Source organism: Pseudarthrobacter chlorophenolicus, assembly GCF_000962805.1.
Lineage (GTDB): Bacteria > Actinomycetota > Actinomycetes > Actinomycetales > Micrococcaceae > Arthrobacter > Arthrobacter chlorophenolicus_A.
The window spans coordinates 57,672-232,980 of record NZ_JZTW01000006.1 but is presented as its reverse complement, the minus strand read 5'-3'; the positions used below and the strand labels follow the sequence as shown (position 1 = coordinate 232,980).

The window sequence follows — 175,309 nt, the reverse complement described above, 5'->3', positions numbered from 1 at the left end:
ACTTCTACAACAACCACCGGCCCCACAGCAGCCTCGGAGGCAAACCACCCACCAGCAGGTGCAAACAACCTACTGACTGAGTACACCTAGGCGGGACGCGGCTCCGGAGGGAGGCGTCTACTTCCTTCGCCAGTACTTGCCCCAGTCCACTTCCATGGCCCACAGCGCCAGGAGAAGCGCGTCCATGGTCATGAGTCCCGCCAAAAGGTAAGCCCAACCTGCCATCCAACCCACCGCAATCTCCTGACTGTTTCCCCCAGCCAATCGATTGCTCCCCAGTGTGGCATCTAAACCGCCTGGACGGAACGCCCCCTGCCCACAGTTTTGAAGAGTCCTTCCAGCCGGTGGTGGGCATCCGTCTCAACCCGTAACCGGTGGGTCAGCTTCTCCACGTGCTGCGACATCTCGTCGCCCACGGGCAGCCGGTCTCCCGGCCAGTTCCAGACGTCCCTGGACTCGGCCAGGGCAGCAGCGAGTTCGCGGGCAGCAGCACGGACTTTGCGGGCATGGACATGGAGGCACCAGAGCGCCCGGGCCCTGGCAGCGCCCATCGCCAGGACTTCCTTGACGATCAGGTCCAGGCCAACAGCCGGACCACCTCCGGCTTGCGGCCCGGCTGCAGCCTCGGCGGGCGCACCCCGGTTCGTATTCTTCGTCTGTTCCATGGTTTCCCCCGCAATCCCGCCGGCCAGGCAACTTCCGGCGGGGACCGCCGTCGTATCCCCTGCTGCCCGGAAGCTGCAGCCTTGCTCCGAGTGTCCCGGGCGATGCTCAACGTCCGGGCAAGCCGGTCCCAAGATTTGCGCAAGAACCCCTTTCGGCGGGTTGGGGGCCCGGCATCACGGTCACGCTCCGCCGCTGAACAGCGGATTCACTTGAAACTGTGAAGCGCTGAGACATGCCCCGTCCGCCTTAATACGGTAGAAGTAGAGCTATGGTCTCTCCCCCTGAAGTTCGTCGTGCCGTTGTCATCGAGGATGACCCGGACATCCGCGGGCTCCTGGTCCGCGTACTGACCAAGCAGGGCTTCATAGTCACGGAGGCCGGTGAGGGCCTCACCGGTGTGGAGGAGGTCCGGCGCAGCCAGCCGGACCTGGTCACCCTTGACCTGAACCTCCCGGACCTGGATGGCCTGGAGGTCTGCAAACTCCTCCGCGAATTCTCCGATGCGTTTATCGTCATGCTGACTGCCCGCGCCGACGAACTGGACAAGCTGACGGGCCTGGACAACGGTGCGGACGAATACATCAGCAAGCCGTTCAGCCCGCGCGAACTGCAGTCGAGAATTAATGCGCTATTCCGCCGGCGCCCCTCCCCCGCCGCAGCCGACACCGCATCGTTGAGCGAACTCCAGCGTGCCACCGAGGTCCAGCAGAGCCTCCTGCCCAAGGAGGACATCCGTGTTGAGGGCTACGACGTTGCCGGGGTCTTCCGCCCTTCACGCAGCGTGGGCGGGGACTTCTACGACTGGTACCAGACTCCGGAAGGCCTGCACCTGACCTTTGCCGATGCCATGGGCAAGGGCATGGGTGCGGCGCTGATCGCCGCTACGGTCCGTGCCGTCATGCGCTCCACGGGCCGCCGGCAGGACCTGGACGGCGCGTTCGCCTCCGCCAGCAGGGCGATCGCCACGGACCTTGATTCCTCCAACTCCTTTGTCACCCTTTTCCATGCCCGGCTGGATGCGGCATCAGGCAAGGTCAGCTATGTCGACGCCGGCCACGGGCTCGCGCTGCACGTCGAGTCCGGTGGAGCAGCACACCGTCTTCCGTCGGGAGGGCCGCCGGTGGGGGCCTGGTCCGGGTCCGAGTGGCCCCAGTCCGGCCTCGACCTGGCGCCCGGCGACTGCCTGGTGGTGGTCAGCGACGGCGTGCTTGATGTCTTCGAAACCGTGGAGGACTTCACCGAAGCTGTCCGGCGGGCCACCCAGTCCGAACATTCCGCGCAGGCGGCCAGCAGCGCCATCCTGTCCCTCGCCCCGGCTGAGACCGCTGAGGACGATGTGACGGTGGTTGTGGTCCGCAGGCTCCCGGAGGGGGTGGCGGCATGACCCGGTTCTGGACCCGCCTGGTGGTGGTGCTGACCGTCATCACCGGCGTGAACTACATCGCCTGGCGGTGGATGGCATCCCTGAACTGGGAAGCCTGGTGGATCGCGCTGCCGTTGGTCATCGCCGAAACGTACAGCCTCATCGACGTGATGCTGTTCGGCATGACGGTGTGGAACCTGAAGATCCGCAAGGGCGCTCCGGAGCCACCGGCCGACGCCACGGTGGACGTCTTTATTACCACGTACAACGAGGACCTGGACATGGTCCTCACCACGGCGCTGGCAGCCCAGAAAATCCGGCACCCACACAGCACCTGGATCCTTGACGACGGCGCCCGCCCGGAGATGAAGGCTCTGGCCGAACAGCATGGCCTGGGTTACGTGACCCGCAGCGAGGACTGGACCAAGGACCTGCCGCGGCACGCCAAGGCAGGGAACCTGAACAATGCGCTGATGCAGACCGACGGCGAGTTCCTGCTGATCCTGGACGCGGACCAGATCCCCGAGCCGGACATCCTGGAAAAGACGCTGGGCTACTTCAATAACCGCAGAGTGGCGCTGGTCCAGACGCCGCAGTACTTCAGCAACGTCCCGGCCGATGACCCCCTGGGCAGCCAGGCGCCCCTGTTCTACGGACCCATCCAGCAGGGCAAGGACGGCTGGAATGCTGCCTTCTTCTGCGGCTCCAACGCCATCCTGCGCCGTGAAGCGCTGATGCAGCTGGGCCTGGTGGGCTACGTGAAGGAAACCGAGAAGAGCATCCGCCGCGCATTGGCCGCCTCCCGGCAGGCTATCCGGCAGGCCCGCAAGTCCACGGACATGGACTCGCCGCTGGTGGCCCAGGTACTGGACGAGGTGGAAGCCGCCACCGTGGAGGCGCAGCAGGAGCTGGATTCCGGAATGGCGCTCAGCGAGATCACATACCGGGTGCGCCGCCGCGTGGACACCGCCGTGCAGACCCTGGTGCAGGCCGACGTGGAGGCCCTGCAGTCGGACCTCGAGGAAATCGCGGCCATGGAACTCGCCCATGTTGGCGAGGCCGGCGTTCCAGTGGTGGCCGATGACGCGGTGCAGCGCATGTCCGCCCGCGACTGGTCCCCGCTGGGCGCCCTCGAATCGGTCCAGGCCGTCCTCGACGCCCTGTCGGTGGAACGCAACGACGAAGCCCAGCCGATCATGCCGCTGGCCACCATCTCGGTCACCGAGGATATGGCCACCGCCATGCGCATGCACGCCATGGGGTGGGAGAGCGTCTACCACCACGAGATCCTTGCCTACGGCCTGGCGCCGGAGGACCTGAAGACCATGCTCACCCAGCGGCTCCGCTGGGCCCAGGGCACCATCCAGGTGCTGCTGCGCGAAAACCCGCTGGTGCAGAAGGGCCTGAAGATCGGCCAGCGGCTGATGTACTTCGCCACCATGTGGACCTACCTGAGCGGTTTCGCGGCGGTCATCTACTTCGCCGCCCCCATCATCTACCTGCTGCTGGGCATCCTGCCCGTCACCAGCCTCAGCTGGGACTTCTTCATCCGGTTCATCCCGTTCATGGTGGTCAACCAGTTGCTGTTCGCGGTGGCCGGCCGCGGTATCCCCACCTGGCGCGGACAGCAGTACAGCCTCGCCCTGTTCCCCACCTGGATCAAGGCGTGCACGACGGCGGCCCGCAACGTCTGGTTCGGCCGTCCCCTGGGGTTCGCGGTGACGCCCAAGGCGCGCCAAAGCGGCGGACCCAGCTGGAGCCTCATCCAGCCCCAGATCGTGGTGTCCATCCTGCTGGCCGTGGCCGCCGTCGCCGGAATTGTCCGCCTGGCCACTGGCCTGGCCGAACCGCTGGGCACCCTGGTCAACGTGGCCTGGGTGATCTTCGACCTGGTGGTCATGAGCATCCTGGTCCGCGCAGTGCTCTACAAGGGCTTTGAACCGCCCGCAGAATCCACAGAACCAACACAATCCGAGAGGAATCCCGATGGAGTTTAGCTATGAGGTCAAGGACTCATATGCCGAGGTCAAGGCGGACGGGCGGCTGAACATGGTGTCCGCGCCCAAGCTCCGCGAGTTCGTCACGGACGTGATCGCCGGCGGGTCAAACCGGATCGTGGTCAACCTGGAAAACACCGCCTTCATGGATTCTTCCGGGTTGGGCGCCCTCATTGGCTGCCTGAAGGCTGCGCGGCAGGCCGGCGGGGACCTGCGGATCGCCGCGGTCCAGCCGCAGGTGAAGATGGTCCTGCAGCTCACCAGCATGGACAAGGTCCTCACGGCCTACCCGTCGGTCGAAGAGGCGTTCAGCAATGACTGAAGTGCTCGCCTCGCGCAGCTTCCGCGGGCTCGCCACCGACGAGGCCATCAACGACGTCCACAACGATATGGACAGCCTTTGGCTCGATGTGCCGTTCGTCAATGACATGGACCAGATGACGTTCACCACGGCGGTGATCGAGTCGGCGTCCAACATCGTCCAGCACGCAGAACCGGCGGCCGCGGATCCCGTGGAGCTGGGCGTGGACATCACCGTGGCGCCACTGCTGCTCCAGGCGCGTGTAAGCGCCTACAACGCAAAGCCACCATTCGGCCCCATGGAGCCGGCAACGCCCGGTGAGGACGCTGAGTCCGGCCGCGGCCTTGCCCTGATCCAGGCCCTGGTGACCACCGTGACGTTCGAACGGCAGGACGGCACCAACACCTGGGTGCTGTCCAGGACGTCGTCCCAGGACTAGCCCCACCTAACTGACAGAGTTTTTGGGCAGGTAACGGGACTTCCGCCGCTGCGGAGTCCCGTTACCTGCCCAAAAACTAGAAGGGGTGACGGACGGATGGGCTAGGCGGGGAACAAAACCGAAACAGTTGCTCCGCCGCCGGGCGTCTCGCTGATGCTCAGCTCGCCTCCGTGCGACTGGGCAATCCGCTGGCACGTCGCCAGGCCCAGGCCCGAGCCCGGCCCGTCTCCCGGCCGGTGGAGCCGGACCAGCGGTTCCACAGCCCTCCCCCGGTCCGCGGGCCTGATGCCCTTGCCGTTGTCAGCCACGTGGACGGTGACACCGCGGGGGCAGGTGGTGGCGGTGATGGCCACTTCCAGCCCGCGGCCGGGCTCCCGGTAGTTCAACGAGTTGGCCAGCAGGTTCTGGATCAGGGTGCGGAGCTGTTGACGGTCCGCGGTGAGTTCGGCGTCCTCGCAGAGGAAACCGCTGCCCAGGCCCAGGTCCACTCCGAGATCCTGGGCAGCTTCTGCCGTGACGGCCAGCAGGGACACCCGTTCCGGGTGCAGCTCCCCATCCGCGCGGGCGTAGTTGAGAACATCTTCGAGGGTTCCCAGCATGCGCCGGCCCCCGGTGCCAATAAGATCCAGATACTCGGCGGCCGGGTTGTCCGGGGCCATGTTGGGATCGTCCTCGGCCAGCTCGACGTAGCCCAGGATGGTGGTCAGCGGGGCGCGGAGGTCATGGCTCACGCGGCCAGCGAACTCGGACAGCATGGCGTTGCTTCGGCGCAGCTCCACCAGCGCATGGTCCAGTTGGAGCGTCCGGTGCTGGAGTTCGAGGAGTTCCACCACCTGCAGGGCCAGCACTTCCACCAGGTCTATCTGCTCCTGGGAGGGGAGTTCGGCCTGGTCGGAGAAGACACACAACGAACCCAACACCAGGCCCGTGGACGTGCGCAACGGGACCGAGGCGTAGAAACGGACATTCGCGATTTCCCCCGTGACGAACGGGTTCGCGGCAAAGCGGGGATCCAGGGAGGCGTCCCGCACCACAGTGGTTCCTGGGTCCAGGAAAACGGAGGCGCACATGGAGTCCTCGCGCGAGCAGATGCCTGCTTCGGTACCGGACGCCGCTATCTGTAGCTGCTGCTCCGAGGTGATGATGTTGACGACGCCATAGGGCACGCCGCACAGCGATGCCGCCACGCGCACCAGGTTGTCGAGGGCACCTTGCGCCTGCCGGTCAATGAGTATGGGGATGGTCCCCTCGTTCGCTGGCAGTAATCCGTATTCCTGCAGGCCAAGATCTCGTCCGGCATCCTGATCGGTCAGCGTCTGCATAGCGTCCCGTCCATCTATTATTGACTCCCCAGTCTGTGTCAGCAGGCCTTTGAAAGGCCTTTCCGTGATGATACCGGGTAGGCCGCAGTGGTGTTGTAGTCTCTTGACACCACCGACTTCCTGCCCTTAGATATTACGTATGCTGAAATAACAGTTCCATGATGCGGAACCTTCGTAGGCTTGCCTTGGCGAGTCCGTCACGGGGGCGCCGGGCAATCCGGCCTCCGCATAGCCGTCACCATGGATGCCAGCATCGCTACCGAGGAACCAGCCAGCATGAAGCTTGCCGAATTTAACAGCGCGGACCCCTCCTCCGCCGCAGACACCCTCAAGCCCTGCATCGATGTCACCCGCTGGGTGGACGCCGTCACCGCAGCCCGGCCCTTCCACAGCAGGGAAGCCCTCCTGGCGTTCGCTTCCGCGGCCGCCAGCCCTTTCACCCCTGCCGAGGTGGAGTCCGCCATGGCCCACCACCCGAGGATTGGGGAACGGCCGACGGCGGGCACCGCCGAGGCGTCCATGTCCCGTTCAGAGCAGGCCGGGGTGGATCCCGCGGACGCCGAGGCTGCGGAGGCGCTGGCCCGCGGCAACAGGGAGTACGAGGAAAAGTTCGGCCGGGTGTTCCTCATCCGCGCCGCAGGCCGTACCGCACCGGAAATCCTGCAGGCCCTCAACAGCCGCCTCGCCAACACCCCCGCCGAGGAAGACACCATCGTGGCCCAGCAGCTGCGCGAAATCGCCGTACTCCGGCTCGAAGGACTGATCAGCGAATGAGCACCTCCCACGTCACCACCCACATCCTCGACACCGGTGCCGGGCGCCCGGCGGCGGGAGTCGCCGTCGTCCTTTCCAAGAACGACGCCGGCACCTGGCGTGAGCTTGCCGCTTCCACCACCGATGCGGACGGCCGTGCGAAGGACCTTGGACCCGAGCAGCTGGAACCGGGCCACTACAAACTGAACTTTGCCACCGGCACGTATTACGCCGGACTGCAGACCGCCACCTTCTTCCCCGAAGTGGACCTTGTTTTCGAGGTGTCAGGCCCTGAGCACTACCACGTCCCGCTGCTGTTGAGCCCGTTCGCCTACTCCACATACAGGGGCAGCTAGACCCGCCCCAATGCACCCCGGCACGCCTCTTCACGCTGCCCTGCCGGACTCCGTGTCGTGCCCGTCACAGATCCCGGCATAGGATCGAATGGAGTAACCGACCAGCGCTTGCGGCCCGCCGGCACGCAGGCGGCAGCGACGACGTGGGAGCGCCTGATGGCTTCGAACAACCACCCCGAACCCGACGCGGATGCCGAAAGCGGACCGTCCGGCGGGGTGCAGTCCGTGGAGCGCGCCCTCGCGGTCCTGGAAATCCTGGCCCGCGAAGGCCAGGCCGGAGTCAGTGAAATTGCCGACGAAATGGGTATCCACAAGTCCACGGTGTCCCGGCTGATGGGGTCCCTGGTCAGCAGGGACATGGTCCAGCAGAACAGCGACCGCGGAAAATACCAGCTGGGGTTCGGCATCCTCCGCCTCGCCAGCGTCATCCCTGGCCGGCTCAGCCTGGTCCATGAGGCGCGGCCGGTCCTGGAGGGCCTCGCGGCCGAGTTCAAGGAGACGGTCAACCTCGCCGTGCTGCGCTCCAACTATGCGGTTAACGTGGACCAGGCCATGGGTCCCTCCACCCTGGCCACCTACGACTGGGTGGGCAGCCTGACCCCGCTGCACGCCACCTCCAGCGGAAAGATCCTCCTCGCCGCTTTGGCTACGGACGAACGCGACAGGATCCTGAAGGAGACCGGCCTCCCGGCCCGCACGTCCCGCACCATCACCAACCGGCAGGAACTTGACCGCCAGCTGCTGGATGCCGGCAACAAGGGTTACGCCGTGGTCCGCGAAGAGTTCGAGATCGGCCTGAACGCGATAGCGGTGCCGGTGTTCAACCACCAGGGCAACGTGGTGGGTTCCATCAGCATTTCCGGCCCGGCCTTCCGCTTCGACCCCGAGAAGATTCCTGGCCTGGTGGAGGCACTCCAGGAAGCTGGCCTCCATATCAGCGCCAACATGGGGTACGCCAGGCGCTAGGCGGCCCAACAACAGTGGCCCCGGTCCCGTGGACCGGGGCCACTTCCATCTCGAATATCAGGCGATTAATTGCTCCCTGCGCAACCGCAGCCGTAGTGTGCAACAAATTGATTTCGCTTTCCTCACTGTCAAGCGGCCGGGTCTTGTTGCCCCGGCATGAGGAAATACCTTGACTTTAAATGTGGCGTAGCGCACTCTGTTGCCTAACGCGAATACTGTTGACCCTTGCGAAACACTCCCCAGGTGCTTTACCCGTCCGCCATCCCGGTCCGTCGGATTCTTCCAGCCGCCGCGACCCATACCAGAGGTAACTCCACGCACCACGCCTGCCGGCGCCGGGAAGAGACTGCCGGCAAGCACCTGCCTTAAAACAGCTACGCACCATCTACGGCGACATCATGGCCTTCAACTCCGGCGAAGTCCCCCAAGCTTCGTTCCGGCGGACGCGCCAGGCCCTGCCATTGCGCATGTCCATGACCGCCGAGCAAAGGATCCAGCTCATGGCTATCAATAGTGAATTAACCACCCCTAAACCCGGGCGTCCCGAGGACGACCAGGACAGCATCCCCGCGGATGTTGCCGCCACCCCGGGCGGCAGCACACCGGACACCGCAGCCCCGCCCGCGGAGGACGCACTCACGGAGCCCATCCCGGACACCGAAGAGTACGACCAGATCCTCGAGGAACTGCGCCAGACCAAGACCGAACATGCGGTGTCCCAGCGCCGCAACCGCAAGCTCACCCTGGACAAGGCAACCTTCGGAATCACTGGCGCCATCGCCGTCGCCTTCGTGCTCTGGGGGTTCTTCGGCAAGGACAGCCTGGCCGCGACCTCCAAGGACGCCCTTGACTGGGTCATGGAGTACACAGGCTGGCTCTTCATGGTCCTCGCCTCCCTGTTTGTCGTCTTCGTCCTCTGGCTGGCCATGGGAAAGTTCGGCAACATCCCCCTCGGCAAGGACGGCGAGAAGCCCGAATTCCGAACCGTGTCCTGGATCGCCATGATGTTCGCGGCCGGCATGGGCATTGGCCTGATGTTCTACGGCGTGGCTGAACCGCTCTACCACTTCATCTCGCCGCCACCCGGAACGGTTGACGGCCGCACACCTGCCGCCATCCAGACCGCCATGGCCACGTCCATCTTCCACTGGACGCTGCACCCCTGGGCCATGTACGCCGTGGTGGGCATCGCGATGGCCTACGGCACCTACCGCCTGGGCCGCAAGCAGCTGATCTCCGCCGCCTTCACCTCACTGTTCGGTATCCGGACGGTTGAGGGCCCGGTGGGCAAGTTCATCAACATCCTGGCCATCTTCGCCACACTCTTCGGCACGGCCGCATCGCTGGGCCTCGGTGCCCTGCAGATCGGCAGCGGCCTCACCTCCAACGGCTGGGTGGGCGAGGTAGGGACCCCTGCACTCGTGGCCATCGTGGCCATCCTGACAGCATGCTTCGTGGCGTCCGCAGTCTCCGGCATCAGCCGCGGCATCCAGTGGCTGTCCAACATCAACATGGTCCTGGCCGTAGTCCTCGCGGTCATCGTGTTCATCGCCGGCCCCACCCTGTTCATCCTCAACCTCATCCCCTCGGCCGTGGGCGACTACGCCCGCGACCTGGCCGAAATGTCCTCCCGCACCGAGGCCGTGGGGGACGAGGCCCTGCGCACCTGGATGTCCAGCTGGACCATCTTCTACTGGGCCTGGTGGATCTCCTGGACGCCCTTCGTCGGCATGTTCATCGCCCGCATCAGCCGCGGCCGCACCATCCGGCAGTTCGTCACCGGTGTCCTCCTGGTTCCCAGCGTTGTCAGCGTGATCTGGTTCGGCATCTTTGGCGGGGCAGCATTCGATGTGCAGCAAAAAGCTGACGAGGCAGGCCAGCCCGGCCTGATGACCGTCACCGACGGCGTGGCGTCGATCGACTTTGACGGAGCACTGTTCAACCTGGTGAAGAACCTGCCGATGCCGGGCTGGCTGACGGCCGCGGTGATCGTCCTGGCGATGGTCCTGGTAGCCATCTTCTTCATCACGGGCGCGGATTCAGCCTCGCTGATCATGTCCTCCCTCAGCTCCAACGGAGCCTCGGATCCCAAGCGCGGACTCGTGATCTTCTGGGGCGCCCTCACCGGCGCCGTGGCCGCGGTGATGCTGCTGGCCGGCGGCGATGAACCGTCCGAAGCGTTGTCAGGCCTGCAAAGGATAACCATTGTGGCGGCGCTGCCGTTCGTCGTGGTGATGCTGCTGCTGTGCTTCGCCCTCGCGAAGGACCTGCGGCGGGACCCGCTGTCGCTGCGCCGCCGCCTGGCGACGTCCGTCGTCGAACGCGCCATCCGTACCGGCGTCGAACAGCACGGCGGCGTCCAGTTCGACCTGGTGACCCGGCACGAGCACAGCGAGAAGTGCGCGGAAGGGGAATCCTGCCCCGGCTCGGGCTCCAGCCCTGCGTCCAGCGCCGAGGCCAGCAAGAACTAGCCAAACCACGCAGTAGAAAGGTCCGGCTCCGATGGATTTCCACCGGGGCCGGACCTTTTCAGGTTCCCGCACCCTTCAGGCCGGGCCCCTGCCTGCCCTGCCATTCGTATGGCGGGAACGGATGGTGAAACGGCGGCGGCTCCACCTGTGCAGGTAGAGCCACCGCCGTGTTGCGAAGGAGTGGATCAGCTGATGGCAGCCAGGAGTTCCTTGGCTGCCAGTGCCGGGTCGGCTGCGCCGTAGATGGCGCCGCCTGCCACGGCAACGTCGGCGCCTGCGGCCTGGACGGCTGCGATGGTGCCGGCCTTCACGCCGCCGGCCACGGAGAACGGCACCTGTGCTTCCTTGCCTGCGCGGAGAAGTCCGTCCAGGTCAAAACCGGGCTTTGCCTGCTCGTCCAGGCCGGCGTGGAACTCAATGAACGTAGCGCCCAGGGCGCGGGCTTCCCGTGCACGGGTGGCCTTGTCCGGGACTCCGATCAGGTCCACCACGATGCCCTTGTTGTGGGCCTTCGCGGCCTTGACCGCGCCGGCAATGGTGGAATCGTCGGCACTGCCAAGGACGGAGACCAGGTCGGCGCCGGCCTTGAAGGCGATGTCGGCTTCCAGCTCGCCGGCGTCCATGGTCTTCATGTCAGCGAAAACGGTCTTGTCCGGGTGGGCGTCCTTAATGGCCGTGACGGCGGACAGTCCAGCCGCCTTGATGAGCGGGGTTCCCAGTTCGATGATGTCCACGTACTCGGCAACCTTGCCGGCCAGCTCGAGGGCATCTTCGACGGCGAGGAGGTCGATGGCTACCTGAAGTTTCATGTTTGTCGCTTTCTTTTGGTGGGGTGTTGAAATCTTGGGGCAGGGGCTATTCGAGGTTGGCGTGCCGCAGCCACAGCTCTTCGGCAGGGACGTCCACGGTGTCCCACAGGGATTGGAAGAGGGCTTCGGTGGCCACGAACAACGACTGTTCGAACAGGCTCCCGGAGTACTGGCGGGACACACCGGAGCCGTGGTCGGCCTTCTGCTGGGCCGGGACAATGACCACTTCGTCGGCCAGCGCTGCGAGCGGAGACCCGGGGTTGGCGGTGAAGGCCGCGATCAATGCCTGGGACTTGGCTGCGGTCTCGGCGGCCTTGACTACTCCGCCGGTGGTGCCCGAACCGGACGCAACCAGCAGGAGGTCGCCCTCCCGGATGGCAGGCGTGGTGGTGTCCCCCGCTACGTGGACCTCAAGGCCCAGGTGCATCAGCCGCATCGCGGCCATCCGGAGTACCAGTCCGCTGCGGCCGGCGCCGGTAACGAAAATCCGTTTGCCGCGTTCCAGCAGCCGTGACACGGCAGCCAGTTCCGCTTCGCTGATGGCCGCTGCAGTGTCCGTGATTTCTCCCAGTACCAGGGAGAGATTGCTGGAGACTGCTTCCCGGGTTACTTCCAGGCCGGGCGCCGTCATGACAGTGGCATTCACGTGTCCTCCTTCAATTGTGGGCCTGATTTCATGGTTCCGTTCTTGCCGGGTAGGCGAAACGCTGATTTGGGATGGTTGCACCTACCCATTCGGATAGTCAGTGACGGAAGCAGTCCCGTACTCTGGCTGCATGACCCACACCATGGCCGCCGATAACGCTGCTGCCCTTGCCGGCTCCACGCCTCCATGGCCCCTGCTGAAGGCCATAGCCCGGATCACGAATGCTCCGCTCTCCGGTATTGCAGAGCAGCTCCGCGAGGCAATGCACCCCTTCGCCGGTGGCGATGCGCTGGTCATCTTCACCGAAGAGTGCACAGGAAGGCCCCAGAAGAAGGCCGGAGACGGGGATATCACCGCCGGAGTGTCCATCACCGAGCTGCAGCAGCTTCGGGAATCGCTGGCCGGCACCGTGATGTGGGCCGGTGAGGCGATGATCGCCGGGAAGGACCGCCCCGTGTTGGCCCTGACCTACCCGCCCAGTAACGCCCTGCTGGTGATCACCAACCCTGATGCGCCCGCAGCTCCAACCTTTTACTCCAGCAGCCCCGCATCAGGCGACGGCCCCGGAGGCATTGCAGCAGAAAGTACAGCAGGCAGCGGAGCCCTGGACATGGTCCGCTACCTGTGGGACCTTGCTGCCCGCCGCATCCAGGAGAAAGTCAGCGACGCGCCGCCGTCGTACCTCGTGGAGTCCCGCGCGGCGTCAGCCGAGCGCCTCAGGGTGACCAGCGAACTCGTGGACCTGCATTCGACCACTTTGGAGACTCTCGTGGCCGCGTCCCGGTCCACGTCCATCGACGATGCTGCTGCGCGGGCAGCCGTCACCGACCTCGCCGCCCGGGCACTGGTGGAACTCAGGACGCACAGCGACCGGACCGCCGAACAGATCGAAGAACCCGTGGCATCGGCTTTCGAGCGCCTGCGGGACGACCTCCGTCCGCTGACCCGGCTGAGCGGCGTGGACGTCCAGTTCATTGAACCGCCCCTCAACGGCAGGGCGCTGCCCGGCGAGGTGGCCGTGGCGGCGCGTGCCATTGTGCGGGGGCTCCTGCTGGCCATGATGGAGCAGCCGGAGGTGCGGCGGGTCCGCACGCAGTGGGATTGCGACGGCGAGAACCTGTTGGTCAGCGTCCGGGACGACGGCAATGGTGGACTGTCCACGGAAGCCCCCGCCATGGGCCGGCTGCAGCGGCGGGTCCAGGCACTGGCCGGGCGAATGGAGGTGGACCTCCTGCCGGGGTGGGGCTCGGATATTTCCGTTGTGCTGCCGCTCGACCCGCCGGCCGCTCCGGGCGACGTGGCCGGCTGGAACCTGGCCGCCCGGGAACTGGAAGTCCTGCAATTGCTTGCTGCTGGCCAGCGTAACCGCAGCATCGCGTCGGCACTGAACATCAGCGAGAACACGGTGAAGTTCCATGTCCGGAACCTGTTCAGGAAACTGGGGGTCGCCTCACGCTCCGAAGCGATTGCGCTGGCACACAGCCGCGGGCTGCGGTAACCGGGAGGACCAACCGGGGGCGCCCGGCTGGCTGGCCGCCCAAGGCACCTTCAGTACCGGACTAAACCCAGACCTGGTAGCCGGTGCCTTTATCGAATAGGCGGCGGGTATCAGCGCCGGCGCCGGCAAGCCACAGGACCGAATCGTCGTCCGCGGCCTGGTCCACCACTCCCGTAGCCACATGCTCCCCGAGCAACCACACCTCCACAGTGTGGCCGGGCAGGCGGGCCCAGTCGCCCCGGACTCCCTGAACCGGCACGCTCTTGCTGCAGCCGTTCCGCTTCGCTTCGATAGTGCTGCTTCCGGCATCTGCGACGGCGTGCACGCTGGGGTTCATCTCTTCCTCCGGATAGTCTGGTCGACCCTCACGGGCCCGCATTGATATTTTTTTGATATATCAATGGTGAAGAAAGTATGACCCGGGTCGCACGGGGCGTCAATACCGGTCCGGAATACCAGCAGAAGGGGCCGGCGGGGCACGTCGCGGCTAAAGCGCAATCGATAGCGCGACGGCGGCGCTCAGGCGCTGAACAGAGCCTCACGGACGGCGCGCTCAAACCCGCTGACATGCACGCGCGCCAGATCGGCCGCGCTGTCCTCATCGCCGTCGATGACCGCCCGCAACAGGTTCAGATGCTCGTGCACATGGGCAGAGAGATCCGGCAGTCGGTCCACCACCATGCACCAGATCCTCGTTGCCAGGTTGTCATAACGGATCAGGATGTCCTCGAGGTGCGGGTTGGCAGCCGCCGCATAGATGCTGTGGTGGACCCGGGAATCCAGCTGGAGGGTTTCCACCACGGAGGCCGCGCTGACGTCAAAGGCCTCAACCTCAGCCAGGATGTCCTTGAGGTTCGCCCGGACTGCCGGCGAGGCAACGCGTGCTGCGCGCGAAGCGGCCAGGGGCTCCAGTTGCGCGCGGATCTCGGAGATGAATGAAAGGTCGGTCACGTCCACCCGCGTGGCAAAGGTACCCCTGCGCGGGTAGGTCACCACCAGCCTGTCCAGCTCCAACCGCTTGAGGGCTTCGCGAACGGGGGTGCGCCCCACGCCCAATGACTTGGACAGCGCATCGTCGTTGAGGAGGTCGCCGGGCTTGATGTCCAGCATCAGCAGCCTGTCACGGATACTTTCGTAGGCCACGTCCGCGAGCGATTTCCTGGCAGCATCTTCCGCGAGCGCCAAAGTTTCAATTGCCATCGCAGCACCTCTCCCCTCGAACCGAAAAAACCTATTGACCTCACTCACCGACCAGTATACGCTGATCTCCAACCTAATATATCAGTACGCAACACAGGAATATATCTATAGAAGGAGGAGACATGACCCTGGTGGAAACAGCCTCATCGACGGCCCTCGGCGGGACCACGCTTACCGAAACGGTGGAGCAGCCGACTGATCAGAAGTTTGTCCTGACCCTGTCCTGCGGCGAGCGCGCTGGCATTGTCCAGGCCGTGACAACCTTCCTGTTCGACCGCGGCTTCAACATCGACGAGCACCAGCAGTTCGATGACAGCCTCCGCGAAACGCTGCACCTGCGTACCGCGTTCTCCGGTTCACCGGCCTACACCCGGGACACGCTCGAAGAAGAGTTCCGTCCCATCGCAGACCGGTTCGGCATGAAGTTCAGCTTCAGCGACCAGACCCAGCAGCGCGTGCTGGTGATGGTGTCCAAGTTCGGGCACTGCCTCAACGACCTCATCTTCCGCTGGCGCGGCGGCACCCTGGGCGGTGACCTCGTGGCAGTCGTTTCCAACCACGAAACCCACCGCGCAATGGCGGAGGCCGCAGGCCTGCCGTTCATCCACATTCCCGTCACGCCTGACACCAAGGCCGACGCCGAGCGGCGCCTGCTGGAACTCGTGGACGAATACCAGGCGGACCTGGTGGTCCTGGCCCGCTACATGCAGGTCCTGTCCAACGATCTGTGCCGTGCCCTGGAGGGCCGGGCCATCAACATCCACCATTCCTTCCTGCCCGGCTTCAAGGGCGCCAAGCCCTACCACCAGGCCCACGCACGCGGTGTCAAGCTCATCGGCGCCACCGCGCACTACGTCACTGCCGACCTGGACGAGGGCCCCATCATCGAACAGGAAGTCATCCGGGTTGACCACAGCTTCGGACCGGGCACACTCTCCACTGTGGGCCAGGACGCCGAAGCCCTCGCCCTGTCCCGGGCCGTGCGGTGGCACTGCCAGCACCGCGTCCTGCTGGACCAGACCAGCACCGTGGTGTTCCGCTAGCCGGCGCCGCACCCAGCACACAGCACATCAATGACTTTTCAGCAGGAGAACCACATGGAATCGACGCCACGCATTGTCATCATCGGAGCTGGCATTGTCGGCACGAACCTGGCGGATGAACTGGTCACCAGAGGTTGGAACAACATCACCGTTTTGGACCAGGGCCCGCTTAACATGCCGGGCGGCTCGACGTCCCACGCCCCCGGCCTGGTCTTCCAGACCAACCCCTCCAAGTCCATGGCGCTGTTTGCCAAGTACACGGTGGAAAAGCTCCTCTCCCTGACCGAGGACGGCGTCAGCTGCTTCAACCAGGTGGGCGGCCTGGAAGTTGCCACCAACGAAACCCGCCTCGCGGACCTCAAGCGCAAGCTCGGCTACGCACAGGCATGGGGCATTGACGGCAAGATCCTCTCCCGCGAGGAGTGCAAGGAGCTCTACCCCCTGATCAATGAGGAAGAAATCCTCGGCGGCCTGCACGTTCCCAGCGACGGACTCGCCAGCGCCGCCCGTGCCGTGCAGCTGCTGATCAAGCGCACCGAAGCCGCCGGCGTGAAGTACCAGGGCAACACCACCGTCACGGGGATCGAACAGTCCGGCCGCCGCGTCACCGGTGTGCAGACGCCCGACGGCGTGATCCCGGCTGACATCGTGGTCTCCTGCGGCGGATTCTGGGGTGCCAAGATCGGCGAGCTGATCGGTATGTCCGTACCGCTGCTGCCCCTGGCGCACCAGTACGTCAAGACCACCCCGGTCCCGGCCCAGCAAGGCAAGAACGAGCTGCCCAACGGCGCACAGCTCCCCATCCTGCGCCACCAGGACCAGGACCTCTACTACCGTGAACACGGCGACCGGTACGGCATCGGCTCCTACGCCCACAAGCCCATGCCCGTGGACCTGGAGGAGCTCGGCAGCTTCAAGCCGGACGAGATCAGCGAGCACAACATGCCCTCCCGCCTGGACTTCACCCTGGAGGACTTCCTCCCGGCGTGGGAGGCCACCAAGCAGATCCTGCCCGCCTTGCGCGAAAGCGAGATCGAGGACGGCTTCAACGGCATCTTCTCCTTCACCCCCGACGGCGGCTCCCTGGTGGGCGAGTCCAAGGAAGTGGACGGCTTCTTCGTGGCCGAGGCCGTGTGGGTGACCCACTCCGCCGGCATCGCACGCGCCGTGGCAGAACTGCTGACCACCGGCAAGTCCTCCATCGACCTGGGCGACTGCGACATCCACCGCTTCGAGGAAGTCCAGCTGACCCCCGAGTACGTCAGCGAAACCTCGCAGCAGAACTTCGTGGAAATCTACGACGTCCTGCACCCGCTCCAGCCCAAGCTGTCCCCGCGCAACCTGCGCGTCAGCCCCTTCCACGCCCGGCACAAGCAATTGGGTGGCTACTTCCTCGAAGGCGGCGGCTGGGAGCGCCCGTACTGGTTCGAGGCCAACGCCGAACTGCTCAAGGAGATGCCGGCAGACTGGCAGCCGCCGGCACGCGATGCCTGGTCCGGCATGTTCAGCTCCCCCATCGCCGCTGCCGAGGCCTGGAAGACGCGTACCGCCGTCGCCATGTACGACATGACGCCGCTCAAGCGCCTTGAGGTCTCCGGCCCGGGCGCCCTGAAGCTGCTGCAGGAACTGACAACTGCGGAAATGAACAAGAAGCCCGGAGCCGTCACTTACACCCTCCTGCTCGACGAGCAGGGTGGCGTCCGAAGCGACATCACCGTGGCCCGCCTGAGCGAGGACACGTTCCAGCTGGGCGCCAACGGCAACATCGACACCGCGTACTTCGACCGGGCAGCACGGCACCAGACCGCAAACGGCACCGCCGAAGACTGGGTCCAGGTGCGCGACACCACCGGCGGCACCTGCTGCATCGGCCTCTGGGGCCCGCTGGCCCGTGAGGTGGTCGGTGAGGTCAGCAGCGACGACTTCACCAACGACGGCCTGAAGTACTTCCGGTCCAAGCAAGTGGTCATCGGCGGCGTCCCGGTCACCGCCATGCGGCTGTCCTACGTTGGCGAGCTCGGCTGGGAGCTCTACACCAGCGCAGACAACGGCCAGCGCCTTTGGGATGCGCTGTGGAAGGCTGGCCAGCCCTTCGGCATCATCGCCGCCGGCCGCGCCGCTTTCAGCTCCCTCCGTCTGGAAAAGGGCTACCGGTCCTGGGGCACCGACATGACCACCGAGCACGATCCGTTTGAGGCCGGCCTGGGCTTCGCCGTCAAGATGGCCAAGGAGGACTTCGTCGGCAAGGCAGCCCTGGAGGGACGCACCGAGGAAACGTCGGCCCGGCGCCTGCGCTGCCTGACGGTCGACGACGGCCGCAGCATCGTGCTGGGCAAGGAACCGGTGTTCTACAAGGACCAGGCGGTGGGTTACGTCACCAGCGCAGCTTACGGATACACGGTGGCCAAGCCCATTGCGTATGCCTACCTTCCCGCCGAGGTATCGGTGGGCGACTCGGTGGAAATCGAGTACTTCGGCCGCCGCATCGTTGCCACCGTCACCCAGGATCCGCTGTACGATCCCACGATGTCCCGGCTGCGCGGCTGACCATGGCCGAACAGCAAGCGAACAGTGCAGGTTCCGCCGGCCCTGCTTCAATAGGCGCAGAGACCATCAGCGGCTACCTCGCCCGGCTCGCCTCCCGGCAGCCGACCCCCGGGGGCGGTGCTGCTGCGGCCCTCCATGCTGCGCAGGGCGCCGCCCTGGTGGCCATGGTTGCCCGGTACACCACCGGTCCCAAGTACGCGGAACACGCGGCGCTGGTGGAGCGGATCACCGGCATCGCCGACGAACTCGCCACCGAAGCCCTGCGGCTGGCGGATTCGGATGAGCAGGTTTTCCAGGCGGTCATTGACTCCTACAAGCTGCCTGCTGACACGGAGGAACTGAAGGCTGCCAAGAGCGGCGCCATCCAGGCGGCACTCGTCCAGGCGGCACAGACCCCGGCGCAGCTCATCAAACTGGCCGGTTCGGTGGTGGACCTCGCCACCGAACTGGGCGAGGTGGCAAACCCGAACGTGATCAGCGACGTCGCAGCGGCGGCGGATGCCGCCCGGGCCGCCGCAACCACCGCAAGGGTGAATATCGACATCAACCTCGTGGCCATCAAGGACCCCTCCGTCAGGTCCCTTCTTGCGGACCAAACGGACGGCCTGGCTGACAAGGTTGTAGCGGCAGCGGACAGCCTCGCGGCCCGGGTACGGGAAAGGATCCTTCAATGAGCACCGCAACCACCCGGGCCCTGTCCGGAAAGACGCTGGCGGGAGTCATCCGGCAGCGGGCCCGGGATGAGGCCCGTGAACTCGAGCGGGATGGTGCGCATCCGTCCGTCGCAGTGGTCATCGCCACCGACGACGAGTCAACGCACTGGTACGTCCGCTCCATCGAACGGGCGGCCGAAAATGCCGGCATCGGCTGCCGCGTCATCGACCTGGGGCACGATGCCACCGAGCAGGTGCTGGCCAACGTCCTGCGGGACCTCAGCGCAGAGCCTTCAGTCCACGGCATCATCCTGCAGACGCCACTGCCGGCAGGAGTCCGGACCGATGCCCTGGTGGGCCTGATCGCGCCGGAAAAAGACATTGACGGCGCCAACCCGCTCAGCCTGGGCCGCCTCGCCGTGGGGCAGCCGGCCTTCGCACCCGCCACTGCCCGTGCCGTGGTTGAAATCCTCGACCACTACGACGTCCCCGTTGCGGGCCGCAGCGTCGCCGTGGTGGGCCGGTCCGCCGTCGTGGGCAAACCCCTGGCGCTGCTGCTGCTGGAACGCGATGCGGCCATCACCGTGTGCCACTCGCGTTCCGGCCCGCTGGAACGGCACACCAGGCAGGCGGACATTGTGGTGGTGGCTGCCGGAAGGACGGGACTGGTGAACGGCAGCCACATCTCGCCGGACACCGTTGTGGTGGACGTCGGTACCAACGTCCTCCCGGACGGCTCCCTGGTGGGCGATGTTGACGGCGCAAGCGTGAATGGCATCGCCGCTGCGCTGACCCCGGTTCCCGGCGGCGTCGGCTCGGTGACCACCGCGCTGTTGCTGCTGCACACGGTGGAGGCTGCACGCCAGCAGTCGCGGGTCCAGCTTTTGGAAAACGCCTAGCGTTCGAAAAAGTGTGGACACGACATCCACCACTGACCTAAAATTACTGATATATCTTTCGTCTTGTAAATGAGATATCAGTCGCCCGTTGCTCGTAGACGGTGCTTCGATGGCCTGAAACCTGGGGAGGTATTCCTCGTCGAAGCACCGCTTACGGGCAACGGGCGTTTTCGCTTCAACTCCGCAAGGGGCATCCATGATGACGTTCACGCCCAGCGCAGATCCCGCGTCCCCAATGGCGGGGACCGGACTGCACTCGATCGATTGGCCGGAAGCCAGGCGCCTGGCCTACGACTGCGCAAGTCCCCTCCCCTCCGTAAAGGTTCCGCTCCATGAAGCGGCCGGACGGACCCTCTCCAGAGCCGTGAAAGCGTTGCAGGACCTGCCCCACTACGCCTCCTCGGCAATGGACGGCTGGGCGCTGAACGGGGATGGCCCCTGGCTGCTGGCCGGCGGGCAGCAACCACTGGCGCCAGGCACGGCCGCCGTCATCGCCACCGGCGGCCTGGTTCCGCCCGGAGCGAGTGCTGTGCTCCGCAAGGAAAGCGGGCTGGTGGCTGAGGACGGAACGGGGCGCCCTGTCCTTACCGTCAGCGCCGACGCCAAGCCTGGTGAACCCCGGCCGGGCCAACACGTGCGCCCCGCGGGGACCGAGGCGCTAGCCGGCGAAACACTGATTCCAGCCGGCACCGTCCTCAACCCCGCCCACCTGGCCCTTGCGGCCGTAGCCGGCCACGACCTGGTGGAGGTGCAGTCGAAACCGGTGGTTTCGGTCGTTTTGACCGGCTCCGAGGTAGTGACATCAGGTATTCCTGCCCCAGGGAACGTCCGGGACACCTTCGGCCCGCAACTGGGCACCGTCATTTCCCAGCTGGGCGGCATACCGGGCGATTTCACCCGCATTGGCGACTCCTTCAATGCCTGGCTTGAGGCACTGGACGGCTCCGGACCGGATTCACCGGCGCGGGCCGACGTCGTCATCACCACGGGAGGAACCGGCAAGTCCGGCACCGACCACTTCCGGGATGCCGCGGCCGCCCTCGGCGGACGCCTGCTGCTGGACGGTGTCGCCATGCGCCCCGGACACCCCGCTGTCCTGGCCGAACTGCCTGACGGGCGCTTCGCCGTCGGACTTCCCGGAAATCCCCTCGCCGCCATGATGGCGCTGGCCACCATCGGCGCCCCCTTGCTGGCCTCGCTGGGAAACCAGCCCTTGCCGCAGGTCCGGCACGCCACCTCCGGCAACGACTTCGGCCCCGACGGCGGCTGCAGCGACGGAAAGGGGCGGACGCGGCTCATCCCGTGCAGGTTCCTGTCCGGGCTGGCCTTTCCCGTGCCCCACACTGGACCTGGCATGATGCGCGGCCTGGCGTGGGCTGAGGGCGTCATGGTTGTCCCTCCCGGCGGCGTCGACTCGGGCCAGCCCGTGGCGGTTCTGCCGCTTCCCTGGACCCCGGCGGCCGTAAGCGTTGGAAGGAACACGCCTTGGCACGCATGACGCAGCGCCGCAAGATCCACCGCTTCCACCTGGACGGCTCGGGCACCGAATATCCGGTCCGGTTCAAGGAGGATGTGATCGCCGCCGAAGAGCCGCTGGAGATCCGGCTGGGCGGCCGTTCATTCGCCGTCACCATGAGGACGCCGGGTGACGACTTTGACCTCGTGGCCGGGTTCCTCGTTTCCGAGGGCGTGATCCGGGAGGCATCCGAACTGGTGTCCCTGCGCTTCTGCGCCGGCGGCCCCGACGAAGCGCAGACCTTCAACGTAGTGGACGCGCAGCTGCGTCCGGACGTCCCCCTGCCCGAAACCATGCGGCACGTCTACACCTCCAGTTCGTGCGGCATCTGCGGCACGGAGTCCATCGAGGCGGTGCGGAAGACCCTGCACTACGATCCCTCCGCGGACCCGCTGAAGGTGCCCGTAGACGCCCTTGCTTCCCTCCCGGACAAGCTGCGGGAGGCCCAGGCCGTGTTTGACAAGACGGGCGGTGTCCATGCTGCCGGTCTCTTCCGATTAGGCGACGGCGAGCCCGAGCTGCTGTGCCTGCGCGAGGACGTGGGACGGCACAATGCCGTGGACAAGGTGGTGGGGTGGGCCCTCCGGCAGGGCCTGCTGCCACTGCGCGGCACAGTGTTGCAGGTGTCCGGCCGGGCGTCGTTTGAGCTGGTCCAGAAAGCCGCACTGGCCGGCATTCCAGTGCTCTCTGCGGTGAGCGCCCCGTCAAGCCTGGCCATCGACCTGGCCGTCGAAACCGGCCTGACACTCGCGGGATTCAGCAGGGGACACAGCCTGAACGTCTACGCGGGCCGGGACCGGCTCGAACGGCCACGCTCCGTAACAGAAGACTTTCTCAAGGCAGGGGCCGGCCAGGAAAACTAGCGCCCCGCGTCGCCTTTCAAGCCGGCCACTCCCGCGAGGGAGGGGGCGCGATTGTTGCTGCCCTTTTTTCGGCGGCCGCAGGCGTTAAACGCCGCAAATGCCAGCCGACATCTTCTTGACAACCGGTGTGACCTGACGCACTGTTTTGTTGCATAAGACGAAGCATGTTGATCATCCCGGAACGAAGAACTTCTCAGATCCGCGTACTTCCCACTCCGCGGCACCGGGCTGCGGTAACTGGGACGCGATCACTCCCAACGAGAAACCGACCTGCGGTGGCCGCAGTTGGAGGAACCCAGTTTCCCAGCGGCCCCTGCTGCGGTGAGCATCCCGCTCCCGCAACAAAACCCGAAGGAACTGTTGATGACAATCCAAGGTGGCAGCACCATCGATCAAAGCAGGGCAGAAGCGACCAGCTCCGCGTTCAAACGCCGCTTCATGATTCGGCTCGTCGCTGTCTTCATCGGCGGGATGTTCCTCGACGGTTACATCCTGGGGATCATCGGTCCCGTCGCCGGGCTCATGCGGACCGACCTCCAGCTCGACGCATTATCGCTCGGCCTGATCGCTGCTGGCCCGCTGGTTGGCATCTTCGTGGGTTCCCCGCTGGCCGGCTGGGCTACTGACAAGTTCGGACGCAAGCCCATGTTCCTCGTGGACATGGGACTGTTCCTGGCAGCCTCCGCGGCCCAATTCTTCATAACCTCCGGAGACGGGGCCGTCATCCAGCTGGTCATCATCCGGTTCTTCATGGGCGTGGCGATCGGCGGAGAGTACTCAATCGGCGGGCCCTTGCTGTCGGAGTTCTCCCCTCCCAAGCTCCGCGGGCGTCTGCTCGGGCTGACCCTGATCGCCTGGTACGTCGGTTTCATGGTGGCGTTCATTGTTGGCACGCTCCTGCACGACGCCGGCACCCCCTGGCGCGTCGTCATCGGAACCAGCACCATACTTGCGCTCGTCCTGTTCATTGCCCGCCTGGGCCTGCCCGAATCGCCGAGCTGGCTCATCACCAAGGGACGGCGGGAGGAAGCACTCGAGATCGCGCACAAGTACGTCGAGTCTCCGGAGATGAAAAACAGCATCACCGAGGAGATCGACCTCAGGATGATCCAGGAGGCCCAGGCCGCGAAGAACAGGACCAAAATCAAGGGCGCCTCCATCGGAATGCTGTTTTCGAAGGAGAACTGGCGCGCCACCGTCTTCACCTCGGGTTTCTGGTTCTGCGCTGTCACTCCGTACTTCGCGATCGCAACCTTCGCCGACGATGTGCTCACCCAATTCGGCTTCGGCGGCGGCTGGGCCGGCGGAGTCGGACTCTCCGCACTTGCGGCCGCGGGTGTCGTCACCAGCGTGCTTCTGATTGACAGGCTCGGCCGCCGAATCCTCACCGTGCCCGGGCAGTGGCTCTGCGCAGGCATCCTGCTGGTTATCGGAGTCTGGGCGGACGCACCGGCGATCCTCATTCTGGTCCTGTTCCTCGCCTTCTCCTTCTTCAACGCCGGCTACACCACGATGACCCAGGTCTATCCGGCCGAGGTCTTCCCCGGCCACCTGCGCGGCATCGGCATGGGCTTCGCCGCGGCCTTCAGCCGCATCGGAGCAGCGCTCGGCACCTTCGCTTTGCCGTGGGCCATCAGCAACATCGGCATGGGTCCCAGCATGGTGGTAGCCGCAGCCGTCGCACTGCTCGGCGCCGTCCTCTCGCAGTGGCTCGCCCCTGAGACAAAGGGGCGCACCCTCGCCGAGATCTCATCAGATTTCTCCCACTGATCCCTGGACTGCCCGATTACATCGAGCTTGGAGGCCCCCGCCGCAGCCGCGGCGGGGGCCTCCCTGCTTTGCCTGCTTCACACCCGCAGCGACGCAATAAAGCGGTAACCCCTTGACATCTGATGTGAGCTGCGCCACCGTGTTGCATATGGTGATGCACGTTGCTCATAGCGAAGCAACTCAGCAGTACCCGCCGGAACACCCCGCAATCCAGGAGAACCACACGCCATGACCGCTTCGCCCCGCGTCGTCATCATCGGAGCCGGCATCGTCGGCACGAACCTCGCCGACGAACTCGCCAGCCGCGGCTGGACGGACATCACCGTCGTCGAACAGGGCCCGCTTGAGCTTGCCGGCGGTTCCACGTCCCACGCCCCGGGCCTGGTATTCCAGAACAATGGGTCGAAGACGATGACGGAGTTCGCCACCTACACCGTCAACAAGCTGCTCTCCCTGACAAAGGACGGGCAGTCCTGCTTCAACCAGGTGGGCGGCCTGGAACTTGCCACCACCCCCGAGCGGCTGGCGGACCTCAAGCGCAAGATGGGCGTGATGACCTCCTGGGGCGTGGAAAGCCGGATCATCGACGCCGACGAATGCGAGAAAATCTACCCGCTGCTGAACACCGGCAAGCTCAGCGGCGGCCGCGAGGTCCTGGGCGGCCTCCTCATCCCCACCGACGGCCTCGCCCTGGCCGCCCGGGCCGTGCAGCTGCTGATCGAGCGCACCCGGGAACGCGGCGTCACCTACCTTGGTTCCACCACCGTTACCGGAATCGCCCAGGAGGGCGGCAAGGTCACCGGCGTCGAGACCTCTTCAGGCTTGGTCCCCGCCGACATCGTCGTGTCCTGTGCGGGCTTCTGGGGCCGTGAGCTCGGCAAGATGGTGGACCTCGAGGTGCCCCTGCTGCCGCTGGCCCACCAGTACGTCGTCACCACGCCGCTGCCCGAACTTGAGGGCGTCAACGAGCTTCCCAAGGGCGCCAGCAAGCCCATCCTGCGTTACCAGGACAAGGACCTGTACTACCGCGAATGGGGCGACAGCATTGGCATCGGCAGCTATGCCCACCGTCCGATGCCGGTGGACATGTCCGCCCTGCCCGAGGTGCCGGCCGGCGAGATGTCTGACCACCGCATGCCCTCCCGCCTGGACTTCACCCTCGAAGACTTCCTGCCGGCCTGGGAAGACACCCGGGACCTGCTGCCGGCACTGCGCAACGCAGACATCCAGGACGGCTTCAACGGCATCTTCTCGTTCACGCCCGACGGCGGCCCGCTGATCGGCGAGCACCCGGACCTGACCGGCTTCTTCGTTGCCGAAGCGGTGTGGGTGACGCACTCCTCCGGCGTAGCCAAGGCTGTCGCCGAGCTGCTCGTGGAAGGACGCTCCCGCACCGACCTGCACGGCACGGAGCTCACCCGGTTTGAGAAGGTGCAGACCTCGGACTCCTACGTCAGCGAAACCTCGCAGCAGAACTTCGTGGAGATCTACGACGTCCTCCACCCGCTGCAGCCGCGCAAGTCGCCGCGGGACCTGCGCGTCAGCCCGTTCAACGTCCGGCAGAAGGAACTCGGGGCGTTCTTCCTGGAGTCCGCGGGCTGGGAACGCCCGCACTGGTTCGAAGCCAACCGCCCGCTCCTGGAGGAGCTGCCCGAAGAATGGCGCGCACCCGAGCGCGAGGAGTGGGCGAACATGTTCCACTCCCCCATTTCCGCCGCCGAAGCGTGGAAGACGCGTACCGCCGTCGGGCTCTACGACATGACGCCGCTCAAGCGGCTCCAGGTCGTTGGCCCCGGTGCCGAAGCGCTGCTGCACCGCCTCAGCACCGGAAACATCACGAAGAAGCCCGGCGCCGTCACCTACTGCCTCCTGCTGGAGCACGACGGCGGCATCCGCAGTGACGTGACGGTGGCGCGCCTGGAGCAGGAGAAGTTCCAGCTTGGCGTTAACAGCAACGTGGACTTCGACTACCTGCGCGTCGAGGCCCGCAAGCAGTCTGAGGCCGACCCGGCACAGTGGGCACATGTCACCGACATCACCGGCAGCACCTGCTGCATCGGCCTGTGGGGCCCGCTGGCGCGCGAAGTGATCGGCAAGCTCAGCAGCGATGACCTGAGCAACGACGGCCTGAGGTACTTCCGCACCAAGGAAATTTCCGTGGGCGGCATTCCCGTAAGCGCCTGGCGGCTGTCCTACGTGGGTGAACTCGGCTGGGAGCTCTACACCACCGCCGAATACGGCCTGAAGCTGTGGGACCTGCTCTTCGAGGCAGGCCAGAAGTTCGGCATCGTGGCTGCCGGCCGCGGCGCGTTCAACAGCATGCGCCTGGAAAAGGGCTACCGGCTGTGGGGTACCGACATGACCTCCGAACACCACCCCTACGAGTCCGGCCTCGGCTTCTCCATTGCCAAGGACAAGACGGGCTTTGTTGGGGCCGAGGCCCTTGTTGGGCGCAAGGAGCAGCCCGCTACCCGCGCACTGCGCTGCCTGACGGTCGACGACGGCACGTCAGTTGTGCTTGGCAAGGAACCTGTCTACGTGGGCGGGGAAGCCGTCGGTTACGTCACCAGCGCGGCCTACGGCTTCACCGTGCACAAGCCCATCGCGTACGCCTGGCTGCCCGCCGGCGTCGAAATCGGTGACTCCGTAGAGATCGAGTACTTCGGCAAGCGCGTGGCGGCCACCGTCTCTGCCGAACCCCTGGTGGACCCGGGGATGGAGCGCATCCGCGGCTGATTCTCTTTCGCCCCCCCAGGGTGGTTGGGCCTGCTTGAGACCGGCAGGCCCAACCACCTTTTTGCGCTGTTTGTCCCTGCCCCGAGGTTGATCCGGTCGACGCCCGTTGCGGTGGTTGAGCTTGTCGAAACCCGGTGGTTGAGCTTGTCGAAACCCTGTTGGTCCCTTGAATGTCGTACCCCTTTGCCATAGTTCGGTTATGGGGAAGTCGGCGGTGGTGAGGGCGTTGGAGGAGATCGATGCTGCCCTTGCCGTGCTGAACGCGGAGGTGGATGGTGCCGGTTGCGAGCCGTTCTCTGCGGCCGATCCGTTGGCTGGGTTGGCGGGCGGGTGCTTGGACGTCCTGGCCGGCGCCCGGGCGGTGGAGGCCAGGGTCGCTGGTTTGAAGGCGAAGGCCGCGGTGGCGTATGCCGAGAGTGCCAGCGCGGTGGCGGGCCCGGTGGTACCGGCGCATTCGCAGGAGATGTCGGCCGCGGCAGAGGTCGGCTGCGTCCTGGCGCTGGGTCCGCGGGCCGCATCATCGTTCCTGGCCACCTCCCACGCCCTGGTCGCCACGCTGCCGCTCACGTTGGCCGGTCTGCAGGCCGGGGCGCTGTCCTGGGGGCACGCGGTGGTGATGGCCGACGAAGCAGCCGGTCTAGACACTGTGGGCGCCGCGGCGTTGGAAGCGCATTTCCTGAACCCGTGCGCCCCGGACGCGGCGGCCGGTTGCCCGGTCGGGGAGTTGCCGGCGCACCGCTTCCGGGTCAAGGCCCGCACCTGGCGCGAACGCCACCACACCGAGAGTATCGAGGCCCGGCACGCCAAGGGTGTGGCGGAGCGGCGGGTGGAGTACCGGCCGGACCGCGACGGGATGGCCTGGCTGTCCGCGTACCTGCCGGCCTGCCAGGCTTCGGCGGTCTGGGACCGTCTCACCTCCGAAGCCCGGTCCCTGCAAGGCACCGATGAGCCGCGCACCCTCGCCCAACTCCGCGCCGACAACTACGCCACAGCCCTGCTCGCCACCTACCCCGCACCCGGCGCTACCAACCGCACCCGCCCGGACAGCGACGGCTCCGGCGCCATGGCCGGCGCCGCGGCTGGTGCCGTTGCCGGCGGGGTGTCTGCACCGATCCGTGCCCAAGTCCTGGTCACCGTCCCGGTGTTCTCGCTGATGGGCCTGACCGATGAACCGGCCATCCTGGACGGGTACGGCCCCATCCCGCCCTCCATGGCCAGGGCGTTGGTGGCCGATGGTGCCGGGTCGTTCTACCGGGTGCTGGTGGATCCGCGGGACGGGGCGCCGCTGGAAATCGGGCGGACCGGTTACCGGGTCACCGGCGCGATGCGGGCTTGGCTGCGGATGCGGGATGGTAAATGCCCGTTCCCCGGCTGCAGCAACCATTCCCTGGACAACGACGCCGACCACATCCTCTCCTGGGCCAACGGCGGCACCACCGGGATCAGCAACCTCGGCCAGCCCTGCCCCAAACACCACAAACTCCGCCACACCACCGGATGGAAACCCACCCCCGCAGGCCGGAACAAACCACCCGGCTGGACCTCACCCAGCGGCCGGCACTACGCAAGCGAACACCAGGACTGGGAACCACCCCACCGTCCGAAGCAGCTGAAAACCGGGGCCACCGACCTTATTCGCCACCGCGGATCACCTTGGGAGGATGCCCTGGGGCAATGCCTGAGCGCCTACGGCTAACACTGCCGTGGGGCAAAACAATGGCGGCACCCCGGAACGGCCGGGATGCCGCCATCGCGTGGCGTCAACGGGGTGGGGGCTCGGTAAACCTACGCAGGAGTCCCTGTCAGTTCTCCTGCCGATTCCTCGGCGGCCACAGTTTCACCCGTGTGCGGTTCAAAGCGGACGAACATGGCCTTGAAGCCGGGGGTGTTGGATTCGCGGGCCACGTTTTCCTTGTGGACCAGGGCGTTGGCTTCGGGGAAGTACGCAGCGGCGCAGCCCTTGGCGGTGGGGTAGGCCACCAGGCGGAACTTGTCCGCGCGGCGATCGACACCCTGGAAGGTGCTCACCACGTCCACGAGTTCCCGGTCCTGGAAGCCTGATTCGGCGAGGTCCTCCGGGTGGATCAGGATGACGCGCCGGCCGCCGGAGACCCCGCGGTAGCGGTCGTCCAGGCCGTAGAACGTGGTGTTGTACTGGTCGTGGCTGCGGATGGTCTGCAGCACCAGGTGGCCCGGCGGCGGCGTCAGGTACTCCAGCGGGCTCACCGTGAACCGGCCGCGGCCGATGTCCGTGGCGAAGGAGCGGGTGTCGCGCGGCGGGTTGGGCAGTACGAAGCCGTTCTTGGTCCGGACCCTGGCGTTGAAGTCCTCGAAGCCGGGGAGGACCCGGGAGATGTGGTCGCGGATCACGTCGTAGTCCTCGGCCATGCCGCGCCAGTCGACGGAGTGGTCCTTGCCGAAGGTGGCCTCGGCCATCCGCGCCACGATCACGGGTTCCGCGAGCAGGTGCTCGGACACCGGCGTGAGGCGGCCCTGGGTGGAGTGGACCACGGACATGGAGTCCTCCACGGAGAGGAACTGCGCGCCCTTGGGGTGCTTGTCGTCCTTGTCCGTCCTGCCCAGCGTGGGCAGGATCAGGGAAGTGCGCCCGTGCACGATATGCGAGCGGTTGGGCTTGGTGCTGATGTGCACGGTCAGGCCGATGCGCTGCATGCCGGCTTCCAGCGCCTCGGTGTCCGAGCAGGCGAGCGAGAAGTTGCCGCCCATCGAGACGAAGACGTCCACCTCGTCGCGGTCGAAGGCCTCCATGGACTCCACGGCGTCGTGGCCGTGGTGCCGCGGGGACGTAATCCCGAACTCGGCATCGAGGGCCGCCAGCAGCCATTCCTTGGGCTTTTCCCAGATGCCCATGGTCCGGTCGCCCTGGACGTTGGAGTGCCCGCGGACGGGGCAAGCACCCGCGCCCGGCTTGCCGAAGTTGCCCTGCAGCAGCAGGACGTTGACCATTTCCTTGATGGTGTCTACGGAATGCGGCTGCTGGGTGACACCCAACGCCCAGCAGAAGATGGAGGCCTTGGAGGCCAACAGCATCCCTGCCACCTTCTCGATCTGCGCCCGGTCCAGGCCGGTAGCCTTCTCCGTCTCGTCCCAGTCCAGGGTGCGGCGGGCGTCCCGGTAGGCGTCGAAGCCATCCGTCTGCGCGGCGATGAAGGAATGGTCGACGACGGTTCCCGGGTTCTTCTCCTCGGCCTCCAGCAGCAGGTGGCCCAGCGCCTGGAACAGGGCCAGGTCGCCACCCACCTTGATCTGCAGGTATTCGTCGGCCAGCGGCGTGCCGCCACCCACCACGCCGGACACCGTCTGGGGGTCCCGGAAGTTGAACAGGCCGGCCTCGGGCAGCGGGTTCACGGCCACCACCTTGCCGCCCTTGTCCTTGCATTCCTTGAGTGCCGAGAGCATGCGCGGGTGGTTGGTGCCCGGGTTCTGGCCCACCACGAAGATGAGTTCGGCGTCGTGGATGTCGTCCAGGGACACCGTCCCCTTGCCGATGCCGATGGTCGGGTTCAGTGCCGAGCCGGAGGACTCGTGGCACATGTTGGAGCAGTCCGGCAGGTTGTTGGTGCCCAGGGCCCGCGCGAACAGCTGGTACAGGAAAGCGGTCTCGTTGGCGGTGCGGCCCGAGGTGTAGAACACGGAGCGGTCAGGAGTGGTGGCACGGATGTGCTCACCGATCAGCTCGAACGCGTCATTCCAGGAGATGGGCGAATAGTGCGTCTCGCCTTCCCGGATCACCACGGGTTCGCTGAGCCGGCCCTGGTTCCCCAGCCAGTACTCGGTCTTCTCCGACAGTTCGGCAATGGAGTGCTTGGCCCAGAACTCGGCGCCCACCGTGCGGAGGGTGTTCTCCTCGGCTACGGCCTTGGCGCCGTTTTCGCAGAACTCGGCAGCCTTGCGCTTCTTGTCCGATTCAGGCCACGCACAGCCCGGGCAGTCGAAGCCTCCGCGCTGGTTCAGCCGCAGCAGTGACTGCGCCGTACGGGTCACGCCCGCCTGCGCCACGGCCCGCTCCAGCGCGACCATGACGGCCTTGACGCCCGCGGCCTCGGTCTTGGGCTTGTGGACCTCAAGCAGGTCCTCGTTGATGTCCGCCACCGGGGCGGGCTGCTTACCGAACTTCATCGTTCCAACTTCCTTGCCGGCATTTGTTGATCAATTGCTGAGGGGGGCGTGCCGGCGTTTCCCGGCACGCCCCCACTGCGCGCTTTTCTGGACTGCGCCTACTCCGCGATCTTGGCCAGGGTTTCCTGTTCGGCGGCGATGGTGGTGTTGTCACCATGGCCGGTGCGGACCACCGTTTCGGCCGGCAGGGTCAGCAGCCGTTCGCGGATGGAGGTAAGGATGGTGGGGTAGTCGCTGTACGAGCGGCCAGTGGCACCCGGTCCCCCGTTGAACAGGGTGTCCCCTGTGAACACCGTGCCTTCGCTTTCCAGGTAGAAGCAGGTGGATCCCGGCGAGTGGCCCGGCGTGTGGATGGCCTTGAGCACCGCGCCGCCCACCTCGAACTCGTCGCCGTCCACGTGGTACTGGTCCGGGGTGGCGTCCGGGTATTCCTGCTCCCAGAGGACCAGGTCTTCCCGGTTCAGGATGATCGGTGCGCCTACGGCCCCGGCCACCTCGCGGGCAGCGCCGATGTGGTCGTTGTGCGCGTGGGTGAGCAGGATGGCCTTGACCGTGCGGCCCTTGACCTGGTTGATGATGGCAGCGGCATCATGCGGGGAATCGATGATCACGCATTCTTCGTCGTTGCCCACGATCCAGACGTTGTTGTCCACGTCCCAGGTACCGCCGTCGAGCGAAAACGTGCCCGAGGTGACCAGGTTCTCGACGGTGACGCCCATCAGGAGGCCGCCACGGGGAGTTCGACGACGGAACGCAGGACCTTGCCCTCATGCATCTTGCCGAAGGCCTCCTCCACCTGGTCGATGGTGATCCGTTCGGACACGAAGGCGTCCAGGTCCAGGTTGCCCTGCTTGTAGTGGGACACCAGCATGGGGAAATCGCGGGAGGGCAGGCAGTCGCCGTACCAGGAGGACTTCAGGGAGCCGCCGCGGCCAAAGACGTCCAGCAGCGGCAGGTCCAGCGTCATCTCCGGCGTCGGGACGCCCACCAGGACCACGCGGCCGGCGAGGTCACGGGCATAGAAGGCCTGCTTGTACGTTTCGGGACGGCCGACGGCGTCAATCACCACGTCCGCTCCGTTGCCTCCCGTGAGGGCCCGGATGGCCTCGACGGCATCCTCTTCCTTGGAGTTCACCCCGTGGGTCGCACCGAGCTTCTTGGCCATTTCGATCTTGTTGCTGTCGATGTCCACGGCGATGATGGTCGTGGCGCCGGCGAGCTTGGCACCGGCGATCGCCGCGATGCCAACGCCGCCGCAGCCGATGACTGCCACGGATTCTCCGCGCTTGACCTCACCGGTGTTGATGGCGGCGCCGATGCCGGCCATCACGCCGCAGCCCAGCAGGCCTACGGCTGCAGCATCAGCCTCGGGATCCACCTTGGTGCACTGCCCGGCGGCAACGAGTGTCTTTTCAGCGAACGCCCCGATGCCCAGCGCGGGAGACAGTTCGGTGCCGTCCTCAAGGGTCATCTTCTGGGTGGCATTCGCGGTGTTGAAGCAGTACTGCGGCTGGCCCTTGGCACAGGCGCGGCACTGGCCGCACACGGCACGCCAGTTCAGGATCACCCGGTCGCCCGGGGCCACCTCGGTGACGCCCTCGCCGACGGCGCTGACCACGCCGGTAGCCTCGTGGCCCAGCAGGTAGGGGAAGTCATCGCCAATGCCGCCCTGCTTGTAGTGCAGGTCGGTGTGGCATACGCCGCAGGTCAGGATGTCCACCAACGCCTCACCCGGGCCCGGATCCGGGACCAGGATGGTCTCCAGCGACACCGGAGCGTTCTTCTCACGGGCAATGACAGCTTGAACTTTGTGAACCATCGTTCTGTGTTCCTTTCCTGGATCCGGCGGGATCCGGTGAGTCGGCACCAATTGCCAATCTAGCCGACGCAACACGGTTAATGCCCGCCCGGTGCAGTACGCCATCCACGCCTGCTAAATTGCGCATTACACAACGCGGCGCACATAGTGCTACTTGAAAATATGACAGCGACCACAGTTGGTGTCAATAGATATATCAGTTTCAGGCCAGCGGCACTGTCCTTCGACGTCCCCTGGTGCTTCCTGGACTTATCGGCAGCCGTGCGGGCACGGTCCCGTTATGTGCCCGAAAACTCCGGCAGTAGGCTGGATGGCATGTCTTCGAACCAACCCCCCGCCGAGCGGCGCGAGGTAACCGTCCGCCGGGCCCCCAAATTCGTACCGTTCCTGGTGCTGGGCGCGCTGGTGGGCTTCGCAGCAGCTGCAATTGCGGCATTCGGCGTGCCTGCGGATGAGGACTTCGATCCGGGCGCTGTTTTTGGCTTCCTCATGATCACTTTCGGTGCCGGCGGAGCGATCCTCGGCGCTGTCCTGGCCCTGGTCCTGGACCGCCGAAGCGTCCGCAGGCAGCAGCGCGCCGTCGTCGAATCCGTCCCTGACTCCGCGCCGGACACAAACCCGCAGGCGTGACCCCTGCCACCGGCAGCACGCCCCGGCATCCGGGTGCGTGACGCTGCCGGGTCACAAAGGGGAGCGGGAAAAAGTCCTACCCCATGTCGTGCGATAATCGATCAGTGGCACGCGGCGATGGAAAACTTTCCCATGATCTTCTTCCCGGCGAAAAAGGCCCGCAGGACGCTTGTGGCGTCTTCGGCGTCTGGGCTCCCGGAGAAGAAGTAGCAAAACTAACCTATTACGGGCTGTACGCACTGCAGCACCGTGGCCAGGAGTCGGCTGGTATTGCTACCAGTGACGGCAAACGGATCAATGTCTATAAGGACATGGGGCTGGTGTCCCAGGTCTTCGACGAGACAACCCTGAACACCCTCACCGGGCACCTGGCCGTGGGCCACTGCCGTTACTCCACCACCGGAGCCAGCCACTGGGCCAATGCCCAGCCCACCCTCGGCGCCACCTCCACCGGCACCGTGGCCCTGGCGCACAACGGCAACCTGACCAACACCGCCGAGCTCAACGCCATGATCACTGAACGCAACGGCGGCCAGCTCACCGGCGAAATGAAGCAGGGCAACACCTCGGACACCGCCCTGGTCACCGCCCTCCTGGAAGGTGAGCCCGGCAAGACCCTTGAGGAAACCGCCACCGAGCTCCTGCCCAAGATCAAGGGCGGCTTCTGCTTCGTCTTCATGGACGAAGGCACCCTCTACGCGGCCCGCGATACCTATGGCATCCGCCCGCTGGTCCTGGGCCGGCTGGAACGGGGCTGGGTAGTGGCCTCCGAGCAGTCCGCCCTTGCCACCGTGGGTGCCAGCTTCATCCGCGAGATCGAGCCCGGCGAATTTATCGCCATCGACGAAGAAGGCGTGCGGTCCAAGAAGTTCGCTGAGCCCACTCCGGCCGGCTGCGTCTTCGAGTACGTTTACCTGGCCCGTCCGGACGCTGCGATTGCCGGCCGTTCCGTCTACGAGTCCCGTGTGGAGATGGGCCGCCAGTTGGCCCGCGAAAACACCCACGAAGCGGACATCGTCATCCCCGTCCCGGAGTCTGGCACCCCCGCTGCCGTGGGATACGCCGAGGAATCGGGCATTCCGTTCGCACACGGCTTCGTCAAGAACTCCTACGTGGGCCGCACCTTCATCCAGCCCTCCCAGACGCTGCGCCAGCTGGGTATCCGGCTCAAGCTCAACGCCCTTGAGTCCGTGATCCGCGGCAAGCGCGTGGTGGTGGTGGACGACTCGATCGTCCGCGGCAACACCCAGCGGGCCATCGTCAGGATGCTGCGGGAAGCCGGCGCCGCCGCCGTCCACGTCAAGATTTCCTCCCCTCCCGTCCAGTGGCCCTGCTTCTACGGCATCGACTTCGCCTCCCGTGCGGAGCTCATCGCCAACGGCGCCACCATCGAAGAGATTTCGCAGGCCATCGGCGCCGACTCGCTGGCTTACATCTCCGAGGACGGCATGATCGGCGCAACCCGCCAGCCCCGGGAACGCCTCTGCACCGCGTGCTTTACGGGCAAGTACCCGATTACCCTGCCGGGCGCGGACAAGCTGGGCAAGAACCTCCTGGAACGCACCGACCTCGGCGGCCTCCCGCCGTCGCCGTCCGCCCTGCCGGGCGAAACCGCAGCCCTCGCCGTCGACTCCGAGGAAGATCCTGCCGGGAAGGCCGGCGCTACCGGCTGCGATCCCGGCCCGGACTCCGAGTTTGAAAACCTGCTGACCGACGCCGACATGGTGCCAGACGTACACGCCGCCGCAGGCACTGACAAGAAAGAGTCCGTATGACTTCCGCAAACACTGCCGCCGGTTCCGCATCAGGGAAGGCAGGCATCACTTACGCCTCCGCGGGCGTCGATGTCGAAGCCGGCGACCGCGCCGTCGAGCTCATGAAAGACGCCATCAAGGCGACCCACAACCCGTCGGTGATCGGCGGGGTGGGCGGCTTCGCCGGCCTCTATGACGTCTCGAAGCTGCTGACCTACAAGAAGCCGCTGCTGGCCACCTCCACGGACGGTGTGGGAACGAAGGTTGCCATCGCCCAGGCCATGGACATCCACGACACCATCGGCTTCGACCTCGTCGGCATGGTGGTGGACGACATCGTCGTGGTAGGCGCCGAACCGCTCTTCATGACCGACTACATCGCCTGCGGCAAGGTGGTTCCCGAGCGCATCGCCGGCATTGTGCGCGGCATCGCCGCTGCCTGCTCAGTGGCGGGCACCGCCCTGGTGGGCGGCGAAACCGCAGAACACCCCGGCCTGCTGGGCGAGCACGAATACGACGTTGCCGGTGCAGCCACCGGCGTCGTCGAGGCAGACGCCCTGCTCGGACCGGACCGTGTCCGCGCGGGCGACGTTGTGATCGGCATGGCCTCCTCCGGCCTGCACTCCAACGGCTACTCGCTGGTCCGCCGCGTGATCAACCACGCCGGCTGGGCCCTGGACCGCCAGGTCTCCGAACTGGGCCGCACCCTGGGTGAAGAACTGCTTGAGCCCACCCGCGTCTACGCCGCCGACTGCCTGGACCTGGCCCGCACCTTCCCCGTCACCGGTTCTGCTGCGGTCCACGGCTTCAGCCACGTGACGGGTGGCGGCCTGGCCGCCAACCTGGCCCGGGTCCTGCCGCAGGGACTGGTAGCCACCGTGGACCGCGCCACGTGGGAACTGCCGGCCATCTTCAAGCTCGTTTCCGAACTTGGCAACGTGCCGCTGGCCGACCTGGAACGCACCCTGAACTTGGGCGTGGGCATGGTGGCCATCGTCTCCCCCGAAGCAGCGGATGCCGCCGTCGCGCGTTTGAACGAACGCGGGCTGCCGTCCTGGGTGATGGGCACCGTCGCCGCGGACTCGGATTCCATCGTGAAGTCCGGCCCGGACTACGTCCAGGGCGCCAAGGGCGTGGACGGCGGCGCAGTCCGCATGGTCAACGCCTACGCCTAGGAAATTCTTGACAGGGCCGCCCCTCATCCGCGCTCGTGCGGGTGCGGGGCGGCTTCGTTTTATGGGCGGTTCCGCCCCACGCTGGAGGCTTAGATTTCCAGCAGGCTGAAGACGCCTCCCTGCGGGTCCTTCAGGGTTGCGGTGGCCCCGGGTGACTCATCGTCGGCCGGTTCCGGCGCGATCAGGACTTCCGCGCCTGCCGCAATGGCCTTGCCCACGGCTGCCGGGACATCCGCCACGCCGAAGTAAACCTGCCAGCCAGCAGGGCCGTCGTCGTGCGCCACCCCTGCAACCTCGGCACCGTCCACCATGAGCGTTGTGTAGGTGCCGCCGTCCTCCTGCGGGTATTCCGTGACCTCATGCCCGAAGAGGTGCTGGAAGAAGCCGATGGCAGCCTGGGGCTCAGGCGTGAGCAGTTCGGCCCAGGAAAGTGCACCGGGCACGTTATACCTTCCTGAGCCGCGGTGCGTTCCGGCCTGCCACACTCCGGTAGTGCCGCCGCCCGGCGGGTCCAGGAACACCATGACGCCTGTCTCCCCCACCTCCTCGGGGCCAAACTGCACGGAACCGCCGGCGTGGACGGCGTTGGCGGCGATGCTCCGGGCGTCGTCAGCGGCCAGGTACACGTTCCACTGGGCAACCGAACCAGGCGCCTGCATGGGGCTCTGCGGCGCAATGGTGGCCACCACGTCGTCTCCCAGGAAGGCCATCGCGTAGCTGCGGCCGTCCGGAGTGGGATGGTCCTCCAAACGCCACCCGAAAACCGCTGCATAGAACTTCTTGGCGGCTTGGACGTTCGGCGTCTGAACGTCAGCCCAGCACGGGGCACCCTGCGGGTAGGTGTTCACAGTTGGCATGGGACCAACGGTACACGTGGCCCGGGGAAAGCCCCGGCCGCCGGGAGGGAAACCTGGGGCTGGCGGAGGCAGCGAAGGGGATGACGACGGAAAGGCCCGCGGGCACGCACTGTAAAAGGGCGTGCCCAAACGGGCCTTGTGACCGAGGTCGGCAAAAATTAGTGCTGCAAAGAATTTGCCCAACGGCGACTAGCCGATGCGACGGTTGTCTACCTCGTCGTCATCATCTTCCAAATCATCCGCGTACTTATCCACATAAGCCGAATAGTCCGGTTCCACCGGCTCATTGGCGTAATGGCTCGTTACACGACTGCCTGGGCCCGTCAGCTCACGCTGAAGTGCCGAGTAGTCAGTGTTCGGGGAGTAGTACTTGATATCCCGAGCCTGCTTGGTAGCTTTTGCCTTTTGACGGCCGCGCCCCATGGCGTGACCCCCTTTTGTACTTGGACCGGAGGTGGTCACCTTGGCGATCGGTGAGGCCCCGGAATGTTTGGTCAATTTGTCGTACACCTAGATTACATGCTTTCTGCGGCCCCTGCTTGCCGCCCGACGCGCTCCCACGTGTGATTGGGTTACCATTCCCCGGTCCGCCCGCGGGTTTCCGGGTTTTTTCTTCGGTAGAGTCGCTTCAGGCAGCTGCCAAAACCCTTCCGACGGCGGGTTTTGCGGTACTGAAGCGACGACAACGCAGGAGGATGCAGCCGTGAACCCCCAGGACGTTCCGCCGAAGCCAGCCTCCCCACCAACGGCCGGCATCCCCCGGGTAGACGCCGCCCCGGCGCCGGCATCCGTGACGTGGCCCCCTCAGCATGCTGAACCCGGCCCCACGGCCTCCGGAGCCGCCGACTCCACCCCGTCCGGCGCCACCCCACCGAATCCCGCACCCCGGGCTAAGACCCTGTGGAAGGCGCTCTTCGCCGTCGTACTCGTTGCCGTGGTGGGAGGCCTCGTGTGGCTGGCCCTGTGGCTCAACTCCGGCGCAGCAGCCCCCGAGGGCCAGGGCGGCCAGGCTGGAGTCCTTGAAACGACCCCCACGCCGCGGGCGACGCCGCTGCCACTGCCCAGGGACGGCGTCAAGCCCGCTGACTACGCCGTGGGTGACTGCTTCAAGGACTTTGATCCGGAATCACTGGCCTCAACCGCAGTGCCCTGCGATACAGGCCACTCCGCACAGCTGGTGGGTGTCTTCCGCTATCCCGCAGGCGAGCGCTACCCGGGGGCAGAAACACTGAAGGCCAAGGCCCTGGAGATCTGCCAGGCAACCAAGCTGGGCCCGGCCGCCAACAACTTCCAGCTCAACTACCAGCGCAGCTTCCCCAGCAGCACCAGCTGGGACGCCGGGGATCGCCGGGCTGACTGCTATGTAACGGCCCCAAACGGGAACGTCATCAACGCAAGCGTGCTGCCCTGACGGTTATCCGCCGGGACAGCACGCTGTGAGGTTCGGCTAGCCCTTCCGGCGCACCGACAATCCGGCCGACGGAACACCGGTGAGGGCGTCCACGTTGCCGTTGGTGAGTTCGCCGGGATCGGCCGCGGTGTCCACCAGCACGGTGTCCCCGTCGCTGATGTCGCCGGCGAGGATGCCCTTGGCCAACCGGTCGCCGATCTCGCGCTGCACCAGGCGGCGCAGCGGGCGCGCACCGTAAGCGGGGTCGAATCCGGAAAGTGCCAGCCAGGCCTTGGCCCCATCCGAAACCTCCAGGGTGAGCCGGCGTTCGTGCAGCCGCCGACCCAGCTCCTCCACGTGCAGTTCGACGATGTGGCCCAGTTCCTCCACCGTGAGGGCGTCGAACAGGACCACCTCGTCCAGCCGGTTCAGGAACTCCGGCTTGAAGGAGGCATTCACGGTGGCCATCACGGCATTCCGCTTGGCTTCGGCATCAAGGGTCTGATCCACCAGGAACTGGCTGCCCAGGTTGGACGTGAGCACCAGGATGACGTTGCGGAAGTCCACCGTCCGGCCCTGGCCATCGGTAAGGCGGCCGTCATCGAGCACCTGGAGCAGGATGTCGAAGACCTCGGGGTGCGCCTTCTCCACTTCGTCCAGCAGCACCACGGAGTACGGGCGGCGGCGGACGGCCTCGGTGAGCTGGCCGCCCTCTTCGTATCCGACGTATCCCGGAGGGGCACCCACCAGGCGTGACACGGAGTGCTTCTCGCCGTACTCGGACATGTCGATGCGCACCATGGCACGCTCGTCATCGAACAGGAAGTCCGCCAAGGCCTTGGCCAGCTCGGTCTTGCCCACGCCGGTGGGGCCCAGGAACAGGAACGAACCGGTGGGCCGGTTGGGATCGCTGATGCCGGCCCGCGCACGGCGGACGGCATCCGACACGGCAGTAACAGCCTTGGCCTGGCCGATCAGCCGGCGGCCCAGCTCCTCCTCCATGTGCAGCAGCTTCTGGCTTTCGCCCTGCAGCATGCGCCCGGCGGGGATGCCGGTCCAGGCGGAGATGACCTCGGCGATGTCATCGGCGGTCACCTCCTCCGCCACCATCAGGGATGACTTGTCCGTCACGGCAGCCTCGGCCTCGGCAGCGGCGTTAAGCTCTCGTTCCAGCGCGGGGATCTCGCCGTAGAGTACGCGGGAAGCCGTTTCCAGGTCGCCTTCGCGGGCAGCCTTCTCGTACGCGCTGCGCAATTCGTCCAGCTTGACCTTGAGGTCGCCCACCCGGTTGAGGCCGGCACGTTCGGCCTCCCAGCGGGCCTTCAGCCCGTTGAGTTCCTCCTCACGGTCCGCCTTGTCGGCCCGCAGCGCGGCAAGGCGTTCCACAGACGCGGCGTCCTTCTCGTCATGGAGGGCAAGCTCCTCCATGGTGAGGCGGTCCACCAACCGCTGCAGCTGGTCGATCTCTTCCGGTGCTGAGTCGATCTCCATCCGCAGCCGGGACGCCGCCTCATCCACCAGGTCGATGGCCTTGTCCGGAAGCTGCCGGCCGGAGATGTACCGGTTGGACAGGGTAGCGGCGGCTACGAGTGCGGAGTCAGCAATGGTGACCTTGTGGTGCGCCTCGTAGCGTTCCTTCAGGCCGCGGAGGATGCCGATCGTGTCCTCGACACTGGGCTCCCCCACGTACACCTGCTGGAAGCGGCGCTCCAAGGCCGGATCCTTTTCGATGTTCTCGCGGTATTCGTCCAGGGTGGTGGCGCCGATCAGGCGGAGCTCGCCGCGGGCCAGCATGGGCTTGAGCATGTTGCCGGCGTCCATGGAGGAATCCCCGGTGGCGCCGGCGCCCACCACAGTGTGGATCTCGTCAATGAAGGTGACGATCTGGCCTTCGGAGTTCTTGATCTCCTCGAGAACGGCCTTGAGCCGCTCCTCGAATTCGCCGCGGTACTTGGCGCCGGCCACCATGGATGCCAGGTCCAGGGCAATGAGGGTCTTGCCGCGCAGGCTTTCGGGGACGTCATTGGCCACGATGCGCTGGGCAAGTCCTTCCACCACGGCGGTCTTGCCCACGCCGGGCTCGCCGATGATCACGGGGTTGTTCTTGGTACGGCGGCTCAGCACCTGCACGATGCGGCGGATTTCCGTGTCACGTCCGATCACCGGGTCCAGCTTGCCGGAGCGGGCCATGGCTGTGAGGTCGGTGCCGAACTTTTCCAGCGACTGGAAGGTGTTCTCGGGGTCCTGGCTGGTGACCTTCCGGTCGCCGCGGACGCCGGGCAGGGCGGCCACCAGGGCTTCGTGGGATGCCCCGGCGTCGCGCAGGATCCTTCCCACACTGTCACTTCCGGCGGCGAGGCCCAGCAGCAGCATCTCGGTGGAGACGAACGTGTCACCCAGGTTCTCGGCCTCGGTCTTGGCGTTCTGGATAGCCTGCAGCGCGGGCCGTGACAGCTGGGCCTGCTGCGTGGAACCGCCGGATGCGGCAGGCAGGGCCTTGATGGCACTGCTGGCCTGGACGCTGACGGCGTCCGGTTCGGCGCCGGTGGCCTTCAGCAGCGCCACCGCCACGCCGTCACGCTGATCCATCAGGGCCTTCAACAGGTGGGCGGGTTCCACCTGCGGATTACCGGCAGTTGAAGCGTTCATGGCGGCAGCCGAAAGAGCCTCCTGGCTCTTGGTGGTGAATTTGACGTCCAAAGAGGGCTCCTTTCAGGGGCGGGTTTTCTTAAGGTTGAGTGTACTACGCTCAACTTTGAAAAACGCAGTCTTTGGACCCTGTTTTCCCACAGCGAACCGCCAATGCCTCCTGGCGCCGCCGTGCGGCGGGAAACGCAAAAAACCGGCGGGCGGCTCCCCCAACAAGCCGCCCGCCGGCATGGGCGGATGCGCGTCACCGCGGAACCGCCGCCGTCCGCCCGCTAACGGGGCGGACGGAAGCCGTGAAGGTGGAAGCTCAGGAAGCCCCCACCCCTGAGACGCTGGTAATCCAGCTGAGGTTCCGGGACACGGACGCATGGTCGTTGTAGTACCTCGTGAAGCTGGACGGGTTGGGATTGGGCAGGATGCTCGACGTCGACAGGACGCCTACCAGCTTGCCGTTGACAAGGAGGGGGCCGCCGGAATCGCCGCCCAGGGTGTGTCCGCTTTGGGACTGCGTCCTGACGGAGGCTCCGCCATAGGTATCGGTGCCTTGGCCGGCCACAGTGACGTCGGCGGTTTTGAGGTTGTAGGACATGGTGCCCGCGCCTTCTGTCTGGTCGCCCCAGCCGTACACCTTGGCCGGAGTCCCGGTGGCGGGGAAGGAGCTGGAGAGGCCCACATAGGAGCCGTAGTGCGGGGTGGACAGCTTCAACAGCAGGACGTCGCCGGTGCTGGAGGCATAGCGGGCGGCGACAGTCTTGACCGTGCCGCCGGATTCAAGGTAGGTGGCTCCCAGCCGGACCGACTGCAGGGAGGCGGAATTGCAGTGCTTCGCCGTGATCACCCAACTGGCCGAGATCTGGCTGCCGGTGCATCCCACATTGGTGCCGGTGGCGTCGAAGGAGATCTGCGCTGCATAGGGGGCTGCGGAAATGGTGGTGGTGCTGCCGCCGGCGATGTCGGGGCTTGCCATGTCACCGCCGGGAGCGGGTGCGGCCTGCGCGGGCAGCGGGCCCATCAGCGCAGCAGTCGCGGCAACGGCGGCAAGGATTCTGGCGATTTTCACAGCGGTGGCTCCTTCGCAAGGGACCCCGCGCCGCAGCCCGTTGAGGCGCAGGCGGGGGTCGGTTCCGGTTGATGGGCGGCGGCGATAGCCCTCCGCCCATCCGAACGGTACCGGAACGCTGTGAAGTTTGTCACTCACTTTGACAAACTTTGTAAATAACTTTGTTATTTAGGTCGCGTAGATCGATACCGCTGCCGACTTGACCACAAAGTGGGCAGGCATTCCCGGGGCCAGGCCCAGTTCTGCCGAGGCTGCGGGGGTGATGTCCGCAGCCAGGCCCCCTCCCCGCACCCGAATCTGGTCTCCATGGGGCTCAAGCTCGGTGACCTCAACGGGAAAGGAGTTACGGGGGCTCCCGTGCGCGTCCGTCAAGAACACGGACACGGCCGACGGCGGAAACACGGCTGCGCCCGGCAGGCCGGCGGCGCCTGCCTGGCCCGGTTCGCCCGGCTCCTCCAGGTGCCCGGCGATCTCCAGGTCCCGGGCGATCCCCTGGCCGCCGGCGGTCCGGATCCCGGCGGCCGTCAGCGTGCCGGTGACGAAGTTGAGCCCGGCGAGGCCGGCCGCGAACAGGCTGCGGGGCCGCTCCAGCACTTCCCGGGTTGGCCCGTCCTCCGCGATGCGCCCCTTCTCGAGGACCACCACGCGGTCCGCCAGCATCAGTGCATCCAGCACATCGTGGGTGACGATGATGGCCTGCCGGCCCTCGAGTACCCGTTTGAGCAGCCGCCGCAGCAGCGGGGCCGAGTGGATGTCCAGGGCGGCCATGGGCTCATCGAGCAGGAGGAGGCCAGGATCGGCAGCGAGGGCACGGGCGATGGCGACGCGCTGCGCCTGCCCGCCGGACAGCCCGGTAGGGCGGCGGCCGGCCAGGTCCTCAGCCTCCACTTCCGCCAGCCATCGGAGCGCGATGTCCCTTGCCCGGCGCGCCGGGACGCCGGCGCTGCGGGGTCCGAACGCCACGTTGTCCGCCGCCGTGAGGTGCGGAAAGAGCAGAGGCTCCTGGGCCAGTAGCGCGGTTCCCCGGCGGTGCGGCGGCGTCCACTGATGGGTCCCGGGCCCCAGGTGGAACAGCGTCCGGCCGTTCAGCTCGGCCTGCCCGGTGTCCGGCCGGACCAGGCCCGCGATGGTGGACAGCAGGGTGGATTTGCCCGCGCCGTTGGGACCCATCACCGCCACGGTTTCGGTTGGCCCCAGCGCGAGGGACACGTCAAAGTGCCGTTCAGCCACGGCAGCCCGGAAGGAGAAACTCACCGGACGCTCCCGCCTGTGGTGAGCGGCGCCGTCGGCCGCTGAATGGGCCCCCGCCCGGCGGGAGCGCCCGTGCGTCCGTAGGCGAGCGCCACCACTGCAACTGCCACGGCCACCAGGACGAGTGACAGTGCGACGGCGGCGTCGGGGTCGGTCTCGCGCTGGAGGTAGATTTCCAGCGGCAGGGTCCGGGTTACGCCCTGAAGGCTGCCTGCGAACGTGAGGGTGGCGCCGAACTCCCCCAGGCTGCGGGCGAAGGAGAGCACGGCTCCGGAGGCCAGCCCGGGGAGGATCAGCGGCAGGGTGACGCGGCGGAACACGGTGCCGGGAGAGGCGCCGAGCGTGGCGGCCACGGCCTCATACTTTTGCCCGCCGATCCGCAGCGCGCCCTCCAGGCTGACCACCAGGAACGGCAGGGCCACGAACGTCTGGGCAAGGACCACGGCGGTGGTGGAGAAGGCGATCTGGATGCCGAGGACCTGCAGCGTTCCGCCCAGGAGTCCCTGCCGCCCGAAGGTGTAGAGCAGGGCGATGCCGCCAACGACCGGTGGCAGTACCAGCGGCAGCAGGACCAGGGAACGCAGCAGCCGCTGGAAGGGGAAGCTGGCGCGGGCCAGGACCAGGGCGAGGGGGACGCCGAGGACGATGCACAGGAGGGTGCTGGCGGCGGACGTGCGAAGACTCAGGCCCAACGCTTCGAGCGCCGATTCCGAGGTGATCAGGGGAATGAAGTTTCCCCAGTTGACCCGGGCCACGATGGCGACGAGCGGAAGGACAACCACCAGGGCGGCCAGGACCGCGAGTCCGGAAACCCAGCGCGGGATACCGGTATAGGGCTGCCGTGGCCGGAACGTCACTTGACGCCTGCGCCGAACCCGGCTTTGGCGAGAACCTGTTGGCCGTCAGATCCGAGCACCAGGTCAATGAATGCCTTGGCGGATTCCTTGTCCTTGGCGGCGGTCAACGCCGTGATGGGGTAGCTGTTGACGGCCGACGCGGCCTCCGGGAACGGAATACTGTCCACCTTGTCCCCTGCTGACTTGACGTCGGTGACGTACACCAGGCCCGCGTCGGCTTCCCCGGAGATGACCTTGCCCAGGACGTCGGTGACCGCGTTTTCCTCGCTGACCGGGCGGAGGGTGACCCCTGCCTTGTCCGCCACCGTGGCGGTGGCCGCTCCGCAGGGCACCTGCTTGGCACAGGTCACCAGCCGGAGGCCGTCCCTGGCGAGGTCCTGGAACCCGGTGATGCCGGCGGGGTTTCCGGCCGGGACCGCTATGGCGAGGGTGTTGGTGGCGAAGACCCGGGGCTCGCCGTCGACCAAGCCGGTCCCGGTGACTTTGTCCATGTTTTTGGTGTCCGCGGACGCAAAAACGTCCGCCGGAGCGCCCTGGTTGATCTGGGTGGCGAGGTCGGAAGAGCCGGCGAAACTCAAGCTGACGCGGGTGCCGGGGTGCTGTGCCTCGAACGTTTCCGCCAACCCGGTGAAGCTGGACTTGAGCGACGCCGCTGCGAAGACTGTCAGGGTCTTGGCCTCGGTGGCGTTTTCCGAGGGTGCCCCCGCCGTGCTGGCCGGAGCGCTGCTGCCGGCGCATCCTGCGAGTCCCGCCGCCAGCATCATTGCCGATGCCACTGTTATGAGTGTCCGTTTCATACTGTTCCCTTCCCCAGCGGGGTTTCGATAATGACGGTGGTGGCCTTGACTACGGCCGTTGCCACCGAGCCCAGCTCAAGTCCCAGGTCCCGGACGGCCTCGCTGCTCATCAGGGACACCACCCGGAAGGGACCGCACTGGAGTTCCACCTGCGCCATGACCTTGTCTGCCGTAATACCCGTCACCAACCCGACGAACCTGTTGCGCGCCGAACTTCCGGTCCGGTGCGGGTCGTCGGGCAGCTGGGCGAGTCTCTGCGCGTGCCGGGCGAGTTCCAGCCCGTCCACGGCGAGCCGGCCGGACTCGTCCTTAAGGGCAGTGAGGGAGCCGTTGTCCGTCCAACGGCGCACGGTATCGTCGCTGACACCGAGGAAACGGGCAGCTTCAGAAACGCGGATGAGGGTCATAGGGACATAATAGTTTGAATTTACGGAGCAAATCTTCCAGAAGTACCGCAAATCCTAATGTGACCGGCCAGCTGCCCCGCACGCCGGCCCTCCGGCGGACACAGGGCCGCCGCACTACACTTCCTCCATGGCCATTTACCTTGACCCGCCATTGTGGCCTGCGCACGGAACGCACTTCTCACATCTGGTTTCGGACAGTTCGCTGGAGGAGCTGCATGCTTTCGCCGGCGCCGCGGGCATCCCGGAGCGGGCGTTCGACGGCGACCATTACGATGTGCCGGAGCGGCGCTTTGATGATCTGGTGGCCGCCGGCGCCGTACCCGTGGAGGCGCGGGTCCTGGTGCGGAAACTGATCGCCAGCGGACTGCGGATCCCCGCACGGCAGCGGAACAAGTCCCTGAAGGTGCCGCTGCTGAACCGGTGGAACACCATCATGGCCGGCCACGACGCCCTGTTCCTGGACCTGCTGGACCGCTGGAGCGAACCGCACCGCCACTACCACGGCTGCACCCACCTGCTCTCCGTCCTGGAGGCGATCGACCTGCTCACCGAACCGGCCGAGCCTCCCCGCACCGTGTTGCTGGCCGCCTGGTTCCATGACGCCGTCTACCGCGGGATCGCCGAACAGGACGAGGAGGAATCGGCCCGACTGGCAGAGAACCGACTGGCGGAGGCCGGGCTCGCCGAAGCGGACGTGGACGAGGTTGCCCGGCTGGTGCGCCTGACCTCGGACCACAGGCCGGAACCGGGCGACGACGGCGGCGCCCTCCTTTCCGACGCTGACCTCTCCGTGCTCGGCGGGGAACCTGAGGAGTACGCCCGGTATGTGGCAGCCGTCCGGAAAGACTATGCGCACATTGGTGACGCCGATTTCGCTGCCGGCCGGGCCGCCGTCGTACGCCATCTGCTCGAACTGGACCCGCTGTTCCACAGCCCCCGCGCAAAGGCGCTGTGGGAGGACTCCGCGCACCGCAACCTGAAGGGCGAACTGGCATGAACGCACCGGGCTCGAACCCCCGGCACACCAGGACGGCGAATGCCGCGCACTGGCAGCTCCCCTATACAGTCCGCTTCGAGTGGGGACCGGACGCAGCCGCCATCACCTCCGGCGCCGACCTTGCCGTGGTGGTGGACGTCCTGTCCTTCACCACCTGTGTGAGCGTGGCCCTGGACCGTGGCGCGGAGGTGTTCCCTTACGCGTGGAAGGACACCAGCGCGGAGGACTTCGCCGCCCACCACGGTGCACAGCTTGCCGGACCGCGCGACGGCGGCGGGCTCAGCCTGTCCCGCGCCAGCCTGCGCGCCGCGGACTCCCTGGACCGGGTGGTGCTCCCCTCCCCCAACGGCTCAGCACTCTGCCATGAGTTGGCGGGCCATGTTCCGCTGGTGGCCGCGGTGTCCCTGCGCAACGCGGCGGCAACGGCCGACTGGGTGGCCGCGAACCTGCCGGAGGACGCTGTTATTGCCGTGATCGCCGCCGGTGAGCGCTGGCACGACGGAAGCCTTCGCCCCGCCGTGGAGGACCAGATCGGTGCCGGCGCCTTTATCGCAGGCCTGGCAGCTACGGGCAGGGGCGGCTACGACGCGGATGAAGGCAGGGACGGCCGGCACGGCTACTCACCCGAATCCGTTGCGGCAATGGCCGTCTACGAAGCGGCCGAGCCGCGGCTGCGGGAGATGCTGCACGGCTGCGCCAGTGGCCGGGAACTGGCCGGCGCCGGCTACGCTGCGGATGTGGACATCGCCGCGGAACTGGACGACAGCGACGCCGTGGCCATCCTGGCGGACGGGGTATTCCGGCGCAGGTGACTTATTGGCAGCCGGCTACTGCGTGAACTGCTGGACGGACCCTGGGATGAAGCCCAGGATGCTGATCAGCGCCACTGTGGCAATGCCGTAGCCAATGGTCAGGGCGGCGATTGCCAGCAGCTTTCCCCGCTGGCCCCTGAGGCGGACCTGGTTCAGGGCAACGTGACCGGCACCCACTGCAAAGACGGCAAGAACGGCGACCCCGAAGATCCACAACCCCGATGCCGCTACAACAGCTAAAACAATGGCTGCGACAGAGAGTTTGTTCAGTTCTCCGGTTGCCGTGTGCGTTGGCTCTGTCTGTACGTTCATCCTGGTCCCCCAACCTATGGTGTGCATGCGAGTCTAGCGGGCCCAGCCTCACTGCCCGCCCCGGTACTAGCGGTAGGTGCTCGCGAAGGGGGTGCTGGTGGGCACTATCTGCTTGCCCAGCGGCATGAGCGAGACGGGGATGAGCTTCAAATTGGCGATGGCCAGCGGGATGCCGATGATGGTGATGGCCATGGCGAAAGCGGTCACCACGTGTCCCACCGCAATCCAGATGCCGGCCACCAGCAGCCAGATGACGTTACCGAGCAGCGAGAAGACACCGTTGCCACCGGGCTTGTCCACCACCATGCGCCCAAACGGCCAGAGCGTGTAGGACGCAATCCGGAACGAAGCGATGCCCCACGGGATGGTCACGATGAGCAGGCAGCAGATCACCCCGGCCGCGAAGTAGCCCAGGGCCAGCCAGAAGCCGCCGAATACCAGCCAAATGATGTTGAGCAGTGTCTTCATGCATCCATTGTCCACCGGGACTGCTAACCGGAACGTGGGGGATCCCCCTGAGCGGACCCTGAAATGGCCTGGCTGACAACGCCCGAACACAGGGTTTACGGGGGCAGTCCTAGACTTTCGCGCCGGCCTTTGCCGCACCCACGAAGGACCGGATCTTTGCCAGGTCCTTGACGCCGCGGGATGCCTCCACGCCGGAGGACACGTCCACGCCCCAGGCGTGGGCCGCCACGGAAGCGTCACGGACGTTGGCTGCGTCCAGCCCGCCGGCGAGCAACCACTGGCGGCCCTTCAGGACCGGGAGATCCGCCATGGACGCGTAGTCCCAGCTCTCACCGGAGCCGGGCACGGCGGCATCGATCAGGAGGAGGTCTTCGCCCCAGTCCTCCAACTCATCCGGCCCGGCACCAACGGTGACGGCCCTGACCAGCTTCATGCCGGCGTCGTGCACTGTGGCAACATCCGCGCGGGTGCGCTCGCCGTGCAGCTGGATCCACTGCAGCCCCGCGGCGCGGGCAATGGCAATGGCGTCGGCCACAGGCTCATGGCGAAAAACAGCGATGGGGGAAACCGTTGCCGGCACGTCCGCCAGCAAGGTGGCGACCTGGCCCGGTGAAACCACCCGCGGGCTGGCGGTCAGGACGAATCCCACCGCATCCGCCCCGGCATCCACCGCTTCACGGACGGATTCAGACGTGCTGAGACCACACACTTTGACGAACATTCCCGGGCTCCTTCAGGCTGTTTTCGTGTTGACCCCCCGCAGGAGAGTAACAGGGACGGGTCCAACCTGCGATGCGTGCCCACGTAACCCACCGCACCTGCCCGGATGGCGGGACCGGTCACCCCTGGCCGAGAACTAGGCTGGGCAGATGCAGATCATCCGCTTCGCAGAACTCAAGGCCAAACCATGGCGCAACGGCGGCGGCACCACGCGCGAAATCCTCAGCGGCCCGGCAGACCAACCGGCGGATGCCCCGGCAGGCCGGCCCGACAGTTGGGGCTGGCGGATCAGCCTCGCCGATGTCACCAAGGCCGGCGACTTCTCAGCGTTCCCGGGCTGTGAGCGTGTGCTCACTGTGGTGGAGGGCGACCTGCTGCTGCTCAGCGTGGACGGCTCCGAACGTCCCGTGGAGAAGTACCGGCCGTTCCGGTTCGACGGCGGCGCCCCAACTATTGCCGCGCTCCCCACCGGAGATATCCGGAACCTCAATGTGATCACCCGGTCCGACGCGTTCAAGGGCTACGCATCCGTGATCGAAATTTCGAAGAAGCGCGCCCACCCGGTGTTTGCCGGGCAGGTCGCCGTCCTCTTGCAGGGGCAGGCCACGGTGGGTGACGGAGCCGGCGGCTCGGCCGAGCTTGCGCGCTACGACGCCGTGGTGGGATCCGATGACGCCACGCCGGAGGTTACCGGCCGCGGGTTCCTGGCCGTGGTGTCCATCGATCCCGCAGCGGACTGACGCGACGCCAACGCACCGGAAGCCGCAGGCGGCGCACTCTGGCTCCGCAAACCGTGTGGTGACCTTGGGCACCAAGGCTGGCCAGCCGGCGTCGGGCGTTGCTATGTTGGAAACCAAGGCTCCGCACCCGAGCCTCCGGACGACGGTTCAGTACCCGGCACGCGACAAGACTGGCCAAAGGATCTGTCATGTCGTGGTTAATCCTGGTTCTCTCCGGGGCGCTCGAAGCAGTCTGGGCCGCCGCCCTGCACCGCGCAGCGCAGGCATCCGGCAAACGCCGCATCGCCCCCTCCATACTCTTTTTAGTCTCCGTCGCCGCCAGCACCGGCGGCCTGGCCCTTGCCATGCAAACCATCCCCACCGGCACCGCCTACGCGGTGTGGGTGGGCGTCGGCGTGGTCCTGACATCCGCTTACGCGATGGCCAGCAAGGTTGAACGCCCGACGGCGGCGCGGCTGCTCCTGCTGACCGGCATCGCCGCGTGCGTGGTTGGCCTGAAGGTGGTGGCGTGATGTTGAAGCGTTCAGCTCCGTGGCTGGTGCTCCTGGCCTCAGCCGTCCTCGAAGCAGTCTGGGCCACCGCCCTCGGCCTGTCCGACGGTTTCAGCAAACCGCTGCCCACGGTGGTCTTCCTGGTCACCGCCACGCTCAGCATGCTGGGCCTGGGCCTGGCCATCCGGTCCATCCCGCTGGGCACCGCGTACGCCATCTGGGTGGGCATCGGGGCCGCCCTGACAGTTGGCTGGGCGATGGCCACCGGCGTTGAACCCTTCAGCGTGCTGAAGCTGCTATTCATTGCCGGAATCGTCGGCTGCGCAGCCGGACTGAAGGCACTGCCCACCGGGAAGACACAGCCGGCGCCCGCGCCATCCGAACCCGCCAACACCTGACGTGCTGCCTGGCCACAGCCTTTAGGCTTTTGCCATGGACTCCCCTGAGCTCGACCAAGCTGTTGACGCGCTCCGGCGCCGGCTGGACCCGGGAACCCGCACCATCCTGGGCATCGCCGGGGCGCCCGGTTCCGGAAAATCCACCCTTGCCGCCCGGCTCCAGGAGGAGTTCGGCGCCGGAACGGCAGTGGTGGTGCCCATGGACGGCTTCCACCTGGGGAACGCCATCATCGACGGCACACCGCTGCGGGATCGGAAAGGCGCCATGGACACGTTCGACGCCGGCGGGTACCTTTCGCTGCTCCGCCGCCTGGCGGCACGGGATGAGGCAGTGGTTTACGCCCCGGAATTCCGGCGCACCCTGGACGAGCCGGTGGCGGCGTCGATCGCTGTGCCGGCCGACGTTCCGCTGGTGATCACTGAGGGCAACTACCTGCTGGCCGATCAGGAGCCGTGGAAGGAGATCCGGGCGCAACTCGACGAGGTGTGGTTCCTGGAGACGCCCCACGAGCTGCGGATCAGCCGGCTGGTGGCCCGGCACGTCTCATTCGGGATGGCGCCCGACGCCGCTGACGCGTGGGCCAACGGGCCGGACGAGGCCAATGCGGCCCTGATCCGGTCCACCCGCCACGATGCCAGCAGCATCATTCCCTGGCTCTGACCGGCCCCGTCTCCACGCGGACAGCCGGGCAGTGCCCGCTGAGTTTCCCCACCTTTGCGGCGTGACGACGGCGTGTCCCGGGAACACGCCGTCGTACGTGCCATCCCCCCACCGCCAAAGGTGGGGAGTTTCAGCTGAGGGTCAGGCTGTGCGGTCCGCCCGGACCAGTTCGGCGCACCGTTCGCCGATCATCATGGTGGTGATGTTCGGGTTGACGGTGGTCAGCTCCGGCATGACGGACGCGTCCGCCACGCGGAGGCCTGTGACGCCCTTGACCCGCAGTTCAGGATCCAGCGGCGACATCCGGTCCCCTGTTGCACCCATCCGGACCGTCCCCGCCGGGTGGTAGACGGTGTTGTGGGTCTGGCGGATGTACTCGGTGATCTGCTCGTCGCTCTGGATATCGGCCCCCGGGTACAGCTCGGTTCCCACCCACTCGGACAGCGCAGGCTGGGCTGCGATCTCACGGGCTTTCCGGATGCCGGCCACCATCACGCGCATATCGTGCCCTTCGGGATCGGTGAAGTAGCGGGGGTCCACCTTGGGCTTGTCGCGGAAGTCCTTGCTGCGCAGCTTCACTGTCCCCCGGCTGCGGGCGTGCGTCACGTTGGGCGTGAGGCAGAAGCCGTTCTCCGTGGTGGGGAAGCCCCGGCGCAGGGTGTGCATGTCGAACGGTACGGACCCGTAGTGGAACATCAGGTCAGGGCGGTCCAGGCCGTCCTCGGTGGTGGTGAAGATGCCGGCCTCCCACCACTGGGTGGACGTCTGCGTCATGGGCTGCTTGGCCTCCCACTGGATGACGCCCTCGGGGTGGTCCTGCAGGTGCTCGCCCACGCCCGGTGAATCCACCCGGACTGGGATGCCGAATTCCTCCAGCTGCGCCGCCGGGCCGATGCCGGAGAGCATCAGCAGCTTGGGCGAATCGATGGCGCCGGTGGACACCACCACCTCGGCACGGGCGGTGAGCTGGTGGGTCTTGGCGAAGGCGTTGTCCACCACGGCCACCCCGGTGCAGCGGTTGGCGTCGTCGAACGTAAGTTCCTTCGCGCGCAGGCCGGTCAGCAGGGTGAAGTTCTTCCGGTCCATGATGGGGTGGATGTAGGACACCGAGCTGGAGGACCTGGTGCCGTCCGCGCGGCGGTTGATCTGGAAGAAGCCGGCACCGTTGATCACCGTGTCGCCGGTGTTGAAGTGCGCCTTGGGAATTCCGGCCTGTTCGCAGGCTTCCAGCATGGCCCGGCCCGTGGGGTCCGACGCCGGGACGTTCATCAGGTGCACCGGTCCGGAGTCGCCGTGGTGCGGTGCGTCCGGACCGGCGTCCTCATTGGTTTCCAGCTGCTTGTACAGGCGGTAGGCCAGGTCCGAGGTCCAGCCGGTGGCGCCGAACTTCTGCTCCCACTCGTCAATGTCCTCGCGGGGCGCCCAGAAGGCGATGCAGGAGTTGTGGCTGGAGCAGCCGCCCATCACCTTGGCGCGGGCATGGCGCATGAAGGAGTTGCCGTTCTCCTGCTCTTCGATGGGGTAGTCCCAGTCGTAGCCGGATTCCAGCAGCTCCATCCAGCGGTCCAGCTGCAGGATCTCGGGCAGGTCCCGGTCGTCCGGGCCGGCTTCCACCAGGGCAACTTCCAGCGAGGGATCTTCGCTGAGGCGGGAAGCCACTGCCGCTCCGGCGGAGCCGCCGCCGATCACGATGTAGTCGAAGTCTGTTTTTGCTGCTGCGCTCATAATCAGTTCCTCCCTGCGGGTGCGGCGGCGTGGTCCGCGAACCAGCCGGTGACCTGCGGATCGATGTTCTGGTAGACGTGCTTGGCTTCCTGGTACTCGGCCAGGCCGGTGGGGCCCAGTTCACGGCCGACGCCGGACTGCCCGAAGCCGCCCCATTCCGCCTGCGGCAGGTAGGGGTGGAAATCGTTGATCCAGATGGTGCCGTGGCGGAGGGCCCGGGCCACCCGCTGGGATTTACCGGCGTCCTGTGACCAGACAGCCCCGGCCAGGCCGTAGTGGGTGTCGTTGCCGAGCTTCACGGCCTCGCCCTCGCTGGTGAAGGTTTCCACCGTCACCACGGGCCCGAATGCCTCGTCCACCAGGACGGACATTCCGCTGGTGACCTGGTCCAGGACGGTGGGCAGGTAGTAGAAGCCCTTTTCCAGGTCCCCTGTTCCCCAGGCGCCGCCGCAGCGCAGGCGGGCGCCCTCTGCGACGCCCTTGTCCACGTAGGCGGTGACCTTGTCGCGGTGGGCTGCGGAAATCAGCGGGCCGGTTTCGGCGTCGGGGTCGAACGGGCCGCCCAGGCGGATCTGGCCTGCACGGCGCACCAGCTCGTCGACGAACTTCTCCGCAATGGTTTCCTCCACGATCAGGCGGGCGCCTGCGGAGCAGACCTGGCCGGAGTGGACGAACGCCGCGTTGAGGGCGTTGTCCAGGGCGGCGTCGAAATCAGCGTCCGCGAAGACGATGTTGGGGTTCTTGCCGCCCAGTTCCAGGGCAACCTTCTTGACCGAGCCGGCCGCCGAGGCAGCAATCACCTTGCCGGTTTCGAGTCCGCCGGTGAAGGAAACCAGATCCACGTCCGCGTGGCTGGAAAGGACGGAGCCCACGGTTTTACCGTCGCCCAGGACCAGGTTGGCCACGCCGTCGGGCAGTCCCAGCTCCTGGAGGACTTCCATCATCAGGATGGACGTGTGCGGCGTCAGTTCGCTGGGCTTGAGGACGAAGCTGCAGCCGGCCGCCAGCGCCGGGGCGATCTTCCACGCCGCCTGCAGCAGCGGGTAGTTCCAGGGCGCGATCAGGGAGCAGACGCCCACCGGCTCGTACTCGATGCGGCTGACCACCGTGGGGCTGCCGGCATCCACCAGGCGGCCGGATTCCTGCCCGGCCAGCTTGCCGAAGTATTCGAAGCAGTTGGCGATGTCGTCCATATCGATCTCGCTTTCCACCAGGCGCTTGCCCGTGTCCAGCGTTTCGGCGCGGGCAAACTCGGCCTTGCGGTCGCGCAGCCGGGCGGCCACCTTGAGCAGGAAAGAGCCGCGCTCCAGCGGAGACTTCCCGGACCACTCGCCGCCTTCGAAGGCAGCGCGTGCGGCCAGCACCGCCCGGCCGGCGTCGTCAGCCGTCCCCTCGGCGACGGTGCCCACCAGCTCGCCGTCCGCCGGGCAGTGAATGTCCCGTGTGCCGCCGTCGGACGCTCCGGTCCACGTGCCGCCGATGAATAGCGTTGAGGCGCTCATTTCGTTTCCTCCTGCATGTCGAAATCTGATTCCCAATTGTCTTTAGCCACCTGGTCCTCGACCAGGACGGTATTTCCAGGTGCTGCACGGTTCAGGTGCAGGAATTCAAGGTGCTGCTCGTAGTGGTCCAGGACATCGGTGATGACCTGTTCCCGGGTGTATCCCATGAGGTCGTAGCCGTGGCTGCCTTCCTGCGAGAACACCTCCATCCGGTAGTAGCGGTCTTCCGGATCGGCGCGTCGGGTGGCGTAGCTGGGTGTCTCGTACTGGACCGGGTATATCTGGTACTTGAACGCCCGCTCTTCCCCCATTGCCAGTTGCAGGTCGATGCTCTGGATGCCGCAGGGCTCCACCGTGGCTACCGTCAGCGACGTCTCGGCGCCCTGGGACTTGAGCTCCGCCTCGACGTCCTTCAGCGCCGGCAGCGCCACGGTTTCGGCAAAGCGGGTTGTCTGTTTGCGGCCCGGGTAGCTCATGGCGCGGGTGAGCCGCTGCCGCCAGGTCCGTCCGCCGCGCTGGTCCAGGGACCTTCCGGTGATGATGCCGGGCAGGCTGGCGCGGTAGCTGTCATTGAGTGAGTTCTCCACCCGCAGCGCCTTGTAGAGCCCCAGCATGATCAGTACCAGCAGCAGCGAGAGCGGCAGTCCCATGATGATGGTGGCGTTCTGCAGGGTGGGTACGCCGCCCACCGTCAGCATGGCCAGGGTCAGCAGGCCGGTGGCCACGGCCCAGAAGACGCGCATCCACTCGGGGCCGTCGGAATCGGCGTCCTTGAGGTGTGAGGTGAAGTTGGACATCACCAGGGCGCCGGAATCGGCCGAGGTCACGTAGAAGAGCAACCCGGTGAACGTGGCCACTGCGGCGGTGACGGGTACGGCGGGGAACTGTTCCAGCAGGCTGTAGAAGCCGCGTTCCGGGTGGCTCATGGCCGCCTCGCCGAACGCCGCATTGCCGTTCATGATCAGGTCAAGGCTGGAGTTTCCGAAGATGGAGATCCACAGCACGATGAAGATGAAGGGCACGGTCATGGTGCCCAGGACGAACTGGCGGATGGTGCGGCCGCGGGAAATGCGGGCCAGGAACAGCCCGACGAACGGCGCCCAGGCAATCCACCAGGCCCAGAAGAACAGGGTCCAGGCGTTCATCCAGTCCGTGGGCCGGTCATAGGCGAAGGTATCCAGGGTCATGGCGGGGAACCGGCTCATGACGTCGCCGATGTTCTGGGCGATCCCGTCCAGCAGGAAGCTGGTCTTACCGGTGGCCAGGACGAAAAGCATCAGGGCTACGGCCAGGATCACGTTGAGTTCGGAGAGCCGACGGATGCCCTTCTCGACGCCCGAGACCACGGACACGGTGGCCATCACCACGGACAGGACGATCAGGCCGATCTGCACGGCCAGGTTCTCCGGAATGCCGAACATGAAGTTCAGCCCGTAGTTGAGCTGGACGACGCCGATGCCCAGCGAAGTGGCGATCCCGAAGATGGTGCCAAGGAGCGCCGCGATGTCCACCGCGTGCCCCACCGGCCCCTCTATTTTCTTGCCAAATATGGGGTAGAGGGCGGAGCGGATGCTGAGCGGCAGGTTGTGCCGGTAGGAGAAGTAGCCCAGCGCGAGCCCCATAAGGGCATACAGCGCCCAGCCTGTGATGCCGTAGTGGAACAGCGTCCACACCAGGGCCTGGCGGGCGGCCTCCGCGGTTCCGCCCTCGCCCTGCGGCGGGGCCAGGTACTGGCTGACCGGTTCAGAAACGGAGAAGAACATCAGGTCGATGCCGATGCCGGCGGCAAACAGCATCGCCGCCCAGGTGAACATGCCGAACTGTGGTTTGGAGTGGTCCGGCCCGAGCTTCGTCTTGCCTACCCGGGACAAGGCGGCCACCAGGACGAAAATAACTACCGCGGTGACGATCATGAAGTAGTACCAGCCCATGTTGGTGGACACCCAGCCCACCATGGCCCCGATGACCGCCTCCGCGTTGTCCTTGGCCACGATGGCCCACAGGGCAATAGCCACCACTCCCGTGGCGGAGCCCAAAAAGACTGTCTTGTTGACCCGGGTTTTGGCCGCCGGGCCGGCGCTGTGGTTGGTGTTTCCGCCGTTCGCGGGCGGCTTTCGTTCTTCTTTCTCAGGACCCGTGGTGTCCACGGGCGGTACTGCATTCTGGCTCATCAGATCCCGTTCCAGTTTTGAGGCTGCGGTCCAGACGCCGGGCGTACGGTGCCGCTCAGGGCACACCGAATGAAGATCAGGCCGGGCGTCGCATTGAGTCTGGCTTGGCTTTCGACGCTATCAACGCGTCCACTGAAGGGCAGACTTTTATGAATCCGGTCACGGCGGCCCGTGATGCGGCCAACGGCTGCAATGGCGGGGTTGCACCGGTGTTCGCGGGGGAAGAATGCGGTCACGGCTGTGGTTGCAGGCAGTAGGGTTGGCTGGACCGGCCCTACTCCCACAAGCCAAGGAGCACCATGCCCGCCATTGTCCATTTTGAGGTCCGGATCGATCCCGCCCGCCGGGATGAGGCCGCGAAGTACCTGGCCGAAACGCTCGCCGCCACCCGCGCCTGGCCCGGTAACCAGGGCATCGAGGCGCTGGTTGACGACGCCGATCCCTGCCACATCCTGGTGGTGGAAACCTGGGCCACCACGCAGGACCACGACGACTACGCCGCGTGGCGCACCACTCCGGAGGGCAAAAGCTCCCTGGGTGAGATCCTGGCCGGACCGCCCTCCAAGCAGGTCTACTCCGAAACCCTGCCGCTGGGTCTTTAACGCCAGCAACGGCTGCAAGGCAGCACGGGCGCCGGAGCACGGGCGCCGGAGCCCGGGCACCGGGCGTCCCTAGACTGAAGCCTATGGACTCACTTCTGTACGACCTGCCGGCACTGACCATCCGCAGCATCTCCGTCAGCGAGATGGACAACAACGTCTACCTGCTGACGGCGAAGGAGAGCGGCGCCCAACTGCTGATCGACGCCGCCGACGACCTCCCGGCCATCCGGCAGCTCATCGCTGACGGAGCCGCGGACACCAAAGCTGAACCGAAGCTGGCGCTGATCGCCACCACGCACCAGCACTGGGACCACGTTCGGGCGCTGAAGGAACTGGTGGACGCCACGAGTGCGCGCACCGCGGCGGGAACGGACGACGCCGACGCGCTGCCCGTTCCGGTGGACGTGCGGCTAAGCCACGGCGACGTAGGCAACTTCGACGGGTTCGACGTGACGGCGGTGCACCTGCGCGGCCACACACCGGGTTCCATCGCGTTCGTGTACGAGGACCCTGAAGGGCCGGCGCACATCTTCTCCGGCGACTCACTGTTCCCGGGCGGCGTGGGCAACACCCAGAAAGACCCTGAACGGTTCGCCCAACTCCTGGACGACGTCACCGAGCGGCTGTTCGGCCCCTACCCGGACACCGCCGTCGTCCATCCCGGCCATGGCAAGCCCACCACCCTGGGCGCCGAGCGGCCGCACCTGGAGGAATGGCGCGCCCGCGGCTGGTAAACCAAAAAAGCGGTGGTTGAGCTTGTCGAAACCGGGTTTCGACAAGCTCAACCACCGCTGTAGTTTTTAGAGCTGGCGGGGGTTAGCGGCCGCGGCGCTCGTTCGACGCAGGCGCGGACGCGCGGCGGGGACCGCTGCGCGCCGGACGGCCGGAACCGTTGCCCGAGCCGCCGTTGCCGGCGCTGTAGGAACCACCCGAGGTGCCACCGGTGTTGGAGGACCAGACTGCCTTGGAACCGCCACCGGCTGCTCCGGCGGAACGCTGGCCACGGCCGCCGGACGCGCCGGCTGCTGCACGCTGGCCGGTAGCCGGGCGTCCACTGCGCTGCCCGCCGCCCGACGCAGGACGGCCGGATCCGCCGCGGGGCGCCTCGCTGCGGGTAATGCGTGAATCGGTGCGGCCATCCGAAGAACGTCCGTCCGAACCGCGCCCGGCAGCTGCGCGGCCGCCTGCTGCGGGGACGTCGTTGCGGTGGGTGCTGGCGGTGCCACGGCCGCGGGCATTGCGCCGGGCAGCTGCTGCCGCCACTGCGCGGTCCTCGTTCTGCTCCCGCACGGCGTCGACGGCGGCCCGGGCCTCAGTGCGGCCTTCGAAGGCTGCGGCCCGGCGCTGGGCACGGGGAACGTCAGTGCGGGTGGGTTCGGCGGAGACCTTGCCCCTGCCGCCGCGTCCACCACGGCCCCCGGCCGACGGAGACGCCTGGCGGCGGGCCCGCTTGCGCTCGGCGTTCGCACCGGTGGACTTGCCGCCTCCCTGCTGGGGAGCTTTCGCAGCCAGCAGCGCGGCCCGGGTGCGGGGGTCAACCTTGTCGGCGATCTCACCGGTCAGTTCGCCCACGATCGGGGAGTTCGCGGTGACGCGCTCAAAGGTGACCTCAACGCCGGCGGCCTTCATCAGCTTCTTCACGTCCGTCTGCTGCTCCGGCAGGGTCAGCGTCACCACGGTTCCGTCGGAACCGGCGCGGGCGGTACGGCCCGAGCGGTGCAGGTACGCCTTGTGCTCGGTGGGCGGATCCACGTGGATGACCAGTTCGACGTCGTCCACGTGCACACCGCGGGCAGCGACGTCGGTGGCCACCAGCACGCGCACGTCACCGTTGGAGAACTCGGCGAGGTTGCGGTCGCGGGCGTTCTGCGAGAGGTTGCCGTGCAGGTCGACGGCGGGGATCCCGGCGTCGGTGAGGGTCTTGGCCAGCTTGCGGGCGTGGTGCTTGGTGCGCATGAAGAGCACGCGGCGGCCGGCACCGGAGGCAAGCTCCACGATCAGCTGCTTCTTCACGGTCTGGTCGTTGACCACCAGCACATGGTGTTCCATGGTGGTCACCGCGGCCTGCGGATCATCCACGGAGTGGGTCAGCGGGTTGGACAGGTAACGCTGGACGATCTTGTCCACGCCGTTATCCAGGGTGGCGGAGAAGAGCAGGCGCTGGCCCTGGCTGGGGGTCATGTCCATGAGCTTCTTGACCACAGGCAGGAAGCCGAGGTCCGCCATGTGGTCGGCCTCGTCGAGGACGGTGATTTCCACGGCTTCGAGGCTGAGGATGCGCTGGCGGATCAGGTCCTCCAGGCGGCCGGGGCAGGCGATGACGATGTCGACGCCGGCGCGCAGCGCCTTCTCCTGGCGGGCCTGGGAGATACCGCCGTAGATCACGGTGGTGTTCAGGCCGGCGGCCTTGGCCAGCGGCTCGATGGTGGCGTTAATCTGGGTGGCCAGTTCACGGGTGGGCGCCAGCACCAGGCCCATGGGGCGGCCGGGCTTGCGGAAGTACGCGGCTTCGCGCTCGGCCAGGCGGGCCACCAGCGGGATGGCGAAGGCGATGGTCTTGCCGGAGCCGGTACGGCCGCGGCCCAGGACGTCACGGCCGGACAGGGTGTCCGGGAGGGTCTTGACCTGGATGGGGAACGGAGACTCGATTCCCTGCGCGGCAAGGGTTTCGGCGAGTGCTTTGGGCGTGCCAAGGGCAGCAAAAGTAGTCATAAACTCAAAGGTCTTTCTGGCGGTATCCGTGCGGATATCGGCCCCGTGCGCCGGTTGGCACAGGGGTTCGCCGAAGAAAAGTCAGGTGGTCAAACCGGCACGCTGCCGTTTTCAGGACGGCGGCCGGGACCAAATGGAACGCGTTCATCGACGCAGGATGTGCCTCTCACATGAAAAAAGCCCCGTCCCCTAAATGAAGGGTTACCAGGGCATCACTGCACATCAAGTTCCACTATTCTAGCATCCCGGCGCCACCGGCGTTTTCGTGGCAGTGCACCCGGGGCCCCGCCAGGCGTTGCCACTCCGCAAGGCACAAGGCAGGGTTGAGGCATGAGCGAACACGCGGCGCACCACCATGAAACGCACGACGACGGCACCTCCAGCGGAGGGGACGTCACCAGGGCAGCCATCGACCCGGCCACGGCATGGGACGAGCGGTACCGCACCAAGACCCAGTTGTGGAGCGGCAACCCGAATCCGCAGCTGGTCCGCGAGGCCGGCGGCCTGAAGCCGGGACAGGCGCTGGAACTGGGCTGCGGCGAAGGTGCCGACGCCATCTGGCTGGCCCATCACGGCTGGACGGTCACCGCCGTCGACGTCTCGGCGGTTGCCCTGGAACGGGCGCAGTCCCACGATAAAGCAGTGTTCGCCCGCGAAAGCGTGCATGCTGCGGATGGTGCGCCGGCCAGCCGCATCAGGTGGCAGCAGGCCGACCTGGAGCGGTGGCAGCCTGAAGGCGCCTTCGACCTGGTGACCTCACAGTTCCTGCACTCCGAGGATCTCGACTGGCGGCTTCCGCTGCGGACCGCAGCAGCGGCGGTGAAACCCGGCGGGACGCTCCTGGTGGTTGGCCACCACCCGGACCGGCTGCCGCCGTGGGGCGGCGGGCACCACCACGGGGACATGTTCTACAAGGGCGAGGACCTGGTCCGGGAACTGTCCCTGGAGGAGCCTGGCTGGCAGGTGGAAGTGCTGACCAGCCGGGAGCGCCCGGTCACAGGGCCGGAGGGCCAGCAGGCCACCATCGCGGACGTCGTGCTGCGGGCCACCCGGCTCCGCTGACCGGCTGCCTCTCCCCCTCCGCCTCCCCGTAAGAGTTTTTGGGCAGATAACGGGACTTCCGGCCCCCCGAAGTCCCGTTATCTGCCCAAAAACTCAGGGGTGGGGGAGGCGACCCGCGGCGCCACCGCCGCCGCGGCTACGCCGATCACTGCCGCGAAGGTGAAGACCCCGGCGAAGGAGGCCGCCGTCGTCGTGAACGCCGTGAAGACGATGCCCGTGGTGGCCAGGGCCAGCGCCCCGCCAAGGGAGTCGGAGATGGACATGGCCGAGGAGTTGAAGCCCTCGTTGTCTTTCGTGGACAGCGCCAGGGTCATCACGCTGAGCCGCGGATAAAGCAGGCCCATGCCGCCGCCGGCGAAGATCCAGCCCACGATCGCGACGGCGGCGGGCCAGTGCAGCGCGGTGGTGGCCAACGCAAGGATCACGGCGCCGAGGACCATGAACGCTCCGGTGCGGACCGCGCCGCGATGGGACAGTCGATCGCCCAGCCGGCCCTGGACGGCCGCGGCACCCGCCCACGCCAGCGCGCCGCCGGTCAGGGTGAGTCCGGCGAAGGTGGGCGAGAAGCCATACTGCTCGATCAGCAGGTACGGCAGGTATACCTCGGCGCCGAAGAACGAGGCTGACGCCAGTCCGCGGGCCAGGATGACGCTCGGCAGCCCGCGCCGGGCGAGGAGGGTGCCGCGGGGAACCAGTGGCCGGACGGCCGCAAGGGCAAGTGCGACGGCGGCGACGGCCAGGACCGCGGTGGCGGCCGGAAAGCCCTGGATCCGGACCTCGGCAGACAGGTTCAGTCCCAGCACCGCGACGGCGGCGAGCGCCGCCCAGCCCAGCCGGCCGATGGCCCAGGGCGCTGCAGGTGACGCAGCCCCCGGCCGGTCCATCCCCTTCAGCACCGGGGCGATCATGAGCAGAGCCGGAATGACGAGGACCACGACGCCCAGGAAGACCCAGTGCCAGCTGAAGACCTGGGCCACGATGCCGGCGGCAAACGGGCCAATGAGCGAGGGGATCACCCAGGCCGCCGAGAATGCCGCGAAGATCTTGGGGTGGAGCGCACCTGGAAAAATCCGCGCCACCAGGACGTAGAGCGCCACTGTCAGGGCGCCGCCGCCGAGGCCCTGGACCAGCCTGCCGGCCACGAGCATTGGCATGGACACGGCCGTGCCCGCGATCAGGAGGCCAGCTACGAACAGGGCCACGGAGGCGTAGAGGGGTACGGTGGGGCCGCGGCGGTCGGACCAGTTGCCGGCGGCCACATTGCCGATTACCCCCGTGGCCAGGGGGCCGGCGAAGGCGAGGGCGTAGAGGCTTCCGCCGTCCAGTTCGCGGCTGACCAGCGGCATGATGGTGGTGACCGCCAGCGATTCGAAGGCAGCCAGGAACACCAGGGCGCAGGTCCCCACCGTGACCCACAGGTAGGGCCGCTGCAGGATGCCGGCGGTGGGCTCTGTTGCGGGAAGGGTGGAGTCGCGCACAGCCACCTACCCCACGTACCGGTTGCGGCCGGCACGGTAGCCAAAAACGGCGGCCAGCAGCCCCACCGCCAGGAACATGTTGCCGGCGGCGGCAAAGGACCCTGTTCCCTGATGCAGTTGCCCCACCAGCAGGGTGCCGGTGGAGCCCAGGCCGTACCCGACGCCCTGCATCATGCCGGACAGGTGCGCGGCGGTGTGCCCGTCGCGGGTGCGGAGCATGATCATGGTGAGGGCCACCGCGGTGAGGCTGCCTTGCCCCAGCCCCAGCAGGCCTGCCCACACCCAGACCAGGTCCAGCGGCCCGAAGATGCTCAGCGCGAAGCCCCCGCCCGTCATCAGGGCCACCACCGTGTTAATGGCCCGCTGGTCCCGGAACCGTGCCGCCAGGGCGGGAGCGAACAACGAACCCAGCATCTGCAGGATGATGCTCACCGAGACGATCAGCCCGGCAGTGGCCCCGTCCACGCCGCGTTCACGCAGGATGGGGGCCAGCCAGGCGAAGACGCTGAAGGACATCATGGCCTGCAGCACCATGAAGATGGTGACCTGCCAGGCCACCGCTGAACGCCACACGTTCACGCCGTCCCTGACAGCCTGATGACGGGCTGGATGTTGGCGCAGGGCCACCGGGAAGAAGAGAAGAAGCACGACGGCGGCCGGCAGCGCCCAGAACCACAGCGCCACAGTCCACTCCCCCGCTGCCGCGTAGACGGGGAAGGTGAAGCCGGCCCCCAACGCGGCCGAGGCACAGATGGCCGTGGTATACAGCCCGCCCATCAGGCCCAGCCGGTGCGGGAAGTCGCGTTTGACCAGGCCGGGAAGCAAGACGTTGCACAGGGCGATGGCCGCACCGCACGCCGCCGTCCCGGCGAGGAGGCCCGTCAGGTGGCCGCCGGGAATCCCGGGGTCTGCCGGACGCAGCAGCAGCCCTGCGGTCAGCACGGCCATGGCACCGAGCAGCACACGTTCTGCGCCGAACCTCCGCGCCAGCACCGGGGCCAGCGGCGCGAACACCCCCAGTAACGTGACCGGCACCGTCGTGAGCACCACGATGGCCCACCCGGGCAGGGATGCCTGCGCCGTAACCTCGGGAAGCACCGCCGAGAAACTGGAGAAGACGGTCCGGAGGTTCAGCCCGATCAGCACCAGGCACAGTCCCAAATAGGCCAGCTGCCTGCGGTTCCCTACCCGGGTGGGTGCGGCGGCGGGCGTCTCGTCGGTCTCGGCATCAACCAGGCTGCTGCCGCCTGGGCGCTTCCTTGGGCTCAGTTCCCCCGGTTCCTGTGGCCCGTCCTGCTGCCGCCGCTTCATTGCCCCGGCATTCGTCGCTTCCGTCACCCGCCCATTCTTGCAGCACCGGCGCTTGCGGGTCCCCGCCCGGGCTCCCGCAACCCTCCGCTGCCAACCCCGCACCCGGAAGTTATCCACATACGGGAGCCGGTGGCTTTTGGCACGGCAGGCGGTTTCCTAGTTTGGAGACGCGGACCACTGCCAAACGAAGTCCTCCACCCCGTCCGCTGCCAACTACCGGCCGATCCGGCCCAGCAGGGAGAACATGAGCGCGCAGCCCCTTCAAGAGTCCACTCCGCCCGTCCCCGGACAGCGGGTTTCCGCCAAGGCCATCGCCAGCCTGGTACTGGCCATCGTCGCACCGGCCACACTCTACATTTCAAGTCCTTTGGCGTTTATCGCGGTGCTGATGACCTACCCGGACGAAGGCCCGCCGCATGCGCCCTGGGTGGCGCCGCTGGTGTTCCTGAGCCTGCCGCTGAGCTGCTGGCTCGTGTCAGTCCCGTTGGCTGTATCCGTCATCAGGAAGTCCACCGGCCGGTCGGGCGGTTGGGGGCTGGCGGTGGCATCACTCTGTGTGTCCGGCGTCCTCTTCGTGATCGCCCTGGTCCTCTCGCTGAGGTATGTGCCCATGCTGTTCTACTGATCCCGCAGGTTCCATCCGGGTTCGCGGGTCCATCCGGCCACCGGCGAGTGGCGGGGCCGGGCGGCCGGCGAGGCCGGCCAATAGCGGGGCCCGGGTAGGTGGGGCGGAGGCGCGCGGCCCGGAGGCGGCCGGCGTTGCTCCGGTATTCTGGGAAGGATGAGCGATTCCCCCGAAAACCCCCAGCAGCCGCACGTCCCCAGGCCGGTGACGCCCGGAACGCAGGCGTCCTTCGGCACCTATGGTGGACGGCCAGTCAGCTTCGTGCGCCGCGGCACCCGACTCCAGGGCCGGCGCCAGGCAGCCTGGGAGGAGCACGCAGAACGGTGGGCCGTGGACGTCCCCCGGCACGTCGCCAACACGTCGGTCCACCCGGACTACACGTTCGACGCCGAGGCTGAGTTTGGCCGCAAGGCGCCGCTGGTTGTGGAAATCGGCTCGGGCCTGGGCGATGCCATCTGCCATGCCGCCGAACAGAACCCGGACACGGATTTCCTGGCTGTCGAGGTCTACACGCCCGGCCTGGCCAACACCATCATCAAGATCAACGGCCGGGGACTGACCAACGTCCGCGTGGTGGAGGCCAACGCCCCCGAGGTGCTGGCCACCATGCTGCCCGAAGGCTCCGTCGACGAACTCTGGGTCTTCTTCCCGGACCCGTGGCACAAGTCCCGGCACCATAAGCGCCGGCTCATCCAGCCCGAGTTCGCGGGGCTGGCCTCCCGTGCCCTGAAGCCCGGCGGACTGTTCCGGATTGCCACGGACTGGTCCAACTACGCCATCCACGTCCGCGACGTGATGGCGGGGTCCGCGGACTTCGAGAACCTGCACACGGGCGAGCGCCGCGGACCGGAGAGCCCGCTGACGCAGGTGTGGCAGTCCGGCGTCGAATCCGTGGTGGGCGGTGCTCCCGTCCGTGAGGGCCGGGCGCCGGTCAGCACCGGCCACACCGGCCCCAACGAGGGCGTGGATGAGACCGGCGGCTGGGCTCCCCGGTTCGAAGGCAGGATCAGGACCAGTTTCGAGGCGAAAGCCCACGAAGCCGGCCGCCTGATCTTCGATCTTTGCTACCGCAGGCGCCAGGCCTGACAGCCGGGCGCGGCAACCACTCCGGCTGGAGAATTCAGCTGACGCTGATGGCGGAGACGACGTCTTTCAGCAGGTCCAGGCGGGGCTCCGCTTCGGGGCTGGTGTAGGGCCAGATCACCACGACGCCGATGAACCGGCCGTTTTCCAGCACGCCGACCGTCGCAGCCACCTTGGGTGAGCCCTGGGCGTCGCTGTAGCCAGCCACCACGGCGTACGCGGACTTGCCCGGCAGTCCGAGCTCCCCTTCAGCCAGCAGGGTTCCGCCGCGCTCTTCCAGGTAGAACCCTGCCATCAGGTGCGCCCAGCCCGTGGCCTGCGGCGCGTCCTGCACGGAGTTGTCGTCCTTGATGACGGTGACCAGGACTCCGCCCAGCAGGCCGTACTGCTCGGTGTTGGGACCGGCGCTGGAATCATCCAGGACCTGGGTGTACTCAGGGAAGTCTGCGGTAAACCCCAGCGGGGATTCGATGTGCACTGACATGGGTTCAGAGCCTCTCGAGCTTGGTGTCGTTGGGGACCTTATAGTACGTGGACACGTTGGTGGTGGCCGAACTCTCGGTCTTGACCTCCACCTCGCCCAGCTTCACGTCGAAGCCGGCCTCGTTGGAGGCGGTCACTACGCTGTTGACCTGGACGGTGGCCGAGCCGGCCTCGTACAGCTTGGCGGCGTCACGCGCCGCACCGTAGTCGTTGCCGAGGGCCACGTTGCGCAGGTAGCTGTCCACCACGGCCCGGTTCTCCGGGGTGTAGTCCACGTTGATCTTCACTGTGCCCTGGGTACCGGCGGACACGGAGGATTCCACCTTGGCTGCCTTCACGTCGGTGCCCTCGGTGACGCCCTGCGCCACGGTGCCTTCCATCGAGACCGTAACGGAATCGATGTTGTTGCCCTTGTCCATGTTGACCTGCAGGCCGCCCTTGCCGGATGCCTCGAAGGTCCGTCCGTCCAGGTTGAGCTTGCCCTGGGCGGACACTTCGCCACTGGCGGTGGCCGTGCCGTCCGTGAGGTTCCGTTCGTAGGAGAGGTCCAGCTTGGCTGACCCGGAGGCTGCCCCGCTCTCGCCCTCTGCCTCGAGGGACAGCGTGCCCTTGGCCTTGTCCGTCTGGCCGGTTGAGCCGTTGTCTCCGGCGGCATCGTTGATGGTGTCCAGGACGTAGCCGGGCGGGTTGCCGGCGACGTCCTTGATGTCGCCGATGCTGTCCGGCGGCAGGTCCCGGTACATCTGGGCCCGCGCAGCCATGGCTTCCTCCACGCTGCCGAACTTGTACTCCCGCGAGACCTCGCCGCTCAGGGTGACGCCGGCCGTGCCCGAGGTGTCGTTGACGCCCAGGCCCATGTTTCCGTAGACCTTCATGGTGGCGGAACCGTCCGCGTTCTCCACCACCTCGGTGCCCACTTCGGCACCGCCGTGAACCCAGGCGACGCGGGCCTCGATGGAGGCTTTGCCGGTCTCCGTGTAAACCGGAATGTCCGCCTTGGCCAGTTCCTGCAGGTGTTCCTTGGCCTGCTGCTGGGCGGACTCGGGAATGCCGCCGTCCATGCGCATAAGGTCCTTGGCGAAGGGACCGTCCTCGCCTTCACCCTCGATCAGGTACTTCCGGTCAGCCTCGGACAGGCTTGCCCACCATTTGGCCTGCTCCTCGGGGCTGGCGTTGAGCATCCGGTCCAGGCCGGACTCCAGTTCCTTGCGGTGTTCGGCCGCGGCCGCGGCGGCTGCTGCCTGTTCCTGCAGCCAGTCCCGCGCCTGCCCTGCCAGGGATTTGATCCGGTCCCAGGTGCCGCCCCCGCCGCCTCCGCCGGAGGAGTTGGAAGACTTCTCCTGCTCGTCCGCGTGCTTCATCAGGATCTTGGAGTTGGCCCGCAGGCTGGAGACCACCTTTTCCAGGTTGGGCCGGTGGCTGGAGCTCCAGTCCTGGCGGAAGCGGGCGCCGTCGGCCCCTTTCCACGGCGCGGACTGGATCTGGCCCTGAAGCGAACCTGCCCGGCTGCTCAGCAGGGAGGCGGCCTGGTCCACTGCCTTGGCCAGCGCCCGCAGCTGGCTGACGTCAGCGCCGTAAAAAGTCATGGTGTTTCCCCCGGTGGTTCGCGGTGAGTGTGAATCGCTGAAGCTTATGGTTGCACAACCACCGGACCGGGGCGATGGGGATCCCTCCCCATGATCCGGACCGGCGTGGCACGATTACCTTGTGTGGGGCACGCACACTGGTGAACCACAGCGCCGCCGTCCGGCGCACGCACAAAGGAACTGCCATCAAAAGAGAACTGAAGCAGGCCGCTGATGCGGCCGAAACCGTCACCAACTCACGGGCACTGGAAGTGCTGGCCAGGGCGGGATTCGCGGCCAGCGGCATACTGCACCTCCTGGTGGGTGCCATAGCCATCCGCCTCGCCACCGGTGGCACCGGCAGCGCGGACTTCAGCGGGGCCGTTGCCGAGATGGCCACCCAGCCGGCCGGGCCGTTCCTGCTGTGGGCCAGCTTCGCCGCCTGCGCAGCCCTGGCCATCTGGCAGGCCAGCGATGCCATCTTTGACTACACCCACCTCCCCGCCAAGCAGAAGGCCGCCAACAAGGCCAAGGCCGCAGCGCAGGCAGTGGTGTTCGCCGGCCTGGCCCTGACACTGATGTCCTTTGCCATGGGCACCGGATCTGACGAAGACAACCGAAAGGCCGCCAGCGACCTGACCTTCTCGCTGATGAAGGCTCCGGGCGGCGTCGCCCTGCTGGTACTGCTGGGGACCGCCATCGCCGTCACCGGCGTCGTGTATGCCATCCGCGGGCTGCGGAAATCCTTCGAAAAGCACCTGGTGTTGCCCGGCAATTCAACGGCCAGGACCGCCGTCTCGGTGCTGGGCGTCGCCGGCTACGTTGCCAAGGGGACGGTGCTGTTGCTGACCGGGCTGCTGATTGCGGTTGCCGCGTGGCAATCCCATCCGGAGCAGTCCACGGGCCTGGACGGCGGCCTGCGCGGCCTGCGGGACCAGCCCATGGGAATCTACCTCCTGGCTGCGGTGGGGGCAGGGCTGATTTGCTACGGCGTGTACATGATTGTGCGGGCCAAGATGGCCCGGATGATCAAGTAGGCCGGCGGGACGGACCGGGGTGGCCGGGCATGGCCGCCGCCACGACCCGTTCCGGCGCGGCCCGGGTTGCTGTGGGTGTCGCTAGGGTTGGACCATGCCCCAGGTACGCGCTGAACGCCATATCCGCACCGACCCGGAGACGGCGTTCGCCTTCTCCCAGACCACGGGTTCCTTCCGGCTGAAGTGGGACCCGTTCATCTCCGCGCAGGGCTTCCTGGACGGTGCAGCCCAGGCCGGCAAAGGCGTCAGGACCCGGACGCGGTCCCGCCTGGGCCTGGTGATGGTCAGCGAGTACGTCTCCTACGCGCCGCCCCGGAACGTGGGAATGACCATGGTGGCCGGCCCCTGGTTTTTTGAAAACTTCGGCGGGGGCTGGCGTTTCACGGCGGACGACGGCGGCACCCGGGCCGTCTGGAAGTACACCTTTTCCTGTCGCCCGGCGCTGTTGCGGCCCGTGATGGAAAAGATCGGCACCTGGTTGCTGGGCCGGGAGATCGAGAAGAGGATCGAGGCGTTCGCGCGGGCTTGCGAGGACGCCGGCCTCCAGGCGGAGTTCCGGGAGCACCACGGCCGCACGGCCTAGGGAACGGTGATGACGGCGACCGCCTGCTGCGTCCCGTCCCGCAATTCCACACTGGAAATCCTGCCCAGCTGGATCGGTGTGGCGCCGGTGACCTTCACCCGGCCGCTGGGCGTGGCCGTCCAGGCGCAGGCGCGGTCCTCGCCGCCGTCGCGGTCCCTTACCCACAGCGAAAGCGTGCCATCGGACGGCAGGCTGCTGCCGTTCACCGCCAGCTCAGTCCCCCAGGTCTTCCGGGCCAGGTCAATGCTGAACTGCAGCCCACCCCCGGACTGCACCGAGTACGTGGCGTCAGGCTGCGGCGCCCGCACCAGCAGCGGCCCCACGGCCAGGCCCACCGCAAGGCAGGCAGCGGCGGCTGCGCCCGCGAGCGCCGCCCATCGCCGTCGTGCTTTCCGGCGCCGGCGCGCAAGTTCGTGCAGCAGCGGCTGCGGCGCAGGGACCTGGTCTGCAGCTGGGCCGGGGTTGACCGTGGGCAGGGCGCCGGCCAGTCCGGCCGCAGGCCAGGGATCCGCGGCACCTGGCTCCGTGGCATCCGGTTCCGTGGCACCGGGCACCGAAGTGAGGGCAAGGGCGTCCGGAACGGGAAGGGCGTCGAGCAACGCGGGAAGTGTCTCCAGCCCGGCGAGTTCGTCCCGGCAGGCGCGGCATTGCCCAAGGTGGGATTCGAACGCCGCCCGGTCTCCGGCGTCGAGCCCGCCCAGCAGGTAGGCCCCCAGCAGGTGGTGGGGGTCCGGGGTCATGGTTCCACCCCCATCTCGTCCAGGATGGTCCGCAGGGCCCGCACGGCGTAGTAGGCACGGGACTTCACGGTGCCGCTGGGGATGTTGAGCTGGGCGGCGGCCTCGTTGACCGTGAAGCGTCTGTAGTGCAGGGCAACCAGGACGTCCCGGTGTTCCTTGCTGAGGCGCAGGAGGGCTTCCTCGATCAGCACCCGGTTCAGCAGGCCGTCCACGCGCTCCATGACCCCGGCCTGGCGGGCGGGCTCGCCCTCCAGCGTTTCGGCGGGGCGGCGCTGGGCGCGCCGGTAGTTGTCGATCATGATGTTCCTGGCCGTCCGATAGAGATAGCTGCGGATGCTGCCGTTGATATCGGGCGCCTGCTGCCAGACCCGGAGCACGGTTTCCTGCACCACGTCCTCGGCCAGCTGCGGGTCCCGCGAGGCACTGAGCACGAACCGGCGCAGCGCCGTGCCGTGTTCGCGGTAGAGGGACTCCACCGCGTCCTCGTCGAGCGACATCCCATCCTCCTGCCCGCGTTCATTCGCTGTTTGCCCATTGAGACGCCGTTTCCGGGCAAATGGTTCAACCGCACCGGCCTCCCCTGTTTTGCCGCCGCCTTGAACCATTCTTCACCCGGCAGCGTCATACCGGTTAGCGTCCGGTGATCCGAGGCCGGGCACCAGCAAAGGAGCAACCATGAAATCCCGTTTGGGTGCCGGTTTCGCCATTCTGGCCCTCTCTGCTGCGCTGGCCGCCTGCGGCGGAAACAGCGGAACACCGCCGGCTTCCACTCCGGCCGGCACGGCGAGCGCCCCGGCGACGCCTGCTGCGTCAGCTTCGCAGTCGGCCACCTCCACCGGTACCGCGAGTCCCGCCGTCGACCTCAAGACGGCGTCCTCCAGTGCGGGCACCATCGTGGTGGACGCCAAGGGCATGAGCGTCTATTTCTTCACGAAGGACACCAAGGACTCCGGGACCAGTGCATGCGCCGATGCCTGCCTGAAGGCGTGGCCGCCGCTGACCACCACGTCCACCACACCGTCGGCCGACGGCGTGACCGGGAAGCTGGGCACCATCACCACGGCGGACGGCAAGCAGCAGGTCACCCTTGAAGGAATGCCGCTGTACTACTTCGCCAAGGACGCCAAGCCCGGCGATGTCCTGGGCCAGGGCGTCAACAACGCCTGGTACCTGGCGGACCCGTCCGGCAGCATGATCCAGACGGCCAGCGGCGCCGCCTACTAGGGCTGGCCGGGCCGTGGGCTTGGCGGGGACAGCTGTTTGGGGAACAGGTCCGCGGGCGCAAGGCCTCAGGCACAGAGACGGGCTGCAGGCGCCTATTGGTGGGGGGCTGCCGGAAGCGTGGTGGGCAGCGGAAGCTGCGGCACCTCCGGCAGTGGCACCTGCGGCCGCTGGGGCAGCCTGTCCGTGACCTCCGTGGGGACGGCCGTGGGCAACGATCCGGGCGCGGGCATGCCCGCAGGCCTGCCCGGTGTCACGTCCGGTGACGGGACGCCCTCCGGAACGGCGGGAGCGTCCGACGCCGGCGGCCCGGCAGGTGCCTCAACCGGCGCAGGTGCCGTGGGCACCGCGGCCGGGCTCACCGGTGCGGCCGGCGCAGGTACAGCCGGTTCCGCCGGTTGTACCGGGGTTGCGGGCGCCGGCCGTTGCCCGGCGGGCCCGGATCCCGTGACGAAGGAGGTCACGGCGTGGTTGAGGTGGATGATCGAATCGCGGATGCCCTGATCGGATGCGGCAGCAACAGCACCGCCGGCGGTCAGGGATACGCCCACGGCCAGGGCGGTAAGGGCAGCACGGCGCTTCGCCCGGCGCCGCGCGGCAAGCTCGTCGCCGGGTGAGTCGGTTGCGCCGGTTGCGCCATGCAGGTCATCGCCCGCGGCGGCAGGGGAATCCACCGCGGCGGGTTCAGCCGCGGCCGCAGGGGCTGCTGCACCGGTTTCACTGGACCCGGTGGCCTGGGCACGCTCGAGCAGCGCCGCGACGGCGGCCGAGGGCTCGGGAACGTCGGCGCCCAGGGCGCGGAGCTGCAGAAGGGCTGGGCGGAGCTGGCCGTCGTCGTCCAGGTCTGCCTCGAGCAGCAGCTGGTCAACGAATCCTTCGCTGCGGGATCCTGCGGTGTCACTCATGATTGGCCTGGTTTCTTTTGAGCGTCTGTGCCTTGAGGTTTTGGAGGGCCCGGCGCTGGAGCTGCTTGATGGCTCCGGTGCTTTTGCCCATGATGGCGGCCACCTGTTCAATGGACAGGTCCGCCACTATGCGGAGGGCCAGGACTTCCTGGTGTTCGCCGGCCAGCCCTTCGAGCATGGCGGCCGCCCCTCCGGTGAGTTCCACCGCCTGGTCCTCCGCGGACGGGGATCTCCGGGCGTCGTCCTGGGGATCGTAGGGCGTCAGCTGCGGCCTGCGCTCCAGCCGGCGGTAGTGGTCCACCATGCGGGCGTGCGCTATGGAGAAGATCAGTGATTTTGCGCCCTGCAGGCCGCCCGTGAGGCTTTCGATCCTGGGGTAGAAGGCGAGGAAGACGTCCTGGGCCACAGCCTCGGGATCATCCACGCCGCGCGCTTTGAGGTAGCCCTGGACCGGGCCGGCGAAGGACCGGTAGGCAGCAGCAAACAACACAGCGGGATCTGCTCCGGCTGTGTTCTCGAATTCTTCGGTTTCTGCTTGGGCCAACGTGTCCAGTACCAGCGGCTCCTCCATTCCGGGCCCGGCGTGCGCGCGCCTCTCCCGGTTTGTTCTGCAGGCTGCCGGCGCATTGGGCCGGCTGCGGCTTACCAGCCGCGGTGGACTGCGGGGCCCGGCGGCAAAGGCCGGTTCCCGCAGTCCACCCTAGCCAACTGGTGCTAGCGGGCGGAAACGGAAGGCACGTCTACGCTGTTGCCCGGAATGGCGGGAACTGCAGGCACTGCCGGAACCTTGGGGGCGTCGTCCACGCCGGGGACGGCGGGAACGGCCGGAACAGCAGGGAGGGTGGGGACGGCCGGGAGTTCCGGACGGTGGGCGTCGACGGCGGCGGAACCGTTGGCTGATGCGGCAGCCTTCGCTGCGGCATCGGCGTCGGCCGTGACGTCGGCGCAGTAGCCCTCGATGTTGGCTTCGCCTTCAGCGGCGATCTTCAGCGAGGAGAAGCCCTCGGAGGCAGCGTTAAGGCCACCGTGGGTGAAGGCGGTGCACAGGCCGATTGCTGCGGCGCCCGCGGCGTCAACGGCCGAGTTGGCGGCGGCGGACGCGGAGCCCTTGGCAGCAACGCCGTCTTCGCTGACCTCAGCGTCGGCATCGGCGGAAGCAGTTGCGTCCGCGGAGGCGGTTGCCTTCGCCGTGGAAGCAGCTGCAGCCTTGAGGTCTTCGGCACCAGTCTTGGCTGCGGCGCCGGCGGTACCTTCAAGGGCGTCGGAGGCAACCTCCGCGGCCAGCTTCGGGGCAGGAGCGCCGAAGAGTTCGTGGGCGGTCTGCTGGGCTTCGGCGGGGAGGACGCCGGAAGCGGCAGCCGCGCCGGTTCCACCTACGGCCAGGGTGCCTGCTGCCAGGACTCCGGCGGCGACTTTACTGCTGGCGAGAACGGTGAACAACGACATAAGACACTCCAAAACGTAGACAACACTTGTGATTCGGGCCCGCCGGGCGGGCCCATCACCTCCTACATCGCCGGGCGGTCCGGAAAGGTTACGGGTGCCGTTAAAGTTTTTTGAGAACCCGGATTCCCGGGCGCCTTTCGGCAGTCTGAGTACGGGAAAGGCCCGCCTTCGCTGTCACCGTTGCAGCAAAGGCGGGCCTCCAGGACCAAGCGGGCGTAGAGACCGGGACGGTGCCTACGCTTCGACCAGCCCGGCCTCAGCCTCTTCGAACTCCACGGCCGCCACGGTTTCCTGGGTTTCGGGGTTGATCATGAAGGCTTCGTCGTCCTCCTCGACCATGAGGAAGTCGCCGTGGTCGGTACTGAAGTGCCACGCGAGGGTCTTCACACCGTTGTGCACGTAGTTGGGGTCGCCCATGGTGATCCTGGCCAGCTCGTAGCCGGCAATACTGCACAGTTCACGGATGATGATTTCGAAGTCGGGTGCGTCCTCCAGTGCCTCCTTGGCCGCCCTGGCCTGGCGCTCCGCCAGGTCCGGGATCTGGGCGGCGAGCTGGTGGATGTAGGGGCCCACCTCTTCGTCGTCGAGGACCAGCAGGTCCGCCTGGCCGCGCAGCCACGCCGCGTTGAGGGCGGTGATGTTCTCCCGTTCCAGCAGTTCCTCGAACTCGCCGTCGAGCTCTTCCATGGCCAGGACCCCGGCCGGCACCGCGTCGTCGTCATCCAGCGGCCCGTCCAGGTAGTGCTCCGCGTCCTCGTCGGACAGGTCCCCGTACGTTTCCACCGCACGGTTGAACAGGTCCAGGTGCGCCGTGGCACCCATGCCGGCCATGCCCTCCCGGATGAGGGTGTCCGTCTCGTTGCGGTCAACGGACATGAAAGCGTACTGCGCGAATCCGCCCTCCAGCGCCTGGGTGAGGTAGAAATCCACGTAGTAGCTGCGGACGGCAACGGGCGACATTTCGTCAGTAGCCAGGAGAGCCGTGTGCATGGCATCCACCACGCTGACGTTGGCCGCCACTGCTTCCTCATCACTTGCTTCGATGCTGCTGCTGGTCAGGACGGCGGGCTGCTGGGTGGTGATCATGGAATCCCTCACTGCTGGCTGGTGCTGCGGACATTTTTCACGCTACGTCCGTAAAACTGCCGCCCCGTGGAGGGGGACGTGAACGTCAGGCGAAGTTTTCATGGGAGGCAGGTGCCGGGGCCGCGGCACGGCCGGGCTGCCGGGCGAACTAAGATGGATCAGATAACCACCCGACGGACCCGGCCCTTCCGTGGGCTGCTGAAAGTAGCGCGCACCATGCCATCCCAACCGGACGAGAGTGCGGCACTGGCAATACAGACTCCCGCCATCAACGACCGCTCGCTTGCGGCCGGGCTTGCCTATGCCATGGGCAGCCGGGTCACCGGGATATCGTTCGACGCCGTTACCGGGCTGATGCTGGGCAAGGTCAGGGGAAGCGCGGACACACCGTATTCCACCACGGCCAAGCTGGTCCGCAAGGGCGGCGGATGGAGCTGCACTGTGGGTGTGTGCAGCTGCCCGGTGCGCAAGGACTGCAAGCATGTTGCGGCCCTGCTGTTCGCAGCCGAAGACAACCCGGCCACACGGGTCCAGCTGCTGGCACAGTCAACGTCCACGCAGGTGTCCCACCAGCCCGCAGGCGCCGTCCTGTCCGACTGGGAGCAGGCCCTCAACCCGCTGATCGCCAAACCGGGATCGGCTCCTGCCGGCAGCGGGGTGCCGCTGGCGCTGCAGTTCGAGATCGAAGAACCCGCACCGCACTTCTCCTACACCGGCCGGCGGGATCCGGTGCGCAGCGTCCGGCAGCTTAAGGCCCGGCCCGTGATCATGGGCGCCAAAGGCAAGTGGATCCGGGGCGACGTCTCCTGGAACACGCTGAGCTACCTGAACTTCCGGCGGGAATCGAACCAGGAACACGTGGAGTGGCTGCAGGAATTCCTGGCATCCCACTCTGCGGCGGCCAGCCGGATGCACAACGCCTCCGGGCTGTGGCTGGGTCTGAACTCCTACTCGGGGAAGAACCTGTGGAGCCTGCTGGCGGACGCCCGGAAGATCGGGCTCGCCCTGGTCAACGCGCGCGGCTCGGAGCCGGTGCGGCTCGCGGAGGCGCCGGCCGCCGTCGCGCTTTCCCTGAGCCGGTACGGCACCCCGCTCGAGGGGACGGAACAGCCGGTACCTGCCACCCCGGAAAGCGGCGGTTCCGACGGCGGCCTGGAGTTGTCCCCCACCATCACCGTGGAGGGGGAGGAGATTGATCCGGCGGCCGCGGGGACGATCGGCCGGCCCGCGCACGGGCTCTTCTTCACCACCGGGGAGGCGTCGCTGCCGGGCGTGCCCGATCCGGACGGTGTCCTTACCCTGGCACCCCTGGAAAGCGGCCTGAGCGAGGAGCTGCTGGCATTCGTCACCGCGGGCAGCACCCTGCATATCCCGGCCAGGGATGAATCCAGGTTCCTCACCGGCTTCTACCCCAAGCTGAAGCAGACCGCGCGGGTCACGGCCCGGGACGAGTCGGTGGAGCTGCCCACGCTGGCCATTCCAACGTTGTCGCTGCTGGCGAACTACGGCAACGACCACCGAGTCCGGCTGCATTGGGAATGGCATTACAAGAGCGGCAACCACGTGACGGCCCAGCCCCTGTGGCGCCACCCGGGCGACCAGGGCTACCGTGACGACACCGCAGAGTCCCGCATCCTGGAAGGCATCGGGCAGCCGTGGGAGGTTGTGGCCGCCCTCGGCGAGTCCTCCACTGGCGGCTGGGGCACGCCCCGGCTGGCGGCCTCCGCCGAGCTGAAGGGACTGGACACCCTCGCCTTCACCGAGGAGGTGCTGCCGCGGCTGCGCGAAGCACGGGACGTGGACGTGGAGACCGCCGGGGACATTGCGGACTACCGCGAGGCCGAGGAAGCGCCGGTGGTGTCCATCTCCACCAAGGCCACCGAGCAACGGGACTGGTTCGACCTGGGCATCCAGATTTCGCTGGAGGGCCAGCCGGTGTCCTTCGCCGCCGTGTTCTCCGCCCTTGCTTCCGGCCAGACCAAGATGCTCCTGCCCAGCGGCGCGTACTTCTCCCTGGACCTGCCGGAACTGCACCAGCTGCGCGCCCTCATCGAAGAGGCCCGTTCGCTGCAGGACAACAAGGACGCACCGCTGCAGATCAGCCGGTTCCAGGCCGGCCTCTGGGACGAACTGGCGCAGCTGGGGATCGTGGACCAGCAGGCGGCCACCTGGCGCTCCGCGGTGGGCGGCCTCCTGGAAGGCGGCATGGACGGGCTGCCGCTGCCCGCTTCCCTGAATGCCGAGCTGCGCCCGTACCAGCTCGAAGGGTTCAACTGGCTCAGTTTCCTCTACAAACACAGCCTGGGCGGGGTCCTCGCGGACGACATGGGCCTTGGCAAGACAGTGCAGGCGCTCGCCCTGATGTGCGCGGCGAAGGAACTCGCCGTCGAGGCCGCTTCGTCGCTGGAAGCGCCCGACGACGGTGCTGCCGCCGCCCCGGGCACCCGGCCCGCCGCCGTCGCGCCCTTCCTGGTGGTGGCGCCCACCAGCGTGGTGGGCAACTGGGCCCTGGAAGCGGCGCGCTTCGCCCCGGGCCTCACCGTCCGCACCGTGGGCGAAACGTTTGCCAAGAGCGGACTGGACGTGGCCGATTCCTTGGGCGGGGCCGACGTCGTGATCACCTCCTACGCGCTGTTCCGGATCGACTACGAATCGTATGCCTCCCGCGAGTGGTCCGGACTGGTGCTGGACGAAGCCCAGTTCGTGAAGAACCACCAGTCCAAGGCGTACCAGTGCGCCCGGAAGATCCCGGCAACCTTCAAACTGGCCATTACGGGCACCCCGCTGGAGAACAACCTTATGGAGTTCTGGGCGCTGACCTCCATCGTGGCGCCGGGCCTGTTCTCCAGCCCCAAGCGCTTTGCGGAGTACTACCAGAAGCCGGTGGAAAAGAACGGCGACAAGGGCCAGCTGGAGAAGCTCCGCCGCCGGGTCCGGCCGCTGATGATGCGCCGCACCAAGGACCAAGTGATCAAGGACCTGCCGCCCAAGCAGGAACAGATCCTGGAAGTGGTGCTGAACCCGCGGCACCAGAAGGTGTACCAGACGCACCTGCAGCGCGAGCGGCAGAAGATCCTGGGGCTGATCGAGGACGTGAACAAGAACAGGTTCACCATCTTCCAGTCGCTGACGCTGCTGCGGCAGCTGAGCCTGGACGTCTCCCTGGTGGACCCTGCGCTGTCCGCGGTGCGGTCCTCCAAGCTGGACGTGCTGTTCGAGCAGCTCGAGGACCTCGTGGCCGAAGGGCACCGGGCGCTGATCTTCAGCCAGTTCACCGGGTTCCTGGGCAAGGTCCGGGAGCGGCTGGACGAGGAGGAGATCGAGTACTGCTACCTCGATGGCGGCACCCGGAACCGCGCCGACGTGGTCAGCGAGTTCAAGAACGGCAGCGCCCCGGTGTTCCTGATTTCGCTGAAGGCCGGCGGGTTTGGCCTGAACCTGACGGAAGCCGATTACGTCTTCCTGCTCGACCCCTGGTGGAACCCTGCCTCCGAGGCGCAGGCCGTGGACCGCACCCACAGGATCGGCCAGGCCCGGAACGTGATGGTGTACCGGTTGGTCGCCAAAGACACCATTGAGGAAAAGGTCATGGCCCTGAAGACCCGGAAGTCGCAGCTGTTCGCCGATGTCATGGAGGGCGATGCCCTGTCCGGCGGCGCGATTACTGCAGAGGATCTGGCAGGGCTGTTCAAGGAGTAGGGCCGGCATAAGGAGTAGGCCCCCCGCGGTCACCGCGGCCGCTCCGGTTTCGACCCGCAAACGCATTTTCGACGCGCAAATCCGGTGTCGCAACCCGGATCTGCGGTGCGTCAGCAAATGTGCGCAGCGCCGGAGGATCAGGGTCAGGCCGGCGAGTTAGGGTGGCGCCGGCGGATCAGCGCATTCACGCGCCCAAGATCGACGTCTATGCTGGTACCCAACCCGTAAACTACAACGTTGGAGAAGATGTGTCCCAGCCACAGCAGGCCGAGCAACTTGACCCTGAAGCCCCGGCCCCGGCAACCTCCCCTGCCCTGCCGCACCTGAGCCCGGACGCCTTCACGGTCCCCTACCGCGATCCCGTGTGGGACGGCCCCACCGATCCCATCCTGGTGGCCGACCACCTGAAGAACGAGTGGGTGCTCTTCTACACCCAGCGCCGCGCCACCGCCCCGGGCCTGACCGGCGTCGAGTGGGTTCACGGCACCGGCATCGGCGTTGCGAGATCGTCCGACGGCGGTGCATCCTGGCGCTACCAGGGCACCGCCGGGGGACTCATCCCGCCCGGAACGGAACTGCCGGCAACCCTCTGGGCGCCCGACGTCGTCCGCATCGGGGACCAGTGGATCATGTACCTTTCCGTGCTCGGCGGGCGGCGCACGGACTGGACTGGGAAAGCCGGAATCGTCCAGTTCGCCAGCCGGGACCTGGAGCACTGGGATTACCTCGGCCCCATCGACCTCGACTCCCCCAGGGTCATCGACGCTGCCGTGGCACGGTGCGGGGATGGCCGCTACCGGCTCTGGTACAAGGACGAGACCCGCGGTTCGAACACCCTCAGCGCGGTCAGCGACACCCCTGAGGACCCGGCGTCGTGGGTCCTCGAAGGCGTGGCGATTCCCGGGCGCCCGCACGAGGGACCGAAGGTCTTCCGGCTGGGCGGCAGCTACTGGATGATCGTGGACGAATGGCGCGGCCAGGCCGTCTACCGCTCAGACAATGCTGCCGGCAGCTGGATCCGGCAGGAACACCTGGGCGGGCTGATCCTCACGGCGCCGGAATCGGTGGACGGAAGGCCCGTCGTCGGACGCCACGCGGATGTGGTGCCGCTTGACGGCGGGGACACGGGCGACGGCGGCGCAGAGCGGGCACTGCTGGTGTACTTCACGCACCCGCACTGGGGCGGTGAGGACATCGACACTATGGCGCCGGACCCGCGCACCCGCCTGAGCCACGTCCGCGCAGCGGTGCTGGAGGTCCGTGACGGCATCCTGGTGTGCACCGAGCACTAAACCTCCGCATTGCGCCGGGCACAACGAAGGGCCAAACCCTGGAACTATAAGCCGGCGACTGCCGGCACCGGTCCAGGGTTTGGCCCTGCTTCGTGCACTGGAATCCGCGCCACGGCGTGACGCGTATGAACCGGGCGCCGCCCCCAGCAGGCGGGCGCCCGGCAGCTGTTGCGGATCCGGCTGCGCCGGACCCTCCCGGCTAGACCCGCTGCGGGGAGCCGAGGTCCACGGGGTCCTCGTCCGTCAGGTACGCCAGCTCGGAGTGGGCCGCGAGGTCGATGCCGCGCAGTTCGTCCTCCGGCTTGATGCGGAGCCCGCCCATGGTCTTGTCCAGGATCTTCGCCAGGATCCAGGTGATGCCGAAGGAGTAGGCAAGCACCGTTACCGTGGCCAGCGACTGGACTCCGAGCAGTTCGAATCCGCCGCCGTAGAAGAGGCCGCTGACCCCGTTGGGAGCGGCGTCGGTGGCGAACAGGCCGATCAGCAGGGTACCCAGGATGCCGCCCACCAGGTGGACGCCGACGACGTCGAGGGAGTCATCGAAGCCCAGCCGGAACTTCAGTTCGGAGCCACAGGCGGGGGTGATGGCCACCAGCGCCGAGATCAGGCCGGACGCCGCGCCCATGCTGGTGGCGGCGCCGTGGCGGAACCGCTCCACCAGGGCCCAGGCCAGCAGGCCGGCAGATGCGGCCACGGCCGTGTTCAGGAAGACCACCGACGCCGAGTGTCCTGCGGAGAGGGCGGAGCCTGCATTGAAGCCGAACCAGCCCACCCACAGCAGGCCAGCGCCCACCAGGACCAGCGGCCGGCTGTGCGGCTTGGCGTGCTCTACCTTGGGCCAGCCGGAACTCTTGCCGAGGACCAGGGCGAGGGCCAGGGCGGCGGCGCCGGCGTTCATGTGAACCGCCGTGCCGCCGGCGAAGTCGATCGCCTTGATGCCGTTGGCGATCCAGCCGCCCACCGTGCTGCCGTCCGCGGAGTTGAACGCAAACACCCAGTGCGCAATGGGGAAGTAGACAATGGTGGCCCAAATGCCGGCGAACACCATCCAGGCGCCGAACTTCATGCGGCCCGCGGCGGCACCGGCAACCAGCGCAGTGGTGACGCAGGCGAAGAACAGCTGGAACGCGGCGAACAGGATGACCGGGATGGACGCCTCCTTATCCTCGGCCATCAGCTGTCCCATGCCGGGGAACTCGGTGACGTCACCGATCAGCCCCAGCCCGCCCACGGAGTTCCCGAAGGCCATTGAGTATCCGAAGAGTGCCCAGAGGACGGCCACCAGGCTGGCGCCGCCAAAGCACATCATCATCATGTTGAGAATGCGGCGCGACCCCACCATGCCCCCGTAAAAGAGTGCGAGGGCGGGAATCATCATGCAGACCAGTGCCGAGCTGGCCAATATCCAAGCGACATTTCCCGAATCCATGGGAAACCCCTTTCGTGATGCGACGAAGAGAACGGAAATTTTGCCGTCAGAACCGCTCCGGCGGAAGGGACGCGGGGTCTGTGCCATCTTCAGCGGAGGGCGGCAGTTTGCCGTCGTGATCCAACTGTATGGCGGGCTTTTCGGGCTGGGTTTCGGGCGTGTTAAATGCTGGTTTCAGTCATCCACGCGCGAGTTTCAGGCGTAACAGGACCAGGCAGAATTGCCTGGTATTGCGGGGTTTTTGACGCTGCCGCGATGCTACTTTGCGGAGATCGCCAGGAAGCTGATGGGGAGGTCCAGCAGCTCCAGCGGACCGTGGGGTCCTTCACCGTCCAGCAGCAGGGAATCGCCGGCTTCCATGGCGTATTCGTAGGATCCGTGGCCGTAAACCATCCGGCCGGAGAGCATGTAGATGAACTCGGTGCCCGGATGCTGGAACAGCGGAAACACGTCGCTCGCGTCCGTGAGGGTCACCAGCGTTGGTTCCAGCGCGTCGGTGCGGCCCTTGAGCGTTCCCAGTACGCGGTATTCGTGGCCGTGCTGGGTTCCGCTGCGGACCGTCAGGCTGCCCTGGCCGCTCTTGGTGAACGTGGCATCGCGGTCCGTGTCGGCACCGCGGAACAACGCCGTGACGGGGACTTTCAGGCCGTCGGCGAGCCGCTGCAGGGTGGTCAGGGAACAGGACGTGGTGGCGGTTTCCACCCGCGAAATCATCGCCTTGGACAGCCCGGTGCGGGCCGCGAGTTCTGCCGAGGAGAGACCGGCAGCTGTGCGGTAGTGCCGGACCTGCGCGGCGATGACCTGCTCGAGCTTGCCCGTGGCCTGGTCTGCGGCGGCCCCGGCCTGCTGGTCTTCTGCGCGGTCCCCGGCCTGTTCGGTCATGGTTGCCATCTTAGGCGGGCCGCGCGGGCTCGGGTGTACGGCGCCGGCGCTAGCCAATGGTGCGGGCCTCGCCCAGGAGCCCGGCCAGGGAGTCCGCCAGGGCGAGGGCGCCGGCTTCGGCGTCCCTGTCCTCCACCAGTTCGTCAGGCGAATGCGAAACGCCGGTGGGGTTACGGACAAACAGCATGGCCGTGGGCAGGTGCGCCGCCAGCACCCCGGCGTCGTGCCCTGCGCCGGTGGCCAGCACGGGAGCGGCAGGAAGGAGCTGCTGCAGCCGGTCCCGGAGTCCGCCGTCGAAATGCACCGTGGGGCTCAGCGACTCCATGGTGAGGGCTGCGGAACAGCCTTCCCCGGCGGCGAGGACCTGGGCGTTCAACCCGATGGCCTCCACCAGCGCGGCGGTGACCGAATCCTCCGGATGCCTGACGTCGATCCAGAGGTCCACCCGGGACGCGATGACGTTGGTGCCGCCGGGAACGGGCTGAAGCCGGCCCACCGTGGCACGGGCGTCCCGGTACTTGCGGGCGGTATCGCGGATGGACACCATGACCTTGGCGGCCGCGATCATGGGGTCCCTGCGGTCCTTCATCAGTGTGGTGCCTGCGTGGTTTCCCTCGCCGGAGATGGCCAGTTTCCAGCGGCCGTGGCCCAGGATGGATGAGCCAACCGCCACCGGCTGGTCCAGATCGATCAGGCCCCTCCCCTGCTCCACGTGCAGCTCAACGAACAGGCCCAGCTGCTGCAGCGCCTTGTAGTCGGCGCCGATGAACCGCGGGTCCTGTCCGTTGGCTGCTGCGACGTCGGCGTAGGTGTTGCCGTCCGGGTCTCGGAGGTTGCGGGCCTTGTTGGGATCGAGTTCGCCGGTGAGAAGCCGCGAGCCCAGGCAGGCGATGCCGAACCGCGAGCCCTCTTCCTCGGGAAACACCGCGATGGCCAAGGGGCGGCGCGGGCGGAAGTTGCGTGCTTTGAGGAGGTCGACGGCCACCAGTGCCGAGGCGACGCCCAGCGGGCCGTCGTATTCGCCGCCGCCGGGGACGGAATCGAGGTGGCTGCCGGAGGCCACGGCGTCTTTCCGCCCGCCCGTCGCCGTGTCCCACCAGGCCCAGATGATGCCGTTGGCGTCGGTGCGGACGTCCAGCCCGCGCCGGGTGGCCTGCTCGATGAACCAGCTTCGCAGGTCCGTTTCGGCGGTGGAGAACACCGGGCGGGAGTAGCCGCCGCGTGTCCTGTCACGCCCGACGCCGGAGATTTCCTTCAGGAGGCCGGCCACGGTGGGTGCGCCGGTGGTTTCTGCGGGTACGCCAGGCGGCGCGGGTACTGTCTGGGGAAGGCTCACAGGGATCCGTTCTACGTGGTGAGTGCCGGCAGGGTAGCGCTCCGAAACCGGTCGGGGACGGGCGCTGCGCCGGTGGCCAGGTCCGCTGCCCACTGTCCGATCAGCGGGGCGAACTTCGCGCCGTGCCCGGAGCAGGGCGAGACGACGGTGAGGTTGTCCGCCCGGTCGATGAGGAAGTCCTCGGTGGGGGTGTTGGTGAACAGGCAGGTGGTTTCGGCGTAGGGCTCGGGGTCCAGGCCGGGCAGGTACAGGTTGACGTAGTCCACCACTCGGGCGCGGTTGGCCGGGTCCACCTGGCCGGTCTGGTCGGCGGCGGACTTGATGCTGGGCCCGCCGTTGTATTCGGCCACCTTCTGGCCCGCGAAGCAGGCATCGCGGCCGCCGGGCAGCCCGTAGGCCTGGATGTCCGCGGCCTTGTGGATGAAGGTGGGCCAGGTGGCGCCGGAGCCGTCGCGGTAGCGGAAGTGGAAGGCCTGCTCCTGCCTGACCGTGAATTCCGGCAGGCCGGCGAGGAACCCGGCCGGCAGCGGCAGGGACTCCAGCAGCCGCGGAAGCCAGCCGCCGGCGCTGATGACGACGCTGCCGGCGTCGAGCGTTTCCCCTGCGGCGGAGTGCAGCCGGTAGCCAGCGCCGGTACCACTGCCCAGGCGTTCCACGCGGTCAAGGGTCCAGCCGGTCAGCACCCGGGCGCCGTTGCGGACGGCCAGCGCCACCATGGCGTTGACGGAGGTTTCGGCGTCGATGACCCCTGCCCCGGGGTGCCAGAGGACCTCGGTGTCGAAGGCGATCTGTGGCCAGCGGTTGCGGGCTTCGGCGGCGGAAAGCAGCTCGTGCTCGATCCCGGCCCCGGCCAGCACGCCGGCCAGGAGTGCTGGCTGCCGGGTGGGACCATAGTCCACTGCACCAAAGGGCGTGATCAGCTCAGTTCCGGCCTCGGCGGCCAGGCTGTCCCAGAGGGCCTTCGAGTCCAGCACGGCCTGCGTGTAGAAGGGGTCCGGGTAGGCGTAGCGGAAGATCCTGGCGGAGCCGTGGGAGCTGGCGTCGTGTGCGGCCGGGACGTCGCGTTCCAGCAGGGTGACCTGGTGCCCGCGGGCCGCGAGCTGCCAGGCGGTGGCGGCGCCGGCCAGGCCGGCGCCCACCACCACGTAGTCGGACGAGTCCGGCAGCGCGTCACCCATCAGAAGCTGCCCTGGACGCCCGGGATCCAGCTGGTACCGGCCAGCGGCACGCGGGCCATGGCGGAGGCCTCGATGGTCAGCGCCACCAGGTCCTCGGGTTCCAGGTTGTGCAGGTGCGATTTTCCGCAGGCCCGCGCAATGGTCTGGGCTTCCATGGTGAGGACGCGGAGGTAGTTGGCCAGCCGCTTGCCGGCCGCCACGGGATCCAGTCGCGAAGCAAGCTCCGGGTCCTGGGTGGTGATGCCTGCCGGGTCCCGGCCATCCTGGAAGTCGTCGTAGAACCCGGCGGCGGAGCCCAGGTCCGCGTATTCGGCGGCGTAGCGGGGGTCGTTGTCGCCCAGTGCGATCAGCGCGGCGGTGCCGATGGCCACGGCATCCGCACCCAGGGCCATCGCCTTGGCCACGTCGGCTCCTGTGCGGATGCCGCCGGAGACGATCAGCTGGACCTTGCGGTGCATCCCCAGCTCCTGCAGCGCCTGGACCGCCTGCGGGATGGCCGCGAGGGTGGGGATGCCGACGTTCTCGATGAACACCTGCTGCGTTGCCGCGGTGCCACCCTGCATGCCGTCCAACACCACCACATCGGCGCCGGACTTCACAGCCAACGCGGTGTCGTAGTACGGCCGGGAGGCGCCGATCTTGACGTAGATGGGGGTCTTCCAATCGGTGATTTCGCGGAGTTCGCCGATCTTGATTTCCAGGTCGTCCGGGCCGGTCCAGTCCGGGTGGCGGCTGGCGGAGCGCTGGTCGATGCCCACCGGGAGGGTGCGCATCCCGGCCACGCGTTCGGTGATTTTCTGGCCCAGCAGCATGCCTCCGCCGCCGGGCTTGGCGCCCTGGCCCAGGACGATCTCGATGGCGTCGGCCTTGCGGAGGTCGTCCGGGTTCATGCCGTAGCGGGACGGCAGGTACTGGTACACCAGGTGCTTGGACTGGCCGCGCTCCTCAGGCGTCATGCCGCCGTCGCCCGTGGTGGTGGAGGTGCCCACTTCGCTGGCGCCGCGGCCCAGCGCTTCCTTGGCGTTGGCGGAGAGGGCGCCGAAGCTCATGCCGGCGATGGTCACCGGGGTCTGCAGGTGCAGCGGCCGGGAGGCATGCCGGTCGCCGAGGACGACGTCGGTATCGCACTTTTCGCGGTAGCCCTCCAGCGGGTAGCGGGACATGGAGGCGCCGAGGAAGAGCAGGTCGTCGAAGTGCGGGACCTTGCGCTTGGCGCCCCAGCCGCGGATGTCATAGACGCCAGTGGCGGCGGCGCGCTGGATATCGGCGATGGTGGCGCGGTCAAACGTGGCGGACTCGCGGAGGCCCAGCTCAGCGATGTCCTGGGTGGGCGCTGCGGTGGGTACCGGGATGGAGGTGATGGTCATGGGGGCCTCCTAGTAGGCAGTCGAGTTGTCGACGTGGAAGTGGTAAAGGTTCCGGGCGGAGCCGTAGCGACTGAAGTCGGCCGGGTTGTCGGTGCGGCCCGCGGCGGCCAGGAGTTCCGCGAGCTCGGCCAGGTGCTCGTCGCGCAGCGGCTTTTCAATGCAGTCCGCGCCGAGGGAGGCCACGGTGCCCTTGACGTAGATGCGGGCCTCGTAGATGGAGTCACCCAGGGCGTCACCGGCGTCGCCGCAGACCACCAGCCGGCCGGCCTGCGCCATGAACGCGGACATGTGGCCGATGTTGCCGCCCACCACGATGTCCACGCCCTTCATGGAGATCCCGCAGCGGGCTCCGGCGTTCCCGTCGATAACCACCAGGCCGCCGTGCCCGGTGGCGGCGGCGGACTGGGAAGCGTCTCCTGTGACGTGGACCGTGCCGGACATGATGTTCTCGGCCAGCCCGACGCCGGCATTGCCGTTGACCTTCACGGTGCCCTTCTGGTGCATCCCGGCGGCGTAGTAGCCGGCATGGCCGTCGATGGTCACGGTGACGTCGGCGTTGATGCCGACGGCGAGGCTGTGCTTGCCGCCGGGGTTGGCCACGGTCCAGGACTGGCCATCGACGGCGTGGTGCAGGTCCTGGTTGAGGCCGCGGACCGGGGCGTCGGCGAGGTCCACCACCGTGGGGGCGGCAGCATCGTCGTCGGGCGCTGTTACGGCACCGAGCGTTTCGGGGGCTGTCAGAGTGACCATGTGTAGACCTTTCCGGGTTCCGGTTCGAAGATGCGGGCGGTGCTGATGCCGGGCAGGGCTGCCAGGGCGCGGTATTCGGAGGCCATGGCCACGTAGTCGTCCGTTTCGGCGATGATGGCTGGCTTGCAGGCGATGGGGTCCCGGACCACTGCCATGCTGTCAGCGGTGGTGACCACCAGGGTGTAGAAGCCGTCCAGGACCTTGCCGAGGTTTACCAGGGCTTCTTCCAGGGTGTCGCCCTGCTTCAGCCGGGAGGCAACGTAGCGTGCGCCCACCTCGGTGTCGTTCTCGGAGTCGAATACCACGCCTTCCCGCTTGAGCTCGCGGCGGACGGTGGCGTGGTTGGAGAAGGATCCGTTGTGCACCAGGCAGAGGTCGTCGGCCACGGAGAAGGGGTGCGAGCCGCCGGCAGTGACCGCCGATTCGGTGGCCATCCGGGTGTGGGACAGGCCCTGGCTGCCCGCCATGGCTTCCAGCCCGTGTTCGGCGGCGATCTCCATGGGGTGGCCCACGCTCTTCATCACCGCGACATGTTCGCCGCGACCAATCACGGTGGCGGCGGGCAGCGTTTCGGTGACGGCCTTCACCAGGAGATCGGTCCCGACGGCGGCGCTCACCAGGGTGGTGTCGCCCACCACCTGCACGGCGGGTACTGCGTCGGACGGCAGGAGCGCCGCGACGCCTGCGGTGAGTGCCGCCGTCGTGATCCCCTGGTCCCTGCCGAGCAGGCTCAGGGTTGAGATGCCCGGGGAGACCAGGCCGGGGGTGTTGTAGACGGCCAGGCCGGCGGAGTCGGGGCCGCGGTCCACGATCTGGCAGAGCATGGAGGACAGCAGGCTGCCCATCCGGGGGTGCAGCGAGGGATTGCGCAGCTGCAGCGCGGCGATTCCGCACATGGTGGGATTCCTTTACTGGGTAGGGATTAGATCGAGGTGAGGTAGGTCCGGATTTCCCAGTCGCTGACCTGGTTGTGCCAGCTGAGGAACTCGTCTTCCTTGGCGTCGGCGTAGTAGGCGCCGATTGCCGGGTCACCGCTGAGGCTGGCCAGGATGACCGGGTCCCGGCGGAGCGCTTCGACGGCGTGCAGCAGGGTGGCCGGCAGGAAGTGGGCGTCCGGCCGGGACTCCCCCGGGCCTGACGGCGTGCCCGGGTCGATCGATTTCTCCACCCCGTCCAGGCCGGCCGCCACGGCGGTGGCGATAGCCAGGTACGGGTTGGCGGAACCGTCGCCGGAGCGCAGTTCTATCCTGTTGTTGTCCGGCACCCGGATCATGTGGGTGCGGTCGTTCCCGCCATACGATGCCTTCCGCGGCGACCAGGTGGCGCCCGAGGAGCTGGTGGTGGCACCGCTGCGCTTGTAGGAGTTGACCGTGGGGGCAAGGAAGGCCTGCAGCGCCGGCGCGTGGTCCAGGATTCCGCCGATGAAGGAGTAGGCGAGGCCGGAGAGCCCCAGTCCGCGTCCGCCGTCGTGCGCTGTATCTTCCGCTTGCGGGAACATGGCCTCCCCGCCGGACCAGAGCGAGAGGTGGAAGTGCAGGCCGGTGCCGGTGCGGTCCGTGAACGGCTTGGGCATGAACGTGGCAGTCATGCCGCGCTGCTCAGCCAGGATGTTCAGGATGTAGCGGAGCGAGACCACCCGGTCCGCCGTGGTGAGCGCGTCCGCGTAGTTGAAGTTCTGCTCGAACTGGCCGGCGGCGTCCTCGTGGTCATTGGCGTAGTTGCCCCAGCCGAGGCTGTTCATCGCCTCGGAGATGGAGGTCAGGTGCTCGTACATGCGGGTGACGCCACGGGCGTCGTAGCAGGGGCGGGGCGAATCGTCGCGGGCGTCGGCGGTGCTCAGCGTCCCGTCGTCGTTCTTGTTGACCAGGAAGTACTCCACCTCCGCGCCGACCTTGGCCTGCATACCTTTCTCCTCCAGCCGCGCCAGGGCGTTCTTGAGGATGACCCGCGGGGCGTAGGGCCAGGGCGTGCCGTTGACGTGCGGGTCGCAGTGGATGATGGCCAGGCCCTCCTTGATGAAGGGGACCGGGGTGAAGGAGGCGAGATCGGGGACGGCGATGAGGTCAGCGTCCTGGGGCTTCTGGCCAATGAGGCCCGCGGCGTAACCGGCGAATCCCATGGCGCCTTTTTCGAGTTCGTCGGCGGCTTCCACCGGGACCAGCTTGGCGCAGGGCTTGCCGGTCATATCCACGAACGTGGCGAGGAGGAACCGGACGTTGTGGGCGCGGGCAATGTCGGCGAGGGAGATGGTGGGTTCCTGGGCGGGAGCGGCAGTCACGGGGGCCGGCTCCATCGCGGGGGTTACAGCAGGGGTTGCGACACTTGTCATCGAAACATTCCTGTCCGGGTTGGTGTTAGCTACTAGTAAACCTTGTTGCATCAGAGTATCCAAGTGGACGTTTCATGCGTCGGGCGGGCAGGTTAACTCGGGGTTTCCCCGGGCTCACCGTTTTGCGGGCCTTCCCGCCCCGGGGCTTGGCGCATCAGAGGCTTGTTCGCGGATCAGAGCCTTGAAGAGTCGGGTTTCGCGAACAGGCCCATGATTCGCGGGCACGGCGCGCATCCCGCGGTCCCCATCCATGGCGAACTAACCTGCGGGCACAGCAAAGCGGCGGCCGTCCCGGAAGGGACAGCCGCCGCTGGGAAGGACATACCGGGAGGCCGGCCTCCTTCAGGAGACGCGGAGCTCCACAACCTGCGCGTGCTCCAGCCCGCCGCCCACATGGATTTCGAAGGTCCCGGCCTCCACGGCGTACTGGTCCTGATTGTCCCAGAAACCGAGGTCTTTCCAGCCCAGCTCAAAGGTCACTGTTGTGGACTGGTCCGGGTCCAGGGTTGACCGAGTGAACGAGCGCAACCGGCGGACGGGCTGGGCCAGCGACGCCACCAGGTCCCGAATGAACACCATGGTGACTTCGTCCCCTGCCACCGCCCCGGTGTTCGTGACGGAAACCGACACCTCAACTGATCTCCCCGCACGGAGATCGTCCAAGGAAGTACTTGCCGGAGTCACGCTGGCCCCGCCGTGCTGGAAGGTGGTGTAGCTGAGGCCGTGCCCAAACGGGAACTGCGGTCCCAGTTCAAGGTCCCTGTACTTGGACGTGTAATGGCCATCGGTGTTGCCGGGACCCAGCAATCCCACGTCGAGGGCGCCGCCGTCGATCGTTCCGGAAATCGTGGCCGGGCGCCCCGTGTTCTCGTGGTCGTAGTAAATGGGGACCTGGCTGGAAGACCTGGGAAACGTCATGGGCAACCGCCCGCCCGGGTTCACTGCGCCACTCAGGGCACGGGCCACGGCACGCGGGCCTTCCAACCCCGAGTGCCACGCTTCCAAAAGCGCCGGTACAGCATCGATCCATGCGGCGGTAACCAGGGGTCGCCCATTGAACATGACAACGGCCGACGGCGTGCCGGTGGCAGCCACAGCAAGGATCAGCTCTTCCTGGGCACCGGGAAGCCTGAGGTCGCTGCGGGAGTTCGCCTCACCTGACAGTGCCGAAGGTTCCCCGACAGCAACTACGATCGCGTCGAAGTCAGCACCGTCAGCCACGGCCTGGGATATCGATTCGGACTCACCACCAAAAAAGCCCGTGGCGTCCCTCACAGTCAGTTGCCACTCCGGGCATTCTTGCCGGATCGCATCGGCCAGCGAGCCCACGGGTTCGGCAAAGGACTGTACCCACGCACCGAGGTGATCAGTGCTGTTGGCGTAGGGCCCCACAAGGAGTACCCGCTGTGGAGCCGGACTAAGGGGCAAAACGGACTCATTCTTGAGCAGGACCAGCCCCTTCTCTGCAGCGGCCAGCGTAGCCCGGCGGCTGTCAGGGGACGGCACCGTCACCTCGTGCTCGGGCGCCCGGTACGGATTGGCGAACAAGCCCAGCGCAAGTTTCAGGCGGAGGACCCGCCGGACCGCATCGTCCACGCGTGCCACTGGCACGTCATCCGGCCCAAGGCGAGCGCCGCCGTCGGCCGTTGTGACGTTGCCGCCCATCTCAACGTCCAGGCCGGCCGCAAATGACTGCCTCAGCGCGTCCGCTATATCCTCGGCAATGCCATGGTCCAGCAGATTAACCACACCATCGGCATCACCCACCACAACGCCCTCAAAACCAAACTCGTCCTTCAGGATGGAGGTCAGCAGGTGGTGGTTGGCATGCGCCGGCCGCCCGGAAACTGTATTGAAGGCGGCCATGACCGTGGCCACGCCCGCGTCGACAGCAGCCCTGAACGGGTCCAAGTAGACGTTGCGGAGCCGCTGGCTGGAAACATCAACAGTGTTGTAGTCCCGTCCACCTTCCGCCTGGCCGTAGGCCACAAAGTGTTTGGCGCACGCCAGTATGGAACCCGGATCACTTAGCGATTTCCCTTGGTAACCGCGCACCTTCGCCGCTCCGAACACACTGTTGACGTAGGCGTCTTCTCCGAAGCCTTCAACAACGCGGCCCCAGCGAGGATCCCGGGACACATCGATCATGGGCGAGAACGTCCAGTTGACTCCCCCGGAGGCCGCCTCCTGCGCTGTGACGCGGGCATCCACCTCGGCGGTGGCCGGATCAAAGCTGGCTGCCTGGGCGATGGGTACCGGAAAGGTTGTCCGCTGTCCGTGGATGACATCCAACCCCACCAGGAGCGGGATGCCATGGGGCGTTTCCTCACGGGCAATGCGTTGCAGCTCATTGGTGGCGCCGGCACTGCGCGGCCAGAAGATGGCTCCGATCCCGCTGCGGACCAGCTCTGCAGCATCCTCCAGCCGCGGACGGAAAGCTATCTGGAGTTGGGCGAGCTTTTGTTCCCACGTCAGGGATTCCAGGAGGTTTTCCACAAGCTCGTGGTGTGCCGGCGCCAATGTCACCGTTGGTCCTTTCGTTGATGGTGGACATTGCGCCAACTACGGCGGTCAGTCCCGGAGTGTCAGTACCTTTTGGTCGGCGCCACCGCCCGGAACGGGCATGTAGGAGATCCTCAACCGTTCACGTACCGCCACCGAGTGCTCGCCACGCTCCAGTCCGCCTGGCTTGTCCACGGCCACTGTTGCAATTTCGCCCATTTCCCAGCGGTCATCGAAGATCCCGGGGAGGTCTGCCAGTGTGTAGGTATTTCCGTGGACGGTGAGGGATACGGCAGAGGCCGGGGCTGTCTCGCCGTCGACGGTGACCTGCACGTCCTCCACCATGGAAAGCCCTAAACCGCGATAGTACGGAAGCCGCACCCCAAGCTGGAAGCCGGTGACGTCGTCACCCTTAACCACGTTGCGGAGGGTGTCCTCAACGATCATGTACTTATCGAACACTGTGACCTCCCTGGGCAGAGGCGCCTGCGGCGACCCCTTCGTCTTCACCGAGCAGACGCTCAAACATCCGGTGCTGCCGGCGGACCTGCTCTACGCTGTCCACCTCAAAAATGTCCTGGATATGCCTGTTGCCTTCGTACTCGCTGGAGAGATAGCCGTTGTATCCGCCTTCAATCAGCACCGGGATGATTTTGTCGTAGGGGATGCTGTATTCCGTACCCTCATCGGTCATCTCGTAGAACTTCGCCTGGATGTGGTGGATCAGCGGCATGTGCTCCAACATCACTCGGGGATCATTCCAGGTAAGGAAAGTGGAAAGCCGGGCGATGCCCTGCTCCACCGGGTGGGCGCCCATGTAGTTGAAGGTGTCCATGAGCCCGTGCACGTCCCCGCGGCTGTTGTACGTTTCCACAGCGAGCTCCACAAGATGGGGCCTGGCTCCGTCCCGTAGCGCCCGGTCCGACATAACCCGGGGGAAACGTTCAACGAACGTGCCCATATCAGGCATGAAGCCCAGAGCCGGAGACTGCAAGCGGTGCATGACCTCCAAATGCCGGATCACCCAGGGGTGCTCGTAGTGGAAGGGCGCATGCACTTCCAGAAGCAGCTTCAGGCCCAGCTTCTCAGCGTAGGAGGCGCACGCTTCCATGACCTCCGGCGGCGTGTTGATGATGGCCCGGACGTGCTTGGCGCCCATTCTCTTGGCGATGTCCAGGTCCCTGCGAACGGACTCCGTCATCTCGTCCAGGGTCATGACCCGGCCGGGATAGCGCTTGGTATCCAGGAAAAGGTCCGTGGCCACCGTTGTGGTTCCGTACTTTTCCATCCAACCGTCCCACGTGCGGTAGAAGGCTGCGCCGGGATCCGGATACCCGGTCATGGATTGTTCGGGGATGATCTCGATCCCCAAGGCCCCTATGGTCGCGGCCTCGCTGACACAGTCCTCCAAGGACATCTTCTTCAGGAAGCACTCTTCCTGGTAACTGTAGAAACTGACTCCACGCTTGATCTGATGGGCGGTACTCAACACCCAGCTCCTCGTGTTTGGCGCGCACTGGACGCGACATTTCGCACCGACCTACGACGGGCGTAGTCCAACGCTACTGGCGGCATCCTGCAAATGGCAGTGGCCCCAGGATCAGGAACCCCAATGCCGCTCATCCACAGATCGAATGACTGCCGGAGGCCCTCCCAGGACCTTCCACCAGTTAGCGTTTTAACAGGTGCCTGCATCGACCACCGCGCGTACTGCGCGCTGATGCTCCCGGGCACCGTGCCGCAGGTTCACGCGCCGGGCACTGAGTGATCCGTGAAGGATTCCCGTGAAAACCCATGAGTACGACGTCGTCATTGTTGGCAGCGGTCCCGCAGGCGCCGCCTATGCCCGAACCCTCCACGAGGAGGCTCCGCAGCTGCGGGTCTTGATGGTGGAAGCCGGCCCGTCGTTGTCCAAACCACCAGGTTTGCACGTCAAAAACCTGCCCGATCCGAAAGCTCGGGCGGCCGCCCAACTGGCATCGCAAGGACCGGTCACCTCCCTCAACCCCGAGTCCCCTGTCCCCGGCCCCGGACGTCCAGGGACTTTCCTGTTGCGGCCGGACGCACTGGCTCCCCTGGCCGGAATGCCGGCGGCCGCCATGTCCAGCAACGTCGGCGGCATGGGCGCCCACTGGACCTGCGCTTGCCCAAGGCCCGGAGCATCCGAGCGGATCTCGTTCCTGGACGACGGAACCCTTGATGCAGCTCTCGGAGAGGCCGAACGGCTTTTGTCCGTCACGTCGGAGGCATTCGCTGACGCTCCCTTCTCCGGTGACGTCCGCGACCGGCTCGAACGCGCTTTTCACCGCACTGGTGCCGCAGCCATCCAGCCCATGCCACTTGCCGTGCGAAAGCATCCTGACGGCACCATCACATGGTCCGGGACCGACGTCGTCATGGGTCCGCTGGCTGAACCGACAACGCGCGGTGACTTCTTTGAGCTCCGTGACCAGACGCTGTGCCAACGTGTGATGCTCGACGCCGGACACGTCACCGGAGTCGAGTTGAAGGACCTCACCACCGGTACGGTGACCCAGGTCCATGCGCCTGCAGTGGTGGTGGCGGCCGATGCCCTCCGCACACCGCAGCTCTTGTTCGCCTCGGGCGTGCGGCCGCGGGCTCTGGGCCGGTACCTGAACGACCAGCCGCAAGTCATCAGCGCCGTGCGTTTACCGGCCGATGTTGTTCAGTCAGGTGCCGGAGAGGCCGCTGCCGGTGCCGCGGTGCACAGCGGTGTTTCCTGGGTTCCCTACACGGACGAGGAACCGTTCCACGGCCAAGTGATGCAGCTTGATGCATCCCCTGTGCCCCTCGCTGAAGACGACCCCGTGGTGCCGGGATCTGTCATTGGACTCGGCTGGTTTTGCGCGACGGAAACCGTGGAAGAAAACAGGGTGGAGTTCGATGACACCAGCCTGGACCACTACGGGATGCCCCGCATGACCATCAACTACAACCTCACGTGGAAGGACCTCCGGGTCATCGAAGAGGCCAAGGAGGCGGTGACCCGCGCAGGCAAGGTCCTGGGAACTTTCCTGGATGACAGGCCGCCTTTCCTCCTCCCCGCAGGTTCGTCGCTCCACTACCAGGGGTCGGTCCGGATGGGACAGTACGACGACGGCCGCTCGGTATGCGGTCCGGACAGCCAGGTGTGGGGTACTGAAGGGCTTTATGTGGCCGGCAACGGCGTGATCCCCACTTCCACCGCCTGCAATCCAACGCTGACTTCGGTGGCCCTCGCGGTCCTGGGAGCACGGTCGCTGGCGAGGAGTATGCACTAACCCGGAAAGTCCCACGGCCCCAAGAGTGCCGCAGCAAAAGGGCGGGTCCACCGTAGTGTGGTGGACCCGCCCTTTTGCTGATCTTGCAGGCAGCGTCAGTCCTGGCCGATGCTTAATAACCGGATACGCGAAGCACTGATCCGGTCACTTTGCAGAACCTGGAGCCGCTCGTCACCGTTCAGAAGCCGCCCTTCCTCCCAGCCTTCGGGTGTCAGCCGAAGTTCCAGCACTGAATCCACCTCCAGCGCTGAATCCGCCTGGTGGAAGTCGAACAGCGCACCTTGTCCCACCACAAGGAACTCCAGGGGGCCTAGCTGGATCACCAGCCCGAAGGGACGGTTATCGCCAGGAGTGTGGCCGTGGGCTGCTCCTTCTGTCTCGCCCGGCAGCTCCGGAGGTGGCGGCAGGACTACGCCTGCGTCAAGGAGCATCGCCGTGTAGAGCTTGGCTGCATTACGAATGCTGACGGTGATGCCTCCGAAACCGGCATCCACCCCGTCATCGTCCTGCTCCAAGGCGAAACCGAAGATACCTCCGTCACGCTGGGCATCAACGATGTCCCTGGTCAGGGACAGAATCGCACGGCAGGCTTCGCCGTATTGATTGCCCGGGCGGGCATCTTCCAGCCCGAAGACGTGGTAGCCGAAACCGCCGAACCGGCCTACCGCGAGAAAAGCATCTCCGGCCCTGAACCGGGCTTCCGGGATGAATAGCGGATTCCCTGGAGAAGCGTATTGCTCCATGATGTCAGCGGAGTTGGGAACATAGATATCGGGAGCCAGGAAGTCGAGGGACGGGGCAACAGCCTGCCACACCGGCAGCACCCTCGCAGTCGGCCCGCCACTGGGATAGTTGCCCGGCAATTCCTGTCCCGGCTGCGGTCCGAGCCACGCGTTGGCGTAGGCCGGGATTCCCAGGATCTCCTTGCCCGCCGCGGCGAGGCCCCCTACATAGCCCGCAAAAGCGCATGCCATGAACACCTCGTCAGCGACAGGATTCCCGTCGCCGAAATGCGCCTCCCAACTGGCTTCGGAGGTAACGATGGGCCTGAGAACGTCTGCCAGTGATGGGTCAAAAGTGCCTTGATCATTCGCCAGGGCTTTTCGGAGGACTTCCGGCACTGGAGAATTCCATGCTGCAAGGGCAGCGGCCGATCGGTCCCTCCCCGCGCCAAGCAGTCCCACCTCGTTCTCCACTTGGACCATGATCACCGTGTGCTGTGGGTCGGCCTCGCCAAGGTGTTTCATGAGTCGGCAGTACGCGGCCTTGTCGGCTTCAAACAGATCGTTGGAAAACACCGACAGGGTGGGACGAGGCATCGAGCCTTTATATGAAAATGGGGTTCGCATGGGTTCCGCTCCACGATCGGCACGGGGGAAACGTGCGGTATCGCGTCGGACCCACGATGGCGCGTAGGTGGATGAGGCATTCTTGAAGGCACCGAACCAGATGATCACCAGCCGCAGTCCGGCCGTTCGGGCGTCTTCCAGCAGCCCGTCCACGACGGAGAAGTCAAAAAGGCCTTCCTCGGGCTCCACTTGGTCCCACGCCACAGTTGCAATGACGGAGTTGGCGTTGGTGGCCGCGATCTTCTCCCATAGGGGCGCCATGTAGCGACGGTCGGAAGAACTGGAATTGTGCAGCTCGCCGCCTATGCAAAGAAACGGCTCATCATCAACGATCAACCGGGCATGGTCCGCGGACCGTTCCAGCCTGGGAAGGCTACGGATATCCATCAGTCCTCAATCACTCGGTATTGAAAATTCCTGAACCGCACTTGGCCGGAGCCCGCCGCAAACAGGGCCGGTCGCAGGCTCAGAAGCTCGCCGGCCGTGTTGGTGTTGTAGCCGGACATTTCGTAACGCAGCCCGTGGCGGGTCCAGTTGATCCCATCGGTGCTGTAGTACTGCGTGACGATGTGGGCGTCATTTACCATCCGGAAGTGGATTGTTGACGCCGCAGGTGCCGGCTCCCGCCAGTAAGGAATGTTCTTTCCGGCGCGGTAGCTCCGGAGCCGGTCCCCATCATGGCTCATCCCGCAGAACAGCCGGTCACTGTAATAGAGCAGCAGCCCGCCCTCGGCCCCACCGGAGAGGTCCGCTTCAACGGTGACCTCGTAGCGTTTGTCCCCCACGATGCAGGTCAGCGGCGAACTGTCGGACGGATCACTGCCGCTGGCCGTGAGAACCAGGCCTTCGTCCAATGAAACCCGTGAATACTCGTCCTTGCCAGGAGAATGGAAGGACCACTGAATGCCGAAGCGGTCCTCTGCGAAATCGTCCGAAAGCTGTATTCCGTGACCTGTTCCTCCAGCTGCGGAAGCACCCGGCACAGGTGCAGGCAGGGCCTTGGAGAGATCACCTCCGGCTGCACGGGGCCAGCCGTTTTCGTCCCATTCGATGGGTTCCAACAAAGTCTGGCGTCCCAGAGTGGTGAACCCATTTTCATAGGCGTGATACATGCTCCACCATTGACCGCCAGGACCTTCAAAAAGCGTGGCGTGCCCCTTGCTCCACCATGGTTCCGAGGCATCCCAAGTCCGGATGATGGGGTTGGCAGGGCAGTCTTCCCACGGTCCGTGGACCGAACGCGAGCGGGCTACCGTGACCATATGCCCTGTGGGCGGACCGGAGGTGCCGCCCACCGCCGTCGTCAGGTAAAACCATTCTCCGCGTTTAGCGAGTTTGGGTCCTTCCAGAGCGTAGGCCTCGGTCACCCAATCATCCGGGTAGCGCCAGCCATCGTAGACATGTTCCAGGGGGCCGTCAGTGGACAAACCGTCCGGACTCAGGCGGACACGGCTGACCCCACTTAGGAACAGGTAGCGGTTGCCGTCCTCGCCCACCACGTGTCCGGGATCGATATGCCCGTTGATTCCCAGGTTGACCGGTTCGCTCCACGGTCCGGCCATGGATTCGGCATGAATGACGTAAATCTGGGCTGGAGCCCCCGGATCAGGCGACACGGAGGTGGGAATAACGGGAACGTAGATGTAGTACCGGCCATCAACCTTGCACATGTCCACTGCAAAGACGTTGCCAATGGGTGTGGGCAACGCAGGACCCAGGGGCCGCCAATTGAGGAGATCCGTGGAGTGCCAGATGATCAGCCCGGGAGTGGACTCGAAGGACGAAAACGTGAGGTAGTAGACGTCCCCGTCCCGCAGGATGGCCGGGTCCGGGTGGTCGCCGGCAAAGACCGGGTTCAGGTAGCTGCCGTCGCCCAGATCGGCGCGACGCTGGCCTTCTGTGAAAACCTCAAGCGGGCTCAAGATTTAACGCCTCCTGTGAAGCCTTGGATGAACTGTTTCTGTGCCACCAGGAAGAACGCCAGGATGGGGATCATGGAGATGATGATGGCTGCGAAAATCACGTTCCATTGCGAGACGCTCTCCCCCACGAAGTTGTAGATCACCACCGGCAACGTCACGGCGTCCGAGCCGTTGAGGAAGATCAAGCCGGTAAAGAAGTCGTTCCAGACAATCAGGCCGGTGAAGATCGCCACGGTGCCCGTTGCGGGCGAGAGAAGCGGAAAGATGATTTTGCGGAACACGGTGAACCGGGATGCTCCGTCTATTTGTGCGGCTTCTTCATAGTCCCGGGCGATGCCGTTGGTGAACCCCATGTACAAAAAGATGGAGATGGGCAGAAGTGCGCCCGCATACATGATGATCGTTCCGGCGTGGGTGCCCACCAACCCGACGTTCCTCATACCCACGTAGATGGGGATGATGGCGGCCTGGGCCGGCAGAACCATTGTGACCAGGATGAGGCCCATGGCTGCCTTGCTCAGCTTGCCTGTCCGGCGGCTCAGCGTATACGCCGAGATGGAGCCTACAGCTACCAGCACCAGCACGCTTCCGGCCGTGATGATGATGCTGTTGAGCATCCCATCCATCAAGGTTGCCTGGCGGCCGCCGCGGATGGCTTGTCCAAAGGCATCCAAAGTGGGGTTGGTGACCAGCTGCATCGCCGACGTCGTGAGTGCGTCGTTGCCGTTCTTCAATGCCAGGTTAATCAGGAAGTAGAACGGAAGCAGGAAGATCAGGGCAACCAGGATCAGCAATGCCTCGCGAAGCAAAGTCTTCTTCGTGTAACGGAACATGATCGGTTAACCTTTGGAACTCGTGCGGAGGAGGAGGCGCTGGGCCACCGTGAGGATGATGATGATCAAGGACATGACCAAGGCGAGCGCGGCACCGAAGCCGAAACGGCCCATGACGAATGTTTCCTTGTAGATGGTCACGGCGAGGGTTTCCGACGCACCGTAGGGTCCGCCGCCCGTCAGTGCCTGGATCTGATCGAACACCCGGAGGCCATTGATCAGCATGAGCGTCATGGCAATAACCACGGAGGGCATGATGGCCGGAAGCACCACGTAGTTGAATCTCTGCCACAGGCTCGCTCCGTCGAGGGAGGCTGCCTCTTCAAGTTCGGGGGAAACTGTGGCCAGGCCAGCAAGGTACATGACCATCACCAGTCCAACGTTCTGCCAGACCATGACTACGATGATGGCCGGCAGGACCGTGGATGGATCACCGAGCCACGTGCGTTGCAGTGATTCCAATCCAACGGAGCGGAGGAATTCGTTCAGCGGGCCGTCCTGCTCAAAGATAAACTTCCAAATGTAGGACGTAGCCAATGAGCTGAGCACCACGGGCGCGAAGATCAGGGTTCGGATGACGTTGCGGGACTTGACGGTCCGGTTGAGGCCCAGAGCAAGCAGCAGGCCAAGGACGTTGGTCAGAACCACAAATGAGATACCGATGATGAAGGTATTGATCAGCGCTGCGGTGGTGGGGCCGCCGTCGGCTATTGCTGCGAAGTTTTCCCAGCCGACAAACTTCCACTTTCCCAGGCCTTTCCAGTTGGTGAAGGCGAAGAATGCTCCAATGGCGCTGGGGGCGTAGTGGATGAGCACCAGGGCCAGGAGTGCGGGGGTGAACCACCACCACGTTGCGAAGCGACGCTCCGTGCTGCGTTCGCTTTTGCGGCTGTTCTGTTTGCTGGAGCGGGGCGGGCGCCCGGTGACCCGGGCGCCCTCCGCTTTATGCTCAAGTTGTGCGGTCATGGGAAGTTCTTCCAATCAGGTTCGACGCCGTGGGCTAGGCGCCGCGGTCGTACTGCTCGTCCATGGTCTTCAGAACCTGGTCAGGGGTGGCCTGCCCGGTCAGAAGTCCCTGGATGCCGGTACCGAGCGAGTCGTAGACGCCGCTGTTGGGCCAGAGGTAGTTGGGCTGGGTGACGATCTTTTTCTCGGGCTCAGAGAAGTACGGTTCCAGCAGCGGGAACTGCTCGGGCACGGTCCCTGAAAGTGCCGAGGTGACAGATACGTTTCCGTTTGCTTTCGCCAAGGCATCCTGGTTGGCGGGCTGGGCAAGGAATTCCAGGAACTTCAGGGTGGAACCCTTGTGCTTGCCGGCAGCGTTGACGGCCAGGGCGTTGCCCGGGCTTGCGATCAGCCGGCTGTCTTCAGCCTTTTCGCCAGGCAGAACAGCTACATCGAAGGATCCGTCCTTGACCTGCGCCCGGAGGGCGGCAACAGCGCCGGCGGGGGCGAATGCTGCCGCCACCTTGCCCTGGGCAACTGACGGGAAAAGCTGGTCAAAGCCGGCACCCGCGGCACCGTCCTGGTAGCAGCCGGCGTCCTTGAACTTCACGATCTGCTCCAGCACCTTCTTCCAGTCCGAGTCAGCGAAGGTGGTTTCGTTCTTGGCGCGTTTGGCGTCCCACTGGGGGTCCTTGGCGTAAACCAGTGATGCCGCGAGTTGCATTGCCTGGAGGCCCGTGTTGGCGCCGGAGGTTCCTGCCACTGCGAAGTACGACTTGCCGGCTGCCCGCGCAGTCTTGCACTGGGTGATCAGCTCATCCAGGGTGGCGGGTTCCTGGAGCCCAAGCTCCTTCAAGACACCCGTGTTTTGAAGCATGGTGATCGGTGCGAGGTCGGCCGGAACGGCAAAGACCTTGTCGTCGTCGTAGTACAGGTTCTTGGCGGAAGCGGGGATCGCGTCGGCTGCCCACTTCTGGTCCGTCAGGTCCTGCAGGTAGCCTGCCTCGGCCAACGAGGCGAACGACTGGTTGTTTCCCCGCCCTGCCGTGACGTAGAAAATGTCCGGCGCGTTGCCTGCCTGGAGCTGGGTGCGCATGGTCTGACCGTGCTGGTCATTGGGCGACTCCACCAGCTTGACCGTGATGTTTGGGTTCTTGGCCTTAAAGGCGTCGATCAATGTCAGGTACGGGTTTCCTGCGCCACCACCTGTAAAGGCAGGGGTTGCGAGGGTGATCTCAACAGGGCCGGTTTCTTCAGCGATGGGTGCGTTGCTGTTGGTGTCGCCCCCACCACAGGCGCTCAACGCCAGTGCGGTAACGGATGCCAGTGCCGCAACGGAGAGAAACCTCCGGCCAGCCGGGCTTGGTGCTTTCTTCATGATGTGGCCTTTCATGACGTCGTTGTCCTGACCATCTAGTGATCAGTGGATTCGAGCCTTGCGTCAGTTTGTGTTTCCTGGATCACAAGCTGGCTCCTGTCATTCAAGGTAGGGCAGGCCAGAGCAGCCATGGAAATAGTTATCGTCTATGCTCACCATCTTCTCTCTGCATGCCTGGTTCCTCCCACTGGCAAATGCCTGCGTTTAGGCTGAATCCGGATGCTCCGGCCTGAGCCGCTTCCCCACCCACCACCAAAGGATGTTTCCGTGAGCGACGATGCCACGCCTGCCCTCCCGTCAGCTGCCGATGCTGTGTTTCCAGGATTCGCGGACCCACCCGTCACGGCCCGCCCCCGGGTGTGGTGGCACTGGATGGACGGAAACATCGACCCCGCTGGGATCGTCAAGGACCTTGAGTGGCTTGCCTCCTCCGGCGCAGGTGGAGTCCAGGCCTTCACCGGTTCCATGGGCATCCCCCAGTACACCCGGGAGCGCGTCTCTTTCCGTTCCCCGGCATGGCAAACGGCCATCTCCTGCGCGGCGTCCACTTCCACCAGGCTGGGACTGGAACTGGCCGTGGCCACCTCCGCCGGTTGGAGCGCGACGGGCGGGCCTTGGGTGGCACCCCACGCCGGAATGAAGAAGCTCGTTTGGAGCACCACGGCGGTGACCGCCGGCCAGCCGGCAATGCCCCGGTTGGCCGTACCGCCGTCGGTATCCGGCCCTTTCCAGGACGTCCCCTTCGGAGCGATCCGCAATGATCCCGTTGGCGTCCCGGAGTTTTACGACGACGTGGCGGTACTGGCATTGCCCCGGCGCGGCGGACACTTCCAGCTGACGCCTTCACGGGTGGTTGCCAGTGGTACCACTTCCGGGGACCGGCATCCTGAATCCTTGGCCGACGGCACGTTCTGGCCGACGGCGGAGGTTGTGGCAGCCTCCGGCACTGCATGGATAACGGCAGAATTCGACCAGCCAACGCACGTTTCCTCGGTGCGTGTGGGGCTGCCGGCCTCGCGTGGTTTCGGCGTAGCGCCGGCCCCGAAAGCGCATGTGGAAGCCAGCACCGACGGCGTCACGTTCAGCAAGGTGGCTGATCTCCCGGCATCCGGGTCACCTGTCCGGTCCGCAAGTTTCCCCACGATCACAGCACGCTGCTTTCGGCTGGTCCTGGAGACCGGAAAAGGCCACGAATTCCCCCTGGTACAGGGGATAAAACCACTGCCTTTTGCAGCTTCCAAGGGCGGCGGGACGTTCAAGGTTTCAGCTTTCCAGCTGTTCTCCGGTGGGCGCGTGGCCAGGTCGGAGGAAAAGGCCGGCTACGCGCCCGTGCCCGATTACTACGCGCTCGACGGCGGCACTTGCCAAACGTCCGACGCCGTCCAGCCGCAGGACATCATTGATGTCACCGCGTTCCTTGGACCCGATGGAATTCTCGACTGGACACCGGACAGCGGAGATTGGACCATCCTGCGGTACGGGTATTCCCTGACCGGGCACCTCAACGCCCCGGCCCCCGTTGACGCTACCGGCTTGGAAGTGGACAAGCTGGACGCCGCTTTGGTTACCCGGTACTTCAGCGATTACCTGGGTTTCTTCGAAGAAGCCCTCGGCAGCGGCCTGGATGGAGTGTCTGCATTGCTCAGCGACAGCATCGAATCAGGGCCCCAGAACTGGACCGGTGCCATGCGTGCCGAGTTCATGAAACGCCGCGGCTACGATCTGCTGCCGTGGCTTCCTGCCATCAGCGGCATCGTTGTTGGCAGTGCGGAGCAGAGCGATTCCTTCCTGTGGGACCTCCGGAAGACCATCTCCGAACTCCTCGCGGAGAACCACTATGGAACCATCGCGGACATCGCCAGGGAACGGGGCCTGACGTATTATGCGGAGGCTTTGGAGGACCACCGGCCGCAGCTGGGCGACGACGTCGGGATGCGTTCCTACGCTGATGTTCCCATGGGTGCCATGTGGTGCTACGAGCCGGATAAGGGACCCCAGCCCACCTACGTTGCCGATCTTCGTGGGGCCGCGTCGGTTGCCCACGTGTACGGAAAGGCAGCCACCGGGGCAGAATCCATGAGCGCCTTTGGCAAACCGTTCGCTTTTGCACCCCGGACGCTCAAACCAATCGCGGATCTGGAGTTCGCTTTGGGGGTCAACCTCCTGAACATCCACACTTCACCTCATCAGCCCGAGGCAGTACCCAAGCCCGGAGTCACCCTGTCGCCTTACCTTGGACAGTCCTTTACCCGGAATGAGACCTGGGCGCACGCGGCGAAGCCGTGGCTCGATTACTTGGGCCGCTGCAGCTATCTGCTGCAGCAGGGTACCTACGCCGCCGATGTCGCCTACTTTTACGGTGAGGAAGCGCCCGTCACGGGCGTCTTCGGCGATACCGCCCCCGAAGTCCCGGAAGGCCACGGCTTTGATCTCATCAACCTGGACGGGCTGCTGAACCACGTCACCGTAACGCCCGACGGCGGCCTTCTCACCACTGGCGGCACCACCTACCGGCTCCTTTATCTCGGAGGGACCAGCCACCGGATGACGCTCCGGGCGGTTCGGCGACTCATCGAATTGCTGCAGGACGGAGCCCTCGTGGCCGGGTGGCGTCCCGAACGCTCCCCCAGCCAAAGCGACGATCCCGCTGAGTGGAGTGCCGCCGTCGACCTTCTTTGGGGCGGACATCCGGGCTTGATTGACCTCGCGGGGGTGGCCGCAGAGGAGGGCGTGTCCACTGCGTTGGCCCGGGCGGGGGTGGAGCCCGACTGGGTTCTGGAGGCCGCGGCGGCAGCAAACCTGCCCGTCATCCACCGGCAGTTGCCGAACGCAGAACTGTATTTCGTCAGCAACCAGCGCGAACGTGCCGAACAGGTCAGCGCCTCTTTCAGGGGCACGGCGACCGCCGCCGAATGCTGGGATCCGGTGGCTGCTTCCCGGACTCCCATCGCCTTTCGCCCGGAGGCCGGAAGAACCGCAGTGGAGCTGCAGTTGGAACCGTTCGGTTCGGCCTTCGTCCTCCTGCACAGGACCGGTGGGGCAACTGTGAATGTCTCCGATACCAGCGCAGAGATTGCCGCAGCGCACACGCTTGAGGGTCCTTGGGAAGTGGCCTTCGACGGCGATGGCCAGGATCCGTCCGCCCTTGTGATGCCGGGCGTGGCTCCTTGGGCCGGACCCGGGGCCGACGCCCACGGGCCCGACGTGACCGGCTTCTCGGGGACAGGAACGTACCGCCACACTTTCTCAACCGATGGGATTCTGACCGGACCCGGCAAGCGGCTTCTGCTGGATCTGGCCGGGGTGAGTGAACTGGCTGAGGTCAGGGTCAACGGCAGCACTGTGGGCACTTTGTGGACCTGCCCGTTCCGCGTCGACGTCACAGACGCGATCCGGGCCGGCAGCAATGAGGTGGAAATAGCTGTGACCAATACCTGGTGGAACCGGCTTGCCGGCGATGCCGCAGAGGGGAACTTCGCCCGCCCCGCGGCCTCCATCTTTGAGCCGGATGCACCAACCATGCCTGCTGGCCTTCACGGCCCGGTGCGGTTGCTGGTCCTGGACGACTGACCCGGAAAGGCCAAGTAAAACGCCCGTTACTCCGCAACACAAGGCGGCGGAGTAACGGGCGTTGCTACTTCCCGTCCCTGTGATCTGCCAAGCGCTGCTCCGGCATGAAGACGGACAGCAGAACACCGACCGCGAAGATGCACGCCAGCAATCCGAAGATCGGCAGGAAGGCGTCGGTGTAGATGACCGCCACCCCGGACTGCAGCTCGGCCGGCAACTGCTGGACTGCCTGGGGATCCGTGACCGTGGAGGCGGGCACACCCAGGGTGTTCTCTGCTGCACCCCGTGCCAGCATGGTCGCGAAGAGACCGCCGAACACCGCTGTGCCCACGGTTACGCCGAGTTCACGAAGGTAGCCGAGTGAGGCGGTGACGCTGCCCACCACCGAGTGCGGCATGGCGTTTTGCGCCGCCACGACAGTGATCTGCATGAAGCTGCCCACGGCCAAACCCAAAAATGCCAGCAAGATCCCCACTACAGGCAGCGGGGTACCGGGCTGCAGGAGCCTGAGGCCAATGGCTGCTGCAACGGCCAAAGCCGAGCCTGCCAGGGGGAAAATCTTGTACCGCCCGGTACGGCTCACAAGCCACCCGGTGAGGTTCGTTGAAACCATCATTCCCAGGACCATCGGCAGGAGAATCATTCCGGCCACGGAAGCCGAGGTGGAGTACACCATCTGCACGTAGCTGGGAAGGTACGCCACCACGCTGAAGAGGCCGGCACCAATAACCAGGCCCAGGCCGGCCGCATTGACCACGGGCCAGCTCTTGAACATTTTCATCGGAATCAGGGGGTGCTTGGAGCGGATCTCCACCACCACGAAGAGCGCGCCGGAAATGGCCGCGACCGCGCCGATGGTCCAGAGAATGCCCGCGGAGATGCCCGGCTCGGTGCCCAACGAGACCACAGCCACCAAAGAACAGGTGAAAAGAACCATCAGGAGGGTCCCCGGCCAATCGACGCCGCCCGAGCCACGTGCGGTTTTCAGACGGCGAAGGGAAAACGCCATGGCCAGGGCCAAGAGACCAACGGGAAGGTTGATCCAGAACACCCACCGCCACCCAACGGTGTCAGTGATGGCGCCGCCAACCAGGGGGCTGATCACCGTGGCAACGCCGAACACCGATCCCAAAGGGCCGAGGTATTTGGCTCTTTGCCGTGGCGGTACGAGGTCGGCGATGATGGCCGGCGGGAGAACACCCAGCCCTGCTCCACCCAGCCCCTGGATTCCCCGATACAGGGAGAGCTGGAACATGTCCTGGGCGAAACCACACAAAACGGAGGCGCCGAGGAAGATTGTCAACGCAACCATGAGGAGCAAAGGCCGGCCATAGCGGTCCCCCAACCGTCCGTAGACAGGCATGCCGACAGTCATCGCCAGCGTATAGGCCGTGATGATCCACGCCATGTGGCGCGCACCGTCCAACTCACCCACCACAGTGGGAAGCGCAGTGGCCACGATCGTGTGGTCCAGGGCGCCCAGCAACACGATGATCAGCAACGCTGCGTAGATCGGGCCGACCCTTAACGGGGGTGGCGGCTGGGCTACTGAATCGGACGGCGTGGATGGACCTGTTTCCGCTGTCACGCCAAGGGCAGGAGAACCATCCACATCGTCCGGGATGGTGGATGGGGACACGTTTGAACGGCGCACCGCAACCTCGTTCCGGGAGAGCCGGCAAAGGCGGCTCGATACCGGCCAGATGCGCGCCCGGAGGAACGTTGACCCCCAACCGACGGGCCCAAGAGCCCCGGTATCGCAACGAATCTATCATCGGCGCGGGCCGCAATGCCGGGTGCTCCAACATCGGAATTCGCGATACTCCGCATACCCCGGAACTATTTCCGCAGCCCCCTCTCCCCCGCGTTTACTGGAGGAAATCTCAACGAAGAGGAGAGCACCACGATGACACAGAGCATCCGCGCTTCCACCACAGAAACCCAGGACACCAGCCCGGAAAATGCAGCCTGGTTCCGTTATGTCCTGGGCCAGTACCCCACCGGTGTCACTCTGATCACCGCCGCGACCGATGACGACGAACCAGTGGGAATGGTGGTGGGCACTTTCAGTTCCGTATCGCTGGATCCTGCGTTGGTGGCCTTCATGCCCGACGTCCGTTCGACGAGTTGGCCCAAAATCCGCGATACGGGTTCCTTCTGCGCCAATGTCCTGACTGCCGGGCAACAGGATGTTTGCCGCGCCTTCTCCCGCAAAGCCGAAGACCGTTTCACGGCCAACCAATGGGGCGATACCCCGTCCGGCAGTCCGCGGCTGGAAGGTGCCGCGGCCTGGATCGACTGCGACATTGAGGACGTGATCCGTTCCGGGGACCACGACATCGTGATTGGCCGCGTCAAAGCCCTGGGTGTGGGATCCTCCCGGGAACTTCCCTTGCTGTTCCTTCGTGGCGGCTACGGCTCGTTCACCATCCCCTCCATCATCTCTCCCGCAACGGCGCTGACCCGGCACGTCAAAGCCGCTGACGCCGCCCGTCCCGTCATTGAAGCCCTGGCGGATGCCTTGAAGCTGGAGGTCCTGGTCAGCGGAGTGGTTGATGATTCCGTGGTGGTGCTGACAGCGGCTGGAGTGGACAGCTCTCCCGGAGGTTCGCCGTCACGGGTGGGGGTCTCCTTCGGCCTCGCCGCTCCCCTGGCGCCCCTCTACGTGGCATGGGCGGGAGAAGCCGCGGAAAAGCGTTGGATCGACAACGCCCGCGTCGTCGTGGGTGAAGTCGACGCCACGCTCGCACATGCTGAGCTGGAACAGGTCCGCTCCCTGGGATACGCCGTGTCCGTGGATGTTGGCGCTGCGGCCGAGTTTGAGCGGATTGTCTACGTACCCAGCGACACCGCAGCACCTGATCTCAGCGGCGTTCTGCCCCTCCTCATCGAGAGGGCCGCCTCCTCCGGGCCTGCAGCGCTGGATGATCCTGCAGGGGTCACGTCCTTGCATGCCCCGGTCTTCGATCCCGAAGGGCAGGTGGCTGTGACGCTCACGCTCAACGGATTCCCTGGAAATGAATCCTTGTCACGCCTGGAGGAGTGCCGAGACAGCTTGCTCGGGGCAGCACGGTCCATCACGGATGCGATCGGAGGTAATCCCCCGCCCCAGACTCCCTAGCCCAAAGCCGTCTATTGACCTTGGATGTGACCCGCCTCATAATTAGTATCAGTATTCTAATTCGGATTAGGAGAATCCCATGGTCAACCTGCTGACTGCCGATCTCAACCTTTTGGTTGCCCTTGACGCTTTGCTGATGGAGCGAAACGTCACCCGGGCGGGGGCGAGGATCGGAATCAGCCAACCGGCCATGAGCTCTTCCCTGCAAAGGCTGCGCCGGCAATTTGATGATCAGTTGCTGACCCGGATCGGCTCGTCATATGAGCTCACCCCCCTGGCGCAGGTCCTCCAGGAGGACGTTTCGCAGATCCTCAGGATGGTTGAACGTACCTTCGATGCGCAGGCTGTATTCGACCCTGCAGTCTCAACCCGCAGCTTCCGGATCGTCACGTCCGACTATTGCCTGACAGCTCTTTCCGGAACGTTGATGAACATGCTCCAGAAGGAGGCGCCGGGTGTGCAGGTGCACTTCGATGCCGTCACACCCGAGGCCGTGGAACGCATCAAGGAGACGCTCCAGACGGCGGATCTCATGCTCATACCCAAAGGGCACTTTTCCGGATTCCCCCACACGGAGCTGTTCACGGACAACTGGGTGTGCGTCACAGGAGACACTTCACCGGAAAAAAACCTGACGGTCGAGCAAATGCGCGACGCACGCTGGGCCAGGTTGTTCGGCACGGAAGTTAATTCGACGCTGGCTGACCGCCGGGTCTACGACCTTCAGCTTGGGGAAAGGACGGACATCATTGTTGACAGCTTCCTCATGCTGCCTTTCGCAGTAGCAGGGACGTCACGGCTCGCCCTTGTGCAGGAACGGCTGGCCCAGATGCTCGCATCCGTAGCCGGTGTCAAAATCATGCAGCTTCCCATCAGCCTCCCCACCTTGGTGGAGTGCGCTTGGTGGCATCCCTCCAAGTCCCCGGACCCGGGGCATCAGTGGTTCCGTCGGCTTGTTGCCCGCGCAGCAGCAGAGCTGGATGCGGCAGCAGAGCTTGGAAGTGAGCCTGCCGGCCCAGGGTCTATCCATATTTCAGAACCATCCGAAGCAGAACGCCCTGAGCCACTGACGGCCCAATGCCTTCCTGCCTGACACCCTCAACACTTCAGGAGTTCCCATGCATTTTTCCCTGTTCCTCACTTCCCGTTCCCGCGGCCCCGAAGAAGACCGTGCCGTAATGCAGGCAATGGTGGAGCACGCCGCCGACGCCGAGCAAAAGGGTTTTGACGCCGTCTTCCTTCCCGACCACCACTTCACCGGCTACGCCCCGCCCGCAAGCGATCCCTTCGTTTTCGCCGCGTACCTCGCCGGCAAACTGGAGCGCATGCACTTCGGCTTTTCCGTCCAGACCCTGGCCCTGCACCACCCTGTCCGGTTTGCCGAGCGGCTCGCCCTGCTGGACCAACTGACGGACGGCAAGCTTCTGGTGGGTGTCGGCAGCGGAACCACACCGGAGGAAATGATCGGTTTCGGCGTGAACTACCAAGACAGCTCACGGTTGGCCAATGAGAATCTGGAGATCGCGGAGCGTCTCTGGGCCAAGCAGCCCGGTGATGAGCCGGTCAGCTTTGACAACGGCCACTACCGCGGCGCAGTGGTGTCCCGCATCGTTCCCGCGCCGTACACCAAGCCGGAACCCCGCGTTATGTCCGTGGCAGCGCGGCCTTCCAGCGTTGAGCGGGCTGCCAAGAAGGCCCAGCCGGCCTTCATCCTTGCCTTCACCCCGCCCATCATCGACAGCGGAAATGCGTATGAGGAAGTAAAGAAGAACTTCGGCATCTACCGCAGCGCCCTTGAAGCTGCGGGCCACTCGGAAGAGGCCGTCCGCGCCGCCCTGGAATGGACCACCCACTCCTACCAGCACGTGCACATCGCGGAAACCGATGAGCAAGCTGCAGCCGAGATGGACATCATCCTTGAGCAGTACCAAGAGACCGTTGAACGCGAGCACGCTGCCAACAAGGCGGCCGAAGCCATCAGCGGTGTTGACTTGCGCCCCACTCCTGATGCCCGGACCGAAGGCTACAAGGGAACCTGGTGCCTCTACGGCAGCCCGGAAACAGTAGCCGCCGAACTGCAGAAATATGCTGACCTGGGTATCGGAAATGTGCTCATGGCTGCGATGGGCGGGCCCCTCACGGACGAACGACGCCGCTTCACTGCCCAGACCATGCGGCTCTTCGCAGAGCGCGTTCAGCCCCTGCTGCTGTCCAACGAAGCCGCCGCGGACGCAGAAAAGGTGGCAGCTCTGTGACAACCACCAGCGAACACGCTGATCCCGCACCCGCCGGGACGGAGATCGCTGGAGCAGAACTCACCGGCGGTTTGAACGGCTGGAGCACCAGTGCGAGCGCAGCAGCCGGGGTTGACGAAATGGTCCTGCTTGACGGCCCCTTGGGAATCGTCAGCAAGGCCATGGATGAACGCGACACCTCCCTGATCATGCCTTCAGGAACAGCCTTGGGCGCCACATGGAATCCGGAACTGGTTCGGAAAATAGGCCAGGTCATTGGCCAGCAGGGCGTCGAGCGTGGCGTCTCAGCAATCCTCGGCCCCAACCTCAACATGCCCCGTTCACCACTGACGGGCCGGGGCTTCGAGATGTTCTCGGAAGACCCCTACCTGACCGGCACGTTGGGTGCAGCCTGGGTGGAGGGTCTCCAATCGCAAGGCGTTGGCTCCTGCACCAAACACGTAGTAGCCAACGACACTGAAACAGAACGACGCCGGATGAACTCGAGCGTGGAACAAGCAACCTTGAGGGAGACATACCTGTTGCCGTTTGAGGTTACGGTGCGCGCTGCCAACCCTTGGATGTTGATGATGGCCTACAACCGGGTCAACGGCACCCACTGTTCCCAGAACGCGGGCCTCATCAGCGTCCTCAAAGATGAGTGGCATTACGACGGCGTGGTGGTTTCCGACTGGTATGGGGTGGATGACACAGTGGCGGCGGCCAACGCCGGCCTGGATCTGGAAATGCCCGGGCCAGCCACCTACCTTGGCGCCCGCTTTGCCGACGCCGTGGCTTCAGGCACGGTGGCACCGGAGCGTTTGGGCGACGCTGTGGAACGCGTCACCCGGCTCGCGGACCGGACGGGTCGCCGCACTGGCGCTTCCGTACCTGCACCCGCGCACCTGCGCAGCCAGGAGGATCAGCTAAAGGTGCTCCGCGAGGCCGCCGGCCAGTCGTTCGTGTTGCTCGAAAACAAGGACGCCATCCTGCCGTTGGACGTGTCCCGGGTGAAGACGCTGGCAGTGGTGGGACCCAATGCGGACAAGCCGTGCTTCCAAGGCGGAACCTTCGCCACAGTGCGTCCCGAAGGCCAGGTGGTCACGCCCCTGGACGCCATCCGCGAGGCAGCAGGTCCCGGCGTCGAGGTTCTTTACGAGCCCGGGGCCGCCCCGGCGTCTGCTTTGTCCCTGACGGAACTCGGAAGTACGGCGCCGGACGGAACGCCGGGCGTTCTTCTGGAAGTCTTGCCGGCCGGTGACACTGACGACGTTGTGTACCGCGAGATCCGTAAGTCTTCGGCTTTCGTATGGTTTGGTCCGGTCCCGGGCCTGGGCGCGGGCGTTCCGGGCCGGGCACGCATTACGGCTCGTGTAAACCTCCCCGCCGCTGCCCGCTGGATGGTGGGTGCCGGCGGGACCGGCGTCAGTTCACTCCGGGTTGATGGCCAAGAGGTGTTGGTGGTTCCTCCGCCCGCGCCCGATGACGTCATGGGAGTGGTTGCGCGCGCAGACACCCAGGAGATTCCCGTGGATCTGCCTGCAGGGACGGTGGAACTGGTGATCGACATGGCGTTCCGGCCCGGACGCGTGCAGGCGATCACGGCAGTGGCAACACCGGAACAGGTCACCGATCCATTGTCTGCCGCGGTTGATCTCGCGGCTCGGGCAGACGCCGTGGTGGTGGTCATCGGCGATCAGCAAGGGTCATCCCGTGAAAGTGCGGACCGCACGACGGCGGCACTTGACCCCGCCGGCGACCGGCTGGTTGACGCCGTTGCCGGGGTGGCGGCCAACACCATTGTGGTGGTCAACGCCTCCCGTGCAGTGCTCCTGCCGTGGGCGGACAAGGTCAAAGCAGTGCTGATGGCGTGGTTCCCCGGGCAGGAATTCGGTCCGGCATTGGCTGGAGTGCTGACCGGCAGTACCGCTCCTGCCGGCAGGCTGCCGGTGTCCTTCCCCCGCTGTGATGAAGATATTCCCGGCTGGGGATCCGGGTTGGATGAAAACCTCACGCTGGACTACGCAGCCAGCGAACCCATGGGTTACCGGCACTTCCAAACCGAGGAACTGCAACCGCGCTACCCCTTTGGATACGGGCTTGGATACACCTCATTTGAGCTGGACGATGCCGTTGCTTCTGCCGGTTCCTCCGGTGCCCGACAGGAGGATGGCGCTCATGGTGTCTCGGTGAGGGCAACGGTCACCAATACCGGCGACTCCGGCGGCCGCGACGTTGTCCAGGCATACCTTAGGGCACCGCATGAAACGGACTTCAGGTTGGCCGGTTTCGAGGGCATCCATCTCGCCGCGGGCGAGAGCCGTGAGGTGGACATCGCCCTCGAGCCACTCTGCTTCAGGCGTTGGGATTCCGTGGCTTCAGCCTGGGTTGTCCCGTCAGGAGAATGGGAAATCCGGACATCCCGGAACGCTGGGGATGGGGGAAAACTCTGTAGGATCCCCTTGTGACACTTCCGGACACTAAGTCCCGCGAGCCCAAGCAGGCCAGGAGCCGCCAATCGTTTGAAAAAACGGTTGAGGCGGCCCTGGCCCTGCTCGAGGAACGGGGAAACGACGAATTCACCCTGGCCGAAGTCAGCGCGCATGCCGGAGTGTCCATCGGTTCCATATACGCCCGCTTTCAAGGCAAAGACGAGCTCATCCGGGTTGCCCACGGCCGCAAGATGGACGACATCGACGCTGTTTCAGGCCATCTTTTCGAGGCCTTGCGGCTGGCCCCTCAGGCACCGTTGAAGAGCTATGCCCAGGAAGCGGTGAACCTAACCATCGAGATCCTCCGCCGGTACGCGGATATCCTTCGTCCCTTCATGTTGCGGGCCACCCAGGACGAGACGATCTCAAAGCGGGGCGCGGCTTCGCACGCAATGTTGGCGGCGCGCTTCGCCGGCGTCCTGCGGGCCTGGCCCGGCGGCTACCTCGGGCAGTCGGATATCGACTGGAGCTTCAACGTTGCCTACAGCGTGGTGGCACGCCGTCTGGGCCTTGGCAGCACTACTGAAGGCAGTGGTGACGTCGAATGGCCCGACATCGCTGAAAAACTCTCAGGAATGGTGGCTTCCTACCTCTTGGCCGAGCTGGATGGGTCCAACCGCGAGAGTGCTGGCCCCTAACGGCGCATCCTGGGCGCAGCTTTTGATCCGGCTGGCATAACTATTGCGAATACCGGCCATCAGGAACCTCGTCTTCCCGGCCTTCCGCGGCATCGGCATAGTGGAATCAAATACGCATTGTCCTTGAGCGATAGGAATTCCACGTGCACGTTCGCGTCAGCCCCGGTTCAGTTGCCCTTGACGAGCCCGATGATTGCTCCAGCTTCAAGGTGCTCTTATCCGAGGAGGCAAGGAAGGACCTGCCGGGCCTACTGGCATCCGCGTCAGCCGGGAAACTCGACCATGACGACGTCATGGTTTCGGTGGATTGGATCAAAGGGGAATGCGCCGGGAGGATCGGCATGGGGTGGAACTATCGCTTTGCCAACATGCTTGTCTACGCCGCCGGCAAAGGCTGGCTCAGCCAAGACGGCACCCACGTCAGGGCGCATGTGGAGGCGCTATGACTCCCGGTAAACGTCAGAAGCCCCGATGCACCTTGCATCGGGGCTTCTGACGTTTACCGGTCTGCCATAGCCTGCCGAACCAGCCCGTAAGGAACGCTTGGGTGGGCACGTACGATGTACCGGTCCTCGCCAATGCGGGAGATCAGGATGCCGATTTTATGCTCCGCTGCGGCCACCGAGACAACGGCTACCGCATCGTCCAGCGCGCCGGCGCCCGTGGAATGTGCGGCCACTGATACTTCCAGCATTCCGGTGGGGCGGAGCCCTTCCCGGACTAACGCTGCCCCTGCTGCCTGTTTGATGTTCGCTGACGTATGCATGTAAGGCGTTCCAAGGAGTTCGGGGGCGAGTGGGCCGCTGGGCACCAACCTGGCGCGCGGGCGGCCGCCAGATCGGTGAAACGACCCCAAAGCTAACCGAACTGAGTTGGCACGCGGAAATAGTAATCGGCGATAGCCAACATTTCGTTTCCCTATCCCCTTGAACTGCCGGTGAAAGGAAAGGGACGCCCGAGCCGTCCGGCAGCTCCGGGTATTTGCGGGATGAATGATCGATATAAAAAAAGTGCGCTTCCCCCGATGATGGGGCTGCCCCAGAGTGGTTACAGGACCTGCAGCAAACCGATAGCAGCCAGTACACAGAAGGAATTCAGCGTGGAAACTCCCCTCTCCCATCTTGCCCACCTTGAGATCACCACCCCCGACGTCGAAGCCTCGGCCAAGTTCTACGAGGAAAAGTTCGGAATGCGCATCATTGACCGGGTGGATGGCAACGTCTACCTGCGCTGCTGGGGCGACTACTACCGTTACAGCCTGGTCATCACCGAAGGCCCTGAAGCGTCCCTCGGCCGGATGGCCTGGCGCACCAATTCGCAGGCAGCCCTGGAAGCCGCCGCCCAGCGCATTGAAACCACTGGTGTACAGGGCACCTGGACCGCCGGCGGCCACGGCTACGGCAAGGCCTACGAGTTCACCGGCCCCTATGGCCACCACATGCGCCTGTTCTATGAGGTGGAAAAGTTCGTGGCCGAGCCCGGCTTCGAGTCCACCTATCCGGACCGTCCCGAGCGTCGCAGCAGCCACGCGGCCGCCCCGCGATTCCTGGACCACGTCACCGTCGCAACGCAGGACGTCCGCGGCTTTGCCAAGTGGTACAACGAGGCCCTCGGCTTCCGCGTCATGGCATTCGTGGACCTGGACGAAGCCCCCATCACGGTCTTCTCGGTCCTGACCACCAACGAAAAGTCCCACGACCTCGGCGTCGTCCTGGACACCTCCAACCGCCCCGGCCGCGTCAACCACATTGCCTTCTGGGTGGATGCCACGGAGGACCTGCTCCGCACCGCCGACGTCATGATGGAGAACGGGACCCCCATGGAATACGGCCCCTCCATCCACGGCGTGGGCGAGCAGAACTTCCTCTACTTCCGTGACCCCTCCGGCCTGCGCGTCGAGCTGAACTCCGGCGGCTACCGCAACTACGTTCCGGACTGGGAGGCCAACACCTGGAAGCCGTCCGAGGGCTCCAATAACTTCTACAAGAACGGCGCCATGCCGCACTCCATGACCGAGTCCTTCCCGCCGGCCGAGGGTTTCACCGCCACTGAAGAGGGCGCTTCGCCTGAAATGAAGGAAGCGCTGCTGAACCCCTACGCGCAGCAGGGCCGGGGCTAAGACACCATGGCTGAAACCACCTATTCACTCATCCGGTTCCAGGAACCCGGGGACAGCAAAGCCCGCACGGGCCTGCTCGTTGATGACCGGGTCCTGCCGCTGGACGGGGACATCAACTCCCTGATCGAGCACTGGGACACCACCGAAGCGGAACTGGATTCCCTGGCCGCCTCCGCAGGTGCAGACACCGGACTGGCGCGTGCCGCCGTCGAAATCCTTGCCCCCGTGGAGCCGGCCCAGATCCTGCAGACCGGCGCGAACTACCGCAAGCACGTCATCGACCTCGCTGTCGCACACCGCGAACCGGGCGAAGACGCCGAAGAGGTCCGTGCCGCGACGGCGGCCATGATGGACAAGCGCGCCGGCCAGGGCACGCCGTACTTCTTCATCGGGCTCCCGACGGCGGTCGCTTCCGCCACGGATGACCTCACCTTGCCGTCCTACTCCACATCCCACGACTGGGAATTGGAACTGGCGGCAGTGATCGGCAAGACAGCGTTCCGGGTGACCCCCGAAGAAGCGCTCGCGCATGTGTTCGGCTACACGATGGTCAACGACATCACCACCCGTGAATATGTGTTCCGCAAGGACATGCCCGCCATCGGCTCGGACTGGTACCGCGCCAAGAACGCCCCCGGCTTCCTGCCCACCGGCCCGCTGCTGGTCCCCGCCAAGTTTTTCGGCGACCCCCAGGACGTCCAGGTGACGCTGAAACTCAATGGCCAGGCCATGCAGGACGAGTCCACGCAGGACATGATCTTCGGCGTGGCCAAGCTGGTCAGCGAGGCCTCGCAGATCATGCCGCTGCGCCCGGGCGACCTGGTCCTCACCGGCAGCCCGGCCGGCAACGGCCAGCACTGGGGCCGGCTCCTCCAGGACGGTGACGTCATGGAAGGCACCATCACCGGCCTGGGCACCCAGCTCATCCACTGCAAGGACGAAACCACTGAAAGCAGCAAGCAGTGACCGCTCAGGACACAGCCACCACCGGCACCGGGGAATCAGCTCCTGATTCCCCGGTGGTCCGGCGTGACGATCCGCTGGGCAGCATCCGGGCCATGGCCGCCGCCCACAACAACTGGGGCCGCTGGGGGGACGATGATGTGCTGGGCACCCTGAACTTCATTGGCGCCGCCAAACGTGTCGAAGCCGCGGCGCTGGTCACCACCGGTGAGGCGTTCTCGCTGTCCCAGCCGTTCGATACCAACGGCCCGCAGAAGGGCTGGCGGCGCCGCACCAACCCCGTGCACACCATGACGGACACCGGAGTGGACGCCGAGCGCGGCAACCAGGGTTTCCCCCACGGCTTCGGCGGCGCTGACGACGTCATCGCCATGCCGCTTCAGTGTTCCACCCAGTGGGACGGCCTGGGCCACATCTTCGACCAGGGCAAGGCCTGGAACGGCCGCGCCGCCGGTGACGTCGTCACGTCCGAAGGTGACCTGGTCACCGGCATCGAAACCGCCGCCGCGAAGATCGCCACCCGCGGTGTGCTGCTCGACGTCGGCCGCGCCCTGGGCCCGGAGCTGGGACGGAACGACGGCGAGCTGCCGGACGGCTTCGCCATCACCCCCGAACACCTCCAGCGGACCATCGAACTGCAAGGCCCCAGCTCCGAGGTGCGCCGCGGTGACATCGTGGTGATCCGCACCGGACAGTACACCCGCGTCCGGCGTGACGGCTGGGGCGACTATGCCGGCGGGTCCGCCCCCGGGCTGTCCTTCAGCACCGCCCCCTGGCTGCACCGCAGTGAAATCGCCGGGATCGCCACCGACACCTGGGGCTTCGAGGTCCGCCCCAACGAGTTCGACGCCGCGTTCCAGCCCCTCCACCAGATCGCCATCCCCAACCTGGGACTGTTCCTCGGCGAAATGTGGGACCCGGACGCGCTGGCCGAGGCATGCGCGGCGGACGGCAGGTACGACTTCCTGCTGACCGCAGCCCCGCTGCCCATCACTGGCGCCGTCGGCTCACCCGTCAACCCGATCGCCCTGCGGTAAGCCGCACGTGGTCAGCTCCACTCAGAACAATCACCAGTAACGCCGTCAGAACAAAGGAGTCAGCGATGGCAGCAGTCGAGAACGTCGGAATCGTTGGGGCGGGCGCCGCCGGGCTGGCCGCTGCCATCCTCCTGGCCGATGCAGGGATCCGGGTGGAGATCCTGGAAAAGGCACACAGCCCGCAGCCCCTCGGGTCCGGAATCACCCTGCAGGGAAACGCCCTCCGGGTCCTCCGGCAGCTCGGCGTCTGGGACCAGGTGGAGGCCAAAGGCTATGGGTTCAGCACCTTGGGCCTGCGCGCCCCGGACCCCAACGGCACCGTCCTGGCAGTCCTGGAGGATATCCGTACCGGCGGCGAAGACCTCCCGGCCACCATGGGCATGTACCGGCCAGACCTCACCGCCATCCTCCGCGAGCGCGCCGAGCAGGCGGGCGCACGCATCAGCTACGGCAAGAGCGTCACGGAGATAACGGACGACGGCGGGTCCGTCACCGTAAGCACGGCCGATGGCACGGCCGCCAGCTACGACCTCCTGATCGGCGCTGACGGGCTGCACTCCGCCGTCCGCAAGGCGATCGGCATCGACGTCGAACCCAGGCCCACCGGCATGGGCATCTGGCGCGCTTTCGTGGAGCGGCCCGTAGAAGTGGTCCGCACCGACCTCACCTATGGCGGCCCCTGCTTCATCGCCGGCTACTGCCCCACGGGCCCGGACACCATCTACGCCTACCTGGTGGAAAAGGCGCAGGAGCGCAAACATGAGGACGGCCCCCGCATCATGGCCGAACTCGCCGCGGCCTACGGCGGACCGTGGAATGAGATCCGCGACAACCTGGACCACAGCGCCCGCATCAACTACACGTGGTTCACCACCCACCTCGTCGACGGTCCGTGGAACCGCGGCCGCACCGTCATCATCGGCGACGCCGCGCACAGCTGCCCGCCCACAGTGGCCCAGGGCGCTGCCATGGCTCTGGAGGACGCCGTCGTCCTGGCCGAACTGCTGATCAACGCCGACCACGTCACCGAAACCCTGTTCAAGGAGTTCACCGACCGCCGCCTGGACCGGGCCACGGCTGTGGTCAACGCCTCGGTCCAGCTGGGCCAGTGGATGCTCGACGGCGTCCGCGACGCCGATGTTCCCGGCCTGATGAACTCACTTTCCACCATGTTGAAGGAAACCGCATGAGCAACCTTTCCCCGGACGCGCCGGCACCTGTCATCGACGTCCACGCGCACATCCTGCTTCCGGCCCTGCAGCAGCTGGTGGCCGAGGCTGATCCCCAGGGTTTCGGCGCGCAGCAGGCGCTGGAGGTGCGGCGCAACGGGCCCGAATCCATGGCCGCGTCAGGAAAGATGATCAAGGAGCGGTGGCCGCAGCTGACGGACCTGGACCGCCGGCTTGCCGATATGGATGCCCAGGGCGTGGACGTGCAACTGGTCTCGCCGTCGCCATCGCACTTCTACTACTTCGCCGGCGAGGAACTCTCGCTGCAGCTCGCGCGGGCCGCGAACCAGGCGGTGCGGGAGTTCGTGGAGCGCGCCCCGGAACGGCTCAACGGGCTGGGCCTGGTTCCGCTGCAGCACCCGCACCTCATGGTGGATTCCCTGGAACACGCGGTACTGGAGTGCGGGCTGCTTGGCGTCGAAATCGGTTCTTTCGCCGCCACACCCGCCGCGGACCGCACCACCGTTGAGCTGAGCGACCCGCGCCTCGAACCGTTCTGGTCCCGCGCCGCGGAGCTGGGCGCACTGGTGTTCCTGCACCCGTTCGGCTGCTCCCTCGATGAGCGGCTGGACCGGTTCTACCTGGCCAACACCGTCTCCCAGCCCGCCGAAAACGCCGTGGCCCTGTCCCACCTGGTCTTCAGCGGCGTCCTGGACCGCCACCCTGGACTCAAGGTCCTGGCTGCCCACGGCGGCGGCTACCTGCCCACCACCCTGGGCCGCTCCGACCACGCCTGGCGGGTCCGGCCCGAGGCACACGGGTGCGCCGAGCCGCCGTCGTCCTACCTGAAGAAGCTCTACTTCGACTCGCTGGTGCACAGCGCGGCCGAGCTGCGGGCGCTCGTAGCCGCCGCTGGCCCGGGTCAGGTGCTGCTCGGCTCCGACTACCCGTTCGACATGGGCTCAGACCAGCCAGTGACGGAGGTAAACCAGGCACAGCTTCCCTCCGCAGCCGAAACGAAGGTCCTCGCCGGGAACGCCGCCGCCCTCGGCATCACCCCGGCGTCAACCCGTACCGTCAGCCACCCAGCCTAAGGAACAGATTCATGGTCAAGATCGCCAGATGGAACCACGACGGCGGGACGCAGTCCGGCTTTGTCAGCGGCGGCGCCTGCCACGCGCTGCCGGCGGGACAGGACGTGCAATCCCTGCTGGACGCCGGCCTCGAGGAGACGCTGGCCGTGGCCCGGCGGACCATTGGTTCGGTCCCGGTGGTCCCACTGGCGGACGTGCAGCTGCTCGCCCCGCTGGTGCCCGCCACCATCCGCGACTTCGTCGCCTTCGAGGAACACGTTGAGGGCGTCCGGAAGTCCATCGACGGCGTTGCCGGCGTGGTGCCCGAATGGTACGAGGCGCCCACGTTCTACTTCACCAACCCGCACACCGTGACCGGCACGGGCGAGGTGATTGGGATCCCGGACGGGTGCGTGGACCTGGACTTTGAGACTGAGGTGGCAGCCGTCGTCGGGCGCGTTCCCGGCAGCGACGGCCGGAACCTGGACGCGGAGGCGGCGCACCGGCATATCTTCGGCTACACCGTCCTCAACGACTGGTCCGCCCGGGACCTGCAGCGGCGCGAGATGAAGGTCAGCCTGGGACCGTGCAAGGGCAAGGACTTCGCCAACACCCTGGGCCCATGGATCGTCACCGCGGACGAGTTCGAGGACCGGCACGATGCCGAAGGGTTCCTGCCCATCTCCATGTCCGTCGAGGTGAACGGCGAACAGATCGGCCAGGACCTGCTCTCCAACATGGGCTGGCCGTTCGCCGAACTGGTGGCCTACGCGTCGCAGGACTCTGTGGTCCGGCCCGGCGATGTGCTCGGCTCCGGCACGTGTGGCAGCGGCTGCCTCGCCGAACTCTGGGGCCGGAACGGCGCCCAGACTCCCCCGCCGCTGAAAACCGGCGACGTGGTGCGCATGAGCGTCGAAGGCATCGGAACCATCGAAAACACCGTGGGCACCCGGCGTGAGGCCCTGACCCGGGTCCCCGCCCGGACCCGCCCCCGGAACCGGGTCGCCGCAGAGGTTCCGGCTACCTGACGAACCTCCGCAGGCAGCCGCATGCGGCCTTATGGAGGCTCACAACGGCGCTTGCTGCGGCCCGACAGCGGCTTCAATCACCACCGGGTGGGCCTGAACCGGGAAGAGTTCTTGCAGCCGCCCGCATGAACGCTGAACCACGGACCGCAGCCAAACGCTTGCCGGGTCCTCCGTCTGTGACGGATGCCAGTACATGGCCTCCACCAGGGACGCCTCAGTATCCTCAGCAAGTTCCAGGACTGCGATGGGGGCGCCGCGCGCGGCCCTCGCCGCCAGCATCCGCGGGACAAGAGCCACAAGATCCGTCCCCTCCACCAGGAGGGGCAGGGACAGGAACCCTGCCACCACGGCGGCCACCCGGCGCTGGAGGCCCAGCGACTCGAAGAGCTTGTCCGCAGGTGTGCTGACGCCCTCGCCGAAATACCCCACGGCGTGCGGCACCGTGACCAGGTCTTCCAGCGTGAGCCGGGGTTGCTGAAGCAGGGAACTAGCGGCGTCCGCGACCACGACGAAGCTGTCCCGGAAAAGCTGTCTGCTGGCACCTTGCATCTGGTACCCGGTGGGCCCTACCAGGAGGTCGATCCTGGAGTAGTCGGCCAGCTGGCCCTGGATCCCGGACTTGGAGGTGGGCATGAAATCCACTGATACTTCGGGCGCCTCATCACGGAGGATCCCCCGCAAGGGGCCAACAATCAGTGCGGCAGCATAGTCCGAGGCGGCGATGATGAACTCCCGCTCGCTGGTGCCGGGGTCGAACCCTGACCGCACCCGGGTTGCCCGCTGGATGTGCAACAGGGCTTCATCCACCAGCGGGACCAGGGATTGCGCAAAGGGCGTGAGGTCATAGGTGCGGCCGTTGCGGACGAGGAGTTCGTCGTCGAAATGCCGCCGGAGCCTCGCCATCGCGGCGCTGGTGGCCGGCTGGCTGAGCTGGAGCCGTTCGGCTGCCCGGGAGATGTTCTTGAGCTCCAGCAGGACCTGCAAAGGGGGCAGCAGGTTCAGGTCCAGGTTTTTCATATCCACAGGTTATCCGCGCCCCGCATCCGCAAAGACCGAACGCCTCCGCAGCCAACTCCAGGACGACCTTCCGCGCGGCCCGGATGCGTAAGTAGCCTGCCTTGCCTATGGAGTGCCCCCAACCCGCAGAAGGGTGGCGGCCACCCTTTCGCAGCCGCACTGCCGGGCCGAAAATTGCTGCATGGATGCTCAGGAAATGGAGCGGGTGTGGCATGGAAGCCACCGGAAGGGCCAGGCCAAGATGTGGCAGTTGGCCTTCGTCTGGTGCGTCCTTTGCCTCGTGTCGATTTCGGTACTCATGACGTCCCTGCCGCTGTAGCGGGGACGCCCGGCACCACCGGGGCCCGGCCGGAGAGCTGCACCGCAGCCCCGGCGGGGCCCTTTTGTGGGGGCCTAAGCTGGTGCAACCCGGCCAACCGAGCTACTCCGGATAATCCTCTCCGTGGTTCCACACCTCGGAAAGTTCCTGCCGGCTGGAAACCCCGAGTTTCCCGTAGGTCCGCTGCAGGTGCGCGTTGACTGTATTCACGGAGATCCCCAGGCGGACCGCCGCCTCCGCGCTGCTCAACCCGGAAGCAATCAGCCCGGCAACTTCCCTCTCCCTGTTGGATAGCTTGCCGAGGTCCGGGAGGGCAGCGTGGTGGCGTGCAGCAGTGGTCCCTGCCGCCGGCACATCCCCGGCACCCAGCGCATCCTCCTGGTCAGGATCGTCGTATCCGGGGAAGGCTACCTCCGGAAGCGACGCCGGTACGTCGTCCTGCGGCTCTCCCAGCATTGCCGGCGGCACGCTCCAGATGAGGTCCGCCACTCCCACCTCCTGGGACCTCACTCCGCGTGCTCCCGTCCGCGCCGCGAGTCCCAGGTTGAGGTTCTCCAGGGCGCGGTGTCCCCGTTTACCGGCGGTATCCGCCAACTGCAGCAGCCTGCGGTTGGACGAGCCTGCTCCGCTCACCACCGAACGTGCCGCCGACGAGTAACTGTCCGCCAGCCGGGCAGCCAGGTAGCCACCGGACTGCCGTCTCGCGTCGTAGGCTGCCAGGGCGCGGCGGACCTGGCCCACGTCTCCCAGCAGCCACGCGGCCGCGGCAAGTCCACTCAACGTGACCGGCAGCAGCCCTTCAGGGTCTGCTTCATCGAAACGCACCTTCGCTTGCCGGAAATGCTCACATGCCAGGTCGAGGCTGCCCTGCCGGGCCAGGACGAAGGCCCGGTACAGGTGCGCCGGCCCCTCAAAATAGCTGAGCCGGCCAACGGTCTGGCGCGGCGCCCCCGAGCACACCATTTCCTTGCCACCCCATTGACCACGCCAAATAAGGTTGGAGCCGTGGATGATCAGCACCACCGCGTGGAAGTCCACAGTGCACCTGGGCAGGCATTCCAAGGCTTCCAGGGCGGCGGTGGACAGTTCCACTGCCTCGGCAAACCGGCCGCCGACAGCCAGCCCTTGGGAGACCAGCGCCATGAGCAGCACACCCGCCTCGGTTGTGGGCAGCGGCGGCGGGCCACCCGTTTCCCCGCCAGCCCCGCCGGCCCGGTGATCGCCACCCAGCCCGGCTCCGATAGTGTGCTGCCGGTTGAGCCGTTGGTACAGGGCATCCCCGGCACGGGGCCAGGTGCCGGACTGGGCATCAAGGTACAACTGCAGGACGTCCAGTTCGTCCCGCGCCTCCTGCCCGCCAAAAGGTTCCGCGTCGACGGCGGCTTCCACCCGCCGTCGTGCATCGTCAACAAGGGCATGCAGGACGTTGGGGTCCGGGGACGTGGGATGCAGCGCCCGTACCAGCAGCCAGACCGCCCGCAGGAATTCCCTGTTGTCCGCCCCGTCCGAGGCTGCCAGCAACCGCCTGAGCAACTGGACGCTGCCGTAGATGTCCCCCGTGAGGTACAGCGCCCTTGCATGTTCGACGCCGGCCGGGAGCCTGAGTTCCGGCGCCGTCACCCCTGCGGCGGTGTGCCGGGCCCGGTGGCTGTCATGCAGGTCGTTGGCGGCAATGGCGACGGCCAGCAGGTCGGCGTCCGGCGTGGGCAGGCCGCTTACCTGCTCCAAGGCGACGCGGCGGAACAGGTCCCACAGCGAACCGGCATCACCATGCGGCATCTGGCCCCTGAGGGCTAGCCGCAGTTCACGCTGCCGGTCCGGCGCCAACTGCTGCAGGGCGGCACCGGCTTCGAGGACATGGTTGAGGGTTGCGGTGGCGGCAGCGGGATCCGGCAGCCCGGCGTCCTGAATTCGGACCGCGCCAGCGGACCGCAGTTCCGCCAGGGCTACGCTCCCTGCCAGCGCCTCGGCGACGCCGACGGATAGCGGCTCGCCGACGGCAAGGAAATCGATCAGCTGCCGCTGCTGGTGCGGATACGTGGCCAGCCGGCGCGTCACGAGCTCCTGGATCTGGGTGCCCCCGCGCGTGTCGCGGGTCATCGACCATTCACCGCCGGAGCATGCAACACCGCCGCCGGCCACCGCCGCATCCAGGAGGAGCCTCGCGGCCAGCATGTTGCCTGCGGAGGCCGCCTGGATATTCCGGACCAAGCCCTCGGAAGGCCGGCCCTGGAGGCGGGACGCCAGGAAATCCCGCATCCGTTCCGGACCAAGCTCTGAAAGGTTGACCACGGACAGTTGCCGCGCCACCACCGACTCCATCAGCTCCATGCGCAGCGGCCGGTCGGAACGGTGGGTTGCCAAGAGCCGGATGTCCGGTTCGGACACCACCCTGTTCAGGAGCCAAAGCGAAAGGTCGTCCAGGAAATCTATGTTGTCCAGGGCCAGCAGCACGGGCACCCCCGGGGGCCCGGCGCTGCGCAACGCCTGGCGCGAGGCCTGCACCAGGAACCTGGGCGAGGCATTCGATTTCGCGGGCAGGTCCGGAATCAGGGCCATGGCGATGCTGAACGGAACATCGGCGAAGGAACTGGCCGCGGTGCGCGCAACTACAGAGAAAGTGCCCTCCAGCACGGAGGCCGCGGCGTCCAGCAGGGTTGTCATTCCAGAACCGCCGGCGCCGGAGATCAGCACGCCTGCCGGTTCCGGCCCTGACAGGGCGACAACAATGTCATGCAGCTCCGCTGCCCGGATGATTCCCTGAGAAGGGTGGTTGCCTGCCGCGTTGTCCATGGTCCTGTCTTAGGTGAGGGCCACCGGGCGCATTTCCTGGTGGCCGCGGTAGGACCGTTGTCGAGATGCTCACACGGTATCGGGCCATTTCAGGCAGGGATTGAGTGTGTACTACTTGGATTTTCGGGCCCCGGACCGGGTATCCCCGATTCGGGAGCTGGACCGCGCCTGTGTAAGGTTGGGTGGCGTGGGGCAGGTTCCGGCGCCTGCGGCTGGGGAGTTGACGAGCCGCCGATTGATGTAGCTGCCCCCACCGCGATCCACCATCCCGGGCGATAGAACAACGACGTGCAGCGTTGCCGCTGCACGTTATTTTTGCGCGCCCGCGGAGGGTCGTCATGGTCTCGGAGTCCATGCACCCAACAGATATGACACCCCATGAAACACCTGATCACAGCACTTGCAGCAGTGCTGCTACTGGCCGTCGGCGGACTGGTCACGGTTTCGGCCACAGAGTCGTTTACCACCACAGCCGCAGCCACGAAAGCAGCCGGACAGCGCCCGTCCGAGTCGCCGGCCAAGGACAAGGCACAACCCAAGCGGACGCCCACTCCCACGCCAAGCAGCACGCCGGTTCCCGCGGTCACCTCCCCTGCGGCCGCCGCTCCTGCTCCGGCCACCCAGGCCCCGGCCCCGGCAGCACCGGCTCCGGCACCCGCTCCGGCCATTGTTCCGGCGGCAGCCACCGGAAGCGGCAGCAGCGCGTACCCCCTGCACAGCAACATCATCAGCACCACGTTCTGGGTTGGCGAGATCTTCAACGCCAGCCTCTCGGACGGCTCGCAGGTCTGCTCCACCTACAACAGCCAGTGGGCGTTCCAGCACACCGGCGTAAAGCTGGGCACCGTTGACGCCGGCGCTGCCGGATGCCCCGGCAGCTATTACGGCGGGTGTGACGGAGTGAGCTCCGGTTCCGGCGCCGATTTCAAGTGCGCCACCGAACGGCGCGTCGCCAGCAACGGATACTTCCCGCTCAACCAGCCGAAGCCGCTGCAGAACCCCTTTTACCTGGACCTGCCCTACGACGACCTGAACGATGCCGTCGCCTTCAGCGAGCGCTGCCAGGTGATTCCATGGGCTGCCGCGGACAACGCCGCCAGCGGCGTCAACAACTGTGCAAACCAGGAATACAGCTACATGAAGAACCGGTGGGTCCAGATCACGGGCCCGAACGGCAGTACCTGCTATGGACAGATCGAGGATGCCGGCCCCTCCAGCGGCTCCGAATACCACGACTCCGCCTACGTCTTCGGGGCCGGCGACGCACGCCCGGTCAACCAGAGCTTCTCCGCCGACGCTACCCAGGGCGCCGGCATGGACGTCTCCCCCGCACTTAACGGCTGCCTCGGCTTCGCCGAACTGGACGGCAGCAGCGACCGCGTCTCGTGGCGCTTCATTGACCGTGCCGACGTTCCGGCCGGACCGTGGCTGACCGTCGAGACCACTTCCGGAGTCAGCAACTGACGGCAGCAGCCGGGAGCCGCGCCTCCTGCAGTACCGCCTGACGGAGCCTCCTGACAGCTGTCAGGAGGCTCCGTTCCCGGCCGTCACCGGGGTCAGCTCTTTACCCTGCACCCTGCGGGCAGGGCTGACCCAGGTGCCGGTCGAGGCCGAGGAGAACGCCTTCGGAAGCACCTGGAGGCATAGGAACGCATCCAGGATCCGCATCAGCGGGAACAGCGGTGCCATCAGCAGCATTCCCGGCTTGCGGAGGGAAACCGCTGCCAGGATGGTCAACAGGAAGTCCGGTAGCAGGACACCAAACAGCACATCCTGCGGCCGCAGCAGCCCGGACAGGAAGACCGCAACATCCCAGTCGCTGCCGAAGGCCGCCACCTGGATCGCTGCAACTGTGGAGACGAGGAACACCGGCAGCAGCAGGACAAAGAAGACGCAGCTCATCAACAGCTCGAAAATGTACGTTGCCAGGACCAGCCAGAACCGCCCCGTCTGTTTCCGGTGCCGCCGGACCGTCTGCCAGAATCCCAGAATCCACCGGCGGACCTGCTTCATATAATCCTGCAGCCTGTCCGGGTCCTGGGTATAAGCCACCGCCGCGGAGGGGTGGAACGCGATCCTGCCCAGTTTCCTGGCGTGGATCTCGAACGTCATATTGAAGTCCTCGATGACCAGGCCGGGCGCGACGACGTCGATCTCCTGCAGCGCGCTGGTCCGGTACATGCTGGCGAACCCCGGAACAATGGACACCACATTCGCGCCCCGTGCCGCCTGCCCGTACTTCAGCAGGAGCTGCACCACGATGTACAGGCGCTCCCGGTAGGCCACCAGGAACCGTCCCATAACGGTGGGCGACGGCGGATCCATAATGGATTTCGCCCTTCCCGCCACGGCCACCACCGTTGGATCGGCGAACAGCGGCAGGCCGGTCCGAAGGTAATCCTCGGTGGGACGCGTATCGGCATCCAGCAGCATCACCACCTTGAAGCGCCGGCACAGGTCGAAGTGCGCGATCCCGGCGGCAAGGGCACCCGCCTTCCCCCGGTTGGGATCCAGTTCCAGCACTTTGACCCCGGCTGCGCGTGCCAGCTGTGCCGTGTTGTCCGTCGACATGTCGGAAACCACATGGATGTTCCGGCGCGGTACCAGCCTCGACGCTGCCCGGATGGTCTCGTTGATCACCAGCGCCTCGTTATGGGCGGCCACGAGCACGGCAACGTGGGATGGCAGTATGCGGATTCCGGTTCCCCTGTGCCGCCCCCTCCGGGGCCGGGCGGCGACGGCCGGCAAACCTGCCCTGACGGACCGCCAGGTGCGGTACCGGTGTTTCCACTCCTCCAACAGCCAGGAGTTCTCCCCTGCGAGGCGCACCAGCCCCACGAGGGTCCAGAAGATGGTGCTGACACCAAGGACCAGGATTATCGAAACAGCAATCACAGCGCCGGTGCCCCCACAGTGTCGTACATCGCGTAGTCGTCAGTGATCAGGGTGCCGTTGCTGAAGAGATTGAGGCCGAAGCTGATGGCGGTAGCCCCCGCCGGCAACGCCGGCGTGGTGAAGCTTGCCTGGGCGTACGTGGAGGTTGGCGCCAGCCAGGGGCTCGAGGTCCAGTACACCCACGCGCCCGCGGAGTTGCGGTAGTAGACCGCGAACTGGGTGGTGGCGGTGGAGGTATACCAGGCCCGCAGCGAGTAGGTCTTGCCGGCGATGGCGGGTGGGGCGCAGGAACCGGTGTCCAGGGACGGGAGAAGCTTGCTGTCACCGTTTGAGTAGTTGCTCATCACCAGCCGGACGGCCTTCGTGCCGGAATGGGCGCCGGTGGCGAGCGTGGCGTAAGTGGCGGTGTTCGTTCCGAAGCCCGCCGCCTGCCAGCACTGCGGAAGGGTGCCCGTGCCGGCGGTTTCCAGTCCGGCGTTCTGCACGAGGTTCGCGCCCGCCGCCGGTGGTGGCGGTGGCGGTGTTGCGGCGGCGTCGAACATCTCGGCGTCATCGGTGACCAGCGTGCCGTTGCTGAAGATGTTCAGGCCGAAGCTGATGCCGCTGGCGCCGGCGGGAAGGGCCGGAGTGGTCCAGGTGGCCTTCTGGAACGTGGTTGCCGCTGCAAACCAGGGGCTTGAGGTCCAGTAGGTCCAGGACCCGATTCCGCTGCGGTAGTAAAGGGCGAACTGCGTTGGAACAGTGGATTTGTACCACATGCCCAGGTTGTAGCTGTGCCCGGCAGTTCCTGCTGGTGAGCATCCGCCCAGGTCGAGGGACGGCAGCCATTTGGCGTCACCGTTGGCGTAGCTCCGCATCACCACTTGGGCTCCCCTGCCGGTCCGGCCCTGGTTGACGGTGCTGAACGTGGGGGCGTTGGTTCCGTATCCGCCCTGCTGCCAGCACTGGGGAACGCCGTTGGTGAGCGTTTCGAAGCCCGGGTTCTTGACCAGGTTGCCCGTGCCGGGCGGCGGAACGGCCGGCCCTGAAACGAGTGGCTTGACCGTCCCGCCGATGACTTGGTCCACCGTTTTGACGGTGGTGGTGGCGGGACGGGTCTTCAGCCAGTTGGCGAACTGGTTAAACAGGGTGGGCGAGATGGTGATGGAGTCTGAAGGGTTGTTGGCGATGTGGTGGAACGTCAGCTGGACCCAGCCGCCGGCCCCGTTCTCGGCCTGCGTGACGCTCCTTTGGAGGTCAGCCAGCGTCCACGTATTCTCCACCTGGTCCGGCGCCGCGGTGTAATACGGGTCTGACGGAGGTATGGATTCGCCCACCGCACACGTACCGCAGCTGAACCTGGTGCGGATGTCGCCCAGCCCGCGGGCGCTGTTGTAGCCGCAGTTCCGCACGATCGCCTCGGTGCTGGCGTTGGCCGCCGCGAAGGGGTGGGCGAAGCTGGTCACCCGGAAACCCCAGTTGCTGAGGTTGACGCGGTCGTTGCAGACCTGCCGCGTGGCTTCATCGCTGGGCAGGGTAGTGAGGTCCGGGTGGGTCACGGTGTGGCCACCGATTTCATGCCCTGCGGCCGCCAGCGCCTGGACCTGGGCGAGGGTGAAGTAGTTCGGGGTACCTACGACGCCGGAAGTCACGTAGAAGGTACCCTTCAGTCCCAGCGAGTTCATGGTCTGGGCTGCCGCCAGCTGGTCCGCGTGGCCGTCGTCGAACGTCAGGCTGACCACCGTGGGCGCGGCAGCATGTGCTGCGGGCGGGCTCATCGCCAGGCCGGCGACGGCCAGGGCCAAGGCGGCCGCCACGGTCACCAGGGATTTGGCCCGGCGGAGCAGTCCCCGCCGGGCACCCTCGCGCGGAGGCAGTTCTTCCACGGGCTCGCAGCCGGTAGTTTTCATGGCTTACCACTCGATTCATCTTGGGAAGGCCCCGGGACTGGGGGCTTATTGGGCGGGAGGCGGCGCCCCCACGGTGTCGTACATTTCGTAGTCATCGGTGGCCAGCTGGCCGTCACTGAAAAGGTTGAGCCCGAAGCTGATGGCCTCGGCGCCGTCGGGAACAGGCGGTGTCTCCCAGACCGCCTGCCCGTACGTCGTCCTGGCGGGGAAATACGGGCTGGCAGTCCAGAACTGCCAATCACCCATGGCGTTGCGGTAGTACACAGCGAATTGCGTCCGCGCCGTGGACTGGTACCAGGCGCGCAGCGAGTAGGCGTGGCCTGCCGTGACGCTGGGCGCGCAGGCTCCCAGGTCCAGGACCGGGAGGAGCTTGACGTCCCCTGACGCGTAGCCGGTAACGTCCAGCCGCCGGGACGTTCCGTCCCGGAAGCCGGGAGCAAGGGTTGCCAGTTCGGACGAGTTCTCCCCGTAGCCTGCCACCTGCCAGCATTCCGGCAGGCCGTACCTGCCCGGTGTTTCCAGTCCCGGGTTCCGCAGGGCGTTGACGCCCGGGCCGGCAGGGGGTGCAGCCACTCCCGGGACCACAGGCTTGGCCACTTTCCCAATCACCTCGTGGACAGTGCGGACCCCCATGGTGCCCTGCGCTGTCCGCTCATCCAACCAGGCGGCAAACTGTTCGAACAGGGCCGGGCTGATGGACAGCGGGCTTCCGGAGTCATCGATGTCATAAAAGGCCAACTGGAGCCAGCCGCCCGCAGCCTCGGCCTGTTCCACAGTCTGCTGCAGGCCCTGCAGTGTCCAGTCCCGGCCCACCTCGGCGGTGGCACGGGTGTTGAAGGGGTCCTCCGGCCGTACGGTCTCGGCCGGAGCGCATGATTCGCAGGAATACGGGCTGCGGATACGGTCCTGTCCCCTGGCGCTGTTGTAGCCGCAGCCGGACACAATCTCCTCGGCGCCGGGGGACGATGCCCCGAACGGGTAGGCGAAGCTGGTCACCTTGAAACCCCATTCACTGAGCTTCGCCCGGTCATTGCACACCTGCCGTTGCGCTTCGCCGGGTTCGACGGCGGTGAGGTCCGCCAGGGTGACCGTGTATCCACCGATTTCGTGGTGCTGTTCGGCGAGGAGGTGCAGGTCCTCCTGGTTCAGGAAGCCGGCGGCGCCAACAAAGCCTGAGTTAACGAAGAACGTGGCGCGCAACCGGTGGTCAGCCAAAATGCGGGCAGCCTCCCGCTGGCTGGACCGGCCGCCGTCGAACGTCAGGGAAACTGACAGCAACGGCGCGGCGCCGGCGGTGGGCGGATCGGATGACTGCGGGCCGGCAGCCACATTGCTGCGGTCCCCGCCGCCGTTTGCCGTCATGAACGACGCTCCGCCGGTCAGCACGGCAAGGACAGCAATCCAGGACACGGCAAGGAGGCCCACCCTCCTGCGCGAAGCACGGGCCTGCATGGACGCCAGCTTGCCATTCCCGCGGCCGGCGGTCCCCGAACCGGGATGTTCGCCGGTCACGGCGCGCACCAGCCCGCGGCGACCCGCCGCCATCGGAGGGCAACGTCCTTCATTGACGAGATTTCCATGGTGAGACCCGTTTCTCCACCGACCGGTTTCAGTCGTTCACAGCCTCAGCCTATGAAGACCCCCTCCCTGCGGACACGAGTAGGCAGTACCCGTATTTGGCTTTTGGACCACGTACCCGCGCGCACCCACTACTCGGCGCTGGCGACCCGGCCATTGCGGCCCGTCATGCAGCGGATCCTGGCCTGAAAACAGGGCGCTTATGGTCAAATGGTGGTTCAGGAGAGTAGACAGTAAATCCGACCAACACGGGGGACATGTGGCAGCCAAACCAGGCACCGGCCAGGTCAGCAGGGCTGCCGCGTCCCCGGCGCCATCGCGGGCGGGAAGGGTGCCTTCGGGCAGCCGGCGCTCCAACACCCGGCTCGCCGTGGCCGCCGCGACCATAACGCTGGCCCTGGTTGGCGGCTTCTTCCTATGGCGTTTCATTGCGGAGGCGGGCATGGCACAGCAACCGTGGTTTTCGGGTTATGCGGATGTGACGGTAGACCCGCCGTACGACCTAGCCGGGACCGGAGTGGCGGACAGCCGTAACGTCACCCTGGCCTTCGTCGTCGCCGACTCCTCGCAGCCGTGCGCCCCGAGCTGGGGCAATGCCTACAGCCTGGATGCTGCCAGGGACGCCCTCAACCTTGAGCAACGGATCTCCGCCCTGAAGTCCAACGGCGGCGCCATTGCAGTTTCCTTTGGCGGCTCCATCAATACTGAGCTTGCCGTCGCATGCCAGGACCCGGTCCAGCTGCAGGCTGCTTACCGCTCAGTGGTGGAACGGTACTCCCCCTCCACCATCGATTTCGACATCGAGGGCGATGCGCTGCTGAACTCCCCGGCCGGGGAGCGGCGGGCGGAGGCCGTGGCAGCCCTGCAAAAGGAAAAGGACGGGTGGGGCGGTGGACTGGATGTGTGGCTCACGCTCCCGGCGTCACCACGCGGCTTGACCGACGACGGCATAGCCGTGGTGGACCAGATGCTGGCCGCCGGAGTCGACCTTGCCGGCGTCAACATCATGACCATGAACTACGGGTCCAGCCGAGGATCCTCGCAGAGCATGCTGGACGCGGCGGTGGCGGCCGCCGATTCCACCCACGACCAGCTGAGTATCAGCTACCAACGGGTGGGGACCAACCTCAGCAGCCAGGAAATCTGGACGAAGATGGGGCTGACTCCGATGGTCGGCGTCAATGACCTGCCGGGCGAAGTCTTCGGGCTGGACGCTGCCAGTGGCCTGAATTCCTTTGCCGTCCAGAAGGGTATCCAAAGGGTGTCGATGTGGTCGCTCAACAGGGACCGTGAGTGCACCGCAGCTGCTGCCGGTGGCCAGGCGAGCCATGTGTGCAGCGGGGTCCAGCAGGAGCCCGGCCAGTTCGCCAGGGCCCTCGCCGCAGGTTTTGAGGGCCGGCTGCGCTGACGCCCCGGTTGGCCTGGCCGGCGCCGCAGGGTCAGCGCACCTGGCTTGTGGTGACAATGTCGAGCCACGGGCCATCCGGCACCTGGTCCCGTGTCACGAATTGCCAGTCCACGGTGTCCGATTCGCCGTTGATGTCTTCAAACCCCAGGCACCCGTTCAATGCCGGAGAAACGTCCATTCCCGCCCCGTTGAATTCCTTATTGGCAGGGCGGGCATCATTGGATCCAAAGACATATTCCTTGTCGTGGTACTGGCCGGGACCTGCGTCCTGGATCTGGCCGTAGCATTCCTGGTTTCCCTTGCGGATCCGGACCCATTGGTTCTTCATATAACTGAATGATTTGTCCTGCTCACGGCCCGCATATTCAGAATCCTTGGCCCAGGGAATGACGGTGGCCCGTTCCGCGAATGCCTTGCTGTCGTTAACGTCGTCGTAGGGCAGGTCAAGGTAAAAGGGGTTTTCCTTGGGTGTCATGCCGGTGGGCATGTAGCGGTTGGCTTCGGTCCGCTGCTCAGTCTGGCAGGTTCCGGATTTCATCACGCCGTCGCAACCGCCGAAGTTCCGCATCCAGCCGGAGTCGTAGGTGGACATGACCTGGCTGCCGTCGTCGGCCTTGGGATCGAATAGTTCGCCCACCCAGAATGTGGTGGCCACGATGTTGGTGTGCCACGGATAACCGCCCTCCCCGGAGGAGTTTCCGCCGTCCGGAGGGGAAGGCGGCGAGGAACAACCCGCAGCGATGAGCGCCACCGAGGACAGGGCGGCCGCCAAGCCCCACCGTACCCGCATGCTGTGTCCAACCCGCCACGTGCGCGATCCTTGTGGTGCACGCCGATAATTCAGCACTGACGCTCTTTTCAACCCGGACTCCTTCGTATGCCGTGCCACTTAATTTTCCTTCATATCCCGTGGCATGGGCGAGGAAAATGCGCACATTGACAGCCAATTCATAGCTTTCCAATTCACGGTATTTCCGGAAATTCGCAGACCAATGGCCGGGCCGGGAAATAAATCCCGGCCCGGCCAACTGGGTATCTGGTTGTCCGGACCTTCGGCCGTCAGGAGGCGAGAATGACCTTCCACCGTGAAGCGTCGGCCGTGTTCGATGTCCGGTTGTCTGCGGCGACGTTGGTGATGATCTGGTCAATTGTGGTTTTCGGATCGAAACCCACCAGTTCGAACGACTTGGTGTTGTCCGGCACCCGCCGCCGCATGTCCTCGTAGCCTTCGGAGTAGGCCTGCTCGTAGGGCACGAGGGTGATGGGGCTGTCGCTTCCCACGAGTTCCACGATCCGCTCCGCGAGGGCGAGGATGGAGATCTCGTGGTTGCCGCCGAGGTTGTAGGCGTTGCCGTAGGCGCGCTCGTCCTCGGAGATCCGCGTAATGGCCGGCACGATGTCGCCCACGTAGGAGAAGCAGCGTGTCTGGTGCCCGTCTCCGTACACGGTCAGTGGTTCGCCCGCGAGCGCCTGGCGTACCAGGCGGGGCACCACCATTCCGTAGCGTCCGGTCTGGCGGGGGCCCACGGTGTTGAAGAGCCGGACAATCGCCACCCGCAGTCCGAACTGCCGCCAGTAGGCGTGGGCGAATGCTTCGTCGATGCCCTTGGCCGCAGCGTACGTCCAGCGCGATTTCAGGGCCGAACCCAGGATCCGGTCCGATTCCTCGGAAAGGCTGTCCGAGGTGTTCTTGCCGTAGACCTCGCTGGTGGATGCGAGCAGGAGGCTGGCGCCTGCTTCAAGGACGGAATCCAGGACCACTTCCGTGCCGTGGATGTTGGTGCGCAGGCTTTCCAGCGGGTGGTCAACGATCAGGTTGACGCCTACCGCGGCTGCCAGGTGGAACACCCGGTCCGCCCCTGCTACTGCCTTGTCCACGGCAGCCCGGTCAAGGATGCTGCCTTCGATGAAACGGAACCTGCGGTGCCCAATGACGCTCTTGAGGTTCTCAAGCCGGCCGGTGGACAGGTCATCCAGGACAATTACCTCGTCCCCCGCTGCCAGGAGGTGTTCCACAAGGTGGCTCCCGATGAATCCGGCACCGCCGGTAATTGCTGTTCTCATGCTTCCTGCTTCCAAATGGAGTGGTGTGGTCAGAGCCTGGTGACGTTGTCTGCCTTGGGCAGCCGGTAGGTGGTGTCCAGCACTGCCGTGGCGTTCCCCAGCCAGTCAAGGTCCGTCTGGCTGTGCCTGGTGTGCAGGATGACGAGGTCCGCTTCCCACAGTTGGGGAGCAGGATTGGAGATGAGCGTCCCGCCCCTGCCATCGGGCGCGGTGAGGCACCAGGGATCCGAGTAGGCCACCTCGGCACCGTCCGCGATGAGTTCGGCGATGATCTCGAGGGCCGGGGATTCACGGAGGTCCTCGACGTCGGGCTTGTAGGCCACGCCCACCACCATCACGCGCGCGCCGGCCAGGCCGTGGTTCCGCTCGGAGAGGATCCGCCGCGCCTTTTCCACTACCTGGTGCGGCCTGCCCGCGATCCCGATCATTGCCTGCTCGATCACCGGCGCCGTGACGCGGGCCTTGCGCAGCTGCCAGAGGAGGTAGTGCGGGTCGCACGGAATGCAGTGTCCGCCGACTCCCGGTCCGGGGGTAAACGGCATGAATCCGTACGGTTTGGTGGCGGCCGCGTTGATCACGTCCATCACTTCCATGTCCAGTTCGTGGCAAATCTGGGCAAACTCGTTGGCCAGGGCAATGTTGACCGCCCGGAACGTGTTCTCCACGAGCTTGGTCATTTCCGCGGCGTCCGCGGACGGGACCACGTGGACCAGTTTGGTGCTGGCGCTGAGCAGCCGTTCGGCCGCCTCACCGCAGGCAGCCGTGACGCCGCCCACCACGCGGGGAACGTCTTCGTGGGAGAAGGAGTCGACGCCGGGATTGATGCGTTCCGGCGAGAAGGCAACATACACGTCGCGTCCCGGGATGAGTCCCTTGGCTGCAAGGGGCATGGCCAGCAGGTCCCTTGTTGTGCCCACGTAGGTGGTGGAGGTGAGCATCAGCAGCTGTCCCGGCACCGCGTATTCCACCACTGAGGCACACGCTGCGCGCAGGATGCCGAGGTCGGGAACAAGGTACTCGTCCACGGGTGTGGGAACGCAGACCACAACGGCGGCCGCGTGGGCCAGCAGCGAGAGGTCGCTGGTCAGCATGAATGAGGGGTCCAGCAGTGCGGTCTTCAGCCGCTCCTTGTCCGAGTCCAGCAGGTCCGCCTGCTGTTCCCGGATCACCGCCAGCCGCCGCTCCGAGACGTCGAGCCCGAGGACCCGCCTCCCGGAGGCGTTGATGGCCAGGGCGGTGGGCAGTCCCACGTAGCCCAGGCCGACGATTGCGACGTCGAACGTGAACACCTGGTCCTGGGCGGGAATTGCCCGCGCCGCGGTGCCCTCAGTCCACTCCACTGCCTCAGCCGGCAGGGAGTGGGATTCAACGGCGACCTGTTTCTTGAGGGTCTTTACCTTCGTGTTCGGTGCCATGGTCAGTCGACCTCCCGGTGCATTTTGTCTCCAGAGTGAATGAAAGCCGGCGGCGAGAAGGAGTGTGCCCGGGTCTCAGGTGGCACGTCGCCCTTCACCGCCGGCCCGTTTTGGGGGGTCCCCGCCAATGGCGGGAGACCTGTCGCATCGGGACTGCTTTCCTGCCGGACGGCCATCAGGCTGTCCCCCGGAAAGGAAATCTTCCTGCGCTTCATGTCGAGGCCCACTTCCCCTCGTGCTGGCGGTTGCCAACAAGACGAGGGTATTAATCAAGTCCTTTGCCCGGCGCGAGTGTGGTGTACCCGTCTTTGACCCCGTCCGCCGCCGCCGGCGGTGAGACTACGTGGCTTGTGGCTGCCCACCACTCGCATTGGTACTCGGTGGGGCGGGTGCCCCGGGAATGCCCGGAATTCCGCCAAAGCAGCACCGAAAACCGGCGCGGCAGCAGGCGCTGGTTAACGAAAAAGGCCCGTTAGAGAGTGTGTTCGCCGCCGTGATCGCCGCTGATCAGCTTTTCGCGGTCGCTGATTCCGAGCTTGGCGAACATCCGGTACAGGTGGCCTTCCACCGTCCGGAGGGAGAGTCCGAGGCTGAGTGCGATGTCCCTGTTGCTCGAACCCGTCTGCACCAGGGCAACGATCTCCTGTTCCCGCCTCGTCAGCTTTGACAGGTCCGGCATCCCGTGGCCTGTGGCCGCGGGAGCCTTCCCCAGGGCCGCGGTGCGCCGTTTAAGGAGCCGCTGTGCTTCGAGCTGGCGGGACTTGTCCCCCCGGCTTTCGAGGATCCTGAGCGCATGGCCCGCGTAGTCGGCTGCCGCGAGTTCCAACCCCTCCTTGGCTGCGGCCTCACTCAAGGCAATGAGCCCGGCGGCATCCTTGGCGTCCAAGGCCTGGCTGTAGCTGAAAGCGAACTCGGCGGTGCGGCCTTCGCTGGTTTCTGCCAGGGATTTGAGGCGGCGCACCACGGAGAGGTCCCCCGCCCGGAGGACCAGGACGAGGATATCGATCTCCGGCCCCACCGCCCCGTTGGCTGCCGCGGTGTCCGCGAGGGACATCAGCCGGGACAGGGTGGGACGCAGCCCCACCTGCTGGACCTTGGCCATGGCGGCGTGGGCCCTGCCCAACAGGGATGATTCCATCCCGTCGCGGGCCAGCGACTCATGCTCCAGTGTGTAGGAGGAAGCGACCTCCCGGAACTTCAGCAGGGACGCAGCGTAGGCGGCGGCAGCGACGGCGTCGGGCAGGTCGCTTTGCAGGTCCGACACCCGGAGCATACTCACCGCCTGCCGAAGGCACGGCAGCGCGGCCCCCAGGTTGCCACGGCGCAGGTCCACGCTGCCCGCGCTGAAATGCAGCGCACCGCCGTCGTAGATCAGCGAGTTGGGCGCCTGGGATACGTGGTTCTGCAGGTACTCCTCAAGCACTGTGAACTCGCCGGCATGCAGCAGGGCAAGGATGTAGCGGCGCATGAAGAACCCGGTGTGCTGCAGGCCCCAGTAGCCGGCAGCATCGAGGATGTCCTTGACGTCGGCCAGCACCTGCAGGGCCGAGAGGGGCTTGCCGGTGACGGCCATCGATTCAGCCAGCAGCGTCCCTGCGAGCAGCCGGGTTTCCCCGTCCCCGCCCTGCTGCCAGATCTGCCGCAGCTCGCGCTCCGTTTCCACGTGGCGGCCCTCCGCCTGCATGCCCTCCAGGACCAGCAGCCGGCTTCCGAGGCGTCCCAGTTCAAGCTCCTGCGCATCGATTCCCCGGGCGGATTCAGCGATCCGGGCCAAGGCGGCCTCCCATTCGTACGCCGCCTGCTTCACCGCGTTGGGGCCCGCCCCCTGGCGCCTGGCGAGTTGCGCGGCAAGCATGGACACCTGCCGCAGGGTGGCAGGATGGTTGGTCCTTTCGACGATCCCGCTGATTTCCCAGGCCGTTCCGCGGATATCCCCCCGGTACCACTTGGCGCGGGCCACCTCCACCCGGGCCGCGAGCTTGAGCGCCGGGTCCTTGATGGCTCCGGCTACGCGCTCAACGTAGCTGGGGATGAAGAGCCGGTTGGCCAGCTGCGCGGCCTCCAGGATTTCGGTGTCCGGGATCCTGGCACCGGCTTCGAGCCCCCAGGAAACATAGCGGAGCAGGCCGTCCATGGTCTGCGGGCGGTTCTCCAGGAGCTGCAGGATGCGCTGGCGGATCCGCAGGCTGCGGGCAGCCGGCACAATCTGCCGCAGTACTTCGCCCACCAGCGGCTGGGCCAGGCGGACGTGCTGCTCGGCATCGGAATCGATGGTGATCAGCCGCATTTCCTGGAGTTCGTCCACGGCGTAGTGATCGCTCGCCTGCCGCAGCACATCCAGGGGCAGGGGTTCAGCCAGGGCGACAGTGTCCAGGGCCTCACGCTGCAGATGGTCGAGGTGGACGATCTGGTTCCTGACCAGGTCCAGGAGCCGCAGGCTGTTGCCGCGCAGCTCGGAGGTCAGCATCCATGCCCCGTTCCGGCTGACCAGCTGGCCGGCGGACCTGGCATTGCCGATGAGTTCCAGCAGGAACATCGGGTTTCCTCCGGATGCCCTGCGGAGCACCGCACCGGCGCTGGGGACCACCGGCGCGCCCAACACCTGGGCGCACAGCTGGTCGACGTCCTGTCCGTTCAGGGGCTGCAGGTCGAAACGGTCCAGCAATCCTTCGGACCACATCGAGAAGATTTCGCCGGGAGGCGCCGGATGTGGGCGGCAAATGAAGACCACCTTGGCCACTTCGGCGGCTGTGAGCTGGGCCAGGACGGCGACGCTGCCCTCGTCGAGGTGCTGGGCGTCCTCCACCACCAGGACCGCTGGCACCGGTTCCCGCTCCCGGGCCGGGTTCAGGGCGGCGGTCACGGCCTTCATCACGGACAGCGGCTCGTTGATCTGGCCCGGCGTCAGCGAAGTGATCAGTGGCGCCAGGGCGGCGAACGGGACTCCGGCCAGGGTGGCTCCGGCGAACACCCTGAAGGGGCGCACGCGGTGGCCCAGTTCCTGGATCACCGCGTTAACCAGCGCCGTCTTGCCAAGCCCGGCATCACCCAGCAGGAGGACGCCAGGGCCGTTGCGGTCCAGCAGGCAATCCGCGACGGCGGCCAGGATGCCCGAGCGCCCCACGAGTGTTTCGCTTGCCAGTACCTCGGTCATTGCTGGTTCCCGTCAGCGAGGCCCAGGGCAAACGGCAGCTCCGAGCGTTCAACGATCTTCAATTTCCCGTAGATCTGGTAGAGGTGTCCCTCCACCGTCCGTACCGACAGGTGGAGCCTGGCGGCGATGGCCTTGTTGCTGTGGCCCCTCGCGGCGAGGGTGGCGATCTCAAGCTCCCGCGCCGTGATGCGGTCTTCCTGCTGTGAGGTGTCCTCAGGGGCGCGCATCCTGTGCCGGCAGGTCTCCGCGATCCGCCGGGCCTGCAGGAGCAAGGCGCGGTCTTCCAGGGCATGCGCGCCGCGGATGACTGCCTCGGCGACATCGAACGCAAACCGGTCATGCTGCAGGTCCTGGGCGAGCTGGGCGACGGCCACCTGCTGGGCCACGTCATGGGCGAGCACTGCATTCGCGTAGGCTGCGCACAGTCCGGCGAAGTCGCCGTCGCACCTTAACGCTGTGTCGAGGAGCCGGGGAGCCACAGCTGTCCGTCCCAACCGGACTGCCGTGCTCAGCGCAAGGACCTCGAGGCCATGGTTGCCCGCCGCATGGTCGTCGTCGGCCAGCCGCATCAGTGCATCGCTGGCGGCCTGCGGCCTGTCAACACCGTCCACGGCGAGGATGGTGAAATACGCCGCGATCCACTCCATCGGCCGACCGGGCCGCGTGGGCCCCGTCCCTTTCTGTGCGAGATAGCTGCCGGCCTGGTCCGATTCGCCCTGGAGGGCCGAGGCGTAGGCAGCCGCTGCGGTGGCCACGCCAAGAAGCCCCTCGTCATCGCGCACCCGCAGCTGGCCGATCAGCGGAACCAGGGATTCCAGGCCCTCGTGTGCCCTGCCCTGCAGGCACCGCAGGACTGCCAGTGCCAGGTCGAAGGAAGCCGGGAACGGCTGGCCGGCGGGGAGCGGAGAGTCCCAGCGCGGCTGCAGCATCGATGCCGAATCTTCCCAGCAGCCGGCCAGCAGCAGCGCGAACCGCAGTCGCCCCGCGGCCGACCAGGCCGCAGCTGCGGAGACCATCGGATCCCGGCCGTGGGCCAGCAGCTGCCCGGCCATGTCGGCTGCTTCGGCCTGCCGTCCGGTCAGTGCCCATGCCTCACACATCAGGCTGCCTGCCTTGAAGCGGAATTCCGGTCCGTGGGTTTCAAAGTCCTGCAGTGCATCCTCCAGCAGCACGGCTGCTTCTGCGTAGCGGCCCAGGTGGCCGGCAACCCGGGCTTCGGCCAGGACCAGCTCTTCCCGTAACACCCTTTCAGCGTCCGGCCCATCATGCAGCCCGTGCGGCAAGCCGGTGGGAGCAACGTCCCCCGGCATCAGGTCCCCGTCCAGTGCCTTCCGTACATGCCGGAGGTGTTCCGCCGCCTGGTCCATGGTTCCCCGATCCGCCTGCAGGACCGCGGCCTCCGCGAGCTGGAACCGCAGGGTGTCTGCGGAAGACGGCGGGCCGGCGTCGTTGGCGTCCGCGCTCCCACCGGCCTGTTCCCGGTATTGCCGGAGTACGGAACGGGCTTCGCTGACGGCACCGAGGGCCGCAAGGGCGGTGGATTCCTCCGCGACCGCCGCGGCGCTGTGCGAATGGCCGGGGACTGAGCGGACCAGCCGAAGGGCCAGCGGGTAGTCGGCACGGGTGTTGGCGATCGCGGCGGCATGCAGGGCCTCTGTGTCGGTGAGCGGCGAGCCGCATTCCAGGGCCCATGCGGCAAGGGCCACCCTGAGCGCGGGGTGCATCAGTGCCGGCTCCACTGCCTCGCAGAACCGTCGCCGGAGATCGCTGCTGCGGCCGGTGGGGATATTGGCGCGGATCACGTCGCCCAGCAGCTGGTTCTGCATCCCCACCATCCGTGGCAGGGAGTCGTCCACTACCAGGATCCCGCGTTTCTCCAGGGCGTCGACGTCGTCGGGCAGTGCCACGGCCAGCAGTGCTTCCAGTGGCACGGTCCCGGCCAGGGACACGATCTCCATGGCCATGCGTTCGCCGGGCCCCAGCTTGCCCAGCCGGGTGACCACCAGGTCTGTGATGGCAGGGCCGTGGGGCCTGTCCATGGCGGTGAGGACCCAGACGCCGTCGCGCACCGCGAGGGCCCCGGATTCAACCAGTTCTCCTGCCAGCATCTTCAGGTAGTGCGGGTTTCCGCCGCTTGCCGTCCAGAACTCGTGCGCTGCGGATGCAGAGATGCGGCCGCCAAGGCTCGCTTCGAGCCAGGAGATGGCTTCGGGCAGCGGGAGCGGCTCAAGCTCAATCCGTGCAAGGTACCCGTCCGTGCAGAGCCGGGACAGTTCGCTGCCCAGCCGCTGCGGATCGGTGCACGTCAGGATCAGGCCGGCCGTTCCGTTGCGGGCGAGCTGGGAGATGACCGCCCCCGCGAACTCATCCACGTCCCCTGCGTTTTCAATGACCAGGTACACGGGTTTGCCCTCTGCCCGCGCGGTGAGCAGGGCCGTGAGGGCAGAGAGGACCAGCGCGGGGTGGGACAGGAACTGCGAATCCAGGTCCCGCAGCAGAACGTTCAGCGCACCGTACGGGCTTGCGGTGAGGCCGGCGCTCGCCCGGAGCACCACAATGTAGGCGTCATCCCGGATTTCCTTGGTCAGGAGGCTGGTGAGGTAGCTTTTGCCGCTCCCTGAGGCTCCGGTGATGAGCACTCCGGCGCGTGACTCGTCCAGGGCGCGGACGAGGTCCTCTCCGGTGGTCCTGCCGCCAATCTGCGGCCAGGTCCTTGAGCTCACCCCGGTGCCCCCTCTGCTGGTAGACGTCGCGATGCCCGATCCTCCGACGCCCCCTTGTCCGGGCGTCGGCGGATCAGGCTTTCGGGGGCCCCTAACCGCCAACCGCCACCTTGACCGGGTCCCCGCCAATCAAGTAGTGACAGCCCCAATTAATCAGCTGGACTCTTGACAGGCACCAGTAGCGAGTACTCGTCTTAAGTACCCCTCCGGCTACTTTGCTACTCGCGAGTACTCGTCAACGTTGAGAGGTTGTCGAGTGGACCCGGGGGTTCCTACGCAGGATCGAGCTGCGCAAACGCGAAAATACCGCATCAACGTCGATCGTGGCGCCGTCCGCGAAGGCGAAGCGGCCGTTGGCGACGAGGCGTGCGCCGTACGTTTCGGCGAGGGAACCTTCTCCTGAGAGCACGACGACGGCGGCATAGTCCGCGTCGGCCACCGCACCGGCGGTGCCAATCCAGGGGATGGCCAGGTGCTCCCCCGCCGGGTGCGGGGCCTCGCGGCGCCAGGTGCCGGCGTCGTCCAGGACCCCGCCCCACTCCACAGGGCGGACCTCGCTGGCCAGGCCCGCCGCGGTGTCCACCGGCCAGCCGCCAATGCGCAGCCGGGCGCCGCTGCCTGCTGCGTTGCGGATCCGCACCAGCCGCAGTTCCACGGCACCCCGCGTCACGGACGCCACCGTCACCTCGGGCCCCGGCGTGGCAGTTCCCGCAGCGCCGCTGCCGTGGTCCGGGCCGCCGTCGGGATCCACCTCGATCCAGTGCGCGGTGAAGCGCGAGGCCCCCACCTGCATCCCGTCGTGCCGGAAATGGCCAAGGAACTCGAACCCGGTCCGGTGCGTCAGCCGGCCAGCCGCATCGGCGAACGCGACGGCGTTGTCCAGTGATTCCGCAGCAAGGTCCGGGAACGTGGCTGTGGAGTAGCCCAGCCGCGCATAGAGCGGGGAATCGGCTATCCTAACGCCGGCGTTGGCGTGGTCGGTTCCGTGGTTCCGGATCCGCACCACACCGTCCGAGACGGTCCCGTCTACCTGCCAGCCCGGTGCCGTGATGAAGCGCTGCGTGTCGCCGGTTTCCACCGGCAGCGGTTCCTCGACGGCCGTCCACACCGGGTGGTTCGCGGGAAGGGCGAGGCCCATCATGCCCTTGGCGGCCCAGTAAGGGGACCCCGCGCCGGAATAGGACTGCTTCATGCCCGGGAACTCGGAGTGGAAGCCGATGGTCAGCAGCCCGTCGGCGTTGTGGGCGCCGCGGTCCAGGAAGTACTTGAGGATGCCGGAGGCCGCCCGCCGGGTCACACCGGGTGTCAACCGTGTGTGACCCGCGAACTGTCCGGACCAAAACGGTGCTGCTGCCGCGAACCGGTAGATCAGGCTCCGGCCCTGGACCAGCGGGGCACCGTCAGCGCCCACCAGGTGGACGGCGTCGTCCAGGAAATCGGCCAGCCGTTCGCCGTCCAGCTCGGCACGGGCCTTCACCTGGGGGTCCTCCGGAGCCATCAGCTGCAGCAGCTGGGGGTAGACCTGGAACGCCCAGCCCACGTAGTGGTCGTAGGCGCGCTCAGGGCCGTCGGCAAACCAGCCGTGGCCGCGGTAAAGGGAATCATGGATGGCCAGCCCGGCGTCGATGTCCGACTCCGAGTAGCGTCCGCCCACGCCGGCGAGGAACTTTTCGACGACAATCTGGAACCACACCCAGTTGATGGGCGGGTACGCCTGGCCGATCACGGTCTCAAACCAGGCCACCAGCTGTTCCTGGACGCGCTGAGGAAGCCGGTCCCACAGCACCTCCCGGGTCAGTGCGAGTCCCACGGCCAGCGATGCCGCCTCCACTTTGGCCTGGTCCAGTTCGCCCGGGGTGGGCCACCGGTCCGGGTTCGCGGGGTTGGTTCCGGCGTCGATGCCCTTCGCGTACCAGTCGGCCAGCCAACCGGTGCCATCCGGATCACCGGCAATCCGGAAGGAGGCCAGCAGGAAGGTCCGGGCGAAGGCCTCCAGCGAATCGCTCTTCCGGCCGTAGGCGCTGGTGGCACCGGGCAGGTACAGGTTGGCGTGGTCTTCCGTGGCATGGCGGTGCGCGGACCGCAGCAGGTAGTCGGCGTAGGCACACCAGTGGTCCCTGGTGAGGCCGGTATACGGCGAGGCGCCGAAGTCCAGCGGTGGCATGGCCAGGGGCGCGGCGCTCACAGGGAGTCCTGCAGCACGCCGGCAGCCGGAATCCGTGGAGCCCCGATGGAGGATTCACGCAGGATCAGGTCCGGGTTCAGCTCGATGCGGTGCACGGGACGCATCCTGCCCTCGGCCAGCCGGGCGGCCATCAGCTGCACCGCCACCTTGCCCACGTACTGTTTGGGCGGCCGGACGGCGGAGATGGCGGGCTCGGCCAGGTAGGCCACCTCGTCGTCGTACCCCACGATCGCCATGTCCCCCGGAACGGAAAGTCCGCGGTCCACGCAGTGCTGCACGAATGCCACCGCCTGGGTGTCCGAATGCACCAGCATCGCCGTGGTACCGGTCTTCGTGCACAGTTCCAGTACGTGGTCGAAGTGGCTGGCCCGGCCACCGTTGCCGTGGCTGGCGGGGCCCTGTTGTGCGGAGTCCTCGTGGACCGAACCCTCCAGCGGAATCTTCAGCGCGGCCAGGGCCTGGTGCCAGCCGCGGACCACGTGCGGGCTGGTGGGACTGGATGAATCAGTCAGGCAGCCGATCCGCCGGTGGCCTTCCTGCCACAGGTGCCGCACGGCCATACCGGCGCCAAACGCGTGGTCCGTGGCCACCCATTCAAGGCGGTGCGCGGGAATCTCGGCCGGCGCACGCCGTTCGGCGAGCACCACCGGGATGGGCAGGGCGTTCAGCCAGCGGATCAGTTCGGGCCCGTGGTCACCGCCCATGTCCGGCGCCACGATCAGGCCGTCGATGTTCTGGGTGTCCAGCAGGGCCTGCACCTGCCTGCGGTTGTCTGCGGCGTCGTACGCGGACCCGCGCACCAGAATCCGCAGGTTCTGCTCTTCCGCCTCGGCCCGCGCCCCGCTGATCACCTGCGGCCAGTAGTAGTCCAGTGATGGGACCACCATGCCGATGGAATAGCTGTGCTGGGCAGCCCGCCCTGCTGCCGAGCGGTCCAGCGGGCTGGGCAGCGTGGCGCCGCCGTGAACGCGGGACGCCAGGCCCTCGTCCGCGAGGATGTTCACGTCGCGGCGGATCGTCAATTCACTGACGCCCAGCTTCGCCGCGATGTCCCGGACGGTGATGGCACCGTGCGCCCGCAGCTCCTCCATGAGCCGTTCCCGGCGCTGCAGCGAAAACAGCGACTTTCCGGTGGGTTCGGACGGTTGCTCAGGGCTCATGGTGTTGCCTCCACAGTAAGGGTGAATGCGCCGGTGGCGCGGAAAGCAGGGGATGGTGCAGCCGGCATGCGGAAACGCAGCCGGGTCAGCCGCGGTCCCCACGCGTCGGCAAGGAGCGGATCGTCCAGCTGCCATTCGTCCACGAGGACGACGGCGGCTGCAGGGTCCCAGCGCAGGGCAGCTCCCCGCTGGGTCCGGGCTGACGCGTCAACTGCCGGGATGCCGTCCGGGCGGACGGTCGCCGTCCCATCCGCGCCGAGGCCCACGGTTCCCGCCGTGAGGAAGGTGATGTCGACGTCGGCCGTTCCGCCGGCGGGCGGCACGGGAAGATCCCAGCGGTCGGCGATGGTGATGCGGCCGGGTGCCCGCTGCAGTTCCGCCGTCCGGATCCAGGCCTGGGGTTCAAACCCGTAGGCGGCTCCCAGGGCGAGTTCGAGCTGCGGCCGCTCCGGCGTGGGGGCATTGAGGACGCCGGCGGCAAAGTCCCTGCCGGTTCCCTGCTCAAGGCCGAACGGGGCAGGGACGCTGTGCCAGTTGCTCTGCATCGCACGGATGCCGTAGCGGTCCGGGCCGAACGTCTGGGCCGTGTAGGTGGGCTGCCCGGCGTCAACCAGCAGCGGAACCCCGTCCACGGCAACAACGACCGAGCCGACGTCGCGGTGGTTGTGGTGCTCGCCGTTGTGGCCTCCCTTCACCGCCAGCAGCAGCCCGTCCGCCGTTCCCCCGGCTTCCCGGGCCACCATGATCTGGACCGATGGCAGATAGGTGGTGGCCACGAGGGGAGGGGCGTTGGACGCGGATGCCTGGCGTTCGAGGAGTGTGTGCAGGACCCGGCCCAGCCCTGCGGCGGGGTCCGGTGCGCCGGTGGCCATGGCAGCGGCGTGGGCGGCCGCCTCCGGATCACCCAGCCGGACCGCCCAGCGGTGCAGCATGTCCCACGGAAGGGCGTCCGCAGCGCGGGCTGGGCCATCGGCCACGTTGAGGAACCATGCGCCGCCGATGTGCATGCGGTGCGGGAAGGCGACCAGTTCGCGGACCACCGGAAGGCCGCCATCCAGCACGCCGCCCGTGGCCTGTTCCAACAGGGCCAGCCCCTCCAGCGCCCGCCCGGCGCCGTTCCACCAGTAGGCAAAGCCCTCGTCAATGGCGCCGTCCGCGGGGATGGATGCCAGGAACCGGTCCAGGCCTTCGATGCAGCGGGCCACAGTGTGTGCCTGGGTTTCCGGGTCATCCATCAGGAACACTGCCGCGGCGATCAGGTTTGAGTGGATCCAGGGGTTCCAGTTGTGGACGTCGCCGTCCAGGCCCAGCCAGTGCCAATCCAGCCGGTCGAGGAAAGGCCGGATGACGCGTGCGGTGACCTCCTCGCGGATGCGCCTCCGCAGCCCCGGCGCCCTGTCATCGAGCTGTTCGCCCAGGACATGGTCCAGCCATGCCAGCTGCGCGGCCACCTCCCCGGCGCCGAGGTCCAGGTAGGGGGTGGCGAGGTCCGGGACGACGCAGCCCGTCCGGCGGAAGACATCGTCGTGCGCGGCCCAGCTCCATGAGCTCTGCTCGCAGAGCAGGAACGCGCCGTCGATAACCTCGTCGAGCCATGCTTCCGCCTCGTCGGCGTTCGCGCCCCGGCGGCCGGGATTGCTGGCCAGGGCCATGACGACGGCGCGGGTCAGCCGTTGCTGGCGTGCAGCCACCAGGCCTTCGTAGGCTGTCCGGTTTCCGTCCCGGAAATACCGGGCGTAGTGGGACACCAGGGGCTGGGGCCACGGCGTTCCCCGTTCCATTTCTGCTTGCCGGACAACAGCCCCGGGCACATTCAGCCCCTCGGACTGCCAGGCTTTGTTGCCCGCTGCGGGAACACTCATGCGCCCGGCCGCGCCGGGCAACAGGTGAAGCAGCGACGGTCGGGAGGCGTCGGATCCCCAGGCAGCTGCCAGTGGTGCCGCCGGTACCTGCAGCACGGTGTGGGGACCGGAAGGGGACATCATCATCTGCCTCATGTTCGAATACGATCGTTTTAGAACGAAATTGAATGACTTGCTTGTTCTGTCTTGTTCATGAGTATCTACTGATTGTTAGATGTGATGCAAGACATGAATTGCGGTTGTGAGCGCAAACGAACACGAGAGACGGGAGGCCGGGATGACGCCAAAACCCAAGGCCCTGCTGGTCATGAACCGCGGCACCTTTGCTGATCAGTTCGATTCGAGCCGGTTGGACCGGTTGGCGGGGCTGGTGGATCTGGGCGGGCAGCCGTGGACCGATTCGCTGGAGGATCCGGCGGTGGCGGGCCGGCTCGCGGACGTGGAAATCCTGCTGACCAGCTGGGGTGTGCCGCTGCTGGACGCTGCGGCACTGGAGCGGATGCCGAAGCTGCGGGCGGTGTTCCATTGCGCCGGAACGGTACGCAGTTTCGTCACACCGGAACTGTGGGACCGGGGCATCCTGGTGACCAATGGCGCGGACGCCAACGCCATTCCGGTGGCCGAGTTTACGTTCGCGTCCATCGTGCTGGCCGGGAAGAAGGCCCAGGTGCTGGCCAACGACGCCCGCACCTGGCGTGAGGACTGGTCCTACGCCACCGCGCGCGGCGAGGTGGGCAACATCGGCCGCGTGATCGGCGTGGTGGGATTCTCCCGCATCGGCCGCCGCGTGGTCCGCCTGGTCCAGCAGCTGCAGGACGTCACCTGCCTGGTCCATGATCCGCACGCCGATCCCGCCGCCGTGGCCGCCGCGGGCGGACGGCTGGTGGGCCTGGCCGAACTGCTGCGGGAGTCCGACGTCGTCAGCATCCACGCCCCGGCGCTGCCGGAAACCCGGCACATGATCGGGGCCGCGGAACTGCAGGCCATGAAGGACCACGCCACCCTGATCAACACCGCCCGCGGCTCACTGGTGGACACCCGGGCCCTGGAGGCCGAGTGCGCCACCGGCCGGATCCACGCACTCCTGGACGTCACCGAACCCGAGCCGCTGCCGAAGGATTCGGTCCTCTATGACCTGCCCAACGTAGTGCTCACGCCCCACATCGCCGGGTCGCTGGGCACCGAAACCCGGCGGATGTCCGACGCCGCCCTGAACGACCTCGAACGGTACCTCACCGGAGAACAGCTCGTAGCCCAGGTGGTCTCCGAAGACCTCTCCCTGAGCGCCTGAACCAACCCCGGCCGCGGATGCGGCAGACCAAAAACCCAGTAAGGAGCACGCAATGAAGCGCACCACCCTCGCCGCCATCGCCCTGGCAGTCACCGCAGGCCTGGGCCTGTCCGGTTGTGCCGGCGCCGCCGGACCGGCCGAACCCCAAGGCCAGGAAGGCAAAACCCGCCTGACCGTTTCGGTCTGGAACTACGAAGGCACCCCGGAATTCAAGGCCCTCTTCGACAGCTACGAAGCAGCCAACCCGGACATCGACATCGAACCCGTGGACATCCTCGCAGATGACTACCCGCAGAAGGTCACCACCATGCTGGCCGGCGGAGACACTACGGACGTCCTCACCATGAAGAACGTCATCGACTACGCCCGCTACGCCAACAACGGCCAGCTGCAGGAAATCAACGGCGTGGTGGACACCGTTGGCAAGGACAACCTCGCCGGTCTGGATGCCTTCGACATCGGCGGCAAGTACTACGCCGCCCCCTACCGGCAGGACTTCTGGCTTCTGTACTACAACAAGGATCTGCTCAAGGCCGCAGGCGTGGAGAACCCCGCTGACCTGACGTGGGACGAGTACACCGCCCTGGCCAAGAAGCTCACCACCGAGGCCAACGGCAAGAAGGTCTACGGCACTTACCACCACATCTGGCGATCCGTGGTGCAGGCCATCGCGGCCGCCCAGGACGACGCCGACCAGAACAGCGGCGACTACGGTTTCTTCGAGGACCAGTACAACACCGCCCTGGACCTGCAGAAGAGCGGCGCCACGCTGGACTTCGGCACCGCCAAGAGCCAGAAAACCAGCTACCGCACCATGTTCGAAACCGGCCAGGCCGCCATGATGCCCATGGGCACCTGGTACATCGCCGGCATCCTGCAGGCCAAGAAGGACGGCAAGTCCACCGTGGACTGGGGCCTGGCCCCGATGCCGCAGAAGAACGACGACGGCAAGGTCACCACGTTCGGTTCGCCCACCGCTTTCGCCGTCAACAAGAACGCCGCGCACTCGGACGAGGCCAGGAAGTTCATCGAGTGGGCCGCGGGCGAGGAAGGCGCCAAGGCCATCTCCAAGATCGGTGTTGTGCCGGCCCTGCAGAACGATGCCATCACCGCCGAGTACTTCAAGCTTGCCGGCATGCCCACTGACGAACTGTCCAAGAAGGCCTTCACCCCGGACAAGGTTGCCCTGGAAATGCCGGTCAGCGACAAGTCTGCCGCCACGGACAAGATCCTCAACCAGGAACACGACCTGATCATGGTGGGTGAGCGCTCGGTGTCCGACGGGGTTGCCGAGATGGGCAAGCGCGTCAAAAGCGAAGTCCTGGGCCAGTAACGGGCAGCCATGAGCACTGAAACTATTCCTTCGACCGTTGCCCCGGCTGTCCACAGCCGGGGCAACCGGAAGCAGGCCCGGCGCAATACCCTGATTGGCTGGACGTTCATCCTGCCGAACTTCCTGGGGTTCCTGGCCTTCACCCTGATCCCGGTCCTGGCCGCGTTCGCGTTGTCCTTCATGGAGTGGACCTCCTTCACCGCCCCCAAGTGGGTGGGTCTGGCCAACTTCCAGCGGATGTTCGCGTCCGATTCCTTCTGGATCGCGCTGCGCAACACCGTGGTCTACGCCATCGGCCACGTCCCGCTGACCATGGCACTGGCCCTGCTCCTGGCGATGCTCCTGAACCGCAAGCTCAAAGGCATCGGCTTCTTCCGCGTCGCCATCTTCTTCCCCTACATCACCTCACTGGTAGCAGTGGCCGTGGTCTGGAACATGCTCTTCAGCCCGGACAACGGCCCCATCAACCAGTTCCTGCAGGCCGTGGGCATTGCCAACCCGCCCGGCTGGACCTCCAGTTCCGACTGGGCCCTGCCCGCCGTCATCATCACCAGCGTCTGGCGCGACATGGGCTACTACATGGTCCTCTACCTCGCCGGCCTCCAGGCCATCCCCGCCGAACTCTACGAAGCCGCCGAAGTCGATGGCGCCTCCGCCTGGCAACGCTTCTGGAATGTCACCATCCCCTCGCTGCGCCCCACCACGTTCTTCGTGGTGGTCATGCTGACAGTTTCCAGCTTCAAAGTCTTCGACCTCATTGTCGTCATGACCAACGGCGGCCCCGGACGCTCCACCACCGTGCTGTCGCAGCTCATTTATCAGGAGGGCATCGGTGAAGGAAAGTTCGGCTACTCGTCCGCCATCTCGCTGGTGCTGTTCCTCATCGTGCTGACGGTCACCGTGCTCCAGTTCAAGATCCAACAGCGGAGGGAACGCTGATGACCAACATGGCCGAGGACCTCAAAGCCCTCGAAACAAGGAACGCAGCCCACTCCGCCGGCGACGGGCAGGCATCCGGCGCGGAAGACCGCCGTCGTACCGAGCGCAGGCGCTCCCCGCGCGAGCAGAAGAAGCGCACCACGGACCTGGTCATCTACGCTGCCCTGGCGGTCCTGGTGGTGGCCCTGATGGTGCCGTTCATCTGGATGGTCTCCTCCTCGCTGAAGGAAAACAACCAGGTCCTCACCGTCCCCATCCAGTGGATCCCCACCGAGTTCGTGTGGAGCAACTACACAGACATCTGGACCCGCATCCCCATGATGGGCTACCTGCAGAACTCGCTGTACCTGGCCGTGATCATCACCTGCCTGCAGGTCCTCACCGGATCGCTGGCCGCCTACGGCTTCTCCAAGGTCCGCTTCCCCGGCCGCGACGTGCTGTTCCTGGCCTACATCGGCACCATCGCCGTGCCCTGGCAGGCCTACATGGTCCCGCAGTACATCATGATGCAGAACCTGGGCCTGACCAACAGCTTCAACGCCCTGATCCTGCTGCAGGCCTTCGGTGCGTTCGGCGTGTTCCTCATGCGCCAGTACTACATGACCATCCCGGACGAACTCTGCGAAGCCGCCCGGATCGACGGCCTCAGCGAATACGGCATCTGGGCCCGCGTCATCCTCCCCCTGTCCAAACCCGCCCTCGCCAGCCTGGCACTGCTCACGTTCGTGAATACCTGGAACGACTACATGGGCCCGTTCATCTACCTCACGTCCAACCGCCTCTGGACCGTCCAGCTGGGCCTGCGGTCCTTCGTGGGCCAGTTCGACGCCGAATACGCCATGATCATGACCGGCTCCGTCATCTCCGTGATCCCCATCCTGGCCATCTTCCTGATCGGCCAGCGGTACTTCATCCAGGGCATCGCCACAAGCGGCATGAAAGGATGACGAACGTGGCACACCACCCGAGCCAGGGCACAACGCAGCGTCCGGCGCAGGCAAACCGACGTAGCTTGGCCGGGAGGATCCCCTCCCCCGGCTTTGAAACGTTCGGCGGCATCTTCGGCTTCATCTACACCTTCCTGGCCGGGAACGTGCTGATGGCTTTCGCCAATGCCCCGCTGGTGCTGTGCCTGGCCCTCGTGGCCGACCCCGCCGCCGCGTGGCCGTTCTTCCTGGCACTGTCCGTCACCATCCCGCCGTCGCTCGCCGGCCTGTTCGCCGCCTTCCAGGCACTGCACGACGACGGCGCCGCGGCAAAGCCGGTGGCCTCCTTCCTGCGGGGCTACCGGCGCGGCTTCCGCCGGTCCGCACCCCTGGGAGTGGCAGCCATCGCGGTGCTGCTCTTCCTCGGCGTGGACCTGGTGATTGTCCAGTCCATGCCGGCAGCGGCGCTGCTGGTACCCGTGATCGCCGCAGCAGCCGCAGCCACGGTAAGTGTCACCGTGATGGCGATTGCCGGCGTCGTACTCCTGCCCGCGGCCGGACTCAAGGACTTGCTCAAGGCAGCCCTCTACCTGGCGGTCCGGCGCTGGTACCTCAGCCTCGCCATGCTGGTGCTCCTGGGCATCATCGCCTCCGCCGCGCTCCTGCAGCCGGTCCTTGGCGTCGCCCTGGCACCCGCTCCGCTGCTTTTCGTCGTCTGGAGCAACGCCTCCTACGCCTTCTCAGCCGCCCTCCAAACCGCCAACTGATTTGGGATCCACCGTGCACACCTTTGCCATCGGCAGCCGCGACTTCCTGTTGGACGGCGAGCCGTTCCGCATCCTCTCCGGCGCCATCCACTACTTCCGGGTCCACCCGGACCTGTGGGCGGACCGGATCCGCAAGGCTCGCCTCATGGGCCTGAACACCATCGAAACGTACGTCCCGTGGAACGAGCACTCCCCTACTCCCGGAGCCTTCCGGACCGATGGCGGCCTGGACCTGGGCCGCTTCCTGGACCTGGTGGCGGCCGAGGGCATGCGGGCGCTCGTCCGGCCCGGGCCCTACATCTGCGCGGAGTGGGACAACGGCGGGCTGCCGGCCTGGCTGTTCACGGACCCCGCCATCGGGGTGCGCAGCAGCGAGACCGGGTACCTGGCGGCCGTGGACGGGTTCATGGACCGGCTGCTGCCCATTGTGGTGGAGCGGCAGATTACCCGGGGCGGTCCGGTGATCCTGTTCCAGATCGAAAACGAATACGGCGCGTATGGCTCGGACAAGGCCTACCTGCAGCACCTCGTGGACTCGGCGAAGCAGGCCGGCGTCGAGGTTCCGCTGTTCACCTGCGACCAGCCTTTCGGGACCATGATCGAGGACGGCTCGCTGCCCGGGCTGCACAAGACCGGCACGTTCGGTTCGCGCGCGGATGAGCGGCTGGCCTTCCTGCGGGAGCGGCAGCCGGACGGGCCGCTGATGTGCGCGGAGTTCTGGAACGGCTGGTTCGACAACTGGGGAACGCACCACCACACCACCGACGCCGCAGCGTCCGCGGCAGAGCTGGACGCCCTGCTCTCCGCCGGAGCGTCGGTCAACATCTACATGTTCCACGGCGGCACCAACTCCGGCTTCACCAATGGCGCCAACGACAAGGGCATCTACGAACCCACCATCACCTCCTACGACTACGACGCCCCGCTCACCGAGGACGGCCACCCCACGGAGAAGTACTTCGCGTTCCGGGACGTCATTGCCCAGCACTTCCCGGTTCCCGCGGAGGTACCGGAGCGCCAGGCTGCTGTCCCGGCATCAGCGGTATCGGTAACGTCGAGTGCCCCGCTCCTGGACACCGCCGCGGCCTTCCCCGCCGTGACCGTCCCCGGTTCCGTGCCGCCGAGCGAAACCACCGGACAATACCGCGGATTCTTCCTCTACGAACGGCAGCTGGACGGCGGCGGCGTCCTCGCCTTCAGCGAAATCCGCGACCGCGCGCAATTCTTCCTGGACGGTTTCCCGGTTGGCACGCTCAGCCGGGAGCTCGGCGAGCGCAGCATTGTCCTCCCCCGCGGCGGACTCCTTCAGGTCCTGGTGGAGGACCAGGGCCGGGTGAACTACGGGCCGCGGATCGGCGAGGCGAAAGGCCTGATCGGCCCGGCGCTGCTCGACGGTGCTGAACTGGAGGATTGGAGCATCCGCGCCGTGGACCTCTCTTCGCTGGACCCGTTCCGGGCAGCAGCCGTGGAGTTTCCGGCGGACAGTTCCGGCCCTGCTGGCGTGGCGGGTCCCTCGGTTTCGTTCGGTTCGTTCGAGGCCGACGGGCCCGATGACAGGTATCTCCGGCTGGACGGCTGGACCAAGGGCAACGCGTTCGTGAACGGCTTCAACCTGGGCCGTTACTGGAGCCGCGGCCCGCAGCGGACGCTGTTCGTGCCCGGTCCGCTCATCCGCGCGGGCGTCAATGAGCTCGCCATCCTGGAACTGCAGGGCAGCGCCACCCGGGAGGTCCGCTTCGTGGCCGCCCCGGACCTTGGCCCGGACGAAAAGTAGCCCCTGGGCCGCGTCACGCACAGCATCCTTTCGGAGGGCGCCCGACGGCGGAGCCCCGGTTTTTCGGGGGACACCAGTCTTAGGGAAGCCAAAAGCGTGCCCGGCGTGACGGCTGGTTGTTCAGTCCAGGCTGGCGCGCGGTTCGGAGCCGGGCCACGAGCGTGGCCGCCAGCAGCGCCGTGGCCAGTTCCAGTCCGATGACCAGCAGCAGTTGCGCGGCGGCTTCCGTTCCCGCACCGGAGACAGCCGCAGCGGACGACGCCGGCGCCCCGCCGTGGGCGTGCCCCGCACCGCCGCTTCCCATGCCGGACAGCAGGAGGGCGGCGTGCACGGCCACCATCACCAGCGCGGAGGCCGTGACCTGGTGCAGCGCGCCGGAACCCCGGGCAGGTCCCGCGCTGTGCCGCCAGATATGGACAGTGCAGGGAACGCAGACGGCGGCGAGCGCCACCATCAGGATCCCCAGCCACAGGCCGTGGTGGCCCGAAGCGGCCAGCCACAGGTGGGCTGCGCAGGACACCGCGGTGACTACGGCCACCAGCCGGGCGTGCAGGACGGGCCGTTTGGCACGGACCCGGCCCGCCGCCGTCGTCGTACGCTTCGCCGCCGGGGCAGCCGTGGGAGCGGGGACCAGGCTAGTGGCAGCCACCGCTGCCGCCCTCGGTGTGGCAGGAGGATGCCTGCCGGTTCGGGTTCGCGGGGACGTCGAGGACGGGGCTGCGGTCGAAGAAGCCCTCTGGGCGGAGCTTGAAGCCCACCGTGTCCACGGGCATGATGGGCCAGTCCTCCACCCGCGGGAAGTGGGTCAGGCCAAAGGTGTGCCACACCACGATGTCCTGGCCGTCGATGTCCCGGTCCTGTGCCACGTAGGCGGGGAGCCCGGCGCCGCCGGAGTGCTGGTTCACGAAGTCGCCCGTGGGGTAGCGCTCCTCCTCGGCGTAGCGGGTAACCCACAGGTCCTTGGTGGCGAACGCGGCACGGCGGGCGATGGACGATTCCGGGTCGGCGAGCAGCGTGGGCTGGTTGTGGGAGTGGAGCTTGTAGCCCACCGGTTCGCCCAGCCGGTTGCGGGATTCCGGGTTGGAGATGATCCAAGTGCGGCCGGCCCGCGCATCGGCCTCCCGGACGCCGTCGGATTCCCGGGCCAGCAGCGTGCGCCGGCGGGAGAACGCGTTGCCACGCTCGTTCCCCGGCCCCATCACCTGCCGGATGACGTCCTCTTCCTCTACCCGGTTGGTGAAGCCGTCCACCGCCATGTCCAGCCGGGCGCTGAACAGGTGCTGGTGGAACGGGGCACCCAGGCCGGGGGCCAACTGGGAGATGTTGTCCGAGCCGCCCTCGGGGAACGCCGAGGTGAACACAACGCCGGTGGCCTTGGCCTCGAACTCGATGGTGCCGTCCAGGTAGAGGTACCAGTAGAAGCCGTAATCGTAGTTACCGATGGTGGTGAAGAAGGAGATCACCAGGCGGCGGTTGCGGCGGGTGTAGGTGATTCCGCTCCAGAGGTCGGAGTGCTTGGAGAGGATGCTCCAGTCCTCCTCGTGCATGCAGATGCCGTTGCGGATCTCGCGGGGGTTTCCGAACGCGTCGGAGATGACCGGGCTGAGGTAGGTGATCTCGCCCAGGCAGTCACAGCCGAGTTCGAGGGAGTTGGCGTACTGGCCCACCAGGTATTCGCCGGTGTCGAAGTAGTTCTGCCAGGACCTGATGGGTGACGGGTCGCCGTAGGGCACCACCATCTCGGCGATGGAGGCACGGTTGATGATGGGCCGCTTCCGGTCACTGTCCTGGAAGGCGATGTTGTGCAGGACCACGCCTTCGCGGGAATCGAACCCCACGTCCAGGCTCCACTTTTCCCATTCCACGTGGTTCCCGCCGGTGACAGTGAAGCTGGGACCTTCCGGCTGGGTAATGCTGATGGGCTTCTGGGTTTCGCGGATGGGTCCGGTCAGTTCAGGGTCTGTGTAGTTGCCGTGCTCGGCCGGGATGGGCATGGCACCGAGGTCGATCACCTGGGTGACCTCCTGGCGAACCACGTCCACGTAGGCCACCAGGCCGTCCACCGGGTGCGCCCACGCACTGTCCTCCGGGAACTCCTGGACGAACGCCAGCCCGCGGAGGATCCGGCGCCCCTTTTCCTCCGGGTATTCGAACACGCCGGCCGAGAGCGGCGCGACGCGGACTTTCTTGACGTCGAGTCCCCGGTCCGCGAGTGCCTTCAGCCACCGTTCGTCGGTGGCCAGGAGGGATTCCACTACCTCGAACTCCTCCTCGAGGACCGGCAGCTCTCCGGTCACGGCGGTATCCAGTTCGACGGCGGTCTCCACTTTTTGGTGCGTCACGGAGACCACCACGTCGCGGGGCGCAGCGCCGGAGACGTCGTGCACGAAGATACGGAACCGGCGGTTCGCCGCGCCGGCGTCACCGGTAGTGTCCGCGCTGTGTGGGTCGGTGATGCGTGCCGGATCCAGCAACCCCAGGTAAGCGATGCGGTGCTGCGGGCCAAAGAGCCCACTGGCCTGGAGGATGGCACGCACCTCAAGGATCTCCGGGGCCGTGACCGGCCCATAGGCAGATGCTGGGGCCAAAGCCGTGGTGGTTTCGATGGGGGTAAGCGTCATGGGAAAACCTTTGATCGGGCCGTCGCCAGCTGCCGGTGGTTTATTTTCTATAGTTGTAGAGAATAAAGGTCCGTAACATGGCCCACAAGAGTCCGAGCCAAAAAAATATCCGGGAGTGGGCCGCGGTGCCGAAGATTGTTGACCACGACGAGCGGCGCCTCGAGCTTGTGGATGCCACCTGGCGGATCATCGCCAGGCAAGGCATGGAAGGCGCCACCATGCGGGAAATCGCCCTGGAGGCCGGCTTCGCAAACGGAGCCCTGAAACCCTACTTCCCCACCAAGGACACACTCCTGGAGTTCGCGTTCGGCCATGTGTTCAACCGGACCAACCGGCGCATTGCGGACGTCACCGGAGGCAGGACCGGGCTCGATGCCCTGCAGGCCTTCTGCCTCGAAGTGCTTCCACTGGACGAGGAACGCATCAACGAGGCCCGCATCGTGATCCCGTTCTGGCAGAAGGCGGTCACCGATCCCGGGAAGGCGGAAATCCACCGGCAGTCCATGGAGGAATGGGCGGACACCATCCGGCGCTACCTCGCTGAGGCAAGGAACAGCGGCGACGTTCGCACCGCCGTCGATGATTCCCTCCTGGCCAGCCAGCTCCTCAATATGCTGCTCGGCGCCCAAATCGAGGCCGCCCTCGCCCCGCCGGGCCGGACGGACTTCGGCCACGAGGCGCAACTGGAAGGCTACCTGGAGCTGCTCCGGAACTGACGTCCGCCGGGCAGGAAAGCTGGGAGTTCGCACAAAAGGCGCCGGAAAAAGGCCGCTGAAACCAAAAGCATGCTTAGTATTAAAGGGTCAGGTTCCGGGACACCCCGGAGCGGGTACGAACGCAAGGAGCAGCTCATGGGTTTGGACGACAAGATTGACAATGCCGCGGAAAAGCTTGGCGGCAAGGGCAAGGAAGCTGCCGGCCACGCCTCGGGCGATGAAAGCCTGAAGGCCGAAGGCAAGACGGACCAGGCCAAGGCTGACCTCAAGCAGGCCGGCGAAAAGGTCAAGGACGCCTTCAAGAAGGACTAGCCACAGGCTGGCCACCGGTGCCGTAATGGGTGCAGTTCCCTCAGGAACTGCACCCATTCGCATGTCCGGGCTCCTCATCGCCCTGCTCAGCGGACGAGGCCCGAGACCAGGTTGATGGTGGTGGCCAGAACGATGGTTCCCAGGAGGTAGGACAGCAGGGCCTGCCGGAGGACCGTGCCGCGGATCGCCCGCGTTTTGAGGCTCGTATCCGAAACCTGGAACGTCATGCCCACCGTGAAGGCCAGGTACGCAAAATCCTTGTAGCGGGGAGGTTCTTCCCCGTTGAAATCGATCCCGCCCCGGTCCTGGTAGAAGATCGAGGCGTACCGCAAGGTGAAGAGGGTGTGGACCAGGAACCAGGACAGGGCGATGCTGCCCAGCGCCATGGCCACGATGGCATCCTTGGCGAACCCTTCCGCCGTTGACGCATCGACAAGGATGAGGCCCACGCCGGCGAAACTTGCCACTGTGGCAGTCAGGACCAGCGCATCGGAAAACACCCGCCCCGGGTCTTCACGCCGCGCATGGGCGGCGGTAGCCTCCGGCCCCAGGCGCCCGATGACACTCCAGACCCAGGCCAGGTAGGTGGCGGACGCCGCTGCCCAGCCCAGCGCGGGCGCGTAGGCCCAATCTCCCGAGGCGCCCACCAGCAGCGCCGTAACCAGCCCGACGGCAAGCATCACCAGCATGCGCAGCCGGGAGTGATGCGAGCGCGCATTGAAATCCCTCTGCGTCCCGCCTGGACCTTTCAAGGCTCCCATGGGCCGATCATGCCACGCCGCGGCGCATCCGGGGGACGTTCGACGGCGGCACGCGGGAAAGTGCCGCCGTCGCCTTTTTTCGCCAGGTGTTGAAAAAAGATTCCGCGGACCCTAACCTGTTGTCACTGTGTTCCACGGCACAGTTCCGGGGGAACGTCCGAGTGACCACTCGTCAGGAGCAGCCATGCCAGCACCCGTCCGGGCTACGGTCCCCGCAAGCCAGTCCCTCGCCGTCAGTACCGCCTCATCCTTCGACCACTGGAAGCACCTGGTGGCCGAATCCTTCGTGCCGTTGGCGGCGGAGACGGCGGACGCGGACGGCTTCCGGGGCGACTGCGCTCCAGGGTCCTGGACCGGATGTCCATCGTGGAGGTCACTGCCACATCCCACCAGGTCCACCGCACGCCGGCGCTCATCTCCCGGGCCCACGAGCGGTACTTCAAACTGAACCTGCAGCTTGAAGGCACCGGACTGCTGATCCAGGACAACCGTGAAGCGCTGCTCCGGCCCGGTGACCTCGCCATCTATGACACCAACCGGCCCTATACCCTGGCCTTCGAGCACACCACCCGGATCATGGTGGTGATGTTCCCCTGCGACACCCTCGCCCTGCCCACGGATTATGTGGGCCAGCTGGCGGCGGTGCGGATGGCGGGCGACGGCGGCCTCAGCGGCATCGTGGGCCACTTTATCCGGCAGCTGTCAGAAAACCTGGACGTGCTCAACGGACCCAGCGGCTCAAGGCTCGCGGCCAACGCCCTGGACCTGGTGTCCACCATGCTGCACGCCGAAATGGACATCTCCCCAGACCGGATGAAGCCGCAGGCCCTTCTGGCGGTGGCGGTGCGGGAGTACATTGACGCGAACCTGTCAGATCCACTGCTTTCGCCGGCCAGCATCGCCGCGGCGCATTTCATTTCCACCCGGCACCTGCACAACGTCTTCCACGAGTCCGGGACCACGGTGGCCACCTGGATCCGGACCCAGCGGCTGGAAGGTGCCCGCCGCGACCTCCGGGACCCGCTGCACGCCGGGCTGCCTGTCGGCGCCGTGGCCGCCCGCTGGGGCTTCCTGGATGCGGCACACTTCAGCCGCACGTTCCGGGATGCGTTTGGCGTGCCGCCGTCGGACTGGCGCCGGGGCAGCTAGATCAGGCCTGCCCGGGCTAGATCAGGCCCTGGGCCAGCATGGCATCGGCCACCTTCACGAACCCGCCGATATTGGCGCCCAGCACGTAGTTGCCCGGCTGGCCATACTCGTCGGCGGTGGACGCACAGCGGTGGTGGATGCCCACCATGATCTCGGTCAACCGCTCCTCGGTGTGTTCGAAGGACCATGAATCCCGGCTGGCGTTTTGCTGCATCTCCAGGGCCGAGGTGGCCACCCCGCCCGCATTCGCTGCCTTGCCGGGTCCGAATAGCACCCCGGCATCCTGGAACACCGCAACAGCGTCGCGAGTGGAGGGCATATTGGCGCCCTCGCCCACCGCCAGGAGGCCGCCGCGCACCAAGCGGGCAGCAGCATCGCCGTCGAGCTCGTTCTGCGTGGCGCAGGGCAGCGCCACCGTGGCGTCAACGTCCCACACGGAACCGCCGTCCACGTAGGAGACGCCGCCGCGGCGTTCCGCGTAGTCCTTCAGGCGGCCGCGCTCCACTTCCTTCACCTCACGGAGAAGCGCGACGTCGATCCCCGCCTCATCCACCACATAGCCTGACGAATCGGAGCAGGCCACCACGGTGGCCCCCAGCGATTGCGCCTTGGCGATCGCGTTGATGGCAACGTTGCCGGAACCCGAAACCACCACGCGCTGGCCGTCGAAGGAGGATCCACGGGTCTTCAGCATTTCCTGGGTGAAGATGACGGTGCCAAACCCGGTGGCCTCGGGGCGGACCAGGGACCCGCCCCAGGAGATGCCCTTACCGGTGAGGACGCCCGATTCGTACCGGTTGGTGATGCGCTTGTACTGGCCGAAGAGGTAGCCGATTTCGCGGCCGCCCACGCCAATGTCGCCGGCCGGCACGTCGGTGTATTCGCCGATGTGCCGGTAGAGCTCGGTCATGAAGGACTGGCAGAAGCGCATGACTTCAGCGTCGCTGCGGCCGCGGGGATCGAAATCAGAGCCGCCCTTGCCGCCGCCGATGGGCATGCCGGTGAGCGCGTTCTTGAAGATCTGTTCAAAACCCAGGAACTTGACGATGCCCAGGTAGACGGAGGGGTGGAACCGCAGGCCGCCCTTGTAGGGGCCCAGGGCTGAGTTGAACTCCACCCGGAAGCCGCGGTTGATCTGGACCCGCCCGGCGTCGTCGGTCCACGGGACGCGGAAGATGATCTGCCGCTCGGGCTCGCACAGCCGTTCCAGGATGGCGGCTTCGAGGAACTCGGGGTGCCTGTCGTGAACTGGTCCCAGGCTTTCGAAGACTTCCACCACAGCCTGGTGGAATTCCGCTTCGCCGGGGTTCCTGGCCAGGACGGTGTCCCTGATGGCCTCGAGCCGAGCATCCATGATGTTTTCCTTACCGTGGCCGTACGCGGGACGGCACACAGGAGGCGGCGCTGTCCCAAGAGGTTTACGTTTCAACCTAACCGATTGCGACTGCCGGCCGCCAAGTGAAGCCCCAAACTTCCGCTAATCTCCGTATTGTGACAACGAAATTCCATTCAGCGATATTCGGTGGCCCTCACCTCCGCGGCTTACAGGTGGCCTGAAATGGCGTATCTCTGCCTTTTGCTTTCCGGCGCCGTCCTGCTGGTTAACGGCCTGGCCACCCTTAACCGGCTGCCGTGGCGGGATGCCGCCATCCTGAACCTGGTGGTGGGGTCAGTCCAGCTGCTGCTGGGACTCATGTCCGCGGCGGATGGCGCGGCGCTGCCGCTGACGGTGGCCGGCATGTTCCTGTTCGGCCTGACCTATGTCTACGTGGGGCTGGACGCGCTGCTGCAGCTGGGATCGAAGGGGTTGGGCTGGTTCTGCGGCATGGTGGCCGGGCTGGGGTTGTTGCTCGCCGCGGCCTGGCTCGGCGCCGATCCCCTGCTGGCAGTCCTGTGGCTCGCCTGGGCTGTGCTGTGGGGCTCCCTGTTCGGTTCCCTGGCACTGGGCCGGAAGCGGATGGACCCTTTTATCGGATGGGCCCTGGTGCTGGCCAGCCCCGTTACGGCCACCGTTCCGGCCTTCCTGGGGCTGGCCGGCAACTGGCCTGCCGGCCCGGAGGCCGCCTGGGTGGCAGCCATCATGGTGGCCGGGCTGTTCTGTGCCGCGCACGGGCTGGCCCGGCGCGAAGCCTCGGCTCCGCACCGGGCCAATCCGTTGCCGCCCGGCAACGCCACCGGCCGGGCAACGCTCAGCTGAGCCGCAGGTCCGGGTTAGCCGTTCCCTGGCCGGCACGGTCCAAGTGGCGCTGCACCCTGGCTTCCACCAGCACCCCTGCCACGAAGACCACGGGCACGGCGGCCAGCAGGGCCGCCGCTGTTTCCGCGCTGCCGCCGATCAGGGCCGTGAAGTTGCTGACCACGAGGTAGAGGACCCACGCGAGCAGGGCGGATGCGAGCGCCGGCGCGATCAGCGTCTGCCACAGCCCGGCCCCGGCGGATTCGCGGCGGCAGAAACCGACGACGGCCACGGAGCAGAGCATGTACAGCACCAGCAGCGCGGCCACGGCGAGCCCGCTGAACCAGGAGAACAGGGTGAGGACGGGGTCCAGGGCAAGTGCCGCGAACGGCATCACCAGGACGACGGCGGCGGCGGTCTGGATCCACGCGGCTACGGCGGGTGCGCGGTGCCGGTTGGTCCGGGCAACCCGGGCGGGCATGGAACCGCGGAGCGCCAGCGAATGCAGGTAGCGGTTGATGCCGTTGTGGAAGGCAATGATCCCGGCCAGCAGCGACGTCACCAGCAGGATGCCGGTGACCGTCCCCGCCCACGGACCGAAGAGTTCCACCATGGGGCCGAGCACGAAGGAGGTGGCATCTCCCGATTCCAGGGCTGCCCCGGCGGCGTCCATCGCCCTTGCCGGCCCGTAGTAGCTGACCAGCATCCAGGAAATGAAGGAAAAGAACACCGAGATGACGCCTACGGACAGGTAGGTGGCCCGCGCTACCGTGCGGTGCGGGTCCTTGGCTTCGGCCGAGTAGATGGCGGTGGATTCGAACCCGAACATGGACGCCACGGCAAACATGATGGCCACACCGGGGGCGCCGGCGCCGATGGCCTGGGGCGAGAAGGACGCCGCAACGCTGATCCCCTCCGGGCCGCCGCCGCTGAAGAGCACGGTGAAGCCGAACAGCAGCAGCACAGCCACCTCCAGCCCCACCAGCAGGGCCAGGATGCGGGCACCGAGTTCGATATTCAGGGACCCGAGCACCTGGACGCCGGCCATGGTGGCAAGCGCCAGCACCCACCACGGAACGTCAAGGCCCACGGAGGCGAGCAGCCCCGAGAATGCTGCACCGTACAGCCCGTACATGGCCCCCTGGATGGTGTTGTAAGCCAGCAGGGCCAGCCAGGCCGCACCCGCACCGGTTTTCCGGCCGAACGCCGCCGTCACATAGGCGTAGAAGGCGCCGTTGGCCTGGATCCTGCGGCTCATGGCCACGAAGCCCACCGCGAAGATCACAATCACGACGCCGACAATCAGGTAGGCGCCCGGGGCTCCGGCGCCGTTGCCCAGGGCTGCGGCGAGCGGTGAGGCGCCCACGATGCCCGTCAGCGGAGCCTGGGCGGACAGGACAAAGAAGAGAATGCCCATCACTCCGACGCTTCCGGCGCGGAGGGCTGTGGAGTGCTCCCTGGCCGGAGCGTCAGTGGTCCGGGGTTCGGAATTCGAAATACTCATAAGGGTCCTTCTCACGGTCATGAGCGGGGAAGATGTTGAGGAATCCAGCTTCGCAGCGGAGCGCAGGCGCCCGTTTGTCCGCCAGCGACCGGTTCTTGTCCGTGAGCGCAGCGGTGCGTATGACAGTCCTTTACTGCCGCACCGCCGCGGTTCCGCGAATAGCCCTTGCCCGCCGGGGTACGGTGAATTCGTGCGCAAGGTGTCCCGGGGTTTCGCCTCCGGGCCATGGAAGTAACCTTCGGAAAGAGGAACCATGAGCGAACCGACCACCAGCGAGGGGATTTTTGAAGCAGATGCCCTCGACGCCGAAGAAGGCCAGGAGACGGCCGCTGCCACCGAGCAGGCAGCCGACGCGGAGATCAGTTACGACGAACAGTTCTACCCGGCACGCCCCAAAGCCCTGAGGCCCATCGCCCGGCGCCGCCAGTACCTTGCCACCAGGCCGTCCTTCGAGTTCGACGGACGCAACGCCGCCTACGTCGAATGGCTGCGGAACCAGGCGATGCTCGGGGATGCCAACACGCTCGCCCGGCAACTCTCGGGCCAGGCCAGCATGTGGCAAAACTCCTACGCGCACCCCAACCCGCGTGCCGCCGTCGAACGCGCGCCCGTGTGGTTCACCGCCTATCCCCTGTCCTTCATCACCCAACCCGGCCAGTCCTTCCTGTCGGCCCTGGGCGACGAGGGAATGTGGGAGGCGTTCCGGAACATCGGCATCCGGGCCATCCACACCGGGCCGGTCAAGCTGGCCGGCGGCATCAGCGGGTGGATGCAGACCCCCAGCGTGGACGGCCACTTCGACCGGATCAGCATGGGCATCGATCCGGTGTTCGGCGACGAGGATGAATTCCGGCGGATGTGCGAAGTGGCCGCGGAGCACGGCGGCACCATCATCGACGACATCGTTCCGGGCCACACCGGCAAGGGCGCCGATTTCCGCCTCGCCGAAATGAACTTCCGGGACTACCCCGGCATCTACCACATGGTGGACATCCCCGAGGAGGACTGGCACCTGCTGCCGGAGGTCCCCGAAGGCAAGGACTCGGTGAACCTCAGCCCGGACGCAGAACAGGCACTGCAAAAAGCCGGCTACATCATCGGCCGCCTGCAGCGCGTGATCTTCTACGAACCCGGTGTGAAGGAAACCAACTGGAGCGCCACGCGGGCCATCGTGGACACCACCGGAAAGACCCGCCGCTGGGTCTACCTCCATTACTTCAAGGCCGGCCAGCCGTCCATTAACTGGCTGGACCCCACGTTCGCCGGCATGCGCCTGGTGGTGGGCGATGCCCTGCACTCGCTGGTGGACCTTGGCACCGGCGCCCTGCGGCTCGATGCCAACGGGTTCCTGGGCGTGGAGAAGAGCGCCGAGGAGGAGCCGGGCTGGTCCGAGGGGCACCCGCTGTCCGAGGCCGCCAACCAGCTCATCGGTTCCATGATCCGCAAGGTGGGCGGGTTCTCCTTCCAGGAACTGAACCTCACCATCGACGACATCAAGGCCACCTCCGAATCGGGCCCCGACCTTTCCTACGACTTCATCACCCGTCCCGCGTACCACTTCGCACTGGTCACGGGGGATACGGAGTTCCTGCGGCTCACGCTCCGGCTCTCCCAGGAGATCGGGGTGGACCAGGCTTCATTGGTCCATGCCCTCCAGAACCACGACGAGCTCACCTACGAACTCATGCACTTCGCCGCGGGCCACCGGGACGACGTCTTCGAGCTCGGCGGCCAGGAAATGACCGGGTGCCAGATCGCCGAGCACGTCCAGCAGACCATGCGGGAGCGGCTCACCGGCGAAAACGCCCCCTACAACTCCGTGTTCACCATGAACGGGATCGCCTGCACCACTGTCAGTTTCATCATGGCCACCCTGGGGATCCAGGATCCGGAGGAACTCACGCCGGAGCAGGAAGCGCAGGTCCTGGACGCCCACATCCTGCTGTCCATGTACAACGCGCTGCAGCCGGGCGTGTTCGCACTGTCCGGCTGGGACCTCACCGGGATTTCGGTGCTGGACCGCGGCACCGTTGGGGAGCTGATCGCGCAGGGCGACACCCGCTGGATCAACCGCGGCGCCCACGACATCATGGGCACCAGCCCGGACGCCACGGCCTCATCCTCCGGGATGCCCCGCGCCCGCAGCCTCTACGGGCCGCTCCCGGAACAGCTCGAGAATGAAAACTCCTTTGCCCGCAGGCTCCAGCGGATCCTGGCGGTACGGGAGGAGCACGGCATTGCCACCGGAACGCTACTGGACGTGCCGGACGTTTCGCACCGCGGCCTGCTGGTCCTGGTCAACGGGCTGGCCGGCGGCGGCGTCGAAATCACTGTGCTCAACTTCTCCGGCCAGGACATCTCCGGCAGTGTCCGGTCCACCCACCTTCCGCCGGGCGCCAGCGTGCGCGACCTCTTCAGCGGTGAAACCGTGGGCCAGGTGGATGACCTGCACAGCTTCTTCATCGACCTGCCGGCGTATCAGGGCACCGCGCTGCTGCTTGAGGTTGAAGAAGCGGACGACGACGGCTCCGCGGCCACGGGGGCCTGATCCCCGGGGCGGGGCTGCTTCGGTAACGGGAGTACGCCCCGCCGTGGCGGGAGCACCTGGGCCAGGAAGATGACGAGGACCCCGGCGAGCGGGACCACCAAAAGGCCGGTGCGCACACTGGTGGCGTCGGCAATGAGCCCCACGACGGGTGGTGAGCAGAGGAAGCCCAGGCGCATCAGCCAGCTGACCAGCGTCAGTCCGGTGCCGTGCCGCAGCCCGGGCAGTTCATCCGCGGTGTGCATGGCGGCCGGGACCAGGGTGGCCACACCCAGGCCGGCGGCGGCGAACCCGGCGATGGTTCCGGGGACTGTGGGCCAGGCCAGGGCAAAGCCCATGCCGGCGAGCACGATCAGGCCGCCGCAGCGGGCGACTGCGCGCTGGCCGAAACGGTCCACCAGCCGGTCCCCCACCAGCCGGCCAACGAACTGGGCGCCGGTCAGCGACACATAACCCAGGGCTGCGAGTGAAGCGGCAGCCCCCAGGGAACCGGACAGGTAGACGGCGGCCCAGGTGCTGCCGGCGTCCTCCACCAGGCTTCCTGAAACTGCAATCAGCACCAAGGCGGCCAGGATTGCCCAGATCTTCAGGCGCGGCCGTCCTGCGGTTTTGGCCATCCCCGCTGCCTGGGCAGCCTCCTCCACGGCTGCGGGATCATGGCCCGGCAGGAGCAGCCTCGAGGCGGCAAATGCCATGGCCGCGAAGACCAGGCAGGACAGGCCGAGGTGGAGCCCGCGGGACAACCCGGCCAGGATAGCACCGGCGCCCATCAGCCCGCCCAGGACGGCGCCGATGCTCCACACCGCATGGAACGAGTTCAGGATGGACCGGCCGTACAGGCGTTGCACCCTGAGCCCGTGCGAATTCTGGGCCACGTCCGTGATGGCATCGGCGGCACCAGCGGCAAAGAGCGCGCCGGCCAGCAGCGCCCAGGATGGCGCCACTCCGGCCGCCAGCACCCCGGCCCCGGTCAGCACGGTGCCGGCTACCGCCACCGCTGCGCTACCGAAGCGCCGGATCAGCGCGGCGGCGCCCAGTCCCGCCACCAGTGCGCCCAGCGGAAAGGCCGCCACCGCCAGGCCGAACTGCGCGTTGGAGAGGTGCAGTTCATCCATGATGGCCGGGTAGCGCGGCAGGAGGTTGGCGAAGAGTGCACCGTTGGTCAGGAACAGCAGTGCCACGCCGATGCGTGCCCGGCGGAGCCGGGCTTGCGGGAGGGCAGGGGTTTCGGAGGAAGCCATGGGATGGCCTTTCTGGGGTGTCAGGTCAGGGGTGCGCTGCGTCAGTGGTGTGTTGCGGCGGGCGTGGTGATGCGGGCCACCGCCTCGGCCGTGGCGGCCCGGTGGTGTTCTTCGGTGTCCAGCGCGGCGTGGAGGGACAAGCCTTCGATCAGGGCGTCCAGCATCCGGCACGTGGCGGGGTCGAAGTGCCGGACCAGCGCGTCGCGGCTCTGCTTCATCCAGGCGTGGGTGATCTTCCGGTAAACCGGTTCGCGGGCGGCCAGGGTGTACAGCTCCTGGGTGAGGACCAGTTCGCGGGCTGAGCCCGTGAGGTCCTCGTGGATCAGGTCAACCACGGCGGCGCGGGCCTCGTCGAAGGTGGTTGCCTGCGCCATCCGGGCTTCGAAACGGACGGCGATGGTGGCCGCGAAACGGGTAAAGGCTTCACGCAGCACCTCATCCATGCCGGTGAAGTGGTAGGTCATGGAGCCCAGCGGCACATCCGCCCGGGCTGCGATCTTTCGGTGGGACGCCCCGGCCACCCCGGCTTCGGCGATGACGTCCAGGGCCGCGGAGATGATGCGGTCCCGCCGTTCCGGGTCGAAGCGGCGCTGGGTCACTGCCATGGGGAAACCCTCACGGCAGGTCCTTGACCACCCGGGCCGGGTTCCCCACGGCCACCACGTTGGCGGGGACGTCCCTGGTGACCACGGCGCCCGCACCGATCACGGAGTTCTCCCCGATGCTCACGCCCGGAAGGACGATCGCGCCGCCGCCCAGCCAGACGTTGTCCCCGATGGTGATGGGCTTGGCCGCTTCGAGCTTGTCCCGGCGCGGCTGGGCTTCGAGCGGATGGGTGGGGGTCAGCAGCTGCACGTTGGGGCCGATCTGGCAGTCCCGTCCAATGGTGATCGCGGCGACGTCAAGGGCCGTCAGGTTGGAGTTGATGAAGGTACCTTCGCCCACGGTGATGGAGCTGCCGTAGTCCACGGTGATCGGCGGCCGGACATCCACGTTGGCTCCCACGGATCCCAGCAGTTCCGCCAGGATGGGACGGGCCGATTCCGGGTCCTCGATATAGGCCGCCGTGTACTGGGCCTGCAGCTTCAGGGCGCGGTGGAACGCCTTGGCGTTGTCCGGGTCATCGGCGATGTAGAGGTCCCCGGCCAGCATCCGCTCGCGGTTGGTGCGCGGATCGCCCGCGAAGTAATCGGTCATGCGTACGATCGTACACAACGGCTCCCCGTACGGACAAGACTGAATAGACAGGGCTGCATTTAACACATGGAAAGACCCCGCCGCGGCACCGGAGGCGCTGCGGCGGGGTCTTGGAACTGCGGCAAGTTGCCTTAGCCGCGGTTGTACATGACGTGCTTGGTGCGGGAGAAGTCGTCCAGGGCATAGCTGGACAGGTCGCGGCCGTAGCCGGAGCCCTTGAAGCCGCCCCACGGCATCTCGGTGGCGATGACCAGGTGCGAGTTGACCCAGACCGTGCCGAAGTCCAGGCGCCGCGGAACGGTCAGTGACCGGGCGGAGTCCTTGGTCCACACCGATGCGGCCAGGCCGTAGATGGTTTCGTTGGCCCGGGTAACGGCTTCCTCGTCGGTGCTGAAGGTCTCCACTGACACCACGGGGCCGAAGATCTCGTTGCTGGTGATCGGGGCTCCGGCCGGGACGTTGGTGACCACGGTGGGCTCGATGAAGTAGCCCTGGCCTTCGATGGCGTTGCCGCCGACGGCAATGGTGTGGCCGTCTTTGCGGACGTCCTCGAGTGCGGCAAGGACACGTTCGTAGTGCGCCTTGGAGATCATCGAGCCGATCTCGGCGTCGCCGGCGCCGGGGGTGCCCACGGTGATCTCGCTGATTTCGCGGACCAGCAGCTCGGTGAACTTTTCGGCCACGGATTCGTGGACCAGGACGCGGCAGGCGGCGCCGCATTCCTGGCCGCCGTTCCAGAATCCGGCACTGCGGACGCCCTTGGCAGCGGCCTCGAGGTCGGCGTCGTCAAACACGACGACGGGCGCCTTGCCGCCAAGTTCCAGGTGGACGCGCTTGACCGAGGCGGCTGCGCTGGCGGCCACCTTCTGGCCGCTGCCCACGCTGCCGGTGATGGCAACCAGGTCCACGCCGGGGTGCTCGGAGAGGCGGTTGCCCACCACGCGGCCCGGGCCGGTGACGATGTTCACGACGCCGGCCGGAACCTCGTCAGCGATCAGTTCGGCCAGCTTGAGGGTGGCCAGCGGCGTCTGCTCGGACGGCTTGAGCACCAGCGTGTTGCCGGCGCCCAGGACCGGGGCGATCTTCCAGGCCGCCATCAGCAGCGGGTAGTTCCAGGGCGTAATGACGCCGACAACGCCCACCGGCTCGCGGTGGATCACCGAGGTGTGGTTCTCTGCGTAGTCGTCCGCGCCGAGCGTGCTGAAGGCACGGGCCGCACCGGCGGAGAACCGGAAGGTGTCGATGGCGCTGGAGATGTCGTCCTCAGCCACGGCCGCGGGCTTGCCGGTGTTGGCGGACTCCAGCGTTTCGAAGACTTCCCGGTTCTTCTCGATGATGTCCGCGATCTTCAGCAGCACCGCCGAACGGTCCCGCGGCGTGGTGGCGGCCCAGGACGCCTTGGCGGCAACGGCCGCTGCGACAGCGGCGTCCACGTCTTCCGCCGTGCCGGCCGGCACCTGGGTGAGGACTTCCTCGGTGGCCGGGTTGACGACGTCGGCCGTCTCACCCGAGGTGGAGGGGACGAACTTTCCGCCGATGAACTGGCCAAACGGAGGGAGTGCCGGTACGGGCGGCGTCTCCGCCCGGAGGACCGTGAAGGATGTCTTTTCTGCGGTGGTCATGGCGTGCCTGAAGTCCTTTCGGTGGAACGGCTGGTGTGGTGCAGGTGATGGTGGTGGTGCTCGACGGGAACCTTCTCCTCCCAGAAGTCGGCGCCCTCAATACCCAGCGCCTTGGGGTCGAAGGTGGGGTCCTGGCCGAGTTTCCGCTGGCGTTCGTAGTCCTTGTGGATCCGGCGGACCAGCGGGAACAGGAAGACCAGGCAGATCAGGTTGACCCAGGCGATCAGGCCAAGCCCGATGTCACCGGCGGCCCACATGATCTGCGCGTTCACGATGGATCCGAAGAACACAATGGCCATGGTGCCGATCTTGAGGACGTTCTTCCACAGCTGCCCCGGCCTGCCGTCCAGCAGGTAAAGGAGGTTGGAGTTGGCGACGTAGAAGTAGGCGAGCAGGCAGGTGAAGCCGAAGAGCAGGACGGCAACGGCAACGAAGCCGGCGCCCCAGCCCGGGACCAGGGTGTCGATCGATTCCTGCACCCAGTTGGCACCGACCGGCACGCCGGGCAGGTTGTTGACCAGGTAGCCGCCGGATCCGTCGGCCACGTTGTACTTGCCGGAAACCACCATCATGAGCCCGGTGGCCATGCAGATGAGCAGCACGTCGATGTAGATGCTGAAGGTCTGGACCAGGCCCTGCTTTGCGGGGTGCGAGGTGCGGGCCGCTGCCGCGGCAAAGGTTGCCTCGCCGAGCCCGTTCGAGGAGGCGAAGACCGCCCGGCGGACGCCCCAGGCCACGGCAGCGCCGGCGATGCCGCCCAGGAGTGGATGGATGCCGATGGCGGACTGGAAGATCAGTGCGACGGCGGCGGGGACGCTGCCGAAGTTGATGGCGATGACCGCCAGGGCCAGGACCAGATAGCCGATGGCCAGGACCGGCACGAGTGCCTGGGTGACCTTCACGAGGCGGCCGGTGCCACCGAAGATGACGAGCGCGATCAGCACGGTCACCAGGATCGCGGGGATCCAGCTGTCCAGGCCGAAGGCGAGCTTGGCGGTTGCGGCGATGGTGTTGACCTGCAGGCCGGGGAAGACAAAGCCGTAGCCAATGACGCCGAGCACGGCCACCAGGGCGCCCACCTTGGGAAGCTTCAGGCCGTACTTGATGTAGTACGGCATGCCGCCGATATCCTCGTTGGCGTTCCGCCGGTCCTCATCCTGGACCTGGCGCTTGAAGGTTTGGGACAGCGCGGCTTCGGCGTAGCCCACCGTGCAGCCCACCAGGCCGGTTATGGCCATCCATACCAGGGCGCCGGGCCCGCCGGCGCCCACCGCCGTGGCCACGCCGGCGATGCTGCCCACGCCCACGCGGCTGGCCAGTGCCAGCACGAGTGCCTGGAAGGAGGACAGGCCGCCCTCTCCCCCTTCGCTGTCCTTGAGTTGACGGAGCATGTCCGGGATGCGGCGGAACTGGATGCCCTTGGTGGCAATGGAGTAGGCAACACCCAGGCCCAGGACCACGTAGGCCATGGGCGCCCAGATGGCGTCGGAAACGGTGGACAGGAAAGCGCCGAAATCGGAATCCATGGCCTAGCCGACGGTCTGGTACAGGGCGGACAATGCCTGCTTGACCCGGCCCAGGTCTTCGCTGGCGAGGTCCGCGGTGGGGCGGCGGGGCGATCCGGCCGGAAGGCCCTGGAGCGTCAGGCCAGCCTTCACGGCAGGGATGAACGGAACGGACAGGAGGGCATCGATCACGGGGTAGACCTTCTTCCACTGCTCCAGTGCGCCCTGCAGGTCGCCCCCGGCGATGCGTCGGCTCACATCGACGATCTCAGCCGGGACAACGTTGGCGGTGCCGGCCATGACGCCTGCAGCACCTTCCACGAGGGCGCTGTAGAGGTAGACGTCCCAGCCGATGAAGGTGCCGATGACGTCGCTGTGGTGGTGGATCAGCTGCAGGGCCTGTTCCCAGTTGGCGCTGGAGTCCTTGATGTAGCGGATGTTGTCCACGTCTTCGGCCAGCGCGCGGACAGTGGCCGGGTCCAGGTTGACGCCGGTGACGGCCGGGATGTTGTAGAGCATCACCGGGATGGTGACCGAGTTGGCCACGTCCTTGATGTAGGTGACGGTTTCCTCGAGGGTCAGCGGCTCGTAGTACGGCGTGACCAGCATGAGCACGTCGGCGCCCAGCTTCTCGGCGGCCTGTGACAGGCGGATGGCCTCAGCCGTGGAGGTGGCGCCCGTGTTGGCGATCACCGGGACACGGCCGTTGGCCTGCCTGATGACGGTTTCGATGAGCAGCAACCGCTCCTCGGAGGACAGCGCCCCCACCTCGCCGGTGGAACCGGCTGCCACAACGCCGTCAACCCCGGCGTCAATGGAGCGGTCGACGATCAGGCGCAGGGTCTCGACGTCGAGGGATTCGTCCTGCTTGAAGGGGGTGGTCAAGGCGGTGAGGACACCGCGGAGTGCGTGGGACATGAAGTGTTTCCTTACTGAAGTACGGGGGTCAGGGATGGAGGTTTTTGGGCCTGGGGTCAGGCGACGATTGACAGGCCGGAGAGCGGCGGTGCCTGGCGGTGGGTGGCCAGCACGCTGGCAGCTTCCTGCGCGGCGGAGAACCCGGTGGTGATGGAGCTTTCGGTGTACAGCGTGCCCAGGTAGTCGCCGGCCAGGAAGACGCGGTCGGTTCCGCGCATCAGGGTGGACTGGATCTTTGCCCGGCCCGGGAAGCAATACGGCGAGGCGTTCTTCCACCGGTCCACCTTGGCTTCGACGACGCTGTCCGCGAAGCCGTGGCCCAGCACCTGGTCCAAATCGGTGAGGTGGGTTTTGATGACCTCCTCCTCAGGCTTCTCCAGCAGGGCCTTGCCGAGGCTGGCGGGCGAGAAGGTCATGAAGCTGCCACCGGGCTTGCGGACGGATTCGGTGCCGCGCACGATGCTCGCCTGGTTCAGGGCAATCGCGAAGGAGCGCTTGGGGGCGGCGATGGCGTAGATGTCATCCCACGGCTTCGCAGTGGTTTCGTTGGTCAGGAAGGCGGTGCTCACGTGCGGGCCGTATTTGATCTGGCCCAGCGCCCCGCGAAGCTCTTCGGGAAGGTCCACGCCGATCTTGTGCGAGACGTCGGCAGTGGTGGCCAGGACCACGGTGCGGGCCTCCACTTCGCGGTCGACGCCGTCCTGGCGGTACCTGACCAGCACGGAATCCTTTTTGTGGACTACTTCGTGCACCACCGCGCCGAGCTCGATGCGGTCACCCAGTGCCGCGGCGATGGATTCGGTCAGGGTGGACGGTCCGCCCACGATGCCCTGGCTGAGCCCCTGGCCGAAACCGAGGACCAGGCTGAAGTAGCCGATGCCGGCGCCCGCGGAGATCTGGTCCATGTCTCCGGCGGACCGGGTCACGGTGGTCTTGAACAGGGCGGCGGCGTCCTCGGACAGGTTGCCCACGAAGTCCTGAAAGGAGGTGCTGTTCTCGAAGTCGTAGATCCGCTGCTGGCGCATGGCCCCTGATTCGCCGATGCGCTTGCGCACCACACCGGTGTACTTGGCCACTCCGCTGACCACCTTCAGGCCGGCACGCATGGTGTCGACGCGGGCGGCCAGGGACATGGGGATGCGGAAGGGGTAGGTGGCGATGTGTCCCTTCTTGATGAACTTGCCGTTCATGGACAGCCCCTGCAGGGAGCCGGGGATCTGGACGGCCATGACGCCGACTTCGTTGAGCAGGGCATCCGTGGAGGAACCGGCGCCGGCGAAGACGTGCCCGCCCCAGTTCAGCCAGTAGTCACCGCGCCGTTCTGAACGGATGCGTCCGCCCACCCGGGCGCCGGATTCCAGGACCACTGTGTCCCAGTGCCGCAGCCGCCAGGCCGCCGAGAGGCCGGCGAGTCCGCCGCCAACGATTACTGCGTCTTTCATCTGACCATTTCCTTGCTGTTGTTCGTTGTGCCCGGTAGCCGCCGTCGGTGGCTGCGTCCCGAAGTTGCGTGGGCCGGCACGGCCCTGGTTCCGGAGAACGCCCGAGGTGCCGCGCCGCCGTCGGGCTTCACTGTCGGGCGAAGCCGGAACCTGTGGATCCAATCTGTGTGACTCAAACCACCATAAGATGTGATCACAGATCACACAATAGTTTCAGCGAAGATTTCTTTGGCCTTCGGGGGCTCGCTGATTGAGCCGGCCGGGCGCGTCTCCCGCCGGCCGTATATTGGACGGGTGGTCATTTCCAAGCGCATCGAGCCCACCCTGCTGACGGATCAGGTCTTTGCGATGATCCACGCCTCGATCCTCAGCGGCGACCTTCCGGCTGGCTCCCGGCTCAAGGTGCGGGACCTCGCCGAGCAGGTGGGCACCAGCGTGATGCCCGTACGTGAGGCGATCCGCCGGCTGGAGGAGATGGGCCTGGCAGAGCGGGAGCCCCACAAGGGGGCCGTGGTCAAGAGCCTGACCTTCGAGGAACTCATCCACGTCTACGGCGTCCGCAGGCTCCTGGAAACCGAGGCGGCCAGGCTGGGCAGCGAAAACATCACGCCCGAGGACTGCCAAAGGATGCAGTCCGAATACGAACTGATGCGCAAGGCCATCGACGAACAACGGGTAATCGCCCTGCTGGACCACGATGAGGCGATGCTGGCCATCCTGTACCAGGCCAGCGGCAACCCGGTGCTGCTCCAGATGATCCGGACGCTCTGGCAACAGTGCCGGGCGTACAAGATCGTCGGCGCCCAGGGTTCGCTGGACTCCGGCACTGACGATTCGCTGTGGCGGTACCAGCAGGACCTTGTGACGGCGGCACGCAACGGTGATGCAGCGGCCGCGGCAGCGGTGAACGAGGCCTCCCTCGTGGATGCCACAGAGCGCATCAGGGCCAGGCTCGCCGAGCAGGCCACACCGTAGTGCTCGACATTCCCCTGGTGGGCCGGGCGGAACGCGTTGAGGAGTCCCTCAACGACGTTGCCTACCGCGTCATCGCCGACCGGCTGATCATGCTCGAGATCCGGCCCAATGAGTCCATCAACGAGACCCAGCTTTCGAAGGAAATGCAGATGGGCCGGACGCCCATCCGGGAAGCCTTGCGCCGACTGGAAGGTGACAGGCTGGTGGTGTCGCATGCGCGCAAGGGGGCCTATGCGGCGCCCATCGACTTTGCCGACCCGGAGGAAATCGCCCAGTTGCGCCAGGCCCTGGAACCCATGGCAGCGGAATTGGCGGCACGGCTGGCCAGCACCAATGCCCGCAAGACCTTCGAGAAGTACCGGGAGATCATCCGCACACTGGACCCTGCCGGCGTCGAACAAAGCGACCTGATGCGCCTTGACCTGGCCGTGCACCAACTGGTTTACCGGGCGGCCGGCAACAGCCACCTGGAAGAAACCCTGCTGCGTTACGCCAACCTGTGGACCCGGATACTGGGACTGATGCTGGAGCGCCGGCCGCTGATCCTGGAGCAGTTGCAGGAACTGGGCGGCGTAGTCCAGGCCATTCTCGACAGGGATGGGGCGGAGGCTTCGCGCCTGATGACCGCGCAGCTCAACGGGCTCAACGAGTACCTCCGCGCGTAACATCCGCCCAGGTATT

Annotated in this window: 145 protein-coding genes, 1 pseudogene and 1 riboswitch; of the genes and pseudogenes, 69 read left to right on the top strand and 77 right to left on the bottom strand. The window is 66.4% G+C overall.

Annotation, left to right across the window (positions count from 1 at the left end; all coding sequences use genetic code 11):
* Nucleotides 1-287: 287 nt before the first annotated feature.
* Nucleotides 288-665: a hypothetical protein gene (locus UC32_RS08785; RefSeq protein ID WP_235423626.1), complete on the bottom strand. Its 378-nt coding sequence runs from the start codon at nucleotides 663-665 to the stop codon at nucleotides 288-290.
* 269 nt (nucleotides 666-934) lie between these two features.
* Here UC32_RS08785 and UC32_RS08780 point away from each other — a divergent pair, with 269 nt between their 5' ends.
* Genes UC32_RS08780 through UC32_RS08765 form a run of 4 tightly spaced genes read left to right on the top strand, consistent with a single transcriptional unit; the run spans nucleotide 935 to nucleotide 4,766 of the window.
* A complete protein-coding gene (locus UC32_RS08780; RefSeq protein WP_045730837.1) occupies nucleotides 935-2,050 on the top strand; it encodes a PP2C family protein-serine/threonine phosphatase in 1,116 nt (371 codons plus the stop codon).
* Entirely contained in the window at nucleotides 2,047-4,026 is a 1,980-nt protein-coding gene (locus UC32_RS08775; protein ID WP_045730836.1) for a glycosyltransferase family 2 protein, read from the top strand. Before UC32_RS08780 ends, UC32_RS08775 begins: the two co-directional genes overlap by 4 nt.
* Nucleotides 4,016-4,348 (top strand): STAS domain-containing protein, encoded by a 333-nt coding sequence (locus UC32_RS08770; protein WP_015938602.1) that lies wholly within the window; start codon nucleotides 4,016-4,018, stop codon nucleotides 4,346-4,348. The genes UC32_RS08775 and UC32_RS08770 overlap by 11 nt, the downstream gene beginning before the upstream one ends.
* Complete coding sequence (locus UC32_RS08765; RefSeq protein WP_045730835.1) at nucleotides 4,341-4,766, top strand: ATP-binding protein; 426 nt, start codon at nucleotides 4,341-4,343, stop codon at nucleotides 4,764-4,766. The genes UC32_RS08770 and UC32_RS08765 overlap by 8 nt, the downstream gene beginning before the upstream one ends.
* Before the next feature lie 101 nt (nucleotides 4,767-4,867).
* Here the strand turns inward: UC32_RS08765 and UC32_RS08760 are convergent, their stop codons facing one another.
* Complete coding sequence (locus UC32_RS08760; RefSeq protein WP_045730834.1) at nucleotides 4,868-6,088, bottom strand: GAF domain-containing sensor histidine kinase; 1,221 nt, start codon at nucleotides 6,086-6,088, stop codon at nucleotides 4,868-4,870.
* Between the two features lie 276 nt (nucleotides 6,089-6,364).
* Between UC32_RS08760 and uraD the strand changes: the two genes are divergently transcribed.
* The 4 genes from uraD to UC32_RS08740 all read left to right on the top strand — a co-directional run bounded on the left by uraD (nucleotide 6,365) and on the right by UC32_RS08740 (nucleotide 10,634).
* Entirely contained in the window at nucleotides 6,365-6,862 is a 498-nt protein-coding gene (uraD, locus tag UC32_RS08755) for a 2-oxo-4-hydroxy-4-carboxy-5-ureidoimidazoline decarboxylase (protein WP_045730833.1), read from the top strand.
* Complete coding sequence (uraH, locus tag UC32_RS08750; protein WP_045730832.1) at nucleotides 6,859-7,197, top strand: hydroxyisourate hydrolase; 339 nt, start codon at nucleotides 6,859-6,861, stop codon at nucleotides 7,195-7,197. The genes uraD and uraH overlap by 4 nt, the downstream gene beginning before the upstream one ends.
* 156 nt (nucleotides 7,198-7,353) lie before the next feature.
* On the top strand, nucleotides 7,354-8,163 hold the full coding sequence (locus tag UC32_RS08745) for an IclR family transcriptional regulator (protein WP_045730831.1): 810 nt from the start codon (nucleotides 7,354-7,356) through the stop codon (nucleotides 8,161-8,163).
* Between the two features lie 500 nt (nucleotides 8,164-8,663).
* A complete protein-coding gene (locus UC32_RS08740) occupies nucleotides 8,664-10,634 on the top strand; it encodes a BCCT family transporter (RefSeq protein ID WP_045730859.1) in 1,971 nt (656 codons plus the stop codon).
* Between the two features lie 185 nt (nucleotides 10,635-10,819).
* Here UC32_RS08740 and hxlA read toward each other — a convergent pair whose 3' ends face one another.
* Together hxlA and hxlB are read right to left on the bottom strand one after the other, a co-directional pair.
* Nucleotides 10,820-11,443 (bottom strand): 3-hexulose-6-phosphate synthase, encoded by a 624-nt coding sequence (gene hxlA, locus UC32_RS08735; protein ID WP_045730830.1) that lies wholly within the window; start codon nucleotides 11,441-11,443, stop codon nucleotides 10,820-10,822.
* Between the two features lie 46 nt (nucleotides 11,444-11,489).
* Nucleotides 11,490-12,089: a 6-phospho-3-hexuloisomerase gene (hxlB, locus tag UC32_RS08730; protein WP_412178019.1), complete on the bottom strand. Its 600-nt coding sequence runs from the start codon at nucleotides 12,087-12,089 to the stop codon at nucleotides 11,490-11,492.
* Nucleotides 12,090-12,219: 130 nt separating this feature from the next.
* Here hxlB and UC32_RS08725 point away from each other — a divergent pair, with 130 nt between their 5' ends.
* Nucleotides 12,220-13,587 carry a helix-turn-helix transcriptional regulator gene (locus UC32_RS08725; RefSeq protein ID WP_082072004.1) on the top strand — a complete coding sequence of 456 codons (1,368 nt, stop codon included), beginning with the start codon at nucleotides 12,220-12,222 and terminating at the stop codon, nucleotides 13,585-13,587.
* Nucleotides 13,588-13,648: 61 nt separating this feature from the next.
* On the opposite strand, the gene UC32_RS08720 is transcribed toward UC32_RS08725, so the two are convergent.
* Complete coding sequence (locus UC32_RS08720; RefSeq protein WP_045730829.1) at nucleotides 13,649-13,924, bottom strand: hypothetical protein; 276 nt, start codon at nucleotides 13,922-13,924, stop codon at nucleotides 13,649-13,651.
* A 182-nt stretch (nucleotides 13,925-14,106) separates the two neighbouring features.
* Nucleotides 14,107-14,787, bottom strand: a complete 681-nt coding sequence (locus UC32_RS08715; RefSeq protein WP_045730828.1) for a GntR family transcriptional regulator — start codon at nucleotides 14,785-14,787, stop codon at nucleotides 14,107-14,109.
* A 122-nt stretch (nucleotides 14,788-14,909) separates the two neighbouring features.
* Here UC32_RS08715 and purU point away from each other — a divergent pair, with 122 nt between their 5' ends.
* From purU to UC32_RS08670, 9 genes are all read left to right on the top strand, one after another.
* The gene (purU, locus tag UC32_RS08710; protein ID WP_045730827.1) at nucleotides 14,910-15,830 is read left to right on the top strand and encodes a formyltetrahydrofolate deformylase; all 921 of its coding nucleotides are present in this window, start codon (nucleotides 14,910-14,912) and stop codon (nucleotides 15,828-15,830) included.
* A 54-nt stretch (nucleotides 15,831-15,884) separates the two neighbouring features.
* Nucleotides 15,885-18,377 (top strand): GcvT family protein, encoded by a 2,493-nt coding sequence (locus UC32_RS08705; RefSeq protein WP_045730826.1) that lies wholly within the window; start codon nucleotides 15,885-15,887, stop codon nucleotides 18,375-18,377.
* A 2-nt stretch (nucleotides 18,378-18,379) separates the two neighbouring features.
* Complete coding sequence (locus tag UC32_RS08700) at nucleotides 18,380-19,051, top strand: cyclodeaminase/cyclohydrolase family protein (RefSeq protein WP_045730825.1); 672 nt, start codon at nucleotides 18,380-18,382, stop codon at nucleotides 19,049-19,051.
* Nucleotides 19,048-19,929 (top strand): bifunctional 5,10-methylenetetrahydrofolate dehydrogenase/5,10-methenyltetrahydrofolate cyclohydrolase, encoded by an 882-nt coding sequence (locus UC32_RS08695; protein ID WP_045730824.1) that lies wholly within the window; start codon nucleotides 19,048-19,050, stop codon nucleotides 19,927-19,929. Before UC32_RS08700 ends, UC32_RS08695 begins: the two co-directional genes overlap by 4 nt.
* A 196-nt stretch (nucleotides 19,930-20,125) precedes the next feature.
* Nucleotides 20,126-21,427 (top strand): molybdopterin molybdotransferase MoeA, encoded by a 1,302-nt coding sequence (locus UC32_RS08690; RefSeq protein WP_052690549.1) that lies wholly within the window; start codon nucleotides 20,126-20,128, stop codon nucleotides 21,425-21,427.
* Nucleotides 21,415-22,308: a formate dehydrogenase accessory sulfurtransferase FdhD gene (gene fdhD / locus UC32_RS08685; protein WP_045730822.1), complete on the top strand. Its 894-nt coding sequence runs from the start codon at nucleotides 21,415-21,417 to the stop codon at nucleotides 22,306-22,308. Before UC32_RS08690 ends, fdhD begins: the two co-directional genes overlap by 13 nt.
* A gap of 363 nt (nucleotides 22,309-22,671) precedes the next feature.
* A complete protein-coding gene (locus UC32_RS08680) occupies nucleotides 22,672-24,078 on the top strand; it encodes an MFS transporter (protein WP_045730821.1) in 1,407 nt (468 codons plus the stop codon).
* A gap of 228 nt (nucleotides 24,079-24,306) precedes the next feature.
* Nucleotides 24,307-26,814, top strand: coding sequence for a GcvT family protein (locus tag UC32_RS08675; protein ID WP_045730820.1), 2,508 nt, complete (start codon nucleotides 24,307-24,309; stop codon nucleotides 26,812-26,814).
* A gap of 199 nt (nucleotides 26,815-27,013) precedes the next feature.
* A complete protein-coding gene (locus UC32_RS08670) occupies nucleotides 27,014-28,510 on the top strand; it encodes an HNH endonuclease signature motif containing protein (RefSeq protein ID WP_045730819.1) in 1,497 nt (498 codons plus the stop codon).
* Between the two features lie 89 nt (nucleotides 28,511-28,599).
* Here the strand turns inward: UC32_RS08670 and UC32_RS08665 are convergent, their stop codons facing one another.
* The 3 genes from UC32_RS08665 to UC32_RS08655 all read right to left on the bottom strand — a co-directional run bounded on the left by UC32_RS08665 (nucleotide 28,600) and on the right by UC32_RS08655 (nucleotide 32,773).
* Entirely contained in the window at nucleotides 28,600-30,954 is a 2,355-nt protein-coding gene (locus UC32_RS08665; protein WP_045730818.1) for an FdhF/YdeP family oxidoreductase, read from the bottom strand.
* 98 nt (nucleotides 30,955-31,052) lie between these two features.
* On the bottom strand, nucleotides 31,053-31,673 hold the full coding sequence (locus UC32_RS08660; RefSeq protein ID WP_045730817.1) for an MBL fold metallo-hydrolase: 621 nt from the start codon (nucleotides 31,671-31,673) through the stop codon (nucleotides 31,053-31,055).
* Nucleotides 31,673-32,773 carry an S-(hydroxymethyl)mycothiol dehydrogenase gene (locus UC32_RS08655; RefSeq protein ID WP_045730816.1) on the bottom strand — a complete coding sequence of 367 codons (1,101 nt, stop codon included), beginning with the start codon at nucleotides 32,771-32,773 and terminating at the stop codon, nucleotides 31,673-31,675. Before UC32_RS08655 ends, UC32_RS08660 begins: the two co-directional genes overlap by 1 nt.
* Before the next feature lie 315 nt (nucleotides 32,774-33,088).
* On the opposite strand from UC32_RS08655, the gene UC32_RS08650 reads away from it, so the two are divergent.
* The 3 genes from UC32_RS08650 (at nucleotide 33,089) to purM (ending at nucleotide 36,332) form a co-directional block, all read left to right on the top strand.
* Nucleotides 33,089-33,403: a hypothetical protein gene (locus UC32_RS08650; protein WP_045730815.1), complete on the top strand. Its 315-nt coding sequence runs from the start codon at nucleotides 33,089-33,091 to the stop codon at nucleotides 33,401-33,403.
* Nucleotides 33,404-33,507: 104 nt separating this feature from the next.
* Nucleotides 33,508-35,178: an amidophosphoribosyltransferase gene (gene purF / locus UC32_RS08645; protein ID WP_045730814.1), complete on the top strand. Its 1,671-nt coding sequence runs from the start codon at nucleotides 33,508-33,510 to the stop codon at nucleotides 35,176-35,178.
* Nucleotides 35,175-36,332, top strand: a complete 1,158-nt coding sequence (purM, locus tag UC32_RS08640) for a phosphoribosylformylglycinamidine cyclo-ligase (RefSeq protein ID WP_045730813.1) — start codon at nucleotides 35,175-35,177, stop codon at nucleotides 36,330-36,332. The genes purF and purM overlap by 4 nt, the downstream gene beginning before the upstream one ends.
* An 89-nt stretch (nucleotides 36,333-36,421) precedes the next feature.
* Here purM and UC32_RS08635 read toward each other — a convergent pair whose 3' ends face one another.
* Nucleotides 36,422-37,189 carry a VOC family protein gene (locus tag UC32_RS08635; RefSeq protein ID WP_045730812.1) on the bottom strand — a complete coding sequence of 256 codons (768 nt, stop codon included), beginning with the start codon at nucleotides 37,187-37,189 and terminating at the stop codon, nucleotides 36,422-36,424.
* Nucleotides 37,190-37,378: 189 nt separating this feature from the next.
* Nucleotides 37,379-37,612, bottom strand: a complete 234-nt coding sequence (locus UC32_RS08630; RefSeq protein ID WP_015938627.1) for a DUF3073 domain-containing protein — start codon at nucleotides 37,610-37,612, stop codon at nucleotides 37,379-37,381.
* A 280-nt stretch (nucleotides 37,613-37,892) separates the two neighbouring features.
* Here UC32_RS08630 and UC32_RS08625 point away from each other — a divergent pair, with 280 nt between their 5' ends.
* A complete protein-coding gene (locus UC32_RS08625) occupies nucleotides 37,893-38,600 on the top strand; it encodes a septum formation family protein (RefSeq protein WP_045730811.1) in 708 nt (235 codons plus the stop codon).
* 36 nt (nucleotides 38,601-38,636) lie between these two features.
* On the opposite strand, the gene clpB is transcribed toward UC32_RS08625, so the two are convergent.
* The 6 genes from clpB to UC32_RS08595 form a co-directional block, all read right to left on the bottom strand.
* Nucleotides 38,637-41,279: an ATP-dependent chaperone ClpB gene (gene clpB, locus UC32_RS08620; protein ID WP_045730810.1), complete on the bottom strand. Its 2,643-nt coding sequence runs from the start codon at nucleotides 41,277-41,279 to the stop codon at nucleotides 38,637-38,639.
* A gap of 256 nt (nucleotides 41,280-41,535) precedes the next feature.
* Nucleotides 41,536-42,288 carry a S1 family peptidase gene (locus UC32_RS08615; RefSeq protein WP_052690548.1) on the bottom strand — a complete coding sequence of 251 codons (753 nt, stop codon included), beginning with the start codon at nucleotides 42,286-42,288 and terminating at the stop codon, nucleotides 41,536-41,538.
* A 168-nt stretch (nucleotides 42,289-42,456) separates the two neighbouring features.
* Nucleotides 42,457-43,542, bottom strand: coding sequence for a sulfate/molybdate ABC transporter ATP-binding protein (locus UC32_RS08610; protein WP_045730809.1), 1,086 nt, complete (start codon nucleotides 43,540-43,542; stop codon nucleotides 42,457-42,459).
* Nucleotides 43,539-44,396 (bottom strand): ABC transporter permease, encoded by an 858-nt coding sequence (locus UC32_RS08605; RefSeq protein WP_045730808.1) that lies wholly within the window; start codon nucleotides 44,394-44,396, stop codon nucleotides 43,539-43,541. The genes UC32_RS08610 and UC32_RS08605 overlap by 4 nt, the downstream gene beginning before the upstream one ends.
* Nucleotides 44,393-45,193 (bottom strand): molybdate ABC transporter substrate-binding protein, encoded by an 801-nt coding sequence (modA, locus tag UC32_RS08600; protein ID WP_045730807.1) that lies wholly within the window; start codon nucleotides 45,191-45,193, stop codon nucleotides 44,393-44,395. Before modA ends, UC32_RS08605 begins: the two co-directional genes overlap by 4 nt.
* Nucleotides 45,190-45,600 carry a TOBE domain-containing protein gene (locus UC32_RS08595; protein WP_045730806.1) on the bottom strand — a complete coding sequence of 137 codons (411 nt, stop codon included), beginning with the start codon at nucleotides 45,598-45,600 and terminating at the stop codon, nucleotides 45,190-45,192. Before UC32_RS08595 ends, modA begins: the two co-directional genes overlap by 4 nt.
* A 127-nt stretch (nucleotides 45,601-45,727) precedes the next feature.
* Here UC32_RS08595 and UC32_RS08590 point away from each other — a divergent pair, with 127 nt between their 5' ends.
* Both UC32_RS08590 and UC32_RS08585 read left to right on the top strand, forming a co-directional pair.
* Nucleotides 45,728-46,597 carry a DUF4031 domain-containing protein gene (locus tag UC32_RS08590; RefSeq protein WP_045730805.1) on the top strand — a complete coding sequence of 290 codons (870 nt, stop codon included), beginning with the start codon at nucleotides 45,728-45,730 and terminating at the stop codon, nucleotides 46,595-46,597.
* Entirely contained in the window at nucleotides 46,594-47,409 is an 816-nt protein-coding gene (locus UC32_RS08585) for a 2-phosphosulfolactate phosphatase (protein WP_045730804.1), read from the top strand. Before UC32_RS08590 ends, UC32_RS08585 begins: the two co-directional genes overlap by 4 nt.
* Before the next feature lie 15 nt (nucleotides 47,410-47,424).
* Here UC32_RS08585 and UC32_RS08580 read toward each other — a convergent pair whose 3' ends face one another.
* The 3 genes from UC32_RS08580 to UC32_RS08570 form a co-directional block, all read right to left on the bottom strand.
* Nucleotides 47,425-47,721, bottom strand: a complete 297-nt coding sequence (locus tag UC32_RS08580) for a DUF4190 domain-containing protein (protein WP_152642589.1) — start codon at nucleotides 47,719-47,721, stop codon at nucleotides 47,425-47,427.
* Between the two features lie 66 nt (nucleotides 47,722-47,787).
* Nucleotides 47,788-48,189 (bottom strand): YccF domain-containing protein, encoded by a 402-nt coding sequence (locus UC32_RS08575; RefSeq protein WP_045730802.1) that lies wholly within the window; start codon nucleotides 48,187-48,189, stop codon nucleotides 47,788-47,790.
* A gap of 109 nt (nucleotides 48,190-48,298) precedes the next feature.
* Entirely contained in the window at nucleotides 48,299-48,910 is a 612-nt protein-coding gene (locus tag UC32_RS08570) for a phosphoribosylanthranilate isomerase (RefSeq protein ID WP_045730801.1), read from the bottom strand.
* Between the two features lie 148 nt (nucleotides 48,911-49,058).
* Here UC32_RS08570 and UC32_RS08565 point away from each other — a divergent pair, with 148 nt between their 5' ends.
* The 4 genes from UC32_RS08565 to UC32_RS08550 all read left to right on the top strand — a co-directional run bounded on the left by UC32_RS08565 (nucleotide 49,059) and on the right by UC32_RS08550 (nucleotide 51,199).
* Nucleotides 49,059-49,649: a HutD/Ves family protein gene (locus UC32_RS08565; protein ID WP_045730800.1), complete on the top strand. Its 591-nt coding sequence runs from the start codon at nucleotides 49,059-49,061 to the stop codon at nucleotides 49,647-49,649.
* Nucleotides 49,650-49,762: 113 nt separating this feature from the next.
* Nucleotides 49,763-49,828: riboswitch (guanidine-III (ykkC-III) riboswitch) on the top strand.
* Nucleotides 49,829-49,837: 9 nt separating this feature from the next.
* Nucleotides 49,838-50,161, top strand: a complete 324-nt coding sequence (locus tag UC32_RS08560) for a DMT family transporter (RefSeq protein ID WP_015938641.1) — start codon at nucleotides 49,838-49,840, stop codon at nucleotides 50,159-50,161.
* A complete protein-coding gene (locus UC32_RS08555) occupies nucleotides 50,161-50,538 on the top strand; it encodes a DMT family transporter (protein WP_045730799.1) in 378 nt (125 codons plus the stop codon). Before UC32_RS08560 ends, UC32_RS08555 begins: the two co-directional genes overlap by 1 nt.
* Before the next feature lie 34 nt (nucleotides 50,539-50,572).
* On the top strand, nucleotides 50,573-51,199 hold the full coding sequence (locus UC32_RS08550; protein WP_045730798.1) for a nucleoside/nucleotide kinase family protein: 627 nt from the start codon (nucleotides 50,573-50,575) through the stop codon (nucleotides 51,197-51,199).
* Between the two features lie 141 nt (nucleotides 51,200-51,340).
* On the opposite strand, the gene UC32_RS08545 is transcribed toward UC32_RS08550, so the two are convergent.
* The 3 genes from UC32_RS08545 to betT are packed head-to-tail and all read right to left on the bottom strand — an operon-like array spanning nucleotide 51,341 to nucleotide 56,597.
* Nucleotides 51,341-52,924, bottom strand: a complete 1,584-nt coding sequence (locus UC32_RS08545; protein ID WP_045730797.1) for a GMC family oxidoreductase — start codon at nucleotides 52,922-52,924, stop codon at nucleotides 51,341-51,343.
* A gap of 2 nt (nucleotides 52,925-52,926) precedes the next feature.
* Nucleotides 52,927-54,426, bottom strand: a complete 1,500-nt coding sequence (locus UC32_RS08540; protein WP_045730796.1) for an aldehyde dehydrogenase family protein — start codon at nucleotides 54,424-54,426, stop codon at nucleotides 52,927-52,929.
* Nucleotides 54,423-56,597: a choline BCCT transporter BetT gene (gene betT, locus UC32_RS08535; RefSeq protein ID WP_045730795.1), complete on the bottom strand. Its 2,175-nt coding sequence runs from the start codon at nucleotides 56,595-56,597 to the stop codon at nucleotides 54,423-54,425. The genes UC32_RS08540 and betT overlap by 4 nt, the downstream gene beginning before the upstream one ends.
* A 299-nt stretch (nucleotides 56,598-56,896) precedes the next feature.
* On the opposite strand from betT, the gene UC32_RS08530 reads away from it, so the two are divergent.
* Both UC32_RS08530 and UC32_RS08525 read left to right on the top strand, forming a co-directional pair.
* Nucleotides 56,897-57,199 (top strand): putative quinol monooxygenase, encoded by a 303-nt coding sequence (locus UC32_RS08530; protein ID WP_045730794.1) that lies wholly within the window; start codon nucleotides 56,897-56,899, stop codon nucleotides 57,197-57,199.
* 83 nt (nucleotides 57,200-57,282) lie between these two features.
* A complete protein-coding gene (locus UC32_RS08525; RefSeq protein WP_045730793.1) occupies nucleotides 57,283-57,933 on the top strand; it encodes an MBL fold metallo-hydrolase in 651 nt (216 codons plus the stop codon).
* A gap of 82 nt (nucleotides 57,934-58,015) precedes the next feature.
* Here UC32_RS08525 and UC32_RS08520 read toward each other — a convergent pair whose 3' ends face one another.
* Nucleotides 58,016-59,911: a DEAD/DEAH box helicase gene (locus tag UC32_RS08520; RefSeq protein ID WP_045730792.1), complete on the bottom strand. Its 1,896-nt coding sequence runs from the start codon at nucleotides 59,909-59,911 to the stop codon at nucleotides 58,016-58,018.
* 330 nt (nucleotides 59,912-60,241) lie between these two features.
* Here UC32_RS08520 and UC32_RS08515 point away from each other — a divergent pair, with 330 nt between their 5' ends.
* Nucleotides 60,242-60,973, top strand: coding sequence for a class I SAM-dependent methyltransferase (locus UC32_RS08515; protein WP_045730791.1), 732 nt, complete (start codon nucleotides 60,242-60,244; stop codon nucleotides 60,971-60,973).
* 77 nt (nucleotides 60,974-61,050) lie between these two features.
* Here the strand turns inward: UC32_RS08515 and UC32_RS08510 are convergent, their stop codons facing one another.
* Together UC32_RS08510 and UC32_RS08505 are read right to left on the bottom strand one after the other, a co-directional pair.
* Entirely contained in the window at nucleotides 61,051-62,451 is a 1,401-nt protein-coding gene (locus UC32_RS08510; protein ID WP_045730855.1) for an MFS transporter, read from the bottom strand.
* A 6-nt stretch (nucleotides 62,452-62,457) separates the two neighbouring features.
* Nucleotides 62,458-63,789, bottom strand: coding sequence for a CynX/NimT family MFS transporter (locus UC32_RS08505; RefSeq protein ID WP_235423625.1), 1,332 nt, complete (start codon nucleotides 63,787-63,789; stop codon nucleotides 62,458-62,460).
* Between the two features lie 217 nt (nucleotides 63,790-64,006).
* Here UC32_RS08505 and UC32_RS08500 point away from each other — a divergent pair, with 217 nt between their 5' ends.
* Both UC32_RS08500 and trmB read left to right on the top strand, forming a co-directional pair.
* Nucleotides 64,007-64,387 carry a hypothetical protein gene (locus UC32_RS08500; protein WP_045730790.1) on the top strand — a complete coding sequence of 127 codons (381 nt, stop codon included), beginning with the start codon at nucleotides 64,007-64,009 and terminating at the stop codon, nucleotides 64,385-64,387.
* A 156-nt stretch (nucleotides 64,388-64,543) separates the two neighbouring features.
* The gene (gene trmB, locus UC32_RS08495) at nucleotides 64,544-65,473 is read left to right on the top strand and encodes a tRNA (guanosine(46)-N7)-methyltransferase TrmB (RefSeq protein WP_045730789.1); all 930 of its coding nucleotides are present in this window, start codon (nucleotides 64,544-64,546) and stop codon (nucleotides 65,471-65,473) included.
* A gap of 34 nt (nucleotides 65,474-65,507) precedes the next feature.
* Here trmB and UC32_RS08490 read toward each other — a convergent pair whose 3' ends face one another.
* The gene (locus UC32_RS08490; RefSeq protein WP_045730788.1) at nucleotides 65,508-65,954 is read right to left on the bottom strand and encodes a hypothetical protein; all 447 of its coding nucleotides are present in this window, start codon (nucleotides 65,952-65,954) and stop codon (nucleotides 65,508-65,510) included.
* Nucleotides 65,955-65,958: 4 nt separating this feature from the next.
* Nucleotides 65,959-67,539, bottom strand: a complete 1,581-nt coding sequence (locus UC32_RS08485) for a fimbrial protein (RefSeq protein ID WP_045730787.1) — start codon at nucleotides 67,537-67,539, stop codon at nucleotides 65,959-65,961.
* 140 nt (nucleotides 67,540-67,679) lie between these two features.
* Here UC32_RS08485 and UC32_RS08480 point away from each other — a divergent pair, with 140 nt between their 5' ends.
* Both UC32_RS08480 and UC32_RS08475 read left to right on the top strand, forming a co-directional pair.
* A complete protein-coding gene (locus tag UC32_RS08480) occupies nucleotides 67,680-68,555 on the top strand; it encodes a DUF1206 domain-containing protein (RefSeq protein ID WP_045730786.1) in 876 nt (291 codons plus the stop codon).
* A gap of 94 nt (nucleotides 68,556-68,649) precedes the next feature.
* Nucleotides 68,650-69,138: an SRPBCC family protein gene (locus UC32_RS08475; RefSeq protein WP_045730785.1), complete on the top strand. Its 489-nt coding sequence runs from the start codon at nucleotides 68,650-68,652 to the stop codon at nucleotides 69,136-69,138.
* On the opposite strand, the gene UC32_RS08470 is transcribed toward UC32_RS08475, so the two are convergent.
* The gene (locus tag UC32_RS08470) at nucleotides 69,135-69,878 is read right to left on the bottom strand and encodes an anti-sigma factor family protein (protein WP_045730784.1); all 744 of its coding nucleotides are present in this window, start codon (nucleotides 69,876-69,878) and stop codon (nucleotides 69,135-69,137) included. The genes UC32_RS08475 and UC32_RS08470 overlap by 4 nt on opposite strands.
* Complete coding sequence (locus UC32_RS08465) at nucleotides 69,875-70,375, bottom strand: sigma-70 family RNA polymerase sigma factor (protein ID WP_045730783.1); 501 nt, start codon at nucleotides 70,373-70,375, stop codon at nucleotides 69,875-69,877. The genes UC32_RS08470 and UC32_RS08465 overlap by 4 nt, the downstream gene beginning before the upstream one ends.
* 178 nt (nucleotides 70,376-70,553) lie before the next feature.
* On the opposite strand from UC32_RS08465, the gene UC32_RS08460 reads away from it, so the two are divergent.
* Nucleotides 70,554-71,102: a COG4315 family predicted lipoprotein gene (locus tag UC32_RS08460; RefSeq protein ID WP_045730782.1), complete on the top strand. Its 549-nt coding sequence runs from the start codon at nucleotides 70,554-70,556 to the stop codon at nucleotides 71,100-71,102.
* A gap of 92 nt (nucleotides 71,103-71,194) precedes the next feature.
* On the opposite strand, the gene UC32_RS08455 is transcribed toward UC32_RS08460, so the two are convergent.
* From UC32_RS08455 to UC32_RS08440, 4 genes are all read right to left on the bottom strand, one after another.
* Nucleotides 71,195-72,004: a hypothetical protein gene (locus UC32_RS08455; protein WP_045730781.1), complete on the bottom strand. Its 810-nt coding sequence runs from the start codon at nucleotides 72,002-72,004 to the stop codon at nucleotides 71,195-71,197.
* Nucleotides 71,997-72,575, bottom strand: coding sequence for an RNA polymerase sigma factor (locus tag UC32_RS08450; protein ID WP_045730780.1), 579 nt, complete (start codon nucleotides 72,573-72,575; stop codon nucleotides 71,997-71,999). Before UC32_RS08450 ends, UC32_RS08455 begins: the two co-directional genes overlap by 8 nt.
* Nucleotides 72,576-72,718: 143 nt before the next feature.
* Entirely contained in the window at nucleotides 72,719-73,450 is a 732-nt protein-coding gene (locus UC32_RS08445) for a hypothetical protein (protein WP_045730779.1), read from the bottom strand.
* Nucleotides 73,451-73,684: 234 nt separating this feature from the next.
* Nucleotides 73,685-74,536 carry a DMP19 family protein gene (locus UC32_RS08440; protein WP_045730778.1) on the bottom strand — a complete coding sequence of 284 codons (852 nt, stop codon included), beginning with the start codon at nucleotides 74,534-74,536 and terminating at the stop codon, nucleotides 73,685-73,687.
* 216 nt (nucleotides 74,537-74,752) lie between these two features.
* Between UC32_RS08440 and UC32_RS08435 the strand changes: the two genes are divergently transcribed.
* Nucleotides 74,753-78,235: a DEAD/DEAH box helicase gene (locus UC32_RS08435; RefSeq protein ID WP_045730777.1), complete on the top strand. Its 3,483-nt coding sequence runs from the start codon at nucleotides 74,753-74,755 to the stop codon at nucleotides 78,233-78,235.
* A gap of 248 nt (nucleotides 78,236-78,483) precedes the next feature.
* On the top strand, nucleotides 78,484-79,527 hold the full coding sequence (locus UC32_RS08430) for a glycoside hydrolase family protein (RefSeq protein WP_052690547.1): 1,044 nt from the start codon (nucleotides 78,484-78,486) through the stop codon (nucleotides 79,525-79,527).
* Between the two features lie 199 nt (nucleotides 79,528-79,726).
* On the opposite strand, the gene UC32_RS08425 is transcribed toward UC32_RS08430, so the two are convergent.
* The 11 genes from UC32_RS08425 to UC32_RS08375 form a co-directional block, all read right to left on the bottom strand.
* A complete protein-coding gene (locus UC32_RS08425) occupies nucleotides 79,727-80,956 on the bottom strand; it encodes an ammonium transporter (RefSeq protein WP_045730776.1) in 1,230 nt (409 codons plus the stop codon).
* 258 nt (nucleotides 80,957-81,214) lie between these two features.
* Nucleotides 81,215-81,838, bottom strand: a complete 624-nt coding sequence (locus UC32_RS08420; protein ID WP_045730775.1) for a helix-turn-helix domain-containing protein — start codon at nucleotides 81,836-81,838, stop codon at nucleotides 81,215-81,217.
* 49 nt (nucleotides 81,839-81,887) lie between these two features.
* Entirely contained in the window at nucleotides 81,888-83,174 is a 1,287-nt protein-coding gene (locus UC32_RS08415) for an allantoate amidohydrolase (protein WP_045730774.1), read from the bottom strand.
* Nucleotides 83,175-83,185: 11 nt separating this feature from the next.
* The gene (locus UC32_RS08410; protein ID WP_045730773.1) at nucleotides 83,186-84,352 is read right to left on the bottom strand and encodes an FAD-dependent oxidoreductase; all 1,167 of its coding nucleotides are present in this window, start codon (nucleotides 84,350-84,352) and stop codon (nucleotides 83,186-83,188) included.
* Complete coding sequence (locus UC32_RS08405; RefSeq protein WP_045730772.1) at nucleotides 84,352-85,719, bottom strand: FMN-binding glutamate synthase family protein; 1,368 nt, start codon at nucleotides 85,717-85,719, stop codon at nucleotides 84,352-84,354. The genes UC32_RS08410 and UC32_RS08405 overlap by 1 nt, the downstream gene beginning before the upstream one ends.
* 9 nt (nucleotides 85,720-85,728) lie before the next feature.
* Nucleotides 85,729-86,469 (bottom strand): GltB/FmdC/FwdC-like GXGXG domain-containing protein, encoded by a 741-nt coding sequence (locus UC32_RS08400; protein ID WP_045730771.1) that lies wholly within the window; start codon nucleotides 86,467-86,469, stop codon nucleotides 85,729-85,731.
* Nucleotides 86,457-87,365, bottom strand: a complete 909-nt coding sequence (locus UC32_RS08395; RefSeq protein WP_045730770.1) for a class II glutamine amidotransferase domain-containing protein — start codon at nucleotides 87,363-87,365, stop codon at nucleotides 86,457-86,459. Before UC32_RS08395 ends, UC32_RS08400 begins: the two co-directional genes overlap by 13 nt.
* 26 nt (nucleotides 87,366-87,391) lie before the next feature.
* Entirely contained in the window at nucleotides 87,392-88,798 is a 1,407-nt protein-coding gene (gene glnT, locus UC32_RS08390; protein ID WP_045730769.1) for a type III glutamate--ammonia ligase, read from the bottom strand.
* 342 nt (nucleotides 88,799-89,140) lie between these two features.
* Nucleotides 89,141-91,324, bottom strand: a complete 2,184-nt coding sequence (locus UC32_RS08385; protein WP_045730768.1) for a glycoside hydrolase family 3 N-terminal domain-containing protein — start codon at nucleotides 91,322-91,324, stop codon at nucleotides 89,141-89,143.
* A 45-nt stretch (nucleotides 91,325-91,369) separates the two neighbouring features.
* Complete coding sequence (locus tag UC32_RS08380) at nucleotides 91,370-91,762, bottom strand: C-glycoside deglycosidase beta subunit domain-containing protein (RefSeq protein ID WP_045730767.1); 393 nt, start codon at nucleotides 91,760-91,762, stop codon at nucleotides 91,370-91,372.
* Nucleotides 91,752-92,792: a TIM barrel protein gene (locus UC32_RS08375; protein WP_052690546.1), complete on the bottom strand. Its 1,041-nt coding sequence runs from the start codon at nucleotides 92,790-92,792 to the stop codon at nucleotides 91,752-91,754. The genes UC32_RS08380 and UC32_RS08375 overlap by 11 nt, the downstream gene beginning before the upstream one ends.
* 292 nt (nucleotides 92,793-93,084) lie before the next feature.
* Between UC32_RS08375 and UC32_RS08370 the strand changes: the two genes are divergently transcribed.
* The gene (locus UC32_RS08370) at nucleotides 93,085-94,581 is read left to right on the top strand and encodes a GMC oxidoreductase (protein WP_045730766.1); all 1,497 of its coding nucleotides are present in this window, start codon (nucleotides 93,085-93,087) and stop codon (nucleotides 94,579-94,581) included.
* 95 nt (nucleotides 94,582-94,676) lie between these two features.
* On the opposite strand, the gene UC32_RS08365 is transcribed toward UC32_RS08370, so the two are convergent.
* From UC32_RS08365 to UC32_RS08345, 5 genes are read right to left on the bottom strand one after another with little or no spacing between them, the layout of a single operon-like run.
* The gene (locus UC32_RS08365) at nucleotides 94,677-96,266 is read right to left on the bottom strand and encodes a DUF5597 domain-containing protein (protein WP_200896354.1); all 1,590 of its coding nucleotides are present in this window, start codon (nucleotides 96,264-96,266) and stop codon (nucleotides 94,677-94,679) included.
* A 50-nt stretch (nucleotides 96,267-96,316) separates the two neighbouring features.
* Complete coding sequence (locus UC32_RS08360; RefSeq protein ID WP_045730764.1) at nucleotides 96,317-97,852, bottom strand: family 43 glycosylhydrolase; 1,536 nt, start codon at nucleotides 97,850-97,852, stop codon at nucleotides 96,317-96,319.
* Nucleotides 97,849-98,685 (bottom strand): carbohydrate ABC transporter permease, encoded by an 837-nt coding sequence (locus tag UC32_RS08355; protein WP_015938682.1) that lies wholly within the window; start codon nucleotides 98,683-98,685, stop codon nucleotides 97,849-97,851. The genes UC32_RS08360 and UC32_RS08355 overlap by 4 nt, the downstream gene beginning before the upstream one ends.
* A 6-nt stretch (nucleotides 98,686-98,691) precedes the next feature.
* Nucleotides 98,692-99,651, bottom strand: coding sequence for a carbohydrate ABC transporter permease (locus tag UC32_RS08350; RefSeq protein ID WP_015938683.1), 960 nt, complete (start codon nucleotides 99,649-99,651; stop codon nucleotides 98,692-98,694).
* A 34-nt stretch (nucleotides 99,652-99,685) separates the two neighbouring features.
* Nucleotides 99,686-101,008 (bottom strand): ABC transporter substrate-binding protein, encoded by a 1,323-nt coding sequence (locus UC32_RS08345; RefSeq protein ID WP_161797263.1) that lies wholly within the window; start codon nucleotides 101,006-101,008, stop codon nucleotides 99,686-99,688.
* A gap of 267 nt (nucleotides 101,009-101,275) precedes the next feature.
* Here UC32_RS08345 and UC32_RS08340 point away from each other — a divergent pair, with 267 nt between their 5' ends.
* Nucleotides 101,276-104,578 (top strand): glycosyl hydrolase, encoded by a 3,303-nt coding sequence (locus UC32_RS08340; protein WP_045730762.1) that lies wholly within the window; start codon nucleotides 101,276-101,278, stop codon nucleotides 104,576-104,578.
* 64 nt (nucleotides 104,579-104,642) lie between these two features.
* On the opposite strand, the gene UC32_RS08335 is transcribed toward UC32_RS08340, so the two are convergent.
* Nucleotides 104,643-106,217 carry an MFS transporter gene (locus tag UC32_RS08335; RefSeq protein ID WP_161797262.1) on the bottom strand — a complete coding sequence of 525 codons (1,575 nt, stop codon included), beginning with the start codon at nucleotides 106,215-106,217 and terminating at the stop codon, nucleotides 104,643-104,645.
* Between the two features lie 267 nt (nucleotides 106,218-106,484).
* Between UC32_RS08335 and UC32_RS20045 the strand changes: the two genes are divergently transcribed.
* The 6 genes from UC32_RS20045 (at nucleotide 106,485) to UC32_RS08305 (ending at nucleotide 113,509) form a co-directional block, all read left to right on the top strand.
* A complete protein-coding gene (locus UC32_RS20045; protein ID WP_052690544.1) occupies nucleotides 106,485-107,699 on the top strand; it encodes a flavin reductase family protein in 1,215 nt (404 codons plus the stop codon).
* Nucleotides 107,700-107,778: 79 nt separating this feature from the next.
* Nucleotides 107,779-108,792 carry a LysR family transcriptional regulator gene (locus UC32_RS08325; RefSeq protein ID WP_015938688.1) on the top strand — a complete coding sequence of 338 codons (1,014 nt, stop codon included), beginning with the start codon at nucleotides 107,779-107,781 and terminating at the stop codon, nucleotides 108,790-108,792.
* Between the two features lie 25 nt (nucleotides 108,793-108,817).
* Complete coding sequence (locus UC32_RS08320; protein ID WP_045730761.1) at nucleotides 108,818-109,954, top strand: LLM class flavin-dependent oxidoreductase; 1,137 nt, start codon at nucleotides 108,818-108,820, stop codon at nucleotides 109,952-109,954.
* Nucleotides 109,951-112,401: a beta-glucosidase gene (locus UC32_RS08315; RefSeq protein WP_045730760.1), complete on the top strand. Its 2,451-nt coding sequence runs from the start codon at nucleotides 109,951-109,953 to the stop codon at nucleotides 112,399-112,401. Before UC32_RS08320 ends, UC32_RS08315 begins: the two co-directional genes overlap by 4 nt.
* Entirely contained in the window at nucleotides 112,398-113,063 is a 666-nt protein-coding gene (locus UC32_RS08310) for a TetR/AcrR family transcriptional regulator (protein WP_045730759.1), read from the top strand. The genes UC32_RS08315 and UC32_RS08310 overlap by 4 nt, the downstream gene beginning before the upstream one ends.
* Before the next feature lie 143 nt (nucleotides 113,064-113,206).
* A complete protein-coding gene (locus UC32_RS08305) occupies nucleotides 113,207-113,509 on the top strand; it encodes a hypothetical protein (RefSeq protein ID WP_045730758.1) in 303 nt (100 codons plus the stop codon).
* A gap of 53 nt (nucleotides 113,510-113,562) precedes the next feature.
* Here the strand turns inward: UC32_RS08305 and UC32_RS08300 are convergent, their stop codons facing one another.
* On the bottom strand, nucleotides 113,563-113,829 hold the full coding sequence (locus UC32_RS08300; protein ID WP_045730757.1) for a hypothetical protein: 267 nt from the start codon (nucleotides 113,827-113,829) through the stop codon (nucleotides 113,563-113,565).
* A gap of 333 nt (nucleotides 113,830-114,162) precedes the next feature.
* Between UC32_RS08300 and UC32_RS08295 the strand changes: the two genes are divergently transcribed.
* The 6 genes from UC32_RS08295 (at nucleotide 114,163) to UC32_RS08270 (ending at nucleotide 120,452) form a co-directional block, all read left to right on the top strand.
* Complete coding sequence (locus UC32_RS08295; RefSeq protein WP_045730756.1) at nucleotides 114,163-115,182, top strand: VOC family protein; 1,020 nt, start codon at nucleotides 114,163-114,165, stop codon at nucleotides 115,180-115,182.
* Nucleotides 115,183-115,188: 6 nt separating this feature from the next.
* Entirely contained in the window at nucleotides 115,189-116,148 is a 960-nt protein-coding gene (locus tag UC32_RS08290) for a fumarylacetoacetate hydrolase family protein (protein ID WP_045730755.1), read from the top strand.
* A complete protein-coding gene (locus UC32_RS08285; protein ID WP_045730754.1) occupies nucleotides 116,145-117,182 on the top strand; it encodes a cyclase family protein in 1,038 nt (345 codons plus the stop codon). The genes UC32_RS08290 and UC32_RS08285 overlap by 4 nt, the downstream gene beginning before the upstream one ends.
* A gap of 65 nt (nucleotides 117,183-117,247) precedes the next feature.
* Nucleotides 117,248-118,372 carry an FAD-dependent oxidoreductase gene (locus UC32_RS08280; protein ID WP_045730753.1) on the top strand — a complete coding sequence of 375 codons (1,125 nt, stop codon included), beginning with the start codon at nucleotides 117,248-117,250 and terminating at the stop codon, nucleotides 118,370-118,372.
* On the top strand, nucleotides 118,369-119,445 hold the full coding sequence (locus UC32_RS08275; RefSeq protein WP_045730752.1) for an amidohydrolase family protein: 1,077 nt from the start codon (nucleotides 118,369-118,371) through the stop codon (nucleotides 119,443-119,445). The genes UC32_RS08280 and UC32_RS08275 overlap by 4 nt, the downstream gene beginning before the upstream one ends.
* A gap of 11 nt (nucleotides 119,446-119,456) precedes the next feature.
* On the top strand, nucleotides 119,457-120,452 hold the full coding sequence (locus UC32_RS08270) for a fumarylacetoacetate hydrolase family protein (protein WP_045730751.1): 996 nt from the start codon (nucleotides 119,457-119,459) through the stop codon (nucleotides 120,450-120,452).
* Nucleotides 120,453-120,491: 39 nt separating this feature from the next.
* Here the strand turns inward: UC32_RS08270 and UC32_RS08265 are convergent, their stop codons facing one another.
* Complete coding sequence (locus UC32_RS08265; RefSeq protein ID WP_082071996.1) at nucleotides 120,492-121,469, bottom strand: LysR family transcriptional regulator; 978 nt, start codon at nucleotides 121,467-121,469, stop codon at nucleotides 120,492-120,494.
* A 181-nt stretch (nucleotides 121,470-121,650) separates the two neighbouring features.
* On the opposite strand from UC32_RS08265, the gene UC32_RS20710 reads away from it, so the two are divergent.
* On the top strand, nucleotides 121,651-121,788 hold the full coding sequence (locus UC32_RS20710) for a hypothetical protein (protein WP_161797261.1): 138 nt from the start codon (nucleotides 121,651-121,653) through the stop codon (nucleotides 121,786-121,788).
* Nucleotides 121,789-121,890: 102 nt separating this feature from the next.
* Here UC32_RS20710 and UC32_RS08260 read toward each other — a convergent pair whose 3' ends face one another.
* A complete protein-coding gene (locus tag UC32_RS08260; protein ID WP_045730749.1) occupies nucleotides 121,891-124,581 on the bottom strand; it encodes a helix-turn-helix transcriptional regulator in 2,691 nt (896 codons plus the stop codon).
* Nucleotides 124,582-124,959: 378 nt separating this feature from the next.
* On the opposite strand from UC32_RS08260, the gene UC32_RS20705 reads away from it, so the two are divergent.
* A complete protein-coding gene (locus UC32_RS20705) occupies nucleotides 124,960-126,045 on the top strand; it encodes a hypothetical protein (RefSeq protein ID WP_045730748.1) in 1,086 nt (361 codons plus the stop codon).
* 60 nt (nucleotides 126,046-126,105) lie between these two features.
* Here UC32_RS20705 and UC32_RS08250 read toward each other — a convergent pair whose 3' ends face one another.
* Genes UC32_RS08250 through UC32_RS08240 form a run of 3 tightly spaced genes read right to left on the bottom strand, consistent with a single transcriptional unit; the run spans nucleotide 126,106 to nucleotide 130,910 of the window.
* The gene (locus UC32_RS08250) at nucleotides 126,106-127,476 is read right to left on the bottom strand and encodes a glycosyltransferase family 2 protein (protein ID WP_045730747.1); all 1,371 of its coding nucleotides are present in this window, start codon (nucleotides 127,474-127,476) and stop codon (nucleotides 126,106-126,108) included.
* A complete protein-coding gene (locus UC32_RS08245; RefSeq protein ID WP_045730746.1) occupies nucleotides 127,473-129,365 on the bottom strand; it encodes a polysaccharide deacetylase family protein in 1,893 nt (630 codons plus the stop codon). The genes UC32_RS08250 and UC32_RS08245 overlap by 4 nt, the downstream gene beginning before the upstream one ends.
* Nucleotides 129,366-129,410: 45 nt before the next feature.
* Nucleotides 129,411-130,910, bottom strand: a complete 1,500-nt coding sequence (locus tag UC32_RS08240) for a polysaccharide deacetylase family protein (protein ID WP_235423624.1) — start codon at nucleotides 130,908-130,910, stop codon at nucleotides 129,411-129,413.
* Between the two features lie 87 nt (nucleotides 130,911-130,997).
* Here UC32_RS08240 and UC32_RS21060 point away from each other — a divergent pair, with 87 nt between their 5' ends.
* Together UC32_RS21060 and UC32_RS08235 are read left to right on the top strand one after the other, a co-directional pair.
* Entirely contained in the window at nucleotides 130,998-131,132 is a 135-nt protein-coding gene (locus UC32_RS21060; protein ID WP_268747944.1) for a hypothetical protein, read from the top strand.
* A gap of 70 nt (nucleotides 131,133-131,202) precedes the next feature.
* A complete protein-coding gene (locus tag UC32_RS08235) occupies nucleotides 131,203-132,351 on the top strand; it encodes a chitinase (protein ID WP_235423623.1) in 1,149 nt (382 codons plus the stop codon).
* A 31-nt stretch (nucleotides 132,352-132,382) separates the two neighbouring features.
* Here UC32_RS08235 and UC32_RS08230 read toward each other — a convergent pair whose 3' ends face one another.
* The 8 genes from UC32_RS08230 to UC32_RS08190 form a co-directional block, all read right to left on the bottom strand.
* Nucleotides 132,383-133,141: a hypothetical protein gene (locus tag UC32_RS08230; protein ID WP_235423622.1), complete on the bottom strand. Its 759-nt coding sequence runs from the start codon at nucleotides 133,139-133,141 to the stop codon at nucleotides 132,383-132,385.
* 269 nt (nucleotides 133,142-133,410) lie between these two features.
* A complete protein-coding gene (locus UC32_RS08225) occupies nucleotides 133,411-134,415 on the bottom strand; it encodes a dTDP-glucose 4,6-dehydratase (RefSeq protein WP_045730744.1) in 1,005 nt (334 codons plus the stop codon).
* A gap of 29 nt (nucleotides 134,416-134,444) precedes the next feature.
* Nucleotides 134,445-135,830: a nucleotide sugar dehydrogenase gene (locus tag UC32_RS08220; RefSeq protein WP_052690543.1), complete on the bottom strand. Its 1,386-nt coding sequence runs from the start codon at nucleotides 135,828-135,830 to the stop codon at nucleotides 134,445-134,447.
* Nucleotides 135,831-136,302: 472 nt separating this feature from the next.
* Entirely contained in the window at nucleotides 136,303-138,984 is a 2,682-nt protein-coding gene (locus UC32_RS08210) for a LuxR C-terminal-related transcriptional regulator (protein WP_045730743.1), read from the bottom strand.
* On the bottom strand, nucleotides 138,981-141,707 hold the full coding sequence (locus tag UC32_RS08205; protein WP_045730742.1) for a helix-turn-helix transcriptional regulator: 2,727 nt from the start codon (nucleotides 141,705-141,707) through the stop codon (nucleotides 138,981-138,983). The genes UC32_RS08210 and UC32_RS08205 overlap by 4 nt, the downstream gene beginning before the upstream one ends.
* 235 nt (nucleotides 141,708-141,942) lie before the next feature.
* A complete protein-coding gene (locus UC32_RS08200; protein ID WP_082071994.1) occupies nucleotides 141,943-143,892 on the bottom strand; it encodes a DUF2264 domain-containing protein in 1,950 nt (649 codons plus the stop codon).
* Nucleotides 143,889-145,052 carry a LacI family DNA-binding transcriptional regulator gene (locus UC32_RS08195; RefSeq protein WP_045730741.1) on the bottom strand — a complete coding sequence of 388 codons (1,164 nt, stop codon included), beginning with the start codon at nucleotides 145,050-145,052 and terminating at the stop codon, nucleotides 143,889-143,891. The genes UC32_RS08200 and UC32_RS08195 overlap by 4 nt, the downstream gene beginning before the upstream one ends.
* Nucleotides 145,049-147,040, bottom strand: coding sequence for a heparinase II/III family protein (locus UC32_RS08190; protein ID WP_235423621.1), 1,992 nt, complete (start codon nucleotides 147,038-147,040; stop codon nucleotides 145,049-145,051). The genes UC32_RS08195 and UC32_RS08190 overlap by 4 nt, the downstream gene beginning before the upstream one ends.
* 151 nt (nucleotides 147,041-147,191) lie before the next feature.
* On the opposite strand from UC32_RS08190, the gene UC32_RS08185 reads away from it, so the two are divergent.
* Genes UC32_RS08185 through UC32_RS08160 form a run of 6 tightly spaced genes read left to right on the top strand, consistent with a single transcriptional unit; the run spans nucleotide 147,192 to nucleotide 153,944 of the window.
* Nucleotides 147,192-148,205, top strand: a complete 1,014-nt coding sequence (locus UC32_RS08185) for a hydroxyacid dehydrogenase (protein ID WP_045730740.1) — start codon at nucleotides 147,192-147,194, stop codon at nucleotides 148,203-148,205.
* Between the two features lie 52 nt (nucleotides 148,206-148,257).
* Nucleotides 148,258-149,538, top strand: coding sequence for an ABC transporter substrate-binding protein (locus UC32_RS08180; RefSeq protein WP_045730739.1), 1,281 nt, complete (start codon nucleotides 148,258-148,260; stop codon nucleotides 149,536-149,538).
* Nucleotides 149,539-149,547: 9 nt separating this feature from the next.
* A complete protein-coding gene (locus UC32_RS08175) occupies nucleotides 149,548-150,477 on the top strand; it encodes a carbohydrate ABC transporter permease (protein WP_015938717.1) in 930 nt (309 codons plus the stop codon).
* A complete protein-coding gene (locus UC32_RS08170; RefSeq protein WP_045730738.1) occupies nucleotides 150,477-151,424 on the top strand; it encodes a carbohydrate ABC transporter permease in 948 nt (315 codons plus the stop codon). Before UC32_RS08175 ends, UC32_RS08170 begins: the two co-directional genes overlap by 1 nt.
* A 5-nt stretch (nucleotides 151,425-151,429) precedes the next feature.
* Nucleotides 151,430-152,170 (top strand): YesL family protein, encoded by a 741-nt coding sequence (locus UC32_RS08165; protein WP_412178018.1) that lies wholly within the window; start codon nucleotides 151,430-151,432, stop codon nucleotides 152,168-152,170.
* A gap of 13 nt (nucleotides 152,171-152,183) precedes the next feature.
* The gene (locus UC32_RS08160; RefSeq protein ID WP_045730736.1) at nucleotides 152,184-153,944 is read left to right on the top strand and encodes a glycoside hydrolase family 35 protein; all 1,761 of its coding nucleotides are present in this window, start codon (nucleotides 152,184-152,186) and stop codon (nucleotides 153,942-153,944) included.
* A 79-nt stretch (nucleotides 153,945-154,023) separates the two neighbouring features.
* On the opposite strand, the gene UC32_RS08155 is transcribed toward UC32_RS08160, so the two are convergent.
* Nucleotides 154,024-154,593, bottom strand: a complete 570-nt coding sequence (locus tag UC32_RS08155) for a hypothetical protein (RefSeq protein WP_045730735.1) — start codon at nucleotides 154,591-154,593, stop codon at nucleotides 154,024-154,026.
* Nucleotides 154,580-156,565, bottom strand: coding sequence for a primary-amine oxidase (locus tag UC32_RS08150; protein WP_045730734.1), 1,986 nt, complete (start codon nucleotides 156,563-156,565; stop codon nucleotides 154,580-154,582). Before UC32_RS08150 ends, UC32_RS08155 begins: the two co-directional genes overlap by 14 nt.
* Nucleotides 156,566-156,642: 77 nt before the next feature.
* Here UC32_RS08150 and UC32_RS08145 point away from each other — a divergent pair, with 77 nt between their 5' ends.
* Together UC32_RS08145 and UC32_RS08140 are read left to right on the top strand one after the other, a co-directional pair.
* Nucleotides 156,643-157,281: a TetR/AcrR family transcriptional regulator gene (locus tag UC32_RS08145; RefSeq protein WP_045730733.1), complete on the top strand. Its 639-nt coding sequence runs from the start codon at nucleotides 156,643-156,645 to the stop codon at nucleotides 157,279-157,281.
* Between the two features lie 135 nt (nucleotides 157,282-157,416).
* Nucleotides 157,417-157,593, top strand: coding sequence for a CsbD family protein (locus UC32_RS08140; RefSeq protein WP_045730732.1), 177 nt, complete (start codon nucleotides 157,417-157,419; stop codon nucleotides 157,591-157,593).
* Between the two features lie 86 nt (nucleotides 157,594-157,679).
* Here the strand turns inward: UC32_RS08140 and UC32_RS08135 are convergent, their stop codons facing one another.
* Complete coding sequence (locus tag UC32_RS08135) at nucleotides 157,680-158,282, bottom strand: DUF1345 domain-containing protein (RefSeq protein ID WP_152642590.1); 603 nt, start codon at nucleotides 158,280-158,282, stop codon at nucleotides 157,680-157,682.
* Between the two features lie 256 nt (nucleotides 158,283-158,538).
* Between UC32_RS08135 and UC32_RS08130 the strand changes: the two are divergent.
* Nucleotides 158,539-159,503, top strand: a pseudogene (locus UC32_RS08130) (AraC-like ligand-binding domain-containing protein).
* Between the two features lie 16 nt (nucleotides 159,504-159,519).
* On the opposite strand, the gene gdhA reads toward UC32_RS08130, so the two are convergent.
* Nucleotides 159,520-160,857 carry an NADP-specific glutamate dehydrogenase gene (gdhA, locus tag UC32_RS08125; RefSeq protein ID WP_045730730.1) on the bottom strand — a complete coding sequence of 446 codons (1,338 nt, stop codon included), beginning with the start codon at nucleotides 160,855-160,857 and terminating at the stop codon, nucleotides 159,520-159,522.
* Nucleotides 160,858-161,061: 204 nt separating this feature from the next.
* On the opposite strand from gdhA, the gene UC32_RS08120 reads away from it, so the two are divergent.
* Nucleotides 161,062-161,700 carry an AmiS/UreI family transporter gene (locus UC32_RS08120; RefSeq protein ID WP_045730729.1) on the top strand — a complete coding sequence of 213 codons (639 nt, stop codon included), beginning with the start codon at nucleotides 161,062-161,064 and terminating at the stop codon, nucleotides 161,698-161,700.
* Here the strand turns inward: UC32_RS08120 and UC32_RS08115 are convergent.
* Nucleotides 161,693-163,183: an APC family permease gene (locus UC32_RS08115; RefSeq protein WP_045730728.1), complete on the bottom strand. Its 1,491-nt coding sequence runs from the start codon at nucleotides 163,181-163,183 to the stop codon at nucleotides 161,693-161,695. The genes UC32_RS08120 and UC32_RS08115 overlap by 8 nt on opposite strands.
* Before the next feature lie 253 nt (nucleotides 163,184-163,436).
* Between UC32_RS08115 and treS the strand changes: the two genes are divergently transcribed.
* Nucleotides 163,437-165,731 (top strand): maltose alpha-D-glucosyltransferase, encoded by a 2,295-nt coding sequence (gene treS, locus UC32_RS08110; RefSeq protein WP_045730727.1) that lies wholly within the window; start codon nucleotides 163,437-163,439, stop codon nucleotides 165,729-165,731.
* Here the strand turns inward: treS and UC32_RS08105 are convergent.
* The 7 genes from UC32_RS08105 to UC32_RS08075 form a co-directional block, all read right to left on the bottom strand.
* Nucleotides 165,662-166,969, bottom strand: a complete 1,308-nt coding sequence (locus UC32_RS08105) for an MFS transporter (RefSeq protein ID WP_045730726.1) — start codon at nucleotides 166,967-166,969, stop codon at nucleotides 165,662-165,664. The genes treS and UC32_RS08105 overlap by 70 nt on opposite strands.
* Before the next feature lie 41 nt (nucleotides 166,970-167,010).
* Complete coding sequence (locus UC32_RS08100) at nucleotides 167,011-167,574, bottom strand: TetR/AcrR family transcriptional regulator (protein ID WP_045730725.1); 564 nt, start codon at nucleotides 167,572-167,574, stop codon at nucleotides 167,011-167,013.
* A gap of 10 nt (nucleotides 167,575-167,584) precedes the next feature.
* A complete protein-coding gene (locus UC32_RS08095) occupies nucleotides 167,585-168,166 on the bottom strand; it encodes a sugar O-acetyltransferase (RefSeq protein WP_045730724.1) in 582 nt (193 codons plus the stop codon).
* Between the two features lie 131 nt (nucleotides 168,167-168,297).
* The gene (locus UC32_RS08090) at nucleotides 168,298-169,788 is read right to left on the bottom strand and encodes an aminobutyraldehyde dehydrogenase (RefSeq protein ID WP_200896353.1); all 1,491 of its coding nucleotides are present in this window, start codon (nucleotides 169,786-169,788) and stop codon (nucleotides 168,298-168,300) included.
* On the bottom strand, nucleotides 169,785-171,314 hold the full coding sequence (locus UC32_RS08085; protein ID WP_015938735.1) for an alanine/glycine:cation symporter family protein: 1,530 nt from the start codon (nucleotides 171,312-171,314) through the stop codon (nucleotides 169,785-169,787). The genes UC32_RS08090 and UC32_RS08085 overlap by 4 nt, the downstream gene beginning before the upstream one ends.
* Nucleotides 171,315-171,317: 3 nt before the next feature.
* The gene (dapA, locus tag UC32_RS08080; protein ID WP_045730723.1) at nucleotides 171,318-172,211 is read right to left on the bottom strand and encodes a 4-hydroxy-tetrahydrodipicolinate synthase; all 894 of its coding nucleotides are present in this window, start codon (nucleotides 172,209-172,211) and stop codon (nucleotides 171,318-171,320) included.
* 56 nt (nucleotides 172,212-172,267) lie between these two features.
* The gene (locus UC32_RS08075) at nucleotides 172,268-173,653 is read right to left on the bottom strand and encodes a protoporphyrinogen/coproporphyrinogen oxidase (protein ID WP_045730722.1); all 1,386 of its coding nucleotides are present in this window, start codon (nucleotides 173,651-173,653) and stop codon (nucleotides 172,268-172,270) included.
* Between the two features lie 294 nt (nucleotides 173,654-173,947).
* On the opposite strand from UC32_RS08075, the gene UC32_RS08070 reads away from it, so the two are divergent.
* Together UC32_RS08070 and UC32_RS08065 are read left to right on the top strand one after the other, a co-directional pair.
* Complete coding sequence (locus tag UC32_RS08070) at nucleotides 173,948-174,628, top strand: GntR family transcriptional regulator (protein WP_200896352.1); 681 nt, start codon at nucleotides 173,948-173,950, stop codon at nucleotides 174,626-174,628.
* Nucleotides 174,628-175,293: a GntR family transcriptional regulator gene (locus UC32_RS08065; protein WP_052690542.1), complete on the top strand. Its 666-nt coding sequence runs from the start codon at nucleotides 174,628-174,630 to the stop codon at nucleotides 175,291-175,293. The genes UC32_RS08070 and UC32_RS08065 overlap by 1 nt, the downstream gene beginning before the upstream one ends.
* Nucleotides 175,294-175,309 lie beyond the last annotated feature (16 nt).

What these genes read in the sequence shown, in the direction of transcription:
- UC32_RS08785 (WP_235423626.1), bottom strand. Translation starts at nt 665, where the DNA reads ATGGAACAGACGAAGAATACGAACCGGGGTGCGCCCGCCGAGGCTGCA.
- UC32_RS08780 (WP_045730837.1), top strand. Translation starts at nt 935, where the DNA reads ATGGTCTCTCCCCCTGAAGTTCGTCGTGCCGTTGTCATCGAGGATGAC.
- UC32_RS08775 (WP_045730836.1), top strand. Translation starts at nt 2,047, where the DNA reads ATGACCCGGTTCTGGACCCGCCTGGTGGTGGTGCTGACCGTCATCACC.
- UC32_RS08770 (WP_015938602.1), top strand. Translation starts at nt 4,016, where the DNA reads ATGGAGTTTAGCTATGAGGTCAAGGACTCATATGCCGAGGTCAAGGCG.
- UC32_RS08765 (WP_045730835.1), top strand. Translation starts at nt 4,341, where the DNA reads ATGACTGAAGTGCTCGCCTCGCGCAGCTTCCGCGGGCTCGCCACCGAC.
- UC32_RS08760 (WP_045730834.1), bottom strand. Translation starts at nt 6,088, where the DNA reads ATGCAGACGCTGACCGATCAGGATGCCGGACGAGATCTTGGCCTGCAG.
- uraD (WP_045730833.1), top strand. Translation starts at nt 6,365, where the DNA reads ATGAAGCTTGCCGAATTTAACAGCGCGGACCCCTCCTCCGCCGCAGAC.
- uraH (WP_045730832.1), top strand. Translation starts at nt 6,859, where the DNA reads ATGAGCACCTCCCACGTCACCACCCACATCCTCGACACCGGTGCCGGG.
- UC32_RS08745 (WP_045730831.1), top strand. Translation starts at nt 7,354, where the DNA reads ATGGCTTCGAACAACCACCCCGAACCCGACGCGGATGCCGAAAGCGGA.
- UC32_RS08740 (WP_045730859.1), top strand. Translation starts at nt 8,664, where the DNA reads ATGGCTATCAATAGTGAATTAACCACCCCTAAACCCGGGCGTCCCGAG.
- hxlA (WP_045730830.1), bottom strand. Translation starts at nt 11,443, where the DNA reads ATGAAACTTCAGGTAGCCATCGACCTCCTCGCCGTCGAAGATGCCCTC.
- UC32_RS08725 (WP_082072004.1), top strand. Translation starts at nt 12,220, where the DNA reads ATGACCCACACCATGGCCGCCGATAACGCTGCTGCCCTTGCCGGCTCC.
- UC32_RS08720 (WP_045730829.1), bottom strand. Translation starts at nt 13,924, where the DNA reads ATGAACCCCAGCGTGCACGCCGTCGCAGATGCCGGAAGCAGCACTATC.
- UC32_RS08715 (WP_045730828.1), bottom strand. Translation starts at nt 14,787, where the DNA reads ATGGCAATTGAAACTTTGGCGCTCGCGGAAGATGCTGCCAGGAAATCG.
- purU (WP_045730827.1), top strand. Translation starts at nt 14,910, where the DNA reads ATGACCCTGGTGGAAACAGCCTCATCGACGGCCCTCGGCGGGACCACG.
- UC32_RS08705 (WP_045730826.1), top strand. Translation starts at nt 15,885, where the DNA reads ATGGAATCGACGCCACGCATTGTCATCATCGGAGCTGGCATTGTCGGC.
- UC32_RS08700 (WP_045730825.1), top strand. Translation starts at nt 18,380, where the DNA reads ATGGCCGAACAGCAAGCGAACAGTGCAGGTTCCGCCGGCCCTGCTTCA.
- UC32_RS08695 (WP_045730824.1), top strand. Translation starts at nt 19,048, where the DNA reads ATGAGCACCGCAACCACCCGGGCCCTGTCCGGAAAGACGCTGGCGGGA.
- UC32_RS08690 (WP_052690549.1), top strand. Translation starts at nt 20,126, where the DNA reads ATGATGACGTTCACGCCCAGCGCAGATCCCGCGTCCCCAATGGCGGGG.
- UC32_RS08680 (WP_045730821.1), top strand. Translation starts at nt 22,672, where the DNA reads ATGACAATCCAAGGTGGCAGCACCATCGATCAAAGCAGGGCAGAAGCG.
- UC32_RS08675 (WP_045730820.1), top strand. Translation starts at nt 24,307, where the DNA reads ATGACCGCTTCGCCCCGCGTCGTCATCATCGGAGCCGGCATCGTCGGC.
- UC32_RS08670 (WP_045730819.1), top strand. Translation starts at nt 27,014, where the DNA reads ATGGGGAAGTCGGCGGTGGTGAGGGCGTTGGAGGAGATCGATGCTGCC.
- UC32_RS08665 (WP_045730818.1), bottom strand. Translation starts at nt 30,954, where the DNA reads ATGAAGTTCGGTAAGCAGCCCGCCCCGGTGGCGGACATCAACGAGGAC.
- UC32_RS08660 (WP_045730817.1), bottom strand. Translation starts at nt 31,673, where the DNA reads ATGGGCGTCACCGTCGAGAACCTGGTCACCTCGGGCACGTTTTCGCTC.
- UC32_RS08655 (WP_045730816.1), bottom strand. Translation starts at nt 32,773, where the DNA reads ATGGTTCACAAAGTTCAAGCTGTCATTGCCCGTGAGAAGAACGCTCCG.
- UC32_RS08650 (WP_045730815.1), top strand. Translation starts at nt 33,089, where the DNA reads ATGTCTTCGAACCAACCCCCCGCCGAGCGGCGCGAGGTAACCGTCCGC.
- purM (WP_045730813.1), top strand. Translation starts at nt 35,175, where the DNA reads ATGACTTCCGCAAACACTGCCGCCGGTTCCGCATCAGGGAAGGCAGGC.
- UC32_RS08635 (WP_045730812.1), bottom strand. Translation starts at nt 37,189, where the DNA reads ATGCCAACTGTGAACACCTACCCGCAGGGTGCCCCGTGCTGGGCTGAC.
- UC32_RS08630 (WP_015938627.1), bottom strand. Translation starts at nt 37,612, where the DNA reads ATGGGGCGCGGCCGTCAAAAGGCAAAAGCTACCAAGCAGGCTCGGGAT.
- modA (WP_045730807.1), bottom strand. Translation starts at nt 45,193, where the DNA reads ATGAAACGGACACTCATAACAGTGGCATCGGCAATGATGCTGGCGGCG.
- UC32_RS08595 (WP_045730806.1), bottom strand. Translation starts at nt 45,600, where the DNA reads ATGACCCTCATCCGCGTTTCTGAAGCTGCCCGTTTCCTCGGTGTCAGC.
- UC32_RS08590 (WP_045730805.1), top strand. Translation starts at nt 45,728, where the DNA reads ATGGCCATTTACCTTGACCCGCCATTGTGGCCTGCGCACGGAACGCAC.
- UC32_RS08585 (WP_045730804.1), top strand. Translation starts at nt 46,594, where the DNA reads ATGAACGCACCGGGCTCGAACCCCCGGCACACCAGGACGGCGAATGCC.
- UC32_RS08580 (WP_152642589.1), bottom strand. Translation starts at nt 47,721, where the DNA reads ATGAACGTACAGACAGAGCCAACGCACACGGCAACCGGAGAACTGAAC.
- UC32_RS08575 (WP_045730802.1), bottom strand. Translation starts at nt 48,189, where the DNA reads ATGAAGACACTGCTCAACATCATTTGGCTGGTATTCGGCGGCTTCTGG.
- UC32_RS08570 (WP_045730801.1), bottom strand. Translation starts at nt 48,910, where the DNA reads ATGTTCGTCAAAGTGTGTGGTCTCAGCACGTCTGAATCCGTCCGTGAA.
- UC32_RS08565 (WP_045730800.1), top strand. Translation starts at nt 49,059, where the DNA reads ATGCAGATCATCCGCTTCGCAGAACTCAAGGCCAAACCATGGCGCAAC.
- UC32_RS08560 (WP_015938641.1), top strand. Translation starts at nt 49,838, where the DNA reads ATGTCGTGGTTAATCCTGGTTCTCTCCGGGGCGCTCGAAGCAGTCTGG.
- UC32_RS08555 (WP_045730799.1), top strand. Translation starts at nt 50,161, where the DNA reads ATGTTGAAGCGTTCAGCTCCGTGGCTGGTGCTCCTGGCCTCAGCCGTC.
- UC32_RS08550 (WP_045730798.1), top strand. Translation starts at nt 50,573, where the DNA reads ATGGACTCCCCTGAGCTCGACCAAGCTGTTGACGCGCTCCGGCGCCGG.
- UC32_RS08545 (WP_045730797.1), bottom strand. Translation starts at nt 52,924, where the DNA reads ATGAGCGCAGCAGCAAAAACAGACTTCGACTACATCGTGATCGGCGGC.
- UC32_RS08540 (WP_045730796.1), bottom strand. Translation starts at nt 54,426, where the DNA reads ATGAGCGCCTCAACGCTATTCATCGGCGGCACGTGGACCGGAGCGTCC.
- betT (WP_045730795.1), bottom strand. Translation starts at nt 56,597, where the DNA reads ATGAGCCAGAATGCAGTACCGCCCGTGGACACCACGGGTCCTGAGAAA.
- UC32_RS08530 (WP_045730794.1), top strand. Translation starts at nt 56,897, where the DNA reads ATGCCCGCCATTGTCCATTTTGAGGTCCGGATCGATCCCGCCCGCCGG.
- UC32_RS08525 (WP_045730793.1), top strand. Translation starts at nt 57,283, where the DNA reads ATGGACTCACTTCTGTACGACCTGCCGGCACTGACCATCCGCAGCATC.
- UC32_RS08520 (WP_045730792.1), bottom strand. Translation starts at nt 59,911, where the DNA reads ATGACTACTTTTGCTGCCCTTGGCACGCCCAAAGCACTCGCCGAAACC.
- UC32_RS08515 (WP_045730791.1), top strand. Translation starts at nt 60,242, where the DNA reads ATGAGCGAACACGCGGCGCACCACCATGAAACGCACGACGACGGCACC.
- UC32_RS08500 (WP_045730790.1), top strand. Translation starts at nt 64,007, where the DNA reads ATGAGCGCGCAGCCCCTTCAAGAGTCCACTCCGCCCGTCCCCGGACAG.
- trmB (WP_045730789.1), top strand. Translation starts at nt 64,544, where the DNA reads ATGAGCGATTCCCCCGAAAACCCCCAGCAGCCGCACGTCCCCAGGCCG.
- UC32_RS08490 (WP_045730788.1), bottom strand. Translation starts at nt 65,954, where the DNA reads ATGTCAGTGCACATCGAATCCCCGCTGGGGTTTACCGCAGACTTCCCT.
- UC32_RS08485 (WP_045730787.1), bottom strand. Translation starts at nt 67,539, where the DNA reads ATGACTTTTTACGGCGCTGACGTCAGCCAGCTGCGGGCGCTGGCCAAG.
- UC32_RS08475 (WP_045730785.1), top strand. Translation starts at nt 68,650, where the DNA reads ATGCCCCAGGTACGCGCTGAACGCCATATCCGCACCGACCCGGAGACG.
- UC32_RS08470 (WP_045730784.1), bottom strand. Translation starts at nt 69,878, where the DNA reads ATGACCCCGGACCCCCACCACCTGCTGGGGGCCTACCTGCTGGGCGGG.
- UC32_RS08465 (WP_045730783.1), bottom strand. Translation starts at nt 70,375, where the DNA reads ATGTCGCTCGACGAGGACGCGGTGGAGTCCCTCTACCGCGAACACGGC.
- UC32_RS08460 (WP_045730782.1), top strand. Translation starts at nt 70,554, where the DNA reads ATGAAATCCCGTTTGGGTGCCGGTTTCGCCATTCTGGCCCTCTCTGCT.
- UC32_RS08455 (WP_045730781.1), bottom strand. Translation starts at nt 72,004, where the DNA reads ATGAGTGACACCGCAGGATCCCGCAGCGAAGGATTCGTTGACCAGCTG.
- UC32_RS08450 (WP_045730780.1), bottom strand. Translation starts at nt 72,575, where the DNA reads ATGGAGGAGCCGCTGGTACTGGACACGTTGGCCCAAGCAGAAACCGAA.
- UC32_RS08445 (WP_045730779.1), bottom strand. Translation starts at nt 73,450, where the DNA reads ATGTCGTTGTTCACCGTTCTCGCCAGCAGTAAAGTCGCCGCCGGAGTC.
- UC32_RS08440 (WP_045730778.1), bottom strand. Translation starts at nt 74,536, where the DNA reads ATGATCACCACCCAGCAGCCCGCCGTCCTGACCAGCAGCAGCATCGAA.
- UC32_RS08435 (WP_045730777.1), top strand. Translation starts at nt 74,753, where the DNA reads ATGCCATCCCAACCGGACGAGAGTGCGGCACTGGCAATACAGACTCCC.
- UC32_RS08425 (WP_045730776.1), bottom strand. Translation starts at nt 80,956, where the DNA reads ATGGATTCGGGAAATGTCGCTTGGATATTGGCCAGCTCGGCACTGGTC.
- UC32_RS08420 (WP_045730775.1), bottom strand. Translation starts at nt 81,838, where the DNA reads ATGACCGAACAGGCCGGGGACCGCGCAGAAGACCAGCAGGCCGGGGCC.
- UC32_RS08410 (WP_045730773.1), bottom strand. Translation starts at nt 84,352, where the DNA reads ATGGGTGACGCGCTGCCGGACTCGTCCGACTACGTGGTGGTGGGCGCC.
- UC32_RS08405 (WP_045730772.1), bottom strand. Translation starts at nt 85,719, where the DNA reads ATGACCATCACCTCCATCCCGGTACCCACCGCAGCGCCCACCCAGGAC.
- UC32_RS08400 (WP_045730771.1), bottom strand. Translation starts at nt 86,469, where the DNA reads ATGGTCACTCTGACAGCCCCCGAAACGCTCGGTGCCGTAACAGCGCCC.
- UC32_RS08395 (WP_045730770.1), bottom strand. Translation starts at nt 87,365, where the DNA reads ATGTGCGGAATCGCCGCGCTGCAGCTGCGCAATCCCTCGCTGCACCCC.
- glnT (WP_045730769.1), bottom strand. Translation starts at nt 88,798, where the DNA reads ATGACAAGTGTCGCAACCCCTGCTGTAACCCCCGCGATGGAGCCGGCC.
- UC32_RS08355 (WP_015938682.1), bottom strand. Translation starts at nt 98,685, where the DNA reads ATGTTCCGTTACACGAAGAAGACTTTGCTTCGCGAGGCATTGCTGATC.
- UC32_RS08350 (WP_015938683.1), bottom strand. Translation starts at nt 99,651, where the DNA reads ATGACCGCACAACTTGAGCATAAAGCGGAGGGCGCCCGGGTCACCGGG.
- UC32_RS08345 (WP_161797263.1), bottom strand. Translation starts at nt 101,008, where the DNA reads ATGAAGAAAGCACCAAGCCCGGCTGGCCGGAGGTTTCTCTCCGTTGCG.
- UC32_RS20045 (WP_052690544.1), top strand. Translation starts at nt 106,485, where the DNA reads ATGACACAGAGCATCCGCGCTTCCACCACAGAAACCCAGGACACCAGC.
- UC32_RS08325 (WP_015938688.1), top strand. Translation starts at nt 107,779, where the DNA reads ATGGTCAACCTGCTGACTGCCGATCTCAACCTTTTGGTTGCCCTTGAC.
- UC32_RS08320 (WP_045730761.1), top strand. Translation starts at nt 108,818, where the DNA reads ATGCATTTTTCCCTGTTCCTCACTTCCCGTTCCCGCGGCCCCGAAGAA.
- UC32_RS08300 (WP_045730757.1), bottom strand. Translation starts at nt 113,829, where the DNA reads ATGCATACGTCAGCGAACATCAAACAGGCAGCAGGGGCAGCGTTAGTC.
- UC32_RS08290 (WP_045730755.1), top strand. Translation starts at nt 115,189, where the DNA reads ATGGCTGAAACCACCTATTCACTCATCCGGTTCCAGGAACCCGGGGAC.
- UC32_RS08280 (WP_045730753.1), top strand. Translation starts at nt 117,248, where the DNA reads ATGGCAGCAGTCGAGAACGTCGGAATCGTTGGGGCGGGCGCCGCCGGG.
- UC32_RS08275 (WP_045730752.1), top strand. Translation starts at nt 118,369, where the DNA reads ATGAGCAACCTTTCCCCGGACGCGCCGGCACCTGTCATCGACGTCCAC.
- UC32_RS08270 (WP_045730751.1), top strand. Translation starts at nt 119,457, where the DNA reads ATGGTCAAGATCGCCAGATGGAACCACGACGGCGGGACGCAGTCCGGC.
- UC32_RS08265 (WP_082071996.1), bottom strand. Translation starts at nt 121,469, where the DNA reads ATGAAAAACCTGGACCTGAACCTGCTGCCCCCTTTGCAGGTCCTGCTG.
- UC32_RS20710 (WP_161797261.1), top strand. Translation starts at nt 121,651, where the DNA reads ATGGATGCTCAGGAAATGGAGCGGGTGTGGCATGGAAGCCACCGGAAG.
- UC32_RS08260 (WP_045730749.1), bottom strand. Translation starts at nt 124,581, where the DNA reads ATGGACAACGCGGCAGGCAACCACCCTTCTCAGGGAATCATCCGGGCA.
- UC32_RS20705 (WP_045730748.1), top strand. Translation starts at nt 124,960, where the DNA reads ATGAAACACCTGATCACAGCACTTGCAGCAGTGCTGCTACTGGCCGTC.
- UC32_RS08245 (WP_045730746.1), bottom strand. Translation starts at nt 129,365, where the DNA reads ATGAAAACTACCGGCTGCGAGCCCGTGGAAGAACTGCCTCCGCGCGAG.
- UC32_RS08240 (WP_235423624.1), bottom strand. Translation starts at nt 130,910, where the DNA reads ATGGCGGCGGGTCGCCGCGGGCTGGTGCGCGCCGTGACCGGCGAACAT.
- UC32_RS21060 (WP_268747944.1), top strand. Translation starts at nt 130,998, where the DNA reads ATGAAGACCCCCTCCCTGCGGACACGAGTAGGCAGTACCCGTATTTGG.
- UC32_RS08230 (WP_235423622.1), bottom strand. Translation starts at nt 133,141, where the DNA reads ATGCGGGTACGGTGGGGCTTGGCGGCCGCCCTGTCCTCGGTGGCGCTC.
- UC32_RS08225 (WP_045730744.1), bottom strand. Translation starts at nt 134,415, where the DNA reads ATGAGAACAGCAATTACCGGCGGTGCCGGATTCATCGGGAGCCACCTT.
- UC32_RS08220 (WP_052690543.1), bottom strand. Translation starts at nt 135,830, where the DNA reads ATGGCACCGAACACGAAGGTAAAGACCCTCAAGAAACAGGTCGCCGTT.
- UC32_RS08210 (WP_045730743.1), bottom strand. Translation starts at nt 138,984, where the DNA reads ATGACCGAGGTACTGGCAAGCGAAACACTCGTGGGGCGCTCGGGCATC.
- UC32_RS08195 (WP_045730741.1), bottom strand. Translation starts at nt 145,052, where the DNA reads ATGAGCCCTGAGCAACCGTCCGAACCCACCGGAAAGTCGCTGTTTTCG.
- UC32_RS08190 (WP_235423621.1), bottom strand. Translation starts at nt 147,040, where the DNA reads ATGATGATGTCCCCTTCCGGTCCCCACACCGTGCTGCAGGTACCGGCG.
- UC32_RS08185 (WP_045730740.1), top strand. Translation starts at nt 147,192, where the DNA reads ATGACGCCAAAACCCAAGGCCCTGCTGGTCATGAACCGCGGCACCTTT.
- UC32_RS08180 (WP_045730739.1), top strand. Translation starts at nt 148,258, where the DNA reads ATGAAGCGCACCACCCTCGCCGCCATCGCCCTGGCAGTCACCGCAGGC.
- UC32_RS08175 (WP_015938717.1), top strand. Translation starts at nt 149,548, where the DNA reads ATGAGCACTGAAACTATTCCTTCGACCGTTGCCCCGGCTGTCCACAGC.
- UC32_RS08170 (WP_045730738.1), top strand. Translation starts at nt 150,477, where the DNA reads ATGACCAACATGGCCGAGGACCTCAAAGCCCTCGAAACAAGGAACGCA.
- UC32_RS08150 (WP_045730734.1), bottom strand. Translation starts at nt 156,565, where the DNA reads ATGACGCTTACCCCCATCGAAACCACCACGGCTTTGGCCCCAGCATCT.
- UC32_RS08145 (WP_045730733.1), top strand. Translation starts at nt 156,643, where the DNA reads ATGGCCCACAAGAGTCCGAGCCAAAAAAATATCCGGGAGTGGGCCGCG.
- UC32_RS08140 (WP_045730732.1), top strand. Translation starts at nt 157,417, where the DNA reads ATGGGTTTGGACGACAAGATTGACAATGCCGCGGAAAAGCTTGGCGGC.
- UC32_RS08135 (WP_152642590.1), bottom strand. Translation starts at nt 158,282, where the DNA reads ATGCTGGTGATGCTTGCCGTCGGGCTGGTTACGGCGCTGCTGGTGGGC.
- gdhA (WP_045730730.1), bottom strand. Translation starts at nt 160,857, where the DNA reads ATGGATGCTCGGCTCGAGGCCATCAGGGACACCGTCCTGGCCAGGAAC.
- UC32_RS08120 (WP_045730729.1), top strand. Translation starts at nt 161,062, where the DNA reads ATGGCGTATCTCTGCCTTTTGCTTTCCGGCGCCGTCCTGCTGGTTAAC.
- UC32_RS08115 (WP_045730728.1), bottom strand. Translation starts at nt 163,183, where the DNA reads ATGAGTATTTCGAATTCCGAACCCCGGACCACTGACGCTCCGGCCAGG.
- treS (WP_045730727.1), top strand. Translation starts at nt 163,437, where the DNA reads ATGAGCGAACCGACCACCAGCGAGGGGATTTTTGAAGCAGATGCCCTC.
- UC32_RS08105 (WP_045730726.1), bottom strand. Translation starts at nt 166,969, where the DNA reads ATGGCTTCCTCCGAAACCCCTGCCCTCCCGCAAGCCCGGCTCCGCCGG.
- UC32_RS08100 (WP_045730725.1), bottom strand. Translation starts at nt 167,574, where the DNA reads ATGGCAGTGACCCAGCGCCGCTTCGACCCGGAACGGCGGGACCGCATC.
- UC32_RS08095 (WP_045730724.1), bottom strand. Translation starts at nt 168,166, where the DNA reads ATGACCGATTACTTCGCGGGCGATCCGCGCACCAACCGCGAGCGGATG.
- UC32_RS08090 (WP_200896353.1), bottom strand. Translation starts at nt 169,788, where the DNA reads ATGACCACCGCAGAAAAGACATCCTTCACGGTCCTCCGGGCGGAGACG.
- UC32_RS08085 (WP_015938735.1), bottom strand. Translation starts at nt 171,314, where the DNA reads ATGGATTCCGATTTCGGCGCTTTCCTGTCCACCGTTTCCGACGCCATC.
- dapA (WP_045730723.1), bottom strand. Translation starts at nt 172,211, where the DNA reads ATGTCCCACGCACTCCGCGGTGTCCTCACCGCCTTGACCACCCCCTTC.
- UC32_RS08075 (WP_045730722.1), bottom strand. Translation starts at nt 173,653, where the DNA reads ATGAAAGACGCAGTAATCGTTGGCGGCGGACTCGCCGGCCTCTCGGCG.